The 226,499-nt window shown below is 71.1% G+C and carries 212 protein-coding genes and 4 tRNA genes (1 of these 216 running past the window's edge); 123 read left to right on the top strand and 93 right to left on the bottom strand.

Going from position 1 to position 226,499, the window contains the following annotated elements:
• Positions 1-1,209: the 3' portion of a M1 family metallopeptidase gene (locus B0B15_RS13280; RefSeq protein ID WP_076676842.1), read on the top strand. It extends 90 nt beyond the left edge of the window; 1,209 of the gene's 1,299 nt are visible here — the last part of the coding sequence; its start codon lies beyond the left edge, outside the window; the stop codon is at positions 1,207-1,209.
• Positions 1,210-1,281: 72 nt separating this feature from the next.
• On the opposite strand, the gene B0B15_RS13275 is transcribed toward B0B15_RS13280, so the two are convergent.
• Genes B0B15_RS13275 through B0B15_RS13260 form a run of 4 tightly spaced genes read right to left on the bottom strand, consistent with a single transcriptional unit; the run spans position 1,282 to position 5,652 of the window.
• Entirely contained in the window at positions 1,282-1,803 is a 522-nt protein-coding gene (locus B0B15_RS13275) for a 4'-phosphopantetheinyl transferase family protein (RefSeq protein WP_076676840.1), read from the bottom strand.
• Positions 1,800-2,738 (bottom strand): NUDIX hydrolase, encoded by a 939-nt coding sequence (locus tag B0B15_RS13270; protein WP_076676839.1) that lies wholly within the window; start codon positions 2,736-2,738, stop codon positions 1,800-1,802. The genes B0B15_RS13275 and B0B15_RS13270 overlap by 4 nt, the downstream gene beginning before the upstream one ends.
• Positions 2,735-4,903 (bottom strand): RNA degradosome polyphosphate kinase, encoded by a 2,169-nt coding sequence (locus tag B0B15_RS13265; RefSeq protein WP_076676837.1) that lies wholly within the window; start codon positions 4,901-4,903, stop codon positions 2,735-2,737. The genes B0B15_RS13270 and B0B15_RS13265 overlap by 4 nt, the downstream gene beginning before the upstream one ends.
• 56 nt (positions 4,904-4,959) lie before the next feature.
• Positions 4,960-5,652, bottom strand: coding sequence for a winged helix-turn-helix domain-containing protein (locus B0B15_RS13260; protein WP_076676835.1), 693 nt, complete (start codon positions 5,650-5,652; stop codon positions 4,960-4,962).
• A 116-nt stretch (positions 5,653-5,768) separates the two neighbouring features.
• Here B0B15_RS13260 and B0B15_RS13255 point away from each other — a divergent pair, with 116 nt between their 5' ends.
• The 4 genes from B0B15_RS13255 to B0B15_RS13240 all read left to right on the top strand — a co-directional run bounded on the left by B0B15_RS13255 (position 5,769) and on the right by B0B15_RS13240 (position 8,986).
• The gene (locus B0B15_RS13255) at positions 5,769-6,059 is read left to right on the top strand and encodes a hypothetical protein (protein WP_076676833.1); all 291 of its coding nucleotides are present in this window, start codon (positions 5,769-5,771) and stop codon (positions 6,057-6,059) included.
• Positions 6,060-6,190: 131 nt separating this feature from the next.
• Entirely contained in the window at positions 6,191-6,790 is a 600-nt protein-coding gene (locus B0B15_RS13250; RefSeq protein ID WP_076676831.1) for a heme-binding beta-barrel domain-containing protein, read from the top strand.
• Position 6,791: 1 nt separating this feature from the next.
• Positions 6,792-7,880: a CAF17-like 4Fe-4S cluster assembly/insertion protein YgfZ gene (locus B0B15_RS13245; RefSeq protein ID WP_076676829.1), complete on the top strand. Its 1,089-nt coding sequence runs from the start codon at positions 6,792-6,794 to the stop codon at positions 7,878-7,880.
• Between the two features lie 83 nt (positions 7,881-7,963).
• Positions 7,964-8,986, top strand: coding sequence for an FUSC family protein (locus B0B15_RS13240; RefSeq protein WP_083709091.1), 1,023 nt, complete (start codon positions 7,964-7,966; stop codon positions 8,984-8,986).
• A 119-nt stretch (positions 8,987-9,105) separates the two neighbouring features.
• Here the strand turns inward: B0B15_RS13240 and B0B15_RS13235 are convergent, their stop codons facing one another.
• Positions 9,106-9,894, bottom strand: a complete 789-nt coding sequence (locus B0B15_RS13235) for a class I SAM-dependent methyltransferase (protein ID WP_076676825.1) — start codon at positions 9,892-9,894, stop codon at positions 9,106-9,108.
• Positions 9,895-9,952: 58 nt separating this feature from the next.
• On the opposite strand from B0B15_RS13235, the gene B0B15_RS13230 reads away from it, so the two are divergent.
• Positions 9,953-10,699 carry a phosphoglyceromutase gene (locus B0B15_RS13230; RefSeq protein ID WP_076676823.1) on the top strand — a complete coding sequence of 249 codons (747 nt, stop codon included), beginning with the start codon at positions 9,953-9,955 and terminating at the stop codon, positions 10,697-10,699.
• Positions 10,700-10,754: 55 nt separating this feature from the next.
• Here B0B15_RS13230 and phoU read toward each other — a convergent pair whose 3' ends face one another.
• Entirely contained in the window at positions 10,755-11,432 is a 678-nt protein-coding gene (gene phoU, locus B0B15_RS13225) for a phosphate signaling complex protein PhoU (protein ID WP_076676821.1), read from the bottom strand.
• Between the two features lie 172 nt (positions 11,433-11,604).
• On the opposite strand from phoU, the gene B0B15_RS13220 reads away from it, so the two are divergent.
• Both B0B15_RS13220 and B0B15_RS13215 read left to right on the top strand, forming a co-directional pair.
• Positions 11,605-12,819 carry a sensor histidine kinase gene (locus tag B0B15_RS13220; protein ID WP_076676819.1) on the top strand — a complete coding sequence of 405 codons (1,215 nt, stop codon included), beginning with the start codon at positions 11,605-11,607 and terminating at the stop codon, positions 12,817-12,819.
• Positions 12,816-13,499 carry a response regulator transcription factor gene (locus B0B15_RS13215; RefSeq protein ID WP_076676817.1) on the top strand — a complete coding sequence of 228 codons (684 nt, stop codon included), beginning with the start codon at positions 12,816-12,818 and terminating at the stop codon, positions 13,497-13,499. Before B0B15_RS13220 ends, B0B15_RS13215 begins: the two co-directional genes overlap by 4 nt.
• A 65-nt stretch (positions 13,500-13,564) precedes the next feature.
• Here B0B15_RS13215 and B0B15_RS13210 read toward each other — a convergent pair whose 3' ends face one another.
• On the bottom strand, positions 13,565-14,128 hold the full coding sequence (locus B0B15_RS13210) for a DNA modification methylase (RefSeq protein ID WP_076676815.1): 564 nt from the start codon (positions 14,126-14,128) through the stop codon (positions 13,565-13,567).
• A 184-nt stretch (positions 14,129-14,312) separates the two neighbouring features.
• Between B0B15_RS13210 and B0B15_RS13205 the strand changes: the two genes are divergently transcribed.
• Together B0B15_RS13205 and B0B15_RS13200 are read left to right on the top strand one after the other, a co-directional pair.
• Positions 14,313-14,795: a CarD family transcriptional regulator gene (locus B0B15_RS13205; protein ID WP_056229249.1), complete on the top strand. Its 483-nt coding sequence runs from the start codon at positions 14,313-14,315 to the stop codon at positions 14,793-14,795.
• A gap of 88 nt (positions 14,796-14,883) precedes the next feature.
• Positions 14,884-16,086: a bifunctional 2-C-methyl-D-erythritol 4-phosphate cytidylyltransferase/2-C-methyl-D-erythritol 2,4-cyclodiphosphate synthase gene (locus tag B0B15_RS13200; protein WP_076676814.1), complete on the top strand. Its 1,203-nt coding sequence runs from the start codon at positions 14,884-14,886 to the stop codon at positions 16,084-16,086.
• A 9-nt stretch (positions 16,087-16,095) separates the two neighbouring features.
• On the opposite strand, the gene B0B15_RS13195 is transcribed toward B0B15_RS13200, so the two are convergent.
• Entirely contained in the window at positions 16,096-16,557 is a 462-nt protein-coding gene (locus B0B15_RS13195) for a GNAT family N-acetyltransferase (protein ID WP_076676812.1), read from the bottom strand.
• Positions 16,558-16,625: 68 nt separating this feature from the next.
• Here B0B15_RS13195 and cysS point away from each other — a divergent pair, with 68 nt between their 5' ends.
• The 3 genes from cysS to B0B15_RS13180 are packed head-to-tail and all read left to right on the top strand — an operon-like array spanning position 16,626 to position 19,678.
• Positions 16,626-18,020, top strand: a complete 1,395-nt coding sequence (gene cysS / locus B0B15_RS13190) for a cysteine--tRNA ligase (RefSeq protein WP_076676810.1) — start codon at positions 16,626-16,628, stop codon at positions 18,018-18,020.
• The gene (rlmB, locus tag B0B15_RS13185; RefSeq protein WP_076676808.1) at positions 18,013-19,011 is read left to right on the top strand and encodes a 23S rRNA (guanosine(2251)-2'-O)-methyltransferase RlmB; all 999 of its coding nucleotides are present in this window, start codon (positions 18,013-18,015) and stop codon (positions 19,009-19,011) included. Before cysS ends, rlmB begins: the two co-directional genes overlap by 8 nt.
• 25 nt (positions 19,012-19,036) lie before the next feature.
• Positions 19,037-19,678: an NAD(P)-dependent oxidoreductase gene (locus B0B15_RS13180; RefSeq protein ID WP_076676806.1), complete on the top strand. Its 642-nt coding sequence runs from the start codon at positions 19,037-19,039 to the stop codon at positions 19,676-19,678.
• A 195-nt stretch (positions 19,679-19,873) separates the two neighbouring features.
• On the opposite strand, the gene B0B15_RS13175 is transcribed toward B0B15_RS13180, so the two are convergent.
• Positions 19,874-21,196 carry a DUF4032 domain-containing protein gene (locus B0B15_RS13175; protein ID WP_076676804.1) on the bottom strand — a complete coding sequence of 441 codons (1,323 nt, stop codon included), beginning with the start codon at positions 21,194-21,196 and terminating at the stop codon, positions 19,874-19,876.
• Positions 21,197-21,277: 81 nt separating this feature from the next.
• Entirely contained in the window at positions 21,278-22,381 is a 1,104-nt protein-coding gene (locus B0B15_RS13170; protein ID WP_076676802.1) for an ABC transporter ATP-binding protein, read from the bottom strand.
• Between the two features lie 213 nt (positions 22,382-22,594).
• Here B0B15_RS13170 and B0B15_RS13165 point away from each other — a divergent pair, with 213 nt between their 5' ends.
• From B0B15_RS13165 to B0B15_RS13155, 3 genes are all read left to right on the top strand, one after another.
• Positions 22,595-23,548: a DsbA family protein gene (locus tag B0B15_RS13165; protein WP_076676800.1), complete on the top strand. Its 954-nt coding sequence runs from the start codon at positions 22,595-22,597 to the stop codon at positions 23,546-23,548.
• 41 nt (positions 23,549-23,589) lie between these two features.
• Entirely contained in the window at positions 23,590-23,967 is a 378-nt protein-coding gene (locus tag B0B15_RS13160) for a hypothetical protein (RefSeq protein WP_076676798.1), read from the top strand.
• Positions 23,968-24,015: 48 nt separating this feature from the next.
• Positions 24,016-24,088 (top strand) — tRNA-Thr (locus tag B0B15_RS13155).
• A 56-nt stretch (positions 24,089-24,144) separates the two neighbouring features.
• Here B0B15_RS13155 and B0B15_RS13150 read toward each other — a convergent pair.
• From B0B15_RS13150 to B0B15_RS13140, 3 genes are read right to left on the bottom strand one after another with little or no spacing between them, the layout of a single operon-like run.
• The gene (locus B0B15_RS13150; RefSeq protein WP_076676796.1) at positions 24,145-24,378 is read right to left on the bottom strand and encodes a tRNA-specific adenosine deaminase; all 234 of its coding nucleotides are present in this window, start codon (positions 24,376-24,378) and stop codon (positions 24,145-24,147) included.
• A 41-nt stretch (positions 24,379-24,419) separates the two neighbouring features.
• Positions 24,420-24,701 carry a hypothetical protein gene (locus B0B15_RS13145; protein ID WP_076676794.1) on the bottom strand — a complete coding sequence of 94 codons (282 nt, stop codon included), beginning with the start codon at positions 24,699-24,701 and terminating at the stop codon, positions 24,420-24,422.
• Positions 24,702-24,712: 11 nt separating this feature from the next.
• Positions 24,713-26,551 (bottom strand): alpha-amylase family protein, encoded by a 1,839-nt coding sequence (locus B0B15_RS13140; RefSeq protein WP_256334324.1) that lies wholly within the window; start codon positions 26,549-26,551, stop codon positions 24,713-24,715.
• 187 nt (positions 26,552-26,738) lie between these two features.
• Here B0B15_RS13140 and B0B15_RS13135 point away from each other — a divergent pair, with 187 nt between their 5' ends.
• On the top strand, positions 26,739-27,680 hold the full coding sequence (locus B0B15_RS13135) for a DMT family transporter (protein ID WP_176776657.1): 942 nt from the start codon (positions 26,739-26,741) through the stop codon (positions 27,678-27,680).
• A gap of 110 nt (positions 27,681-27,790) precedes the next feature.
• Here B0B15_RS13135 and B0B15_RS13130 read toward each other — a convergent pair whose 3' ends face one another.
• Both B0B15_RS13130 and msrB read right to left on the bottom strand, forming a co-directional pair.
• Positions 27,791-28,360: a nitroreductase family protein gene (locus tag B0B15_RS13130; RefSeq protein ID WP_076676792.1), complete on the bottom strand. Its 570-nt coding sequence runs from the start codon at positions 28,358-28,360 to the stop codon at positions 27,791-27,793.
• On the bottom strand, positions 28,357-28,776 hold the full coding sequence (gene msrB, locus B0B15_RS13125; protein WP_076676790.1) for a peptide-methionine (R)-S-oxide reductase MsrB: 420 nt from the start codon (positions 28,774-28,776) through the stop codon (positions 28,357-28,359). The genes B0B15_RS13130 and msrB overlap by 4 nt, the downstream gene beginning before the upstream one ends.
• A 73-nt stretch (positions 28,777-28,849) precedes the next feature.
• Here msrB and B0B15_RS13120 point away from each other — a divergent pair, with 73 nt between their 5' ends.
• The 5 genes from B0B15_RS13120 to groL all read left to right on the top strand — a co-directional run bounded on the left by B0B15_RS13120 (position 28,850) and on the right by groL (position 32,864).
• Positions 28,850-29,839 (top strand): DUF2332 domain-containing protein, encoded by a 990-nt coding sequence (locus tag B0B15_RS13120; RefSeq protein ID WP_076676788.1) that lies wholly within the window; start codon positions 28,850-28,852, stop codon positions 29,837-29,839.
• Positions 29,840-29,848: 9 nt separating this feature from the next.
• Positions 29,849-30,103 (top strand): DUF3263 domain-containing protein, encoded by a 255-nt coding sequence (locus B0B15_RS13115; RefSeq protein WP_076676786.1) that lies wholly within the window; start codon positions 29,849-29,851, stop codon positions 30,101-30,103.
• Between the two features lie 35 nt (positions 30,104-30,138).
• On the top strand, positions 30,139-30,741 hold the full coding sequence (locus B0B15_RS13110) for a LytR C-terminal domain-containing protein (RefSeq protein WP_076676784.1): 603 nt from the start codon (positions 30,139-30,141) through the stop codon (positions 30,739-30,741).
• A 131-nt stretch (positions 30,742-30,872) separates the two neighbouring features.
• Positions 30,873-31,073 (top strand): cold-shock protein, encoded by a 201-nt coding sequence (locus tag B0B15_RS13105; protein ID WP_076676782.1) that lies wholly within the window; start codon positions 30,873-30,875, stop codon positions 31,071-31,073.
• A gap of 171 nt (positions 31,074-31,244) precedes the next feature.
• Positions 31,245-32,864 (top strand): chaperonin GroEL, encoded by a 1,620-nt coding sequence (gene groL, locus B0B15_RS13100; protein ID WP_076676780.1) that lies wholly within the window; start codon positions 31,245-31,247, stop codon positions 32,862-32,864.
• 243 nt (positions 32,865-33,107) lie between these two features.
• On the opposite strand, the gene B0B15_RS13095 is transcribed toward groL, so the two are convergent.
• From B0B15_RS13095 to B0B15_RS13075, 5 genes are all read right to left on the bottom strand, one after another.
• Positions 33,108-34,787, bottom strand: a complete 1,680-nt coding sequence (locus B0B15_RS13095) for a sensor histidine kinase (RefSeq protein WP_176776665.1) — start codon at positions 34,785-34,787, stop codon at positions 33,108-33,110.
• A 136-nt stretch (positions 34,788-34,923) separates the two neighbouring features.
• Positions 34,924-35,616, bottom strand: a complete 693-nt coding sequence (locus tag B0B15_RS13090) for a response regulator transcription factor (RefSeq protein ID WP_076676776.1) — start codon at positions 35,614-35,616, stop codon at positions 34,924-34,926.
• A gap of 69 nt (positions 35,617-35,685) precedes the next feature.
• Positions 35,686-37,335: a DNA repair helicase XPB gene (locus B0B15_RS13085; protein WP_076676774.1), complete on the bottom strand. Its 1,650-nt coding sequence runs from the start codon at positions 37,333-37,335 to the stop codon at positions 35,686-35,688.
• Positions 37,336-37,382: 47 nt separating this feature from the next.
• Positions 37,383-39,110: a helicase-associated domain-containing protein gene (locus tag B0B15_RS13080; RefSeq protein ID WP_076676772.1), complete on the bottom strand. Its 1,728-nt coding sequence runs from the start codon at positions 39,108-39,110 to the stop codon at positions 37,383-37,385.
• A gap of 1 nt (position 39,111) precedes the next feature.
• On the bottom strand, positions 39,112-39,393 hold the full coding sequence (locus tag B0B15_RS13075) for a multidrug ABC transporter ATPase (RefSeq protein ID WP_076676770.1): 282 nt from the start codon (positions 39,391-39,393) through the stop codon (positions 39,112-39,114).
• Positions 39,394-39,499: 106 nt separating this feature from the next.
• On the opposite strand from B0B15_RS13075, the gene B0B15_RS13070 reads away from it, so the two are divergent.
• The gene (locus tag B0B15_RS13070) at positions 39,500-39,883 is read left to right on the top strand and encodes a cold-shock protein (protein ID WP_076676768.1); all 384 of its coding nucleotides are present in this window, start codon (positions 39,500-39,502) and stop codon (positions 39,881-39,883) included.
• Positions 39,867-40,529: a DUF3027 domain-containing protein gene (locus B0B15_RS13065; protein WP_076676766.1), complete on the top strand. Its 663-nt coding sequence runs from the start codon at positions 39,867-39,869 to the stop codon at positions 40,527-40,529. Before B0B15_RS13070 ends, B0B15_RS13065 begins: the two co-directional genes overlap by 17 nt.
• Positions 40,530-40,592: 63 nt before the next feature.
• Here B0B15_RS13065 and serC read toward each other — a convergent pair whose 3' ends face one another.
• Positions 40,593-41,714 (bottom strand): phosphoserine transaminase, encoded by a 1,122-nt coding sequence (gene serC / locus B0B15_RS13060; RefSeq protein ID WP_076676764.1) that lies wholly within the window; start codon positions 41,712-41,714, stop codon positions 40,593-40,595.
• Between the two features lie 99 nt (positions 41,715-41,813).
• On the opposite strand from serC, the gene B0B15_RS13055 reads away from it, so the two are divergent.
• The 5 genes from B0B15_RS13055 (at position 41,814) to B0B15_RS13035 (ending at position 46,190) form a co-directional block, all read left to right on the top strand.
• Positions 41,814-42,512 (top strand): iron-dependent transcriptional repressor DtxR, encoded by a 699-nt coding sequence (locus B0B15_RS13055; RefSeq protein ID WP_076676762.1) that lies wholly within the window; start codon positions 41,814-41,816, stop codon positions 42,510-42,512.
• A gap of 348 nt (positions 42,513-42,860) precedes the next feature.
• Complete coding sequence (locus B0B15_RS13050; RefSeq protein WP_256334311.1) at positions 42,861-43,670, top strand: M23 family metallopeptidase; 810 nt, start codon at positions 42,861-42,863, stop codon at positions 43,668-43,670.
• 341 nt (positions 43,671-44,011) lie between these two features.
• Complete coding sequence (locus tag B0B15_RS13045; RefSeq protein ID WP_076676758.1) at positions 44,012-44,509, top strand: HNH endonuclease; 498 nt, start codon at positions 44,012-44,014, stop codon at positions 44,507-44,509.
• Positions 44,510-44,665: 156 nt separating this feature from the next.
• Complete coding sequence (locus B0B15_RS16530) at positions 44,666-44,842, top strand: IclR family transcriptional regulator (RefSeq protein WP_176776658.1); 177 nt, start codon at positions 44,666-44,668, stop codon at positions 44,840-44,842.
• 196 nt (positions 44,843-45,038) lie between these two features.
• Entirely contained in the window at positions 45,039-46,190 is a 1,152-nt protein-coding gene (locus B0B15_RS13035) for a SpoIIE family protein phosphatase (protein ID WP_076676754.1), read from the top strand.
• Positions 46,191-46,259: 69 nt separating this feature from the next.
• Here the strand turns inward: B0B15_RS13035 and opgC are convergent, their stop codons facing one another.
• The 4 genes from opgC to B0B15_RS13015 are packed head-to-tail and all read right to left on the bottom strand — an operon-like array spanning position 46,260 to position 51,528.
• On the bottom strand, positions 46,260-48,860 hold the full coding sequence (gene opgC / locus B0B15_RS13030) for an OpgC domain-containing protein (RefSeq protein ID WP_256334312.1): 2,601 nt from the start codon (positions 48,858-48,860) through the stop codon (positions 46,260-46,262).
• A gap of 5 nt (positions 48,861-48,865) precedes the next feature.
• Positions 48,866-49,282: an ATP-binding protein gene (locus B0B15_RS13025; RefSeq protein WP_076676752.1), complete on the bottom strand. Its 417-nt coding sequence runs from the start codon at positions 49,280-49,282 to the stop codon at positions 48,866-48,868.
• Entirely contained in the window at positions 49,275-49,610 is a 336-nt protein-coding gene (locus tag B0B15_RS13020; protein WP_076676750.1) for an STAS domain-containing protein, read from the bottom strand. The genes B0B15_RS13025 and B0B15_RS13020 overlap by 8 nt, the downstream gene beginning before the upstream one ends.
• A 1-nt stretch (position 49,611) precedes the next feature.
• The gene (locus tag B0B15_RS13015; RefSeq protein WP_256334325.1) at positions 49,612-51,528 is read right to left on the bottom strand and encodes a glycosyltransferase family 2 protein; all 1,917 of its coding nucleotides are present in this window, start codon (positions 51,526-51,528) and stop codon (positions 49,612-49,614) included.
• Between the two features lie 364 nt (positions 51,529-51,892).
• On the opposite strand from B0B15_RS13015, the gene B0B15_RS13010 reads away from it, so the two are divergent.
• From B0B15_RS13010 to B0B15_RS12990, 5 genes are all read left to right on the top strand, one after another.
• The gene (locus tag B0B15_RS13010) at positions 51,893-52,609 is read left to right on the top strand and encodes a hypothetical protein (protein WP_076677622.1); all 717 of its coding nucleotides are present in this window, start codon (positions 51,893-51,895) and stop codon (positions 52,607-52,609) included.
• Positions 52,609-54,153 carry a DNA polymerase Y family protein gene (locus B0B15_RS13005; RefSeq protein WP_076676748.1) on the top strand — a complete coding sequence of 515 codons (1,545 nt, stop codon included), beginning with the start codon at positions 52,609-52,611 and terminating at the stop codon, positions 54,151-54,153. Before B0B15_RS13010 ends, B0B15_RS13005 begins: the two co-directional genes overlap by 1 nt.
• A gap of 57 nt (positions 54,154-54,210) precedes the next feature.
• Entirely contained in the window at positions 54,211-57,741 is a 3,531-nt protein-coding gene (locus tag B0B15_RS13000) for an error-prone DNA polymerase (RefSeq protein WP_076676746.1), read from the top strand.
• 66 nt (positions 57,742-57,807) lie between these two features.
• The gene (locus B0B15_RS12995) at positions 57,808-59,013 is read left to right on the top strand and encodes a DUF2510 domain-containing protein (protein WP_076676744.1); all 1,206 of its coding nucleotides are present in this window, start codon (positions 57,808-57,810) and stop codon (positions 59,011-59,013) included.
• Between the two features lie 192 nt (positions 59,014-59,205).
• The gene (locus B0B15_RS12990; RefSeq protein WP_076676742.1) at positions 59,206-59,871 is read left to right on the top strand and encodes a peroxiredoxin-like family protein; all 666 of its coding nucleotides are present in this window, start codon (positions 59,206-59,208) and stop codon (positions 59,869-59,871) included.
• 37 nt (positions 59,872-59,908) lie between these two features.
• Here the strand turns inward: B0B15_RS12990 and coaBC are convergent, their stop codons facing one another.
• Positions 59,909-61,120 carry a bifunctional phosphopantothenoylcysteine decarboxylase/phosphopantothenate--cysteine ligase CoaBC gene (gene coaBC / locus B0B15_RS12985; protein ID WP_076676740.1) on the bottom strand — a complete coding sequence of 404 codons (1,212 nt, stop codon included), beginning with the start codon at positions 61,118-61,120 and terminating at the stop codon, positions 59,909-59,911.
• Positions 61,121-61,298: 178 nt separating this feature from the next.
• Between coaBC and B0B15_RS12980 the strand changes: the two genes are divergently transcribed.
• The 8 genes from B0B15_RS12980 to B0B15_RS12945 all read left to right on the top strand — a co-directional run bounded on the left by B0B15_RS12980 (position 61,299) and on the right by B0B15_RS12945 (position 69,378).
• Positions 61,299-62,060: an NRDE family protein gene (locus B0B15_RS12980; RefSeq protein WP_083709031.1), complete on the top strand. Its 762-nt coding sequence runs from the start codon at positions 61,299-61,301 to the stop codon at positions 62,058-62,060.
• A gap of 178 nt (positions 62,061-62,238) precedes the next feature.
• Positions 62,239-62,311 (top strand) — tRNA-Arg (locus B0B15_RS12975).
• Between the two features lie 236 nt (positions 62,312-62,547).
• Positions 62,548-63,738: a thiolase family protein gene (locus B0B15_RS12970; RefSeq protein WP_076676738.1), complete on the top strand. Its 1,191-nt coding sequence runs from the start codon at positions 62,548-62,550 to the stop codon at positions 63,736-63,738.
• On the top strand, positions 63,731-64,609 hold the full coding sequence (locus tag B0B15_RS12965) for an enoyl-CoA hydratase/isomerase family protein (RefSeq protein WP_083709030.1): 879 nt from the start codon (positions 63,731-63,733) through the stop codon (positions 64,607-64,609). The genes B0B15_RS12970 and B0B15_RS12965 overlap by 8 nt, the downstream gene beginning before the upstream one ends.
• The gene (locus B0B15_RS12960) at positions 64,606-65,505 is read left to right on the top strand and encodes a 3-hydroxyacyl-CoA dehydrogenase family protein (RefSeq protein ID WP_083709029.1); all 900 of its coding nucleotides are present in this window, start codon (positions 64,606-64,608) and stop codon (positions 65,503-65,505) included. Before B0B15_RS12965 ends, B0B15_RS12960 begins: the two co-directional genes overlap by 4 nt.
• On the top strand, positions 65,502-67,556 hold the full coding sequence (gene paaZ, locus B0B15_RS12955; protein ID WP_076676734.1) for a phenylacetic acid degradation bifunctional protein PaaZ: 2,055 nt from the start codon (positions 65,502-65,504) through the stop codon (positions 67,554-67,556). The genes B0B15_RS12960 and paaZ overlap by 4 nt, the downstream gene beginning before the upstream one ends.
• Positions 67,557-67,567: 11 nt before the next feature.
• Positions 67,568-68,071, top strand: coding sequence for a hydroxyphenylacetyl-CoA thioesterase PaaI (paaI, locus tag B0B15_RS12950; protein WP_306169557.1), 504 nt, complete (start codon positions 67,568-67,570; stop codon positions 68,069-68,071).
• Positions 68,068-69,378: an AMP-binding protein gene (locus B0B15_RS12945; protein ID WP_076676732.1), complete on the top strand. Its 1,311-nt coding sequence runs from the start codon at positions 68,068-68,070 to the stop codon at positions 69,376-69,378. Before paaI ends, B0B15_RS12945 begins: the two co-directional genes overlap by 4 nt.
• A 12-nt stretch (positions 69,379-69,390) precedes the next feature.
• On the opposite strand, the gene B0B15_RS12940 is transcribed toward B0B15_RS12945, so the two are convergent.
• The 5 genes from B0B15_RS12940 to B0B15_RS12920 form a co-directional block, all read right to left on the bottom strand.
• The gene (locus B0B15_RS12940) at positions 69,391-69,783 is read right to left on the bottom strand and encodes a RidA family protein (protein ID WP_076676730.1); all 393 of its coding nucleotides are present in this window, start codon (positions 69,781-69,783) and stop codon (positions 69,391-69,393) included.
• Positions 69,780-70,904 carry an aminotransferase class V-fold PLP-dependent enzyme gene (locus B0B15_RS12935; RefSeq protein WP_076676728.1) on the bottom strand — a complete coding sequence of 375 codons (1,125 nt, stop codon included), beginning with the start codon at positions 70,902-70,904 and terminating at the stop codon, positions 69,780-69,782. Before B0B15_RS12935 ends, B0B15_RS12940 begins: the two co-directional genes overlap by 4 nt.
• The gene (locus B0B15_RS12930) at positions 70,901-71,683 is read right to left on the bottom strand and encodes an amino acid ABC transporter ATP-binding protein (RefSeq protein ID WP_076676726.1); all 783 of its coding nucleotides are present in this window, start codon (positions 71,681-71,683) and stop codon (positions 70,901-70,903) included. The genes B0B15_RS12935 and B0B15_RS12930 overlap by 4 nt, the downstream gene beginning before the upstream one ends.
• The gene (locus tag B0B15_RS12925; RefSeq protein WP_218123589.1) at positions 71,680-72,546 is read right to left on the bottom strand and encodes an amino acid ABC transporter permease; all 867 of its coding nucleotides are present in this window, start codon (positions 72,544-72,546) and stop codon (positions 71,680-71,682) included. The genes B0B15_RS12930 and B0B15_RS12925 overlap by 4 nt, the downstream gene beginning before the upstream one ends.
• Before the next feature lie 110 nt (positions 72,547-72,656).
• Complete coding sequence (locus tag B0B15_RS12920; RefSeq protein WP_076676723.1) at positions 72,657-73,619, bottom strand: ABC transporter substrate-binding protein; 963 nt, start codon at positions 73,617-73,619, stop codon at positions 72,657-72,659.
• A gap of 187 nt (positions 73,620-73,806) precedes the next feature.
• Between B0B15_RS12920 and B0B15_RS12915 the strand changes: the two genes are divergently transcribed.
• On the top strand, positions 73,807-74,484 hold the full coding sequence (locus B0B15_RS12915; protein ID WP_176776659.1) for a helix-turn-helix transcriptional regulator: 678 nt from the start codon (positions 73,807-73,809) through the stop codon (positions 74,482-74,484).
• Between the two features lie 43 nt (positions 74,485-74,527).
• Here B0B15_RS12915 and B0B15_RS12910 read toward each other — a convergent pair whose 3' ends face one another.
• Positions 74,528-75,190, bottom strand: coding sequence for an HAD family hydrolase (locus B0B15_RS12910; protein WP_076676721.1), 663 nt, complete (start codon positions 75,188-75,190; stop codon positions 74,528-74,530).
• Between the two features lie 134 nt (positions 75,191-75,324).
• Between B0B15_RS12910 and paaA the strand changes: the two genes are divergently transcribed.
• The 6 genes from paaA to B0B15_RS12880 all read left to right on the top strand — a co-directional run bounded on the left by paaA (position 75,325) and on the right by B0B15_RS12880 (position 80,039).
• Positions 75,325-76,299 (top strand): 1,2-phenylacetyl-CoA epoxidase subunit PaaA, encoded by a 975-nt coding sequence (paaA, locus tag B0B15_RS12905; RefSeq protein WP_076676719.1) that lies wholly within the window; start codon positions 75,325-75,327, stop codon positions 76,297-76,299.
• The gene (gene paaB, locus B0B15_RS12900) at positions 76,299-76,604 is read left to right on the top strand and encodes a 1,2-phenylacetyl-CoA epoxidase subunit PaaB (protein WP_055838158.1); all 306 of its coding nucleotides are present in this window, start codon (positions 76,299-76,301) and stop codon (positions 76,602-76,604) included. The genes paaA and paaB overlap by 1 nt, the downstream gene beginning before the upstream one ends.
• 56 nt (positions 76,605-76,660) lie before the next feature.
• Complete coding sequence (gene paaC, locus B0B15_RS12895) at positions 76,661-77,533, top strand: 1,2-phenylacetyl-CoA epoxidase subunit PaaC (RefSeq protein ID WP_076676717.1); 873 nt, start codon at positions 76,661-76,663, stop codon at positions 77,531-77,533.
• Positions 77,530-78,012: a 1,2-phenylacetyl-CoA epoxidase subunit PaaD gene (paaD, locus tag B0B15_RS12890; RefSeq protein ID WP_076677611.1), complete on the top strand. Its 483-nt coding sequence runs from the start codon at positions 77,530-77,532 to the stop codon at positions 78,010-78,012. Before paaC ends, paaD begins: the two co-directional genes overlap by 4 nt.
• Complete coding sequence (gene paaE, locus B0B15_RS12885) at positions 78,012-79,196, top strand: 1,2-phenylacetyl-CoA epoxidase subunit PaaE (RefSeq protein ID WP_256334313.1); 1,185 nt, start codon at positions 78,012-78,014, stop codon at positions 79,194-79,196. The genes paaD and paaE overlap by 1 nt, the downstream gene beginning before the upstream one ends.
• Before the next feature lie 72 nt (positions 79,197-79,268).
• Positions 79,269-80,039 carry an enoyl-CoA hydratase/isomerase family protein gene (locus B0B15_RS12880; protein WP_076676715.1) on the top strand — a complete coding sequence of 257 codons (771 nt, stop codon included), beginning with the start codon at positions 79,269-79,271 and terminating at the stop codon, positions 80,037-80,039.
• Positions 80,040-80,281: 242 nt separating this feature from the next.
• On the opposite strand, the gene B0B15_RS12875 is transcribed toward B0B15_RS12880, so the two are convergent.
• Positions 80,282-80,566, bottom strand: coding sequence for a Fe-S cluster assembly protein HesB (locus B0B15_RS12875; RefSeq protein ID WP_076676713.1), 285 nt, complete (start codon positions 80,564-80,566; stop codon positions 80,282-80,284).
• A gap of 113 nt (positions 80,567-80,679) precedes the next feature.
• Entirely contained in the window at positions 80,680-81,480 is an 801-nt protein-coding gene (locus tag B0B15_RS12870) for a helix-turn-helix transcriptional regulator (RefSeq protein WP_306169556.1), read from the bottom strand.
• Between the two features lie 191 nt (positions 81,481-81,671).
• Between B0B15_RS12870 and B0B15_RS12865 the strand changes: the two genes are divergently transcribed.
• Positions 81,672-82,025 carry a DUF485 domain-containing protein gene (locus B0B15_RS12865; RefSeq protein WP_076676709.1) on the top strand — a complete coding sequence of 118 codons (354 nt, stop codon included), beginning with the start codon at positions 81,672-81,674 and terminating at the stop codon, positions 82,023-82,025.
• Between the two features lie 5 nt (positions 82,026-82,030).
• The gene (locus tag B0B15_RS12860) at positions 82,031-83,638 is read left to right on the top strand and encodes a solute symporter family protein (protein WP_076677606.1); all 1,608 of its coding nucleotides are present in this window, start codon (positions 82,031-82,033) and stop codon (positions 83,636-83,638) included.
• Between the two features lie 124 nt (positions 83,639-83,762).
• Here B0B15_RS12860 and B0B15_RS12855 read toward each other — a convergent pair whose 3' ends face one another.
• Positions 83,763-84,296 (bottom strand): methylated-DNA--[protein]-cysteine S-methyltransferase, encoded by a 534-nt coding sequence (locus B0B15_RS12855; protein WP_076676707.1) that lies wholly within the window; start codon positions 84,294-84,296, stop codon positions 83,763-83,765.
• A gap of 199 nt (positions 84,297-84,495) precedes the next feature.
• On the opposite strand from B0B15_RS12855, the gene B0B15_RS12850 reads away from it, so the two are divergent.
• Positions 84,496-88,203 (top strand): AAA family ATPase, encoded by a 3,708-nt coding sequence (locus B0B15_RS12850; protein WP_083709026.1) that lies wholly within the window; start codon positions 84,496-84,498, stop codon positions 88,201-88,203.
• A gap of 432 nt (positions 88,204-88,635) precedes the next feature.
• On the opposite strand, the gene mscL is transcribed toward B0B15_RS12850, so the two are convergent.
• The 3 genes from mscL to B0B15_RS12830 are packed head-to-tail and all read right to left on the bottom strand — an operon-like array spanning position 88,636 to position 89,974.
• A complete protein-coding gene (mscL, locus tag B0B15_RS12840) occupies positions 88,636-89,055 on the bottom strand; it encodes a large conductance mechanosensitive channel protein MscL (RefSeq protein ID WP_076676705.1) in 420 nt (139 codons plus the stop codon).
• A 34-nt stretch (positions 89,056-89,089) separates the two neighbouring features.
• Positions 89,090-89,359, bottom strand: a complete 270-nt coding sequence (locus B0B15_RS12835) for an FmdB family zinc ribbon protein (protein WP_076676703.1) — start codon at positions 89,357-89,359, stop codon at positions 89,090-89,092.
• Positions 89,360-89,377: 18 nt separating this feature from the next.
• Positions 89,378-89,974 carry a 5-formyltetrahydrofolate cyclo-ligase gene (locus tag B0B15_RS12830; protein ID WP_076676701.1) on the bottom strand — a complete coding sequence of 199 codons (597 nt, stop codon included), beginning with the start codon at positions 89,972-89,974 and terminating at the stop codon, positions 89,378-89,380.
• Between the two features lie 63 nt (positions 89,975-90,037).
• On the opposite strand from B0B15_RS12830, the gene galU reads away from it, so the two are divergent.
• The 4 genes from galU to B0B15_RS12810 all read left to right on the top strand — a co-directional run bounded on the left by galU (position 90,038) and on the right by B0B15_RS12810 (position 93,025).
• Complete coding sequence (gene galU, locus B0B15_RS12825; RefSeq protein WP_076676699.1) at positions 90,038-90,928, top strand: UTP--glucose-1-phosphate uridylyltransferase GalU; 891 nt, start codon at positions 90,038-90,040, stop codon at positions 90,926-90,928.
• A 14-nt stretch (positions 90,929-90,942) separates the two neighbouring features.
• Entirely contained in the window at positions 90,943-91,566 is a 624-nt protein-coding gene (locus tag B0B15_RS12820) for a GNAT family N-acetyltransferase (RefSeq protein ID WP_076676697.1), read from the top strand.
• 162 nt (positions 91,567-91,728) lie between these two features.
• On the top strand, positions 91,729-92,802 hold the full coding sequence (locus tag B0B15_RS12815; RefSeq protein WP_256334314.1) for a large exoprotein: 1,074 nt from the start codon (positions 91,729-91,731) through the stop codon (positions 92,800-92,802).
• A 147-nt stretch (positions 92,803-92,949) separates the two neighbouring features.
• Positions 92,950-93,025, top strand: a tRNA-Ala gene (locus tag B0B15_RS12810).
• 154 nt (positions 93,026-93,179) lie between these two features.
• On the opposite strand, the gene B0B15_RS12805 is transcribed toward B0B15_RS12810, so the two are convergent.
• The 7 genes from B0B15_RS12805 to B0B15_RS12775 all read right to left on the bottom strand — a co-directional run bounded on the left by B0B15_RS12805 (position 93,180) and on the right by B0B15_RS12775 (position 101,103).
• Positions 93,180-93,617, bottom strand: coding sequence for a VOC family protein (locus tag B0B15_RS12805; protein WP_076676693.1), 438 nt, complete (start codon positions 93,615-93,617; stop codon positions 93,180-93,182).
• Positions 93,618-93,689: 72 nt separating this feature from the next.
• A complete protein-coding gene (locus tag B0B15_RS12800; RefSeq protein WP_076676691.1) occupies positions 93,690-95,276 on the bottom strand; it encodes a hypothetical protein in 1,587 nt (528 codons plus the stop codon).
• Positions 95,258-96,001, bottom strand: coding sequence for an ABC transporter ATP-binding protein (locus B0B15_RS12795; protein WP_076677598.1), 744 nt, complete (start codon positions 95,999-96,001; stop codon positions 95,258-95,260). The genes B0B15_RS12800 and B0B15_RS12795 overlap by 19 nt, the downstream gene beginning before the upstream one ends.
• Positions 96,002-96,188: 187 nt before the next feature.
• Positions 96,189-97,484 (bottom strand): ABC transporter permease, encoded by a 1,296-nt coding sequence (locus B0B15_RS12790; RefSeq protein WP_083709025.1) that lies wholly within the window; start codon positions 97,482-97,484, stop codon positions 96,189-96,191.
• Complete coding sequence (locus B0B15_RS12785; RefSeq protein ID WP_083709024.1) at positions 97,484-98,344, bottom strand: ABC transporter ATP-binding protein; 861 nt, start codon at positions 98,342-98,344, stop codon at positions 97,484-97,486. The genes B0B15_RS12790 and B0B15_RS12785 overlap by 1 nt, the downstream gene beginning before the upstream one ends.
• Complete coding sequence (locus B0B15_RS16265; protein ID WP_076676689.1) at positions 98,341-99,387, bottom strand: permuted SH3 domain-containing protein; 1,047 nt, start codon at positions 99,385-99,387, stop codon at positions 98,341-98,343. Before B0B15_RS16265 ends, B0B15_RS12785 begins: the two co-directional genes overlap by 4 nt.
• A gap of 216 nt (positions 99,388-99,603) precedes the next feature.
• A complete protein-coding gene (locus tag B0B15_RS12775; protein WP_076676687.1) occupies positions 99,604-101,103 on the bottom strand; it encodes an amino acid permease in 1,500 nt (499 codons plus the stop codon).
• A 189-nt stretch (positions 101,104-101,292) separates the two neighbouring features.
• Between B0B15_RS12775 and B0B15_RS12770 the strand changes: the two genes are divergently transcribed.
• From B0B15_RS12770 to B0B15_RS12760, 3 genes are all read left to right on the top strand, one after another.
• Positions 101,293-101,634, top strand: coding sequence for a histone-like nucleoid-structuring protein Lsr2 (locus tag B0B15_RS12770; protein ID WP_371113261.1), 342 nt, complete (start codon positions 101,293-101,295; stop codon positions 101,632-101,634).
• Between the two features lie 55 nt (positions 101,635-101,689).
• Positions 101,690-102,409, top strand: a complete 720-nt coding sequence (locus tag B0B15_RS12765) for an acetolactate decarboxylase (RefSeq protein ID WP_256334315.1) — start codon at positions 101,690-101,692, stop codon at positions 102,407-102,409.
• A gap of 68 nt (positions 102,410-102,477) precedes the next feature.
• Complete coding sequence (locus B0B15_RS12760; RefSeq protein WP_076676682.1) at positions 102,478-102,816, top strand: histone-like nucleoid-structuring protein Lsr2; 339 nt, start codon at positions 102,478-102,480, stop codon at positions 102,814-102,816.
• Between the two features lie 74 nt (positions 102,817-102,890).
• Here B0B15_RS12760 and B0B15_RS12755 read toward each other — a convergent pair whose 3' ends face one another.
• Positions 102,891-103,964: a Glu/Leu/Phe/Val dehydrogenase family protein gene (locus B0B15_RS12755; RefSeq protein WP_076676681.1), complete on the bottom strand. Its 1,074-nt coding sequence runs from the start codon at positions 103,962-103,964 to the stop codon at positions 102,891-102,893.
• Positions 103,965-104,254: 290 nt separating this feature from the next.
• Between B0B15_RS12755 and B0B15_RS12750 the strand changes: the two genes are divergently transcribed.
• Complete coding sequence (locus tag B0B15_RS12750; RefSeq protein ID WP_076676679.1) at positions 104,255-104,731, top strand: YbaK/EbsC family protein; 477 nt, start codon at positions 104,255-104,257, stop codon at positions 104,729-104,731.
• A gap of 278 nt (positions 104,732-105,009) precedes the next feature.
• Here the strand turns inward: B0B15_RS12750 and B0B15_RS12745 are convergent, their stop codons facing one another.
• From B0B15_RS12745 to B0B15_RS12730, 4 genes are all read right to left on the bottom strand, one after another.
• Complete coding sequence (locus B0B15_RS12745) at positions 105,010-106,962, bottom strand: glycogen debranching N-terminal domain-containing protein (RefSeq protein WP_083709021.1); 1,953 nt, start codon at positions 106,960-106,962, stop codon at positions 105,010-105,012.
• The gene (locus tag B0B15_RS12740; RefSeq protein ID WP_371113263.1) at positions 106,959-107,792 is read right to left on the bottom strand and encodes a carbohydrate ABC transporter permease; all 834 of its coding nucleotides are present in this window, start codon (positions 107,790-107,792) and stop codon (positions 106,959-106,961) included. The genes B0B15_RS12745 and B0B15_RS12740 overlap by 4 nt, the downstream gene beginning before the upstream one ends.
• A gap of 77 nt (positions 107,793-107,869) precedes the next feature.
• Entirely contained in the window at positions 107,870-108,979 is a 1,110-nt protein-coding gene (locus B0B15_RS12735) for a carbohydrate ABC transporter permease (protein WP_076676676.1), read from the bottom strand.
• A gap of 2 nt (positions 108,980-108,981) precedes the next feature.
• Complete coding sequence (locus B0B15_RS12730) at positions 108,982-110,220, bottom strand: sugar ABC transporter substrate-binding protein (protein WP_076676675.1); 1,239 nt, start codon at positions 110,218-110,220, stop codon at positions 108,982-108,984.
• Between the two features lie 250 nt (positions 110,221-110,470).
• On the opposite strand from B0B15_RS12730, the gene B0B15_RS12725 reads away from it, so the two are divergent.
• Positions 110,471-111,475, top strand: a complete 1,005-nt coding sequence (locus B0B15_RS12725) for a LacI family DNA-binding transcriptional regulator (protein WP_076676673.1) — start codon at positions 110,471-110,473, stop codon at positions 111,473-111,475.
• A gap of 328 nt (positions 111,476-111,803) precedes the next feature.
• Here the strand turns inward: B0B15_RS12725 and B0B15_RS12720 are convergent, their stop codons facing one another.
• Positions 111,804-112,577, bottom strand: coding sequence for an IclR family transcriptional regulator (locus tag B0B15_RS12720; RefSeq protein ID WP_076676671.1), 774 nt, complete (start codon positions 112,575-112,577; stop codon positions 111,804-111,806).
• Positions 112,578-112,638: 61 nt separating this feature from the next.
• Here B0B15_RS12720 and hutH point away from each other — a divergent pair, with 61 nt between their 5' ends.
• The 3 genes from hutH to hutI are packed head-to-tail and all read left to right on the top strand — an operon-like array spanning position 112,639 to position 117,097.
• A complete protein-coding gene (hutH, locus tag B0B15_RS12715) occupies positions 112,639-114,198 on the top strand; it encodes a histidine ammonia-lyase (RefSeq protein ID WP_076676670.1) in 1,560 nt (519 codons plus the stop codon).
• On the top strand, positions 114,195-115,901 hold the full coding sequence (gene hutU, locus B0B15_RS12710; RefSeq protein WP_083709020.1) for a urocanate hydratase: 1,707 nt from the start codon (positions 114,195-114,197) through the stop codon (positions 115,899-115,901). Before hutH ends, hutU begins: the two co-directional genes overlap by 4 nt.
• The gene (gene hutI, locus B0B15_RS12705) at positions 115,898-117,097 is read left to right on the top strand and encodes an imidazolonepropionase (RefSeq protein ID WP_091366527.1); all 1,200 of its coding nucleotides are present in this window, start codon (positions 115,898-115,900) and stop codon (positions 117,095-117,097) included. The genes hutU and hutI overlap by 4 nt, the downstream gene beginning before the upstream one ends.
• A gap of 71 nt (positions 117,098-117,168) precedes the next feature.
• On the opposite strand, the gene B0B15_RS12700 is transcribed toward hutI, so the two are convergent.
• The 5 genes from B0B15_RS12700 to B0B15_RS12675 form a co-directional block, all read right to left on the bottom strand.
• A complete protein-coding gene (locus B0B15_RS12700) occupies positions 117,169-117,633 on the bottom strand; it encodes a SixA phosphatase family protein (RefSeq protein WP_076676668.1) in 465 nt (154 codons plus the stop codon).
• A complete protein-coding gene (locus tag B0B15_RS16835; RefSeq protein WP_083709019.1) occupies positions 117,630-118,724 on the bottom strand; it encodes an arginase family protein in 1,095 nt (364 codons plus the stop codon). The genes B0B15_RS12700 and B0B15_RS16835 overlap by 4 nt, the downstream gene beginning before the upstream one ends.
• A complete protein-coding gene (locus tag B0B15_RS12685; protein ID WP_076677584.1) occupies positions 118,721-119,074 on the bottom strand; it encodes a gamma-glutamylcyclotransferase family protein in 354 nt (117 codons plus the stop codon). The genes B0B15_RS16835 and B0B15_RS12685 overlap by 4 nt, the downstream gene beginning before the upstream one ends.
• A 77-nt stretch (positions 119,075-119,151) precedes the next feature.
• A complete protein-coding gene (locus B0B15_RS12680) occupies positions 119,152-120,426 on the bottom strand; it encodes a DUF445 domain-containing protein (RefSeq protein WP_076676667.1) in 1,275 nt (424 codons plus the stop codon).
• Positions 120,426-121,586 (bottom strand): acyl-CoA dehydrogenase family protein, encoded by a 1,161-nt coding sequence (locus B0B15_RS12675; RefSeq protein WP_076676665.1) that lies wholly within the window; start codon positions 121,584-121,586, stop codon positions 120,426-120,428. The genes B0B15_RS12680 and B0B15_RS12675 overlap by 1 nt, the downstream gene beginning before the upstream one ends.
• 135 nt (positions 121,587-121,721) lie before the next feature.
• Between B0B15_RS12675 and B0B15_RS12670 the strand changes: the two genes are divergently transcribed.
• Positions 121,722-122,126 carry a pilus assembly protein CpaE gene (locus B0B15_RS12670; protein WP_076676664.1) on the top strand — a complete coding sequence of 135 codons (405 nt, stop codon included), beginning with the start codon at positions 121,722-121,724 and terminating at the stop codon, positions 122,124-122,126.
• A 334-nt stretch (positions 122,127-122,460) separates the two neighbouring features.
• Here the strand turns inward: B0B15_RS12670 and B0B15_RS12665 are convergent, their stop codons facing one another.
• Positions 122,461-123,666, bottom strand: coding sequence for an MFS transporter (locus B0B15_RS12665; protein ID WP_076676662.1), 1,206 nt, complete (start codon positions 123,664-123,666; stop codon positions 122,461-122,463).
• A gap of 387 nt (positions 123,667-124,053) precedes the next feature.
• Here B0B15_RS12665 and nrdH point away from each other — a divergent pair, with 387 nt between their 5' ends.
• From nrdH to B0B15_RS12635, 6 genes are all read left to right on the top strand, one after another.
• Complete coding sequence (gene nrdH / locus B0B15_RS12660) at positions 124,054-124,287, top strand: glutaredoxin-like protein NrdH (protein WP_055838040.1); 234 nt, start codon at positions 124,054-124,056, stop codon at positions 124,285-124,287.
• Between the two features lie 28 nt (positions 124,288-124,315).
• Complete coding sequence (nrdI, locus tag B0B15_RS12655; RefSeq protein ID WP_076676661.1) at positions 124,316-124,756, top strand: class Ib ribonucleoside-diphosphate reductase assembly flavoprotein NrdI; 441 nt, start codon at positions 124,316-124,318, stop codon at positions 124,754-124,756.
• The gene (nrdE, locus tag B0B15_RS12650; RefSeq protein WP_076676659.1) at positions 124,738-126,894 is read left to right on the top strand and encodes a class 1b ribonucleoside-diphosphate reductase subunit alpha; all 2,157 of its coding nucleotides are present in this window, start codon (positions 124,738-124,740) and stop codon (positions 126,892-126,894) included. Before nrdI ends, nrdE begins: the two co-directional genes overlap by 19 nt.
• Positions 126,895-126,927: 33 nt before the next feature.
• Positions 126,928-127,902: a class 1b ribonucleoside-diphosphate reductase subunit beta gene (gene nrdF / locus B0B15_RS12645; protein WP_076676657.1), complete on the top strand. Its 975-nt coding sequence runs from the start codon at positions 126,928-126,930 to the stop codon at positions 127,900-127,902.
• A gap of 113 nt (positions 127,903-128,015) precedes the next feature.
• The gene (locus B0B15_RS12640; protein ID WP_076676656.1) at positions 128,016-128,594 is read left to right on the top strand and encodes a TetR-like C-terminal domain-containing protein; all 579 of its coding nucleotides are present in this window, start codon (positions 128,016-128,018) and stop codon (positions 128,592-128,594) included.
• Positions 128,591-129,739, top strand: a complete 1,149-nt coding sequence (locus B0B15_RS12635) for a GDSL-type esterase/lipase family protein (protein WP_076676654.1) — start codon at positions 128,591-128,593, stop codon at positions 129,737-129,739. The genes B0B15_RS12640 and B0B15_RS12635 overlap by 4 nt, the downstream gene beginning before the upstream one ends.
• Before the next feature lie 61 nt (positions 129,740-129,800).
• Here B0B15_RS12635 and B0B15_RS12630 read toward each other — a convergent pair whose 3' ends face one another.
• From B0B15_RS12630 to B0B15_RS12620, 3 genes are read right to left on the bottom strand one after another with little or no spacing between them, the layout of a single operon-like run.
• Positions 129,801-130,727, bottom strand: coding sequence for a nucleoside hydrolase (locus tag B0B15_RS12630; protein WP_076676652.1), 927 nt, complete (start codon positions 130,725-130,727; stop codon positions 129,801-129,803).
• Positions 130,724-131,560 carry a PfkB family carbohydrate kinase gene (locus B0B15_RS12625; protein ID WP_076676651.1) on the bottom strand — a complete coding sequence of 279 codons (837 nt, stop codon included), beginning with the start codon at positions 131,558-131,560 and terminating at the stop codon, positions 130,724-130,726. Before B0B15_RS12625 ends, B0B15_RS12630 begins: the two co-directional genes overlap by 4 nt.
• Before the next feature lie 60 nt (positions 131,561-131,620).
• Positions 131,621-132,646, bottom strand: a complete 1,026-nt coding sequence (locus B0B15_RS12620) for an FUSC family protein (protein WP_076676649.1) — start codon at positions 132,644-132,646, stop codon at positions 131,621-131,623.
• 306 nt (positions 132,647-132,952) lie between these two features.
• Between B0B15_RS12620 and B0B15_RS12615 the strand changes: the two genes are divergently transcribed.
• The gene (locus tag B0B15_RS12615) at positions 132,953-133,417 is read left to right on the top strand and encodes a DUF3817 domain-containing protein (RefSeq protein WP_076676648.1); all 465 of its coding nucleotides are present in this window, start codon (positions 132,953-132,955) and stop codon (positions 133,415-133,417) included.
• A 666-nt stretch (positions 133,418-134,083) separates the two neighbouring features.
• On the opposite strand, the gene B0B15_RS12605 is transcribed toward B0B15_RS12615, so the two are convergent.
• From B0B15_RS12605 to B0B15_RS12600, 3 genes are read right to left on the bottom strand one after another with little or no spacing between them, the layout of a single operon-like run.
• Positions 134,084-135,187 (bottom strand): class I SAM-dependent methyltransferase, encoded by a 1,104-nt coding sequence (locus B0B15_RS12605; RefSeq protein WP_076676645.1) that lies wholly within the window; start codon positions 135,185-135,187, stop codon positions 134,084-134,086.
• A gap of 56 nt (positions 135,188-135,243) precedes the next feature.
• On the bottom strand, positions 135,244-135,393 hold the full coding sequence (locus B0B15_RS16525) for a hypothetical protein (protein ID WP_167494175.1): 150 nt from the start codon (positions 135,391-135,393) through the stop codon (positions 135,244-135,246).
• Between the two features lie 24 nt (positions 135,394-135,417).
• A complete protein-coding gene (locus B0B15_RS12600) occupies positions 135,418-136,236 on the bottom strand; it encodes an EI24 domain-containing protein (protein ID WP_076677581.1) in 819 nt (272 codons plus the stop codon).
• Between B0B15_RS12600 and B0B15_RS12595 the strand changes: the two genes are divergently transcribed.
• The 4 genes from B0B15_RS12595 (at position 136,235) to B0B15_RS12580 (ending at position 141,551) form a co-directional block, all read left to right on the top strand.
• Entirely contained in the window at positions 136,235-137,203 is a 969-nt protein-coding gene (locus tag B0B15_RS12595) for a hypothetical protein (protein WP_091366529.1), read from the top strand. The genes B0B15_RS12600 and B0B15_RS12595 overlap by 2 nt on opposite strands.
• 67 nt (positions 137,204-137,270) lie before the next feature.
• Positions 137,271-139,796 carry an ATP-dependent Clp protease ATP-binding subunit gene (locus tag B0B15_RS12590; RefSeq protein ID WP_076676642.1) on the top strand — a complete coding sequence of 842 codons (2,526 nt, stop codon included), beginning with the start codon at positions 137,271-137,273 and terminating at the stop codon, positions 139,794-139,796.
• A 100-nt stretch (positions 139,797-139,896) separates the two neighbouring features.
• Positions 139,897-140,778 carry an LLM class flavin-dependent oxidoreductase gene (locus B0B15_RS12585; RefSeq protein WP_076676640.1) on the top strand — a complete coding sequence of 294 codons (882 nt, stop codon included), beginning with the start codon at positions 139,897-139,899 and terminating at the stop codon, positions 140,776-140,778.
• Positions 140,775-141,551, top strand: coding sequence for an LLM class flavin-dependent oxidoreductase (locus B0B15_RS12580; RefSeq protein ID WP_076676639.1), 777 nt, complete (start codon positions 140,775-140,777; stop codon positions 141,549-141,551). Before B0B15_RS12585 ends, B0B15_RS12580 begins: the two co-directional genes overlap by 4 nt.
• 130 nt (positions 141,552-141,681) lie before the next feature.
• Here the strand turns inward: B0B15_RS12580 and B0B15_RS12575 are convergent, their stop codons facing one another.
• Entirely contained in the window at positions 141,682-142,176 is a 495-nt protein-coding gene (locus B0B15_RS12575; protein ID WP_076676637.1) for a GNAT family N-acetyltransferase, read from the bottom strand.
• 84 nt (positions 142,177-142,260) lie between these two features.
• On the opposite strand from B0B15_RS12575, the gene B0B15_RS12570 reads away from it, so the two are divergent.
• Positions 142,261-142,668 carry a DoxX family protein gene (locus B0B15_RS12570; protein WP_076676636.1) on the top strand — a complete coding sequence of 136 codons (408 nt, stop codon included), beginning with the start codon at positions 142,261-142,263 and terminating at the stop codon, positions 142,666-142,668.
• A 61-nt stretch (positions 142,669-142,729) separates the two neighbouring features.
• Here the strand turns inward: B0B15_RS12570 and B0B15_RS12565 are convergent, their stop codons facing one another.
• Positions 142,730-144,394, bottom strand: a complete 1,665-nt coding sequence (locus B0B15_RS12565) for a RecQ family ATP-dependent DNA helicase (protein ID WP_076676634.1) — start codon at positions 144,392-144,394, stop codon at positions 142,730-142,732.
• 194 nt (positions 144,395-144,588) lie between these two features.
• On the opposite strand from B0B15_RS12565, the gene B0B15_RS12560 reads away from it, so the two are divergent.
• Together B0B15_RS12560 and B0B15_RS12555 are read left to right on the top strand one after the other, a co-directional pair.
• Positions 144,589-146,133 (top strand): ATP-dependent DNA ligase, encoded by a 1,545-nt coding sequence (locus B0B15_RS12560; RefSeq protein ID WP_076676633.1) that lies wholly within the window; start codon positions 144,589-144,591, stop codon positions 146,131-146,133.
• Positions 146,134-146,137: 4 nt separating this feature from the next.
• Positions 146,138-146,764 carry a hypothetical protein gene (locus B0B15_RS12555; protein ID WP_076676631.1) on the top strand — a complete coding sequence of 209 codons (627 nt, stop codon included), beginning with the start codon at positions 146,138-146,140 and terminating at the stop codon, positions 146,762-146,764.
• A gap of 194 nt (positions 146,765-146,958) precedes the next feature.
• Here the strand turns inward: B0B15_RS12555 and B0B15_RS12550 are convergent, their stop codons facing one another.
• The gene (locus B0B15_RS12550) at positions 146,959-147,819 is read right to left on the bottom strand and encodes an NYN domain-containing protein (RefSeq protein WP_076676630.1); all 861 of its coding nucleotides are present in this window, start codon (positions 147,817-147,819) and stop codon (positions 146,959-146,961) included.
• A gap of 274 nt (positions 147,820-148,093) precedes the next feature.
• Positions 148,094-149,077, bottom strand: coding sequence for a Gfo/Idh/MocA family protein (locus B0B15_RS12545; RefSeq protein ID WP_076676628.1), 984 nt, complete (start codon positions 149,075-149,077; stop codon positions 148,094-148,096).
• Between the two features lie 120 nt (positions 149,078-149,197).
• Here B0B15_RS12545 and B0B15_RS12540 point away from each other — a divergent pair, with 120 nt between their 5' ends.
• The 9 genes from B0B15_RS12540 to B0B15_RS12500 all read left to right on the top strand — a co-directional run bounded on the left by B0B15_RS12540 (position 149,198) and on the right by B0B15_RS12500 (position 160,217).
• Positions 149,198-150,520: a M20/M25/M40 family metallo-hydrolase gene (locus tag B0B15_RS12540; protein ID WP_076676627.1), complete on the top strand. Its 1,323-nt coding sequence runs from the start codon at positions 149,198-149,200 to the stop codon at positions 150,518-150,520.
• A gap of 180 nt (positions 150,521-150,700) precedes the next feature.
• A complete protein-coding gene (locus B0B15_RS12535; RefSeq protein WP_076676625.1) occupies positions 150,701-151,726 on the top strand; it encodes a LacI family DNA-binding transcriptional regulator in 1,026 nt (341 codons plus the stop codon).
• Positions 151,727-152,042: 316 nt separating this feature from the next.
• Entirely contained in the window at positions 152,043-153,143 is a 1,101-nt protein-coding gene (chvE, locus tag B0B15_RS12530; protein ID WP_083709084.1) for a multiple monosaccharide ABC transporter substrate-binding protein, read from the top strand.
• Between the two features lie 157 nt (positions 153,144-153,300).
• Positions 153,301-154,827, top strand: coding sequence for a multiple monosaccharide ABC transporter ATP-binding protein (mmsA, locus tag B0B15_RS12525; protein ID WP_076677572.1), 1,527 nt, complete (start codon positions 153,301-153,303; stop codon positions 154,825-154,827).
• The gene (mmsB, locus tag B0B15_RS12520) at positions 154,814-156,079 is read left to right on the top strand and encodes a multiple monosaccharide ABC transporter permease (RefSeq protein ID WP_256334316.1); all 1,266 of its coding nucleotides are present in this window, start codon (positions 154,814-154,816) and stop codon (positions 156,077-156,079) included. The genes mmsA and mmsB overlap by 14 nt, the downstream gene beginning before the upstream one ends.
• 74 nt (positions 156,080-156,153) lie before the next feature.
• Complete coding sequence (locus B0B15_RS12515) at positions 156,154-157,335, top strand: substrate-binding domain-containing protein (protein WP_076676623.1); 1,182 nt, start codon at positions 156,154-156,156, stop codon at positions 157,333-157,335.
• Between the two features lie 79 nt (positions 157,336-157,414).
• Positions 157,415-158,737: a sensor histidine kinase gene (locus tag B0B15_RS12510; RefSeq protein ID WP_083709014.1), complete on the top strand. Its 1,323-nt coding sequence runs from the start codon at positions 157,415-157,417 to the stop codon at positions 158,735-158,737.
• A complete protein-coding gene (locus tag B0B15_RS12505) occupies positions 158,725-159,390 on the top strand; it encodes a response regulator (RefSeq protein ID WP_076676621.1) in 666 nt (221 codons plus the stop codon). The genes B0B15_RS12510 and B0B15_RS12505 overlap by 13 nt, the downstream gene beginning before the upstream one ends.
• A complete protein-coding gene (locus B0B15_RS12500) occupies positions 159,387-160,217 on the top strand; it encodes a GIN domain-containing protein (RefSeq protein ID WP_076676618.1) in 831 nt (276 codons plus the stop codon). Before B0B15_RS12505 ends, B0B15_RS12500 begins: the two co-directional genes overlap by 4 nt.
• A gap of 27 nt (positions 160,218-160,244) precedes the next feature.
• Here the strand turns inward: B0B15_RS12500 and B0B15_RS12495 are convergent, their stop codons facing one another.
• Positions 160,245-161,138, bottom strand: coding sequence for an EamA family transporter (locus B0B15_RS12495; protein ID WP_076676617.1), 894 nt, complete (start codon positions 161,136-161,138; stop codon positions 160,245-160,247).
• Between the two features lie 40 nt (positions 161,139-161,178).
• Here B0B15_RS12495 and B0B15_RS12490 point away from each other — a divergent pair, with 40 nt between their 5' ends.
• On the top strand, positions 161,179-161,673 hold the full coding sequence (locus tag B0B15_RS12490) for a MarR family winged helix-turn-helix transcriptional regulator (RefSeq protein ID WP_076676615.1): 495 nt from the start codon (positions 161,179-161,181) through the stop codon (positions 161,671-161,673).
• A 62-nt stretch (positions 161,674-161,735) separates the two neighbouring features.
• On the opposite strand, the gene B0B15_RS12485 is transcribed toward B0B15_RS12490, so the two are convergent.
• The 10 genes from B0B15_RS12485 to B0B15_RS12440 form a co-directional block, all read right to left on the bottom strand.
• Positions 161,736-165,947, bottom strand: coding sequence for a DUF3418 domain-containing protein (locus tag B0B15_RS12485; protein ID WP_076676613.1), 4,212 nt, complete (start codon positions 165,945-165,947; stop codon positions 161,736-161,738).
• 133 nt (positions 165,948-166,080) lie between these two features.
• Positions 166,081-167,241: a glycoside hydrolase family 3 N-terminal domain-containing protein gene (locus B0B15_RS12480; protein ID WP_256334317.1), complete on the bottom strand. Its 1,161-nt coding sequence runs from the start codon at positions 167,239-167,241 to the stop codon at positions 166,081-166,083.
• An 84-nt stretch (positions 167,242-167,325) separates the two neighbouring features.
• Positions 167,326-168,576 (bottom strand): LCP family protein, encoded by a 1,251-nt coding sequence (locus B0B15_RS12475; protein ID WP_076676612.1) that lies wholly within the window; start codon positions 168,574-168,576, stop codon positions 167,326-167,328.
• Between the two features lie 179 nt (positions 168,577-168,755).
• Positions 168,756-169,931: an ABC transporter substrate-binding protein gene (locus tag B0B15_RS12470; RefSeq protein ID WP_076676610.1), complete on the bottom strand. Its 1,176-nt coding sequence runs from the start codon at positions 169,929-169,931 to the stop codon at positions 168,756-168,758.
• Between the two features lie 74 nt (positions 169,932-170,005).
• A complete protein-coding gene (locus B0B15_RS12465; protein ID WP_076676608.1) occupies positions 170,006-170,788 on the bottom strand; it encodes an ABC transporter permease in 783 nt (260 codons plus the stop codon).
• On the bottom strand, positions 170,785-171,588 hold the full coding sequence (locus tag B0B15_RS12460; protein WP_076676607.1) for an ABC transporter ATP-binding protein: 804 nt from the start codon (positions 171,586-171,588) through the stop codon (positions 170,785-170,787). The genes B0B15_RS12465 and B0B15_RS12460 overlap by 4 nt, the downstream gene beginning before the upstream one ends.
• Entirely contained in the window at positions 171,585-172,556 is a 972-nt protein-coding gene (locus B0B15_RS12455; RefSeq protein WP_083709013.1) for an ABC transporter permease, read from the bottom strand. Before B0B15_RS12455 ends, B0B15_RS12460 begins: the two co-directional genes overlap by 4 nt.
• 7 nt (positions 172,557-172,563) lie before the next feature.
• Positions 172,564-173,610: a TIGR03842 family LLM class F420-dependent oxidoreductase gene (locus B0B15_RS12450; RefSeq protein ID WP_076676605.1), complete on the bottom strand. Its 1,047-nt coding sequence runs from the start codon at positions 173,608-173,610 to the stop codon at positions 172,564-172,566.
• An 11-nt stretch (positions 173,611-173,621) separates the two neighbouring features.
• Positions 173,622-175,058, bottom strand: coding sequence for a dihydropyrimidinase (hydA, locus tag B0B15_RS12445; protein WP_076676604.1), 1,437 nt, complete (start codon positions 175,056-175,058; stop codon positions 173,622-173,624).
• A gap of 2 nt (positions 175,059-175,060) precedes the next feature.
• Complete coding sequence (locus B0B15_RS12440) at positions 175,061-175,909, bottom strand: nitrilase-related carbon-nitrogen hydrolase (protein ID WP_076676602.1); 849 nt, start codon at positions 175,907-175,909, stop codon at positions 175,061-175,063.
• 115 nt (positions 175,910-176,024) lie between these two features.
• Between B0B15_RS12440 and B0B15_RS12435 the strand changes: the two genes are divergently transcribed.
• The 5 genes from B0B15_RS12435 to B0B15_RS12415 all read left to right on the top strand — a co-directional run bounded on the left by B0B15_RS12435 (position 176,025) and on the right by B0B15_RS12415 (position 182,359).
• Positions 176,025-177,416, top strand: a complete 1,392-nt coding sequence (locus B0B15_RS12435; RefSeq protein WP_076676601.1) for an aminotransferase class I/II-fold pyridoxal phosphate-dependent enzyme — start codon at positions 176,025-176,027, stop codon at positions 177,414-177,416.
• A gap of 51 nt (positions 177,417-177,467) precedes the next feature.
• Positions 177,468-178,304 (top strand): aldo/keto reductase, encoded by an 837-nt coding sequence (locus B0B15_RS12430; RefSeq protein ID WP_076676599.1) that lies wholly within the window; start codon positions 177,468-177,470, stop codon positions 178,302-178,304.
• 18 nt (positions 178,305-178,322) lie between these two features.
• Positions 178,323-180,140: a thioredoxin domain-containing protein gene (locus B0B15_RS12425; protein WP_076676598.1), complete on the top strand. Its 1,818-nt coding sequence runs from the start codon at positions 178,323-178,325 to the stop codon at positions 180,138-180,140.
• A 285-nt stretch (positions 180,141-180,425) separates the two neighbouring features.
• Entirely contained in the window at positions 180,426-181,442 is a 1,017-nt protein-coding gene (locus tag B0B15_RS12420) for a GDP-mannose 4,6-dehydratase (RefSeq protein WP_076677561.1), read from the top strand.
• Positions 181,439-182,359: an NAD-dependent epimerase/dehydratase family protein gene (locus B0B15_RS12415; RefSeq protein WP_076676596.1), complete on the top strand. Its 921-nt coding sequence runs from the start codon at positions 181,439-181,441 to the stop codon at positions 182,357-182,359. The genes B0B15_RS12420 and B0B15_RS12415 overlap by 4 nt, the downstream gene beginning before the upstream one ends.
• A 31-nt stretch (positions 182,360-182,390) precedes the next feature.
• Here the strand turns inward: B0B15_RS12415 and B0B15_RS12410 are convergent, their stop codons facing one another.
• Together B0B15_RS12410 and B0B15_RS12405 are read right to left on the bottom strand one after the other, a co-directional pair.
• Positions 182,391-183,191: an AAA family ATPase gene (locus B0B15_RS12410; RefSeq protein ID WP_256714476.1), complete on the bottom strand. Its 801-nt coding sequence runs from the start codon at positions 183,189-183,191 to the stop codon at positions 182,391-182,393.
• A 30-nt stretch (positions 183,192-183,221) separates the two neighbouring features.
• Complete coding sequence (locus B0B15_RS12405) at positions 183,222-184,790, bottom strand: dolichyl-phosphate-mannose--protein mannosyltransferase (protein WP_256334318.1); 1,569 nt, start codon at positions 184,788-184,790, stop codon at positions 183,222-183,224.
• Between the two features lie 23 nt (positions 184,791-184,813).
• Between B0B15_RS12405 and rsmI the strand changes: the two genes are divergently transcribed.
• The 3 genes from rsmI (at position 184,814) to B0B15_RS12390 (ending at position 188,404) form a co-directional block, all read left to right on the top strand.
• Positions 184,814-185,632, top strand: a complete 819-nt coding sequence (rsmI, locus tag B0B15_RS12400) for a 16S rRNA (cytidine(1402)-2'-O)-methyltransferase (protein ID WP_076676588.1) — start codon at positions 184,814-184,816, stop codon at positions 185,630-185,632.
• Between the two features lie 127 nt (positions 185,633-185,759).
• Complete coding sequence (gene metG / locus B0B15_RS12395) at positions 185,760-187,334, top strand: methionine--tRNA ligase (RefSeq protein WP_076676586.1); 1,575 nt, start codon at positions 185,760-185,762, stop codon at positions 187,332-187,334.
• 179 nt (positions 187,335-187,513) lie between these two features.
• Positions 187,514-188,404, top strand: a complete 891-nt coding sequence (locus B0B15_RS12390; RefSeq protein WP_076677555.1) for a TatD family hydrolase — start codon at positions 187,514-187,516, stop codon at positions 188,402-188,404.
• A 189-nt stretch (positions 188,405-188,593) separates the two neighbouring features.
• Here the strand turns inward: B0B15_RS12390 and B0B15_RS12385 are convergent, their stop codons facing one another.
• Positions 188,594-190,054, bottom strand: coding sequence for a sugar porter family MFS transporter (locus B0B15_RS12385; RefSeq protein ID WP_076676584.1), 1,461 nt, complete (start codon positions 190,052-190,054; stop codon positions 188,594-188,596).
• Positions 190,055-190,120: 66 nt separating this feature from the next.
• Between B0B15_RS12385 and rsmA the strand changes: the two genes are divergently transcribed.
• Positions 190,121-190,960 carry a 16S rRNA (adenine(1518)-N(6)/adenine(1519)-N(6))-dimethyltransferase RsmA gene (gene rsmA, locus B0B15_RS12380; protein ID WP_076676583.1) on the top strand — a complete coding sequence of 280 codons (840 nt, stop codon included), beginning with the start codon at positions 190,121-190,123 and terminating at the stop codon, positions 190,958-190,960.
• Positions 190,961-191,184: 224 nt separating this feature from the next.
• Positions 191,185-192,120 (top strand): phosphodiesterase, encoded by a 936-nt coding sequence (locus tag B0B15_RS12375; RefSeq protein ID WP_076676581.1) that lies wholly within the window; start codon positions 191,185-191,187, stop codon positions 192,118-192,120.
• On the opposite strand, the gene B0B15_RS12370 is transcribed toward B0B15_RS12375, so the two are convergent.
• The gene (locus B0B15_RS12370; protein ID WP_076676580.1) at positions 192,071-193,651 is read right to left on the bottom strand and encodes a stealth family protein; all 1,581 of its coding nucleotides are present in this window, start codon (positions 193,649-193,651) and stop codon (positions 192,071-192,073) included. The genes B0B15_RS12375 and B0B15_RS12370 overlap by 50 nt on opposite strands.
• A 240-nt stretch (positions 193,652-193,891) precedes the next feature.
• On the opposite strand from B0B15_RS12370, the gene B0B15_RS12365 reads away from it, so the two are divergent.
• The 11 genes from B0B15_RS12365 (at position 193,892) to B0B15_RS12315 (ending at position 202,784) form a co-directional block, all read left to right on the top strand.
• Positions 193,892-194,824, top strand: a complete 933-nt coding sequence (locus B0B15_RS12365; protein ID WP_076676578.1) for a 4-(cytidine 5'-diphospho)-2-C-methyl-D-erythritol kinase — start codon at positions 193,892-193,894, stop codon at positions 194,822-194,824.
• 143 nt (positions 194,825-194,967) lie between these two features.
• Entirely contained in the window at positions 194,968-195,270 is a 303-nt protein-coding gene (locus tag B0B15_RS12360; RefSeq protein WP_076676577.1) for a DUF427 domain-containing protein, read from the top strand.
• Between the two features lie 13 nt (positions 195,271-195,283).
• Positions 195,284-196,108: an ABC transporter ATP-binding protein gene (locus B0B15_RS12355; RefSeq protein ID WP_076676575.1), complete on the top strand. Its 825-nt coding sequence runs from the start codon at positions 195,284-195,286 to the stop codon at positions 196,106-196,108.
• The gene (locus tag B0B15_RS12350; protein ID WP_076676573.1) at positions 196,105-196,785 is read left to right on the top strand and encodes an ABC transporter permease; all 681 of its coding nucleotides are present in this window, start codon (positions 196,105-196,107) and stop codon (positions 196,783-196,785) included. The genes B0B15_RS12355 and B0B15_RS12350 overlap by 4 nt, the downstream gene beginning before the upstream one ends.
• Entirely contained in the window at positions 196,782-197,543 is a 762-nt protein-coding gene (locus B0B15_RS12345) for an ABC transporter permease (RefSeq protein ID WP_076677552.1), read from the top strand. Before B0B15_RS12350 ends, B0B15_RS12345 begins: the two co-directional genes overlap by 4 nt.
• A 38-nt stretch (positions 197,544-197,581) precedes the next feature.
• A complete protein-coding gene (locus tag B0B15_RS12340) occupies positions 197,582-198,499 on the top strand; it encodes an ABC transporter substrate-binding protein (protein WP_076676572.1) in 918 nt (305 codons plus the stop codon).
• Positions 198,500-198,657: 158 nt separating this feature from the next.
• Positions 198,658-200,451 (top strand): ABC-F family ATP-binding cassette domain-containing protein, encoded by a 1,794-nt coding sequence (locus tag B0B15_RS12335; protein ID WP_076676570.1) that lies wholly within the window; start codon positions 198,658-198,660, stop codon positions 200,449-200,451.
• Between the two features lie 110 nt (positions 200,452-200,561).
• A complete protein-coding gene (locus tag B0B15_RS12330) occupies positions 200,562-201,311 on the top strand; it encodes a hypothetical protein (protein ID WP_076676569.1) in 750 nt (249 codons plus the stop codon).
• Positions 201,312-201,313: 2 nt separating this feature from the next.
• Positions 201,314-201,628: a hypothetical protein gene (locus tag B0B15_RS12325; protein WP_076676567.1), complete on the top strand. Its 315-nt coding sequence runs from the start codon at positions 201,314-201,316 to the stop codon at positions 201,626-201,628.
• Positions 201,629-201,660: 32 nt separating this feature from the next.
• Positions 201,661-202,353 carry a hypothetical protein gene (locus B0B15_RS12320; protein WP_076676566.1) on the top strand — a complete coding sequence of 231 codons (693 nt, stop codon included), beginning with the start codon at positions 201,661-201,663 and terminating at the stop codon, positions 202,351-202,353.
• Positions 202,329-202,784 carry a hypothetical protein gene (locus B0B15_RS12315; protein WP_143016377.1) on the top strand — a complete coding sequence of 152 codons (456 nt, stop codon included), beginning with the start codon at positions 202,329-202,331 and terminating at the stop codon, positions 202,782-202,784. The genes B0B15_RS12320 and B0B15_RS12315 overlap by 25 nt, the downstream gene beginning before the upstream one ends.
• 140 nt (positions 202,785-202,924) lie before the next feature.
• Here B0B15_RS12315 and B0B15_RS12310 read toward each other — a convergent pair whose 3' ends face one another.
• Both B0B15_RS12310 and B0B15_RS12305 read right to left on the bottom strand, forming a co-directional pair.
• Positions 202,925-203,437 (bottom strand): hypothetical protein, encoded by a 513-nt coding sequence (locus B0B15_RS12310; RefSeq protein ID WP_076676562.1) that lies wholly within the window; start codon positions 203,435-203,437, stop codon positions 202,925-202,927.
• Entirely contained in the window at positions 203,434-203,886 is a 453-nt protein-coding gene (locus B0B15_RS12305) for a MarR family winged helix-turn-helix transcriptional regulator (protein WP_176776666.1), read from the bottom strand. The genes B0B15_RS12310 and B0B15_RS12305 overlap by 4 nt, the downstream gene beginning before the upstream one ends.
• Positions 203,887-204,014: 128 nt before the next feature.
• On the opposite strand from B0B15_RS12305, the gene B0B15_RS12300 reads away from it, so the two are divergent.
• The 7 genes from B0B15_RS12300 to B0B15_RS12270 all read left to right on the top strand — a co-directional run bounded on the left by B0B15_RS12300 (position 204,015) and on the right by B0B15_RS12270 (position 210,320).
• Positions 204,015-204,086: transfer RNA gene (locus B0B15_RS12300), tRNA-Gln, on the top strand.
• Position 204,087: 1 nt separating this feature from the next.
• On the top strand, positions 204,088-205,536 hold the full coding sequence (glmU, locus tag B0B15_RS12295) for a bifunctional UDP-N-acetylglucosamine diphosphorylase/glucosamine-1-phosphate N-acetyltransferase GlmU (protein WP_076676558.1): 1,449 nt from the start codon (positions 204,088-204,090) through the stop codon (positions 205,534-205,536).
• Entirely contained in the window at positions 205,526-206,560 is a 1,035-nt protein-coding gene (locus tag B0B15_RS12290) for a ribose-phosphate diphosphokinase (RefSeq protein WP_076676556.1), read from the top strand. The genes glmU and B0B15_RS12290 overlap by 11 nt, the downstream gene beginning before the upstream one ends.
• A gap of 278 nt (positions 206,561-206,838) precedes the next feature.
• Positions 206,839-207,333, top strand: coding sequence for an FMN-binding protein (locus tag B0B15_RS12285; RefSeq protein ID WP_076676554.1), 495 nt, complete (start codon positions 206,839-206,841; stop codon positions 207,331-207,333).
• Between the two features lie 5 nt (positions 207,334-207,338).
• Positions 207,339-208,217, top strand: coding sequence for an FAD:protein FMN transferase (locus tag B0B15_RS12280; RefSeq protein WP_076676552.1), 879 nt, complete (start codon positions 207,339-207,341; stop codon positions 208,215-208,217).
• 31 nt (positions 208,218-208,248) lie between these two features.
• Positions 208,249-209,802 (top strand): FAD-dependent oxidoreductase, encoded by a 1,554-nt coding sequence (locus B0B15_RS12275; protein ID WP_076676550.1) that lies wholly within the window; start codon positions 208,249-208,251, stop codon positions 209,800-209,802.
• 20 nt (positions 209,803-209,822) lie between these two features.
• Positions 209,823-210,320, top strand: a complete 498-nt coding sequence (locus B0B15_RS12270) for an NUDIX domain-containing protein (RefSeq protein ID WP_076676548.1) — start codon at positions 209,823-209,825, stop codon at positions 210,318-210,320.
• A 21-nt stretch (positions 210,321-210,341) separates the two neighbouring features.
• Here the strand turns inward: B0B15_RS12270 and B0B15_RS12265 are convergent, their stop codons facing one another.
• From B0B15_RS12265 to B0B15_RS12240, 6 genes are all read right to left on the bottom strand, one after another.
• Positions 210,342-211,787, bottom strand: coding sequence for a sensor histidine kinase (locus B0B15_RS12265; RefSeq protein WP_076676547.1), 1,446 nt, complete (start codon positions 211,785-211,787; stop codon positions 210,342-210,344).
• A 104-nt stretch (positions 211,788-211,891) separates the two neighbouring features.
• Positions 211,892-212,626, bottom strand: coding sequence for a response regulator transcription factor (locus B0B15_RS12260; RefSeq protein WP_076676545.1), 735 nt, complete (start codon positions 212,624-212,626; stop codon positions 211,892-211,894).
• A 5-nt stretch (positions 212,627-212,631) separates the two neighbouring features.
• On the bottom strand, positions 212,632-213,105 hold the full coding sequence (locus tag B0B15_RS12255) for a VanZ family protein (protein ID WP_076676544.1): 474 nt from the start codon (positions 213,103-213,105) through the stop codon (positions 212,632-212,634).
• A gap of 2 nt (positions 213,106-213,107) precedes the next feature.
• Positions 213,108-214,703 carry an NADP-dependent phosphogluconate dehydrogenase gene (gndA, locus tag B0B15_RS12250; protein ID WP_076676542.1) on the bottom strand — a complete coding sequence of 532 codons (1,596 nt, stop codon included), beginning with the start codon at positions 214,701-214,703 and terminating at the stop codon, positions 213,108-213,110.
• Positions 214,704-214,789: 86 nt separating this feature from the next.
• Complete coding sequence (locus B0B15_RS12245; RefSeq protein WP_076676541.1) at positions 214,790-215,302, bottom strand: gluconokinase; 513 nt, start codon at positions 215,300-215,302, stop codon at positions 214,790-214,792.
• A gap of 27 nt (positions 215,303-215,329) precedes the next feature.
• Complete coding sequence (locus B0B15_RS12240; RefSeq protein WP_076676539.1) at positions 215,330-216,025, bottom strand: FadR/GntR family transcriptional regulator; 696 nt, start codon at positions 216,023-216,025, stop codon at positions 215,330-215,332.
• A 144-nt stretch (positions 216,026-216,169) separates the two neighbouring features.
• Here B0B15_RS12240 and B0B15_RS12235 point away from each other — a divergent pair, with 144 nt between their 5' ends.
• From B0B15_RS12235 to B0B15_RS12225, 3 genes are read left to right on the top strand one after another with little or no spacing between them, the layout of a single operon-like run.
• On the top strand, positions 216,170-217,558 hold the full coding sequence (locus B0B15_RS12235) for a GntP family permease (protein WP_076676538.1): 1,389 nt from the start codon (positions 216,170-216,172) through the stop codon (positions 217,556-217,558).
• Positions 217,555-218,334, top strand: a complete 780-nt coding sequence (locus B0B15_RS12230; protein ID WP_076676536.1) for an SDR family oxidoreductase — start codon at positions 217,555-217,557, stop codon at positions 218,332-218,334. The genes B0B15_RS12235 and B0B15_RS12230 overlap by 4 nt, the downstream gene beginning before the upstream one ends.
• 18 nt (positions 218,335-218,352) lie before the next feature.
• Positions 218,353-219,354 carry a zinc-binding dehydrogenase gene (locus B0B15_RS12225; protein WP_076676535.1) on the top strand — a complete coding sequence of 334 codons (1,002 nt, stop codon included), beginning with the start codon at positions 218,353-218,355 and terminating at the stop codon, positions 219,352-219,354.
• Between the two features lie 246 nt (positions 219,355-219,600).
• On the opposite strand, the gene B0B15_RS16830 is transcribed toward B0B15_RS12225, so the two are convergent.
• A complete protein-coding gene (locus tag B0B15_RS16830; protein ID WP_256334319.1) occupies positions 219,601-219,726 on the bottom strand; it encodes a hypothetical protein in 126 nt (41 codons plus the stop codon).
• 296 nt (positions 219,727-220,022) lie between these two features.
• Between B0B15_RS16830 and B0B15_RS12220 the strand changes: the two genes are divergently transcribed.
• Together B0B15_RS12220 and pth are read left to right on the top strand one after the other, a co-directional pair.
• Complete coding sequence (locus B0B15_RS12220) at positions 220,023-220,661, top strand: 50S ribosomal protein L25/general stress protein Ctc (RefSeq protein WP_076676533.1); 639 nt, start codon at positions 220,023-220,025, stop codon at positions 220,659-220,661.
• A 125-nt stretch (positions 220,662-220,786) separates the two neighbouring features.
• Positions 220,787-221,371 carry an aminoacyl-tRNA hydrolase gene (pth, locus tag B0B15_RS12215; protein WP_076676532.1) on the top strand — a complete coding sequence of 195 codons (585 nt, stop codon included), beginning with the start codon at positions 220,787-220,789 and terminating at the stop codon, positions 221,369-221,371.
• Between the two features lie 79 nt (positions 221,372-221,450).
• Here pth and B0B15_RS12210 read toward each other — a convergent pair whose 3' ends face one another.
• Both B0B15_RS12210 and B0B15_RS12205 read right to left on the bottom strand, forming a co-directional pair.
• On the bottom strand, positions 221,451-221,912 hold the full coding sequence (locus B0B15_RS12210; RefSeq protein WP_091366532.1) for a hypothetical protein: 462 nt from the start codon (positions 221,910-221,912) through the stop codon (positions 221,451-221,453).
• A 119-nt stretch (positions 221,913-222,031) separates the two neighbouring features.
• Positions 222,032-222,520: a hypothetical protein gene (locus B0B15_RS12205; protein ID WP_083709012.1), complete on the bottom strand. Its 489-nt coding sequence runs from the start codon at positions 222,518-222,520 to the stop codon at positions 222,032-222,034.
• A gap of 178 nt (positions 222,521-222,698) precedes the next feature.
• Between B0B15_RS12205 and mfd the strand changes: the two genes are divergently transcribed.
• Complete coding sequence (gene mfd, locus B0B15_RS12200) at positions 222,699-226,286, top strand: transcription-repair coupling factor (protein ID WP_076676529.1); 3,588 nt, start codon at positions 222,699-222,701, stop codon at positions 226,284-226,286.
• The last annotated feature ends 213 nt before the right edge of the window (positions 226,287-226,499 follow it).

Raw genomic sequence — 226,499 nt, 5'->3', positions numbered from 1 at the left:
ACCAACCGCCTCGAGGGTGTCGCGACGATCGCGGGGGTGGCGCGTGACGCTCTCGCCTCGTTCGCGCTCGACCTCGTCGGCCTGCGTACGAGCCGCGTGCGGGTCGATGGTGCGCCCGTGCGGTTCGCCGCGGGCCCGCGCGTGCTGCGCGTCACCCCCGCGGGGACCATCACGGCGGGGGAGCGGTTCGAGGTCGAGGTGACCTACGCGGGCGCTCCGGCGCCGCGCCGTTCGCGCTGGGGGACCGTGGGGTGGGAGGAGCTGACCGACGGCGCCCTCGTCGCCGGGCAACCGATCGGCGCGCCGACCTGGTTCCCCTGTAACGACCGCCCCGACGCCCGCGCCCGCATGCGCATGGAGATCACCGTCGACGACGGCTACGCGGTCGCGGCCACCGGCGTGGCGGGTGCCACCACGCGCCGCGGCGGACGTGCGACGACGACCTTCACCTCCGACGTGCCCACGGCGACGTACCTCGCCGCGGTCCACGTGGGTCGATACCGGACGCGCCCGCTCGCCGGGAGCGGCCAGGGGGTCGTCCCTCCGGTCTCGGTGACCGTTCCGCCCGCGTTGACGGCGGCCGCCGACCGGGCGTTCTCGACGGTGCCCGACATGCTGCGACTGTTCGACCGCCTGTTCGGCCCCTATCCCCAGGAGGCGTGCACCCTGGTCGTGACGGCCGACGAGCTGGAGATCCCCCTCGAGGCGCAAGGGCTCGCCGTCTTCGGCATGAACCACCTCGTCCCCGCCGCGCAGCGACTCGTCGCGCACGAACTCGCCCATCAATGGTTCGGAAACAGCGTCGGCCTCGCACGATGGAGCGACATCTGGCTCAACGAGGGCTTCGCCTGCTACGCGGAGTGGTTGTGGTCGGAGCAGTCCGGTGGCGCCGACGTCGAGACGTGCGTCGCCGAGAGCCACGCACGCCTGGCCGCCCAGCCTCAGGACCTGCTCCTGGTCGACCCCGGCCCGGACGACATGTTCGACGACCGCGTCTACAAGCGCGGCGCGATTGCGCTGCACGCGGTGCGACGCAGGATCGGCGACGCCGCGTTCTTCGATCTGCTGCGCGGGTGGACGGCCGAGTTCCGTCACAGCCTCGTGACGACAGACGATTTCCGTCGCGCCGTCGAAAAGGCCGGTGGGGCGGATGCCGTGACCGTGCTGTCGCGCTGGATCGACCACGGGGCGCTTCCCCCGCGTCCCTGAGGGAGTCACGCGCAGGGACCCTCGAGACCGATGATGCGGCCATGGCCTGTCTCGGCCGGTCGCACGACCGGCTCAGCGCAGGGCGACCGCCGCGACGAGGCCGTCGGGCGCCTCGAGATCCCATCCGCGCCAGGGGAGGGGCGCGGGCCCGTCGTCACGGCCGCCGTCCCGGATCGCCGCCCGCCACCTCGGGCTCGCATTCACCTGCACGTCGACGCGCGCCGGATCGACCGCGAGCCCGCGACCATCCGCTTTCAGGACCGCCTCGACGCGGGTCCAGGCGGCCGCATCCGCCGTCCCGTCCGTCAGCACCCGCTCCAGGCCGTGGGCGCCGTGGGGAGCGGCGTCGACGCCGAGGCGCGCGCGTCCTCGTGTCATCGCGACCACGGACCATCCCGGCGCGTAGGACACCGACACCGTGGCATCCGTCCCCTCCACGTGCACGCGGCCATGGTCGCCGCCGCAGGCGGGGCAGCGGGAGAGGAATCGCGCCTCGGGGAGCACCTGCGCCAGGAGGCGACGCGACACCGCTCGGCGCGCGACGCCCGCGGGAACCTCGCCCCACGCGATGACGAGACCGGCGGGGAGGGTCACACCTGCGGCTCGTGGGTCTCGATCGCCACGATGCCCGCGCCGGGGTGCTCCACCGGTACATGCACGACGGAGAACGCCGCCGGCTGCAGAGCCGATGCGCTGCCGAGGTAGGACCCGCTCATGGTGCCCGTGGCGAGCGCGAGCTCGTGCAGGATGTCGGGGAGCACGGGGCCGTGACTGGCGAGGACGACGGGTTTGCGCGACCGCACCCGCTGGCCGATGATGGCCCGCGCGTCGGCGCGCCCTTCCTCCCAGGCATCCTGGCTGATCGACTCGGAGAACTGCACGCGCTGACCGATCGCCTGCGCGATGGGCGTCGCGGTGCGCACGCATCGCTCGGCCGGGCTGGAGATCACGCGCCGCACGCCGAACGCGAGCAGCGGGCCCACGATGGCCTGCGCCTGACGTCGTCCGCGGGTGCTGAGGGGCCGGGCGCTGTCGCTCCCGTCCCAGTCGTCCCGCGAGCGCGCCTTCGCGTGCCGCAGCACCACGATGGGGAAGGTGGGGAGGGCGCCCTCGTCGACGATCCGGGAGAACTCCTCGAGGATCTCGATGTCGACGGGGTAGCTCAGGTGCTTGCGAGCCTTCTTCAGGCTCATCCATTCGATCGCCGCGACCTCCTTGTTCGGCACGAACGACGAGGTGCGCACGGCGGCGTCGGTGGCTTCGGCCGCCCAATAGTGCACGATCTTCGTCCGGCCGTTCGGCATCCGGTAGCGGGACACCCCCACGGGGACGCCGAGGGCGACCCGGATTCCGGTCTCTTCCCGGATCTCGCGGACCGCGGTCTCGGCGAGGGTCTCGCCCGGGTCGACTTTCCCCTTGGGCAGCGTGAGGTCGCGGTACTTGGTGCGGTGGATGAGGAGCACGCGGAGCTTGCCCTCGACCACGCGCCACACGACACCGCCCGCGGCGTAGACGGCGGTCTCGGTCACCGCGCCGTCCGCGTGCGCCGCTTACGCTGCACGAGAGCCATCGTGTGCTCCTGCAGATCCACCAACGGCGCTCCGTCGGCGCCGACGCTGTGACGCGTCCATTCGCCTTCCGAGCCCAGGTGCCACGAGCTGGTGCCGTCGTCCATCGCGAGGTCGAACAGCGTCGTCAGCTCGCGGAGCTGGTTCTCGTCGACCACGCGTACGAGGGCCTCGACACGGCGGTCGAGGTTGCGGTGCATCATGTCGGCGCTGCCGATGAAGATCTGCGGGTCTCCGTCGTTCGCGAACGAGAAGATGCGCGAGTGCTCGAGGTAGCGTCCGAGGATCGAGCGCACCGTGATGTTCTCGCTCATCCCCGGCACTCCGGGCTTGATCGAGCAGATCCCGCGCACCCAGACCTCGACGGGGACCCCGGCCTGGCTCGCGCGGTACAGGGCGTCGATGATCTGCTCGTCGACCATCGAGTTGACCTTGATGCGCACGCCCGACGGCTTGCCGGCGAGGGCGTGCTGGCGCTCCTTCTCGATGTGACGCAGCAGCCCCTTGCGCAGGTGCAGGGGAGCGACGAGCAGCCGCTTGAACTTCTTCTCGATCGCGTAGCCGCTGAGCTCGTTGAACAGACGGGTCAGATCGCGCCCGACCTGGTCGTCGACGGTGAAGAGGCCGAAGTCCTCGTAGATGCGACTCGTCTTCGGGTTGTAGTTGCCCGTTCCGACGTGGCTGTAGTGGCGCAGGCGCCCCTCTTCCTCACGGATGACGAGGGCCAACTTGCAGTGGGTCTTCAGGCCCACGAGACCGTAGACCACATGCACGCCGGCCTTCTCGAGCTTGCGGGCCCAAACGATGTTGTTCGCCTCGTCGAAGCGCGCCTTCACCTCGACCAGCGCGAGCACCTGTTTGCCGGCTTCCGCGGCGTCGATGAGCGCCTGCACGATGGGGCTGTCGCCGGAGGTGCGGTACAGGGTCTGTTTGATGGCGAGCACGTGCGGGTCGCGGGCGGCCTGCTCGAGGAAGGCCTGCACGCTCGTCGCGAACGACTCGTAGGGGTGGTGCACGAGGACGTCGCCCTTGCGGATCGCTCCGAACAGGTCGGCGCGCCCGTTCTGCTCGGGCGGCTGGAACGCCAGGGCGGTCTTCGGTACGTGCGGCGGGTAGTGCAGGTCGGGACGGTCGATGCGCGAGAGGTCGAACAGGCCGCGAAGGTCGAGCGAGCCGGGCAGGCGGTAGACCTCCTGCTCCGTGATGTCGAGTTCGCCGAGCAGCAGCGCCCGCGTCACGTCATCCATGTCCTCGGTGATCTCGAGACGGATCGGCGGGCCGAAGCGCCGGCGCAGCAGCTCGGCCTCGAGGGCCTGGATGAGGTTCTCGGTCTCGTCCTCCTCGATCGTCATGTCCTCATTGCGGGTGAGGCGGAACGCGTGGTGATCGAGCACCTCCATCCCCGGGAAAAGGTCGCCGAGGTGGTTGGAGATGAGTTCCTCGAGGGGCAGGTAGCGCACGCCCGGGCCGTCGCCGGCGACCTCGACGAATCGCGGCAGCATGGGGGGCACCTTGAGGCGCGCGAACTCCTGACGCCCGGTGCGGGCGTTGCGGATGCGGATGGCGAGGTTGAGAGATAGCCCCGAGATGTAGGGGAACGGGTGCGCCGGGTCGACCGCGAGCGGCATGAGCACCGGGAAGACGTTGCGCTGGAAGTACTCGGTCAGACGCGCCGCGGTGGCTTCGTCGAGCGAGTCCCAGGTCACGACTTCGATGCCGGACTCGGCCAGGGCGCGGCGCACCTTCTCGGTCCACGCGGCGGCGTGACGCAGCTGCAGGCGGTGGGCCTCGGCGGAGATGTCGGCGAGGACGTCGAGCGGGGCGCGGCCGACGTTGGTGGGGACGGCGAGGCCGGTGACGATGCGGCGCTTGAGACCGGCGACGCGCACCATGAAGAACTCGTCGAGGTTGCTGGCGAAGATGGCCAGGAAGTTGGCGCGCTCCAGAACCGGGACGCGGGGGTCTTCGGCCAGCTCGAGCACGCGCTGGTTGAACGCGAGCCAGCTCAGCTCGCGGTCGAGGTAGCGGTGGTCGGGCAGCTGGTCGTCCGCGACTTCGACGGCCTCGTCGAAGTCGTCGTCGTCGGCGTCGCCGAGCCCGGCATCCAGCGCGTCGTGTTCCATCATCCCCACATCATTGCAGGGGTCGGTGACACGGGAGTGAACACGCGGTTCCGCGCGTCTCAGGCGGGGGCGGATGCCGCCGCGGGCGCGTCGTCCTCGTAGACGTTGAAGCGGTAGCCGACGTTGCGCACGGTGCCGATGAGCTGCTCGAGATCGCCGAGCTTGGCGCGCAGTCGCCGGACGTGCACATCGACCGTGCGGGTGCCACCGAAGTAGTCGTAGCCCCACACCTCGCTGAGCAGCTGCTCGCGCGTGAAGACGCGGGAGGGGTGCGTGGCGAAGAAGTGCAGGAGCTGGAACTCCTTGTAGGTGAGGTCGAGCGGCTTGCCGTGCACCTTGGCCGAATACGACGACTCGTCGATCGTGATGCCGGAGGTCTGGATGCGCGTGGAGACCTGGTCGACCGTGCGGCGGCCCATGGCCAGGCGGATGCGCGCATCGATCTCGGCCGGTCCCGCGCCCACCAGCACGACGTCGTCGATGCCCCAGTCGGTGGACACGGCCGTGAGCCCGCCCTCCGTCACGATGAGGACCAATGGCGCTTCTACCCCGGTGGTCGACATGATCTTGCACAGCGACTTCGCGCCGACGAGGTCGAAGCGCGCGTCGATGAAGATGACGTCCGCGCTGGGCGCGTTGATCAACTGCGCCGCCTCGGCGGGGATCTGGCGCACGCGGTGGCTCAGCAGTTCGAGCGCAGGCAACGCCGCACCGCCGCCGGGGGCGGAGCTGAGAACGAGAAGCTGAGCCAAGTGGACCTCCCCGCGCGGCCTGCCGCGCACCCGATCATCTTAGGGTGACGCGCCGCGACGCACTGTCACCGGCGCTTCGCGTGCACCGACGACGCGTCCTGAGGGAAGATGGGGGCATGTCCACTCCCGACCTCGCCCCGCGGCGCACCTTCGGTGGCATCGTCGCCGTGTGGGTGCTCGCCGCCCTGGCGGGCGTGGCGATCGGTCTGTTCGCCCCCTCGGAGTGGCGCGCCCAGTGGATCAGCGTCGCGCTCGGCGGCTGCATCATCGCCGCGTTCGCGGTGCAGCTCTGGTACGGCCGTTCGCAGGCATTCATCCAGCGCATGGCGCTGAGCAGCCTGGGCGCCCTCGTGGTGCTCGGCGTGATCACGGTCGGTTTCGCGCTGGCCGAGCTCGCCGCCCTCTAAGATCAAAGTATGGATCTTCTCGCGCTCGAACTGTTCTTCGTGGGACTTCTCGGTCTCGCCTCGCTGGCGATCGCCTTCGTGTCGGGAACGGTCATCTGGAACCTCTATCGCGGCCAGCGCTGAGCGCTCCCGTGATCGAGATCCCCACCGACCTCCCGGCCGACCTGGTCCCCCTCTCGTGGCTCGTCGGCGTCTGGGAGGGCACCGGCGTCATCGACTACGAGGCCGACGGCCGCACCTTCTCCGGTGAGTTCGCGCATCGCGTGAGCTTCAGCCACGACGGAGGCGCGTTCCTCAACTACTCGGCCGACGCCTGGCTGCTCGACGGCGAGCAGCGCCGTCCCCTGGTCTCCGAGATCGGGTACTGGCGACTGGCGCGTCCCGCCTCCGATGCCGACGCCGGCCCCGCGCTGCTGCCGGCGACCGCTGCGGCCGTCGACCGGACCGCCGACGACGTGGAGGCGCTGCGCAACGCCGACGGGGGCTTCGACATCGAAGTGAGCCTGGCCCACGCCGACGGCGTGCTCGAGCTGTACGTCGGGCAGGTCAAGGGCCCGCGCATCGACCTCGCGACCGACGCCGTCGTGCGCACAGCGGGAGCCAAGCCCTACTCGGCTGCCACGCGTCTGTACGGCCTCGTCGACAACCACCTGCTTTGGGCGTGGGACATCGCCGCCCTCGGGCGCGAGCTCGGCTCGCACGCCTCGGCCCGTCTCGCCCGGGCGGAGTGACATGAGCGCACTGACCGACGTCCCCGGTGCCGTCGTTGACGAGCGGGGCCTCCGTCACGTCGGTTCGCCCGTCGCGGAACAGCGGAAGCTGGCATCCGGGCGGGCCCTCGCGCCGCTGGGCGACCGACGCGTGATCTCGGTCGGCGGCGAGGACCGCCTGAGCTGGCTCGACTCGCTTTCGTCGCAGGCCCTCACCCACCTCGTCCCGGGAGTGTCGACCGAGCTGCTCATCCTCGATCCGCAGGGCCGCGTCGAGCACGCGGCCGCGGTGGTCGACGACGGCGAGACGGCCTGGCTCATCGTGGACGCGACCGACGCCGAAGCGCTCGCGACCTGGCTGACCCGCATGCGGTTCCGTCTGCGGGTGGAGGTGCGCGAGCGCTCCGACGACCTGTTCGTCGTCGGCGGCACCGGTGCCGCCGTCGCGGCGCTCACGACGGTCGCTCCGGCATGGATCGACCCGTGGCCCGAGGTCTCGCCCGGTGGATGGGCATACGCGCGGGTCGAACCGCATCCGGGTGCCGACCGCGACTGGGCGGAGGCGATCGTGGATGCCGCGGAGCACGCGCGCCTGATCGATGCCGCCGTCGGCGGTGAGGTCGCCCTGGCCGGCCTTGACGCCGTCGAGGCGCTCCGCGTGGCCGCCTGGCGTCCCCGCGTGGGCGTCGACGCCGACGAACGCCTGCTGCCGCACGAGATGGACTGGCTGCGCACCGCCGTGCACCTGTCGAAGGGCTGCTACCGCGGACAGGAGACGGTGGCGAAGGTGCACAACCTCGGTCACCCGCCGCGTCGCGTCGTCGCCCTGCAGCTCGACGGCAGCGACAACATCCTCCCGGCCCGGGGCGACGAGGTGCGCGCCGGCGACGCGGTGATCGGAACCATCACGTCGGTGGCCGTTCACCACGAGGAGGGGCCCATCGCCCTCGCCCTCGTCAAGCGCACCGCCCCCGAGGGGGTCCCGCTCGTCGTCATGACCGCCGACGGCCCGCTCGCCGCTGCCGCAGAGACGGTCGTCCCGGCCGACGCGGGAGCGACCGCCGCGGTTCCGCGTCTGCCGCGCCTGGGCCGCCGCCGCGCGGCGGAATGAGCACCGACGAGTCCTCGACGACCGTCGGGGTCGTCGTCCCTCGTTCGCGCTGGCGGTCGACGTTCGCCCGTCGCGTTCACCGCGTGCGCGAGTCTGTGCCGGCCATCGCGCAGATCGTCGTCGCCGCGACGGCGGCGTTCGCGTTCGCTCATTTCGTGCTCGGTCACCCGGTACCCCTGCTCGCCGCGACCGTCACGGTGTCGAGTCTCGGCCTGGTCCGCGACGCCAGACCGTGGCGGGTGGCGGAGACGGTGCTGGGCATGCTCGTCGGCATCCTCATCGCCGAGGTGGTGCTCCTCCTCGCCGGCGCCGGGTGGTGGCAGATCGCGGTGGCGATGGCCGTCACGCTCGTCGTGGCGCGCTTCCTCTCGCCGCAGCCGGGGTTCGCGCTGGCCGCCGTCGTGCAGTCGCTCATCGCGCTCGTCCTCGTTACGGGCGCACCGTTCCTGCGGCTCGTCGACGGGGCGATCGGCGGTGTCGCGGCCCTGATCGTCACGGCGCTCATCCCAAGGACGCTGCGCCGCACCGAGCTCCGCGACGCCGACGAGCTCTTCGATGCCCTCGATGCGGCGATGGCGACGATCGTGCGAGCCCTGCGCCGCGGCGACCGCGCCCGGGCCGAGCGCGGTCTCGAGCGCGCGCGCGCTCTGCAGACCTATGTCGACGCGTGGACCGGCTCCCTCGAGTCGGGGCGCGAGGTGGCACGCATCTCGCCGTTCCTCCGACGCCAACGCACCGAGCTGCAGCGCCACGAGCGCGTGCGAGAGGCCCTCGATCTCGCGACGCGCAACCTGCGGGTCGTCGCCCGCCGGGCCGCCTATCTGTGCGCCGACGGAGAGCCCCGCCCCGTCCCCGCCGACCTGCTGGCCGACCTCGCCCGCGCCGCGGGGCTCGTGCGCGAGGGACTCGACGACATCTCGCTCGAGCCTGCCGCCCGCGAGACCCTCGCCGCTCTCACCCGGCGCCTCGACCCCGCGCGTCTGCTGCCCGAGGGAGGGGCCGGAGAGCTCAACCTCATCGCCGCGATGCGTCCGCTCGCCGTCGACCTGCTCGTGGCGGCGGGGATGCCCACGGCCGAGGCGCGCGCGCTCCTGCCGCGGATCTGATCACGGCGGTCCTACGGATCGTCCGGTAGCGCGATTCGCTTCGATCCGCGGGAGACCCGAACGGCTCACCGCGGCGCGACCGCCTCCCACGCGGTCGATCCGCGGGAGACCCGGACGGCTCACCGTGGCGCGACCGCCTCCCACGCCACCTCGACCTCACCCAGACGCCATCTCTCGCGCCGGACAAGCGGCCAGCCGTCACCGACGAGGGCCGCCATCGCCGTGCGCCAGCGGTGGGCCGGGCCGAAGGGCGCCACGACCGCCGCGCGCGTCCATTCCCGATCCAGGGATGCCACGAACTCGTGCACGCGCTCGCCCGCGACATTGCGATGGATGAGCGCCTTCGGCAGCCGCTCGGCGGCGATCGCGGGGGAGTCCAGGTGGCGCAGACTCAGCGACACCGTGAGGCTGCGGGGCACGGCATCCGCCCCCACCTCCACCCAGGTGGCGGTGCGGCCGATCTCGTCGCATGTGCCCTCCACGAGGATGCCGCCGGGCTGCAAGCGGCCGCACATGCGCGCCCACGCGTCGGCGACGTCGGCCTCGTCGTACTGCCGCAGCACGTTCATCGCGCGGATCACCGCCGGGCGCCGCCCGCCCGCGACGGGCACTTCGAAGCCGCCGCGTGAGAACGAGACACCCGTGACGCCCACCGCCTGCTCCCGCGCGCGGGCCACCCGGTCGGGGTCGATCTCGAGACCGAGGACCGTGGCATCCGGACGCTGCGTCGTCACACGCGCGAGGAGCTCGAGAGGTGTGACCGCGCTGGCGCCGAAGCCGAGGTCGACGACCAGGGGATCATCGGTGCGCCGCAGCACGGGGTGACGCGCGATCCAGCGATCGACGCGGCGAAGACGGTTGGTGCCCGTGGTGCCGCGCGTGGGGCGTCCGACGGGCGAGGGTGTCACTCGGACATGATGCCAGCAACGCTCGGGAGCGCGGGCCCCGCGTCGATAGCATGGAGTCATGCCTCACACGCTGATCCTCCTCCGCCACGGGCAGAGCGAGTGGAACAAGACCAACCAGTTCACCGGCTGGGTCGACGTGCGACTCACCGACCAGGGCAAGGACGAGGCGAAGCGCGGCGGCGAGCTGCTGGCCGAGTCCGGCGTGCTTCCCGACGTGCTGCACACCTCGGTGCTGAGCCGCGCGATCCAGACGGCGAACATCGCGCTCGACGCGGCCGACCGCCTGTGGATCCCGGTGAAGCGCTCGTGGCGTCTGAACGAGCGTCACTACGGTGCGCTGCAGGGCAAGGACAAGGCGCAGACCCTCGAGGAGTTCGGCAACGAGCAGTTCATGCTGTGGCGCCGTTCGTTCGACGTGCCGCCGCCGCCGCTGCCCGCCGACGACCAGTACAGCCAGGTCGGCGACCCGCGCTACGTGGGCATCGACGGCGAGGTGCCCGACACCGAGTCGCTCGCCATCGTCATCGACCGCATGCTGCCCTACTGGCACTCCGACATCGTGCCCGATCTGCAGTCCGGCAAGACCGTGCTCGTGACCGCTCACGGCAACTCCCTGCGAGGCCTCGTGAAGCACCTCGAGGGGATCAGCGACGCCGACATCGCCGAGCTGAACATCCCCACCGGCATTCCGCTCGTCTACCGTCTCGACGACGACATGAAGCCGCTCGGTCCGGGCGAGTACCTCGACCCCGAGGCCGCCGCCGCCGGAGCCGCGGCGGTCGCCGCGCAGGGCAACAAGCACTGACACCGACGACGAAGGGGTGGATGCCATGGCATCCACCCCTTCGTCGTGTCTACGGTCAGATGGCCGGGCTGGGCTCGGCCTCTTCGTCGGCGCCGGCCCAGTCGCCCGTGGCGAGGTAGACGACCTTCTTGGCGACGGAGACCGCGTGGTCGGCGAAGCGCTCGTGGTAGCGGCTCGCGAGGGTCGCGTCGACCGTGGCGGTGGCCTCGCCCTTCCACGACTCGCCGAGGACCTTCTCGAACACGCTGATGTGCAGCTCGTCGATGTCGTCGTCGGTGTCGCGGATGGACTCCGCGATGCGCAGATCCTGCGTGCGGAGCAGTTCGGCGAGCTTGCGGGCCACCTCGACGTCGAGCTCGCCCATGCGGGTGAACGTCGTGCGCAGGCCCTTGGGGATGGCGCGCTCGGGGAAGCGCGAGCGCGCGAGCTGGGCGATGTGCTCGGCCATGTCGCCCATGCGCTCGAGCGATGCGCTCACGCGCAGAGCGGTGACGACGATGCGCAGATCGCGGGCGACGGGCTGCTGGCGGGCCAGGATCTCGATGGCCAGCTCGTCGAGCTCAACGGCCTTCTCGTCGATGACTGCGTCGGCTTCGATGACCTCTTCGGCGAGGGAGACGTCGCTCGTGCCGAAGGCGCGCGTGGCGCGGTCGATGGCGATCGTCACCAGGTCGGCGATCTCGACCAGGCGGCTCTGGACGTCCTCGAGGGACTGATGGAATACTTCGCGCATCGCGGGTACCTTCCTCGTCGGCGGCACGGCACAAGGGTGTTCCGCAACCCTCGGGGATTCTTCCCAGCGAAGGTTAACGAGTGGTGCTGTGACAGTGAATAGTAGCCGCTGCCGAGGCGGGGGCGGGGGTGAACGGCGGGTGACGCCGCATCCTCCCCTTTACGCTGTGGGTATGGAACAACCGCAGCTCTCGCTGCTCGCGCTCCTGGCGGGTCTCCTCATCGGAGCCGCGGTGGTCGGCCTCATCGCCGGAGCCATCCGCGCCCGGAACCGCACTCTGGCGCAGACCTCGACCGAGGTGCCGGAGGGCGTGGAGGCCATGCTGGATGCGATGGACGACCCCGCCTTCGTGTGCGACACTTCGTCGACGGTGCTGGCGCTGTCCCCGGCGGCGGAGGTGTTCGGCGTGCACGCCGGCGAGGTCATCGCGAGCGAGGAGCTCAAGCGCGTCGCCCGGGTCGCCCGCGACACGGGAGCGGGGATCGCCGAGAACCTGCGGCTGCGTCGAGGCGCGGCCCCGGCGGAGCCGCGTCTCGTCGCCGTGCGCGCCACCCCGATCTCGGGGCGCCTGACCCTTCTGGTGCTGCGCGACATCACCGAGCGGGAGCGCGTCGAGGAGATGCGGCGCGACTTCGTCGCCAACACCAGCCACGAGCTGAAGACGCCCGTCGGGGCCGTGAGCCTGCTGGCCGAGGCCATCGAGTCCGCCGCCGACGATCCCGCCCAGGTGCGCCACTTCTCGACGCGTCTGCTGGCCGAGGTGACCCGGTTGAGCGCCCTGGTCAATCGCATCCTGAGCCTGTCCCGTCTGCAGGCGGCCGACGAGCTGCGCGACGTGCGCGACGTGTCGATCGACGAGGTCGTCACCGCGGCGGTCGAGGCGTACACGGTGCAGGCCGACGCAGCCCAGGTCACTGTCGTCCGCGGGGGCACCAAGGGGCTGTGGGTGCGCGGCGAGCCGCAGATCCTCACCGAGGCGCTCGGCAACCTCGTCGCGAACGCGATCGCCTACTCCCCGGAGGGGTCGAAGGTCGGCGTCGGCGTGAAGCTCGACGACGGGGTGGTCGAGATCGCCGTCACCGACCGGGGCATCGGCATCCCCGAGAGCGACCAGCACCGGGTGTTCGAACGTTTCTACCGCGCTGATCAGGCCCGCTCGCGGCGAACCGGGGGAACGGGCCTCGGCCTCTCCATCGTCAAGCACGCGGTGCAGCGTCACGGCGGCGAAGTCCGCCTGTGGTCCAAACCCGCTCGCGGCTCGACCTTCACCATCCGCCTTCCGCTGTCCGAGGCTCCCGATCTCGACGGCGCCCGTTCCAAACCGCGTCGCAAGGGCCGCAAGGCCGCCTCAGCGACCGCCGCACCCGCGAAGGGAGACACCGCATGACCCGCGTTCTGATCGTCGAGGACGAGCCCGACCTCGCCGACCCGCTGGCCTACCTGCTGCGCCGGGAGGGGTACGAGGTCGAGATCGCCGAGGACGGCGCTCTCGCGCTGGCCGCCTTCCGCGAGCGGGGGGCCGACATCCTGCTGCTGGACCTCATGCTCCCCGGCATGCCGGGCACGGAGGTCTGTCGCCAGCTACGGCTGACCTCACAGGTGCCGATCATCATGCTCACCGCGAAGGACTCCGAGGTCGACATCGTGGTGGGCCTCGAGCTCGGCGCCGACGACTACGTCACGAAGCCCTACTCCACGCGGGAGCTGCTCGCGCGCATGCGCGCCGTGCTGCGCCGCCGCACCCCGGATGACGCCGACCTCGACGACCGCGTGCTCTCCGGCGGGCGGGTCGTGCTCGACATCGACCGCCACACGGTGGCCGTCGACGGGACCGAGATCAGCATCCCCCTGAAGGAGTTCGAACTCCTCGAGGTGCTCATGCGCAACGCCGGACGGGTGCTGACGCGCGGCCAGCTCATCGATCGGGTCTGGGGGACCGATTACTTCGGCGACACCAAGACGCTCGACGTGCACATCAAGCGCATCCGCTCGCGGATCGAGCAGAACCCCAGCGAGCCCAGCATGCTCGTCACGGTCCGCGGCCTCGGCTACCGCTTCGAGGCCTGACACGCGCCTCGCCCGAGAACGAGGAAGGCGCCGACGGAGAACCGTCGGCGCCTTCCTCGTCGAGATCAGGACGCGGGGGTCTCGGAGGGCGAGGGGGTCACGGTCGGCATGACCGGGACAGGGGTCGCCGAGAAGGACGGCAGCGGCGTCGGCGCCAGCGGGGAGAGGTACTCGAGGGCACCGTCGAGCACGGGCACCTGCATGAGCGAGCCTTCGCCGTCACCCGACTGGAAGTAGACCGGGATGGTGGACCCGGGCACGGCCTCGATGTCGTCGAGGCGGAGGGGCTCGGTCTCGCTGGTGAGGTCGCCGAGGCTCAGGGTGCGGTTGGCCGGAACGGTCACGTTCGTCTTCACGGCCGACGACCCCTCGCCGACCTCGATGCGCAGCGTGAGCGAGTCGGTCGTGTCGTTGACGATCGCGGCGACGAGGTTGCCCGTCGTGCCCTCTTCGTCGGCGACGATGAGCGCGTTGCGCACGTGGAGCGGACCGGCCGCGGCGGGTACGTTCACGCCGTCGGAGGCGGAATAGTCGATGGTGGTCGCCTGCGGTGCGATGAGGTTGCACCCCGTCGTGCCCAGCACGACAGCGGCACCCACGGCGATGGACGCGATCAGGCGCGTTTTCACGGATCCTCCAAGAACGGCAGACGACATCGGAATCATCCTACGCGGTCCGAGGCGACGACCCGGCCCCGCCGGCGTCCCACTCGCGCGAGGAGGAGCGGTGCGGGGGTGGGGTCGCCGGGGTGGGCGGAACTCTAGCGCATGCGGGCCTGTGGTATCCTGGATGTTGCCGAAAGGACATAACTCCATGCTTTTTGAGGTTGGCGAGACCGTCGTTTACCCGCACCATGGCGCGGCCACGATCATCGAGGTCAAGGAACGCGTTATCAAGGGTGAGACGAAGAAATACCTGAAGCTCAACGTCACCCAGGGAGACCTCGTGATCGAGGTCCCTGCCGACAACGTCGACCTCGTCGGCGTCCGTGACGTTATCGGCAAGGAGGGTCTCGACCGCGTCTTCGAGGTGCTCCGTGCGCCCTTCACGGAGGAGCCGACCAACTGGTCGCGCCGTTACAAGGCGAACCTCGAGAAGCTCGCTTCGGGCGATGTGATCAAGGTCAGCGAGGTCGTCCGCGACCTGTGGCGCCGCGATCAGGACCGCGGCCTCTCCGCCGGCGAGAAGCGCATGCTCGCCAAGGCGCGTCAGATCCTCGTGTCGGAGCTCGCTCTGGCCGAGAAGACCGACGAAGACCGTGCGAGCGTCGTGCTCGACGAGGTCCTCGCCTCCTGACGTCTTCGACATCGGCGCGCGTCCTCCGGGGCGCGCGCCGTTCGTCGTCGCGGCTACCGCCCGCGCGCTGTCGCGCTAGCTTGAACGGGTGACTCTCACTCCGGTTCCGCGCCTCGCGGTCGTCGTCGTCGCCGCCGGTTCCGGCACCCGTTTGCGAGGTGGCGCGCCCAAAGCCTTCGTCGGCTTGGACGAGCGCACCATCCTGCACCACGCCCTTCGCGGTGTCTTCGCGGCAGAGGCCGCGCAGGTGGTCATCGTCGTGCCGCACGGTTTCGAGGGCGACGCCCTCACCGACGCGCGCGACGCCGCAGGGGCGCGCGCGGATCTCGTCTCCGTCGTCACGGGCGGACAGACGCGTCAGGAATCCGTGTCCGCGGGTCTTGCGGCGCTGTGGGCGGATGTCGACATCGTCCTCGTCCACGACGCGGCACGCGCGCTCACGCCTCCCGCGGTGTTCGACCGCGTCGTCGCGGCGATCGACGCGGGCGCCGTCGCCGTCATCCCGGCCATGCCGGTGGTCGACACGATCAAACGCATCGACCCCGCCGACGGGCGCGTGATCGCGGCGGTCGACCGCTCGGAGTTGGCGGCGGCGCAGACCCCGCAGGGATTCCGCCGCGACGTTCTCGCCGCGGCGCTGCGTGATGCGGAGGCCGATCACACCGACGACGCCGCGGCCGTGGCATCCGTCGGTCACCCCGTGATGACCGTCGAGGGGGACGCGACGGCGTTCAAGATCACCACGGCACCCGACCTCGACCGCGCGCGAGCGCTTCTCGCCGGGCGACCGTCGCCCGAAGTTCCCCCCGCGCCGGCGCCGCGCGGACCGCAGGTGGGCATCGGAACCGACGTGCACGCGTTCGGCGGCGAGGGAGCGCTCTGGCTCGCGGGGCTCGAGTGGCCCGGGGAGATCGCCCTGTCCGGGCACTCCGACGGCGACGCCGTCGCCCACGCGATCGTCGATGCGCTGCTCGCCGCCGCCGGTCTGGGTGACATCGGCACGCACTTCGGCACGGATCGCCCCGAGTTCGCCGGCGCCCACGCCGATGCCTTTCTCTCACACACGGTCGGGCTGCTCGCGGCCGCGGGCTGGCGGGTGGGCAACGTCTCGGTCCAGGTGCAGGCCAACCGGCCGCGGTTCGCCGCGCGACGCGTCGAGGCGGAGCGAATTCTCTCGGCAGCCGTGGGCGCCCCCGTCTCGGTGAGCGCCACGACCACTGACGGCCTCGGCTTCACCGGGCGGACCGAGGGCGTCGCCGCTTTCGCGACCGCGCTCGTGGTGCCCGCCTGAGCGAAGGCGTCAGAGCCGCCGCGTCATGAACGTCGACAGCGGATCGGCCGCGTAGGGCGGGAACGGCGCACACTCCTCGAAACCCTCGCTGGCATACAGTCGGCGCGCGGGGAGGAAGTCGTCGGTGCTGCCCGTCTCCAGCCAGAGACTGCGGATGCCGCGCTCCTGCGCGTCCTCGACGATGTGACGGAGGATCGCGCGTCCGATGCCCTGCCCGAGGAACGCGTCGACGACGCGCATCGACTTGAGTTCCGCGCGCGCGTCGCCGAGGTCTTTGCAGGCGCCGATCCCGGCGAGTTCGTCGTCGACCCAGGCCGACCAGACCGTGATGCCGTCGGCGGTGAGCCCGTCGAGGTCGAGGGCGTGCACGCTCTCGGCGGGGGTGTTCTCGTGCATGCCCGCGAGGTGCGCGATGACGAGGGCGCGGGTGGCATCGGAGGACAGGTCGTCGGGGCGGATCAGGAGGGGCACCCCGGCACCCTAGCCGGGTCGTGTTTCACGCACGGGTCGCGCGGAGGGGCGGCCGGTAGGCTGGGAGAGTGACCGTTCGGCTGTATGACACGAAAGCGCAGGCTCTGCGCGAGTTCGTCCCTCTCGACCCCTCGAACGTCACCCTCTACGTCTGCGGACCGACCGTGCAGTCGGGGCCGCACATCGGCCACGTCCGGGCCGCTCTCGCCTTCGACCTGCTCCGCCGCTGGCTCGGGCACCGTTTCGGCCGCGTCACCTTCGTGCGCAACGTCACCGACATCGACGACAAGGTGCTCGCCAACGCCACGGCCGAGGAGCCGTGGTGGGCGCTCGCGTATCGGATGGAGCTCGAGTTCACGCGGGCCTACGCCGCCGTCGGCATCCTGCCCCCCACCTACGAACCGCGCGCGACCGCCTCGGTGACGCAGATGCAGGAGCTCATCGCCGAGCTCATCGAGCGCGGACACGCCTATGCCGCCGCGGGCGACGTCTACTTCGATGTGCGCTCGTGGCCCGCCTACGGCGAGCTCACGCGGCAGGGCCTGGATGCGATGGAGCCCGCCGCCGACGCCGACCCCCGCGGCAAGCGCGACCCGCACGACTTCGCGCTGTGGAAGGGCGCGAAGGACGGCGAGCCGGACTCCGCGACCTGGGCCTCCCCGTGGGGCGCGGGACGTCCTGGCTGGCACATCGAGTGCTCGGCCATGTCGCGGCGCTATCTGGGACCGGAGTTCGACATCCACGGCGGTGGTCTCGATTTGCGCTTCCCGCATCATGAGAACGAGATCGCGCAGTCGACCGCCGCGGGCGACGCGTTCGCGCGGTACTGGGTGCACAACGGGCTGGTTACCGTCGACGGGCAGAAGATGTCGAAGTCGCTCGGCAACTTCACCCTCGCGGCCGACGTCCTCGTCGCTCACGACCCCCGGGTCGTGCGGTACGCGCTCGCCGCGGCCCACTACCGCTCGAACCTCGACGTGTCGGAGAAGGCGTTCGCCGAGGCGGCCAGCGCCCTCGAGCGCATCTCGACCTTCCGCCAGCGCGTGCTGCGGGCCACCGCCGCAGACGCCCTCGCGATCGTTCCGGAGGATATCCCCGCGGAGTTCGCCGCGGCGATGGATGACGACCTGGGAGTGCCCCAGGCCCTCGCGACGCTGCACGAGACCGTGCGCGCCGGCAACGCCGCCATCGATGCGGGAGATAGCGACGTGGCGCTCGGCGCATACCGCTCGGTCGCCGCGATGCTCGGCATCCTGGGGCTGGACGACGCGGAGCCGGCCGTGGCGACGGATTCTGCCGACGCGGCGCTCGACGCCCTCGTGCAGGAGATGATCGCGCAGCGCGCCCGCGCTCGCGCCGACAAGGACTGGGCTGCCGCCGACCGCATCCGCGATGCCGTCGCCGCCGCCGGAATCACGCTGGAGGACACTCCGGCCGGAACCAATTGGAGTATCGATGCCTAAGCCAGGACGCCCGGGAGCACGCAACCCCGGCAAGAAGAAGGGCCCCCTCAAGGGCACCGGCGGGCACTCCCGCAAGGCGCTCGAGGGACGCGGCCCGACCCCCAAGGCCGAAGACCGCGCCTGGCACCCCGCCGGCAAGCGCAAGGCCGCCGAAGAGCGCTACGCCGCGGCGGGTGGAAAGGGGCGCCCCGGGGTGCGCGCGGTGGGCGGGAACCCCAACCGCAAGAGCCCCAAGGCCTCCGACGACACCGAGACCGTCACCGGCCGCAACTCGGTGCTCGAGGCGCTGCGGGCGAAGATCCCCGCCACCGCGATGTACATCGCGCAGCGCGTCGAGATGGACGACCGCGTCAAGGAGATGCTGTCGATCGCGACGAACCGCGGCATCCCCGTCCTCGAGGTCACCCGTCCCGAGCTCGACCGCATGGCCGGCTTCGACGGTGTGCACCAGGGCGTCGCCCTGAAAGTGCCGCCGTACTCGTACGCCCACCCGCAGGACCTGCTCGAGCAGATCATCGACCGCGGCGAGGTGCCGCTGCTGGTGGCCCTCGACGGCGTGACCGACCCCCGCAACCTCGGCGCGATCATCCGCTCGACGGGCGCGTTCGGCGGTCAGGGCCTCATCCTGCCCCAGCGCCGGTCGGCGAGCGTGAACTCGGCCGCGTGGAAGACAAGCGCGGGAGCAGCAGCCCGCATCCCCGTCGCGCTCGCCGCGAACCTGACTGCCACGCTGAAGGAGTTCAAGAAGCAGGGCGTGTTCGTTCTCGGCCTCGCCGGCGACGGCGATGTGGCGCTGCCATCGCTCGAACTCGCCGACCGCCCGGTCGTGATCGTCGTCGGCTCCGAGGGCAAGGGCCTGTCGCGCCTGGTCACGGAGACGTGCGACCAGGTCGTGTCCATCCCGATCTCCGCAGCGACGGAGTCGCTCAACGCCGGTATCGCGGCATCCGTCGCGCTGTACCAGGTGTCGACTCTGCGCGCGAGCCTCTGACCACCGCCCCCTTGGAAGGAACGCCATGCCCCGCATCGCCGTCATCGGAGGCACCGGCTACGCCGGCAGCCACATCGTGACCGAGGCCGTCCGTCGCGGCCACACCGTCGTCTCGATCGCCCGCACGGTCCCCACCGAGCGTGTCGAGGGGGCCACGTACCTGGAGGGGACGGTGCTCGACGTCCCGGGTCTCGTCGCTCAGCTCGAGGGCGTCGACGTCGTCGTGTCGGCCGTCGCACCGCGCGGCGACATGGAGGGCAAGCTCCGCCCGGCGATCGCGGAGCTCGTCACCGCCCTTCCCGAGAACGTGCGGGTGGGCGTCGTGGGCGGCGCCGGCGGCTCGCTCGTCGCCGAGGGCGGACCGCGCCTCATCGACACCGACGGCTTCGCCGAGGAGTACAAGCCCGAGGCGCGCGAGGCCATTGGCATCCTGGAAGACCTGCAGGCCGATGACACCGGCCGTGACTGGTTCTACGTGCACCCGGCCGGCGGCTTCGGTTCGTGGGCTCCGGGGGAGCGCACCGGCTCCTACCGCGACGGCGGTGACGTGCTCGTCGTCGACGACGGGGGAGACTCCTTCATCGGCGGCGCCGACTTCGCCGTGGCCGTGCTCGACGAGATCGAGAACCCGACGCACACGCGGGAGCGCTTCACCGTCGGGTACTGACCCGCGCGACGCCGAGGCCGCGGCATCCGAGACCTGATCCCGGATGCCGCGGCCTCCGTCATTCCGCGGGGGCGCCCTGTCCGCGAGCTCGCATCAGCATGACGAGGTGACACGCTCGGCGGCCTCCGGCAACTGTGATCTCGATGCCATCGCATGATCTCGGCGGCTAGGGGACGGGTGCGACACCCATGCGTCTCAGACCAGGTCGCGCCAATCGACGAGGTCGGTGTCGGTCGTGGGGACCTCGCCCGTGGCCGGTGCGTCGGCATCGGAGACGGTCGGGATCGACATCGTGTCGGTGGGCGGACCCATGACGGTCGCCTCGTCGCGGCGGTGGCGCAGGACGTCGTCGATGTACGAGCTGACGACCTCGGCGAGGGGGACCGACCGGCCGCGCGCCTGCGACATGTACCAGCGGTGCTCGAGCACTTGGTGGAACACCTCGGCGGGTTCGAGCTTGGCCCGCAGGTCCCACGGGATGGCCATGACAATCGGCTCGAACACGCGCGTGAGCCACTCGTGCGCGACCATCTCTTCGTCGGCGCCGAGGCGCGAGACGCGCGCGCGGAACTCGTCGAGGTCGTTGAGGAGGCGGCGGGCCTGGTTCTCCTCGACATCGAGACCCGTCAGCCGCAGCAGGCGGCGCTGGTGGTGGCCGGCATCCACGACCTTCGGCTGGATGGAGACCTGCGTGCCGTCGCCGGCGGTGCGGATCGACATCTCACCGATGTCGAAGCCGAGGGCGTTGAGACGGTGGACCCGCTCGGTGATGCGCCAGGACTCGTCGACGGCGAACGTCTCTTTGTCGGTGAGGGCAGCCCACAGCGAGTGGTACGACGCCACCAGGCCGTCCGCGACGGCGACGGCATCCACTCCACCCTCCAGGCGCCCGCCGGCCTCGAGGTCCATGATCTCGCCGGCGATGTTGGTGCGGGCGATGTCGAGGTCGTGGGCCCGCTGGCCGGGACTGAGGCGGTTGCCGTGCAGCTCGCCGGTCTCAGCGTCGACGAGGTAGGCGGCGAATTCACCGGCATCACGGCGGAACAGCGTGTTCGACAGCGACACGTCGCCCCAGTAGAAGCCCACGTTGTGCAAGCGCACGAGGAGCACCGCGAGGGCGTCGACGAGACGCGTCGCGGTGTGCGGGCGCAGTACCTGCGTGAAGAGGGCGCGGTAGGGGAGGGAGAACTTCAGGTGCGCGGTGACCAGGGCCGCGGGGAGGGGACGACCCGAGGCGTCGGTGCGCCCGGCGATCACCGCGACGCGGTCGACGCAGGGAGCGTCGAGACGGTCGAGGTTGCCGAGCATGTCGTATTCACGACGGGCCATCTCCTCGGTCGTCTCCTTGATGGCCACGACGCGACCGGAGAGGTTGGCGAAGCGCACGAGGTGGCGGGAGATGCCCTTGGGCAGGGCGACGATGTGGCTGCTCGGCCAATCGGCGAGGCCGGTCGACCACGGCAGCTGCAGAAGGCCCGGGTCGACGGTGCTGGCCGTGATGCTGAGCGATTCGGACACGGATACCTCCGGGAAAACGGTGCGGCGCGCCCCCGGCCCGACGAGGTCGGGATCGGGGACGCGCCGCGTCGATGCGATGGGTCAGGCCGAAGCGATGGCCCGGTCGGTCAGGCGCTCGCCCGACTCGAGGTCGAACACGTGGACGTGTCCGGGGACCGGTGCCAGCACGACCGTCTCGCCCGCGTTGGGGTGACGACGACCGTCGACGCGCGCGACCAGGTCGGTGCGCTTGCCGTTGATGTCGGTGTGGCCGTAGAGGTAGCCGTCGGCGCCGAGCTCCTCGACGAGGTCGACGACCACCGAGAGGCCGCGGCCGTCGGCCGGGGCGACCTGGATGTCTTCGGGACGGACGCCGATGGTGACCTCGGAGCCGTGGGCGCGGCTGATCGTGTCGGCCTCGACGGGGACGACGAGGTCGCCGAACCGCACGCCACCCTCGGCGATGTCGGCGGTGAAGAGGTTCATCGCGGGCGAGCCGATGAAGCCGGCCACGAAGACGTTTTTCGGGGTCTCGTACAGGTCGCGCGGGGTGCCGACCTGCTGGAGCAGGCCGTCCTTGAGGACCGCGATGCGGTCGCCCATGGTGAGGGCCTCGGTCTGGTCGTGCGTGACGTAGACCGTGGTGACCCCCAGGCGGCGCTGCAGCGACGCGATCTGGGTGCGCGTCTGGACGCGCAGCTTGGCGTCGAGGTTCGACAGCGGCTCGTCCATGAGGAAGACCTGGGGCTGACGAACGATCGCGCGGCCCATGGCGACACGCTGACGCTGACCACCCGAGAGGGCCTTGGGCTTGCGGGTCAGGTACTGCTCGAGGTCGAGGAGCTTGGCGGCTTCGAGGACGCGAGCGGCGCGCTCCTCCTTGCCGACGCCGGCGATCTTGAGCGCGAAGCCCATGTTCTCGGCGACGGTCATGTGGGGGTACAGCGCGTAGTTCTGGAAGACCATCGCGATGTCGCGGTCCTTCGGGGGCACGTCGGTGACGTCGCGGTCGCCGATGAGGATGCGACCCGAGTTGACCTCTTCGAGGCCGGCGAGCATGCGCAGCGAGGTGGACTTTCCGCAGCCCGAGGGGCCGACGAGGACGAGGAACTCTCCGTCTGCGACGTCGAGGTTCAGCTTGTCGACCGCGGGGCGGGTTCCGCCCGGGTACAGACGGGTTGCGTTGTCGAAGGTGACGGACGCCATGTTTTCTTCTCCTTCACCGGCAGGTACGTGCCGGACGATCCGTAGTGAATGGAATGAACGGGGGCGACCCCGTGCGTCCGACGTTGGACGCACGGTCAGTATCGCACGTGTCTGGTCATTTCTCAGCCAGCCTCGTTAGCATCGTTGATCGTTCGCTCTACCCGCGCGTTCCCCCCGATTTCATGCGGCAGACGTTTATGCCCGGAAGGTTCCATGTCCCACGACCAGACCCCGAACGTGCCCGCCGAACGCGACCGTCGCGAGGCGGTGCGCGAGAAGGCGCAGCAGGTCAAGGCGAAGCAGACGCGCTGGCGCATCGCGCGCCGCTCGCTGATCGGCGTCGGGGCCGTCGCGGTGATCGCGGTGGGCGCGGTGGGCGTGTCCGCCGCGCTGAACTCGCGTGAGGCGCGTTCGCAGGCCCTGCCCGCCGCGGCGACCGACGACGGCTTCGCCGTGACGACTGCCACGGGTGTCGCCGACCCCCTCGCCGACCAGACCGTCGACGGCAGTGCCGGGACGATGTCGACGGATGCCGCCCCCTCGGCCGCTCCGACGCCCGAGCCCACCGGAACGGCGGCTCCGGTCGACATCCGCGTGTACGTCGACTACATGTCGGCCGAGGCGCACGAGTTCGAAGCGGCGAACGCCACGCAGCTGTCGAAGTGGGTCGCCGACGGCGCCGCGACCCTGTCGTATTACCCGGTCGCCATGCTCACGTCGAAGTCCAACGGCACCAAGTACAGCCTGCGCGCCGCGGGCGCGGCCGCGTGCGTCGCGACCCACGCCTCGGACCGCTTCTTCGCTTACAACCACGAGCTCCTGACCAACCAGCCCGTGGTCGACTCCGACGGCTACAGCGACCAGCAGCTCGCCGACATGGCGCAGGGCGCCGGCGTGAGCGACGTGGCGACGGTGCGCGACTGCATCGAGGACGAGACCTACACCTCGTGGGCGAAGGCCGCGACCGACCGCGCGATCAAGGGTCTGCCCGGCACCGACGGTCAGGCGCTCACCGCCACGCCCACGGTTTTCGTGAACGGCACGGAGTACGTCGGCACCATGAACGACGCGAAGGAATTCGCCCAGTTCGTGCTCACCGTAGACAGCAACGCGTACTACTCCACCGCCACGCCCACTCCGACCCCGTCGGCCACTCCCGCAGGGTGATCGAGCCGCTGCGCCGCGGCGACATATGAGATTCTGGTGACATGAACGACGAGCTCGAGGACTCCCCGCCGCGGCGGTCCCGTGATCAGTTGAAGGTGTGGGTCGAGGAATTCCTCGCGCAGGGCCACGCCGTGACCGGCACCGTCAAGGTCGTCGATCAAGAGGACGCGGACGGTCAGGACACCGGTCTGGTGGTCATGAACCTGCGCAACACCACGGCCTCCATCTACATGCAGCCGCGCGGCTACGACGACCCCCTGTGGGAGGCGACGCTCACCGCGCGTCCCGACGACCTCACGCTCACCCCGCACGACATGGCGAGCCTCGCCGCCGAGCTCGTCATCGCGGGCAACCTCTGCTCGTTCCTGCAATTCAAGTCGCTCGAGTGGGACCGCGAGAGCGGACACCACGCGGAGTGACGTCGTCTCGGGTCGTAGACTCGATCGCCGGGGCGCTCGTCGCCTCACGCCGGCTTGGCGCAATTGGTAGCGCACCGTACTTGTAATACGGGGGTTGCAGGTTCAAGTCCTGTAGCCGGCACCTTCTCCTGCGGAAAAGCTCGGGCCACCCGGGCGCTCAGGACCCGTGACGCGCGGTCACGCCTGGAACGGCGCCGTCGCGGCATCCACCCGGATCTGCTCGGCGGACAGGGCGCGGTCCTCCGGCGCCTTCGCGTACTCGTCGTAGAACGTCGCCAGCGACATGAGACGGTTGCCGTCCTCGTAATGCTCGCCCTCCTCCTCCCGCGTGACCGCGAAGAAGAGGCGATCGGGCTGGGCGTCGTAGACGGCGCCGAGGCACATGGGCCACGGGTAGGCCGTGACGTACATGTCGTATCCGGACAGGTCGCTGATGCCCCTCTAGCGGCGCGTCACGACAGGGCGTTCGCCAACACCACGAGGAACACCCCCGCCGCGGCGATCGTCACCAACCCGGCGAGCAGGGCACCGGCGACCGCGACGGCCCGCAGGGGTCCCGGACGGGTGGCCGCCTCCCACGCGAACAGGAGCGCGGTGACCCCCACGACGAGCATGATGAGGTCGCCCGCGAGGCCGACCGGCGCCCACACGACGCTCGCCATCGCTGCCAGCCCCGCCACCAACGCCATGACGTGGCGCACGTGGTTGCCGGGCGGGGCGGCGTCGGAGCTCACCTCGCCACTCCTCAACGCGGTCGCACGCGCAGCCACCGCACGCCGTGGGCGCTGAGGGTGAGACCGGCGCCCAGCCAGACCGGCGCCGAGGTGACGATGTCGAGCGCTTCGGGCGCCAGGCCCGAGAGCGTCAGGGCGTCGATCTCGACGGCCGAGTCGGCGACGTTGGCCATGACCAGCACGGCGAAGCCGTTGTCGCCGGGGCGGAGGAACGCGACGACGGAGGGGACGCGCGCGTCGAAGGCGATGAGCTCGTTGCCGGCGAACTCCGCCGTGGCGCGGCGCACGTCGAGCAGGCGCGTGAGACGGGCGAAGACGCGCCCGGCGGGGGTGCCGGCATCCGTCCGGTCGGCGTAGTTCTGCGCCGGACGATACGGCCGGTGCACCCAGCGGCTGTCGCCCGCCTCTTCGGGCCGGTCGGTGTAGCCGTAGTCGTTCAGCTGGGCGACCTCGTCGCCGAGGTAGAGGAGGGGGATCCCGCCGGTCGACAAGGCCAGCGCGTGGGCGAGGATGACGCGGTCCTCCCCGCCGGCGTCGCCCGCTTCGATCCCCGCGAGGGATGCCGTGGTGCCGGCCACGCGCGCATCGCCGGTGCGCGGGTTCTCCTGGAAGGGCACGCCGCGCGCGAAAGTGCCCTCGGCGCGTCCGACGTAGAAGTCGTTCAGGAAGCGGCGGTGGGGGTACCCGTCGATGCCGAGCTCCGCGGCATCCTCATCGGCGAAGGTCCACCCGATGTCGTCATGACTGCGGACGTAATTGACCCAGGCCGTGCCCGCGGGGAGGGCGTGGCGGCGTTCGAGGGCCTGCTGCAGGAGGCGTCCGTCGCGGGTGGCCAAGGCCTCCCAGGTCAACGCCATCTGCAGCGGGTTGTACGAGATCTGGCACTCCTCGGGCGAGATGTACGACACGACCTCGTCGGGGTGCACGATCGCCTCCGACTTGAACAGCAGCCCGGGGGCTGCCATGCGCAGCACCGCGTTGAACGCCTGCAGCAGCAGGTGCGCCTCCGGGAGCGATTCGCACGTGGTGCCGAGGCGCTTCCAGATGAATGCCACGGCATCCATCCGCAGGATCTCGACGCCCTGGTTCGCAAGGAACAGCATCTCGCCCGCCATGGCCTCGAAGACGGCGGGGTTGGCGTAGTTGAGGTCCCACTGGAAGTGGTAGAAGGTGGCCCAGATCCACCGCCCGTCGTCGAGCTGCACGAACGAGCCCGGGTGGTCGTCGGGGAAGATCTCGCGCGTGGTGCGCTCGTAGGCGTCGGGCATCTCGCGGTCGGGGAAGATGAGGTAGAAGTCCTCGTATCCGCGCTCGCCCGCGATCGCCTTCTGTGCCCAGCGATGCTCGTTGCTGGTGTGGTTGAAGATGAAGTCCACGACGAGCGAGATGCCGGCCCGGCGCAGCTCTGCGGCGAGCTCGGCGAGTTCGGCCATCGTTCCGAGCGCGGGGTTCACCCGACGGTAGCTCGACACCGCGTACCCGCCGTCACTGTTGCCCTCAGGGCTCTCGAACAGCGGCATGAGGTGCAGGTAGGTCAGCCCGAGCTCGCGGAAGTACGGGATGGAGTCCCGGATGCCGCGGAGTCCGCCGGCGTAGCGGTCGACGTAGCAGACACCCCCGACCATGCGCTCGTTCTCGAACCACTCCGGGTCGCTCCCGCGCGCACGGTCGAGGGCCTTCAGATCGGCGGAACGGGACGCCCAGGAGCGCCGCGCCAGATCGACCACGGATGCCAGACGCTCGAAGCCGTCGGGGCGCTCGCCGTAGAGCCGGGAGAACAGATCGTGGAGGCGGGGGAGATGCACCTCGGCGTTCGCGAGGAACTCGCGATCGACGTTGTCGGCGGTCAGGTCGGCGAGGATCGCCGAGACGTCGTGGGAGGTGCGCTGGAGCTGTGTCACGCAGGAAAGCCTGACGCATGGCGAGCGATTCCGTCGACAGCGGCACGGAAGCGCCGCGGCGGGCCGGGATCCGGCGCCCGTCCGCGCCCCCGTACGATCGAGCGTGGCCCCCGAGCGGGGGAGCGAGAGGAGAGCGGTGTCGGAGCGCGGATCGATCGGCATCGCCGTCGCCGGAGCGGTGCTGATCGGCGCCCTCACGGCGCTGCAGGCGCGGATCAACGGCACGCTCGGCGCCGAGATCGTTGACGGGTTCGTCGCCGCCGCGATCTCGTTCGGCTCGGGCCTGGCCCTCCTCATCGTGCTGTCGGCACTGGTCCCGCAGGGCCGACGCGGGTTCGGACGCCTCGTGTCCGGCATCCGGTCGCGGACCATTCCCGCCTGGATGCTGCTGGGCGGCCTCGCGGGAGCGTTCACCGTCGCGAGCCAGGGGCTGACGGTCGCGACGATCGGGGTCGCCCTCTTCACCGTCGGGTTCGTCGCGGGCCAGACCACCGGCGGTCTCGTTCTCGACCGCGTCGGCTACGGGCCGGCGGGGGTCGTGCCCGTCACGGTGCGCCGGGTCGTGGGGGCGCTGCTGGCCATCGGCGGCGTCGTGGTCTGCCTGTCGGGGGATGCCATCGGCGGTGTGCCGCTGTGGATGCTCGTCGTTCCGGCCATCGCAGGCGCGGGCGTCGCCTGGCAGCAGGGGACCAACGGTCGACTGCGCGTGCGCGTGGAGAGCCCGCTGACCGCGACGCTGGTGAACTTCATCGGCGGCACCGTGGTGCTGCTGGTGGCGGCGTTCGTGCACGTCGCGGTGGTGGGCGCGCCACGGGTCGTGCCGACGGAACCGTGGCTCTACGTCGGCGGAGCCGTGGGCGTGATCTACATCTTCCTGTCAGCCGTGGTCGTGCGTCGCACGGGCGTGCTGCTGCTCGGGCTCGGCTCCGTGGTCGGGCTGCTCACCACCTCGGTGCTGCTGGACGCCCTGTGGCCCGCTCCCGCCGCACCCTCGACACCGGTGGCGCTGCTGGCGGCCGCCGTCGCCATCGCGGGTGTCGTGGTCGCCGCGGTGCCGTTGCGGCGTCGCCGCCCCTGATCCCCTCCACCGGGGCATCGCGGCCGCGGACAACGCTCAGCACGTCCGCCGCGGACGCGACGACGCCGCCGACCGGAGCCGGCGGCGTCGAGGCCGTTCCCGCGGGGAGGTCAGAGGCGCGTCTCGTCGACCTTGCGCTTCTTCCTGCCGCCGGGCATGCGGGAGATGTGCTTCGCGGCATCCACGGTCTTGCGGCGGACCGGACGCGACATCGTCGGCTTGCCGCCGACGTAGAGCCAGCCCAGCAGCACCTCGTGCTTCGACAGGCCGTGGGCCTTGGCCAGCACCTTGTGGCGGGTGTTGTCGTCGGTGCGCCAGAACACCCCGAAACCTGCTTCGTCGAGCACGAGGCTCAGCATGTGGGCGACACCGGATGCCACGGCCTCCTGCTCCCACGCGGGGATCTTCTTCGAGCCGAAATCGGCCACCACCGCGATGATTAGCGGTGCGCGACGGGGCTTGGAGGAGTACCCCTTCTTGCCGTCGGCCTTGTTGAGTGCACGCGCGAGAAGGTCGCGATCGGCGCCGCGGATCTCGATGAGACGCCACGGCTTGAGGCTCTTGTGATCGGCGACGCGACCGGCGGCGGCGACGAAGGCCTCGAGCTCGGGGCCGGTGGGAGCGAGGTCGGTGACCTTCGACCACGACCGGCGGTCGCGCATGGCCTCGAGGGCGCTCATGCCCCGTCGGCGGGAGAGTCGGCCGGGGTGAAGTTCAGCGACAGGGAGTTCATGCAGTACCGGTCGCCGGTGGGGGTGCCGAAGCCGTCGGGGAAGACGTGGCCCAGGTGCGAGCCGCAGTTCGCGCACCGCACCTCGGTGCGCTGCATGCCGTGGCTGTTGTCGTCGAGCAGCTCGACCGCCTCGGGGCGCACCGACTCGTAGAAGCTCGGCCACCCGCAGTGCGAGTCGAACTTGGTGCCGCTCTGGAACAGCTCGTTGCCGCACGCGGCGCAGGTGTACAGGCCGGCGCGGCTCTCGTCGAGCAGCTCACCGGTCCAGGCGCGTTCGGTGCCGGCCTGGCGCAGCACCGCGTACTGCTCCGGGCTGAGCTCGGCGCGCCACTGGTCGTCGGACTTGTCGACGGCGTAGGTCATGTGTTCTCTCCTTCGTCTGCGTCCCATTCTCTCGTGCCCGGCCCCGGTCGGGTCGTGCTGCGATGATTCGAGGGTGGATCAGGATGCCGTGGATGCCGTCGTCGAGCGCTACGGGCGGTTCGCCCGCGAGGAGGCGCCCGGCAGATCCGCGCTCTACGAGGCATGGGCGCACCGCGTGGTCGACGACGCTGACGTCGCGGCCGCGCTGTCGTCGATCCCCGACACGCGACGTCAACCCTCGCTGGTCTTCGCCGTCATGCGCGTGCTGGGGGCGCCGATGGACGACGTCGACGCGTGGGCACGGTGGGTCCCCGCCCACGCCGACGAGATCGCCGCGCAGTGCCGCGTGCGCAGCGTGCAGACGAACGAACCGCTCCGGTGCGCGGCACTGCTGCCGGTGCTCGCGCGGATCGACGGTCCGATCGCGCTGCTCGAGGTCGGCGCGAGCGCCGGTCTGTGCCTGTACCCCGACCGATACTCGTACCGCTACCACCGCGGCGACGAGCTCATCGCCCTCGACCCGGTCGACGGTCCGTCGGCGGTCGAGCTGCACAGCGACCTGACCGGCGACCCCGCGTTCCGGATGCCCGAGATCGTCTGGCGCGCCGGGATCGACCTCAACCCGCTCGACGCTCGCGACACGGACGACCGGGCCTGGCTCGCGGGTCTGGTGTGGCCGGGGGAGGAGGGGCGGCGAGAGCGCATCGTCGCCGCCCTCGACATCGCCGCCGACGACCCGCCGCTCCTGGTCTCCGGCGACGGCGCGGACGCGCTGCCGGCGCTCGCCGCCCAGGCGCCGGGCGACGCCACGCTCGTGGTCACCACGCCGGGCGTGCTCGCGCACGTACCGCGCGCGCGGCGCGGGGCGGTCATCGATGCGGCCCGCGCCGCGGGGCGATGGGTGACCCTCGACGCTCCCGGGCTCCACGACGGATGGACGGGAACGCCGACCGCGGAGCGGGGCGGTTTCGCCCTCGCCCTGGACGGCGAGGTGCTGGGCGAGGTGGATCCGCTCGGCGCGTGGGTGGCGTGGCATCCGGGGCGGGGAGCGTCGGCGCAGTAGCGTGGCGGCGTGCCTCTTTCGGACCGCGACCTCGCCTTCCTCGCCTTCGAGGGTGAATGGCGGCGCCACGCGGGTGCGAAGGAGGAGGCGATCCGGGCGGAATTCTCGATCACGCCCGCCCGGTACTACCAACTCCTCGGCCGATTGATCGACACCCCCGACGCCCTCGCGCACGACCCGATGCTGGTGCGCCGGCTCCGACGTCGCCGCGATGATGCGGCCGCGCAGCAGCGCGCACGGCTGGGGCGGACGGCGACGCGCTGACGGGGCGCCCCGGCGACGACCGATAGCATCGTCCAATGGCCAGATCGACCTTCCCTCGGGATCGCTTCGACGACCTGCCCGACTCGACCGGCCGGGTCGGAGCGCACCGGGCCGAGCGACCGCGCACCCGCGGGTGGATCGTGTTCCTCTGGGCGGCCATCGCCACGCTCGTGCTCATCATCGTGGGCATCTTCGGATCCCTCGTGGTGTCGGGCCGCATCAGCTTCGGTGAGGATGCCGCGCCCGCGCCGACCGTCTCGGCGGAGTCGAGCGCACCGGCGGTCGTCGACACCTCGTACTCGGTGGTCGTGCTCAACGGCACCGGTCAGGACGGTCTCGCCTCGTCCGTTCGGGACCAGATCGTGGCGGCCGGGTGGGCCGGTGACACCGTCGAGACGGGCGACTCCGACTCCACCGACTTCGCGCAGACCACCGTCTACTACCTCCGCGACGACGACGCGGCGGCGGCGCAGGGCCTCGCTCAGACGATCGGCGGCGCCGAGGTGGCCCAGAGCGACTTCCTGCAGCCCACCGACGACCCGAACACCCCCGATGACGAGAGCGCCGTCAAGCGCCTCGTCGTGGTGATCGGCCTCGACCGCGCCTCCGGTGCGACCCCCTCCGCCGCGGCGCAGTGACCCCGCGTAGGCCGCGTGTTTCCGCGGCGTAACAAGTTGGGTGCGCGCGCGTCAACAATCGTCGGACGGGCCGATTCGGCGGCATCCGGCGTGCTTACGATGACCGGGTCATCCAGCAACAGGAGATTCGCATGACGCAGGGCACCGTCAAATGGTTCAACGCCGAGAAGGGCTACGGGTTCATCACCGTGTCCGATGGGCAGGACGTGTTCGTCCACTACTCGAGCATCGAGATGTCGGGCTTCCGGGTCCTCGAGGAGGGCCAGGCGGTCGAGTTCACCGTCGGCACCGGTCAGAAGGGCCCTCAGGCGGAGTCCGTGCGACTGGCCTGATCCGCTGGCTCGAACGCCGTGGCATCCCCCTCCGGATGCCACGGCGTTCGTCGTCTCACCGACGGTGTCGCGGCTTGCACTCCCCAGGGGCGAGTGCCAGAATGAGTTAGCACTCGCTTTCGTCGAGTGCCAAAATCTGGAAGTCACCCGTCCGGGAGGGACGACACACTTATGGCAAAGATCATCGCTTTCGACGAAGAGGCCCGCCGCGGTCTCGAGCGCGGCCTCAACACGCTGGCCGACGCCGTCAAGGTGACCCTGGGCCCGCGCGGTCGCAACGTCGTGCTCGAGAAGAAGTGGGGAGCCCCCACGATCACGAACGACGGCGTCTCGATCGCCAAGGAGATCGAGCTCGACGACCCGTACGAGAAGATCGGCGCCGAGCTGGTCAAGGAGGTCGCCAAGAAGACCGACGACGTCGCGGGTGACGGCACCACCACGGCCACCGTCCTCGCCCAGGCACTCGTTCGCGAGGGCCTGCGCAACGTCGCCGCCGGCGCCGACCCCATCAGCCTGAAGAAGGGCATCGAGAAGGCCGTCAAGGCCGTCACCGACGAGCTCCTCTCCTCGGCCAAGGAGGTCGAGTCCAAGGAGCAGATCGCCGCCACCGCGTCGATCTCGGCCGCCGACCCCGCGATCGGCGAGCTCATCGCCGAGGCCATCGACAAGGTCGGCAAGGAAGGCGTCGTCACCGTCGAGGAGTCGAACACCTTCGGCACCGAGCTCGAGCTCACCGAGGGCATGCGCTTCGACAAGGGCTACATCAACCCCTACTTCGTCACCGACCCCGAGCGTCAGGAAGCGGTCTTCGAAGACCCCTACATCTTGATCGCGAACCAGAAGATCTCCAACATCAAGGACCTTCTGCCGATCGTCGACAAGGTGATCCAGGAGGGCAAGGAGCTCCTCATCATCGCCGAGGACGTCGAGGGCGAAGCGCTCGCGACCCTGGTGCTGAACAAGATCCGCGGCATCTTCAAGTCGGTCGCCGTCAAGGCCCCCGGCTTCGGCGACCGCCGCAAGGCGCAGCTGCAGGACATCGCGATCCTCACCGGCGGCCAGGTCATCACCGAAGAGGTGGGCCTCAAGCTCGAGAACGCGACCGTCGACCTGCTCGGCCGCGCGCGCAAGGTCATCATCACCAAGGACGAGACCACGATCGTCGAGGGTGCCGGCGAGTCGGAGCTGATCGAGGGTCGCGTGACCCAGATCCGCCGCGAGATCGAGAACACCGACAGCGACTACGACCGCGAGAAGCTCCAGGAGCGCCTCGCGAAGCTCGCCGGTGGCGTCGCCGTCATCAAGGCCGGAGCCGCGACCGAGGTCGAGCTCAAGGAGCGCAAGCACCGCATCGAAGACGCCGTGCGCAACGCCAAGGCGGCGGTGGAAGAGGGTGTCGTCGCCGGTGGTGGCGTCGCGCTCATCCAGGCCGGCAAGACCGCTCTCGCGAACCTCGAGCTCTCGGGCGACGAGGCGACCGGTGCGAACATCGTGAAGGTCGCCATCGAGGCGCCGCTCAAGCAGATCGCGCTGAACGCCGGTCTCGAGCCCGGTGTCGTCGCCAACAAGGTCTCGGAGCTCCCTGTGGGCCACGGCCTGAACGCCGCCACGGGCGAGTACGGTGACCTGTTCGCACAGGGCATCATCGACCCCGCCAAGGTGACTCGTTCGGCCCTGCAGAACGCGGCATCCATCGCCGGTCTGTTCCTCACGACCGAGGCCGTCGTCGCCGACAAGCCCGAGAAGGTCGCCGCTCCCGCGGGCGACCCGACGGGCGGCATGGACTTCTGATCCACGCCTGACGCCTGAGAACGCCCCCTCCTTCGGGAGGGGGCGTTCTCCGTTCCACCGGTGAGGCAGCGGGATGAGGGGTGTCTCCTCCGCAGGCGGTCCGGCGCAGACGCATCCGATTTCGTATGCGCGGCCGTTGATCGGGCGGAATCCGTCGCCGACTCGAGCTCGGCGACACGGGTATTGGCACCCCGGCGCGGCCTGCCCGGCCGGGCGTCGGGTCGACCGCGCGACGGACGCCGGTCAGGCGTCGGTCGCGGGGCGGTAGTCGTCGGGCAGTCGCTCGAGCGGCTGGGTCTCGATGAGCGCGTGCTCCTGCGCGTCGCGGCGGTCGGCCAGCGGCAGGGAGACCCGGAATGTCGCCCCGCCTCCGGGGGTGTCGTGCACCGCGACGGTCCCGTGCAGGAGATCGACGATGGATGCCACGATCGACAGACCCAGCCCGGAACCTCCCGTCTCGCGCGTGCGCGAGGTGTCGGCGCGCCAGAAGCGCTGGAAGATCTGATCGCGGATCTGCTCGGGAACGCCCTCACCGTGGTCGATGATCTCGATCCAGCCCATGTCGTTCTCGGCATCCACTCCGACGCGCAGACCGATGGGGGAGTCGTCGGCGGTGAAGCGGCGCGCGTTGCCCAGGAGGTTGGCCACGACCTGGCGCACCTTGTTCTCGTCTCCGAGCACGATCGGCGCGAGTCGCGGGGCCGAGCGGGTGACGCCGGCCGGCGGGGCGGCCGGGGCCGCCACGGGGGCTTCCCCGGTCGTCGCGGCCGGGTCGGCGGCATCCTTCGTCCGGCGACGCAGGCGCGATAGCGTCGCCCCCGCGATCGCCATGGCCGAGGTGGTCGGGGCTCCGCGGCGCCGGATCGCGGCCTCGGCGGGCTGGCCGCCGGCATCGAGCAAGGGATCGAGGGTGATGGTGGGGAGCACCAGCTCGTCGCGCGAAGTGGTGTCGTCGACCGTGACCTCGCGCTGCGGGGAGGTCACGCGCAGGTCGAGCGCAGCGTCCCGCGCGATCGGCCGCAGGTCGAGGGCGGTGATCGAGACGTCGCGGCGCTCGTCGAGGCGGGCGAGGGCGAGGAGGTCCTCGACCAGCGCGCCCATCCGGATCGCCTCCTTCTCGATGCGCTCCATCGACTGGGCCACGTCCTCGTCGGAGCGGATCGCCCCCATGCGGTACAGCTCGGCGTATCCGCGCATGGTCACCAGCGGCGTGCGCAGCTCATGGCTCGCGTCGCCGATGAACCGGCGCATCTGCCGCACCGTGGCATCCCTCTGCCCGAGGGCGCCGTCGATGCGCGCGAGCATCGCGTTGATCGCGGTCTTCAGCCGCCCCACCTCGGTGTCGGGGACGATGTCGGTGAGGCGCTGGCTGAAGTCGCCCGCCGCGATGTCCATCGCGGTCGTCTCGACCTGCCGGAGGTTGCGGAACGCCAGGGTGACCAGCCAGCGGGTGAGGAGGGCCGTGGCGATGAGGATGAGGAGCGCCACGAAGGCGTAGATGCCGATGTAGGCGGCGACGATGCGGTCGGTGGGCGCCAACGGCTGGATGATCATCTGCGTGTAGACGCCGGGATTGCCCTGCGGCTGCAGCACGCCGACGCGCGCGAGGAAGTGCTGACCCGAGTCGGGGTCTTCGAGCTCGATGCGGCGGTCGATCTGCAGATACGTCTGCTCGAGCGTGAAGTCCTGCGGGATCTCGGGCAGCGTCGTCGACGCGGTGCCGTTGTAGAACGCCTCGCGCCGACCGTCGGGGCCGTAGACGACGACCATCGATCCGATCTGCGGGGCGTTCTCGACCTGCGTGAACTCGATGCCGCCGTCAACAGGGGTGGTGGTGAAGATGCTGTTCGCGATGCTGCCCGCCGCCTGCTGCGCCAGCTGCTCGTCGAGGTTGTTCACCAGGGTGGTGCGCAGGAACACCATGGTGCCGATGCCCGCGGTGAACAGACCGATCGCGAGGAGCGCGACGGTCACGCCGGTGACCTTGGTCCGAAGGCTCAGGCCCCGCCACCAGCGCGTCAGGGCATCGTCGGAGGGCGACAGGACGGATGCCTTCCGCTCAGGCGCTCTTGCCCGACTTCAGCATGTAGCCGAAGCCGCGCTTGGTCTGGATGAGCGGCTCGGAGGAGTGCGGATCGATCTTGCGACGGAGGTAGGAGATGTAGCTCTCGACGATCCCCGCGTCGCCGTTGAAGTCGTACTCCCAGACGTGGTCGAGGATCTGCGCCTTCGACAGCACGCGGTTGGGGTTGAGCATGAGGTAGCGCAAGAGCTTGAACTCCGTCGGGCTGAGGTCGATCGACACGTCGCCGACGCTGACGTCGTGGGTGTCCTGATCCATCGTCAGCTCGCCGGTGCGGATGATCGACTCCTCGTCGGCCTGCATCGTGCGACGCAGGATCGCCTGGATGCGGGCGACGATCTCGTCGAGGCTGAACGGCTTGGTGACGTAGTCGTCGCCGCCGGCGTTCAAGCCCTCGATCTTGTCCTCGGTCTCGTCCTTCGCGGTGAGGAAGAGGATGGGCGCCGTGTAGCCGGCACCGCGCAGGCGCTTGGTGACGCTGAAGCCGTTCATGTCCGGCAGCATCACGTCGAGCACGATGAGGTCGGGTTCTTCTTCCAGCACGGCCGAGATCGTCTGCGCGCCGTTGGCCACGGCTCGCACCTGGAAACCGGCGAAGCGCAGGCTCGTGATGAGCAGGTCGCGGATGTTCGGTTCGTCGTCCACGACGAGGATGCGAGGAGCTGTCATCCCCTCATTATCGTGATGCGACCCAGCAATGTCCTGGATATGGAACGGAAAGCCGCGTGCTGGTATGCGTCAGGCGGCGGCGGCGTCGATCCCGTCGGCATCCAGGATCGTGTAGGCGTAGCCCTGTTCGGCGAGGAAGCGCTGGCGGTTCTGGGCGAAATCCTGGTCGACGGTGTCGCGCGCGATGAGCGTATAGAAGCTCGCCGTGTGGTTCGACTGCTTCGGCCGCAACAGGCGTCCGAGGCGCTGGGCCTCCTCCTGGCGCGAGCCGAACGAACCCGACACCTGGATGGCGACGGAGGCCTCGGGGAGGTCGACCGAGAAGTTCGCCACCTTCGACACGACCAGCAGAGGGATGCTGCCGTCGCGGAAGCCCTGGAACAGTTCCTCACGCTCGGGGACGGGGGTGGCCCCGGTGATCTGCGGGGCGTTCAGGGCCTCGGCGAGTTCGTCGATCTGGTCGAGGTACTGCCCGATCACCAGGACGCGCTCACCCGGATGCCGCTGAACGAGGCGGCGGGTGACGTCGATCTTCGCGGGGGCGGTGGCGGCGAGGCGGTAGCGGTCCTCGTCGGCCGCGGCCGCATACTCGAGACGCTCGTCGGCCGGGAGGTCGATGCGCACCTCGTAACAGGCCGCGGGGGAGATGAAGCCCTGGGCCTCGATCTCCTTCCACGGCGCGTCGAAGCGCTTGGGTCCGATGAGGCTGAAGACGTCGCCCTCGCGGCCGTCCTCGCGCACGAGCGTCGCGGTCAGCCCCAGGCGGCGCCGAGCCTGCAGATCGGCGGTGAGCTTGAAGACCGGGGCGGGGAGCAGATGCACCTCGTCGTAGAGCACGAGACCCCAGTCGAGCGCGTCGAGAAGGGCGAGGTGGGCGTACTGGCCTTTCCGCTTGGCGGTGAGGATCTGGTAGGTCGCGATCGTGACCGGCTTGATCTCCTTGACCTGGCCGGAGTACTCGCCGATCTCCTCGGGGGTCAGCGTGGTGCGTCGCAGCAGTTCGTCGCGCCACTGCCGCGCGCTGACGGTGTTGGTGACGAGGATGAGGGTCGTCGTGCGCGTGTCGGCCATGGCTCCCGCGCCCACGAGCGTCTTGCCCGCGCCGCAGGGGAGCACGACGACGCCCGACCCGCCCTCCGAGAACGAGTCCACCGCCTGACGCTGGTACGGACGCAGACTCCATCCGTCTTCGGCGAGGTCGATCGGGTGCGGAGTACCCGGGGTGTACCCCGCGAGGTCTTCGGCGGGCCAGCCGATCTTCAGCAGCTCCTGCTTGATGTGTCCGCGCGCCCAGGCGTCGACCAGGTAGCTGTCCGGGGTCGGATGCCCGATCAGCAGGGGAGAGATGCGCTTGTTGCGGGAGACCTCGCCGAGGACGGCGGCATCCGTCGACCGGAGCACGAGCGCGCCCTCGTCGTCGCGCTCGATGACCAGGCGCCCGTACCGGTTCACCGTCTCGCGGATGTCGGTGCTGACCGACGCGGGGACGGGGAAGCGCGACCATCTGTCGAGCGTCTCGAGCATCGCTTCGGCGTCGTGGCCGGCCGCGCGCGCGTTCCACAGTCCCAGGCGCGTGATGCGGTAGGTGTGGATGTGCTCGGGTGCGCGCTCGAGCTCGGCGAAGACCGCGAGCTCGTGCCGCGCCGTCTCCGCCTGGGGGTGGGCGACTTCGAGGAGGACGGTGCGGTCGCTCTGCACGATCAAGGGGCCGTCGGACATAACGTCCGATTCTACCGGGGTCGACGGACGGTGGACGTCGCCTGGCCTCAGTCGACGGGAGCGACCCCGTCGATGTGCGACAGCGGAAGCGTGCGCTCGACGTCGGCTGCGCGGTCTCGTCCGCGCAGCCGTCCGCCGCCGAGCCCGGTCGCCTCGAGGCGGAACACCCGCGCCGACCCGTCGGGCAGGCGGACGGTCACGTCGACGACCGCCCGGGCGCGCACCGCCTGGTCGAGCTCGCGCTCCAGCCACGCGGCATCCGAGTCCTCCGCGCCGCTGCGCAGGCGCTCGAGCAGTGGCGCGTAGACCTCTGCGGGGTCGGCCGCGGGCTGCTCCACGCCCGCGAGTCTGGCGCGCTCGAGGGCGCGCGGCCGGCCGCCGGCGTCGACGGCGACCGCGGGGTAGTGCGCGTCGGTGAGCGCCCAGAACACCACGTCGGCCGACACGTGCGACACGAGATCGTCGTCGTCGCGGGAGAGCGCGATCGAGCGCAGCGACTGGTCGACCTCCATCGCACGCCGCAGCGTCTCGTCGTCGGTTCTCACGCGTGTGAGGTGCGTGTCGGCGTCGACGCTCACGCGCACGCGGCCGTGCTCGGCGGAGGTGCGTTCGATGACATAGGCGAGGGGCTGCGGGAGACCCGTGAGCGAGATTCCGGTGAGGAAGTCGCGCAGCGAGTCCGCGGTCTCGCCGGCGGTGATGGCCGCACCGACGGTGGCGGCACTGAAGCGATAGCTCGATGCCTGGGCCCGGGATTCGCGCGCCGCCATCGTGCGCAGTCTCACGTCGAGGTGGGGCGCGAGCGGCCCCGGCGCGATGGCGGTCAGGTCGTTCTGCAGATACACGCGGTCGACCTCGGGCGGCAGCAGTTCCACGAGCGCGGAGGTGTCGAGCTCGCCGCCGGCGGCGAGGGGCACGGTCCAGGGCGCGAGGCGCCCGTCGGCGTCGAGAAGCCCCCACCGCACGAGTCGCCGGATCCACAGCGCTGCGCGTTCGGGGCCGTCGGGGTCGAAGGGGGTGGCGTCGGCCCAGCGGTCGCTGGGGATCCATCCGCCGTCGTCGGACCGGTACGCCCGGGGGAGTGCGTCGCGCAGGGCGACCGCCGTGCGGCTCCAGCGTTCGAGCGTCGGCAGGCGCAGCCACGAGCGACCGGACGACGACACCAGCCACGCGCGATCGTTCGCGCCGAGCAGGCCCACGTCGGCGGCGAGACCCACCAGGAGGTCGGCCTCCGCGGCCGACGTGACGGCTCCCGCGTCGACGAGTCGCCGCCGTTCGGTCGCGCCGAGGGAGCCCGACCCGATGCGACCGAGGGGGGACTCGAGCGTGAGCATGAGGACGTCGGCGACGGAGGCGGCGTTGGTGAACGCGGCTTCCGCGGCCGCCGACGCCGTCTCGGGGGACGCGATCGGCGTGGATGCCGGTCGGGCGGCGGGAAGGCCGTCGGGGAACGCCTCGTGCACCGCGGCCGCGACAGGGGGGAACGGGATGCCGTCTTCGCCGACCAGCGCGTGGGCCATCAGCGCGTCGCGCGCGGAGCCGCCGGCCGCAGTGCCGCCGACGGCATTGACGAGGGCGACCGCTTCGTCGCGCGTCAGGGTCGGGAGTTCGCGGGCGACCGAGGCCGGATCGAGAAGCGCCTCGGCGGCGTCGAACATGTCGCGCCACGTGCTCGACGGCGACACGTGGCGCCCGGCGAACAGTCGCGCCAGATCGGCGTCGTCGCGCGCGCCCAACGAGACCGCCAGTGCGCGTTGTGCGGAGGTCTCGGGCACGTCAGCGGGCCTTGTTGGCCCGCGCCCTTCGGACGAAGCTCATGATGAGGACGGCGAGTAAGCACGCGAAGGCGATCGGGGGAGCGATGTAGACGATGACCCCGATGGTCGGCCAGAGACCCGAGCCCATGTCGGCGCCCGAGCTGGAACCCACGATGATCGCGAAGAAGCACACGATCGACAGCACGAGGAGGCCCAGCGACATGAACGCCAGAATGCGGTCGATACGTCGGACGGGAACGTCGTCGCCCGGCGTGCTGCCGCCGGTGGTGCGGGTGCTCATCGCGCTCAGCCTACTGCCTGGCGCCGGTGTCGTAGGCTGGAAGACCGGGATCCGTTCGGCTCCCGCGTTCCGCCGCGCGTTCGCGCACATATCCAGCGAGGTGTCCATGCCCACCGGCAAGGTCAGGTTCTACGACGACGAGAAGGGCTTCGGCTTCATCAGCACCGATGACGGCCAGGACGTGTTCCTGCACGCCACGGCTCTGCCCGCCGGGACCCCCGCCCCGAAGGCCGGAACGCGCCTCGAGTTCGGCGTGGCCGACGGCAAGCGCGGACTCCAGGCGCTGTCGGTGCGCGTGCTGGACGCCCCGGTGAGCCTGTCGAAGCGGTCGCGCAAGCCGGCCGACGACATGGCGATCATCGTGGAGGACCTCGTGAAGCTCCTCGACGGCATCGGTGGCGACCTTCGTCGCGGCCGGTACCCCAACGGCCCGCACGCCCAGAAGATCGCCGCGGTCCTGCGCAAGGTCGCCGATGACTTCGAAGCCTGAGCAGGTGGATCCCTCGCAGGTCGCCGACGAGCGGCTGACCGGCGCGCACGACCTCGCGCTCGCTGCCCTGCACGAGATCACCGCCGCCGACACCGTCGGCCCTGCCGCGGGGTACACCCTCGAAGAGGACGGCGTCGTCTCCCTCCGTTTCCACACGCGCCTGTCGGGATACCCCGGATGGTTCTGGACGGTGAGCGTGGCGGTGGTCGAGGAATCCGACCCGACGGTGCTCGAGGTCGAACTGCTCCCCGGTGACGGCGCGCTGCTCGCCCCCGACTGGGTGCCGTGGGCCACGCGGCTCGCCGAGTACCAGGCTGCCCAGGCTGCGGCCGCGGCCGCGGGCGCCGCCGAGGATGCGGACGACGAGGACGCGGAAGACGAGGACGCGGAAGACGACACGGACGACGACGACGATGAGGACGAGCCCAAGGCCCGCTTCCACGCCGGCGACCTCGACGGCGTCGACATCGACGAGCTCGACGCGGACCGCTCGGCCGGCGACGAGTCGGACGACGATGACTCGGATGACGACGAGTCGGACGACGATGACTCGGACGACGATGACTCGGATGACGACGAGCCGGACGAAGACGATGCGGACGACGACTTCGACGAAGACGACGACGAGCGCGAACGCAGCTATTGAATTCCGCCTCTGACCGACGAAGGCCGCCCCGCGGGATGCGGGGCGGCCTTCGTCGTGGGTGGCTCAGGCGCCGGGCAGGCGCTCGATGGTGTAATCGATCGCGGCGATGAGGCGGCGGACGTCCTCGGGCTCGATCGAGACGAAGGTCGCCACCCGCAGCTGATTGCGACCGAGCTTGCGGTACGGATCGGTGTCGACGATGCCGTTCGCGCGCAGGCTCTTCGCGATGGCGGAGGCGTCGATGCTGTCGTCGAAGTCGATGGTGACGACGACGGGGGAGCGGTCGGCCGGGTCTGCGACGAACGGGGTCGCGAACTCGCTGGCATCCGCCCACTCGTAGAGGGCCGCAGACGATTCCGCCGTCCGGGCGCCCGCCCACGACAGACCCCCGTTGTCGAGGATCCAACCGAGTTGCTCGTCGAGCAGCAGCAGGGTCGCGAGCGCCGGGGTGTTCAAGGTCTGCTGAAGCCGTGAGTTGTCGAGCGCGTTCTTCAGGCTGAGGAATTCGGGGATGTAGCGATCGGATGCCGCGATGCCCTCGATGCGCTCGATGGCGGCGGGCGACACGGCGGCGTACCAGAGCCCGCCGTCGGATCCGAGGTTCTTCTGCGGGGCGAAGTAGTAGACGTCGGCCTGCGTCACGTCGAAGTCGATGCCGCCGGCGGCGCTCGTGGCGTCGACCACGGTGAGCGCTCCGGCGTCGCCCGCGACGCGGGCGACCGGGACGGCGACGCCCGTCGAGGTCTCGTTGTGCGGCCACGCGTAGACGTCGACACCCTCCACGACCTCGGCCACCGCGCGGGTGCCGGGCTCCGCCTTGCGGACGTCGGGGGCTTGCAGCCACGGCGCGGCGGCGGCGGAGGCGAACTTGCCGCCGAACTCGCCGAAGACGAGGTTCTGGCTGCGGTTCTCGATGAGGCCGAAGGCCGCGGCATCCCAGAAGGCCGTCGACCCGCCGTTGCCGAGGATGATCTCGTAGCCGTCGGGCAGACGGAACAGCTGCGACAGGCGCTCGCGCGTGCTGGCGACGAGGTTCTTCACGGGAGCCTGGCGGTGCGAGGTTCCGAGGATGGACGCCCCGCGGGTGACGAGGGCCTCGAGCTGCGCACCGCGCACCTTCGAGGGGCCGCACCCGAAGCGGCCGTCGGCGGGCAGGAGGTCGGTGGGGAGTTCCACGTGCGGCATGGGTCCGATTCTAGGGTCCCGCCCCTCCGGCGCCCGCGCTCGTGTCGGAGGGGGTCGGTAGGCTGGGAGGACTTGCCGCGCGACATCGAGGACTGCTGAATGACCGACCTGATCGACACCACCGAGATGTACCTGCGCACAATCCTCGAGCTCGAGGAGGAGAAGATCGTGCCTTTGCGTGCACGCATATCCGAGCGCCTCGGCCACTCCGGCCCGACCGTGTCGCAGACGGTGGGGCGCATGGAGCGCGACGGCCTCGTCGTGGTGTCGGAGGACCGTCGCCTCGAGCTCACCGACGACGGACGCCAGAAGGCGGTCGACGTCATGCGCAAGCACCGTCTCGCCGAGCGACTGCTCAGCGACGTGATCGGACTCGACTGGGCCTACGTGCACGACGAGGCCTGCCGGTGGGAGCACGTCATGAGCGAGCAGGTCGAGCGTCGTCTGGTCGAGCTGCTCGGTCACCCCACCGAGTCGCCCTACGGCAACCCGATCCCCGGCCTCGACCAGCTCGGCGACACCGCGAGCTCGACGTTCGACGACGGCGTCGTCGGGCTCGTCCGCAAGCTCACCGACGCGGGCGGCCCGATCTCGGGCACGGTGCGTCGTCTCGCCGAGCCGGCGCAGGTCGACCCCGAACTGCTGCAGCAGTTGAAGGCCGCCGGCGTCCTTCCCGGGGCGCGCGGCGACTACCGCTTCAACGAGGGGTACGTGCTGGTGCAGATGGAGGGCGTGGATGAGGGGCTGGAACTGCCGGTCGAGGTCGCGTCGCACATCTTCCTCGTCGCGGAGGCGTGAGCGACCCTCAGAAGGTCGAGGCTGAGCCTTCGCCGGGCATCGGGTGCTCACCGGGTGCGGAGCGTGACTTGTTCGTTATCTTCGGGTAGCCTCTGAGGGTCCACAGGCGAGAAGCCCGCCGTCGGACCCCTCGCGGTTTGCCTCAACGGCTCGTCGTCCGCGCAGGGTGAACCCCGCACACCGTGCCCCCATCATCGAGTGCTGACGAGCCAGCGTCGCAGACGCAGAGGCGCCGGAGGAACTTTGGCTGAACACAACGATCCCGCTGCGGACCTACCCGAGGTCCCTGCGGCGGGTCCCACTCGCAAGAGCACGCGCGCAGAGGTCGCTCGACCCACTCGCCGCCCGGTGCCGACCCGCACGGCCACGACCGTCGCCCGAACCGCCCCGGCGCGGAACGGGTCCAGTGCGCGCCGCGTCGGCAAACCGCTGCGCAGTGCCGTGATCCTCTCGATGGTCGCCGGCCTGGTGGCCACGGTCGCCATCCCCGCCTACGCGGCCACGATGCCCGCGGCCGAGACGGTGTCGCTGCAGCAGATGTCGGCCCCCGACAACCAGTCGCTCGTCGTCGCCTCCGACGCGACCGCCGAGGGCCTGGATCGCAGCAGCTACTCCGCCACGACGGCGGAGGAGATCCAGAAGAAGAAGGACGAGGAGGCGGCCGCCGCCGCCGCCGCGGCTGCCGCCGAGCGCGCACGGCAAGCGGCATCCACCGCCGGCTCGTCGGTGTCGAACGTCGACCTCACCATGACCGCTCCCGGCTCCGGCCAGGTCCGTTGGCCGTTGACCAGCTACATCCTCGGTCGCGGCCTGTGGGACTCCGGTTACCATCAGGGCGTCGACCTGCTGGCGCCCGGCGGGCAGCCGATCTTCGCCGCTGCCGCGGGCGTCGTGAGCGTGTCGTCCGAGAGCTACGGCGGTTACGGCGTCGGCATCGTGATCGAACACGTGATCAACGGCCAGAAGGTGTCGACCACCTACGGCCACATGACCTATGGCAGCCGCCAGGTGCAGGCCGGTCAGACGGTCGCCGCCGGTCAGCTGATCGGCCTCGTCGGCTCCACCGGCAGCTCGACGGCGAACCACCTGCACTTCGAGGTGCACATCAACGGTTCGGTCGTCGACCCCTACGCGTGGCTGCAGCAGAACGCGGGCTGACCCCTTCGCGGTGAAAGCGGCGTGCCGGAGGCGATCGTTCTCCGACACGCCGCTTTCCGTTTCCCCCTCCACCCGACCCCGGGCGTGTCGCAGTGGGTTAGCCTGTCAGCGACGTCGGAAGAACCGGAGGGAACGCCGATGAACACCAGTCCGCGCATCCGCACCATGGATGCGCTCGGGCTGCTCGTTCTTCGGCATCGTGTGTTCGGATGCCGCGACTTCGTCGCGACCACCCAGGCGCTGTCTGTCTAGACAGCGCCTTTTTTCATGCCCCTGCGCCTCTGCCGTCGTCGCGAGTCGAACATCCGAGAAGCCGTCTCGGCCATTCGAGAGGAAGCGAAATGCGCACACTGGTCCTGAACGCGGGCTACGAGCCCCTTGCCGTCGTGTCCTTCAAGCGAGCACTCGTGCTCGTGATGAATGAGAAGGCCACGGTCATCGAACGCATCGAGGAGGATCCGGTCTGGGCAGCGGCCGGAACCTACGACCGCCCGGCGGTGATCATCCTGACCCGCTACGTCCGGGTGCCGGGTGCCCGCCAGGTGCCGGTCACGCGCCGCGGGGTGCTGCGGCGCGACGCGCACCGGTGCGGCTACTGCGGCAAGGCGGCGTCGACGATCGACCACGTGCTGCCGCGCTCGCGGGGCGGGAAGGACACGTGGGAGAACCTCGTGGCCTGCTGCCTGGCCTGCAACAACATGAAGGGCGACCGCACGCCGCAGGAGATGCGGTGGGAATTGCGACTCGTCCCCGCTCCGCCGCGAGGGTCGTCGTGGACGGTGCGCGGCGTCGACAAGAGCGACCCGCGGTGGGAGCCCTACCTGGCGCTCGCCGCCTGACTCGACGTCACCGGGTGGCCCGGCCGAAGCCCTCTGCTCGGCCGGGACTGGGGTGTACGCGCCTGTCGTGCCCCGGCCGGCATCTCTCTCGGCCGGGTCCTCGGCGTGCGTGACTGTCTCGCCCCGGCCGACGTTTCCCTCGGCCGGGTCCTCGGCGTGCGTGTTCTGAGAGGCCTGGCGGTTCCCGTGCGCGGCCGCGACGGCTCCGTCGCCGCGGCGGTGAACGTCTCGATGAGCAGCGGGCGGCACTCCCGGGAGACGGTGGTCGAGAGGTTCGTGCCGTCGATGATGCGCGAGGCCGCCGCGATGCAGGCCGACCTTCGGTTGCTCTGACGCGCCTAGGTACTACGGAGATCCTCGGGCGATCCGCCCTCCGCTCCTCTCCGCTCGGTAGGGTCGACATGTCGGCGCGATCGATTCCGCGACGACGTGGGGGAGCCTTCCGAGTCGAAGCTGCCCCGCGTCCGCGAGAGAGCGTCGGTCGCCGCGGATCAGCGCGGTGCAACCCCCCGCGGAAGGACAGCCCCCGATGACCTCCGACATCTCCGCCCCCGGATCCCCCGTCGATCGCACGGGCCTGATGGACTCTCCGCCCGAGGAACGATTCGACCGCATCACGCGCCTCGCACGTGAGCTCTTCGACGTCGACTACGCCCTGGTCAACATCGTCGATGACGACGAGGTCTACACGAAGGCGCAGCCGGACGGACCGCGCTTCGGGCGCTCGCCGCGAGAGGCCGTCTTCTGCGGCGAGACGGTGAAGCAGCAGGGCATCCTCGAGGTCGACGACGCCACCGCCGACGACCGCTTCCGCGACATCGCCGCCGTCACCGAGTACGGAATGCGCTTCTACGCAGGCTTTCCGCTGCGCACCGACGACGGCGACGCCGTGGGCACCCTGTGCCTGCTCGACTCGGACTCGCGCTCCCTGACCGACGCGCAGCGCAGGAGCCTCGAGCAGTTCGGACGCTGGGCGCAGGCGGAGGTGCGGCAGAGCGAGGCGGACGCGCCCGCTTCCGCTCCCTCGGCCGGACGCGAGGAGCGAGGAAGCGCCGACGGGGTGCGCTTGGCATCCCTCGCCATCCCGCACGGCGTCGTGAGCGGTGATAGCAGCGGCTGGCAGCAGGTGGGCGGTCGGGTCGTGGTCACCCTCGCCGACGTGATGGGCAAGGGCGAGGCCGCCGGGGCCGTCGCCGACGCCCTGCTCGCCGCCCTGCAGGCCCGACGCGACATGGACCCCGTGCAGGCGATGCTCTCAGTCGAGGACGAGGCGCGTACCGACGGCCGCTACCGCGACGTGTTCGCGACCGTCTTCCACGCCGTGGTCGACGCCGCGTCCGGTACGGTCGACTTCGTCGATGCCGGTCACGGTCTGACCCTCGTGCTGCACGCCGACGGCACGAGCCAGCGCCTGGACTCGCGCAATCTCCCGCTGGGCCTGCGTCCCGCCGACGTCGAGTGGGAGCCGGGTCGTGTGCGCGTCGGTCGCGGCGACCTGATCGTCAGCGTGTCGGACGGTGCCCTCGACGCGTACGACTCCACCCTCGAGAGCCTCCGCATGATCGGCGACGACCTGCGCGCGGCCGCCGACACCGGCGGGTTCTTCGACGAGCTCGCGCTGAAGGTCTCCACGCACGAGGTCGACGACGACGTCACCGCCGTCGTTCTGTCGGTGCACTGACCGACCCCGGAACACGGATGCCGGGTCCTCGCGGTCGCGCGAGGCACCCGGCATCCGTCGTTCCGGCCGTCAGCGGGGGATGACGCCGAAGAGGAAGCGCTTGCGGACCATGAAGAAGATGATCCCGATCACCGCCGCGTGGATGAGCGTGCCCTGCCAGAAGCTGCCGCGGTCGAGCCCGGGGATGTTGGCGACGGCGAGCACGAAGAACACGTGCACGATGAAGACGTACAGGCTGGCCTGGCCGAGGGGGATCCAGAGCCAGCCCATGCTCTTCTCGATCGGCTTCCAGGCGACCGTCAGCACCGCGTAGGTGCACACCAGAACGAGCGGCAGGTCGAGCAGGCGGCCCCACTCGAGGAAGATCCGCTGATAGCCCGAGTCGTACAGGTTCGCGTACAGATCGGCGGGGAAGGGCACGGGGGTGAATCCGTACGCCTGGCCGGCCCAGAGGTAGACCAGGATGCCGGCGTAGCCGACCACGAAGACACCGACGCCGATCTTGCCGGGCAGGGTCGTGAGCGCGCGGATGATCCGACGACGGTAGTACCCGATCACGAGGCCGTGGGTGAACAGCACCTGCCACAGCGCGAGGGGGAACACCGCGTCGAATTGCGACGGCAGGCGCATCGCCTCGGGGGCGAACCCGTGCAGGACGTAGACGCCCCAGCTGAGCGCGAGCACGAGCCACCACAGGCGGCGCTTGATGAGCCACATCAGCGCGGGATACGCCAGGCTCAGCACGACGAACAGGCCCATGATGTTGAAGGGCCACGGGCCCATCTCGAGCAGCAGGAACTGCCGCACGGCGTACCACGGCGGCGGGTAGTCGAGCAGACGCTCGCCGTTGGGGTAGAGGTCGTACACGCGCCCGCTCTCGCCGGAGCCGCCCTCGCCCGTCCCGCGATCGGTGAAGGTGGTCACCGCGGAGGCGTCGACGAAGGGCAGGAAGCCGATCGCGAAGACGACCAGGATGACGGCCAGGGCGACGAGGTACTGCTTGCGCGCGCGTCCCCATGCCGCCACCGCCGCACCCCACTCGCCCGCCCGGGCGACCGCCGCGGGGAAGACCATGCCCAGCACGATCCCGCTCAGCAGCACGAACAGCTCGGCGCCGGTGATCGCGCCGATCGCCTTGAGCGAGGCGTACGCGAACGGGCTCGTGACCTCGATGTGCGTCACGACCACCACCACGATGATGAAGCCGCGCACCATGTCGATGCGAAGGTCGCGACTGGCCGAGCTGTCGTCATAACGCCACTTCGGCAGGGCGCGGCCGATGATCCCGGATGCCAGGAAAGCGACCGCGAGGACGGCGGCGCTGCCGGTGATCCAGTTCATCTCCTCGTTCGGCTCGGACCCGCCCTGGCGCACCTGCACGGTGGCCGCCACCCCCTGCTCGGGGGTGACCACATCGGAGACCGGTCCCCACCGGATCAGGCCGGTCGAGAGCAGGTCGTCGCGGAGGGCGGTGGCGAGCTCGCCGTTCGCGGTCGCGCGCCAGTCGACCTCGCGGCCGCCGGCCTCGGCCTCTTCGCGCACCACCTCGAGCCACGTGATCCCGGTGATGAGGGGGTGGTCGCCGAGCTCGGCGAGCACCTGCGTCCACCACCCGCGCTTCACGGCGAGTTCCGAGTCGCCCTCGCGACCGAAGTCGTACAGGGCGCCGGTGTCGAGCAGGAGCGGCTTGCCTTCGCCCACGGCGAAGCGGTCGTAGAACGACTCGCGCTGGCCGGTCGTGTAGCCCCAGCGCTCGTCGAGCCGGGCGGCGACCTCGCCGTCCTCCGGGGCGGTGTTCTGCTCGAGCGGCACGTCGCGGCCGGCGGCGGCCGCCGCCTCGCCCTTGCCGAAGTAGTACAGCGACAGTCCCACGCGGTCGACGGAGTCGGCATCCGGGAAGTACGGACCGTACGGGTCGTCGGCCTCGGTGAACAGGCCGTCGCGGTCGGTGTCGATCGCGGCGCGATCGCGGGCGGTGATGGCGTCGAGGCGGCCGTCGGCGCGCTCGAAGGGGTACCCGGCGCCGTACGAGGGGCTCCACACCATCTCGGCCTCGGACGAACCAGCGTGCACCGCCGCGGCAACGTCCTCGAACGCGGCGACGTAAGCCGTGGGCTGTTGTCCCCACGACACCCACGAGCCGTTCATCTCCGGGGCGAAGCGCACGAACTGCTCGGTGCCGTACTGCGAGTGGTAGCGCTCGAGACGCATCGTCAGCTCGGCCGCGTCGGCGTCGGTCAGGGCGTCGAGCCCGACCGAGGGTTCGAGCGTGAGAACCAGCGAGGCGCCCTGCCCCGCGACCTGCAGGGCGGCGTGCTGCCACTCCGAGATCGAGCGCGCATCGAGCGGGTAGGACAGGCGCACGCTGTACATCGCCGGGGTCTCGCCGAGGCGGTTGCGATAGCCGTCGGGGCCGTCGTTCCCCCAGTCGAGCTCGGGGCCGAAGCGCACGCCGTCGATCGCGGGGGCGGGCGGGGTCGTGCTCGGGGTGGCGGACGGCGTCGCAGATGCCGCGGGCGCGTCGGGGGTGGCGGTGGATGCCGGGGTCGCGGGCGCATCCGTGACCGCCGTGGCCCCCGGTGCGGCAGGCGCCGCCGCGAGGGCGGGAGCGGCACCGATCAGAAGGAGCGCGGCGGAGGCCCCCACGGCCGCCGCGACCCGTCGGATCACGCGCCTCACTCTCGTCTCGTCTCCAATGTCCAGACGTTCCGGTCGCCCTCCCGACGCAGCCCGACGTCGTCGACGCCCGCGTTGGCGAGGGCGAGACCGCGGCCGCTCTCCTCATCGGCATCCGCCATGCGCACCGTCGCCAGGTCGAGCAGGGGCGGGTCGCCGTCGTCGCGGAAGGTCGCGCTCAGGGTCTGCGCGTCGGCGAACAGGTCGAGCGTGAACCGGCGCGCGTCGGACTCGCCGCGCGAGTGCTCGACGATGTTGCCGGCGATCTCGATGACCGCGGTCTCGAAGCCGAACCTCGTCATCGGCGCCACCTCGCCGACCTCTTCCCACCACTCGGCGAGCAGATCGAAGATGGCGTCGAGGCTCGCCGGGACGACCGCCGCGTCGAGGGATCGGCGTGCTTCGGACTCAGTCACGGAAGGCCTCGTCGACGCTCGGACGCGGGCGCAGCACCCGGTCGAGGTTGGTGAGACCGAGAACCATCGTGACCTGCTCGCTGGGCGCCGCCAGGCGGAGGTCGCCGCCCGCTTGACGCGCGGTCTTCAGACAGGCCACGAGCGCGCCGAGGCCCGACGAGTCGACGAACTCGGTCTGCGAGAGGTCCACCACCACGATGTCGCCCTGGCCGCGGGTGATCTCGGCGGTGACCGTTTCGCGGAACGACTTCGCCGAGACCATCGTCAGACGGCCGCGCGGCGTCACGACCGTCCCGTCGGCACGGGGATCGATGTCGACCTGGAGCATGTCAGTAACCCTTCGGTTGGTGATCGGAGGCGGAGTACAGCACCGCGCGGACGATGATGCTGAAGACGGCGAGGTCGTAGAGGACCCACGCGATGTTGATCAGCGGAGCGATGCCCTCGGCCTGCCCCGCGGCGTACCGCACGGCCACGACGCCGAGCGAGGCGACGAGGGCGCCCATCACCCACAGCTGCGGCTTGACGAGGTCCCACCGGGGGCGGTTCTCGACCGAGCGGGTCTTCGGGGTGACCGAGAACCCGAGCGAACGACCCCGGTAGACGTTGTCGAACGCGCTGGTGACGGAGCGGATCCACACGGGGAACAGGGCGAGCGAGTACTGCGCGCCCCTCCAGGTCGGTCGGCCGTTGGCCACCACCAGGAACAGCACCTGGTTGATGACGAAGAAGGGGATGAAACGAGCGAAGAAATCCACGCTCCACGCCTGGACGGGCATGACCCCGAACGACAGGTACAGCACGGGCGCGGCGACGTACACGATCGCGGCGAACCCCGACAGATAGCTCCACATCGTGCCGAAGTACATCAGCCGCTGTCCCCAGTTCATGCCCTTCTGCACGAGCGGGTTCTCGCGGAACATGACCTGCATCGTGCCCTGCGCCCAGCGCAGACGCTGGGTGAGCATGGTGGGGAGGTCTTCCGGGGCCAGGCCCTTCGCGAGCACCTCGTCGTGGTAGACCGACTTCCACCCCAGGCCGTGCAGACGCATCGAGGTGGCCATGTCCTCGGTGACCGAGATCGTGGCCAGCGGCATGATGGCCTGCGCCTCTTCCTCGCGCCCGACGTCGAAGGACTCCACGAGCATGCTGACCGACTCCACCGCGGCCAGGGGCGACAAGCTGCGCTCGCCGAGGGCTTCGAGGGCGAGGTCGTCGATCGCCGCGAGGGCGGCGGGGTCGCCCGTGACCTCGGCCAGCTCGGCGAGTTCGGCGCGCACGTCGGCGATGTCCTGATCGGCCAGTTCTCGGCGCACCGCCACGATCTGCCGCTGGAACCCGTAGGTCAGGTCGGCCAGGGCGTCGCCGCGCGCGATTCCGGCCTTCAGGTCGTCGAGCGCGCGGGAGACGCGATCGAGGGATGCCACGATGCGGGCGTCGGACGCGTGCTCGCGTCGCGCGCGGGCCAGCACGCGGCGCGAGGAGCGGATGCCGCGGTTGACCGCGAGCGTGACCTCGCCGACGTAGCGCGAGACGCCGAGCTGCATGAGGGCCTCGCGGCGCAGGATGGCGTTGGAGCCGCAGAAGAAGGCGGCGTTCCACCCGTCCTTGGACTGCTGGATGGGTCCGTAGAACAGCGGCGCCTGGCTGCCGAGCGGATCGCTCGCGGGGACGTTGGTGAACCACTGCGGCGTCTGGACCAGGGCGACGCGGTCGTCTTCGAACCAGCCGAGCGTGCGGTCGAGGATGTCGGGGGACGGGATCTGGTCGGCATCCAGGATGAGGAAGAACTCGCCCTCGGTCACCATCAGGGCGTTGTTGAGGTTGCCGGCCTTGGCGTGACGCGGGCGGTCGCGCCACGCCTCCGAACGGGTGATGACGCCGATGCCCTCGGCCTCGGCGAGGGCGCGCAGCTCGGGGCGGTCGCCGTCGTCGAGGATCCAGGTCTCGTGCGGGTAACGGATCGCTTTGGCCGCTCGCGCCGTCTCCATGACGAGATCGAGGGGCTCGTTGTAGGTGGTCACGAGGACGTCGACCGTCACCTCGTGCTGCAGCGGGGGAGCGTCGTGCCGCTCGCGCAGTCGCCAGGCGCCGAGGCCGAAGAGGAGCGAGTCGATGAGGCTGTAGGTCTCGGCCAGCACCAGGGGGACCGCGATCCACCAGGACTCCCAGTTCACCGACGCCAACCAGCGCCACGTGATGTAGTTGAGGCCCGTCGCAGCAGACAGGATGACGATCACGCGCACCAGGGCGAGGCGTCGTGTGCGCGAGGCATCACGACGCCTGGCATCCCGCCGCAGATCATCGCGGCGGATCGTTGTTTCGACGACCAATTGGGGGGACCTTCCGTCGCTTTTCATCTTCTATGAAGACGGGGCCTCTCGTCGATCCTTGACGCGCGCGTCGTCGGGACGAGAAGGTACGCTCCCGCGGGCGCGCGGGTCCGCTGGGGCGGGTTGCGTCGTGAGGGGTCCGAGCGGCGGGTCCGACACGGCTGGTGCATCGCGACGGGCCCGGCGATCCGGCGATGTCGGAGGTCGTCCGTATCTTCGACCCACAGGGATTGAGACAGTAGAACACATGTTCTAACCTGTGGGAGTGAGGGCGATCGTGAGAGACCAGGTACAGGCCGTACCCGACATCACCGCGCTGCGCGACCGCCTCGAGCGCATGCAGGGGCGGCGCATGGACGCCCCCGTGCTCCCCACGCATCCGGCGTTCTCGTCGCTCCTGCCCGGCGGCGGGTTGCGCTCGGGGTCGGCCTACGCGCTCGCTCGTTCGGCATCCCTGCTGCTGGCTCTCATGGCGCGCCCCTCGCAAGACGGGGCGTGGTGCGGGGTCATCGGCATGCCCGAGCTCGGGGCCGAGGCGGCCGAGAAATACGGGCTCGATCTCGACCGGCTTGTCTTCATCCCCGATCCGGGACCGCGCTGGCTCGCGGTGACCGCGACGATCACCGAGGTGCTGCCGGTGGTGGCCGTGCGTCCCCCCATCGGTTCCCCGGCCGCGCGGGGAGGCGCCGAGACCACTCGACTGGCGGCGCGACTGCGCGACCGGGGGTCGGTGCTGCTCGTGCAGGGCGCCTGGCCGCAGGCCGAAGCCGTGATCGACGTGGCCGACCCGCACTGGGCGGGGCTCGGACAGGGGCACGGTTACCTGGCCGGTCGCGAGCTCACGGTGTCGGTCAGCAGTCGCCGCTCCCCGAACGCCCGTCGCGCCCGCATGCTGCTGCCCGCGGCCGACGGGTCGATCGAACTGCTGGGCGCCCCCGCCGAGCGTCTCGTGCCGCGTGAGCGCGAATCCGTGCCCGTGCGGGCGGTGGGCTGATGCAGGCGCCCACGCGCAGCCTCGTGCTGTGGTTCCCCGACTGGCCGATCACGGCCTTCGTACGCGAGGCCGTGTCGCCCCCGAAGCCGGATGCCGCGGTGGCGGTGTTCGCGAACAACCTCGTCGTCGCGTGCTCGTGGGCGGCTCGTGCGCAGGGCGTGCGCCGCGGGCAGAAGCGGCGCGATGCGCAGGCCCTGTGCCCTGCGCTGCAGGTGGTCCCCGCCGACCCCGTGCGCGATGCCCGCGCCTTCGCCCCCGTCGTCGCGCGCGTCGAGGAGCACGCCCCCGGCGTGCAGGTGGTGCGTCCGGGGCTGTGCGCCCTGCGGGCCCGTGGTCCGGCCCGCTACTACGGCGGCGAGCTCGAGGCCGCGCGCATGCTGATCCGCCTGCTCGACGACGACGGGTTCTCCGGCGTGCGGGCGAGCGTGGCCGACGGGGTCTTCACCGCCGAGCAGGCGGCCCGCACGGCCGGTGTCGACGAGCCCGTGCGGGTGGTCGCGCCGGGGGAGGCGGGAGCCTTCCTCGCGCCGCTGTCGATCGCGACGCTCGACGACGACGAGTTCGGCAGTCTCCTCTCGCGCCTCGGGGTGCACACCCTCGGCGACCTCGCCGGCCTGCCGGTCGAGAGGATGCGGGAGCGGTTCGGCGAGCGGGGGGTGCGCCTGCACGCTCTGGCGGGAGGCCTCGACTCCCAGCCTGTGCACCCGCGCACGCCCCCGCCCGAACTGCACCGCGATGTCGCCTTCGAGCCCCCGCTCGAGCTGGCCGACCAGATCGCCTTCGGCATGCGCGTGGCGGCCGAGGAGTTCATCGCCCGCCTCGGCGCGCACGATCTGGTGTGCACCGAGCTGCGCGTCGTGCTCACCGGCGAGCGGGGCGAGCGCAGCGAACGCGTGTGGCTGCACCCCGGCTCGTTCGACGCGGCGGGAGTGGTCGACCGCGTGCGGTGGCAGCTCGCCGAAGACGCGCAGGGCATCTTCGGCAGCGGGGTCGCGGGCGTGCACATCGAACCCGAAGCCGTCGACGCCGCCGCGCACCACGCCCGTGGACTGTTCGGCGCGGGCCCCGACGAACGTGTGCATCATGCCCTCTCGCGCGTGCAGGCGATGCTCGGCCATCGCGCGGTGGTCACACCGGTGATCGGCGGCGGACGGTGGCTCGCCGAACGGCAGGTGCTCGTGCCGTGGGGGGATCGCGCCGTGACCGCGAAGGATCGCACGCGTCCCTGGCCGGGGAGCCTCCCCGACCCCCTTCCGGCGACCGTCTACCCCGAACCCCGCCCGGTGGGAGTCACCGACATCGCGGGAGCGCCGGTCACGGTGGGCGAGCGCGACGTGCTGAGCGCCCCACCGGCGGTGCTCGAGACGGCGGGGCAGCGTCGACGCATCCGGGAGTGGGCGGGCCCCTGGCCGATCAGCGAGCGCGGGTGGGACCCCCTGCGTGCGCGGCGGGCGCACCGGTTCCAGGTCGTCGACGCCGACGGGGGTGCGTGGCTGCTCGTGGTCGAAGAGGGGGAATGGCGAGCGGAGGGTCGCTATGACTGATCCCCGACCGTGCTCCTCGCGCGCGCTACCCGCGCCTGTCGGAGCGGGGGCGTCCTGATGGGCTGGACCAACCCTCCGGTGAAGTGGTCGGAGCTCGAACGCCTGCTCAGCGACGCGCGGAGGCCCACCGGTGCTCCGCCGAACGGCGACGGCGGCGACAGCCCGGCGTGGTCGCACAAACGCGGCGCCTACGTGCCTCCGACGATCGAACGGCCCGCCGAGACGGTGCCGTACGCCGAGCTGCACGCGCATTCGTCGTACTCCTTCCTCGACGGGGCGTCCTCGCCCGAAGAACTCGTCGAGGAGGCCGAGCGCCTCGGCCTGCACGCCCTCGCCCTCACCGACCACGACGGCTTCTACGGGATCGTGCGCTTCGCCGAGGCAGCCGAGGCCCGCGCGGTGAAGACGGTGTTCGGGGCGGAGCTGTCGCTGGGCCTCCCCGGCTCGCAGAACGGCGAGGCCGACCCGACCGGTTCGCACCTGCTCGTGCTCGCGCGGCGCGAAGAGGGTTACCACCGGCTCGCCGCCGCGATCACCCACGCGCAGCTCGAGGGCGCCGAGAAGGGGCGTCCGGTCTACGACCTCGACGACCTCGCCGAACGCGCCGGGGGACCGCGCGACCCCCACTGGGCGGTGCTCACCGGATGCCGCAAGGGCGCGGTGCGTCAGGCCCTGGCGTTCGAGGGACCGGCGGGCGCGGCACGCGAACTCGACACCCTCGTCGACCTGTTCGGCGTCGAGGCCGTCTACGTCGAGCTGATGGATCAGGGCGACCCGCTCGACTCGCGGCGCAACGACGTGCTCGCCGGACTCGCGGCCGAACGGGGGCTCGCGACCCTCGCCACCAACAACGTGCACTACGCCGCCCCGCAGAAGCAGCTGCTCGCCGCCGCGGTCGCCGCGGTGCGGGCGAACCGCGGACTCGACGAGCTCGACGGATGGCTCCCCGCCCATGCGGGGGCGCATCTGCGCTCGGGGGCCGAGATGGCCGCCCGCTTCGCCCGCTACCCGGGGGCGGTGGCGCGAACGGTGTCGCTCGCCGACGAGATTGCGTTCCCGCTGCGTCGGGCCAAGCCCGCCCTCCCGCGGCAGAGCGTGCCCGAGGGCCACACGCCCATGTCGTGGTTGCGGCACCTGGTCTGGGAAGCCGTACCGGTGAAGTACCCGAACCTCTCCGACGACGACCGGCGCCGCATCGAGCGCGAGCTCGAGGTGATCGAGATGAAGGATTTCCCCGGATACTTCCTCATCGTCTACGGCATCGTCGCCGAGGCGCGCCGCCGCGGCATCCTGTGCCAGGGGCGCGGGTCGGCCGCGAACAGTGCCGTCTGCTACCTGCTGAACATCACGGCGGTCGACTCGATCTTCTACCGACTGCCGTTCGAGCGGTTCCTGTCGAGCCTTCGTGACGAGGAGCCCGACATCGACGTCGACTTCGATTCCGACCGGCGCGAGGAGATCATCCAGTGGGTGTACGAGACCTACGGGCGCGAGCGTGCGGCCCAGGTGGCCAACGTCATCCAGTACCGCCCGAAGAACGCCGTACGCGACATGGCCCGCGCGCTCGGGCACTCGCCGGGGCAGCAGGACGCCTGGTCGAAGCAGGTCGAGCGCTGGGGGGCGACGCTCGAGACCGGCTCGGACCACGACATCCCCGACCAGGTCATCGAGTTCGCGTCCGAGCTGCTGAAGGCACCTCGCCATCTCGGCATCCACTCGGGGGGAATGGTGCTCACCGACCGGCCGGTGGGCGAGGTGGTGCCCATCGAGCACGCGCGCATGGAGAACCGCACGGTCATCCAGTGGGACAAAGACGACGCGGCCTGGATGGGGCTGGTGAAGTTCGACCTCTTGGGGCTGGGCATGCTCGCGGCTCTGCAGTACTGCTTCGACCTCATCCGGGATGCCACGGGCGAGGAGTGGGAGCTGTCGACCCTGCCCAAAGAGGAGAAGGCCGTCTACGACATGCTGTGCCGGGCCGATTCGATCGGGGTGTTCCAGGTGGAGTCGCGCGCGCAGATGGGGCTGCTCCCGCGGCTGCAGCCGCGGAAGTTCTACGACCTCGTAGTGCAGATCGCGCTCATCCGTCCCGGCCCCATCCAGGGCGGTGCCGTGCATCCGTTCGTGCGTCGAAAGCTCGGCCAGGAGCCGATCACCTACGTGCATCCGAAGCTCGAGCCCGTGCTGGAGCGCACGATGGGCGTCCCGGTGTTCCAGGAGCAGCTCATGCAGATGGCGGTGGCCGTGGGCAATTGCTCGGCCGAAGACGCCGACCTGCTGCGACGCGCGATGGGCTCCAAGCGCGGCCTCGAGCGCATCGACTCCCTCCGCGAGACGCTGTACGCCGGCATGGCCGAGAACGGCCTGGTCGGGCAGATCGCCGACGAGCTCTACGCGAAGATCCAGGCGTTCGCGAACTTCGGCTTCGCCGAATCGCACTCGCTGTCGTTCGCGCTGCTGGTCTACGCGAGCTCCTGGATCAAGCTTCACTACCCGGCGGCCTTCCTCGCGGGTCTCCTGCGGGCGCAGCCGATGGGGTTCTATTCGCCCGCGACCCTCACCGCCGACGCCCGTCGGCACGGCGTGGTGGTGCGCCGGCCCGACCTGCTGCGGTCGGGGGTCGAGGCATCGCTCGAGGGGCTCGCCGACGACGCCGGTTCCCGGGGCGGAGGGGATGCCGATGGCCCAGCGGGGCCGTCGGTCGGCGGGGTCGGCGAGACGCAGCGCGGGCCGGGGGGTGCACCCGACGCGGACGACGCACCGCGCCGCGGCGCCGGGGCGCCGACCGGACGCCCCGCGTGCGCGCACGCGCACCAGCCGCCGACGGGGGAGTTCGACCCCTCCGAGCCCGACGAGACCCTGGCCCACCGGCGGGACGGCGGGTTCGCCGTGCGGCTCGGGCTCGCCGGGGTGACCGGGATCGGCACCAAGGTCGCCGAACGCATCGTCACCGAGCGCGAACGCGGGGGCGCCTACCGCGACCTGAACGACCTCGTGCGGCGCACGGGGCTGATCGCCGCGCAGATCGAGGCGCTCGCCACGGCGGGGGCGTTCGAATGCCTCGGGCACACCCGACGCGAGGCGATCTGGCTCGCCGGGTCGGCGGCGATGGACCGCCCGGAGTTCCTCCCCGACTCGTTGGTGTCGGTGCAGCCGCCGCTGTTCACCGACCCCTCCAGTTACGAGGTGCTCGCCGCCGACCTGTGGGCGACGGGTCTCTCGGCCGACGACCACCCGTTGACCCATTTCCGTTCGGCGCTCGACGCCCGCGGGGTGATCACCTCGCGCGAACTGCGCACGTTCGAGACCGGCCGACGCATCGAGGTCGCGGGCCTGGTGACGCACCGCCAGCGGCCGGCCACGGCATCCGGGATCACGTTCCTCAATCTCGAAGACGAGCACGGGTTGATGAACATCATCTGCTCGGTCGGGGTGTGGAACCGATACCGGCGCGTCGCGCGCGAATCGCCCGCGCTCATCGTGCGCGGCATGCTCGAACGCTCGGTGGAGGGGGTCACCAACGTCGTCGCCGACGGCTTCACGGATCTGCGCGTCGGGGTCGCTCATGCGTCGCGGGACTTCCGATGAGCGCGACCGGCCTCACTAGACTCGGGGCGATCTCGCCCGGTTCCGCACCAGACAGGGGAAACGACCATGACCGACACGCCCACACCGCCCGACGGCTGGTATCCCGACCCCGCGGGAGGCGGCGGAGTGCGCCGCTGGAACGGCGCGGGCTGGACCGACGAGGTGCGCGCGGTCGACGGATCGACGCCGGTTCCGCACGAGGACGCCCCGGTGGATGCGACCGCCACGTCGGCGGCTCGCGACGACGTGACGGCCTCTCAGACGGATGCATCGGATTCCGTGGATGCGCCGGCTTCCGTGGATGCGCCGGCTCACGTGGATGCGCCCGCTCACGTGGATGCGCCCGCTTCCGTGGATGCGCCCGCTCTCGCGGATGCGCCCGCTTCCGCGGATGCGTCGGTTCACGCGGATGCGCCCGCTCCCGCGGACTCGCCTTCCGCTCCGGAGGACGCGCCCGCTCCCGCGGACTCGCCTTCCGTTCCGGAGGACGCGCCGGCAGCGCCTGACACCCCCGCGCACACGAACGCCGCTCCTGCCGCGGCCGGCGCCGCCACCGCGGCCGGCGCCGTTCCCACCGCCTCGAACGTGCCGCCCGCCGATCCCGCCCCGCCCATCGCCCCCGCCCCGCCCGTCGTGCCCGCCCCGCCGGCAGGGGCTCCGGCGTACTCGTCCGCATCGAACCCCGGCGCTGCACCGGCCGCCCCGTACGGCGGCGGTCCGTCCGGCTACGGCGATGCTCCCGCCTATCCGGGATCCGCGGCTCCCGTGCCCGATGCGACCCCGCGCACCGACGTGGCGACCAACACCGTCTGGGTGTGGCTGTTGGCGTTCCTGCCGCTTGTCGGGGTGCTCGCGCTCTTCCTGTTCGACTGGTCGACATACATCCAGGAGTCCGTCTACGCGCAGGTCTACGGCGGCGGCTCCTCGGCGACCGAGACGATCGTGTCGGCGGTCGTCACCCTCGCGAGCGTCGTGCTCTACGCCGTCACCGTGCTCTTCGCCTACCTCGACTGGCGCCAGCTGCGTGCGCGCGGAATCGACCGCCCGTTCCACTGGGCGTGGAGCTTCTTCGTCCTCGTCATCGGCAGCGCGCTCGTCTACGTGATCGGCCGTGCCGTCGTGGTGCGCAAGCGTGCGCGCGGCGGCCTGGCACCGATGTGGACGGCCATCGCGGTCAACGTCGTGTCGTTCATCGCGATCATCGTCTGGGGCATCTACCTGGTCGTGCAGATCATTCCGCTGATCGAGGAGCTGCAGTACTACGGTTACTGACCCCGCGCGTGGGTGGGGGCGAGCGCGTTCTCACCCACGCGCCTCGGCACGCAGCTGGGCCGTACCCCTCCCGCGTGTATGACCCTGAATGACGTCGTGCTTCGCCGGATGACGAACCCGGATCCCGCCCCCTCCCACCGACATACGCTCCTCGGACCGGCGCCGGACGCCGATCAGCCGGGGAGGCCTCGCATGTCCACACCGTCCATCGCTCAGCAGGTCGACGACTTCAACGGCGAATTCGAGTCGCAGATCGGCGACCGCCTCGCATCCGTGTTCGCCGAGGAGCAGTCCGACCTCCGCGACGCGGGAGCGCCCACGGGCGCGCTCGGCGTCGGCGACCACGCGCCGGACGCCGAGCTCCTCACGGCCGAGGCCGCCCCGACCACCTTCATCGCCGCGCGCGGGGAAGCGGTTTCGGTCGTCGTCTTCTACCGCGGAGCCTGGTGCCCCTACTGCAACATCACCCTGCGGGCGTATCAGGAGAACCTCCTGCCCGCACTCCAGGACCGGGGTGCCCAGCTCATCGCCGTCTCACCGCAGACTCCCGAGGCGTCGACGCAGAGCGTGACGAACGGCTCGCTCGCCTTCACCGTGCTCTCCGACCCGGCGAACGCCCTCGCCGAGGGGTTCGGCATCGTCACCGAGCCGAGCACCGCGGCCCGGGCGGCCCACACCGAGCTCGGCTTCGACGTCGCCGACAGCAACGCCGACGAGACCGCCCGCATCCCGTTCCCGTCCGTGTACGTCATCGACGCCGACGGCACGATCCGCTTCGCCGACGTGCACGTCGACTACACGACGCGCACCGAGGTCGGCGAGATCATCGCCGCGCTCGACCGCCTCGACGAGCACTGACCGGGGCGGACCTCGCCCGGGCGCCGGGCGGGGTCCGTCAGCCCCGCGACGCTGCCCGTATCGCCGCGATCGCGTCGAGCAGGGCGTGGGCGGTGTCGTCCTTCGACCCGGATGCCGTCGCCACGACGCGTCCGTCGCGGTCGACGATCGTGAGGGCGTTATCGGCCGCCTCGAAGCCGCGCGTCCACCCCACGGCATTGGCGGCGAGAAGGTCCACGCCCTTGCGGGCGGCCTTCGCGCGGGCGCGTTGGAGGAGCTCCTCGTCGCTCTCCACCGTCTCGGCGGCGAACGCCACGATCGTCTGGCCGTCGCGGCGCGCCGCGACCAGTGCCGACACGATGTCGCGGTTCTCGGTCAGCTGCAGGGTCAGTCCGCCGGGGGAGTCCTGCTTGCGCAGCTTGTGTTCCGACACCGCCGCCACGGCGTAATCGGCGACCGCCGCGGCCATGACGATCACGTCGGCGTCGTCGGCTGTGGCATCCATCGCCGTGCCGAGTTCGTCGGCGGTGCCCACCGCGATCACCTCGACGCGCGGGTCGGGCCGGACGTCGGCGTCGAGGTGCGCGGCGACGAGGGTCACGCGAGCGCCACGATCGGCGGCCGCACGCGCGATCGCGACGCCCTGTCGGCCGCTCGAGCGATTGCCGAGGTAACGCACGGGGTCGATCGGCTCGCGCGTGCCGCCGGCGCTGACGACGATCGAGACGCCGTCGAGGTCGCGCGGACGTTCGACCAGGGCGAGGGCGGCCGCGGCGATCTCCTCGGGCTCCGACATGCGGCCGGGTCCCGAATCGCCCCCGGTGAGCACGCCGTCGGCTGGACCCACGACGTGCACGCCTCGCGCGCGGAGCACCTCCATGTTGTGCACGGTGGCCGGATGCCGCCACATCTCGGTGTGCATCGCGGGGGCGACCACCACCGGGGCCGTCGTGGCGAGAAGCGTCGTGCCGAGCAGGTCGGAGGCGAGACCGGCGGTCATCGCGGCGAGGGTATTCGCCGTGGCCGGGGCGACGATCACGAGATCGGCCGACTGCCCGAGCGCGACGTGGCGGACCTTGGCCACGTCGTCGTGCACCGACGTCGTCACCGGGTTGCGACTCAGAGCCTCCCACGTGGGCAGGCCCACGAAGCGCAGCGCGTCGTCGGTCGGCACCACGTGCACGTCGTGCCCGGCCTTCACCAGCAGGCGCACGAGACTCACGCTCTTGTAGGCGGCGATGCCCCCGGTCACTCCCACCACGACGAACATCGCCCCAGTCTTCCAGGTCGGATCGGTCGGCGGGGGAGAGCGCGTCACGGGCGGGGCCGTGGCATCCGGCCCGCGGCGGAGGAACGACACGCTCCGCGGACACGGGATCCGGTGAGGCCCGGATGCCGGGGCAGGCCGCGAGGAGCGAGGCACCCCGCGCGCAGGTAGCGTGGGAGGAATGTGCACGGTCGTGATCGACGTCCCCCGCAACCCCGGCGAGCCCGTGCGGCTGCTCGCCGTCCGGGACGAGGACCGCGACCGCCCGTGGCGGGGCCTCGGCCCCTGGTGGCCGGAGCGCGACGGGGTGGCCGGCGTCCGCGACGACCGTGCGGGCGGTGCGTGGCTCGCCGTCGATCCCGGGGCCGCGCGCCTTGCGGTGCTGCTCAATCGCGAAGACCTCTCCGACCGCGGCGACGACGAGGTGGTCAGTCGCGGCAGCATCCCCCTCGATGCGGTGGGGGACGGCATCCCGGACCATCCGGCGACGCGCGGCTTCAACCTCGTCGAGGTGGATGCCGACGGCGCCCACCTCGTGGAATGGGACGGCCTCGTCTCTCGCCGCACGCGCCTGACCCCCGGGACGCACATGGTCGCGCACCACGCGGCCGACGATCCCGGCACACCGCGGATCGCCCGGTGGCTCGAGTCGTTCCGGGCGGCGGGCATCGCGCCCGGATCCGAGTGGTGGATGCCGTGGCTCGACGTCGTCGAGCGGGCCACGGAGGATCCGTCCGCTTCGGTGCTGCGCCGCGACGAGCACGACGGCCACGTGCTGGAGTCGCTGCTCGTCTGCGCGGCGAGCATCGGCCCGGACGGCGTCGACGTGCGCGAGGCGACGCTGCGCGAACCCGGACGATGGGACGACGGGATCGTCGCGGGACTGCGGGTCGCGCACGCAGCCGCTGCCTCCGGTGCCGTGACGACGCAGCCGCCGGCGTGACGCCCGCCGCCGCGGCCGCCGCCGCCGTGATGTGCAGGGCCGTGCCCGCCGGCGCGAAGCACGCCGCCGCAGCTGCCGAGTCCGACGCCGCCGCGACCGGTGCGCAAACCCACCGCGCTGCCGGGACGCCGCGGGCCGCGACCCGCGCTGACACCGCACAGTAGGCTTGGACGATCCCGCCTCCGTAGCTCAGGGGATAGAGCGCCGCACTCCTAACGCGGGCGTCGCAGGTTCGAATCCTGTCGGGGGCACCTCACCGCGACCGTCTGTCGCTCGCTTCGACGTCCACCCCGTAGCGCGGGATCACTCGTTCCGCGCGAGACCGCGCGTCGCGAGCGGGACGAACGTGTCGTCTCGCCCGATCGTGTGACGTCTGCGCCGTTGCCCCCCGGGCGTCCCCGTGGCATGATTACTGAACGATCGGTCGGAAAACCTCGCAGCTGAGGTGGACGCGACCCCGCCAGAGTCGGCGGGGGAGAGGATGGCGATGTCGCAGGCGTTTCTTATCGGCGGTGCGCGCACCCCGGTCGGGCGGTACGGCGGCTCGCTGGCATCCGTTCGTCCCGACGATCTCGCGGCCCTCGTGGTCGGCGAGGCCGTGACCCGCGCGGGGCTACCCGCCGAGGCGATCGACGAGGTGATCCTCGGGGCTGCGAACCAGGCCGGCGAGGACAACCGCAACGTCGCCCGCATGGCCGTGCTGCTCGCGGGGCTCCCGGACGACATCCCCGGACTCACCGTCAACCGCCTGTGCGCCTCGGGCATGAGCGCGATCGCGCTCGCCGCGCAGGCCGTGCGCGCCGGCGACGCCGACGCCGTCGTGGCCGGGGGCGTGGAGTCGATGACGCGCGCGCCCTGGGTACAGGCCAAGCCCGAGCGCGCGTGGGCGAAGCCCGGCGCCGCGTTCGACACCTCGATCGGCTGGCGCTTCACCAACCCGCGTCTCGCCGCGCGCGACAAAGCCACGTTCTCCATGCCGGAGACGGCCGAGGAGGTCGCCCGCCTCGACGGGATCTCGCGGGCGGATGCCGACGCCTTCGCGCTGCGCAGCCACGAGCGGGCGGTCCGGGCACAGGATGCCGGACGCTTCCGCGACGAGATCGTCGCCGTCGAGACGGGCCGGGGCACGGTCGACGCCGACGAAGGGCCGCGCCGCGACACCTCCCTCGAAGCGCTCGCGGCCCTCCGCCCGGTTGTGAAGGGCGGGGAGGTCGTGACGGCCGGGAACGCCAGCTCGCTCAACGACGGGGCATCGGCCCTGCTCGTCGCGAGCGCCGACGCGGTCGAGCGGCACGGATTGCGCCCGCGTGCGCGGATCGTCGCCCACGCCTCGGCGGCCCTCGCGCCCGAGATCATGGGGCTCGGGCCCGTCCCGGCGACGGAGAAGGCGCTCGCCAAGGCCGGGCTGTCGGCATCCGATCTGGGCGCGGTCGAACTCAACGAGGCCTTCGCCTCGCAGTCGCTCGCGTGCGTGCGGCGCCTCGGACTCGACCCCGAGATCGTCAACGCCGACGGCGGCGCGATCGCGCTCGGGCACCCGCTGGGCTCGAGCGGCTCGCGGCTGATCGTGACGCTGCTCGGGCGGATGGAGCGCGAGGGCGCGCGGTATGGCCTGGCGACCATGTGCGTGGGCGTCGGCCAGGGCACCGCGATGATCGTGGAGCGGGTCGATGGTTGACGGCTCGCGCCGGCCGGTCGGCGCAAACTCCGCAATTCGCACAACCTCAGCCACGTCGGCCGTGGAGGCGGCTGAGAATACGCGGATCGCTGAGGATGTGCCCGACGCGACCGCGCATCCGGCGGCATCCGCCGAAACGCCTCGCCTCCGCATCGACGCGCGCGACGACCGCGTCGTCGCCACCCTCGACCGCCCCGACGTGCGCAACGCGATCGACCAGCGGATGGTCGACGAGCTGCACGCCCTGTGCGCCGCGCTCGAAGTGAATCCCCGCATGCTCATCCTCACCGGCGCGGGCGGGATCTTTGCCGCGGGGGCCGACATCGCCCAGCTGCGGGAACGCACGGGAGACGACGCCCGCCGCGGAATCAACGCCACCGTCTTCGATCGCCTTCGGCATCTGCCTCTGCCCGTGATCGCCGCTGTCGACGGTTTCGCGCTGGGCGGGGGCGCCGAGCTGGCGTACGCGGCCGACATCCGCATCGGCACCCCGCGCGTGCGCTTCGGCAACCCCGAGCCGGGGCTCGGCATCATCGCCGCGGCCGGAGCGTCGTGGCGGCTGCCCGAGATCGTCGGTCACGCCCGCGCGAGCGAGCTGCTCCTGACGGCGCGGGTGATCGACGCCGACGAGGCCCTCGCGTGGGGGCTGCTGTCGAGCATCCACGATCCCGACGCGCTGCTGGACGCGGCGCACGCGATCGCCGACCGGATCGCGGCGAACTCCGCACGCGCCACCATCCTGACCAAGCGTGCGCTGCTCGCCCCGCGCGCCGAGCACCCGGCGATCGACGGTGAACTGCAGGCCGAGCTCTTCGACAGCGCCGACAAGTGCGCCCGCATGACCGCGTTCCTGGAGAGGAAGAAGAAGTGACGATTCCCGACACGGCGGCCCCCACCTCGTCGACACGTGCGGATGCCAGGATCCCGAGCCCCCTCCCGGCGCGCGTCGGCGTCCTCGGGGGAGGCCGCATGGGAGCGGGCATCGCGCACGCCTTCCTGCTCGCCGGCGCGCATGTGCACGTGGTCGAGCGCGATGTCGAGGCGGCTGATGCCGCGCGCGAGCGGGTCGAGACGGCCCTCGAGCGGTCGGCCGCGAGGGGCCGCCACGTTCCGGATGCCGACACCTTCGCCATCGGCACCGACACCGCCGCGTTCGCCGACGCAGGCCTCGTGATCGAGGCCGTGCCCGAGGACCGCGCCCTCAAGCTCGACGCCCTCACCCGGATCGAGAGCGCCGTCGACGACACCGCGGTCGTGGCATCCAACACCTCCTCCATCTCCATTGACGCGCTCGCCGTGTCACTGTCGCGTCCCGAGCGGTTCCTGGGTCTGCACTTCTTCAACCCCGTGCCGGCCTCGGCGCTGGTCGAGGTGGTCACGGGCGCACGGACCGATCCGCGGGTGATCGAGCACGCGACGGCGTGGGTCGAGGCCATCGGCAAGACCGCCGTCGTCGTGCGCGATGCGCCCGGTTTCGCATCCAGCCGCCTCGGGGTCGCACTGGGGCTCGAAGCCATTCGCATGCTCGAGGACGGAGTGGCGAGTGCGCACGACATTGACACGGCGATGGAGCTGGGGTACCGGCATCCGATGGGCCCCCTCCGCACGACCGACATCGTCGGGCTCGACGTGCGCCTCGGGATCGCCGAAGAACTCGAGCGTGCGTTCGGCGCGCGCTTCACCCCGCCCGCGCTGCTGCGAGAGCTCGTCGCCCAGGGGCACCTGGGGCGCAAGACCGGCCGCGGATTCTACGAATGGAGCGAATGATGACGTTTCTCCCCAGCTACGTGAACGGCGCGTGGTGGACGCCCGCCGACGATTCCGACGCCGCGGTCGTACGCGACGCCTCGACGGGGGAGGAGATCGTGCGCATCAGCACGAAGGGCCTCGATCTCACGGGCGCCGTGGAATACGCACGGACGACCGGTCAGAGGAGCATCGGCGAACTCACCTTCCACCAGCGCGCGATGGTGCTGAAGAACCTCGCGATCGCCCTGAACGGGCGCCGCGAGGAGCTTTACGCCCTCTCGGAGCGCTCGGGCTCGACCCGGCGCGACTCGCTCAGTGACGTCGACGGCGGCATCGGCGTGCTCTTCACCTTCTCGTCGAAGGCGCGGCGCGAGCTCCCGGCGGGGAAGGTCGTGCTCGATGGACCGATCGAGCCGCTGTCGAAGGACGGCTCGTTCCTCGGTCGGCACGTCTACACGCGCCTGCCGGGTGTCGCGGTGCAGATCAACGCCTTCAACTTCCCGATGTGGGGCGCGCTCGAGAAGTTCGCGCCCGCCTTCCTCGCCGGGCTCCCCACGATCGTGAAGCCCGCGACCCCGACGGCCTACGTCGCCGAGGCGTGGGTGCGCATGGTCGTCGAGACCGGCCTGCTGCCCGAGGGGTCGCTGCAGCTGGTCAGCGGCAGCGTTCCAGGCCTGTTCGACCTGCTCGACCTGGGCGACACCGTCGGCTTCACCGGCAGCGCCTCGACCGCCGAGCGCCTGCGCGCCCAGGCGAAGCCCGGCGTGCGGTTCACGAGCGAGACCGACTCGATCAACGCCTCGATCCTGGGCCCGGACGCGGCGCCCGGCACCCCCGAGTTCGACGCGTACGTGAAGCAGCTCCTCGTCGAACTCACCACGAAGGCGGGGCAGAAGTGCACCGCCATCCGCCGCGCGATCGTGCCGGCGGGCATGACGGATGCCGTGGCCGAGGCGCTGCGCGCGAAGATCGCCGAGCGCGTCGTCATCGGTAACCCGCGCGCCGAGGGCGTGACGATGGGACCGGTCGTCTCGCTCGAACAGCGCGACGAGGTGCTGCGGCAGGTGCGCGCGCTCGAGGAAGCCGGGGGCCGCTTCGTCGTGGGCTCGGCCGACGCCCCGGAGGGGGCTCCCGCCGACGGCGCGTTCCTGCAGCCGATGCTGCTCGCCTTCGCGGATGCCACGACCCCGGCCGTCAACGACATCGAGGCCTTCGGACCCGTCGCGAGCATCGTCGAATACTCCGACGTGGCCGAGGCGGCGACCATCGTGGCGCGCGGCGGAGGCTCGCTCGTCACGAGCGTCGCCACCCACGACCCCGACGTCGCGACCGAGCTGCTCACCCGCATGGGCGCGATGAACGGCCGCGTGCTGTTCCTCGACCGCGACGACGCCCGCACCTCGACGGGCCACGGCGCTCCCGTCCCTCACCTCGTGCACGGCGGCCCCGGCCGCGCCGGCGGCGGCGAGGAGCTCGGCGGCATCCGCTCCGTGCTCCATTACATGCAGCGCACCGCGATCCAGGGCTCGCCGCGTATGCTCACCGCGCTCACCGGGGTGTGGCATCCGGGGGCCGAGACCGACACCGTCGGCATCCATCCCTTCCGCAAGCCCCTCGCCGACCTTCGGATCGGGGATGCCGTGGAGTCCGCCGAGCGCGAGGTCACCCTCGATGACATCGAGGTGTTCGCGAGGTTCACCGGCGACACGTTCTACGCGCACATGGACGAGGAGTCCGCCGCGGCGAACCCCTTCTTCCCGGGGCGCGTGGCGCACGGGTACCTGCTCGTGTCGTGGGCGGCGGGGTTGTTCGTGGATCCGGCGCCGGGGCCGGTGCTCGCGAACTCAGGGCTCGAGAACCTGCGCTTCGTCACCCCGGTCTCACCCGGTGACCGCATTCGCGTCGCTCTCACGGCGAAGCAGATCACCCCGCGCGAGACCGACGAATACGGGGAGGTGCGGTGGGACGCCGTCATCCGCAACCAGGATGACGAGGTCGTGGCGCAGTACGACGTGCTGACGCTCGTGGCGAAGACGTGGGCGCCCGCTCCCGTGGCGGTGCCGGCATGAGTCTGCGGCCGATGATGCGGAACGATCGGGCGTCGGCGATGCTCGGCATGGTCGTCGAGCACGACGCGCCGGGGGCGTCGCGCGTGTCGATGACCGTGCGCGACGACATGCTCAACGGCTTCGCCATCACCCACGGCGGGCTCGTCTTCACGCTCGCCGACACCGCCTTCGCGATCGCGTGCAACGAGGACGAGCGGGTGACGGTCGCCGGGGGCGCCGACATCACGTTCCTGAAGTCCACCACCGCCGGGCAGACGCTCACCGCGACCGCCGAGCGGCGCGCCCGCAGCGGCCGGACCGGCCTCTACGACATCCGCGTGACGGACGAGACGGGCGACCTGGTCGCCGAGGTGCGCGGCCGCAGCATCACGACCGATCGGCGGCCGCCGGCCCCGGTCCCTACGACGGGCTCGGAGACCTCCGCCTCGCCGGTGGCTGAGCCCGTCGAAGCCACCCCACCCGCGAACAACACCGAGCGCGACGACGCGCTCCGCACCACGGAGGTGTCCCGATGACCCTGACCACCGCATCGCGCCCCGACTCCCTGGCATCCGTCGATCCCACCGGCATCCCGCTCGAGGCCCTGCGCGCGCTGCAGCTCGAACGCCTCCGGTGGACGGTGCGCCACGCGTACGACAACGTCGCGCTGTACCGCCGGAAATTCGACGAGGCCGGCGTCAGCCCGGATGACATCCGCTCGCTCGACGACATCCGCCTGCTGCCCTTCACCACGAAGGCCGACCTGCGCGAGACCTACCCCTTCGGCATGTTCGCCGTGCCGATGTCCGACGTCCGCCGCGTCCACGCCTCGTCGGGAACCACCGGGCGCCCCACCGTCGTCGGCTACACCGCGGGCGACCTCGACCGCTGGGCCGACCTCGTCGCCCGATCGCTGAGCGCCGCCGGCATCCGGGCGGGCGATCGCGTGCACAACGCCTATGGCTACGGCCTGTTCACCGGCGGCCTCGGCGCGCACGCGGGTATCGAACGCCTCGGCGCGACCGTCATCCCGATGTCGGGTGGACAGACCGCGCGGCAGGCGCAGCTCATCCAGGACTTCGAACCGGATGCCATCCTCTGCACGCCCAGCTATCTCCTGACGATCGCCGATGCACTGGAGGCAGCGGGTGTCGACCCGCGGTCCACGTCGCTGCGGATCGCCGTGCTCGGGGCGGAGCCCTGGACGAACGAGATGCGCCGCGAGATCGAGCGCCGCCTCGACCTCGTCGCCGTCGACATCTACGGCCTGAGCGAGGTGATGGGCCCGGGCGTGGCATCCGAGAGCGCCCTCACGAAGGACGGCCCGCACGTGTGGGAGGACCACTTCCTGCCCGAGACGATCGACGGAGAGAGCGGCGAGCCCGTCGCCGACGGAGAGCTGGGCGAGCTGGTCTTCACCTCCCTCACCAAGGAGGCGTTCCCGGTCATCCGCTACCGCACCCGTGACCTCACCCGCCTGCGTCCCGGAACAGCGTTCCCGGCCATGCGGCGCATCGAGAAGATCACCGGCCGCAACGACGACATGATCATCCTGCGCGGGGTGAACCTCTTCCCGACCCAGATCGAGGAGATCGTGATGGGCATCGAAACCCTCACCCCGCACTTCGTGCTCGAGCTGCGGCGGGAGGGGCGGATGGATGCCATGACCGTCCGCATTGAACGGCACCCCACCCTCGAGCGCGAGGTGTGCGAGGCGGCCGGGGTCGTGCTGCAGCAGCGGATCAAGGTGCTCATCGGAACGACGGTCGACGTCCGCGTCGAGGAGCCCGGCGCCTTGCCGCGCAGCGAGGGCAAGTACAAGCGGGTCTACGACCTGCGCTGATCCGCGGGGCCCTCAGTCCCCGCAGACGGCGACGAATTCGATCTCGACGTTCGCGCCGCGAGGAAGGGCGGCGACCTGGTAGGCCGCACGAGCGGGCAGCACCGCGCCGGTGAAGCGCTCGCCGTAGACCTCATTCACCGCGGCGAAGTCGGCGATGTCGGTCAGCAGGATCGTGGTCTTGACCACGCGGTCCATGCTCGAGCCGGCGGCGGCGAGGATGGCGGCGCCGTTGCTCAGGGACTGCGCGGCCTGTGCGCGCACATCGGCGCCGACGAGTTCTCCCGTGGCGGGGTCGAGGGGGAGCTGTCCCGAGACGAAGACGAGCTCTCCCGTGCGGACCGCCTGAGAGTACGCGCCGATGGCGGCGGGGGCTTCGGAAGAGGTCACGGTGGAGATGATGGTCATGAGATTCCCTTCAGGGCGTCGACGGCGGCGTCGACCGCGGACGAGGAGGTGGTGGCGTGCACGCTGAAGCGCACACGGTCGGAACCGTGCGCGGTGGCCGTCACACCGCGCGCGGCGAGACGCGCGACGGTCGTCGTGGCCGGGTTGTCGGCGACGTGTGCCACGACGATGCCGGCACGCGCAGCGTCCTCCTGTGGCGAGAGCACGGGGAAACCGGCATCCGTCAGCGCGGTCATCAGTTGAGCGGTCCGGTCGGCGATGCGTCGGCCGACGGTCGCTACGCCGATGCTCTCCAGCAGCTCGAGAGCGGTCGCGAGGGCGCCTGAGCTGAACGGGGAGGCGTTGGTGATCGACAGGCGTTGCGCTCCGGGAAGGGCCGGGTGCGGACGCCCGTCGTACAGCCCCGCTTCCTCGACGCCGGTCCAGCCGCCGAGGAGGGGGCGGAGGCGCTCCAGCGCCCGCGGGGACAGCGCCAGGAAGCCGGTGCCCCATCCGGCGCGGAGCCACTTCTGTCCGCCGACGACCAGCGCATCCGCGAGGGTCCAATCGGCGTCGATGACGCCGAACCCCTGGATGCCGTCGACGATGAGCAGCCGGTCGCCAACGGCGTCGCGCAGGGCGGCGAGGTCCGCGCGCGCTCCGGTGCGGAAGTCGACGGCGCTGACGGCAACGGCCACGGTCTCGGCCGTGAGGGCCTCCGCGACGCGCGAAGCGGTGACCGGGGCGAGGGGTGCTCCGGCGACGGGAGTCAGGGTCCGCACCCGGGTGAGGCCCGCCCCCTCCGATCGCCACCACGCGTACAGGTTGGAGGGGAACTCCGCCGCGCTGACGAGAACCTCACCCGGCGGCAGTCCGAAGGCGATCTGGAACAGCCCCAGGGAGGTGCTGCTGGTCAGGGTCACGGCATCCGGGGCGAAGCCGCTCAATCGGGAGGCCGCGGCGAGGGCGCGCCGGTCCTCCGCATGCAGCAGCGCGGAGTCCTCGCCGTTCGCAGCCGCCTGGGCGAGCCCGCCGATCGTATCGACCACGGCCTGCGACGGCGGACCGTAGCTGGCGAAATTGAGATAACCGCTCGGTTCGCGGAACGCTGCGAGGTATCTCTCCAGCGCCGTCGAGCTCACGCCAGCACCCGCTGCAGGAACTGCCGCGTCCGTGCCTCGCGAGGGGCGCCGAGCACCTGCTCCACCGGCCCTTCCTCCACGATGCCGGCATCGGCCATGAACACCACGCGGTCCGCGACCTCGCGGGCGAACGCCATCTCATGCGTGACGACGAGCATCGTCATGCCCTCCCGAGCCAGGTCGCCCATCACCGTCAGGACCTCCCCGACGAGCTCCGGGTCCAGTGCCGAGGTCGGCTCGTCGAACAACAGGAACAGCGGTTTCATGGCCACCGCGCGGGCGATCGCGACGCGTTGCCGCTGGCCGCCCGACAGCTGGCTCGGATACGCGTCGATCCGCTCGCCCAGGCCGACCCGTTCGAGGATCGCCACGGCCTCCGCCCGCACCTCTTTGGCCGGTCGACGCTGCACACGCGTCGGACCCTCCATCACGTTGCCGAGCACCGTGAGATGCGGGAACAGATTGAAGTGCTGGAAGACCATCGCCGTCTTCGCGCGCTGCGCCGAGAGGCGGCGCTCCGTCAACTCGTGCAGCTTGCCGTCGCGGAGCTCGTAGCCCATGGGCTCGCCGCCCACCCAGACCTCCCCGCTGTCGGGCTCCTCGAGACGGTTCAGCGTGCGCAGGAACGTGGACTTCCCGGCGCCGGACGGGCCGATGATGCAGACGACCTCGCCACTGCGGACGGTGAGCGACACATCGCTCAGCACCACGTTGTGTCCGTAGGACTTCGTGATGCGCACCGCTTCGAGAACAGCTGCGGCGTCGGGGGTGACGGTCATTTCTCGCTCCTCATCAGCGGGGGACGGCCGAGATCGCCGACGATCTTCCGGCGGAGGGTGCGTGCGTTGCGCGGACCGCCGGGCCGGCGATCCTGGCGGTCGAAGGCGCGCTCGAGGTAGTACTGCCCGACGCTGGCGACACTGACGATCACCATGTACCAGATGGCCGCGGCGATGAGCGTCTCCATGACCTGCAGGTTGAACGACGAGATGTTGTTGGCCGCACGGATCAGCTCGACGTACCCGATCACGGATGCCATCGCCGTGCCCTTGAGCATGTTGATGAAGTCGTTGCCGGTCGGGGGGATGATGATGCGCATCGCCTGGGGGAGCACGATGCGCGCCATGCGCTGCATGGGGGTCTGTCCGATGGACTGCGCGGCTTCGATCTGGCCGCGGTCCACGCTCTTCAGGCCCGCGCGCACGATCTCCGCCATGTACGCGCTCTCGTTGAGGGCGAGGCCCAGGAACGCCGCGATGAAGGTGGTCATGACGGCATTCGTGCTGACGTCGACGAAGAGCACGTCGGTGAACGGGATGCCGATCTGCAGGCGGGGGAAGATCAGCGCGAGGTTGTACCAGAGGAGGATCTGAAGCAGTACCGGCAACCCGCGGAACAACCACGTGTACCCGGCGGCGAAAGCCTGGGCGACGGGGTTCTTCGAGATGCGCATGAGAGCGATGACGACACCGATGACGATCGCGCTCAGCTGTGCGACGACCGCGAGCACGATGGTGCCGACGAGACCCTGAAGGATGATCGGCGAGATCAGGTAGTAGGGGATGTCGCCGTAGGAGATGTCGCCCTGGGCGGCGGCGGCGATGAGGGCGACCAGCAGGAGCACGATGACGACTCCGCTCACCCACCGTCCCCAGTGCTTCAGTCGGACCTGGGGGAGGAGAGGCCGTTCCCCGGCCGCGGCGGGCGACGGACCGCGTCCGTCGCCCAACCGGGATGTGGAGATCGACACCGTCACTTGCCCCCGTTGACGACGGCCTCGGTCACGGCGCCGGAGGAGATTCCCCAGGAGTCGAGGATCTCGGCGTAGGTGCCGTCGTCGATGAGCGCGTCCAGCGCCTGGGCCATCGCATCGCGCAGACCGGCGTTGTCCTTCTTGACGCCGATGCCGTAGGGGGCCCCGTCGATGACGTCACCCGGCACCACCTCGAACGCGTTCCCGTTCTGGGTGGTCTGCGAGATGTAGACAGCGCTGGGGAGGTCGTTGACGATCGCGTCGATCCGTCCCGTGCGCAGCTGGGTCTGGTTCTGGCTGTCGCTGTCGGTGACGACGACCTCCACCGCCTCCTTGCCGTCGGCGGTGCACTCGGCGCTGGTGGACTCGGCGAACTCCTGCTGGCTCGTGCCTGTGACGACGGCCACGGAGTGACCGCAGAGCGTGTCGGGTCCGGTGATTCCGGCGGGGTTGTCCTTCTGCACCATGATCGTGATGCCGGACGTCAGGTAATCGACGAAGTCGATGGCCTGCTGCCGCTCGGCGGTGTCGTTCATCGCGGCGATGGTGACGTCGACGCGTCCCGATTGCAGGCTCGTGATGAGCGAACCGAAGTCCTGGTTCTCGTACTGCACGTCGAGGCCGAGCTTCTTGGCGATGGCGGTGATGAGGTCGTGGTCCGACCCGACGACAGTGGAACCGTCTGCTGCGTAGAAGTTGTTCGGGGGAGACTGCACGTTCGAGCCGACGACGAGCTTCCCGGCGCCGCCGATGGTGCTCGGGACCATCGCGACGAGCGCGTCATCGGCGCTGACGCCGTCGAGCAGCGCGGACGTGTCGGGGATCGACGATCCGGCGCCGTCGGTCTGCGCATCACCGGGCTGGGGTGCGCTCGGGCCGCCGCAGGCGGAGAGCGAGAGGGTCAGGACGGCGCTTGCGGCGAGAGCGCCGATGGCCGTGAGGGTGCGGGCGTGACGGGTCATGTGGGGGGCCTTTCCAAACGTCGTTGTCATCGGAAGCTATCGACTTCGGGTCAATGATAAGAGAATATTATCGAGATGAAGCAGAATTGTTACGTGCGGGCAATCTAAATTGACCATCACGTCGAGGCTGAAGGCGCGGCGTGGGAGGAGATCGATGATGAGTCGGACGGTCGTCGATGAGAGGCGAGTGCTGCGGCCGGAATTCGCGCCGTATCTGCCGATGATGGACTTCCTTGCGGAGCTGCTCGGGCCCCGTACCGAGGTGGTGCTGCACGACACGAGCGATGTGAGCCGCTCCATCGTGGCCCTTACCAACGGCCACGTGAGTGGCCGTTCCGTCGGCGGCCCGGCGACGGATCTCGTGCTCAAGGTGCTGCAGAACCATGAGCACGACGATCGTGACTTCCTTGCCAACTACCTGGCCGTCTCGCGGACGGGCGGCGCCTTCCGCTCCTCCACGTTCTTCATCCGCGACCGGGCGGGCGCCGTCGTCGGCATGCTCTGCGTCAATGTCGACGACGAGCCGCTACGCCGCGCGCGCGATCTTCTCGAGGCCATCACGGCGACGACCGGCGTGCCGAAAGCGGCGGTGGACCTGGGTGCCGGCGCCGCCGCCCCCGTCGCGGAACGACTGAGCGCGAGCGTCGACGAACTGGCTCTGGACGGCATTGACCGCATCGTCTCCGCTCGAGGTGTCGAGCCCCATCGCATGAGTGTGCAGGAGAAGACCGCGACGGTCGGCGACCTGGAGCGAGCGGGCGTCTTCTTGCTGAAGGGCGCTGTGGCACAGGTGGCGAGCGCCCTCCAGGTGTCGGAGCCGACGGTCTACCGGTATCTCTCCCAGGTGCGGCGAGCGCGGGTCTGAGGGCGTCTCGCGACGGGTCGGCCCCGGGCGGCGCGGTCGCGGTTCAGGCGCCGACCCGCGCCAGCGGCGTGCCGTCCAGACCGTCGATGAGATCGCGCAGGCTGTCGAACACGGCGATCGCGCCCGCGTCCCGCAGTTCGTCGACCGAGAAGCCGCCCGTGCGCACCGCGACCGTGGCGATGTCGGCCTCGCCTGCGGCGACGGCATCCCAGGGGGAGTCTCCGATCATGATCCCGGACGATCCGGGGGAGCGCTTCAAAGCCGTCTGGACGAGGTCGGGGGCGGGCTTGCTGTTCGTGACGTCGTCGGAGCTGGTCCAGGCGTCGGCGATGTCGCGCGCATCGACGAGGTCGAGGAAGCGCTCGACGTGGTCGCTCTTGCCGGAGCTCGCCAGGACGACCGAGAACCCGCGGTCCTTCACCGCGCGGAGCAGGTCGTGCGCGCCGTCGAAGGGGCGCACCTCGTCGATGAGGTGCTCGAACTCCTCGGTCCACGCCGCGCGCAGCGCCTCTCCGTGCGCTCGTTCGACCTCGTCTCCGGCGAGGGTGGGCACGAGCTGGTCACCGCCCATGCCGATCGCCCGGTGGATGCGCCAGATCGGCAGCACGATGTCGAAGCGCCGGAACGACCGGTACCAGGAGAGGGCGTGCTGGTAATTGGTGTCGACGAGCGTGCCGTCGACGTCGAAGATCGCGGTGTCTGCCATGGGGTCCGTCTTCCGGTCGAGGTCGGGTGTCGGTCGATCCCACCCGTCCGGCCGCGCGCCGTCAGTCCCATTGCGGTGCCGCAAAGCCTCAGCTACAGTTTTACTGAACGATCGGTCTGTAAAAGGAGTCGACGATGACGACAGCACGGACGGCGGATGCCGACACCCTCGACGGAGAGGCGATGTTCGACGCCCTCATCGAGGCCGACGGGCGCATCGAGCCGCGCGATTGGATGCCGGACGCCTACCGCCGTACGCTGATCCGCCAGATCTCGCAGCACGCGCACTCCGAGATCATCGGCATGCAGCCCGAGGGGGCGTGGATCACGCGCGCGCCGAGTTTGAAGCGCAAGTCGATCCTGCTCGCGAAGGTGCAGGACGAGGCGGGCCACGGGCTCTACCTCTACTCCGCCGCTCAGACGCTCGGCATCACCCGTGACGAGATGACGCAGCAGCTCGTCGACGGCAAAGCGCGGTACTCGTCGATCTTCAACTACCCGACCCCCACGTGGGCTGACATGGGCGCGATCGGCTGGCTCGTCGACGGGGCCGCCATCTGCAACCAGGTGCCGCTGTGCCGAGCGTCGTACGGACCCTATGGGCGCGCGATGGTGCGCATCTGCAAGGAGGAGTCGTTCCACCAGCGCCAGGGCTTCGAGATCCTCCTCACCCTCATGCAGGGAACCGAGGAGCAGCGCGAGATGGCTCAGGATGCCGTGAACCGCTGGTACTGGCCGAGCCTGATGATGTTCGGCCCCCCCGATGACGACTCGCCCAACTCGGCGCAGTCGATGGCGTGGAACATCAAGCGCTTCAGCAACGACGACCTGCGCCAGCGCTTCGTGTCGATGCTCGTGCCGCAGGCAGCCGTCCTCGGCGTGACGTTGCCCGACCCCGAGCTGCGCTTCAACGATGAGACCGGTCAGTACGACATGGGCGAGATCGACTGGACCGAGTTCCACGAGGTGCTCGCCGGACGCGGCCCCCTCAACACGATGCGCCGCCAGCATCGTCGCGACGCCCACGAGGAGGGCGCGTGGGTACGCGAGGCCGCCGCGGCGTACGCGGCGAAGAAGAGCGCCGCCCGCGTAGAGACGGCGGTCGCCTGATGGCCACGCCCGGCGGGAGCCCCGCCGAGACCTGGCCCCTGTGGGAGGTCTTCGTGCGCGCGAACCGCGGCTTGAGCCACGTGCACGTCGGCTCGCTCCACGCCCCCGACGCCGAACTCGCCGTGCGCAACGCGCGCGACCTCTACACCCGCCGCGGTGAAGGTGTGTCGGTGTGGGTCGTGCCCTCGGATGCCGTGACCACGAGCGACCCGGGCGCCAAGGGCGCGTTCTTCGAGTCGCCCGCGGGCAAGAACTACCGGCACGCGGTGTACTACACCGCGTCCGAGGGGGTGCCGCACCTGTGAACACGTCGGTCGATCACGGGGACCGGTCCCTTCGACAGGCTCAGGGACCTGCGGCGTTGGCTGAGCCCATCGAAGCCTCCGACACGGGCGGCCACCGCGACGACCCGCGCGGCGCCGACTCCCACGGGGACGTCTCGCTCGACGCGCGCGAGCTCGCGGCCGAACTCGCCGGGGGCGAGGACCGCGCGAGCGATCCCGACGTCGCCGCCTACGCGATGCGCCTCGGCGACGACGCGCTGATCCTCGCGCAGAACCTCTGCGGTTGGGTGGCCCGCGCCCCCGAGCTCGAAGAAGACGTCGCCCTGGGCAACATCGCCCTCGACCTGCTGGGTCACGCCCGCTCACTCCTGCGTTACGCCGGAAGCTACGACGGCCGCAGCGAAGACGATCTCGCCTACTGGCGCGACGAGCGCGACTTCCGTAGCGGGTGGCTGTTCGAACTGCCGAACGGCGACTTCGCGCACACGATCGCCCGTCAGCTGCTCGCGTCGTCGTACTTCCTCGAGCTCTACCGGGAGCTTTCGGCGTCCACCGATCCCGTGCTCTCGGCGGTGGCGGCGAAGGCCGAGAAAGAGGTCGACTACCACCGCGACCACGCCGTGCAGTGGACGCTCCGTCTCGCCGGTGGCACCGAGGAGTCGCGTCGCCGCTTCCTCGTCGCCCTCGACGACACGTGGCCGTACCTCGACGAACTGTTCCGCGACGATCCGCTCCACGACCGGCTCGAGGGCGTCGCGGTGCGTCCCTCCACGCTGCGCGGCCGCGTCGACGAGGTGCTGGCGGCCGTGCTCTCCGAGGAGGACGTCCCCGTTCCGACCGTCCCGGGCTCCTCCGCCGGAGGGCGTCAGGGCCGACATCACCCGGCTTTCGGCCCGCTGCTCGCCGAGATGCAGGTGCTCGCGCGCCGACACCCGGGGGCGACGTGGTGACCGCGGCGCTCGCGCGCGCGCGCGAGATCGTCTCGGCCGTCGTCGATCCCGAGGTGCCCGTGCTCACGATCGACGACCTCGGAGTGCTCCGCGACGTGCGACTCGACGGCGGCACTGTCACCGTCACCATCACTCCGACCTATTCGGGATGCCCCGCGGTCGACGCCATCCGCGACGACATCGTGCTCGCCCTCACCTCCGCCGGCTTCGACGACGCCGTGGTGAAGACGACACTGAGCCCCGCGTGGACCACCGACTGGATGAGCGACGCCGGCAAGCGCAAACTCACCGAGTACGGCATCGCGCCGCCGACCGGTCGGGCTCCCGCGGGTCCCATCCGCGTGAAGCTCAGCGTCGCGTGCCCCCGCTGCGGCTCCCTGAACACCCACGAGGTCTCGCGGTTCGGCTCGACTTCGTGCAAGTCGCACTGGGAGTGCCGCGCGTGCCTCGAACCCTTCGACCACTTCAAGGCCCTGTGATGACGACCACGGATACGGATGCCGTCGACCTCGGCCGCGCGCCCTCCGCCGCCGGCGCGGTGCGCGAGACCGGCGCGGTGCGCGAGACCGGCACTCGTGCGCGCGCCCGGTTCCACACTCTCCGGGTCGCCGACGTGCGGCCCCTCACCGCGACCGCGATCGAGGTGACCTTCGACGTCCCCGAGGAGCTCGCCGACGCCTTCGACTACGCCGCGGGCCAGTACGTCGCTCTGCGCGCGCGCGTCGACGGGGAGGACCTGCGCCGTTCGTACTCGCTGTGCCGACCGCCGTCGCGCGGGACGATCAGCGTCGGCATCAAACGCGACCCCGACGGGCGGTTCTCGAGCTGGGCCCACGAGGGCCTGCGCCCCGGCGACGAGATCGACGTCATGAGTCCCCAGGGCACCTTCGTCTCGAAGGCCTCGGCGGCGACCGGGCACGTGGTGGCGATCGCCGCCGGATCCGGCATCACCCCGATCATGGCGCTCGCGACCGAGGTGCTCGAGCGCTCGGCCGACAGCCGCATGACCATCGTCTACGCGAATCGGTCCTCGACCGACGTGATGTTCGTCGACGAACTCGCCGACCTGAAGGACCGCTACCCCTCCCGTCTCACGCTGCATCACGTGCTCTCGCGCGAGCAGCGCGCGGCCCCGGTGTTCTCGGGACGTCTCGACGACGAGCGTCTGCGCCTCATCCTGTCGCGGCTCATCGACCCGGCATCCGTCGACGAGTGGTTCCTGTGCGGCCCGTTCGCCCTCGTCGAGCTCTGTCGCGAGACGCTGGCGGAAATCGGCGTCCCCCGCGAGCGCGTGCGCTTCGAGCTGTTCACCGCGGGCGAGGGCGACGCCCCCGCGCAGACCGGGGGAGCGCGACCGGTGCGCGTCCGCGCCGACGAGCCGGTGCGGCGCATCGACTTCACGCTCGACGGCCAGTCGGCATCCGTCGACAGCCCGGTCGCCGCGAACGAGACGATCCTGGCCGCGGCCCTGCGCGTGCGACCCGACGTGCCGTTCGCGTGCGCCGGCGGCGTCTGCGGCACCTGTCGCGCCCGCGTGGTCGAGGGCGCGGTGTCGATGACCGAGAACTACGCCCTCGAGCCCGACGAGATCGAGCGCGGCTACGTCCTCACCTGCCAGTCGCACCCGACCTCCGACGCGGTCCGCGTCGACTACGACGGCTGAGGAGGATGCCGTGACCCCGCCCCGCATCCCCGACGGCGTCCGAACGTCGGGGCGCTCCCGAGGAGGCACCGAGTGATCGCCTACAGCCTTCACGATGGCGCCGCCGAGATCGTCCTCGACGCCCCCGCACGTCGCAACGCCCTCGGCCTCGACGACCTGCGCGCGCTCGCCGCGGCTTACGACCGCGCCGAGGCGGAAGGCGCGCGCGCCGTCCTGTTGCGCGGCGAGGGACCCGCGTTCTGCGCCGGGCGCGACATCTCCGGTGTCGATCCGGCGACCGACGACGTCGCCGGATACCTCGACGACACCCTGACACCACTGCTGCGACGCATGGCCGCATTCCCCGCACCCACGTTCGCCGTCGCCCACGGCGCCTGCCTGGGCGTCGGTCTCGGCCTGCTCATCGCCACCGACGTCGTCTACGTCGCCGACACCGCGAAGATCGGTTCGCCCTTCGCGGCTCTCGGTGCGACCCTCGATTCCGGTGGTCACGCGTTGTTCGCCGAGCGGCTCGGCATCCACGCGACCCTCGACCTGATCTACACCGGTCGCCTGTTGACGGGCGAGGAAGCGGTGCGGGCGGGCCTCTTCTCGCGCGTGCTCCCCGCCGCCGAGGTGCAAGATGCCACGACCCTCGCCGCCATCCGCGCGGCGGCCGGCCCCACCGCCGCCTTCCGCGCGAGCAAGCGCATCGTCACGGCCATCCGCGACGAGCGCCTCGGACTGTGGGATGCCATGGCCCTGGAGAACCGCGCCCAGGCAGCGCTCGCGGCCACGGACGACTACCGCGAGGGGTTCGCGGCGTTCCAGGCGAAGCGCGCCCCGACGTTCACGGGCCGCTGACGCCCCGGCTACTTTGCGCTGCTGCCGCACCCTGGCGTCCGGGCCGGGGAGCCGGCATCCGCCTGCCGAGACGGCCTCTCGCCGACGTGGTCGACGCACGCGGCGACGGAGGTGTCAGCGCACACGCCGTCTCGCCGCGCCGACGCGGATCAGGATGCCACACCCCCCCGCGTCCGGACGTGACGATGCCCCGGCACACCGGCCGGGGCATCGTCGAAACGCGTCAGCGTGTCACGCGCGCGTCACGCGGCGTTGGTCACCGCGAATTGCACCGATCCCTGCGGATCGATCTGCGCGTCGAGCACACGGTCATCGAGCACCGCGGCGGCGTCGGTGTCGAGAAACACCCGGGCCCCGGAGTTCTCGACGACGGTGTCGGCCGGCTCGGGCGCGTCGACGACCGAGAGCGCGAACTGCGACTCGGGCGAGCCTGCTCCGGCGATGCGCACGCCGCCCTGCGGGGCGTCCGGGAACTGCGCGGTGATGGTCTTGACGGCGGTCGTGGCCTCTTCGGTGAGCGTCAGCATGGGTGACTCTCCTTCTCTGATCGACGACAGGAGTCAGCCACGATGCCGAGAATCGCGCCGGCTCTCAACTCCTCGCAACCATTGCCAGGGGTTTCTCACCGGCCGTCCAGGCGTCAGGGGAGCAGGCCCGCGCGCCGCGCTCGGGTCACCGCCGCGTGCCGCGTCGAAGCGTCGAGCTTCGACATCGCCGACGCCAGGTACGACTTCACGGTGGTCGCGCGCAGACCCAGGGATGCCGCGATCTCGCCGTTCGTCGAGCCCACCGCGGCGCACGCGAGCACGTCGATCTCGCGCCGGGACAGGTGAACGTCGGTGTCGACGCCCGGGGCCGGGCTGTCGCCGGTGAGCGCGGCGAGGCGCGCCTCGATGTCCTCGAGCCGTCGGCGCACGGCGTCGTCGCCGACGGTGGCGGCGAGGCTGCGCAGCTGCGCGTAGCTCTCGCGGATCTCCTCGCGAGCGCCCGCGCTCAGACCGCCTTCCGGGCTCGGCGCCGCCGCCATCCGGCGCTCCACCTCCGCGCGCACGCGCAGCTCCGTGCCGAGCTCGCCGGCCACGTCGAACGCTGGTCGCGCCTCGACCTCGCCGACCTGGGCCTGCGCCCAGGACCCGCAGTACAGGATGCCGCGCGCCGCACCGCCGACCAGCACGGGCACGGCGAAGAGCGTGGCGATGCCCTCGCCCAGGATCGCGCGGTCGTAGTCGTGCGTGATCGATCGCGAGGTGCGGTAGTCCAGCGTCATGCGGGGGCGCCGCTCGACGAGGGCGCGGCCGCCGAGGCCGCGCGTCGCGTGGACGACAAGCCCCTCGATGCTGCGCGTCCGGGCGCCGACGATGGTCGACACGTGCACCGCGCCGTCGTGCTCGAGGCCGCCGAAGGCCACGGGGAAGTGCGTGCGCCGGGCGAGCTCGCTCACCGCATGCGACACCAGTCTCGTGTCGTCTCGAAGTGTGGACGGTGCAGCCACGCACTACCTACTTCCGGGGGTGACGGCTTCCTCGCCGCGTTTCGTAGCGTCGACCCTACCACCGGGGAAGCGCCAGCCGACCCGGACTTTTCCCCCGCACGGCGCAGTGTTGCGCCGTATTCATGAGGCAAGGAGGCCACATGACGGACCGTCGCATCGACGGCGCCCACACGGGCGGCGTCGACTACATCGCGGTCGAGGAGTCCGCCCCGTTCCGGGAGTTGAAGCGGCGGCAACGCAGCTTCGTCTTCCCGCTCGCGGTGGCGTTCCTCGTCTGGTACTTCGTCTACGTCCTGCTGTCGTCGTTCGCCCCGGGCTTCATGGCCCAGCCGGTGTCGGGCGCGATCACGGTGGGGCTCCTGTTCGGGCTCGGGCAGTTCGTGACCACGTTCGCCATCACGATGGGCTACGTCGCCTACGCCAACCGGCGACTCGACCCCGGGGCCGAGGCCCTTCGCAGTGAACTCGAGCGCGTCGAGGGAGGCCGCTCGTGAACGACATGCTCGCCGCCGTGGATGCCGCCGTGCAGACGGTCGAGAACAACCCGGTGCTCAACATCTCGATCTTCGGCGCGTTCGTCGCCGTGACGCTGTTCATCGTCATCCGGGCCAGCCGCAACAGCAAGACCGCGGCCGACTACTACGCAGCCGGTCGCTCGTTCACGGGACCCCAGAACGGGTTCGCCATCGCCGGCGACTACCTCTCGGCCGCGTCGTTCCTCGGGATCGTCGGCGCCATCGCGATCAACGGCTACGACGGCTTCCTCTACTCCATCGGGTTCCTGGTGGCCTGGCTCGTGGCCCTGCTCCTGGTCGCCGAGCTCATGCGCAACACCGGCAAGTTCACGATGGCCGACGTGCTGTCGTTCCGTCTCAAGGAACGGCCGGTGCGCATGGCCGCCGCGATCACGACGCTCGCGGTGTGCTTCTTCTACCTCCTCGCGCAGATGGCCGGCGCCGGCGGGCTCGTCTCGCTGCTGCTGGGGATCACCGAAAAGGTCGGACAGTCGGTCGTGGTGGCGGTGGTCGGCGTGCTGATGATCGTCTACGTGCTCATCGGCGGCATGAAGGGCACGACCTGGGTGCAGATCGTGAAGGCCTTCCTGCTCATCGGCGGCGCCGTCGTCATGACGGTGTGGGTGCTCGCGATCAACGGCTTCAGCCTGAACACGCTTCTCGAGAGCGCCGTGGCGGCCTCTCCCAAGGGCGACGCGGTGCTCGCACCGGGCCTGCAGTACGGCAAGAACCCCTGGGACTTCATCTCGCTCGCCCTGGCTCTCGTGCTGGGCACCGCGGGCCTGCCGCACGTGCTGATGCGCTTCTACACGGTGCCCACGGCCAAGGAGGCGCGCCGTTCGGTGGTCTGGGCCATCTGGCTGATCGGTCTCTTCTACATCCTCACCCTCGTGCTCGGTTACGGTGCGGGCGCCCTCGTCGGGGCGGACACGATCCTCGCGGCCCCCGGCGGGGTCAACGCCGCGGCGCCCCTGCTGGCGTTCGCCCTCGGTGGGCCGCTGCTGCTCGGCTTCATCTCGGCGGTGGCGTTCGCGACGATCCTCGCGGTCGTGGCCGGGCTGACGATCACCGCGGCCGCGTCGTTCGCGCACGACATCTACGCCAACGTGGTGAAGAAGGGTGACGTGCCGCCCGACGGCGAGGTCAAGGTCGCACGACGCACGGTGATCGTCATCGGCATCCTGGCCATCCTCGGTGGCATCGGCGTCCAGGGGCAGAACGTGGCCTTCCTTGTCGCGCTCGCCTTCGCGGTCGCGGCCTCGGCCAACCTGCCGACGATCCTGTTCTCGCTGTTCTGGCGCAAGTTCACCACGCGCGGCGCGGTGTGGAGCATGTACGGCGGGCTCGGCTCGGCGCTCGTGCTCATCATGCTCTCGCCGGTGTTCTGGGGAACGCCGACGAGCGTGTTCGTGAACACCGGAGTGGCGATCTGGCCGCTGAACAACCCCGGCATCGTGTCGATCCCGCTCGGCTTCTTCCTGGGCTGGCTGGGGTCGGTAACCTCGCGCACGGCTGAGGATCGGCGCAAGGCCGCCGAGATGGACGTGCGATCCCTCACCGGTTTCGGCGCCGAGAAGGCCTCGAACCACTGATCCGGCCACGCCCGGTCCCGCTCCGGTGGGGCCGGGCGTCGTCGTGAGCGCCGCGCACCCGACGCTCGGTTCGGGTCACCGTCTGGCGTCGCCCACCGCGCACCACCGCGGAGCAGCCACCGCCTCACCCCGCGGCGCGCAGCCGCTCCCCGAGAACGACCCTGCTCTCGAGATCGAGCAGGTGCTCCTTCACCTCGGGGTGTCCGCCGTACTCGCCGATCGAGCCGTCGGCGCGCACGACCCGATGGACGGGGACGACGATCGAGAAGGGGCTCGACGCGCACGCCGTCCCGACCGCGCGAGCGGCGCGCGGGGCGTCGGCCATGAGCGCCACCTCTCCGTACGACGCCACCTCGCCATAGGGGATCCCGCGCGTCGCCTCCAATGCAGCGCGCGTGAACCCGCGCACGAGGCGCCAGTCGAGGGCGACGTCGAAGGCGCGCCGTTCGCCCGCGAAGTACTCGTCGAGCTGCGTGGCAAGGCTCTCGCCGACCGACGGGTCGGGCTCGGGGACGACCCCGAGCCGCTGCGAGATCTCTGCGCGGGCGAGGTCGATCCCGTCGTGTGCGACGTCGAGGCGCACGAGGGCGTCGTCGATGAACGTCAGCAGGATCGGCCCGACGGGGCCGTCGTATTCGGTGCTCGTGACTGTGTTCATGCCCTCATCCTCTTCCCCGTCATCGAGCCCCGCGGAGCCGTCGCCGGGAAGTGGGGAGGATGCCGGTCATCGGGCGCCTGGGGAGGAAGAGCCGGTGGCGCGGCGTGTCGCCGATTGTCGCGAAACTCGCCGCCGCTGCGCGCGTTCCCCGGTCGCCCGGCTTAGTCTGACAGGTGTGTGGCGAGCTGAGGACGGTACCGTGATCGGTGCCGACGGAGACGATTCGACGTCGTCCGTCGATCCGGGCGAGCTGCGATTGTCGGAGCCCGGCATCGTGGTCCGCCACGTCGCCGACCCCGAGCGCGATCGCATCCGCGCCGAGGCGGCAGCTCTCGGCGGGCGATCGACGTTGCTGCGCTTCGACGACGCGCTCGATGCGGGCATCGACATCACCAAGGCGCACCCGGGGTCGCTCCCGCAGTTCATCACCGGGCGCGCGACGATGCTCTCCAACCTCTTCCGCGACGAGGTGGCGTTGCGCACGGCCCGCATGGCCGCCGATCGCATCACCGCGAAGAACGTCGAGTTGCGCACCGCGCGCGGCCTCGAGCCGGTGCACCTCGCCGTGGGTCTGTCGGCGTGGAAGATCGGGGGAGTGGAGTGGTCGGCCCCCGTACTGCTGCGTCCGCTCGCCATCCGCCGTCACCATGGCGACTTCGAGCTCAAGCTGCACGGCGCCTTCGTGATGAACCCCGAGCTCTCTCGCGCGTTCCGCACGCACCTCGGCATCCAGATCGACAGCGCCGCCCTCGCGGGTCTCGCGTACGACCAGGGCGTGTTCAAGCCGCAGCCCGTCATCGACCACATCCGTCGCCTGACCTCGCACGTGCCGACCTTCGTGGTGCACCCGCGCCTGGTCATCTCGTCGTTCGCCGACGTCAGCTCGGGCATGGCGCGCGACACCCACGACCTCGACGACCCGCTGCTGAACGCCCTCGCCGGCCACGCCGACGACCGCGCGCGCATCACCGTGCGGCGCGCCGACCCCGTCGTCGTCAGTCCCGACGAGCGCGCGCCCGCCGCCGACACCCTGCTGCTCGACGCCGACGCCGAGCAGGAGCGCGTGCTCGCCCGCATCGCCGCCGGTCACTCCCTCGCCGTGCACACGCTGCCCGGCACCGGAGGCACGCAGACCGTCATCAACGCGATCGGTCAGCTCGTCCACGAGAACAAGCGCGTGCTCGTCGTCAGCGCCCGCCGCTCCACCCTCGACGGCATCCGTCACCGCCTCGCCGGCGTCGGCCTCACCGGACTCGCCGTCTCGCCGCATCACGTGCGCCGCGACCTCATCCGCGCGATCGGCCGCAACGAGAAGGCCGAGCAGCCCAAGGTCGCCGAGATCGACGACGCCCTCGTGCGCCTTCGCACCGTGCTGCGCGACTACCGCTCGGCCGTGACCGAGCCGCATCTCGCGCTCGGCGTCTCCGCGCTCGACGTCCTGCGCGCGCTGACGTCGTTGGCATCCACCTCTCCCGCTCCCTCCACCGAGGCGCGGTTCGACCTCGCGACGCTCGAGCGTCTCGCCGGCCGTCGCGACGCCGCCGCCCGCGCCCTCGCGATGGCCGCACGGCTCGGCGAGTTCCGCTTCGGACCCGACGACTCGCCGTGGTACGGCGTCAGCTTCACCCGCACGGAAGACGCGCGCGCCGCGCACGACCTGGCCGGCAAGTTGCACGCCAACGATGTGCCCCGCCTGCTCGAGCGCGGCTACGAGCTGATCGCGCAGACGCGCATGCGGCCGTTCCAGACGGTATCCGAGCTCGGCGCGTACCTGAAGCTCCTGCAGGGGATCCGCGAGTCGCTCGACCGCTTCAGCCCCAGCGTCTTCGAGCGCCCGCTCGGCGAACTGATCGACGCGCACTCGCCGCGTCGCGACACGTCGGCGATGAGCGGTCCGAACCGTCGACGCCTCAAGCGCCTGTCGAAGGAGTACGTGCGTCCGGGCGTGCACGTACCCGACATGTACGAGGCGCTCGTGCGCATCCAGCAGCAGCGCACAGAGTGGCAGCGCGTCGTCGAGGCCGGCGTCACCCCCGAGGTGCCGCTGGGACTCGCTGACGTGCACGTCGCCTGGCAGCGCACCGACGCCCTGCTCGGCGAGCTCGACCAGATCCTCGGCCGTCAGGGATCCGACCGCCTGGCGACGCTGCCCGTGCAGCGCCTGGTCCGCACGCTCGCGGGCCTCGCCGCCGAGTCGACCTTCTTCGACAACCTCGTCGAGCGTGCGCAGCTGCGCTCCGAGCTCGCCCGCCTCGGCCTGGAGCAGCTCCTCGTCGAGCTGTCGGTGCGTCATGTTCCTGAGGAGCGCGTCGGCGACGAGCTCGAGTTCGCGTGGTGGCAATCGGCCCTCGAGCACCTCCTGCGCACCGACCGCGCGCTGCTCGGCGCCAACACGAGCGTCGTCGACCGCCTGGAGCGCGACTTCCGTCTCGTCGACGAGGCGCACGCGGCCGCCGCGGGACCCCTGCTCGCCGCCCAGCTGGCTACCCAATGGCGCATCGGCATCGTCGACCACGCCGACGAGGCCGCGGCCCTCAAGCGCGCTCTGAAGGACGGCCTGCACACCGCGCAGGAGATCTCGGATGCCGCCCCGACGCTGCTGCGCACCCTCGCGCCGGTGTGGCTGGCGTCGCCGTACGAGGTGCCCGACGTGCCGCACGACCTGGCGTTCGACGTCGTCATCATCGCGGATGCCGCGGCCCTGTGCCTCGCCGAGGCGACGCCGGCACTCCGCCGCGCCCGGCAGGTCGTGCTGTTCGGCGATCCGGTCGTGCAGAAGCCCACGCCCTTCCGGGTGAGCGCGGCGATCGCCGCCGCACCCGACGATGCCGACGAGGTCCCGTTCGACGAGACCTCGGTCTTCGAGCGCATTGCCGAGCTGCTGCCCGTCGAGACGCTCACCCGCAGCTACCGCGCGGGAGGAGAAGATCTCTCGCAGCTGGTCAACGACGCCTTCTACGGCGGCGAGATCGTGTCGCTTCCCTGGGCGGGGTCGTACCTGGGCCGCGGCAGTCTGAGCGTCGACTACGTGGAGGGCGGTGTCGGCGCGCCCGACCCCGTCAGCGGCGCCGTCGAGAGCCCCGACGCCGAGGTCGCCCGCGTGGTGACCCTGGTGGTCGAGCACGCCGTGAACCGCGCCTCGGAGTCGCTCATGGTCGTCACCGCGAGCCGCAAGCACGCCGAGCGCGTGCGCGCCTCGGTCGTGGCCGCGCTGGCCGGCCGTTCCGACGTCGCCGAGTTCGTCTCGCGGGATGCCGCCGAGCCCTTCGCCGTGCTCACCCTCGAGGAGTCCGTGGCCGAGAGCCGCGACCGCGTGGTGTTCTCGCTCGGCTTCGGCCTCACGCGTCACGGGCGCGTGCTCAGCGACTTCGGCGACCTGTCCACGCCCGACGGGGAGCGCCTGCTCACGGTCGGCATGACCCGCGCGCGTCGCTCGATGGTGATCGTGTCGTCGATCCGCCCCTCGGCGTTCGACGACGGCCGCCTCGAGCATGGTGCCGCCACCCTCATGGGCATCCTCGGCAACGTCGCGGCCCGCGGCCGCGAGAGCCGCCTCGAAGACCTCGCCGACCCCCTCACCCGAGCGCTCGCGCGGGAGTTGCGCCGCCTGGGCGTCGAGGTCGACGTCGACTACCGCGGACTGCTTCCCCTCGTCGCCCGCTACAAGGGCAAGGCCGTGGTGGCCGAGAGCGACCCCGAGACGATCGGCGAGTCGCTGCGCGAGACGCTGCGCCTGCGCCCGCAGATCCTGCGGCGCCTCGGCTGGCACTACGTGCGCGTGCACGCGTTCGACCTCTACAGCGACCCCGCCGGCGTCGCTGCGCGCATCGCGGAGCTGCTCGGCATCGCTCCCGACGACGCCGCCACGCCCGACTCGACGACCGAGCCCCTCGATCTGCCCGGCTGATCCCGCGATGACGGACAATCCGGATGCCACGGGCTCCGGTGCCGCGCCGGTGGGCCCGGTCCCTTCGACGGGCACAGGGACTTCGGGTGGCCCAGCGTCGGTGGCTGAGCCTGTCGAAGCCTCTGACCCTGCGCTCGATCCGGACCCGTCGAGGGGCTCAGGGATCTCCGACACTCCCGCCGAGCGTCAGCCCGTCGTCCGGGTGCGCGGCGCCCGCCGCGCGCGCCTCCTCGCGGCACCGGGGACCACAGCCGAACCGGCACCCGCCGACGACCCCGCACGCGGCACGGGTGCCCGCCCCACGGCATCCGGGCCCAACGACGAGCGCATGATGCGCGAGGTCCCCCCGCACTACTGACCTCCGACGGCGACGGCGCCCGTACCGGAACCCGTGGTCCCGGCGCGGACGCCGCGTCGTCGGCTCGAGGCCAATCAGATCTTGTTCTGACGCTCCAGCAGGTCGCGGATCTGCACGAGCAGCTCCTGCTCCGTCGGCAGCTTCGGCTCCTCGGATGCCGCCTCGTTCACACCGGCGCGGGCCGCGGCGCGGGCCTTCCAGCGGTTCATGGGGTACACGAACACGAAGTAGACGATCGCAGCGACCGCGAAGAAGTTGATGATCGCCACGAGGATGGCGCCGAACTCGAACGTCGACGTGCCGCCCAGGAGAGTCGGCACCGTGAGGTTGAGGTCGCTCAGGTCGCCGACCTGGAACAGGAACCCGATCAGCGGATTGATCAGGCCCTGCACGATGGCATTGACGATGGCGGTGAAGGCCGCTCCGATGACGACGGCGACCGCGAGGTCGATCACGTTGCCGCGGAGGATGAACTCCTTGAATCCCTTGATCATGCGCTGGCTCCCCTTCTGCCGCGCCGACCCGGGCTCAGGAGGCCGAAGAGGGAGCGGACGTCTTCGTTTCCGACTTCGATGATGTCGAAGAACCCGACGACGCGCCACCGGAGGACGACGTGCTCGACCCGCGGGAGTCGGTGCGGTAGAACCCCGACCCGTTGAAGGTGACGCCTATCGACCCGTACTGCTTGCGCACCTCGCCGCCGCACTCCGGGCACTCGGTGAGCGCCGCGTCGGAGAAGGACTGCACGGCGTCGAAGCGGTGTCCGCACTGCTTGCAGGCGTAGGAGTAGGTGGGCATGGGTCTTCTTTCGGGTGTTCAGGCGTGGTGGGAGGCGAGGGCGATGGTGCGCGTGGGCGTGACCACGCCCGTGACGGGCTGATCGTGCACGTCGCGCGGCACGTCGTCGACGAATTCGGAGTCGAAGATCACCGCGTACACGGGCGGGCACTTCTCCATCGAGCCGAGGGTCTTGTCGAAGTAGCCGCGGCCCCAGCCCAGGCGCATGCCGTGGCGGTCGACGGCGGCGGCGGGGATGACGAGCAGGTCGACGTCGTTGACGGCGATGGGGCCCAGCACATCGCCGACGGGCTCGGGCAGGCCGAACAGTCCCTCGGCGATCTCGGCGTCGGCCGTGGCCACGCTCCAGTCGAGCAGCCCGTCCTCGCGCGTGATGGGAAGGAGTACCCGGATGCCGCGCGCCACCGCCGCGGACACGAAGGAGTGCGTGCCCGGCTCGGTCGGCGTCGAGAGGAAGCAGGAGATGCTGCGGGCCCCGAGTCGATCGACGAGAGCGTCGAGCTGTTCCTTGACGCCGGCCTCCGCCGCTTCGCGGGAGTGGGACGACACGATCTGGCGACGTTCGCGCAGATCGGCGCGCAGTGCGCGCTTGGCCTGCTCGATGCGATCCGGCATGCGGGTAAGTCTACGTGCGCGCGTGTTGACGACGGCGTGGCTCGCTCCCGCTAGGGTATGCCCATGCCTCATAAGCCCTTCAAGGCCGTGATTCCGGCCGCAGGACTCGGTACTCGCTTCCTCCCCGCCACCAAGGCGATGCCCAAGGAGATGCTGCCGGTGGTCGACAAACCGGCCATCCAGTACGTCGTCGAAGAGGCGACCGGTGCCGGCATCCAGGACGTCCTGATCATCATCGGACGCAACAAGAACAACATCGCCAACCACTTCGACTCGATGCCGGAGCTCGAGACGAAGCTCCGCGAGAAGGGCGACCACGACAAGCTCGCCAAAGTCGAGCACTCGTCCGACCTCGCCGACGTGCACATGGTGCGTCAGGGTGAGCCCAAGGGCCTCGGTCACGCGGTGCTGCGCGCCCGCAGCCACGTCGGCGACCACCCCTTCGCAGTCCTCCTCGGCGACGACCTGATCGATGAGCGCGACCCGCTGCTCGAGAAGATGATGGCCGAGTACGACAAGCGCGGCGCGACGGTCATCGCCCTCATGGAGGTCGATCCCTCGCAGATCCACCTCTACGGCGTCGCCGCGGTCGAGCCGACCGACGACGACGGCGTGGTCAAGGTCACACAGCTCGTCGAGAAGCCGAAGGCCGAAGACGCGCCCTCGAACCTCGCCATCATCGGCCGCTACGTGCTCGGTCCCGACGTGTTCGACATCCTCGAGCGCACGGAGCCCGGCAAGGGCGGCGAGATCCAGCTGACCGACGCTCTCGAGGAGCTCGCGACCGGCGGCGGCGACGGGGGCGGCGTGTACGGCGTGGTGTTCCGCGGACGTCGTTACGACACCGGCGACCGCGTCGACTACATCAAGGCCATCGTGCAGCTCGCCGCCGACCGCGACGACCTGGGTCCGGCCCTGCGTCCGTGGTTCAAGGAGTTCGCGCAGGGTCTCTGACCCGGCGGAGCGTTATGGATCTATCGATCCCGAGGCGGCACGGCGAAGTGTCGATCCGTCTCATCCGCAACCGCGATGCGCGAGTGCTGCAGCAGCAGCTCATCGACAACCGGTCGTGGTTGCGCCCGTGGGAGGCGACGAGCCCCGACGGCCCCGTGTCGTTCGACATGCGGCTCGGCATCCGTCGCCTCCTCCAGCAGTACCGTGACGGCCTCGGCGTCCCCTTCGTGATGGCATGGGACGACGAGGTCGCCGGTCAGCTGAACGTGTGGGGCGTCTCGCGCGGCTCGCTCGCCTCGGCGACGATCGGCTACTGGGTGGCTGAGGAGTTCGCCGGGCGGAACATCACGACGGTGAGCGTCGCGATGGCCACCGACGTGTGCTTCACCGAACTCAACCTGCACCGCGTGGAGATCTGCATCCGTCCCGAGAACCACGCGAGCCTGCGCGTGGTCGAGAAGCTCGGCTTCCGGTACGAGGGGCTCCGTCGCCGCTACATCCACATCGACGGGGACTGGCGCGACCACTACGCCTTCGCCCTGGTGCGCGAAGAGGTGCCGCACGGCGTGCTCGACCGGTGGACGCGGGGGCAGGTGCCGCCCGACGCGGCGCGCATCCCTCCGGCGGACCGCCTCTGAGCCGTCGGCGCGCCGCGCCCTCCGGTCTCGAGACGGCATCTCGCTGACATTTCGGTTGCAGGATGCCGCCGACCTGTCAGCAAGAGGCTTTCTCGCGTCTGAGCAGATTCCCGAGATTCGGCCCGCCCGACACGCGGGAGGATGCCGAGGTGTGATCTCTCGGTGACCTACCTTTATCCCATGGGTGGCCAGGTGCTGAGCGGCGGGGTGATCGTCTTCGTGGCGGTCGCGCTGTGGTTGGTCTATCTCCTGCCGTCGTGGCAGAGCCGGCACCGGTTCACCTCCGCCGAACGAAACGCCGTGCGTCTCAACCAGGCCCTTCGCGTGCTCGCCGAGACCGCCGAGACGCCGCGCGAAGTGCACCTCGAGTTGACGACCCGCACCGCGCATCAGCAGCAGAAGCTCGCGCGTCAGATGCAGGCGCAGAAGGCGCAGACCGAACTCGCCGCCGCCAAGGCGCGCCTGGAGGTCGCGAAGCTCGAGAGTGCGCGCGACCGCGACGTGGTGAAGGAGCAGCGCGCGGCCGCGATCGAGCTGGCTCGCGCCGAGCGCGCCGCCGCCGTCGAGGTCGCCCGCGCGGAACGCGCTGCGGCGCTGGAGAAGACGCGCGCCGAACGCGCCGCCGCCGTGGAGCGCGCCCGCGCCGAGCAGGCCGCCGCGGTCGCCGTCCCCGCGGCTCGTCGCTCGCGCGCCCGTCGTCGCTTCCGCCTCACCGTCTCGGTCGCACTGCTGGCCGGGCTCATCGCCGCCGGCTTCGGTGCCGTGCAGATCGTCGGGGGAGCGTCCCCGGTGGTCCTCATCGCCGGTGCCGCCGTCGTGCTGGCATCCCTCGTCATCCTGCGCCGGATCTCGGTCGTCGCCGCGCGCATCGCCGCGCGTCCGGCAGAGGTGTCGGTGCGCCGCGCGGTGGGCGAGGTGCAGGACGTCGCCCTCGTGCCCGAGCCGCGCCCGACGTGGACGCCGCGCGAGCTGCCCCGCCCTCTCGTCGCCTCGGTCGGCTCTCGTGCCGCCGCCGCGGTCGACGAGCAGCTCGCCCGCGAGGCCCTGCGGGCCGCCGCCCGCGAAGAGGCCGCCCGGCACCTCGCCGCCGAGCAGGCCCCCACGCCGATCGAGACGGCGCGCCCGGCCGCTGCCGCTCCCGTCGCCTCGCCGTACGCGGCCATGGGCTACGTCGACGACAGCGAGATCGAGAGCCACGTCCAGCGCCTTCTCGCGCGTCGGGCATCGGGGGAGTAAACCCGCGCGCCGCGGCGCGGCTGCGGTTCCTTCGCGACATCATGCGCGTGGCGGCATATCGTTTCGTCGCGACGTCGGACGGCGCGCCCGGGCTGCGCCCCGCGTCGGGTGACGTCCACGTGACGTGATAGTGTTGACGAGGTTTCCGGGCCTGTGGCGCAGTTGGTAGCGCGCCTCGTTCGCATCGAGGAGGTCAGGGGTTCGAATCCCCTCAGGTCCACCACAGAGAGAACGGCGCTCCTCCTCGAGAGGGGCGCCGTTCTCTTTCTTCGTGCGATGCTCCTCGCTCCTGGACGACTCGCGCCAGGAGCCGGCCGGGAACGTTCGGCGGCAGCGACGATGCACGCCGAAGCGCCTTTCTCGCCCGCGCGTCGGGCTCAGTCCGCCGCGGCTCCCTCGGCCCACCCACCCGGGGCGGCCACGTTGAACATCCACGCCACGCCCCACGGGTCGACGACCTCGCCGTAAAAGTCCCCCCACACCTGCTTCTCGAGCGGCTGCACCACCTCGGCGCCGCGCTCGACGAAGCGGTCGTAGAAGCCGCGGACGCGGTCGAACTCGTCGCTCATGAACGCGGCGTGCGTGCGGCTGGCGCCCCACCCCTGGGCGGGCTCGTCGAAGCCGTCGGCGCCCATCACGGTGAAGCCCTCGGCGCGCAGCTCGGAGTGCATCACGCCGTCGACCGGCGCGTTGGGGATGCCGAAGTCGGCGAATGTGTTGATCGTCAGGTCGCCGCCGAAGACCGACTGGTAGAAGGTCATCGCCTCACGGGCGGCGCCGGCGAACGAGATGTAGACGACGAGAGAGGTCGACATGGTGGCATCCTTCATCCACGGGAACGGATCGGGCCTCACGTTAGTCCTGTGGTGGGGAAGAGGGAAGGTCCGTCACGCGCCCCGGAACGTGCGCAGCTGCGCGAGCAGGCGGGGTGCGCTCGCGTCGAAGGTCCGACCCCCGATGAGGATTCCGACCACGAAGACCGCGACACCCAGCACGGGGCCGATCCCGAGGGCGATCCACCCCGTGGTCGCGGATCCCGTGACGGTGGAGATGATCGCGGGGACCACCGCCGGCAGCGACACGACCGCGACCAGACCCCAGCAGAGCAAGAACGCCAGGAACATCGAGAACGTCGACCCCGGAACCCGCTTGAAGGGCGAGTCGCCCGGGGCGGGGGTGGGAACGACGAGGAGTGCGGAGCTGACGGCGCTGACGCCCAGGCCGACCAGGGTGAGCGCGAGCGAGGCACCGAGGACGGCCGGCAGGAGATCCCACCGCCCTGCGATGGCGACGGTGGCGATGTCGATGATCAGCACGAGCGGGACGCTGATGGTCGCCGCGCCCAGCATGCGTCCGAGGCGGTCGTCTCGCCCCGTGATCCCCGTCTGCAGCACCGTCGCGAAGGCCGTTCCGTCGTAGGAGACGTCGGTGTAGGCCAGGACGCCCGCGAAGAAGCCCACCAGCAGCCCAGACAGCGCGAACAGGGGCCCCGACGTCTGGCCACCGGAGTACACGAGCATCAGCACCGGCATGACCGGCAGGATGAGCAACTGCCGCAGGTAGCGCATGTCGCGCGTCCACGACGTCAGCGATCGCGCCCACGTCGCGCCGACGGGGGTGGAGGGCATGACGCCGAACCACCCGAGCGAGCCGGACCGCCCCCGTGCGGCCGAGCGGGTCGGCGCGGCGACGACCGATGCCGACAGGCTCCGCCACCACAGGAACCACAGCAGCGCGAGGGTTGCCGCCGCGATGAGCAGGCGGAGAACGCCGGTGAGCCAGGAACCGGTGGCCAGGTCGCCGGGCACGGCCCAGGCGGCGCCGATCGGCGTCCACGACAGAGCGTCGACGATGCTCTGCAGCTGCACCCCCTGATCGGTGGCGGCGCGCAGGGCGTTCATGACGCCGATCAGCAGCGGACTCGCGAAGATCAGCGCGAGGAAGCCGACGAGCCCCACGACCTCGCGCGTCCGGCGCCCGCCGCCCAGCCCTCCGGCCAGCGCAGCGACCGCCCGCGATGCCACCACGCAAATGAGGACGCCCAGCGGCACGCACACGACCGCGGCGATCGCGGCCACCGGCTCGCGCGCCCACACCAGGAACGTCGCGAGCGCGCCGAGCGAGGTGGCGATGCCGGGCACACCGGTGACGCCGCCGGCGGTGATGGCGGTCATCATCTGCCGCGTCGTCATCGGGAAGGGCGCGAGCTTGGCGGGGTCGAGAGTGGTGTCGATCCCCGCGGCGAACACCGGTCCGATGACCCAGCCGAGCGTGAGCAGCGCGCCCGCGGCCGTCACGGCGGCGCGCGCGATGTCGAAGTCGAGGGTGCCGACGAAGAACAGCCCCACTCCCACGAGGAGCAGCATCCACAGCGCGCCCAGCACACCGAGGATGAAGCCGACCAGCTGCATCGGGCTCCGCGTCAGGGTGTTGCCCAGCACGCGGAACCGGATCTTCAGGACTGTCGCAACCACTGCGGCCCCTCCGAGTGGTGACGGCCGCCCACGAGGTCAACGAACCGGTCTTGCAGGGTCTGGGTGCCGCGCACCTCGTCGACGGTCCCGGATGCCAGCAGCCGGCCCTGCGCGATGACGGCGACGTGGTCGCACATGCGCTGAACGAGGTCCATCGAGTGACTCGACACGATGACCGTGCCACCCGACGCGGTGTAACCGCGCAGGATGTCCTCGATGTTCGCCGCGGAGACCGGATCGACGGACTCGAACGGCTCGTCGAGGACGAGCAGGCGCGGCGCGTGCACCAGGGCGCACGCCAGCGCCACCTTCTTCGTCATGCCCGCGGAGTAGTCCACGACGGGCGTTCCCGCCGCCTCGCCGAGGTCCATGATGCGCAGGAGGTCGGCGGTGCGCGAGGCGACCTCGTCGCGGGGGAGGCCGAACATCATGCCGGTGTATGTCACCAGCTGCTCACCGGTGAGCCGGTCGAACAGGCGCACGCCGTCGGCGAGGTTGCCGATGAGCTTCTTGGCCTCGACGGGGTGCGCCCACACGTCGACGCCGTGGATGCGCGCGGTCCCGGCATCCGGGCGCAGCAGGCCCGTGGCCATCGACAGCGTCGTGGTCTTGCCGGCTCCGTTGGGTCCGACGAGACCGTAGAACGACCCGGTCGGCACGGTCAGGTCGAGCCCGGCGACGGCGACCTTCTCGCCGAAGCGCTTGGCGAGTCCGCTCAGCTGCATCGCCGGCTGCTGGTCGGTCGCGGCCGGAGGCACGACGGCATCCGGAAGGACGGCCGGAGGGGCGGGCTGCGAGGGCGCGGGCTGCGGGGGCACGGTCGGCGGGGTGTCGCGGGAGGCGTCGGTCACGATCTCGAACCTATCTGCGTCGGGCGAGCCCTTTCCAGGCCCGCGGGGGAAGTCTTCGTTCTCAGTACCGGATGGCGTCGATGACCTTCACGCGCACCGCGACGAGGGCGGGAAGCAGACCCGCGATCGCGCCGACGACGGTGGCGGCGACGAGGCCGATGATGGCGGCATCCACCGGGAACGGGGGGAAGTCCGTGACCATCCCCTGCCCGATGGCATCGCGCACGAGAGGGGATTGCACCACGAGGATCGACACGGTCACCCCCGCGGCGCCCGCGACGACGGTCGCCACGACGCTCTCGAGCATGACGGCGAAGAAGACCCGGCTTGCGGTCGCCCCGAAACTGCGACGGATGCCGATCTCGCGCACGCGCTGTGTGACGGTGACGAGCGCGATGTTGACCAGTCCCAGGGCGCCGAGAAGCAGCACGAGCACCGCGATGCCGATGACGACCAACTTCGTGACGAGGAAGGGGTCGTCGCCATAGGTCGCCCAGTCCCGCCGGTCGGCGGTCACCTCGACGCCGGTGCCGAGGGCCGCCCGCAGATCGCGCTTGACGACCTCGGTCAGCTGGTCGGCGATCTCGGGTGGCACCCACATCTCGTACGAGGGGATGACGGGCCCACCGCCGTACGGGTCGCTCTGCGCGGCGGCGGCGTCGCCGCGTTCGCCCGCGGCGGCGGCCTGCATGGCCTGCAGCTGGCCGCTCAGCATGTACATCGACGGCTCCAGCTCCCACGTGGCCGAGGGAGTCACGCCGACGACGACGGCACGCACGCCGCCGGAGGGGATGCCGGATGCCGCGTCAGGCAGGCCCTGGCCCCCGAGCGCGACCATCGGGTGGCTGTCGAGGGGCGGGCGGCCCATGCGGTCGTAGAAGATCTCGTTGACGATGAGGCGAGGCGCCAGCTGCTGGACGTCCTGCTCGGTGAACCATTCGCCCTCGGCCATGCGCACCCGGTGCATCTCGCCGAACGGCTGGTCGACGGCTTGCGTCGGAACCTGCACGATGCCGTCGCGGAACGGCACCGACTGCTGGGTCTGCACGACGCGGGTGGCATAGGAGATGTCGTAGCGCTCGACGACGTCGTCCCACGCGGCATCCATCGCGTCGGGGTCGAGGGTGCCGCCGTCGGTGCGGTAGGCCGAGACGGACAGGGCCGCGGGGCGGCCGGACTGCCGCTCGCTGAGTTCCTGGTTGGCCTGCTGCACGATCGCACCCAGGGCGACGACGGTGGTGAGCGAGCAGACGGCGACGGCCACGCCCACGAGCGAGAGCAGCACGCGGGTGCGGTGCACCCGCACCTCCTGCCAGGCCTCGAGCAGCGCGCCGACCGCGGCGCTGATCGCGCGCATCAGGCGTCGTCTCCGCGCGCGGTGCCGTCGTCCGGCGTGTCGTCCGTGCGCTCGCCGTCGAGGGTCGCCGTCCCGGTCAGCCCGAGGGCGGTGAGGGCGTCGGGCTCGCCGACGGTGGCGGCGGCGCCGGGGGCCATCTCGCGCCGGTCGCGGCGCGTGAGCGGCTCGAGCGACGGGTCGTCGACCGGGGTCAGCACGCCGCGGTCGAGGCGGAAGTGCCGCCGCGCCCGCCGCGCGATGGTCGGGTCGTGCGTGATGATCACCTGCGCGGCTCCCGTCCGCTCGGCGACCTCGTCGATGAGCTCCATCACGCTCTGACCGGTGTCGAGGTCGAGGGCGCCGGTGGGCTCGTCGGCGAGGATGAGGCGCGGTCCCCGCACGAGCGAGCGCGCGATGGCCACGCGCTGCTGCTCGCCGCCCGAGAGGCGGTCGGGCATGCTGTTCACTCGGTGCTCGAGCCCGACGAGGGCGAGCATGTCGGCGGCGATCCTCTTACGTCGCCAGAACGTCCGCCCCGAGGCGTACAGGAGGGGCATCGTCACGTTCTCGAGTGCGGTGCGCCCGGGCAGCAGGTTGAACTGCTGGAACACGAAACCGATCGCCGCCCCGCGGAGGCGGTCGCGCTGCGCCGACGAGTACGACCGCACGGGACGGTCGTCGAAGAGGATCTCGCCGCTGGTGGGCAGGTCGAGCAGGCCGAGCATGTTGAGCAGCGTCGACTTGCCGGAGCCCGAGCGGCCCACGATCGACACGTGATCGCCCGGCTCGATCTGCAGGTCGACGCCGTTCAGGATCGTCAAAGCGGGCTGATCCTGCGGGATCACCGTGCGGGTGACGTCGCGCAGCGCGAGCAGGCTCATCCGGCGACGGCCGATTCGCAGTACATCGACCCGTCGGGGTAGGTCGTGCACCCGTCGTTCGCCGGTGCCATCGCACCGGGGGCGAACTCGAGGATCTCGTCGCCCTCGGCCAGCCCCTGCGTGATCTGCACCTGCGTGCCGTCGGTGAGACCCAGCGCCACCGGACGCTCCTCGGTGGCGCCGTCGGCGCTCATGACCCACACCGTGCCGCTCTGCGCCGCCCCGCGCACCGCGGTGGTGGGGACCACGAGCACGTTCTCGGCTCGTCCACCGGCGATGGTCATCTCGGCGGCCAGTCCGGAGAACACCGTGACCTCGCCCGGCACGGTGCAGGTCGCCGTCGTCGACGAGCCGCTGCCGCCCGTGCTCGACCCGCCGGTCGCGCCGTCGTCGGTCGAGCCCCCGCCGGTGCTGCCGGCCAGGGGAGTGGTGATGCGCAGATTCCCGCACGCGAACGCGGCGGGGCCGCCGGTGATCGTCACGGTCGCCTCGGTCGGACGATCGAGCAGGCGGTACTGCTGCGCCGGTTCGAGGGTGCCGCTGACCGAGAAGGTCGGCGGAGCCACCGCGCCCGCGGTCGTCCCGATCGTGATGTCCTGCCCCGAGATCACCGAGAGCGAGCTCAGGATGCCGCCCGCCGGCGCCGCGACGTCCTCGTAGCGGAAGATCTCCGGCTTCGGCTTGCCCTCGGCATCCACGCTGTCGGCGGGGTCGCGCTCGATCGGGACCTTGACGTCGAAGACGACGTCGCCCTGATTCACGCTGGCGCCCTGGGCGATGAAGATCTTGTTCACCGTGCCCGCGGCCGTCGCCTTCATCGGCACGGCGGGGTCGGCCGCCACGGTGGCCGAGACGATCACGTCGTTGGTGATCGTCCCGAGGGCAGCGACCGTGGTCGGTTCCACGATGGTCCCGGTCGGGACGGCCGGTGAGGCATCGGCGGGGCGGTCGGGGAAGAACGCCAGCTTGATGAGAGCCGCCGCCACCAGGGCGACGAGAAGGATACGCAGAATCGGAAAGACCCACGTGCGTGCGATCCCCATGAAACCCCCCGGAACGGAAACCGTCGTCATCGAACATCACCACCCTAGGGGGACGCCTCCGTCTCCCCGGGGCCGCACGGCGCACCGGAGCCGGAAATCATCCGGAGGGATGACGAGCGCGAACCGGACATCGATCGCGCGGATGAGGGGAGGACGACGGATGCCGCGACCCCGACCGTTCGAGACGGTGCGGCCGCGGCATCCGGTGGGCCGGGGTCAGTCCTTCGGGGGCGCGACCACGTTGGGCTTCGTCGGGTCCAGCGGGGCGCCGGTGGCCAGGCGCGCATTCCGGCGGGAGTACGCGAAGTAGATCGCGAAGCCGAGGGCGAGCCAGATGAGGAAGCGCAGCCAGGTCTCGACCGAGAGGTTGAGCATCAGGTAGGTGCAGATGAGCGCCGACAGGATCGGCAGCACCGGGCTGAACGGCACGCGGAACCCGCGCTCGAGATCGGGACGCTTGCGTCGCAGCACGATCACCCCGATCGAGACGAGCACGAAGGCGGAGAGCGTGCCGATGTTGACCATCTCCTCGAGCACGCCGATCGGCGTGAGACCGGCGACGACGGCCACGATGATCGTGACGATGATCGAGATGACCCACGGCGTGCGGAAGCGCGGGTGCACCTTCGCGAGCGCGCCGGGGAGCAGGCGGTCGCGTGACATCGCGAAGATGATGCGCGTGGCGCCGATCAGCAGGGTCAGGACCACCGTGGTGAGACCCGCCACGGCGCCGGCCGCGATCACAGTGGCCATCCAGGTCTGCCCGTGGAAGGCGAACGCGTTGGCGAGAGCCGCCGAGGGGTTGAGGTCGGAGTAGGGGACCATGCCCGTCACGACGATGGCGACCGCGCAGTAGAGGATCGTGCAGATCACGAGCGACGCGATGATGCCGATCGGCAGGTCGCGCTGGGGGCGCTTGGTCTCTTCGGCGGTGGTGGCCACCACGTCGAACCCGATGTAGGCGAAGAACACCAGAGCGGCTCCCGCGAGGATGCCGCCGACGCCGAAGGTCGCGGGCTCGAGGCCGGAGAGGAACTGCAGCAGCGGCTGCGTCAGACCCGACGCCGACTCGGTGGGCGCCGACTCGGGCACGAACGGGCTGTAGTTGGCGGGGTTGATGAACAGGATGCCGGCGATGATGACGAACAGCACGATGAACAGCTTCACGGCCACGAGAACGAGGTTCACGCGCAGCGATTCCTTGATGCCGAGGGTCATCAGGCCGCCGAGCACCAGCACGAGAAGGATGGCGGGGAGGTCGACGACGCCGCCGTAGGAGATCTCCGCGGGCAGCACGATGCCGATCTGCTCGAGGAAGGTGCCGAGGTAGGCGCTCCACCCCTGCGCGACGACGCTCGCACCGAGGAACATCTCCAGGATCAGATCCCACCCGATGATCCACGCGAACAGCTCGCCGAGAGACGCGTACGAGAAGGTGTACGCCGACCCCGAGACGGGCACGGTCGAGGCGAATTCGGCGTAGCACATGGCCGCGAGGCCGCACGCGATCGCGGCGATGATGAAGCTGATCACCACGGCGGGTCCTGCCACGTCGTGTGCGGCGCGCCCGGTGAGGGTGAAGATGCCCGCGCCGATGACGACGCCCACGCCGAAGACGGTCAGGTCGACCGCGCTGAGGGATTTCTTGAGGCGGAACTCCGGCTCATCGGTGTCGGCGATGGATTGCTCCACCGACTTGGTACGGAAAAGGCTCACGCGACGCTTCCCTGTCTCGACGGATCTCTGTGTCAGGAGGTGTCCCCGGAGCGAACACCACCCCCGGAGAATAGTCCCTGGCGTCGCCCGTGACTATCGCCCCACCGCCGCACGACCTGAGGGCTATCACACCGTTCTGCGTCCGGGTAATTCATCGAATGTCGGTGTAAGGTTTTTCGTATTATGGCTATGAAGCACATCACGCATCTCGTCGACGATCTCGACGGCACCGTCCTCGAAGACGGACAGGGTAAGCAGATCACTTTCTCCGTCGAGGGTCGCGCTTATGAGATCGACCTTTCCGACCGGAATGCCGACAAGTTCTATTCGGCGATCGCGCCTTTCGTGGACGCGGCTCGGTCGGTCTCGCGAGGAGGCGCCACCACGCGTCGTTCGCGCGCGCCGCGTCGTTCCAGCGATGTCGATCTCGGTGCCGTCCGCGAATGGGCCCGTGCCAACGGACACACCGTGAGCGACCGGGGTCGCGTTCCCGCGTCCATCCTCGACGCGTACGCCGACGCCAATTCCTGAGATCCCCTCGGATTCTCCGATCGGTCGGTCGACGGCCGATATCGCGTCGGGCGCGGTGACGCAATTCGCTGTGCTCGACGCCCTTCTGGGCGGCGTGTATTCCTCCGGTATCGAGGTGTCCACGGTCGTTGAATTCGGCGATACCGGGATCGGCTGCTGCGAGGGACTGGGCGGTGAGGTCGTCGTCCTCGACGGCGTGCCCTTCGAATGCACGCCCGGGGCCGCGCCGCGACCTATGGACCCGGGCGAGACCCTGCCGTTCGTCGACGTGTGCACGCTGGGCGACGCGGTGGACGGTGCCGTCGGCGATCTCGACTTCGCCCGCCTCGAGAGTGATGTCGAAGCGCGCCTGGCCAGTCGCAACCTGTTCCACGCGGTGCGCCTGGACGGCGTGATGGCGCGCGTGCGCACGCGCGTGACGCGGAAGCAGGAGGCGCCCTTCCGCCCCTTGGCGGAGGTCGCCGCCGAGCAGATCGAGACGGTGTCGACGTCGTGCGCGGGTACTCTCGTGGGCTTCTGGATGCCCCGCATCTATCAGGGCATCACGGTGGCGGGCCTTCACCTGCATTTCCTCAGCGACGACCGCACGGTGGGCGGTCATGTCCTCGACGTGCGTGTGCGCGAAGGTCGACTGCGCATGGCGGCATATGCGCGCCTTCTCCTGCAACTGCCCGATGACGAGCAATTCCGTCGGACCGAACTCACGCACGACGACGACCATCGGATCGTCGCCGTCGAGAGTCGTCCGTCCTCTTCCGACGCCGGTGAAAGCTGACGATGAAGCGGGTGAATTCGCAATAGTCCGCCCCCCGGCAGGCGGAAATGCCCACTTACGATCGGCGCATGGCGAAAAAGCACATCACCCAGTTGATCGACGATCTCGACGGTTCCGTCATCGACGATGGAACAACCGTGCACTTCTCCCTCGAAGGGCGTTCCTACGAGATCGATCTTTCCGGCGAGAATGCGGAGAAGCTGCGCGAGGCGTTCTCCCCTTTCATCTCCGCGGGGCGCGCCGTCGGTCTTTCCGCACCGTCTGTGCGCAAAGAGTCGCGCCGACGCCCGGCATCCACGCGCGATCTCGTCGACGTGCGCAGGTGGGCCGAAAAGAATGGGCACCCCGTCAATGCGCGAGGGCGTATTTCGGCAGCCGTGCTCGCGGCTTACGACGCGGTGCACTGAGGTATACGTGAAGAGCCGGATGCCCCTCGACGATCTCGTCGAAAGGGCATCCGGCTCTCGTCATCCCGGGCGTGTCAGACGAGGGCGCCGTCGCCGGCTCCGACGGCGAGACGCTCGGCGGCGATGCCTTCGGCGGCGGCGAGCGGGGTGACCCCGCGCGTTTCGGCCTCGTCGAACACCCGGCGCACGGTGTCGCCGATGTCGGCGACGCGTCCCATGATCTCTTCGAGCGTGCCGCGCTGCTTGGCGACGAGGTCGAGGTAGATCACCCCGCCGGCGTTGACCACGAAGTCGGGGGCGTAGAGGATGCCGCGTCGGGCGAGGCGCTCGGCGCCCGTACGCTCAGCGAGCGGGTTGTTGGCCGGACCGCAGACCGCGCGCGCGTCCAGAGCGTCGATGACGGCGTCGGTCAGGACGCCGCCGATGCCGGCGGGGACGAACACGTCGGCCGGCACCAGGTGCGCCTCGCTCGGCTCGACCCACGCGGCGCCCAGCTCGGCGGCCAGCGCGCGCTTGGCGGGGTTGACGTCGGTGACCGTCAGCGTCGCACCCTCGGTCGCCAGGCGCTCGGCCAGTCGGCTGCCGACCTGCCCGAGGCCCGCGATCGTGATACGGCGACCGGTGACCTCGCCGGTGCCCACCGCACGCTCGAGCGTCGCGACAAGGGCGGCGTAGACGCCGAGGCTGGTGGGACCGGCCGGCTCTCCCGAACCGCCCACCGTGTCGGGCAGGCCCACGACGTGGGCCGTGCGCTCGCTCACCACGAGCATGTCGTCGGTGGTGGACCCCACGTCTTCGGCTGTGCGGTACAGGCCGCCGAGGCTCTCGACGGCATCGCCGAGGTCGAGGAAGGCCGCGCGCCGGCGGTCCGCGTCGAGGACGGTGCCCTCGGGCAGGCCGATGACGCTCTTGCCTCCGCCCGCGTCGAGGCCGGCGGCGGCGTTCTTCAGCGTCATGGCCGCGGACAGCCGCAGGGCGTCGCCGAGGGCGTCGGTCCACGAGGGATAGGTCCACAGCCGCGCTCCGCCGAGGGCGGAGCCGAGGACCGAGGAGTGCAGGGCGACGGCGATGAACAGGCCGCTGCGGCGTCCCGTCATCACCTCCACGCGCTCGTGGGTGAAATCGGGCAGGGGCAGGGCGTTGGTCATCGCGTTCCTTGTCGTCGGTCGCCTTGTGGGCGGCACGTTCCGGAGGCCGCGGCGTTGCGGCATCCGACACCATTCTGACGCGCGCGGCGGCGGAGCGCGATGGGGCCGCGCGGAGTCGGCGCGACGCTGCCGGTGGGGGCGCCTGCCGGGATCCGTCGAACGGAACGGACGAACGGTTCGGGGGGGGGCGTCGGCTCGCGCGGGACGCGGCTCCCGGGGCGGGTCGTGCACCGCCGGGGCGTCGACGCCGACCGGGCGACCCGACCGCAGACCGTCCTAGGCTGTCGGGCATGACCGACGCCCTGCCCACCCGGAGCCGTCTCGTCGCCGCGTCGTTGGCGGCCGCCGGCATCCCCGGGGAGATCGTGGTGCTCCCGGATGCGGCGTCCACGGCGGCCCTGGCCGCCGCGGCCCTGGGCATCGAGGTGGGGGCGATCGCCAACAGTCTGGTGTTCTGGAGCGATGACGAGCCGCTCCTCGTGATGACCAGCGGGGCGCACCGGGTCGACACGACGGCGCTGGCCCGACGGCTGGGGCGGGGGGCGATCCGACGGGCGACGCCCCAACAGGTGCTCGCCGCGACCGGTCAGCCGATCGGGGGAGTCGCACCGACCGGGCACCCGGCGCCGTTGACGACCGTCGTGGACGAGGACCTCGCGGCGTTCGCGGAGATCTGGGCCGCGGGCGGGACGCCGCATACGGTGTTCCCGCTGACGTTCGACGAGCTCGTGCGGGTGACCGGCGGGACGGTGGCGCGGGTCGCGTGAGCGCGGGCGCGGCGCGCGGGTCGGCGGGTTCGGGGCGCAGTCCGGCATCTGGGGCGAGAACCTCGCGCCCCGAACGGCAGAATCCGCCCCGAGACCGGTGAGGCGGCCGTCGCGCCGGCCCGTCAGAGTGGCACCCTCACCGCGGTGAGTCGTGGGTTCGGGGCGCGATTCGTCGTTCGGGGCATGAATTTCGCGCCCCGAACGGAAGAACGCGCCCCGAACCGTGGAAGAGGGTAGGACCGGGCGGCGCGGCGGGGGGTCCGCGCCGCCCGGCGGGCTCACGCCGGGGGGGAGGGCGTGAGGGCGGTGAGGCACACGACGGCGGCCGCGGCCGACCACGCCTGCGGGCGGCACGCGGCGGGATACGGCGTGGGCACCGAGGAGTGGGTGCGCTGGTCGCCGGAGTGCAACTCGGGTACGCGGTACGCGAAGCCCTCGGCGGCATCCAGCAGGCCGTCGACCACCGTCCGCGCCTCGGCGGTCAGGCCCGCGCGCAGCATGCCGTGGGCGGCGATCGCGGTGTCGTGCACCCAGACGCTGCCCCCGTGGTACGACACCGGCCAGTAGCCGGCGGCGCCGGTCGACATCGTGCGGATGCCGTACCCGCTCGACATGCTCTCGCCGAGCAGGAGCGACGCGACGTGCTGCTCCTCGTCGGGGGAGAGGATGCCGGTGCCGATCAGGTGCCCGATGTTGCTGGTGAGCGTGTCGACGGGGCGCTTGGCGTTGTCGAGGGCGACGGCGGGGTAGCGGCCCTCGGGCGTCTCGACCCAGTACGTCGCGGCGAAACGCGTCTTGAGGTCGACCGCCCAGGCGCGCCAGAACGCGACGTCGTCGGCATCCGTGTCCGCTCCGAGGGCCTCGAGAAGGTCGGCGCCGGCGAGGGCGGCCTCGTAGGCGTACGCCTGCACCTCGCACAGGGCGATCGGACCCTCGGCGAGACGCCCGTCGCGCCACTGGATCGAGTCGCCGGAGTCCTTCCAGCCCTGATTCGACAGACCGGTTCCGAGGCGGTCGATGTAGTCGAGGAAGCCGTCACCGTCGCTGTCGCCGCTGTCGCGGATCCAGCCGAGCGCCGCGCGCAGCGCCGGGAGCAGCTCGCGCACCTCGGCCTCGGGCATACCGGCACGCCAGGCGTCGGCGAGCAGGCAGATCCACAGGGGCGTCGAGTCGACGCTGCCGTAGTACTTCGGCGGCAGCACGATGCCCTCGCCCGGGATCTCGAGCGACGACGCCCGCAGCTCGTGCAGGATCTTGCCCGGCTCCTGCGCGGTCGGGGCGTCGTCGTCGGTTCCCTGCAGACGCGCGAGCACGCGGAGGGTGGATGCCGCGATCTCGCGGTCGAGCGGGAGGGCCAGGCGTGCGGCCCAGATCGAGTCGCGTCCGAAGAGCGTGAAGAACCAGGGCGCTCCGGCCGCGAAGAACTCGTCGTGGGGGTGTTCGGGGAGGACGAGGCGCAGCGCGTCGAGATCGTCGAGGGCCGTCCGCAGCCACCGCGCGAGGCGGGGGTCTGAGGCGCCGGATGCCACGGCCGCGGCATCCCAGCGGGCCGGAACCGACGGCGAGTCCACGACGAGGGCGTCGTCGCGCAGCGCGAGGGTGAAGCCCACCTCGACCTCGCCGAACGCGGGAACCGCGATGGTCCACGCGGCCTCGAGACCGTTCTCCGTGGATGACACGTCGGCGCCGGGGGCGACGAGGGTGAGCCCCTGCGCACCGGCGTCGACGCGCACGCCCTCCTGCTCGAGCACCGTCTTGGCGGCACGGGGGCGGGCGTGGCCGGACTTCACCTCGTGCAGCTGAGCGAACTCCGGGCTCAGGTGCAGCCGCACGGTGGTGCGGATCGGCCGGTCGATGCGCGAGCGGACCGTCCACGACTCGCTGACGACGCCGTTGCCGACCCGGCGGTCGCGCAGCAGCCGCACCTTCGGGTCGGGAGTGGTGTCGTCGATCCCGCGCAGCAGCCCCCCGAACACGACACGCGACGCGCCGTCGGGCGCGGTCGAGATCCACTCGATCGGCGAGTCGTCGCACGAAGCCACCAGCGAGCTGAGGTGCCGTACGTCGCCGTGGTAGATGCCGTGGACCGCCGCGGCGCCCATGTCGCCGGTCGCGTCGGACCATACCTGGGTGGGGGCCCGCAGCACGATGAGGGCGTCGTTCAAGAGGGGTTGCAGGGGCATGGTGGTCGTCGTCGTCCCGTTCGGCGAGGTGGTGGGGGCGGTGGTCATTCTTTGACGGCTCCTTCGCTGGCGTTCATGATGCGGCGCTGGAAGATGAAGAACACCACGGCGACCGGGATCGTCATGATGGCCGCGGCCGCGAGTTTGAGGGGGAATTGGCTGCCCTGGCTGAGCTGCCCGCTGGCGAGGGCGGCCACGCCCTTGGTGAGGGTGGTGAGCTCGGGCGACTGGGTGGAGATGACGAAGTGGCTGAGCTCGTTCCACGATCCCTGGAACGACAGGATGACGATGGTGATGAGCGCGGGGCGCGCCATCGGCAGCACGACCGACCAGAAGATGCGGAACGTGCTCGCTCCGTCGATGCGCGCCTGCTCCTCGACGGACGGTGGGATCGACTCGAAGAAGTTCTTCATGATGAACACGCCCGCGGCATCCACGAGGAGGGGCAGGATCATGCCGGCGTAGGAGTCGTAGATGCCGAGCTGGTTGATGACGAGGAACTTCGGGATCAGCAGGACGACGGCGGGAACGGCCATGACCGCGACCAGGCCCGCGAACACCAGCCCGCGCCCGCGGAACTGCAGGCGCGCAAGGGCGTACCCCGCGAGGGAGTTGAAGAACACCCGGCCTGCGGTGACGAACACCGTCACGACGACCGAGTTGCCGAACCACACGGGGAAGTCGGAGTTCAGGAACAGCCGCTCGTACGCGGCCCACGTGAAGGGCTGCGGCGTGAGCGAGATCGGGTCGGCCGCGGCGGCGGCATCCGTCTTGAACGAGGTCGCCACCTGAACCAGGAACGGGTAGATGTACACGATCGCGAGGGCGATCAGCAGCACGTACAGGCCGATCTGCCAGCGCAGGGTCTTCGCCGACATGCGGTGCTTCGCGGGGCGCGTGGGGCCGTCGACGCGCTGCTCCGCGAGCACCGTCGTCTGCGGGGATGCCGTGGCGGTCATCGCGTGACCCCCTTCTGCGCGCGCACCTCGTACTGGCGGATGCGACGTTTCGAGACCGGACGATCGCGCAGGACGAAGCGCTGGAGGATCGTCAGCGCGACGATGATGACGAAGAGCACGAACGCGATCGCCGCGCCCTGGCCCCACTGCTGCGACAGGAAGGCGGAGGAGTAGCTGAGGTAGGCGGGGGTCAGCGTCGTCTTGCCGGGGCCGCCCTGGGTGCCGGTGTAGATCTGGTCGAACACCTGCCAGGTGCCGATGAGGCCCAGGGTGAGCACGGTGAAGAGCACGGGCTTGAGCTGCGGCAGGGTCACGCGCCAGAAGCGCTGCCAGCCGTTGGCGCCGTCCATCATCGCGGCCTCCTGCACGTCGGCGCCGATGTTCTGCAGTCCCGCGATGAAGAGCAGCATGAACGTGCCCGAGGTCGTGAAGACGGCCATGAGGATGAACGCCGACATGGCGACCGAGGGGCCGGCGAGCCAGTCCCACCACGACACGCCCAGGAGCGTGTTGCCGGTGAGGAAGGCGGGGCCGTTCGTCAGGCCCACCGCGCCGAGCAGGTTGTGCACGACGCCGGAGGGGTCGCTGAACCAGTTGGGCCCGTTGATGCCGAGCCACGAGAGCACCTCGTTGACCGCGCCGGATGCCGAGAAGAGGAAGAGCCACAGCACGGTGATCGCCACGGAGCTGGTGACCGAGGGGAAGTAGAACGCGGTGCGGAACAGGCCGCGTCCGCGCAGGACCGCCCGGTTGACGAGGACGGCGAGGAAGAGCGAGAGAGCGGTCTGCAGCGGGACGACGAGCAGCACGTACCAGGCGTTGTTGCGCAGGGCGGTGCCGAAGTCGCGCTCGGCGAGACCGCCACCGGTGGTGACGGCGGCGTAGTTGTCGAGTCCCACGAAGCCGACGTTCGAGGAGAACGGGCTGCCGCGCCCGGTCCAGTCGGAGAAGCTCACCCACAGCGCCATGAGCACGGGGACGAGGAGGAACACGCCGAGGATGATCAGCACCGGGGCGGTGAACAGCCACCCGGCGGCGGCCTCGCCGCGCCGGATCCCCGAGGAGGGGGACCCGGCGCGGCGAGGCGCTGTGGTGAGAGCACTCATGATTACTCGACGATGGCCTCGAGGTTCGACTGCGCCGTCGACAGCAGCGCCTGCGGGTCGCCGGTCTTGAGCGACTCGAGCTGGGCGTTGAAGTCGGTGATGACGTCGGCCGCGCCGGCCATGTTCGGCGGGAACTGCGCGTACTCGGCGCCCGCGAGGAACGCGGTCTGCTCGGGGTTGGCGCTGGACCACGCGTCGGCGGCGGACTGGATCGAGGGCATCGGGCCGAAGGCCTTCGAGAACGCCAGCTGCTGGTCGGTGCCGGTCAAGTACTCCACCAGCGAGCGGGCCTGCTCCTGGTTGCCGCTGTCGGCGGCCATCCCCCAGCAGTTGGTGAACTGCAGGGTGCCTTTGCCACCGGGGCCCGCGGGGAGCTCGGCGACGGTGTAGTTCACGTCGGGGTAGTCGGCCGACATCGCGCCCGTGATCCAGTTGCCCTCGATGACCATCGCGGCCTTCTGCGTGCCGAACGCCTCGCCACCCCAACCGGCGCCCACGTCGGAGGCGAAGGCGAAGGTGCCGTCGTTCAGGTGCGTCTTGACGTAGGTCAGCGCCTCGACGTTCGCGGCGCTGTCGGCGGTGGCTTTCCCGTCGGTGACGAGGCCGCCGCCCGCCTGCGCCATGAAGGCGCCGACGCGCTGGTACTCGGCGCCGAATGCGAGACCCACCCGGCCGTCGGCCGTGAGCTTCTGGGAGACGGATGCCAGCTGGTCCCACGTCGTGGGGATGTCGGCATCCGTGAGTCCGGCCGCCGCCCACAGGTCGGCGTTGATGATGAGCGCGAGGGTGGAGAAGTCCTTCGGGGCGCAGTAGAAAGTGCCGTCGACGGTGAAGTTGTCGACGAGCGAGGGGTAGAAGTCGTCCTTGTTGGCGAGGTCGTCGCCGTACGCGGCGATCGAGCCGTTCGAGGCGTAGCCGGCCAGCGCCTCGGGGGCGAGGTAGAAGAGGTCCGGCGGGGAGCCGGCTGCGAAGCCCTGCGAGAGCTGCTGCGGCAGGTCGTTGGCGGTCTGCACCTCGGCCTCGACGCCGGACTGCTCGCTCCAGGCGGCGACGGCGTCGGTGACGGCCTGCGTCTCGGCGTCGCCCGACGAGCCGATGAGGATACTGAGCTTCCCACTGCCGGAGGCCTGCCCCTCGCCGGGCGCGTCGTTGAAGCCCGATCCGCAGGCGGTGAGCGTGAGGGCTCCGGTGGCGAGCAGCGCGCCCGCGGTGAGCCAGGGGCGGACAGGATGCCGTGTCATGTGTCTCTCTCCTTCGATGAGGCATGCGACCCCTCCGGGTGCTCGGAGGGCCGTCGGTTTGAACGATCAAATGACGGTGCGACTACGGTAAGGAACGGCGGGGGACGATGTCAAGCCGTCGGCCGTCGGCCTAGGCTGACGACCTGGCGTGCGCCCGTCGAGCGCGCGGGAATCGCCGGACGGCCGCCGCCGCGCAGCCGCGCCGCGGGCGCCGGCGGAAGGGAATCGCATGGCACAGGGCAGGACCGAGATGGTCAAAGCTCCGACGGTCGACGACGTCGCGCGCCTCGCGGGCGTCTCGCGCCAGACGGTGTCGAACGTCGTGAACACCCCCGACATCGTGCGCGAGTCCACTCGCCTCCGCGTCGAGGCGGCGATCGCCGAACTCGGTTATCGACCGCACGCGGCCGCGCGACGGCTGCGCACCCGCCGCAGCTCCACCATCGGCATCCATCTCGATCCGTATGCCGGCGGGATCGCCGGTGTCGTCCTCGACCGTTTCGTGCACGCGCTCACCGAACGCGCCGGAGAACGCGACATGCGGGTGCTGCTGTACGCCGCCCGCACGGCCGAGGAGGAGATCGACCGCCTCGGCGACCTCCTCGAGGGGGGCGAGGTGGATGCCGTCGTCATCACCGGCACCTTCCACGGCGACCCGCGCACCGGGTGGCTCACTCGGCGCGGGCTGCCGTTCGTGTCGTTCGGCCGGCCGTGGGGCGAGGACGACGTCGAGGCCCCCGCCCACCTCTGGGTCGACGTCGACGGCGCGGCGGGGACGCGAGCCGCGACCGCCCACGCGCTCGAGCGCGCCGACGGTCGCGTGGCCTTCCTCGGGTGGCCCGAGGGGTCGGGGACCGGCGACGAGCGCGAGCGCGGGTGGCGCGAGAGCGTCGGCGCGGCACGGGGACCACGATGGGTCGTCGAGGACAGCGTGGCCCTCGCCCGTGACGCGGTCGAGAGCGGCCTGCGCAGCGATCCCGACGTGACCTCGATCGTGTGCGCGAGCGACTCGCTCGCCATCGGCGCGCATCTCGCGACGGCCCTGGCCGGTCGCCCCGATATCCGCATCATCGGGTTCGACAACACGCCCGCGGCCGAGGCCCTCGGACTCTCCAGCGTCGAGCAGCTGCCCGAGCGGGTGGCATCCGGAGCCCTCGACTTGCTGATGGGGGAGAACGGCACGGTGGTCGCCCCGCGCCCCGCGACGGCCGGGGCCGCGCACGTGCTCGTGGAGCCGCGGCTGGTCGTGCGCTGACGTGCGGCGCGCGGCTGCCCGGTCCCCGGCTGTCCGTCGGCGCAGGCGTGTGGGGTGGTGAGCGGCGGTTTGGGGCGTGATCTGCATCTTGGGGCGGTAATCGTGCGCCCCGAATGACGGAATGCGCCCCAAATCCGGCGCGGCCGACGTCCTCAGGGCCGTGCCGCGCGGGCGGGGCGATGTGCGGACGAGCGTGGTCACCCTCGCGCGCGAACACCGCAATGGTTTGGGGCGTGATCTGCATCTCGGGGCGGCAATCGTGCGCCCCGAACGAGGGAATTCGCCCCGAAAAGGGCGTGGGCCGGGGGGAGTCGCACGCTGAGCCGCGTCAGGCGGGGCGGCCGATACGGCGGGCGAGCTCGGCGGCGGTGGCGGCCGCGGCCTCGGCCAGGGCGTCGGCGTCGCGCGCGGGGCCGTCGGACGGCCAGGTGACCGCGACGGCGGCGGCGGGCCAGCCGGCGTGGTCGAGCACCGGGGCGGCGACGGAGCGGAATCCCGGCGTGACCTCGCCGTTCTCGCTCGCGTGACCGGCGGTGCGCACCTGGCGCAGCAGCTCGCGCAGGCCGCGCGGGGTGGCGGGGCCCACGCCGTGGCGCTGCGTGAGGGCCGTGGCATCCGGGAACAGGGCTCTCACCTGCTCGCGGGGGAGGGCCGCGAGCATCGCCCGGCCCGTCGCCGTGAGGTGCGCGGGGAGGCGCACGCCCACGTCGGTCACGAGCGCCGGGCGGCGCGGGGCCCGCTCCTCGACGATGTACAGCACGTCGCGACCGGCGAGCACGGCGAGGTGCGCGCTCTCTCCCACGCGGTCGGACAGGGCGGCGAGCAGGGGACGACCGAGGCGCGCGAGCGGTTGCTGTCGCGCGTAACCTCCGCCCAGTTCGAACGCGGCGGTGCCGAGCCCCCAGCGGCGGTCGCCCGGCAGGTGCACGACGTAGCCGTGCGCCTCGAGGGTCGCGAGCAGGTGGTAGGTGCTCGATCGCGGGATGCCGAGGGCGGTCGCGATGGTCTGCGCGGCCACCGGGCCGGGTTGCCGCGCGAGCAGCGAGAGGATCCGCAGCGTCTGATCGGCGGCGGGCACCTGCGGGCGGGGAATGTCTGGCATGACAGACACAGGATGCCAGAACCTCGTCGTTCCGGGACGGCGGAAGCGGTGGAATCGCCTCATGCACACGAGCCTCACCGTCGAATCCGTCACCGTCGGATCGGCCACCCTCCGCCCCCGCGACGTCGTGGAAGTCGCGCGCCACGGCGCCCGGGTGGTCGTGGACGATGACGCCTTGCAGCGCGTCGCCGACACGCGCGCCCTCATCGAGGCGCTCGCCGACGACCCGCAGCCGCACTACGGCATCTCGACGGGGTTCGGAGCTCTCGCGACGACGTTCATCGCCGACGACCGTCGCGCGCAGCTGCAGGCGAGCCTCATCCGCTCGCACGCCGCCGGCACCGGCGCCGAGGTCGAGCGCGAGGTCGTCCGCGCCCTCATGCTGCTGCGCCTCCAGACGCTCGCGACCGGCCGCGCGGGGGTGCGCCCGATCGTGGTCGAGACCTACGCGGCCCTGCTGAACGCCGGCATCACCCCCGTCGTGCGCGAGTACGGCTCGCTCGGCTGCTCGGGCGACCTGGCTCCCCTGTCGCACGTCGCGCTCGCCGTGATGGGCGAGGGTGAGGTGCGGGATGCCGCGGGGCACGCCCTCGCGGCCGCCGACGCCCTCGCCGCGGCCGGGATCACGCCCGTCGCGCTCCGCGAGAAGGAGGGGCTGGCGCTCATCAACGGCACCGACGGCATGCTCGGCATGCTGCTGCTCGCCCTCCACGACCTCGAGACGCTGCTGACCACGGCCGACGTCGCCGCGGCGATCTCGATCGAGTCGCAGCTGGGGACGGATGCCGTCTTCGCGGCCGACCTCATGGCCCTGCGGCCGCAGCTCGGTCAGGCCGCCTCCGCCGCGAACCTCCGCGCGCTGCTGGCCGGCTCGCCGCTGGTCGCCAGCCACCGCGGGCCCGAGTGCACGCGCGTGCAGGACGCCTACTCGCTGCGCTGCGCCCCCCAGGTGCACGGCGCCGCCCGCGACACGATGGCCCATGCCGCGCAGATCGCCGGGCGGGAGCTGGCATCCGCCGTCGACAACCCCGTCGTCACTGTGGACGGTCGCGTCGAGTCCAACGGCAACTTCCACGGCGCCCCGGTGGCGTACGTGCTCGACTTCCTCGCGATCGCGGTGGCGGATGTGGCATCGATGTCGGAGAGGCGCACCGACCGGGCCCTCGACGTGGCGCGCAGCAACGGGTTGCCGCCGTTCCTGGCCGACGAGGTCGGCGTCGACTCGGGCCTGATGATCGCGCAGTACGCCGCGGCGGGCATCGTGTCGGAGCTCAAGCGGCTCGCGGCCCCCGCCTCGGTCGACTCGATCCCGTCGAGCGCCATGCAGGAGGACCACGTCTCGATGGGATGGGCCGGCGCCCGCAAACTCCGCCGCGCGGTCGACGGGCTCGCCCGCGTGCTCGCGATCGAGGTGCTCACCGGATGCCGCGCCCTCGACCTGCGCGCACCGCTCCAGCCCGCGTCGGCCACCGGAGCCGTGCGCGACCTCGTGCGCTCGCGCGTGCAGGGACCCGGACCCGACCGCTTCGTCTCGCCCGAGATCGAGGCCGTCACCGACCTCGTCGCCTCCGGAGCGGTCGCCCGGACCGCCCTCGCCCTGATCGAAGGAGATCGCGCATGACCGACACCACCACCCGCCCCGGCGCCGCCCCGGTGCCGCCGGAGTCGGATGCCAGCCGCGTGGCATCCGGGATCCGGGCCGCCCGCGGCGCCACACCGACGGCGAAGAGCTGGGGCGCCGAGGCGGCGAAACGCATGCTGATGAACAACCTCGATCCCGAGGTGGCCGAGCGTCCCGACGACCTCGTCGTGTACGGCGGGACGGGGCGGGCCGCGCGCTCGTGGGCCGCGTACGACGCGATCGTGCGCACCCTCGACGAGCTCGAGCCCGACGAGACGCTGCTCGTGCAGTCGGGCAAGCCCGTCGGCGTCTTCCGCACGCACGAGTGGGCGCCGCGCGTGCTCATCGCCAACTCCAACCTCGTGGGGGACTGGGCGACGTGGCCCGAGTTCCGCCGGCTCGAAGGCCTCGGACTCACGATGTACGGCCAGATGACCGCCGGGTCGTGGATCTACATCGGCACGCAGGGCATCCTCCAGGGCACGTACGAGACGTTCTCCGCGGTGGCGCGCTCGCTCGGCCGGGCGTCGCTCGCCGGCACCCTCACCCTCACGGCCGGTTGCGGCGGGATGGGAGGCGCGCAGCCCCTCGCGGTGACCATGAACGGCGGCGCGGTGCTCATCGTCGACGTCGACCGCGCGCGCCTCGACCGCCGCGTCGCCCACGGCTACCTCGACGAGGTCGCCGACGACCTCGACTCCGCGATCGCACGGGTGACCGCTGCGCGCGAAGCGGGAGAGGCGCTGTCCGTCGGCGTCGAGGGCAACGCGGCCGAGATCTTCCCGGAACTGCTTGCCCGCGGCATCCGGATCGACATCGTCACCGACCAGACGAGCGCGCACGACCCCCTGTCGTACCTGCCCGTCGGGACGTCGGTGAAGGACGGGGCGGCCGAGGCCGTGCGCGACCCCGAGGAGTTCACCCGCCGGGCGCGCGAGAGCATGGCCGCGCACGTGAAGGCGATGGTGGGATTCCAGGATGCCGGAGCCGCGGTGTTCGACTACGGCAACTCGATCCGCCGCGAGGCGGAGCTGGGCGGCTACGACCGCGCCTTCACGTTCCCGGGGTTCGTGCCGGCCTACATCCGCCCGCTCTTCGCCGAGGGGAAGGGCCCGTTCCGCTGGGTGGCGCTGTCGGGCGACCCCGAGGACATCGCCAAGACCGACCGTGCCGTCGCCGAGCTGTTCCCGCACGACACCGCCCTGCACCGCTGGCTCGAGAAGGCCGGGGAGAAGGTGCGCTTCGAGGGATTGCCGGCGCGCATCTGCTGGCTCGGCTACCAGGAGCGTCATCTCGCGGGGCTGCGGTTCAACGAGATGGTGGCGTCGGGCGAGTTGTCGGGGCCGATCGTCATCGGCCGCGACCACCTCGACGCCGGCTCCGTCGCCTCCCCGTACCGCGAGACCGAGGCGATGGCCGACGGGTCGGACGCGATCGCCGACTGGCCGCTGCTGAACGCGCTGCTGAACACCGCGAGCGGAGCGTCGTGGGTGTCGATCCACCACGGCGGGGGCGTCGGCATCGGCCGCAGCATCCACGCGGGGCAGGTGTGCGTCGCCGACGGCACCCCTCTGGCCGCCGAGAAGCTCGCGCGCGTGCTCGTCAACGACCCCGGCACCGGCGTCATGCGGCACGTGGATGCCGGCTACGACCGCGCTCGCGAGGTCGCCGCCGAGCGCGGCCTGACGGTGCCGATGTGGTGAGCGCGGCGGCGGACAGCTCCTTCTGGCTGACGGGCATCGGGGAGCTGACGACCAACGTCGCCGCCGATGGCGACCCGTGCGGCACGATCCGCGATGCGGCGCTGCTCGTGCGACGGGGGCGGGTGGAGTGGGCCGGTCCGAGGGATGCCGTGGGCACGACGAGGGACCAGGCCGGCGACGGGCTCCCGGTCGTCGACGTCGGGGGTCGCGCCGTGGTTCCGGGGTTCGTCGACAGCCACACGCATCTCATCTTCGCCGGCGACCGCGCGGACGAGTTCGCCGCGCGCATGGCGGGCGAGACGTATGCCGCGGGCGGCATCCGCACCACCGTCGCGGCGACCCGGTCCGCATCGGACGACGACCTCCGCGCGCGACTGCGGACGCTCGTCGCCGAATGCCGGACCCAGGGCACGACGACGCTCGAGATCAAGACCGGCTACGGCCTCGACGTCGAGAACGAGGCGCGGCTGGCCCGGCTCGCCGCAGAGGTCACGGATGAGGTGACCTTCCTCGGCGCCCACGTCGTGCCGACGGAGTTCGCCGGGCGGGCCGAGGCGTACGTCGATCTCGTCACGGGCCCGATGCTCGCGGCGGTTTCGCCGCACGCGCGCTGGATCGACGTGTTCTGCGACGACGGCGCGTTCACGGCCGACCAGGCCCGGCGGGTGCTCGACGCGGGGCGGGCGGTGGGTCTCGGCATCCGGGTGCACGGCAATCAGCTCGGCTTCGGCGACGGCGTGGCTCTCGCCGTCGACCGCGAGGCGGCCGCCGTGGACCATTGCACCTACCTCACCGACGCCGACGTGGATGCGCTCGCCGCGTCGGACACGGTCGCGACCCTGCTGCCGGGTGTGGAGTTCTCGACCCGGCAGCCGTACCCGGACGCCCGCCGACTGCTCGACGCCGGCGTCACCGTCGCACTGGCGAGCGATTGCAATCCGGGATCGAGCTTCACCAGCTCGATGCCCCTGATGGTCGCCCTCGCGGTGCGGGAGATGGAGATGACGCCCGCGGAGGCCGTGTGGGCGGCGACCGCCGGGGGAGCCCGGGCGCTGCGCCGTACGGATGTCGGCGTCATCGCCCCGGGGGCACGGGCGGACCTCGTGCTGCTCGACGCACCGACGCGCGTGCACCTCGCCTACCGGCCGGGGGTGCCGCTCGTGCGACGCGTGTGGAAGGACGGGATCGCGGTCTGAGTTGACGCGGGGCGGACGCCCGCCGCACGGATGCGGTCGGCGGGCGCCGTCGCGCGGCGGACGTCCGGCGGCTACGGCGTGAACAGCTCGAACTCGTCGGGGGCGACGGCATCCACGTCGTCCCAGGTGCCGTCGTGCCAGGTGAAGACGGCGACGGCGCAGGTGACCATGCGCACGTCGCGGTCGGCGAGACGCGAGACGAGGGCGCTCATGCCGGGGTCGTGCGCGACGACCATGACCTCGTCGCTGCCGGCGGCGCGGGCCGCCGTGAGCAGCTGGTCGGGCTCGGCGAGGTAGAGCTCGGCCTGCTCGGTCACCTCGGCGTCGAAGGTGCGCGCGAACACCGCGGCGGTCTCGCGCGCTCGTAGTGCCGTGCTCGACAGCAGCACCTCGGGTCGCACCCCCGCCCGCAGCACCGCGCGCGCGACCGCGGGAGCGTCGCGGCGCCCACGGTCGTTGAGGGGACGGTCGTGGTCGTCGAGGCCCTCATCGGCCCAGTCCGACTTCGCGTGACGCGCGAGCACGAGTTGGATCATCGTCTTTCCGCCATTCCTGCCAGGAGTTCCAGGACGCACAGTGCGGCCAGTCGGACCGTGCGGCCGTCGTCGGTGTCTGCCGTGGCGTCCACCTCGACGATGTCGGCGCTGGTCACGCCGGGGTCTCGGGCGAGGGCGCGCACGAGGCCGCGCAGCTCCCAGGCGGCGAGCCCGCCCGGGACGCTCGCCGGGCATCCGGGGGCCACCGCGCGGTCGCACACGTCGACGTCGATGTCGAGGTGGACGCCGCCGACGGCGGCCGGGGCAGTGGCGGCTTCGGGGGCGCGGGGGTGGGAGTCGGCATTGGTCCCGGCAGCGGCGTGGGGGGAGGACTCGGCCTGGGTCGGGGCGGCGGGGGAGGAGGCGTCGGCGGCGTGGGTTGGGGCATCGGCGACGTGGGCCCCGGTGCCGGTCGGGCGCGCCTTGCCGGCGACCGCCCCCGCTTCGTCAGAGGCAGGCGTGTCCGCCTTACCGGCGACGTGCAGGGCGTGCGCGACGACGTCGTCGATCCCGCGGCGGCGCACCTCGTCGAGGGTGATGACGGTGATGCCCGCGTCGGCGGCGCGACGCGCGTAGGCGGCGGAGTTGGCGAAGTCGGCGATGCCGATCTGCACGATGCGGCGCGGGTCGAGGCCGTCCGCGATGAGACGACGCACGGGCGAGCCGTTCGATTCGCCGTCGCGCAGGTCGAAGTGGGCATCGAGGGTGATCAGTCCGCGCGACCCGCGTCCTTGGGCCACGGCGTACGTCGCGGAATTATCGCCGCCCAGGGCGATGACCAGCCGCGAGCCCGCCAGGGCGCCGACCGCCGCGCGCACGCGCGCCTCGCCGTCGCGGCCGTCGGGGTCGGCGACGTCGCCCGCATCGGCGATGCGCAGCACGTCGGCGAGGTCGATCGGCGGCGGTCCCATCAGCGTCGGGGAGTAGCGGCGCAGGGCGGCGCGAACCGCCGCGGGGGTCGCACCGGCACCGGTCGGCGACAGCGAGGTGCGCCAGGTCGGCACGCCCAGGAGGACGGCATCCGTCCCCTCCGTCGGCAACGGCCAGTCACCGGCCCGCGGCCACAGCGAATCGACTGACAGCGCGCTCATGCGGCCACGTAGACCCAGGCGCGGCGGCCGCTCGCGAGAGTGACCGACGCGCGACGGTAGAGGGAGACCTCGTACTCGTCGGCTGCGTCGAGCTCATCGGGCGTGAGGAGCAGCACGCGTCCGAAGACCCGGTCGCGGGGATCGTCGGTGCGGCGCAGGATCGGGTGCTCGTCGAGTCCCGAGAGCTGGGCCACGCGCTCGTCGCCCACGTCGGTCCATTCGAGTCGGTAACCCGGGAGCGCGTCGTCCTCTCCCTCGAGCAGTCGGCCGAACGTGTCGAGCTGCACGGCGGGCAGCTGCAGCGTCCCGTAGGTGAAGAGGCACTCCTCCGGCCCCGAACCGTCGCTCACGAGGCTCAGGCTACCGAGCGGTGCGGGCCCACGCGCGGTGCGACGCGAGGTCGATGTGCACGCGCGGGCGCGGATGATCATGAGCCCCAGATGAAATGGGCGACGGTGAAGATGACCACGCCGGCCAGGGCCCCCACGATGGTGCCGTTCAGGCGGATGTACTGCAGGTCGCGGCCGACCATGAGCTCGATTTTCTCGGTGGTCTCCTCGGCATCCCACCGCTCGACGGTGTCGGTGATGATCGAGGCGATGTCGTGCCGGTAGCGCCCCACGACGAAGACCGCCGCGTCGATGACCCAGCCGTCGACGCGCCGCTGCAGGGTCTCGTCGTGCTGCAGGCGCTCGCCCACCTCGGCCAGCGCCGCGGCGGCCCGGCGGCGCAGCGCGCTGTCGGGGTCGGCGAGGGAGCGCAGCAGGCCGGCCTTGGCGGTGTTCCACGCGTCGGCGGCGAGTTGACGCACCCGCGGGCTGTCGAAGACGGCGGCCTTGGCCTCTTCGAGGCGCACCATGGTGGCGCGATCGTGCTGCAGGTTGTCGGCGAGACGCGCGAGGTAGCCGTCGACTGCGTCGCGGGCCTGATGGCGGGGGTCGGCCCGCACCGCATCGACGAACTGCACGGCCTCGCGGTAGACGGTGTCGTCGACGAGACGGGCGGCCATGCTCGGAACCCACGACGGCAGGCGGCGCGACACGAGCCCCTGGAAGGTGTCGCGATTGTTGCCGAGCCACACGGCGATGTTGTCGAGGGCCAGGTCGACGGCGCCGTGGTGCGCGCCGGCGCCGACCACGCGCTGCAGCCACCCGCCGATCGAGGGGCCCCAGTCGGGGGAGAGCAGGTGCTCGCGCGCGAGGTCTTCGATCAGGCCCTGCACGTCGTCGTCGTCGAGCGCGGTGAGCACGCTCGTGGCGAGGGTGGCCCCCTCCGCGGCGACGCGCTCGGCGTGCGCCGGCTCGGCCAGCCACGCCCCGGCCCGCGCCGAGAGCGGGGTCGACTCGAGCTTCGTGCGCACGACGTCGCCCTCGAGGAAGTTCGTCTCGACGAACTCTCCCAGCTGCCGCCCGATCTCGTCTTTGCGGCGGGGGATGATCGCGGTGTGGGGGATGGGAAGCCCCAGTGGATGCCGGAACAGGGCGGTCACGGCGAACCAGTCGGCGAGGGCGCCGACCATGCCGCCTTCGGCCGCGGCACGCACGTACTGCAGCCACTCGACCTCGCGCTGCAGCGAGAACGAGACCGCGAAGACGAGGGCCATGGCCAGCAGCGCCCCGAGGGCCACCCCCTTCATGACGTGCAGTGCGCGCCGGCGCTCCTGATCGGCCGGGCTGAGGGCGGCCGTGGGCGTGCGCGCCATCAGGCGGTCACCGGCCCGAGCCACGCGGCCGCGGCGGTCGAGTGCGCCGACTCCGGGTCGGAGGGGTGGAACATGCCGGCGAGTACGTCACGGTAAAGCCGGCTCAGTTCGTTGCGCGAGAAGTAGGCCGCGCCGCCGCCGACGAGGATGGCGTCGTCGACGACCGTCTTGGCCGTCGTGACCGCGCGGTGCTTGACGCCCGCGAGCAGCGAGAACCACCGCCCGCCGTGGTCGACGAGGGCGTCGACGTCGTGGGCGAGGGCAGCGAGCTGCGGGGGGAGGGCCTCGTAGGCGAGCGCCATGTCGGCCACCCGCCAGCGGATGTCGGGGTCGTTGGCATAGGTGGTGCCCGTCTTCTTCGACCGGCGCGAGGTCGCCGCCTCGACCGCGAGATCGAGGGCGCGACGTGCGATGCCCGTGTAGACCGAGGCGAGCAGGATCTCGAACACCGCGAAGATGCCGAACACGAGTGGATCGGGCTGCGGCCCCGGGTCGAGCCGACGCACCACGCGGTGGGCGGGAGCGTGCGCGCCCCGCAGCTCGGTAGTGCGGCTCTGCGTTCCGCGCATGCCCAGGGTGTCCCAGTCGTCACGGGTGACCACGGCGTCGTCGCGATCGAGGAACGCGAACACCATCTTCGGCCCGTCGGGCGAGGTGGTGTCGAGCCCGTGCACGCCCAGGTGATCCCACGCGGGGGAGAGGGAGGTGAAGATCTTCGTGCCGGTGAAGCGGTAGCCGCCCTCGCCGTCGGGTTCGGCGGTGGTGTCGCTGCCGAACAGGACGAGGTCGTTCCCCGCCTCGCTGATGCCGAACGCGAAGACCTCGCCGGCCGCCGCGCCCTCCTCGACGAAGGAGAGATCGTCGATGCCGCGATCGCGCAGCACCTTCGCCACCCCGGTCCACACCAGGTGCATGTTCACCGCCAGCGCCGTCGCCGGCGCGGCACCCGCCAATCGCTGCTGCAGCACCGACGCCTCCGCCAGCCCGAGCCCGGCGCCTCCCCGCTCCACCGGCACGAGGATGCCGAGATACCCCGCGGCGCGCAGGTCATCGAGGTCGTCGTGGGGGAACGTGTTCTCGCGATCGTGCACGACCGCCCGCTCGCGGATGCGCGCGAGCAGATCGTCGGGCAGGTACCGGGCCGGATCGAACGAGCTCATGGCATCCATTCTGCTCGCGCCCACCGACATCGCGGCCGGGGGTGACAGGCGGGTCGACGCGCCGTAGACCGTGAGGCGTCGCGCAGTGGCGCTCGTTCGGCCGCCCTCCGGCGATCTCCCCCCAGAATGGATGCCATGATCTCCACCGAGATGGCCCTGGCCCTGCGCGAGGCGGGGCTGGTGTGGCATCCGCGATCCGGTGATCGCTTCCAGCTCGACGAGCCCGAGTTCGAGGCCGACGTGTTCACCGTCAGCGACATGACGGTCGAGCCGCGCGAGTACCCCACGGGTCGCATCCTCGCCTTCAACGGCACGACCGAGTGGGCGCTGGATTCCGTGGCGACCGAGGAGGCCCTGTGGCTGCCGTCCGAGCTGCAGCTCCGCGAGATGCTGCGCTCGACCTTCCGGTCGCTGCGGCGGCTGTCGGACACCTACGAGGTCGAGATCTCGGTCGGCGGATCGACCCTCGTCTTCGACCACCCCGCCCCCGAGGACGCCTACGCGCTCGCCGTGCTGGAGCTGCTGCGCCGCACGCACTGAGCGGTGCGTTCTCCCTCGCTTGCGGTGGCCGCGCGGTGGGGCTGGTTCGGGGCGCGATTGTGCGTTTGGGGCGTGCGAGATGCGCCCCGACTGGCGGAATGCGCCCCGAACCGATCACTCGCCGCCGGGGCGCTCAGGGCGCCGATCACGGCGGCGCCGCGAGTGCGCGCCGGGTCTGGCGCGGTGGGGCGGGTTCGGGGCGCGATTGTGCGTTCGGGGCGCGCAACATGCGCCCCGAGTGGCGTAATGCGCCCCGATCCGGTTCTCGAGCGCGTACCTGAGGGGCCCCGCGCGTTCGCTAGGGATCGCGGATGCCGAGGTGCCCGGCATCCGGTCAGGTGATGGTCTCGACCGGCTCGGTGTCGGGGATCGGGCTCGCGTCGCGGTGACGCAGGTCGGGGAAGCCGCGCACGAACACGGCGGCGACGACGAAACCGGCGACCGCGAAGGCCGCCGCCGCGACGTAGGCACCGGTGGGACCGATGCCGTCGATGAGGAGCCCCGCGACGGCGGAGCCCGCGGCGGCGCCGATGAGCTGGCCCGTGCTGATCCAGCCGTAGGCCTCGGCGGTCTCGCTGAAGCGGACGCTCGCGGAGGTCATCGCGAACATCACCGCGAGGGCGGGCGCGATGCCGGCGCCGGCGACGAGGAGGGTCGCGCCGAGCCACCACGCATTGAGCGAGACGATCGTGAGCGAGAGGCCGAGGGCGACGATCGCGAGGCGGCGCGCCATGGCCCAGGGGCCGATCGGGATGTGCCCGAACGAGAGCCCGCCGGCGAGGCTGCCCACCGCGAAGACGGCGAGGATGAGCCCGGCCTCGAGGCCCCCGTGGTCGAAGGTGGCGACGACGCCCGCTTCGACGGCGGCGCATGCGCCGATGAGCAGGAACCCGGTCGCGGTGGCGAGGATGACGGGAGGCTTGGTCAGCACGCGCCCCAGTCCCCGGCGACTGCGCGGGATGCGCACGCGCCCCACCTCGGGGCTGAGGATGAACCACGCGCCTCCGCCGATCAGGATGACGACCACCAGCAGAAGCCCGGGGACCGTGCCGACCTGCGTGGCGACGAGGGTGATGAGCACGGGCGCGAGCACCCAGATGATCTCCTGCAGCGACGCGTCGAGGGAGTACAGCGGGGTGAGCTGCTTCGAGTTGACCATCTTGGGGTAGATCGTGCGCACCGCCGACTGGATCGGGGGTGTCGACAGGCCCGCGACGAGACCGAGCGTCATGTAGAGGGGCAGCGGCATCTCGATGAGCGCGAGGGTGGCGATGGCCGCGGCGCACACGAGGAGCGTCACGGTGAGGACGCGACGCATTCCCCAGCGCCCCATCCAGCGGCTCGTGACCGGGCCCGCCACGGCCTGCCCGATGCTCGTGGCGGCCAGGACGAGACCCGCCGCCCCGTACGAGGCCGTGACGTGCTCGATGTGCAGCAGGACGGCGAGGCTGGTCATCCCGTTGGGGAAGCGCGCGGTCAGCTGCGCGGCGATGATGCGCCCCACGCCAGGGGTTCGGAGGAGTTCGCGGTAGCCGGCCACCGCACAACGCTACAGCCCGCCTCCGACATCCGTGCGGGGCGTCGGTTCGGCCCGCCGCCGCGACACGCCGCGACACGCCGGGCGACGAATTCCACCGCCTGTGCGATGTCGGAACCCCCGTCTAGCGTCCGATCTGTGGAGAGACGGATGCAGGCGCCGCGAGAACCGCGGAATCGCGCCTGTTAACAACGCTTCTGAAGGGGGTCGATCTGTGGATGAAATCGTGGACAACCTGTGTTGTACATGGGGAGAGACGGTGGAAAATCACACGGATGTAACTACTACCCCTTGTGGTGCCTTCCGATGTCCGTCCCCATATGTAGTATTGAGGTCCCGGCGAGCCCTGCCCGCCCGGACGACGATTTTCCAGGGGAGAGAGAGAACGACATGGCGATCACGGTCTACACCAAGCCGTCCTGCGTCCAGTGCACCGCGACCTACCGCGCACTCGACTCGAAGGGCATCGAGTACAACGTGCTCGACCTGTCCGAAGACCCGTCGGCGCTCGAGCAGGTCAAGTCGCTCGGGTACCTGCAGGCACCCGTCGTCATCACCGACGAGGACCACTGGTCGGGCTTCCGCCCCGACAAGATCGACGAGCTCGCGTCGCGCCTCGCCTGATCCGGCGACAGGCTCTCAGACCCCCGTCATGAGCGCTGTCGTGTCGGCAACCGAGGCCCCTCTGCTGGTCTACTTCTCGAGCGTGTCCGGCAACACCGCACGTTTCATCGAGAAGCTCGGCAAGCGGGCCGTGCGCATTCCGCTCCGGCCGACCGATCCGCCCCTCCACGTCGACGAACCCTTCGTGCTGGTCACCCCCACCTACGGCGGGGGTGCCGGCCGGGGCGTCGAGAAGGGCGCGGTTCCGAGACAAGTCATCCGATTCCTCAACGAGGAACGGAACCGACGCAACATCCGCGGGGTCATCTCCGCGGGGAACACGAATTTCGGCGACGCTTTCTGCCTCGCCGGCGACATCGTCGCGCGCAAGTGCGCGGTGCCGCACCTGTACCGGCTGGAAGTTTTCGGCACCCCCGACGATGTCGAGCGGGTCACCGAGGGATTGGAACGATGGTGGAAGTTGAGCTGACCGACGTGGACTTCAAGACCGAAGCGCGCTTCGAGGGACTGGATTACCACGCCCTGAACGCGATGCTGAACCTGTACGACGCCGACGGCAAGATCCAGTTCGACGCCGACAAGCGGGCGGCGCGGGAGTACTTCCTGCAGCACGTCAACCAGAACACCGTCTTCTTCCACTCCCTGAAGGAGCGTCTCGACTACCTCGTCGAGAAGGAGTACTACGAGCCCACCGTGCTCGCGAAGTACTCGATGGAGTTCATCCAGGAGCTGAACGACCGCGCCTACGGTGCCAAGTTCCGCTTCGAGACCTTCCTCGGCGCGTTCAAGTACTACACGAGCTACACGCTCAAGACCTTCGACGGGAAGCGCTACCTCGAGCGCTTCGAGGACCGCGTCGTGATGACCGCCCTCGCTCTCGCCGACGGCGACCAGCGTCTCGCGGTGCAGCTCGTCGACGAGATCATCTCCGGTCGCTTCCAGCCCGCGACCCCCACCTTCCTCAATGCCGGCAAGGCGCAGCGCGGCGAGCTCGTGTCCTGCTTCCTGCTGCGCATCGAAGACAACATGGAGTCGATCGCCCGCGGCATCAACTCCGCGCTGCAGCTGTCGAAGCGCGGCGGCGGCGTCGCCCTGCTGCTGTCGAACATCCGCGAGTCGGGTGCGCCCATCAAGCAGATCGAGAACCAGTCGTCGGGCATCATCCCCGTTATGAAGCTGCTCGAAGACAGCTTCAGCTACGCCAACCAGCTCGGCGCGCGTCAGGGCGCGGGCGCGGTGTACCTGAACGCGCACCACCCCGACATCCTGCGCTTCCTCGACACCAAGCGTGAGAACGCCGATGAGAAGATCCGCATCAAGACGCTGTCGCTGGGTGTCGTCATCCCCGACATCACGTTCGAACTCGCCAAGAACGGCGAGGACATGTACCTCTTCTCGCCGTACGACGTTGAGCGCGTCTACAAGAAGCCGTTCGGCGACATCTCGGTGACCGAGAAGTACCGCGAGATGGTCGATGACCCGCGCATCAAGAAGACGAAGATCAACGCGCGCGAGTTCTTCCAGACCCTCGCCGAGATCCAGTTCGAGTCGGGCTACCCGTACATCATGTTCGAAGACACGGTGAACAAGGCGAACCCCATCGCCGGCCGTATCAACATGTCGAACCTGTGCTCGGAGATCCTGCAGGTCAACACGCCGACGACCTACAACGAGGACCTCTCGTACGACAACATCGGCAAGGACATCAGCTGCAACCTCGGCTCGATGAACATCGCCCTCGCGATGGACGGCCGCGACCTCGGCCTCACGGTCGAGACCGCGATCCGCGCCCTCACCGCGGTGAGCGACCAGAGCCACATCGCCTCGGTCCGCTCGATCGAAGACGGCAACGACCGCTCGCACGCCATCGGCCTCGGGCAGATGAACCTGCACGGTTACCTCGCTCGCGAGCACGTCTACTACGGCTCCGAAGAGGGCATCGACTTCACGAACATCTACTTCTACACGGTGCTGTTCCACGCGCTGCGGGCCTCTAACCGCCTCGCGATCGAGCGCGGCACCTCGTTCGACGGCTTCGAGAACTCCACCTATGCCTCGGGCGAGTTCTTCGACAAGTACACCGACCAGGTGTGGGCCCCCACGACCGAGAAGGCGAAGGAGTTGTTCGCCGGCATCCAGATCCCCACGCAGGACGACTGGCGCGAGCTCAAGGCCTCCGTGCAGGCCCACGGCATCTACAACCAGAACCTGCAGGCGGTGCCCCCGACCGGGTCGATCTCGTACATCAACAACTCGACGAGCTCGATCCACCCGATCGCTTCGAAGATCGAGATCCGCAAGGAAGGCAAGCTCGGTCGCGTCTACTACCCGGCGCCGTTCATGACGAACGAGAACCTGGAGTACTACCAGGACGCGTACGAGATCGGCTACGAGAAGGTCATCGACACGTACGCCGCCGCGACGCAGCACGTCGACCAGGGCCTGTCGCTCACGCTGTTCTTCAAGGACACCGTCACCACGCGCGACATCAACAAGGCGCAGATCTACGCATGGCGCAAGGGCATCAAGACCATCTACTACATCCGCCTCCGTCAGCTGGCGCTCGAGGGCACCGACATGACCGAGTGCGTCTCGTGCATGCTCTGATCCGCTGATCGACTCTTCCCACAAAGGACACTCATGGCTGAGAAGCTGCAGCTGCTGAACCACGTGCAGGCCATCAACTGGAATCGCATCCAGGACGACAAGGACCTCGAGGTCTGGAACCGTCTCGTGAACAACTTCTGGCTCCCCGAGAAGGTGCCGCTGTCGAACGACATCCAGTCGTGGAACACGCTCACCCCCGAGGAGCAGACGCTCACGATGCGCGTGTTCACGGGGCTCACGCTCCTCGACACGATCCAGGGCACGGTCGGTGCGGTCTCGCTCATCCCCGATGCGATCACCCCGCACGAGGAGGCCGTCTACACGAACATCGCGTTCATGGAGTCGGTGCACGCCAAGAGCTACTCGTCGATCTTCTCGACGCTGTGCTCCACGAAGGAGATCGACGAGGCGTTCCGCTGGTCGACCGAGAACGAGTTCCTTCAGAAGAAGGCGCGCATCGTCATGGATTACTACCGTGGCGATGACCCGCTCAAGCGGAAGGTCGCCTCGACCCTGCTCGAGTCGTTCCTGTTCTACTCGGGGTTCTACCTGCCGATGCACTGGTCGAGCCGCGCGAAGCTCACCAACACGGCAGACCTGATCCGCCTCATCATCCGCGACGAGGCCGTGCACGGGTACTACATCGGCTACAAGTTCCAGCGCGGGCTTGAGACCGTCGACGAGGCCCGTCGTCAGGACATCAAGGACTACACGTTCTCGCTGATGTACGAGCTCTACGACAACGAGGTGGGCTACACCCAGAGCCTCTACGACTCGGTCGGCCTGAGCGAGGACGTCAAGAAGTTCCTGCACTACAACGCCAACAAGGCGCTGATGAATCTCGGCTACGAGGCGATGTTCCCCGCCTCGGTGACGAACGTTAACCCGGCGATCCTGTCGGCCCTGTCGCCCAACGCCGACGAGAACCATGACTTCTTCAGCGGTTCGGGTTCGTCGTACGTCATCGGCAAGGCCGAGGCGACGGAAGACGACGACTGGGACTTCTGACGTCCCGACAGCAGTGAAGGCCCCGCACGGATCACCGCGCGGGGCCTTCGCCGTTCGTCATCCTATTGTCTATACAGCATAGGGTTATTCCTAATACCTATAGGGTGGTGGACATGGAACGTCCCCCGCTCACCCCTCGAGCCGTCGTGCTCGCCGCGGCCGACCTCGCCGACACCCACGGCCTCACCGACGTGACCCTCTCGGCCGTCGCGCGCTCTCTCGACGTGCGCACGCCCAGCCTTTATGGCCACGTGCGCGATCTCGCGGGGCTCCGCGACGGCATCACGACGCTCGCCCTCGGCGAGCTGGGCGATAGCGCGAGCGAGGCGGTGGCCGGTCGTGCCGGGCGAGATGCCCTGCGCGCGCTGTGCGACGCGCACCGCGACTACGCGCGCGCCCACCCGGGTCGCTGGGAGAGCCTGCAACGCCGGTCCGGCGAGGCCGTGGCGCGCAGCGAGGAGGCGGCCCGCTCGAGTCGCTCCCTGGCCGCGGTGCTTCGCGGTTACGGCATGCCCGAGGGTGATCGCGTCCACGCGACGCGGCTCATCGGCTCGTTCCTGAACGGCTTCCTACACCTCGAGCACATCGGCGCCTTCGCGCACAGCGCCCCGCCGGCCGATGCGTCGTGGGTGCTCCTCATCGACCGACTCGATGCTCTGCTGAGCCACTGGCGCCCGAAGGACGACGAATGATCGACACCCCATTCACCTCCAAGATCGTCTGCGGCGGTGCCGAGCTCGAAACGGTCGAGCGCGGCCTCCGCCTGCACAGACTGCCCCAGCCGTACCGCGGAAGAGAGGCCGACGGACAGCTCGCCATGGTGGAGCGGCAGCCGTCCGGCATCCATCTGCGCTTCCGGACGACCGCGACCGCGATCGCGCTGAGCCTGCACGCCACGCGGGTGTCGTACCGGGGTCTCGATCGCGCGCGCGGTCAGGTCGACGTGCTGGTCGATGACGTCCTCGTGCGGCGTCAGCCCCTCGAAGACGGCGACGCGCTCGAGCTCGATCTCGCCACCGGCGAGGCGACGCCTCGGTCCGGAAGCGCCGACATCGTGACGGTCTGCGACCTCTCTCCCGCCGAGAAGACCGTGGAGATCTGGCTGCCCCACAACGAGCAGATCGACCTCCTGACGCTGCGATCGAATGCTCCGATCGCTCCGATCGACGAGGCGCGGCCGGTGTGGGTGCACCACGGCAGCTCGATCAGCCACGGCTCGAATGCCGCCGCCCCGACGGAGATCTGGCCCGTCGTGGCGGCCCGTGCGGCGGGCCTGCAGCTGCACAACCTCGGTTTCGGGGGGAGCGCAATGGTCGACCCCTTCCTGGCCCGGGTCATCCGGGATCAGGATGCCGACCTCATCAGCGTCAAGCTCGGCATCAACGTCGTGAACGCCGACGCGATGCGCGCACGCGCCTTCGTTCCGGCGGTGCACGGGTTCCTCGACACGATCCGCGAGGGGCATCCGGACACCCCGTTGCTCGTGGTGTCGCCGATCTTCAGTGGCATCCACGAGAAGACCCCCGGTCCGGGGGCGTTCGACCCGGAGAGCCTGCGCGCGGGCGTCCCACGGTTCGTCGCGACCGGGTCTGTCGACGACGTCGCGCGGGGCGCGCTGACGCTGGAGGTCGTGCGGGACCTGCTCGCCGCCGTCGTGGCCTCCCGGTCCGACGACCCCGCGCTGCACTACCTCGATGGTCTGTCGCTCTACGGCGCCGACGATGCGCGCGCGCTGCCCCTGCCCGACGGCCTGCACCCCGACACGGCGACGCACCGCCTGATCGGGCAGCGATTCGCCGCGGCGGCGTTCGGCGCAGACGGCCCGCTGCGGAGCTGATCGCGGCGGGCGTTCACCGTCGACGGCGCAGGGCGGGCTGGTCCGCCCCGCGCCTCGTGGCTCACGCGAGCCAGTCGCGCGACTCCAGCCTGTCGAGCAGCACCTCGACCGCGGACCCCTCCATGCCACGCACCCAGCGCTGCGTGTGGGAGCCGCGTGACGAGACCGTGCGCCCGCGTTCGCCGCGCTCGAGGCGCACGTCGACCTGCCCCGAGGCGACGCTCACGCCCCGCAGCACTCCGGCGGCGACCATCGCGGCCAGGGGGTCGTGCAGCGCGCAGCGGCGGTCGGCGAAGACGCGCCCGGCGTAGAAGTCGAGGTAGAGCGGCAGCATCGCGGCCAACGCCTGCGGCAGGGCGCCCGGGATGGCTTCGAGGCGTACGAGGTCGGTCTCGTCGAGCGTCTGCGTCATGGTGACGTCGAGTGGCACGAGGGTCGTGTCCCAGTCCTGCGCGAACACGACGGCGGCCGACTCGGGGTCGTTGTGGATGTTCGCCTCGGCCCATGCCGTGACGTTTCCGGAGTGCGCGAACGCCCCGCCCATGACGACGAGATGGTCGAAGGCGGCGACGCCGGGCGCCTCGGCGTAGGCGGCGAGGTTGGTGAGCGGTCCGAGGGCGAGCACGGTGAGATCCGGATGCCGCGACGCCAGGTGGTCGATGAGCTCGACGGCGGGGCGCGCATCGTGAGCCCGCGCGGCGGCGGTCAGCGCGATGCCCCCGACGCCGTCGTCGCCGTGCACGTGGGGGGCACCACCCGCGTACGCGCGATCCCGGAAGTCGTGCGCGCCGATGGCGACCGGAATGTCGTGGACCCCGGCCAGCTCGAACAGCGAGAGGGTGTTCGCGGCCGCGCGGGCGGCATCCGTGTTTCCCGAGACCGTCGTCACCCCGACGATGTCGACGGCGGGTTCGGCGAGCAGGTAGGCCAGGGCGAGGGCGTCGTCGATGCCGGTGTCGCAGTCGACGAGGATCGGGCGGCGGCTCACGCGTCGACCCCGTACATGTCGAGCGGGGCGAGCCGCGGCTGCGACGCGGGGTCGGCCACGGCCGCGGCCCCGACGGCGCACGCGCGCACGAGAGCCGTGTCGTCCGTGTCGCCGCGCAGCAGGCCGCAGACCAGGGCGGCGCAGAACGCATCTCCTGCGCCGACGGTGTTGACGACGGTCGTCGCGACCCCGGGGGCGGATGCCGCGAGCTCGCCGTGGCGGTACAGTCGGGCCCCCGCGGCGCCCAGTGTCACGCACAGCAGAGCGGCGTCGTGCACCTCGGGCAGTTGCGCGTACTCGGTCTCGTTGACGATCACGAGGTCGCACTTCTCGAGCACGCCAGGGGGGAGCGGCCGCGCAGGGGCGGCGTTGACGGCGAGAAAGCTCGCGCTCTGCGCGGCGGCCGTCACCACGGCATCCGAGACCTCGAGCTGGAGCAGCACGGCGCTGTCGGGAAGGATGCCGAGCGTCGTGGCATCGATCTCGGCGTTCGCCCCCGGGCACACGACGATGGAGTTCTCACCCGTCGCGTCGACGACGATCAGCGCGGTCCCGGTGGCGGCTTTCGCCGTCTGCACCCCGGAGGCGTCGATGCCGTCGGCGGCGAGCTGCGAGCGGATGCCGCGACCGTCGAGGTCGTCGCCCACGGCACCGATGAGTCGCACGGCGGCACCGAGACGGGCAGCGGCGACCGCCTGATTGGCGCCCTTTCCGCCGGGGCCGCGCTGGAGGACGCCATCGGCGACGGTCTCTCCCGCCGCGGGCGCGCGGTGCACACGCGCGGTGAGGTCGACGTTGATCGCGCCGACGACGGTGAGGGAGGGGGCGGCCATGGGCGGGTCCTTTCGCCAGTCAGTGCAGCAGTGCGTGGGGCGGGGTGGCATCCATGCTCATCATCCGCGCGCCCCGCGGCGACGGAGACTCGCCGAGACGATCGCCACCACGGTGCCGACGGCGACGCCGATGACCGTCTCGATCACCCGGTCGCGCAGCAGCAGGTCGGGGGAGGCGGAGGAGGCGAGCGAGATCATGAGCAGCGCCAGCGGGGTGATGAAGAGCATCGCGATGCCGTAGTTGCGGCCCACGAAGAGTTCGGCGCCGGCCTGCAGGACGACCGCGACGACGATGACGAGCCACGGCGGCAGGTGCAAGGCGAGGAGCCCCGCGGCGATCAGGACGCCCAGGAGGGTGCCGACGAGGCGCTGGACGCCGCGGATGAGGCGCGCCGTGACGTGCGCACCGCCGACGGCGGCGACCGCGCCGACCATCGCCCAGTACCAATGCGTGCCCACCAGCAGCGCCCCGGCGATCCCGGCGAGCAGAGCGGCGGTGCCGACGGTCGCCGTCATCTCCCACGCCACCGCGCCGATCAGCGGTCGCGGCCTGGTCGGGCGCGCCCACGACCCCCGGCGCGCCAGCACGAAGACGGTCGTGACGAGCAGGCTCCACGCCACGCTCGCGCCACCCACCACGACGACGGTCGCGAACGTCGACGCCGTCGCCGGGAAACTCGCGGTGGCCCCAGCGGCGAACACGGCGAAGAGCGCGCCGGGCGGGTGCCACTGCGCCCGGTACGCGAAGAGCGTCACGATCGCGGCCAGCGCGGCGACGACGGCGACGCTGACCAGGGCGGGCGTCGAGAGGGCCGACAGGGCGGTGCCGACGAGCATCGACCCGACGAGGATCGCCCCCGCCGTCGCCTGCATGCGCACGCGGGCGCGCGGTGCGTCGGTGCGGCCGTAGAGCGCCGCGAACGCGCCGAAGCTGGCGTAGACGGCCAGATCGAGGCGGTTCAGCAGCAGGAGGACGACGAGCGGGACGCCGACGCTGAGCACCGCCCGTACGGCGACCCGGTGGTCACCACGGTGGGGTCCGACGCGGATGACCCCGGTCCACACGCGCCCCCGGGATTCCGCCACGCCTTCCAGCCTACGCGGCGGGTGGGTGGCATCCGTCCTCAGCCTCCCCACGTCAAGGCCATGGCATCCGTCGGTCGATCTGGTGAGGTGGGGACATGGATGCCGAGCGAGACACGCGCCCGATCGAACCCGGTCCCGAGCCCGATACGTCGACGGCCGCGGAGGGGGAGCGTTCCGATCCGAGCCTGGACGGCGACGACCAGCCGATGGAGTGAGGGGGGCGGGCTGTCTCGACGTCGAACGGTGACCGGGTCGGCTATCGGGCCCTTCCGTAGGGTGGGAAGCCCCGACCGATCGAGGAGAGACGTGTTCCGCACGCCCCTGACACTGTTCCGCACCCTCGCGATCGCCGAGGCGGTGTCGTGGACGCTGCTCATCGCCGGCCTGATCCTGCGGGCCACGGCCGATCTGCCGGTCGCGGTGTCGATCGGCGGTGGCATCCACGGTTTCGTCTTCCTGGCCTATGGTGCGACCGCCGTGCTGGTCGCGCTGAACCAGCGGTGGGGCGTCGGGCCGACCGCGATCGCGATCGTGAGCGCGGTGATCCCTTACGCCACGGTCCCGACGGAGATCTGGCTGCAGCGCACGGGACGCCTGCGGGGCGCGTGGCGGCTCGACGAGACGTCGGACCCGCGCGATCGTCGCCCGCTCGACCGCCTGCTGCGGTTCTTCCTGCGCCGACCCGCGATCCTGGCCCTGGTGCTCGTGGCGGTCGTGGCTCTCGTGTTCGTCGTGCTGCTCGTCGTCGGTCCGCCGGGCGGCAAGGGCTGACGACCCGCGTCGCGCGAGCGTCAGCGCACGTGATGCGCACGCTCGCGGGGGCGATGCGACACGTGGCGAGGAATGTCGTCACGGTGCCCGAGACGGTCGCCGCGGCTCGCCCGACACCCAGGAACGCCAGCGCGCTCTGGCGCACGCGCTGGGTCGCGGAGCGATCGACGAAGCGGTGCAGCGTGCCTCCGACACGACCCGAGGTCGACACGTCGAGCTCGACGCCCAGCACCGGACCGGTGGCGGACTCGACGCGCCATTCGACCGTGGCGACCCCGCCGCCGCGGCTGGTCATGACCAGCGTCGCCGACCCGCATTCCTCCCCGCCGACCTGCTCCACACGCAGGGGTTCGGATGCCGCGGTGGTGTCGGCACCACAGAGGGCGATGCCGTGCAGCCGGGCGTACTCACGTCCGGTGGGCGTGATACTCGAGCAGTCGGCGAGGATCGGCGTCGACACGGACTCGTCGAGAGGGTCGGCTCGCGGGTCGGCCCGGGCGGTCGTGGGGCTGACGAGCAGGGCGGCGACGACGAGCAGCGAGGTCGTGACGGCGCGCACGCGCATGGTCCTCTCCCTCCTCGTCGAGCCCCTCGAACCTATGCTGCCCGGCGCGCCGGCGCCACGGCTTGCGACGGCGTCCACAACCGCTCCGCTCTTGCGGCGCATCAGCGCTTGGCCGACACCGTCACCGTGAACTTGCGATCGCGGGCGACCTGCCGGGTGGGTCCCACGATGCGCTCGAGGGTGGGGCGGTACTGCAGGGCCGAGTTCCACACGGTCCACAGCTCGCCTCCCGGGCGAAGGACGCGCGCGGCGTCCGCGAACATGCGCGGGGCGAGACCGTCGGCCAAAGCGGCCCCCGCGTGAAACGGCGGATTCAGCGCGATGAACGAGGTGCTGGCATCCGGTTGCGCTCCCAAGACGTCGTCGCGTTCGACGCGGACGCGGTCGGCGACGCCGTTCGCCTCGGCCGTGGCGCGCGCCGAGGCGACGGCGACCGCCGACTGATCGCAGGCCAGCACGTGGAGCGACGGATGCCGCACGGCCAGGGCCGCCGCCACCACCCCCGTGCCGCACGCGAGGTCGATGGCCTCGTCCCCGCGCGGGGCGGGGAGATGGGCGAGCAGCAGGCGCGTGCCGATGTCGATCGACGCCCCCGCGAAGGCGCCGCCGACAGCGCGCACGTGGATGCCGTCGACCTCCGCCTCGTCGGGGATCGGAACGGCGCCGTCGTGCGGCCCGCGGGCGAGGAGCACGCGCGACTTCTGCCGGGCGTGCGAGACGTCGACGCGGTCGAAGCGCTCGCGGAGCACGTCGTTCATCGCGAGGGCCATGTGCTTGATCCGTCCGCCCGCGAACACCTCGACCCCGGGGTCGGCGTGCAGCGCGATCAGACCCGCCACATCGGCGAGGGCCCGCAACGATCGGGGCAGCCGCAACAGCACGACCCGGGCGCCCCGCAGCAGGTCGGCACCCAGGGAGAGGGAGGTGAAGGTGCCGTCGAGCCCGGCCTCCGCGGCGTTCGCGGCGAGGGCCCGTTCGCCGAGGAGTTCGTCCTGGTGCACGCGGATGCCGCGCGCTCCCGCGTCGGCGGCGGCCAGGGTCAGAGCGCCGTGGGTGTCGCCGATCACGACGAGGGTGCCGTCGGGGAGTGCCGCGCGCGACGCGGCCGATTCGTCGAGGATCAGGCGGTCGGCGGCGTCGACGGCCACCAGATCGGGACCCTCGAGGTCGGGGCGGCGACGGAGGGCGTCGAACGAGAAGGGCACCGTGCCACGGTACCCGCAGGCTCGGCGCTGCTCAGGCGAACGCCGAGGGGAAGGGCTTACCGCGTGCCGAAGTGGAAGGGCAGGGCCAGCGACGCCGACACCAGCAGGATGCCGAGGGCGAAGAACAGCGCGGGGGCCGCGAGCGAGAACGACAGTCCCGTCAGCAGCATGCCGCCGACGAACAGGATGAGCGAGACGATGAACATGTAGATCCCTTCGGTCGCTCCAGGCTATCGTGCCGCGTCGCTCGCGCGGTTCGCGGGCGGGGCGGGTTGCGCGCCGGGTCGGACGACGGCGGGTGGCGCGGGGGACGGCGTCGCGGAGCCGCGTCCCAGGGCGGCGTGCACCCAGAGAGTGCTGCCGGCCACGGCGGCGGGCATCACCGCCACCGCCCCGAACGGCACGAGAAAGCAGAGCTGGGTGGCAACGCCGAAGCCGAGGGCGCGTGCGCGGTGCGCGCGGATGATCGCGCGGCGGGCCCGGCGATCGAGGCCGCGTGCGGAGAGGGCGCGCGAGGTGAGCTCGTCGGCGAGGAGCCAGCCGGTGAGCAGGACGCCGGCCGCGAAGCCCACGACGCCGCCCACGAAGGGGATCAGGCCCAGTAGCCACGCGAGAGCGGCGGCCGGGATGCCGCGGAGGATGAGCAGGGCGCTGTCGCCGGCCGCCCGCCAGAAGCCGTACTCGGCGTCGGGCACCTCGCCCGTGGCGCTGCGCTCGGTCGCACGCCAGATGCGGTCGTAGAACGGCTCGCCGACGGCGAGGGTGACGGCCGTGAACGACACGACGGCCAGCAGCAGCGCCGCGCCGAACGACGCGACGCCGATCGCGGTGCGCAGCGCACCCGCCCAGAACGGCGCCCAGCCGTCGGCGAACGGCGTCCAGTCGTCGACGAGACCGGGCAGGACGAGACCCCACGCGACCAGGGCGCCACCGAAGAGGAGCCCCACGAGCGTCCCGGGGATGAGGCCGAGGGCCATGGCGCCGGGCGTCCGGCGCCACTGACGCAGTCCGCGGGCGAGCAGACCCGCCCCGGCGAGGAATTCGCGCATGCGGGAAGTCTTCCAGACGCCGCCGACATCGGCCGCGGCCAGCGTCGCCCGATCGCGCTTCGCGACCGCGATCCCCGAGTCGTCGGCGCGAGGCGATGTCGGTGGCCCCTGCCAGGATGCGGGTATGCGCATCCGCACGACCTCGACCCAGCGCACGTACCGATACGTGCGCCTCGCGATCGTGGGGGCGACGGTGTTCCTGGCGGTCGGCGTGGGGATCCAGCTGGCCGGGGGAGGCGGGCTGCCCTCGGTGAGCGCCGCGTACTACACGCCCGCCGGCCCCGTCTTCGTGGGCGCTCTGAGCGCGATCGCGCTCGCTCTCCTCGCCTTGTCGGGGCGCAGCGTCGAACAGGGGGTGCTCGATGTCGCCGCCGTGCTCGCGCTCGTCATCGCGTACGTGCCGACCTCGATCCTTTGCGCCGGGGGCGCGCGGTGCGTCCCGTCGTCGGTGCGCGCGACGGTCGCAAACAACGCGGCGGCGGTGGCATCCGTCGTGGTGCTGGGACTGGCGGTCGCGCTCGTGCTCGCACGAGTGCAGGGCACGCTCGGTCGCGGGGTCGCAATCACGGCCGCGGTCATCGTTGCCATCGTCGGGGGCGGGATCGTCTGGGCGTTCGCGGCACCGGACGCGTTCCTGGCTCTGGCCCACGAGCTGGCGGCGATCGCCTTCTTCGTGCTCATCGCGGTCGTGGCGGGGCTCGCGGCCTGGCGCCCCCACCCGGGTCGGATCGCGCGGAGCCGCCTGCGCGCGGCCTACGCCACCGTGGCGGCGGCGATCGCCGTGACCCTGGTGGCGCTGGTCGTCGGGGCGGTCGCGGGGGCGCAGGAGCGCGGCATCCCGGTGGTGCTGGTGGGGGAGGCGGTGGCGCTGGCCCTGTTCGCGGCGTTCTGGATCGTGCAGACGGTCGAGCTCTGGGATGAGGTCGATCCGGGCGGGTCGGGAATAGAGACACGGGTGACGCGTTGAACTTGATACGACGGTGCTCAAGTTGCAGACCTGAGTCAACCGCACTCACGTATCACAGGAGACGGAATTGCCCGAAGACTTCACCCCCGGCGCCGGGGAAGACGGCGCCCAGTCGTTCGACGAGTTCCTCGCGCGCTACCTCGCGGGCGAGCAGGCGCGCGCTGAGCGATCCATCGATCTCAGCCGATTCCTGAGCGCCCGTACGCAGGACGCGCTGCAGGAGGCCGGTCGCTTCGCCCTCGGCCGCGGCCAGCGCGAGCTCGACGCCCTGCACGTGCTCCACGTGCTCGTGGGGCGCTCCCCGGCGAAGGACGCCGTGGCCCGACTCGGCGCCGACCCGGCCGCGATCGCGCGTGCCGCCGAGAGCCGCCTTCCCGCCGCGGGTGCCCCGGCGCACGTCGACGGCGCCGTCGTCGCGGGCTCGGTGCAGCGCGCCCTCTTCCACGCCTTCCAGGTCGCCCGCGCCGCGGGTTCCACCTACGTCGACCCCGACCACCTCTTCTTCGCCCTCGTGCTCGCGCAGGACGCCCCGGCCGGCCAGATCCTCGCGCAGGCGGGCGTCACCGCCGAGGCGCTGACCCAGGGCGTGCGCGAGACCGTCATGGGCGGGGAGCAGACCGAGGCCCCGGCCGAGACGGCATCCACCACCCCGAACCTCGACCGCTTCGGCACCGACCTCACCGCGCGCGCCGCGGCGGGAGAGCTCGACCCGGTGATCGGGCGCACCGACGAAATCGAGCAGACCATCGAGATCCTCAGCCGCCGCACGAAGAACAACCCCGTGCTGATCGGCGAGGCGGGCGTCGGCAAGACCGCCGTCGTCGAGGGTCTCGCGCGCGCCATCGTCGCGGACGAGGTCCCCGAGCAGCTGCGCGACACCCGCGTCGTCTCGCTGGACCTCGCCGCGATGCTCGCCGGCGCCCGGTACCGCGGCGACTTCGAGGAACGCCTCACCCAGACGATGGACGAGATCTCGGCGTCCGAGAAGCTCGTCGTCTTCATCGACGAGGTGCACACGCTCGTCGGCGCCGGCGGCAGCGGCGACGGGTCGATGGACGCCGGGAACATCCTCAAGCCCCGCCTCGCCCGCGGTGACGTGCACCTGATCGGCGCGACCACGCTGCGCGAATACCGCACCATCGAGAAGGACCCCGCGCTCGAGCGGCGCCTGCAGCCCGTGCGCGTGGGGGAACCCTCGATCACGGATGCCGTGGAGATCCTCCGCGGTCTGCGCACGGCGTACGAGCAGCACCACGCCGTCACCTACACCGACGACGCCCTGCGCGCCGCGGTGGAGTTGAGTGACCGCTACGTGCCCGACCGCGTGCTGCCCGACAAGGCGATCGACCTCATCGACCAGGCCGGTGCGCGCCTGCGCCTGCGCCTGGGCGTCTCGGTCGACACCTCGGCGCTCCTCGAACGGCTTGCCACCCTCGAGGCCGACAAGAACGCCGCGGTTTCGGCCGAGCACTACGAGGAGGCCTCGCGCCTGCGCGACGAGATCGCCGCGGTGCAGAGTCGGCTCGACGACGCCACGAGCGCCCCGCACGGTGCCGCGGTGGTCGGTGAACCCGAGATCGCCGCCGTGATCAGCCGGGCCACCGGCATCCCGGTCGCCCGTCTCACCGCCACCGAGCGCGGACGCCTCGCCGACCTCGAGACCGAGCTGCACGCCCGTGTCATCGGGCAGGACGACGCCGTGGCTGCCGTCGCCAAGGCGGTGCGCCGCAACCGCACCGGCATGGGGGATGAGAACCGTCCCGTCGGGTCGTTCCTGTTCCTCGGCCCCACCGGCGTCGGCAAGACCGAGCTTGCGAAGGCCCTCGCCGGATCGCTGTTCGACGACGACGGCTCCGTGATCCGCTTCGACATGAGCGAGTTCGGCGAGCGGCACACCGTGTCGCGCCTGATCGGTGCCCCTCCCGGATACGTCGGCTATGACGAGGCCGGCCAGCTCACCGAGCGCGTGCGCCGCAACCCGTACGCGGTGGTGCTGTTCGACGAAATCGAGAAGGCCCACCCCGACGTGTTCACCCTCCTGCTGCAGGTGCTCGACGACGGTCGCCTGACCGACGGCCAAGGGCGCACGGTCGACTTCCGCAACACGGTCATCGTGATGACCTCCAACCTGGGCGCCGAGGTGCTGGCATCCCGGTCGGGAGCCATCGGCTTCACCACCACGGGGCGCGAGTTCGCCGACGACGACCTGCGCGACCGCGTGATGGGCAAGCTGCGCGAGGCGATGCGACCGGAGTTCCTCAACCGCATCGACGACATCGTGCTGTTCCGCAAGCTCGAGAAGGCGCAGTTGCGCGAGATCGTGCGTCTGCTGCTGGGCGCCACGTCGCGTCGGCTCGCCTCGCGCGAGGTGACCCTCGAGGTCACGGAGGCCGCGATCGACCGCCTGGCGGAGGTCGGGTACGAGCCCGAGTACGGAGCGCGGCCGCTTCGCCGCGTCATCCAGCGCGAGGTGGACGACCGCATCGCCGACCTGTTCGTCTCGGGCGCGCTGAGCGACGGCGGAACGGTGACGGTGGATGCCACGGTCTCCGGCTTCGTGGTGATGCCGGTCGTGACGGCGCTCGCCGCCTGATCCGCGCGGATTCGACGCCCCCGGTGCTGCGGCAGCGGGGGCGTCGTCGTGCGGGCGCCACCCCTGTCCGGATGTCGGAGGTTCGAGGCAGAGTAGGGGCATGAGTCGTATCGGCACGATCTTCAGCCCGTACCCCCACCCGCCCGAGGAGCTGCGCGACGCCGCGCGCGCGGCGGAGGACGCCGGCGTCGAAGAACTGTGGCTCTGGGAGGACTGCTTCCGTTCGTCCGCGTGGGCGGCCGCGGCCGCGGCGCTCGCCGTCACCGACCACCTGCGCATCGGGGTGGGCATCGCGCCGCTCCCGCTGCGCAACGTCGCTGCGTCGGCGATGGAAGTGGCCACGATCGAGCGGATGTTCCCCGAGAGGCTGTTGCCGGGCTTCGGGCACGGGGTGCAGGACTGGATGCGACAGGTCGGCGCGAAGGCCGCCTCGCCGTTGACCCTCATGCAGGAGCAGCTCCCGGCGCTGCGTGCGCTGCTGGCCGGTGAGACCGTGACCACCGAGGGGCGGTACGTGAAGCTGCGCGATGTCGCCCTCGACTGGCCGCCGGTGACCGCCCCTCTCGTCTACGCCGCTGCGGAGGGGCCGAAGACGCTCGCCCTCGCGGGCGCGGTGGCCGACGGTGTGGTGCTCGACAGCAGGCACACCGTCGCCGAGATCGCCGCCGCGGTCGAGACCGTGCAGGCCGCGCGATCCGAGGCCGGCCGCGCGGGTCGAGCCGACGTCATCGCCTACGTGCTCACGGCGTTCGGACCCGACGCGCGCGAGCGCGCCACGGCCGTGCTCTCCGACCGGCCCGACGCCGCCGACCGGGTACTAGCGGGCTCCGTTTCCGAGGTCGCCGAGGGCGTCGCGCGGTTCCACGCGGCCGGCGTCGACGACGTGGTGCTGCTCCCCACCGACGATGTCGACCTGCGAGCGTTCTTCTCGGCGGTGGGTCAGGTCGCCGTCGCGGTCCCCGACGCCGGAGGAGTGTCATGAGCCGCGGCGTCGTCTCGCTCGGTGTCGCCGGATCGCTCGGCCCCGACGCGATCGCCGAGATCGCCCCGGCAGTGGAGAGGGCCGGGTTCCACACGCTGTGGGTCAACGACACCCCCGACGGTGACGCCCTCGCGGCGCTCGCCGCAGCCGCCCGCGTGACCGAACGTCTGCGTCTCGCGACCGGCGTCGTGCCGGTCGATCGCCGCCCCGCCTCCGCGATCGCCGCCGATGCGGCATCCCTCTCGCTTCCGCTGGATCGCCTGACGATCGGCATCGGATCGGGCATGGCCCGCGAGGGCGCCCTCGCCCGCGTGCGCGACGCCGCCGAGCACCTCCACGCCGCCGGTCTCCCGCGTGTGCTGGTGGGGGCGCTCGGCCCGAAGATGCGCCGGCTCGCGGCCGAGCGGGCCGAGGGCGTGCTGCTCAACTGGGTCCCGCCCACCGAGGCGGCCGAGCAGTCCGCCGCGCTGCACGCGATCGCCCCGACGACGCACGTCGCGGTCTACGTGCGCACGGCGATCGTCTCCGCGGCGCGCGAGCGCCTCGAGGCCGAGACGGCGCGATACGCCGCGTTCCCCAACTACGCCGCGAACTTCGCCCGGATGGGGGTGGATGCCATCGACACGACGATTCGCGACGTCACCGAGCTGGGCGACGCCCTCGAGGCGTACACCGCGGCTGCCGACGAGGTCGTCCTGCGCGCGATCGTGCCGGAGGACACCGTGGAAGCGTACGTGGAGTTCGCGCGGCGGACGGCACCGAACCCGGGGTGATCGGGGTGCGGAGCGCGCATTGGGCGGCGATCGGGATGGGGACCGCGCGACGGGGTGAGCGGAGACTCCGCCGGGTGAGGGCGGCGGCCCCGGCGCGTCGGCGATGCGCCGGCAACGCGGGCTCTCCCGCTCATCGCACGAGTCGGACGGTGTCCTTCATCGGCCCGAACGACGAGCGTGCTCCGTCAGCCCGGAAGCCGTTGCGCCGATAGAACGCGTGGGCGCGGGGGTTGTCGGCAGCGACCCAGAGCGAGGCGGGACGATCCGCGAGGACCGCGTTGAGCAGACCTTGTCCCGCGCCGCTGCCGTGCGCGTCGGCGAGGACGTACAGCATCGTCAGCTCCTCCGGTCGCACGGCATCGGCATCCGCCGTGTCCTGCACGGCCGCGAACCCGACGATGCGCTCCCCGGCGACGGCGACCATGGTCGAGAGGACGTCTTCGGCGAGGTTCGAGCGCCACATGCCGATCCGCGGCTCGACGGCGAACCACCGGCTCGCGTCCGGATCCTCGACGAAGCGGGCGTACGTCTCGCGCCACGACGTGGCGTGCACGAAGGCGATCCCCTCGGCATCCTCGGCTCTCGCGGGCCGGATGGTGATGCTTTCGTCAGCGGGCGTCGTCATGCACGGAGCCTAGAAGGCGCGGATGCCGCGGCACCGAGGGCGCGCGGAAGCCCCGCCCCGGGGCGGCGGTGGCAGACTGACCGGATGCCACGACGTCGACGTCTCACCCTCCGTTCGGTTTCCCGAGGGGTGCTGGCCCTGCTGCTGGTGGCGGCGGGCGTCGGTCACCTCACATGGGGGCGACGCGGATACCGCATCGTCGTGCCCGAGTGGGCGACGCGACTGCTGCACACGGACAAGGACGCCATCGTCGTGGCATCCGGGGCCGTCGAGGTGGTGCTCGGGGTCGCGCTCATCGGCCTTCCCGCCGAGCGTCGGCGCGTCGGGGCCGCCATCGCCGCGTTCTTCGTGGCGGTCTTCCCGGGCAATGTGCACCAGTGGCGCACCGGCCGCCCGGCACCGGGCCTCAACACCGACCGGTCGCGATTCATCCGGCTCTTCCTGCAGCCTCCGCTCGTGGCGTGGGCGTGGTGGGCGACGCGCGAGCGCTGAGACGGCGACGGCGATGGCGCGGCGATGAGTGCACGCCCGCCGACGAACCGTCGCCTCCGCCTCAGGCCGCCTCGCCCAGCTCCAGCACGCCGGTCTCGAACGCGGCCCGCGCGAGGACCTTGTAGCCGTGCTCGGGGAAGAACACCGTGAGACGGTCCTCCTCCACTCCCATCACCGTCCCGGTGCCGAACTCCCCGTGCTGCACGACGGAATCGATGCGGATGCCGTTGGCGTCGGCCGCAGCGGGATCCGGGGCTTCGGTCTCGACCGGGGCGGGGGCGGTCGCCCCCGAGTCGCACCGGTCGCACGATCCGCACTGAGCGGGGGTCTCGACGCCGAAGTACTCCAGCAGGGCACGGCGGCGGCAGTGCGAGGTCTCGGCGTAGCCGCGCATGATCTCGATGCGCGAGGCGCGGATGCGCTCCTCGGCCTCGTCGCGGTCGCGGACGGCGGCCACCGCGTCGCCCGCCGACGCCTTCGTGCGCGCCGACACTCCGTCGGGGCCTGACTCGGCGAGCTCGCACGCGACGAGCTGGTTGAGCACACGCCCGATCGCGCGGGTCGAGCGGCCGGACGACTCGGCCACGTCTTTCGCGCGCAGCGGCTTCTTCGCCCGTCGCAGCGCGTCCCATACGCCGGCCACGTCGGCGCGCTTGCTGTGGCCGCCGGCGAAGAACGACCGGAGCGAGAAGTCCTCCGCGCGGTAGTGCAGGATCGCGCGGGCGGGGAGGCCGTCGCGCGCCGCCCGGCCGATCTCCTGCGCGTACGCGTCGAGGGACTCGGTCACGTCGGCGTGTGCGACCAGGCGCACGTCGGACTTGTCGACCCCCATGCCGAACGCCGAGGTCGCGACCACGACGTCGAGCTCGCCCGCGCTCCACGCCGTGTGCACCTCGTCGCGGCGCTTCTGCGCCATGGCGCCGTGATACGGCGCGGCGCGCAGGCCCAGGGCGGTGAGCTCGTCCGCGTAGGCGTCGGTCTCTTTGCGGGTCGCCACGTACAGCAGCGCCGGGCCCCCGGCATCCTGTACATCGGCGATGACCGCGCGACGCTTGTCGTCGTCGGACTCGTGGCGGCGCACGGCCATGTGGATCTCGGGACGGTCCATGCCGCGCACCTCGAGGTGCGGGTCGCGCATACCGAGGCTCGAGACGATGTCGTCGCGCACGGGCGCGGAGGCGGTGGCGGTGAGGGCGAGCACGGGCGGGTGCCCGAGGGCCTCGATCGCGTCGCCGATGCGCGCGTAGTCGGGACGGAAGTCATGGCCCCACGCGGAGACGCAGTGCGCCTCGTCGATCACGACGAGCCGCACGTCGGCGGCGGCGAGACGGTCGAACACCTCGCTGTTGGCGAGCTGCTCCGGGGCGAGGAAAGCGTAGACCGCCTCGTCGCCCTCGATCGCAGCCCACGCGGCGCGCTTCGCGGCGGCGCTCGTGCGCGAATTCAGCGCGACGGCGGCCGGGGCGTCGGGAGCACGGTCGATCGAGTCGATCTGGTCGCGCTGCAGGGCGAGCAGGGGCGAGATCACCACGGTGACTCCGCCGAGCTCGCAGCCAGCGATCTGGTACACCGCCGACTTCCCGGCGCCGGTGGGGAAGACGACCAGGGTGTCGCGACCGCTCACGACCGCGTCGATGGCCTCGGCCTGACCCGGGAGCAGATCGTCCCATCCGAAGACCTCGCGGGCCGTGCGGGCGGACTGTTCGAGCGTGGCGGGAGCGTTCACGAAGGCCTCATTCCTGGGGGAGGTTTCCCAGCACACCCCAGACCTCCGACATCGATTCGGGGGTTGCGGGCGGGGCCGACGTGTGGTCCGCATCGCGCGACGCGGACCCCCCGTGCGATCTTCGGCGGATGGCACGCGCCGCGCGCTCGCGCAAGCGCCGGAGCGATGTCGGAGGGGGATGCCAGGATGCCGACATGCTCTTCGGCGACATCGAAACGGCTCTCGCGGCGGTCACCGGCACCCGCTCGCGACTCGCGAAGGTCGACGCCCTCGCGGACGTGCTGCGCGGGCTCGCCCCCGACGAGATCGTGGCCGCGGTGGGCATCCTCACCGCGTCTCCCCGCCAGGGGCGACTCGGCGTCGGATGGAAGACGCTGTCGACCCGCGGGGGAGCGCACGCCGACGCCCCGACCCTCACCGTTGCCGACGTCGACGCCGCGTTCACGCGTCTCACCACACTGGGCGGCAACGGATCGGCCGCGCAGCGCACCGCCCTGCTCGACGAGTTGGCCGGTCGCGCGACGGCTGCAGAATGGCACCTGCTCGTGCGGGTGATGACGGGCGAACTGCGCACGGGCGCTCTCGAGGGCGTCCTCGTGGATGCCATCGCCCGGGCCTCCGATCGCGACGGCGCCGCGGTGCGGCGTGCCGCGATGCTGTCGGGCGACCTGGGCAAGACCGCCCTCGTCGCCCTCACCGGCTCGAACGCCGACCTCGACGCGGTGGGACTCGTCGTGGGTCGCGGGGTGCAGCCCATGCTCGCCTCCACCGCGACCTCCGTCGCCGACGCCCTCGCCGTCGCCGGGAGCGCCTCGGTGGAGTTCAAGCTCGACGGCGCGCGTGTGCAGGTTCACCGCCAGGGCGACGACGTGCACGTCTACACCCGCACCCTCGCCGACGTCACGCATCGCGTCCCCGAGATCGTCGAGGTCGTCCGATCCCTGCCCGTGGAGGCGGTGATCCTCGACGGCGAGACGCTCTCGCTCGACGAGGACGGCGCGCCTCGGCCTTTCCAGGACACCATGGCGCGATTCGGCGCCGAGGCGGCGCGTGAGATCGCCCTGCGGCCGTGGTTCTTCGACATCCTGCATCTGGACGGCCGCGACCTCGTCGACGAGCCGCTCGCGGCGCGCCTCGACGCACTCGAGCGCGTCGCGGCCGAATGGCGCATCCCCGCGGTGATGACCGACGACCCCGGGACGGCCGACGCGTTCGCCCGTGACGCCCTGGCAGCGGGGCACGAGGGCGTCATGGTGAAAGGGCTCGACGCGGCCTACACCGCGGGGCGCCGCGGCAAGAGCTGGCTCAAAGTCAAGCCGGTGCACACGTTCGACCTCGTGGTGCTCGGCGTCGAGCGGGGCTCCGGACGCCGGTCGGGCTGGTACTCGAACCTCCATCTGGGAGCGCGCGATCCCGAGGGTCGCTACGGCGAGCCGGGTGGCTTCGTCATGGTGGGCAAGACCTTCAAGGGGCTCACCGACGAGCTGTTGACCTGGCAGACGGCGCACTTCGCCGAACGCGAGACGGGGGAGCTCCCCGGTGGCATCCGCGTCGTCGCCGACACCGTCGTCGAGATCGCGATCGACGGCGTGCAGCGGTCGGTGCGCTACCCCGGCGGTGTGGCTCTGCGCTTCGCCCGGGTGAAGGGCTACCGTTCCGACAAGCCCCCGGCCCAGGCCGACACGATCGACACCCTGCGCGCGCTGCTCCCCGGCGGCGGCGCGGCGACGGAAGGATGACGAGATGAGTCTGGCCCCCTGGCTCGACGGCGAGCTCGGCTACCGCAGCTTCGGCACCCCCGGTGCTCCGCGCGCGGTGTTCGTGCTGCGCACGGGCGACGTCGCGACCACCGACCCCGACGCCCGCGTGACCTCCGGTTTCGACGTGCGCATCGTGGCGGTGGGACTCGACGCTCCCGAGCTGGAGGACCCCCCGGTGTTCGGCGGCCAGACGCCCGCCGGCCTCACCGTCGAGGCACTCCGGGCGCTGCTCGAGCGAGAGGCTCCCGGCGCGACGGTGGGACTGGTCGGGGAACGCTCGGCAGGACCGATCGCGATCTACCTGGCCGCGGCGATGGGCCCCGTCGTCGACCGCCTCGCGATCGTCGGCGTCGAGAGCCCCGTCGACCCGCTCAGCCGCGACCTGCGCACCCCCCTCCTCGACCACCTCGATGCCGAGGCCCTCGTCGTCGTGGGGGGACAGGGGCCCGCGGGTGCCGCCGACGCGCAGTGGTACGTCGACCGGATGCGTTCCGCCGAGGTGCAGGTCGTCCCCGACGATGACATCGGCTCAGTGAACGGGCACGTGACCCTCACCTCGGTGTGGGAACGCGTCCTCGCGCACGTGGCGCCGGGCGCCGAGCGCCGCTGACCCGCCGCGGGGTCGCACCGCCGCGTCGTCGGGCCGAGCCGCCGCGGCGCCGTGCCGTCTACGGTGCCGCGCCGCCGCTCCACGCCACCGCAGCATGGACGACTGTCCACAACACCCGGACGTTTTCTTCGCGCGTCCGGGTGTCGTGGACACTCGCTCGCCGCAGCGCGCCCGGACAACCCGGCGCGGCCGCGTCAGCCCCGACCGACGGCGCGCACCTGCACGACGTTCGACTCCTCGTCGACCTCGACGTGATCGGTCTGCGCCTTCAAGAAGTCCGAGAAACTGCGGAACCCGAGCGCCTTCTCACTGAAGGAGGGGTCCAGCCGCTTCATGAGATCTTTCACGGCCGACGCGTGCAGCCACTCGCCGTCGGCGCGCTCGGCCTCCAGCTGCATGGCGCGGTCCAGCAGATCGACCGCGGGGTCCTTCGAACGCTTGCGGGCGCGGGGCCGCGAGGGCGCGGCATCCTTCTTCGTCTCGGCGAGATTCGGGATGCCGGGGAGCGAGTCGTACGCATCGAACCGGTCGCACGCCGCGGCGAGCGACTTCGCCGTCGAGCCCGCCACACCCACGCCCACGACGTAGCGACCCAGGCGCTTGACGCGCTGGGCGAGCGGCACGTAGTCGCTGTCGCCGGCGACGATGACGACGTGGGTCAGGTCTGGGAGGCGGAACATGTCCTCCACGGCATCCACCGCGAGTCGGATGTCGGCACCGTTCTTCGCGTACGCGGCCGCGGGGAAGAGCTGCACGAGGTCGACGGCGCGGGCCACGAGCTGCGACCGGTACTCGGCGTTCACCGGGGCCGACCAGTCGGCGTAGGCGCGGGTGAGCACGAGCGTGCCGAAGGACGCCGCGTAGTCGATGACGGCGCCCACGTCGATGGTCGCCTTCGTCAGGCGCTCTGCGATCTCCGGGTCCATCGGGTTCTCGGCGATCTTCTGCCGGTCGCGCGAGTACGCGTTGCGCCCGTGCACGCGGTCGTACCACGACATCACGATGTTGTCGAAGTCGAGGTAGACGGCGACGCGGGCGCTCTGGGTATCGGGCATGGGTCCAGTCTGACCCGTTGCGGCCCGTCCCGGTAGCCGAGGCGCGCGTCGGTCACCGCCATCCCGCTCGGAACGGGCGGCGCGTCGGTACGGGTGGGTCTTCGACGGCTCAGGATGCCACGGCCTGACCGCAGCGTCCATCCCGCCCGTTGCGCCCGCCGTGGGCCGTCGCCGTCCGCAAGAACGCCGCCGCCCGGCACCCGCGCCGAACGGGACCGCCCCGCCCGACGGATCGTCGGACGGGGCGGGGAGGTCGGCGCCGGGTCGTTCGCGCTCAGCGCTCGCCGGGGTAGACGACGCCGATCTGGCGGCGTACCTCGTCGAGGACCCCCATGATGGCCACGGTCTCATCGATCGGCAGCAGATCGCTCGAGAGGGCGCCGTCGGCGACGAGCCGCTCCGCGGCGAGGGCCTGGAACTGCATGCCTCGACCCTCGATGTCGGTCGTGAACTCCTCGGCGACCTTGTTGTCGGGCGTGACGACGCGGAACGAGGTCGGCGTGTACCAGACGCGGTCGATCTCGATGCGGGCCTCCGTGCCCACGATCTGCGCGGTGTTCGCCCCGGCCCCGCGCGACGACGACACCGTGGTCGACACGGCTCCGTCGGCGTGCACGAACATCGTCGCCACCTCGGCGTCGCTGCCGGCATCCGAGATCCGCGCGACGGCCGAGATCTGCTCGGGCAGCCCCAGCACGTCGACGGCGAACGAGATCGGGTAGATGCCGAGGTCGAGCAGGGCGCCGCCGCCGAGGGCGAGGTCGTTGAGGCGGTGCGCGGGGTCGGTCGAGATCTTCTGCGTGTGGTCGGCCGCGACGACGCGGATCTCACCGAGGGTGCCCGCGGCGAGGATCTCGCGGATGCGGACCATGTGCGGCAGGTACCGCGTCCACATGGCCTCCATCGCGAGCAGGCCCTTCTCGGCCGCCTTCTCGCGGATCGCCGCCGCCTCGCCCGCGTTGAGGGTGAACGGCTTCTCGACCAGCACGTGCTTGCCGTGGTCGAGGGCGAGAAGCGCGTTCTCCACGTGCGAGGGGTGCGGGGTGGCGATGTAGACGATGTCGACGTCGGGGTCGGCCACGAGCTCGTCGTACGAGCCGTGCGCGTGCGGGATGTCGTACTGCGCGGCGAAGTCCCGCGCGCTGTCGAGGCTCCGCGAGCCGACGGCGGTGACGTCGAGGCCCGCGGTGCGCAGGTCGGAGGTGAAGGCGTGCGCGATGCCGCCCGTTGCGAGGATGCCCCAGTGCAGTCCGGTCATGCGCTCCACCGTATCCGTGACCGGAGCCCGCGGGGGCGAGAGGGACGGGCGTCATGCGAAACGGCGCCGGCCGAGAAGGGCTCCCGCACGCGCCGCGGGGGAGCGCCCTAGGCTCGTCGCATGACGCCCGTCGAGCGCTTCCGTGAACTGCTGTCCATCCCGACGGTGTCGCGGCCCGATCCGGCCGACGTCGACGGCGACGCCTTCGCGCGCTTCCGCGCGGCCCTCGAGCGTCTCTATCCGTTGACGCACACCCACCTCGAGCGCGAGGTCGTCGCGGGGCACTCGCTGCTGTACCGCTGGCGCGGCGCCTCGACCGCGGCTCCGTTGCTGCTCCTGGCCCACCAGGACGTCGTGCCCGTCGTGGGCCAGCCGTGGCGGCACGATCCCTTCGCCGCCGTCGTGGAGGGAGACGGCCCGGATGCCACGATCCATGCCCGCGGCGCGATCGACGACAAGGGGGCGCTCGTCGCCGTCTTCGAGGCGGTGGAGGAGGCGCTCGCCGAGGGCGTCGTCCCGCGCACCGACGTCTGGCTCGCCTTCGGCCACGACGAGGAGACACGGGGCACCGGCGCCCGTGAGATGGCGCGGATCCTCGCGGAGCGGGGCGTGCGCCCGGCCCTCGTGCTGGATGAGGGCGGCGCCGTCGTCGACGGTGCGGTCCCCGGGGTGGCGGCGCCGACCGCGATGATCGGAGTCGCCGAGCGCGGGGTGGCGACGTTCGACCTCGTCACGCGCGAAGCGGGTGGGCACGCCTCGACGCCTCCGCCGCTGCCGGCGACGGCGCGACTCGCGCGGGCCATCGACCGCCTCCGGCGCCGCCCGTTCCCCCGCCGTCTCGCCCCTCCCGTGCGCGCCATGCTCGCCACGGCCGCCGGCCACGTCGCCGAGCCGCTCGCCACGGCGTTCCGGCGCCCGCGGCTGACGGCGCCCGTGCTCAGCGCGGTGCTGTCCGCCCTGGGCCCCGAGACGAATGCGCTCGTGCGCACCACCGCGGTCGTCACGCGCCTGGAGGGCTCGCCGGGCGAGAACGTGCTGGCCACCACCGCGCGGGCGAGCGTGAACGTGCGACTGCTCACCGGCGACACCCTGGCCGATGCCGCGATCCACCTGCGCCGCGCGGTGCGCGACCCTCTTGTCGACATCGAGCTGCGCCACGGCGACGATCCGTCGCCGGTGTCGCCCTGGCGGGGCGAGGCCTGGCGGCGGCTGTCGCGCGCCGTGAGCGACACCCTCGGCGGCGATGTCGTGCCGCTGCCCTACCTGCAGCTGGGGGCGAGCGACAGCCGCTTCTACACCGGACTGACGGATGCCGTGTACCGCTTCGCCCCGTTCCATCTCACGCGCGCCGAGCGCGACGCCCTGCACGCCCCCGACGAGCGCATCCGCGTCGACGTCTGGCTGCGCGGCATCCGGTTCTACGGCGCTCTGCTGCGCTCCTGAGGCGCGGCGCCGCCGGTGCGACGCACGCGCTCTCGATGGGGCGCCGACGAGGATCGTCCGGTGCCCGCTCGGACCAGCGCCGCACCGGGGCGTCGCGGCTCGACGCAGCGAAACGTGCCGCGTCGGTTATCCTCGTGTGACCGGTCACGCAACCGCGCGCGACCCGCAATGAGGCGGCTGATGAGCGACACCGACATCCCGGAGGCGACGGGGCGCGCCCCGAGCATCCGCGACGTCGCGCGGCTCGCGGGGGTGTCGTACCAGACCGTCTCGCGCGTCATCAACAACAGCCCGGCCCTCCGGCCCGAGACGGCCGCCAAGGTGCGCTCGGCCATCGCGGAGCTGAAGTTCGTGCCGAATCAGGCGGCCCGCGCACTCGCGACCAGTCGGTCCAAGCTGATCGGCGTGCTCGGCCCCCGCACCACCACGCACGGGGTCTCGACGATGGTGCAGGCGATCGAATCCGCCGCGCGCGCCGCCGGTTACCGCCTCACGGTCACCAACCTGGCCACGAGCGCGCCCGACGACGTGCGTTCCTCGATCGACCACCTCATGCAGCAGTCGGTGGAAGGGCTGATCGCCGTGGCGCCGCAGACGCGGGTGGTGCCGATCCTCGACGAGTTGAAACTCCCCGTCCCGGTGCAGATCGTCGCCTCGACCGGCACCTCGACCTCGCACAACGATCAGACCGCGGGAGCGCGAGCGGCCGTGCGCCACCTCATCGAGCTCGGTCACACCCGCATCCTGCACATCGCGGGCCCCCGCGACTGGGTCGAAGCCGATCACCGCATGCGCGGCTACCTCGCCGAGATGGATGCCAACGACCTCTCGCCCCGTCCGCCCGTGCTCGGCGACTGGACGGCGCAGTTCGGATTCGAGGCGGGCCTCGAACTGTTGCGCACGGAGGACGCCACGGCGGTGTTCGCCGGCAACGACCATATGGCGCTCGGGTTCATGCATGCCGTCCGCGCCATAGGTCGCTCCGTCCCGGAGGACATCTCGGTCGTGGGCTTCGACGACGTGCCCGAGTCGGCGCACCTCTGGCCGCCGCTGACGACCGTGCGGCAGGACTTCCTCGGCATCGGTACCCGCGCGGTGACCGATCTGCTCGCCGCGCTGGGGGAGGCGTCGGGCGAGGGCGCGGCGTCGGAGCCGGATCACCTGCGCCTCATCGTGCGCTCGTCAACAGCGCCGCCGTCTCGGTGAATTCGTCACGTTTCGGCAACGGCTGTTCTGCGAACGCATCGGGACTTGACAGATTCTCCCGGCGGCGGGGTAGCATCACACACACAATGTGAACGGTCACATGACCGGTCGCACAGGCCGACGGGACTCGCTGCGGAGCGGATCCGTCGAGACGAAGAGGTTTCGAACGACGCGGGTGATCCGCCTCGCCGAACGGCTTCGTTTCGCCCCGCGGTCTCTGCGCCCGGCCGGTGCGTCGCTCGCTGAAGCGGTGGGCTCCATGGGGAGAGACCGCGCCACATACCCAACGGAGGGAACCAGAGTGAAGAAGCACAGCATGCTCAAGGCGGTCGCGGGAGCGGGCGTCCTCGCGCTCGGCATCGGCCTCGCCGGTTGCGCGGGAGACCGCACCGGCGGCGGCGCCGGCGATTCGGAAGAGGGCGGCATCATCGGTGTCGCCATGCCGACCCAGCAGTCGGAGCGCTGGATCGCCGACGGCAACAACGTCAAGTCGCAGCTCGAGGAGCTCGGCTACCAGGTCGACCTGCAGTACGCCAACGACGACATCCCCACCCAGGTCTCGCAGATCGAGAACATGATCACCTCGGGCGCCAAGGCCCTGATCGTCGCCTCGATCGACGGCACCACGCTCACCGACGTGCTGCAGCAGGCCGCCGACGCCGACATCCCCGTCATCGCGTACGACCGCCTCATCAACGGCACGCCGAACGTGAACTACTACACGACGTTCGACAACTTCCAGGTCGGCGTGCAGCAGGCCACGTCGCTCCTCACGGGCCTCGGCGTCCTCGACGCCTCGGGTGCGGAGACCGGCGCGACCGGCCCGTTCAACGTCGAGCTGTTCGCGGGAAGCCCCGACGACAACAACGCCACCTTCTTCTGGGAAGGTGCGATGGAGACCCTCAAGCCCTACATGGACTCGGGCGTGCTCGTCGTCCCCTCGGGCCAGACCGAGTTCGGTCAGGCCGCGATCCTGCGCTGGCTGCCGGAGACGGCCCAGGAGCGCATGGAGAACATCCTCACCGTCATCGGCTCCACCAAGCTCGACGGCGTGCTCTCGCCCTACGACGGTCTGTCGATCGGCATCATCTCGGCCCTCACCTCGGGCGGCTACTCGGCCAGCGACCTGCCGGTCATCACCGGTCAGGACGCCGAGGTCGGCTCGATCAAGTCGATCATCGCCGGTGAGCAGTACTCGACGATCTTCAAGGACACGCGCGAGCTCGCCAAGCAGGCCGTGACCATGGTCGACGACATCCGCAAGGGCGAGGAGCCCGAGGTCAACGACACCGAGACCTACGACAACGGCGAGAAGGTCGTGCCGTCGTACCTGCTCGAGTCGACGATCGTCACGGAGGACAACTACAAGGAAGTCCTCATCGACAGCGGTTACTACACCGAGGCCGACCTGGGTTGATCCCCGGGGAGGACCCCGGTCCTCCCTCCCGCCTCCGCCGCGGCCCCATCGGGTCGCGGCGGAGGCTCCCGCGGGTCCGCCCCCGGTACCCGCCCCACCATCCCGACCGGCCACGAGCCGGTTCTGCAAGGAGGACCTCGTGAGCACCATCCTCGAGATGCGCTCGATCACCAAGGAGTTCCCCGGCGTCATCGCGCTTGCCGACGTGTCGTTGACCGTCGAGCGCGGGACGGTTCACGCCATCTGCGGCGAGAACGGCGCCGGAAAATCGACCCTCATGAAGGTGCTCAGCGGTGTGTATCCCGCGGGCGACTACCGCGGCGAGATCGTCTTCGACGGAGAGACCGTCGAGTTCAAGGACATCCGCGACAGCGAAGCGGCCGGCATCGTCATCATCCACCAGGAGCTCGCCCTGAGCCCCTATCTCTCGATCGCCGAGAACATCTTCCTCGGCAACGAGATCACCCACCGAGGTCTCATCGACTGGGATGCCACGAACCGCGAGGCGGCCAAGCTGCTCGCGCGCGTCGGCCTCGGCGACAGCCCCGACGTGCCCGTCAACGAGATCGGCGTCGGAAAGCAGCAGCTCGTCGAGATCGCCAAGGCACTGTCGAAGGACGTCAAGCTCCTCATCCTCGACGAGCCCACCGCGGCCCTGAACGACGACGACTCCGAGCACCTGCTCGATCTGATCCGCCACCTCAAGGGGCAGGGGATCACCTCGATCATCATCAGTCACAAGTTGAACGAGATCCGAGCGATCGCGGACGAGGTCACGATCATCCGTGACGGTCGCACCATCGAGACGCTCGACGTCGCCACCGGCGGCACGAGCGAGGACCGCATCATCCGCGGCATGGTCGGCCGTGAGCTGGAGAACCGCTACCCCGACCGCGACGTGGAGATCGGCGACGAGGTCCTGCGCATCGAGGACTGGAACGTCAGCCACCCCACGGATGCCAACCGCACCGTCATCCACCAGGCCAACCTGACCGTGCGCGCCGGTGAGGTCGTCGGCATCGCCGGCCTCATGGGCGCCGGTCGCACCGAACTGGCGATGAGCGTGTTCGGCAAGAGCTTCGGATCGCGCATCTCGGGGTCGGTCTACATCAACGGCAAGAAGGCCGACACCTCCACGGTCCCGGCCGCCATCCGCAGCGGACTTGCGTACGTCACGGAAGACCGCAAGGGCGCCGGGCTCAACCTCATCGACACGATCAAGCGCAACATCTCCCTCGCCGGGATGCGCAAGCTCGTCAAGGGCGGGTTCGTCGACGGCGACGAGGAATACCTGGTCGCCAATCGCTATCGCAAGTCGATGAACATCAAGGCGCCCACCGTCGACGTGGTCGTGGGCAAGCTCTCCGGCGGCAACCAGCAGAAGGTCGTGCTGTCGCAGTGGCTCTTCTCCGACCCCGAGGTGCTGATCCTCGACGAGCCGACCCGCGGCATCGACGTCGGCGCGAAGTACGAGATCTACACGATCATCAACTCCCTCGCGGCCCAGGGGAAGGGGGTGCTCGTCATCTCCTCGGAGCTGCCCGAGCTCCTCGGCATCTGCGACCGCATCTACACCCTCAGCGAAGGCCACATCACCGGCCAGCTGCCCATCGAAGAGGCCACCCCGGAGGCCCTCATGGTGCTCATGACGAAGGAAAAGGAAGCCGACCATGTCAGCGCTTGACAACACCGTGACCCCGCAGGGGCCCGCAACGCCGAAGGGCCCCGTCGGCGGTGGCGCCGGCGGCGGAGCCGGCAACATCCTGCAGTTCTTCACGTCGCGCCTGCGCGAGATCGGCATCTTCATCGCGCTGATCGTCATCGTGCTGCTGTTCCAGGCCCTCACCGGCGGGCGCCTGCTCACCGCGGGCAATGTGTCGAACATCATCGTTCAGAACAGCTACATCCTGATCCTCGCGATCGGCATGGTGATGATCATCATCGCCGGCCACATCGACCTGTCGGTCGGCTCGGTCGCGGCCTTCGTCGGCGCCGTCTCCGGCGTGCTGATCGTGCAGTGGGGCCTGCCCTGGTGGCTCGGCATCCTGCTGTCACTCGTGCTCGGCGCGGTGGTCGGCATGTGGCAGGGCTTCTGGGTGGCCTACATCGGCATCCCGGCGTTCATCGTGACCCTGGCAGGCATGCTCCTCTTCCGCGGCCTGACGCAGATGACCCTGGGCAACACCCAGATCACGCCGTTCCCGACCGAGTACCGTCAGCTCGGCGGTGGCTACCTGTTCCCCGACCTGTTCCCGGCGTCGTCGTCGCCCGCCGAGTGGATCACGGTCGCCCTGGGCGTGCTGACCCTCGTGCTGTTCGTCGTCTCGCAGGTGCGTCAGCGCGCCAAGCGCGCGGCGCTCGAGCTGCAGAACGAGCCGCAGGTCGCGTTCCTGGTCAAGGTCATCGGTGGCGGTGCCCTGATCGCGTACCTCACCTACCTGCTGGGTGTCGCGCCCGGTTCGCGCGGCACGCCCATCGTGCTCGTGGTCCTGGCCCTGTTGGTCATCGGCTACTCCACGGTCATGAGCCGCAGCGTCTTCGGCCGCCACATCTACGCCATCGGCGGCAACCGCACCGCGGCCAAGCTGTCTGGCATCAACACCCGTCGCGTCGACTTCCTGCTCTTCGTGAACATGGGCGTCCTCGCCGCTCTCGCGGGCATCGTCTTCACGGGTCGACTCAACTCCGCGGGCCCCGGCGCCGGAAACCTGTTCGAGCTGGATGCCATCGCCGCCTCCTTCATCGGTGGAGCCGCCGTGCAGGGTGGTGTCGGCCGCGTGGTCGGCGCGATCGCCGGTGGTCTGGTCATGGGTGTGCTCAACAACGGCATGTCGCTCATGGGCATCTCGACCGACGTGCAGCAGTTCATCAAGGGTCTCGTGCTGCTGCTGGCCGTCGCCTTCGACGTGTGGAACAAGAACCGCACCCGCGGTTGAGTTCCGCTCTCCTCGGACGCCCCGTCGCCTCGCGCGGCGGGGCGTTCGGGCGTTCGTGGGGGAGGATGGAGCGGATGACACGCTCCCGCGCCTCCCGCGCTGCCGCAGCCCTCGTGGCGATGACCCTCGGACTCGCCGCGTGCGCACCCGCGAGGGCGACCGACCCCGGGTCCGATGACGGTGCCGGCGTGATCGGGGTGTCGCTGCCGACGACGGCCGACGCCATCTGGAGCCGAGGTGGCGATGCCCTCACCCGCGAACTCACCGCGCGCGGGTACCGCGTCGACCTGCAGTTCGCCGCCTCCGACGCCCGCACGCAGGCGGCTCAGGTGCAGAACATGCTCACGAAGAGCGTGGATGCCGTGATCGTGGCGCCGGTGGCATCCGCCGATCTGTCGTCGGCCCTCGCCGCGGCTGGAGAGGAGGGCGTGCCCGTCGTGACGTTCGGGCAATCGATCGTCGGTCTCGACGTGGGCGGGACCGTCGCGTTCGACGCGGCCACCATCGGGCGTGCGCAGGCGGAGGCTCTGCTCGCCGACCTGGATGACGCGCCCACCCCTGCGGAGGTCTTGTCGAGTCCGAGTCCGTCCGTGACGCCCGCGGAACCCGGAGCATCGGACGACCCGCCCACGGCGCGGTTGGCCGTGCTGAGCTCCGCGCACTCCGACAACGGGGAGGATGAGCGCTACGACGCCGCCCTCTCCGCCCTGCAGCCGGCTGTCGCGGACGGTCGGATCGAGATCGTGTCGGGGGCGACCCGTGAGGCCGCCACCGTGGACGGCGACACGGCGCAGGCGCAGGCCGACGCGGCGGAGAAACGCGTCCGTGGGCTTCGAGCGGGGGACCCCGACGACGCGCCGACGACCGTGCTCGCGCTCGGCGACGCGGTGACCCGCGGCGTCGTCACCGCCCTCACGACCGAGGCGCCCAAGGCCGACGGCGAGACCCCCTCGCCGACACCGTCGACGGATGCGACCGGCGCTGCCGACGACGACGAGCTCGCCCCCGCACCGCTGGTGGTGGGATCGGGGGCCGACCCGCTGACTGTGCGCGCGTTGCGCGACGGCGACATCGATGCCACGGTGTTCGCCGACCCCCGGGCGCTCGTGTCGGCGACCGCCGACGCTGTCGAGGCCCTGCTCGACGACGGCGGTCTTCCCGATGAGACCGGGGACGAGGTGTCGCCGAGCATTCTGCGCGCCGACGACGTCGAGGAGCTCATCGACTCGGGCTGGATCTCGGCCGACGAGCTGTGACCGCGTTTCGGGTTATCCCGAACAGGCGCGGGGGCTGACCGGGCGGTGCCGGCGACGACCGCGCCCTAGCGTGGAACGCATGACCACGGCATCCGTTCTCCCGCCTCCTCCACCGGTTCCCGGCGCGCCCGCCGAGACCGCCTCGCCGACGGCGAGCGTGCCGGACACGGTGCGCGTCGCCTCGCCACGCCGCGTGGCCGGCGCGATCGCCCATCTCGCCGCGCTGGGCGTGGTGGGTCCCGCGGTCTTCACGGCGCTGTTCAGCATGCTCGGCTCCGGTCTCGGGCTGCTGGCGGCGCTGCTCGTGGGCGTGGTGGTGCTCGTCGCGTTCGTGTACGCGCTCTTCGCCGTGGCATGGTTCGAGCGGGCGCGCGTCGACGGCCTGTACGGCCTGGGGCTGAGCCCGCTGCGGCCGCGCCGCAGCGCGAAGCCCGGTTTCGTCGGCGTGCTGCACACGATCTGGCTGCAGGCGATCGACCCGCTGCAGTGGCGCGCGGTGGCATCGTTCTCGATCGCGACCGTGATGGGTCTGCTGACCCTCGCCGCCCTGGCGGGCGTCGCGTGGGGCCTGGCGCTGACCGTCAGCCCGATCTTCGGGTGGCCCGACACGCGGTTCCTGGGGCTGTTCCCGCTGCAGGGCGCCGCGGTGCCGCTGGTGGGTGTGATCGCCGTCGTCGTCGCGATCGCCGCTGTCATCGGCCTCGCGATCCTCGACGGCGTGATCGTGCGCGCGATCTTCGTGCCCTCGCGCGAGGCGCAGCTGGTCGAGCAGGCACGCACCTCGGACACGCGGCGAGCGGGCGCCGTCCGCGCGGCCGAGGTCGAGCGCACGCGTATCGAGCGCGACCTGCATGACGGCGTTCAGCCGCGCCTCGTCTCGATCGGCATGACCCTCGGTCTCGCGCAGACCAAGATCGACGACGACCCCGAGGCCGCCAAAGCGCTCGTGGCCGAGGCGCACGCCTCGACGAAGTCGGCCATCACGGAGCTCCGGCAGCTCGCCCGCGGCATCCACGCCTCGGTGCTCGAGGACCGGGGGCTGGATGCCGCCCTCTCGGCGCTCGCGTCGCGTTCGCACATCCCCGTGACCCTCGACGTGCGCCTTCCGCGCCGCTGCGGGCGGGCCGCCGAGGAGGCCGTGTACTTCGCGATCGCGGAGACCCTGACCAACGCCGCCAAGCACTCCCGCGCCGCCGCCTGCCGCGTCGACGTGCGGGTGCGCGATGACGGGTCGCTGTGGGCCCGCGTCGAGGACGACGGACTCGGCGGGGCGAGCATCGTGCCGGGCGGCGGCCTCGACGGCATCGTCAACCGCGTCACGGCGGCGGGCGGCACCGCGCGCATCGACAGTCCGCAGGGCGGTCCGACGTCGGTGGAGGTGACCGTCCCGTGCGCATCCTGATCTGCGAGGACTCCGTCCTCCTGCGCGAGGGGCTCGTGCGCCTGCTCGCCGACGACGGCCACGAGGTGGTCGCCGCCCTTCCCGACGCGGACGGGCTGGAAGACGCGGTCGCCGCGACGACGCCGGATCTGTGCATCCTCGATGTGCGGCTCCCGCCGACTTGGACCGATGAGGGCATCCGCGCCGCCATCGCGCTGAGGTCGCGGCATCCGGGGCTCGCCGTCCTCGTGCTGTCGCAGTACGTCGAGGAGCGGTACGCCAGCGACCTCATCGCCGACGGGCAGGGAGCGCTCGGCTACCTGCTCAAGGACCGGGTGGCCGACGTCGCCGACTTCCTGGCCGCCGTGGCATCCATCGCCGGCGGCGCCACCGTGCTCGACCCCGAGGTGGTGGCGCAGCTGCTCACGCGGCGCCGGCGCGACGAGCGACTGCAGAGTCTCACCGACCGCGAGCGGGCCGTGTTGGCCCTGATCGCCGAGGGCCGCTCGAACCAGGCGATCGCCGGGGCGCTGTTCGTCAGCGAGGCGAGCGTCGAGAAGTACATCACCGCCATTTTCACCAAGCTCGGCCTGGAGCAGGACGAGACCGGCAACCGCCGCGTCATCGCCGCCCTCGTGCACCTGGGCCACGACCACACCGGAGCGACCTCATGACCACGCAGGCCCCCCTCCCCGCCCCCGCCGCCCCCGAGCCTCCCCGCCGCCGCGGTGCCGCTTTCGCGGTGTCGATCGTCACCATCGCCGTCGGCGCGTGCGTCGCGCTCGGCACCCTCGCGGGCACGGCGGCCTCGGCCGTGGTCTCGCTGCGCGACACCGATCGCGAGTCCGTCAGCGTGAGCGACGCCACGCGGGCGGTGGACTCGCTCGACATCGACGTCACCGGGGGAGCCCTGACGATCGCCTACGGCGACGTCGACAGCGCACGGCTCGACGCCACCAGCGGTCGCGCGGGGTGGACCTTCGAGCGCCGCGGAGACGCGCTGCGCGTCGCCTCGCCGAACGGGACGTTCGTCGGCTGGAACACCGGATCGTCCGCCACGATCACCCTTCCGCGGGACTGGGCGGGCACGGGCCTCGGTGTCGACGCGCAGGTCAGCGGCGGTTCCCTCGATCTCGAGGGCGACTACGGCAGCCTGTCGATCCGCCTGGCCGGAGGAACGACGACGCTGAACGGCGCGGCGGGGGAGCTCGAGCTGGACGTGTCGGGGGGATCGGCGTCGGTGCAGCTGCGCGACGTCGGCACCGCCGTGTTCGAGGTGGCGGGGGGAGAGGTGACGGCGCAGCTGCGCGGATCCACCCCCCTCCGTACGGATGTGGAGCTCACCGCCGGTTCCGTCGACCTGCGTCTGCCCGACGACGAGTACCGCGTGAGCCTCGACGACGGTCTGGGTCAGGTCGACAACGCCCTGCGTCAGAGCCCCACGGCCACCGCCGAGGTCGACGTCACGGCCACGATGGGCGAGGTGCGCCTGCGCTCGTGAGCGTCGGCTGCACGCACGGACCCGCGCTCACCCTCTCGGGGAGGGCACGGGCCCGCGCGTCGGACGCGGGGCGTCCCGGCGCCGCGCGTGAGTCACGGCGATGGCCGCGAGCACCAGCGCGATGCCGATCAGCTGCGGCACGGTGAGGGTCTCGCCGCCCACGAGCACGCCCAGCAGCACCCCCGTCACGGGGTTGAGCAGTCCGATGAGGCCCACGGTTCCGGCCGGAAGGTGTCGCAGGCCCGTGAACCAGCAGATGAACGCCAGGGCGGTCGCCACGACCGCGATTCCGGCGTAGGCGGCGACACCCACAGCATCCACCCGGGGTGGAGGGCCCTCGATGACACCCGCGGCGGCGACGAGCACGATGCCTCCAGCCGTGAGCTGCCAGGCGGTGGTGGCGAGCAGCGGGGTCTCGTCGCGCCAGCGGGTGGTGAGGATCGCCCCCAAGGACGACGCGAGCAGCGCCAGCACCGAGCTGACGACGCCCGCGGGCGGGATCGCGCCGGCGCTCCAGCCGACCACGAGCAGCACCCCCGCGATCCCGACCGTCGACGCGAGCGCCCAACGCGCGGTCGGTCGCTGCGAGAGCAGGGGCCACGCGATGCCCGCGAGTGCGAGGGGCGCGAGAGCCATGACCGACGCCGCGATCGAGGACGGAAGCAGGTGGGCGGCCACGTACACGAGTACGAAGAACGCCGCGAAGTTCAGCAGTCCGAGCACGAGTGCCTTCGCCCACCACGAGCCGTGCGGTCGCCGTCTCGCCAGTGCCCAGAGCAGCAGTCCCGCCGGGAGCGCGCGGAGCGCCGCACCCCACAACGGCGCGTCGGCGGGGAGAAGGTGCCGCGTCACGACGTAGGTGGCGCCCCACGCGACGGGGGCGACGGCTGTCACAGCGATGATCCGCCAGGTAGCTTCCATGGAAGACACATTAGCTTCCGCGGAAGATAGAGTGGATGCCATGACCGCCCCGGACCGTGTGGACGCCATCGCCGAGCAGTGGCGGGCCGAGCGTGCCGACCTCGACGTCGCCCCGATGCAGGTGATCGGACGCCTGCACCGTCTGGCCGACCACCTGCGCGAGGAAGTGATCGCCGAGTACCGCCGCCACGGCCTGGGCGAGGGGGAATTCGACATCCTCGCCGCACTCCGCCGGGCGGGGGAGCCCTTCGCGGCCGCCCCCGGCGAACTCGCGCGGCACACGATGGTCACCACGGGTGCCGTGACCAAGCGCGTCGACCGGCTCGTGGCATCCGGTCTCGTCGTGCGCGACGCCGACGCCGACGACGGACGCGGGCGCGTCATCCGTCTCACCCCGGCCGGACGGCGCGTGATCGATGAGGCCTTCGCCGCGCACCTCGCGAACGAGGAGCGTCTGCTGGCGGGTCTCGCTCCGGCGCAACGCCATCGCCTCGAGACGCTCCTGCGCGCGTGGGGAGACGCTCTGGGCGTCTGAGAGCGCGCGAATCGCCGGGAATCGTCGCTACAAGGGCGTCGGAGGCGACATATCTCGGCGACTCACGCGCCTTTCAGCGCCTTCGCGATGCGCTGGGGAGAGACCGGCTCCGCGGTGCCGAGGCGCTGGGCGAAGAGGCTGACGCGCAGCTCCTCCAGCAGCCACCGTGTCTGCACGAGGTTCGCGGGGGCGTCGGCGGGGAGTGGGATCGCGCCCCCGGCCTCGGCGAACGCGGTCGCGGAGCGCTCGTACTCGGTCTGTCGCTGGCGGTCGCGGCCGGGATTGTCCGACAGCGTCCTCACGCGCTCCAGCGCCCCCGCCAGGTACCGGGGGTAGTGCTGCAGGCGCTGCAGACCCGTGCGCGAGAGGAAGCCGGGGAAGATCAGCCCCGTCACCTGGCCGCGCACGTCGTTGAGCGCGCCGAGCAGCGTCATCGAGGCGGCATCCTTCAAGGCCCTCTCGACCTCGCGCTGCGCGAGCAGGATCTTCGCCGCGAGCGAGACGGTCCGGAAGGTCCGATCGACGGATGCCGCGGAGTACGCGTCGCGTACCCGCTCGAAGTCGGCCTTCGTGCGCACCACCGCGTCCGGCGCCTCGCGCCGCAGCACGTCGTCGGCGAGGGCCACGCGGGCGTCCTCGATCAGCGCCTTCGCGTTCTGGTACGGGGATGCCGCGAGGGCGAGCTTCTCGTTCGCGGTGAGGTGGTCGAGGACGTACGTGGCGGGGGAGGGCACGGCCAGCAGCATGAGGCGACGGATGCCGGCGCGCGTGTGCCGCGCGGCATCCTCGGGTGTGGCTTCCACGCGCAGGGCGACGCTGTCGCCCTCGTCGACGAGGGCCGGGTACCCGCGGACGACGCCGCCGGCGACGGGCGTGTCGACGACCTCGGTGAGCTCGTCGAGGTCCCACGTGGTGAGCCTCGCACGCGCGGCGAAGGCGGGGGAGGCCTCGGCGACCTTCGCGGCCGAGCGTGGGGCGGGGCGCTCGCGGCTGACGGCCGACTCGACGCTGGAGCGCGCGCGGTCGGCCAGACGCCGCTGCAGCGCCCCGAGGTCGCGGTCGCTCCCGATCGCGCGCCCGCGCGCATCGACGGCGCGGAAGGAGGGGAGGAGGTGTCCGGGAACGCGTTCGAGCTCGAAGTCCGCGGCGCCCACGCGCTGGTTGGCGACGCGCTGCACGAGAGCGGCCAGCGCGTCGACGAGGGTCGTCTTCGGCAGGCCGTCGGCGTGTTCGGGGCCCTTCTCGGCCAGTTCGGCAGAGAACTTCTCGGCCCAGTCGGCCGCCGGGACGACGTTGCGGCGGATCGTCTTCGGCAGTGCCCGCAGCAGGGCCGTCACCAGCTCGTCCCGCATGCCCGGCACCTGCCAGTCGAACCCGTCGGGGCGCAGCTGGGCCAGGAGCGGCAGGGGCACGACGACGGTGACCCCGTCGTCGGGGGCGCCGGGCTCGAAGCGGTAGGCGAGGTTGAGCGTCTGGTCTCCCTGGCGCCAGCGCGCGGGGAAGGCGCGGTCGTCGCCCTGCGCCCGGTCGCCGGTGAGGTCGGACTCGCGCAGGTCGAGCAGGTGGGGCGTGCGGTGGACGGCATCCTTCCACCACGCCTCGAACGAGCGCACGTCGGTGACATCCGCGGGGATGCGGGCGTTGTAGAACGTGAACACCGCTTCGTCGCCGACGAGGATGTCGCGGCGGCGCTCGCGCTCCTCGATCTTCTCGAGCAGTCGGCGCTGCTCCTGGTTGCGGCGCAGGAACGCGGTGAGGCGCTTGTCGAGCACCGAGGGGTCCCACTCGCCCTCCACCAGCGCGTGGCGCACGAACATCTCGCGGGCCAGGGGTCGGTCGAAGCGCGCGAGCTGCACCCGGCGGCGGCCGACGAGCTCGACACCGAACAGGGTGACCTTCTCGTAGGCGGCGGCGGCGCCGGCATCCTTCGACCAGTGCGGCTCGCTCAGCGAACGCTTCACCAGGTCGGGGGCGAGGTCTTCCGCCCACGCCGGGTCGACGGCGGCGACCGTGCGCGCGAACAGGCGCGAGGTCTCGACGAGCTCGGCCGCCATGACCGCCGAGGGGCGCTTCTTCTTCAGCCCTGAGCCGGGGAAGATCGCGAACCGCGCTCCGCGCGCGCCGATGTATTCGCCCTTGACCGGGCGGGCCTCGCCGGGAGCCTTGCGGTCCTTGGTCTGCGCCATCGTGCGGGGATCCAGGATGCCGAGGTGCGACAGCAGTCCGGAGAGGATCGCGCGATGGATCGCGTCGCCGGCGGCGTGGCCCTCGGGGGCGGCGCCAGCAGCCCCTCGTGCCGCTTCTGCCGGTGCATGTCCCGAATGTTGCTGCTTCGCGCGCCCCGCACCGGCCGGATGTGAGATGTGGTTCGTCGCGTCGCGCCCGCCGTCGCCGCGCCCGCCGAGCGAGCGCAGCTGCCGGTGCACGTCCATCCACTCGCGTACGCGAACGTAGTTGAGGTGCTCGCTGCGGCAGAGGCGCCGGAACGCGCTCGAGCCGAGCTCGGCCTGCTTCTCCTGCAGGTGCTCCCACAGGTTGAGCAGGGAGAGGAAATCGCTGGTGGGGTCGGTGAAACGCGCGTGGAACCGGTCGGCCTCCTCGCGGCGGTCCTCGGGGCGCTCCCGCACGTCCTGGATCGACATGCCCGACACGATCGCGAGCACCTCGGCCTGCACGTCGTTGCGGCGGGCCTCGATGAGCATGCGCGCGAAGCGCGGGTCGATCGGCAGTCGTGCGATCTCGCGGCCGATCTCGGTGAGACGGGGGCCGGTGTCGTCACGTCGCCCGTGGCGCTGTCGCGACGGGTCGCCGTCGCCGCGCATGTCGCGTTCGCGCGAGGTGTCGGCGCGTGACCCCGGCGCCGGCAGCGTCACCGCGCCCAGTTCGACGAGCAGGTCGAGCGCCGCCTTGACCCCGCGCGAATCGGGCGGGGTCAGGAACGGGAACGCCTGGATGTCGCCGAAACCGAGCGACAGCATCTGCAGGATGACGGATGCCAGCGACGTGCGCAGGATCTCGGGCTCGGTGTACTCCGGGCGGCGCAGGAAGTCGTCCTCGGAGTACAGGCGGATCGCCACACCCGGCGACGTACGACCCGCGCGCCCGGAGCGCTGCTGCGCCGACGCCTGCGACACCGCCTCGATCGGCAGACGTTGGATTTTCGAGCGGTTGCTGTAGCGCGAGATGCGCGCGGTGCCGGTGTCGACGACGTACCGGATGCCGGGGACGGTGAGACTCGTCTCGGCGACGTTCGTGGCGAGGATGACGCGGCGGCGGACGCCCGCGATCGTCGACCGCTCGAAGACGCGGTGCTGCTCCGCCGCGGAGAGGCGCCCGTACAGCGGCAGCACCTCGGTCGGCGCGGCATCCTTCCGATAGGCCCCGCGGATGGCGTCCGCCGCGTCGCGGATCTCGGCTTCGCCGGGGAAGAACACCAGGACGTCGCCCGCGGGCTCGCGGTCGAGCTCGCGCAGCGCCGCAACGACGGCCCCGACCTCGTCGACATCGTCGTCGTCGCGCCCGGCCTTGCCGGCCGGCCGTGCAGGACTCTTGACCTTCTGCGAGGCGGGTGCCGATCGCCCGCGAGATGACGGCGCGTCGGGGCCGTCGGCATCCGGAATCTCCGGGGTGTCGCTCGCGGCGTCGTCACCGCCGAGCGGCCGGTACCGGATCTCGACCGGATACGTGCGGCCCGACACCTCGATCACCGGCGCCGGCACCGGCTCGCCGCCGGGCTCGGCGGCGGGCGCGGCGAAGTGACGCGCGAAGCTCTCGGGATCGATGGTCGCCGAGGTGACGATGACCTTCAGGTCGGGACGCTTCGGCAGGATGCGGCGGAGGTAGCCGAGGAGGAAGTCGATGTTGAGCGAGCGCTCGTGCGCCTCGTCGACGATGATCGTGTCGTAGCGGCGGAGCAGACGGTCGCGGTGGATCTCGTTGAGCAGGATGCCGTCGGTGACCAGCGCCACGCGCGTGTCGGCCGAGACTTTGTCGGTGAAGCGCACCTTGTAGCCGACGGTCGAGCCGAGGGGCACCTGCATCTCTTCGGCGATGCGCTCGGCGATCGTGCGCGCGGCGATGCGGCGCGGCTGCGTGTGCGCGATCGAGGTGCGTCCGAGCTCGAGGCAGATCTTGGGCAGCTGCGTGGTCTTGCCCGAGCCCGTCGCGCCCGCGACGATCACGACCTGGTGGTCGCGGATGGCACGCGCGATCTCGTCCCGCGCGGCGCTGACGGGCAGCTCGGGCGGGTAGACGATGACGGGTTCGACAGACACAGCCTTCCAGCGTACCGCTCGCAGCCCCCTGCCCGCCCGTGGTCGGCCCGCTCGCGCGTGAGGAGTCAGCTTCTGTCGCCTGGAGGCGCCCGGGGCGACGAAAAACGACCCCTCACGCGGGAGGGACGCGGGGTCAGGGCATCTCGGCCTTAGCGGCGAGGATGCGGGTGACGGCCGCGTCCACTTTCGCGGCGAACGCGGGGTCGGTCTGGGCGCGTGAGAGAACGGCCTGGTGCATCTCGGGGTACACCGACGGGTCGGCCGAGACGAGCAGCAGGTCGACGCCGGCGTCGACGGCGAGGGTCGCGCGATCGGCCGGAGACCACGGCTGCACCTGGCGCGCCGCGGAGAGGTCGTCGACGGTGACCACGCCGTCGAAGCCGACGGTGTCGCGCAGCACGTTCACGACCGCGGGCGAGAATGCGGCGGGCGCCGAGGGATCGATCCGCGCGTAGATCGCCGTCGAGAGCATGACGACGGCGGGGCCCTGCGGCAGCACCGTGGAGTACACGCCCACGTCCGGCCCGTCGGCCGTGACGGTGTCGTCGGTCACGCCGGTGGAATAGTCGGTGTTGTCGTCGACGTGACCCAGGCCCGGGAAGTGCTTGAACGTCGGCAGCACCCCTCCGTCGCGCATGCCCGCGGCGAAGGCGCCGGACTTGGCGGCGACCGTCGCGGCGTCGTAGCCGTACTCGCGCGCCAGTTCGCCGATCGGGGGATTGGATGCCGCGAACTCCGGGCTCGTGACGATGTCGGCGATGGGCGCGAGGTTCATGGTGACCCCGGCGGCCGCGAGTTGCGCACCCCACGCCCGGGCGCTCGCGCGCAGGGCGGCGTCGTCGGACCGCGCCTGATCGAGCGCCGAGGGGATGTCGTCGAATCCCGGACCCGACAGCACCTGCACCGTGCCGCCCTCCTGGTCGGTGGCGACCCACAGCGGAGGGGTGCCCGCGGGCACCGTCGCGGTGAACCCGCTCACGAGCCCCGCGATGGTCTCGGTGCCGGCATCCGACCGGCCGTGCAGGAAGATCCCGCCGATGTGGTCGTCGCGGACCGCGGCGAGCGTCGTGGGGTCAGCGCCGTCGACGGAGGTGCCGACCATGAACAGCTGGCCGACCTTGTCGTCGAGGCTCATCCCCGCCAGGGGGTCGGGAGTGGGAGTGGGAGTGGGCGTCGGTGTCGGCGTGGGGGTGGTGGATGCCGGTGGAGTCGACGGAGCGGCCGTGGGTGCGCAGCCGGCGAGGGCGAGCGCCGCGGTCATCACGAGCAGTGAGAAGCGGGCGGGTGTCTTCACCCTTCGATGCTGGCCCATCGACCTGAACGTCTCGTCCCGGCGCGGGGGGCTTGCGCCCGGGACGGCGGATCGTTCGTCCCGCGGTCAGCCGTTGCCGGCGGAGCAGGTCGCCTGGTCCGCCTTCGTGCCGTTGATGTTCTCGGGCAGGTCGACGACGCCCGGGGCTGCGCTCGCGTCCGGGGAGGCAGTGGCATCCGGAGCAGGGGTCTCCTCGGCCGGCGCGGTGGGCTCCTCCGTGGGAGCGGACGGGTCGGCGACCACGCCGCGGCCCGCTTCGCCGGTGATCGCCAGGGGAGCGTTGGCGGCCAGCGCCTCGAACAGCACCTGGGCCGAGGCCTCGTCGGGGGCGACGCGGTTGCTGTCGTAGGGGTCGTCGACCACCGGGTACTGCACGAAGGTGATGTCGGAGAACGGCACGTCCTTGAGCGTGTACGCCAGCTGCGCGATGCGGATGGGGTCGGCGAGGCTCTCGCTCGGCTGGATGTTGTTGACGGCCGTGTTCGCCAGGCCGATGAGGGTGCCGGGGTTGGAGAGCACCTCGTCGCTGCGCAGCTTGTTGACCAGGCGCGACATGTACTGCTGCTGGTTGCCGATGCGGGCGAGGTCGCTGCCGTCGCCGATCCCCTTGCGCGTGCGCAGGAAGGCGAGGGCGTCGAATCCCTTCACCACACGGGGGCCGGCCTCCCATTGGATGCCGGCATCGGGGTCGTCGATACCGTCGCCGCCGATGCACACCTCGATGCCGCCGATCGCGTCGGTGATGTTGACGACGTTGCCGAAACTGACCTTGGCGGCGAAGGGGATGCTCTGCCCGGTGAGGTTCGAGACGGTGTCGGCGACGCACGAGAGCCCCCCGTCTTCGAACGCGGTGTTGATCGAGGCGCGGTCCGTGCCGCCGAACACGGAGCCGTCGTCGTTCGTGCACTCCGGGATCGCGACCTGCAGGTCGCGCGGGAACGAGACCACGGTCGCGCGCCGCGGGTTCGCCGAGACGTACAGCAGCATGTTGACGTCGTTGCGTGCGCCGTCGTTCTCGGGATCGGTGCAGCGTGGTCCGAATGCCGCCGCCACGACGTCGTCGCACTCGTCAGTGCCGACGACGAGCACAGAGAAGGGCTCGTTGTATTCGCTGAGGGCCGGTGGCTCGACCGGGGCGTCTTTCAGCGGAACCGAAGCCTCCTGCAGCCGGCTCGTCAGCGACCAGGCCCAGAAGCCTCCCACGGCCACCCCGGCGACCAGGATCACGGCGGCGGCGATCGCGAGCAGGGCGAGCCCACGGCGGACCCCGGACTCGGGACGGCGCTTCGCGTGCTTCGGGGCGGGGCTGGCGGGCATGGGGGTAGTCAACCACGCGGGGGCCGGCTCCTCCTGGTGCCGGGCGGCGGAGTCGGGACCCGCCGGGTCCGCGCGGCGGGACCGAGCGCACCCCTCGTGAGCGCACCGGGGGTCGCGCGCACGACAACAGGGCGGCCGGTGGACCGACCGCCCCGCCGTACGCTGCGCGTTTCGCGCGGTTACTGCCCGCCCTCGGTGAGCGTCACCTCGATCGGCGTGTAGTCGCCGTCGACCGTGACACCTTCGTCCTTCAGGGCGCTGAGGGCCGCCTCGATGTACTCGTTCGAGTACGCGGAGTCGGCCGGCGCCTGGGTGATGAGGTTGAGCCCGTCCTGGTTGACGGCCGCGAGCGCGCCGTCGACGGTCTGCTGCCAGGCGTCGGCATCGATCATGCCGAAGTCACCGCCGGTCCAGATGAGCTTGTTGACCTCGTTCATCTGCCAGAGCTGGTGGGTCGGGCCGACGGGAAAAGCGTCGACGCCCGGGGCGGTCGCGGCCGTGTAGGTGATGTCCGCAGCCTCGGTGGGGTTGTCGCGCGCGAAGACCCAGCCCTTGATGACGGCCTTGAGGAAGCGCGTGGCCGCGTCAGCGTACGCCGGGTCGTCGGCGAGGCGCGCCGTGTCGGCCCAGATGGCGTCCTGCAGCATGGCCCCGGCGGTGTCCTCGTAGGAGATCACGTCGATGTCGTCCATCGTGTAGAGCGTCCCGGTGGCGGGGTTCACCGTCTCCAGCAGCTGCGCGAGCTCGTTGTAGGTCATCGCCTGCGCGGCATCCACGTCTTTGTCGAGGAGGGCGTTCATCGAGAAGTCCTGCGTCGTGATCTGCACGGTCGAGGCGTCGAGGCCCTTGTCGGCCATGGCCGCGAAGATCTCCCACTCGTTGCCGAAGCCCCACGAGCCGATCCGCTTGCCCTCGAAGTCGTCGACGCTCGTGATGCCCGAGCCCTTCCACGACACCTGGGTCGTGCCGGATCTCTGGAACACCTGCGCGATGTCGGTCAGCTCGACGCCCTGGTTCTCGAGCGTGCCGAGCACCTTGGGCACCCAGGCGACGGCGAAGTCGACGTCGCCGGCGACGAGCGCGTCCTGCGGGACGATGTCGCCGCCGGAGGGGAGCACCTCGACGTCGTCGAAGCCCTCCTCCTCGAAGTAGCCCTTGTCGAGGGCGACGTAGTAGCCGGCGAACTGCGCCTGCGGGAGCCACTGCAGCTGCAGCGTGATCGACGTGAGCGGGGTGAATTCGCCGTCGGCGGCGGCCGGCTCGGTGCTGCCGCCGCCGGAACAGGCGGACAGGGCCAGGGCTGCGACGCTGACGCCGGCGATCGCGCCGAGGGCGCGTCGGGTGCTGTGACTCATGGTGGGTCCTTTTCGAATCGGTGGAGCGCGTGTGTCGGGTGGTGCGGGCTCTTTCGGTTGCGGAGGGATGCCGCTCAGCTCCGCGCGCGACCGGCGCCGAGGCGGAGGGCGACGAGGCGTTCGAGCAGCGAGGTGACGAGGAAGAAGACGAGACCGATCGCGATGCCGCCGGCCACGAACGCCCAGGCGAGGGCGGCGCGCCCCGATTTGGCGTACGTGGCGATGGCGGTGCCGATCCCGTCGGCGGGACCGCCGAAGTATTCGGCGACGAGGGCGGAGATGACGGCGAGGGATGCCGCGACCCGCACGCCCGTGACGAGGTACGGCAGGGCGGTGGGCAGGGTCAGGCGCAGGAAGGTCTGGGTTCCGCTCGCGGCGGTGGCGCGGAAGAAGTCGCGCTGCACGGGACGGGTCTGACGCAGTCCCCGCAGGGTGTTGACGAAGACGGGCACGAACGCGGCGATCGCGGCGACGGCCTGCCGCCCGAACTGGCTCGACGCGCCGAACATCGTGTTGAGGATCGGGGTGAGGGCGACGATCGGTACGACGGCGAGGGCGGCGACCAGGGGAGCGGTCATCCCATCGACGGGGCGCCAGGTGGCGGCGAGGGCGGCCAGCAGCACCGCGATCACGGTTCCGGCGAGAAGGCCTACGAGGGCATTGGTTCCGGTGATTCCCGCGGCTTCCGCGACGAGTCCGAACCGCGCGACGAACTCGGCGCCGACCGCGAACGGGTCGGGGAGCATGCGCGGTGCGCTGCCCGACGCGACGAAGGCGTACCAGGCCAGGAGCCCGGCGAGACCGACCACCACGGGGGCGGCCAGGCGCGCCCACCCGGGCAGGCGTGCGGCGGTCATCGTTCGTTCGCCCGGTGCACAGGCGAGCCGTGGAGCGCTTCGCGCACGGCGGTGACGCGGGAGAAGTACTCCGGCGACTCCCGCAGCAGGTCGTCCCGGGCGCGTTCAGGGCGGGTGTCGATGACGTCGGTGATGCGTCCGGGTCTCGGGCTCATCACCACCACGCGGTCCGAGAGGAACACCGCCTCCGGGATCGAATGGGTGACGAAGACGACGGTCGCGCCCGTCTCGGCGGCGATGCGCGCGAGCTCGGACTGCAGGCGTTCGCGGGTCATCTCGTCGAGGGCGCCGAACGGCTCGTCCATGAGCAGCAGCTTCGGGGAGGCTGCGAGCGCGCGGGCGATCGCGACGCGCTGCTGCATGCCGCCGGAAAGCTGGTCGGGGTAGCGTCCGACGAAGTCGGTGAGGCCGACGAGCTCGGCGAGCTCCGCGACGCGGGCCTCGCGGCGGGCACGGGTCCAGCGGTGCAGTTCGAGGGGCAGGGCGATGTTCGCTGCGACCGTGCGCCAGGGCAGGAGCCCGGCCTGCTGGAAGGCGATGCCGTAGTCCTGGTCGAGCCGGGCCTGCCGGGCGGTCTTCCCGGCGAGGGTGAGCTCGCCGCAGCTGGCGGTGTCGAGATCGGCGATCAGGCGCAGCAGCGTCGATTTGCCGCAGCCGGAGGGGCCGATGAGCGACACGAACTCGCCCGGCGCGATGTCGAGGTCGACGTCGCTGAGGGCGACGACCTCGCCGCCCGCGCTCGAGAAGACCTTGCCCAGCCCGTGCGCGCGCACGGCGCTGGTGATGGTGTCGGTGGTCATGCGGTGTCCTCCCCGCGACGGAAACGATGAAGGGCGACGCCCACGAGGGCGACGCCGAAGGCTGCGACCAGACCCATCGCGACGGTGCCGAAGGTGGGCGCCCAGGGAGCGGCGGGATCGGAGGAGGCTTGACCGGCGAGCTGGATGAGCATGCGACCGATTCCGCCGCGCAGGCCGATCGACACCTCGGCGACGACCGCGCCGACCACGGCGGACGCCGCAGCCAACCGGAGCGCCGGGAGCAGGTGCGGCACGGCGGCCGGCAGGCGCAGGTGCACGAGCGTCTGCCACCATCCGGCGGAGCCCGCGCGCATGAGGTCGAGATGAAGGGCGTCGGGCGCGTCGAGGCCGCGCAGCATGCCGACGGCGACCGGGAAGAAGGCGAGGTACGAAGCGATCAACGCCACCGAGAACGACTGCGGCCACGGGAATCCGGAGCGGTCGATCTGCGTGCCGAGGGCGTTGACGACGGGTGCGAAGGCGATGAGCGGCACGATCTGGCTGACCACGATCCAGGGCAGCAGGCCCGCCTCGACCAGTCGCCACCGCTGCATGGCGACGCCCAGCAGCGACCCCACGAGCACCCCGATGAGCCACCCGAGCGCGGCGAGACCGAGGGTGGTGGCGGCCGCCTGCGCCACCGAGACGATCAGCGGAGGGGTGTCGCCCCCGCTGGTGGGGGCGAACATCCGCGCGATCATCTCGCCGACGTGCGGCATGGCGCGGTCGTGGGTGCGCGGGAGCAGGATGACGCCCGACCCGGCCGATCCGTCACCGCCCACCGTGACGCCGTCGGCGGGGCCGAGCAGCTTGTACAGCTCCCAGAGCGCGATCACCGCGGCCACTCCGGCGACGCCCCACCCCACGCGTGCGGCGAAGGCACGTCCGCGGGCGGAGCGGCGGGTCGCCGGCATCCGTTCCTCTCCGACCACCTCGGTGACACCGGGGGTCAGCAGCTGATCGGTCACGACCGGGTCACCGCTTCGCCGTGACCGCGGGAGTGAGGGCCGGGATCACGGTCTCGCCGTACACCCGCATCGTCTCCTCCTTGTTGTCGTGCTGGAGGTAGCCGGCGAACTGGGTGACGCCCAGCGCCTGCAGCTTCTCGAGCTTGGCGATGTGCTCCTCGGCGGTGCCGAGCAGGCAGAACCGCTCGACGATCTCGTCGGGCACGAAGTCGACGTGGTCGTTGTCGCTCTTGCCGTGCGAGTTGTAGTCGTACCCGGTGCGCCCGGCGATGTAGTCGGTCAGCGCCGCCGGCACGTTCCCCGCGTTCCCTGAGTCTGTCGAAGGGCCGTACTTCGACACGATGTCGGCGACGTGATTGCCGACCATCCCGCCGAACCACCGGCACTGCTCGATCATGTGCGCGCGGGCGTCGGGGGTGTCCTCGCCGATGTACATGGGGGCGGCGACGCAGAAGGCGATCTCGTCGGGGTCGCGCCCGACGTTCTCGGCCGCCTGGCGAACCGTCGTGATCATCCACTCCGCGATGTCGAGGTCGGCCAGCTGGAGGATGAACCCGTCGCCCACCTCGCCTGTGAGCTTCAGCGCGAGCGGACCGTAGGCGGCCACCCACACGTCGAGCTCCGACCCTCGGCTCCAGGGGAACTGCAGCGTCGCGCCGTTGTGCTCCACGGCGCGCGAGTTGCCGAGTTCCCGGATGACGTGGATCGACTCGCGCAGCGCTTTCAGCGTCGTGGGGCGCCCGTTGGTGACGCGCACCGCGGAGTCGCCGCGGCCGATGCCGCAGATCGTGCGGTTGCCGTACATCTCGTTGAGGGTGGCGAAGGTGGATGCCGTGACCGTCCAGTCGCGGGTCGCCGGGTTGGTCACGAACGGGCCCACGACGATCCGGCGCGTGGCCGCGAGGATCGCCGAGTGCACGACGTAGGGCTCCTGCCAGAGCAGGTGCGAGTCGAAGGTCCACACGTGGCTGAACCCGTGCGCCTCGGCGAGCTGCGAGAGCTGGACCGTGCGGGCCGCGGGCGGATTGGTCTGCAGGACGACGCCGAAATCCATGGGTTCTCCTCTCAGACCAGGTACTGGCTCAGGCCCCGCTTGACGAAGCGCCCGTCGCCCTTGGCGCCGAGGTAGGCGCCGTCGTCGACGACGACCTTGCCGCGCGAGATGACCGTGTCGACGTGTCCGTCGATCTCGAAGCCCTCCCACGCGGAGTGGTCCATGTTCATGTGGTGGGTCTTGCCCACGCCGATGGACGTGTGCCCGGCGGGGTCGTAGACGACGATGTCGGCATCCGCTCCCGGGGCGATGACGCCCTTCTTGCCGTACATGCCGAACATGCGCGCCGGAGTCGTGCTGGTCAGCTCCACCCAGCGTTCGAGGGTGATCTGGCCCGTGACGACGCCCTGGTACATGAGGTCCATCCGGTGCTCGACCGAGCCGATGCCGTTCGGGATGGCCCGGAAGTCGCCCCGTCCGAGCGTCTTCTGGTCCTTCATGCAGAAGGGGCAGTGGTCGGTGGACACCATCTGGATGTCGTTGGTGCGCAGCGCCTGCCACATGTGGTGCTGGTGGCCCTCGTGCTTCGAGCGCAGGGGCGTGGAGCACACCCATTTCGCACCCTCGAAGTCGCCCCACTCCTCGCTCGACGCCCCCAATTGATCCTCGAGCGAGAGGTAGAGGTACTGCGGACACGTCTCCCCGAACACGTTCTGGCCGTTGTCACGCGCCCAGGCGAGCTGCTCGACCGCCTGCTTCGCGCTGACGTGCACGACGTAGAGCGGCGCACCGGTGAGGTGCGACAGCATGATCGCGCGGTGGGTGGCCTCCTCCTCCATCTGCCACGCGCGGGCGACGCCGTGGAAGTACGGGGAGGTCTTGTTCTTCTCGATCAGCTGCTCGGCCAGCACGTCGATGACGGGCCCGTTCTCCGCGTGCATCATGGTCAGCAGCCCGGTGTCGGCGGCGACCTGCATCGCCCGGAGGATCTGCGCGTCGTCGGCGTAGAAGACGCCCGGATACGCCATGAACATCTTGAAGCTCGAGATGCCCTCGTCGATCAGCCCCGGCAGAGCGGCGAGGGAGTCGGCATCCACCCCTCCGACGATCTGGTGGAAGCCGTAATCGATCGCGCAGTTGCCCGCGGCGAGTTCGTGCCAGTGCGCGAGGCCGTCCTGCACGCGCTCGCCGGCGCGCTGCACGGCGAAGTCGACGATCGTCGTGGTTCCGCCCCAGGCCGCCGCGCGCGTTCCCGTCTCGAACGTGTCGGACGCGCTCGTGCCGCCGAAGGGCAGCTGCATGTGGGTGTGGGCGTCGATGCCGCCCGGGATGACGTACTTGCCCGTCGCGTCGATGACCTGATCGACGGATGCCGCGAGGTCGTGGCCGAGCAGGGTCGACCCGGGCGCGAGGACGGCGGCGATCGTCTCGCCGTCCAGCAGCACGTCGGCGGCGGTGCGGCCGGTCGCCGAGACGACGGTGCCGCCGGTGAGGAGGGTGGTGCCCATGCTCACGCCTCCACGATCTCGCCGTAGGTGTCGGGCCGGCGGTCGCGGTAGAACTGCCAGTCGTCGCGCATCTGCTGCACGAGGTCCATGTCGAGGTCGCGGATGAGGATCTCCTCGTGCTCCGACGAGCCCACGGCGCCGACGTGGTTGCCGCGCGGGTCGATGACCTGGCTCGTGCCGTAGAAGGTCACGGCATCCTCGCCGTACTCGTTGTCCTCGCGGCCGACGCGGTTGGGCTGCAGCACGAAGTAGCCGTTGGCGACGGCGGCGCACGGACCCTCGACCTCCCACAGGCGGTTGGAGAGTCCGGGCTTGGTCGCGTTGGGGTTGAACACCATGTGCGCGCCGTTCAGCCCCAGCTCGCGCCAGCCCTCGGGGAAGTGCCGGTCGTAGCAGATGTACATGCCCACCTTGCCGACGGCGGTGTCGAACACGGGGTAGCCGAGGTTGCCCGGGCGGAAGTAGAACTTCTCCCAGAACTTGTCGAGGTGGGGGATGTGGTTCTTGCGGTAGCTGCCGAGCACGCTGCCGTCGGCGTCGACGAGCACCGAGGTGTTGTAGTAGACGCCCGTCTGCGCCTCCTCGTAGATCGGCAGCACGGTGACGAGCCCCAGCTCCTTCGCCAGCGCCGCGAAGCGCTGCACGATGGGTCCGTCCACGGGCTCGGCGTAGCGGTAGTACTTCTGGTCCTGCGTGATGCCGAAGTACGGGCCGTAGAACAACTCCTGGAAGCACACGACCTCGGCGCCGCGCGCTGCCGCGTCGCGGGCGAACTGCTCGTGCTTGTCGAGCATCGATTCCTTGTCACCGGTCCACGTGGTCTGCGTGATGGCCGCTCGCACCGTCGTCATGGGGTCTCCTCGTCCGTCGCCGGCCCGCACTCGGCGGGGGCTGTGTTCTGTTACTGTCGCGCCTGAACATTTCCCGACGATTTCTTCGGGTGACTTCGCCGTTAATTGGAGGACGATGCTCTCGACGACCGCCCTCTCCTCGCGTTCCGCCGCGGGACTCGCGGCCGAGATCGCGCGCCTGGTCACCGACGGCACCCTCGAACCGGGCGAGCGCCTGCCCACCGTGCGGCAGGTCGCCTCCGACCTCGGCCTGTCGACGGGAACGATCGCCGCGGCCTGGCGCGCGCTCGCCGAGGCGGGCGTCGTCACCTCGCGCGGGCGGGCCGGCACCTTCGTGCGCGCCCCGCGTCGGGAGTGGTTGAGCCCCCGGGTGCGGGGACTCGCCGCCGTGGACGCACCGCCCGCCCCTCCCGCGCCCCGGGGGCTCGGTGGACGGGTGGGAGCCGGCATCCGTCTCGACCTCTCCCTCGGCACGCCCGACCCGGCGATGCTGCCCTCGATCGAGCGAGCTCTCTCCCTCGCGCGCCCGCGCGCCGACACCGGCCGCTACCACGACCTGCCGGTGCTCCCGGAGCTGCACGACGTGCTCGTCGCCGACTGGCCCGTGCCGACGGTCGAGGCGCTCACCGTCGTCGACGGCGCGTTCGACGGCATCTCCCGCGCGGTCGATCAGGTCGTGCGCTTCGGCGACCGTGTGGCGGTCGAGTCGCCCGGGTTCCCGTACATCTTCGACCTCGTGGATGCCACGGGCGCAGTGGTGCTGCCCCTCGAGAGCGACGCCGACGGCATCCTGCCCGCCGCTCTCGCCCGGGCTCTCGCGCAGCGCCCGTCGACCCTGATGCTGCAGACCCGGGCGCAGAACCCGACCGGGGTGTCGATGTCGGTCGAGCGGGCGCGACGACTCGCCGACGTGCTGCTGACGGTCCCCGGGGGCCGCGCGGTCACCGTGATCGAAGACGACCACTCGGCGTTGATCGCCACCGCCCCGGCCGTGACCCTCGCGCGGTGGATCCCCGCTCAGGTCGTGCACGTGCGGGGGTTCTCGAAGTCTCACGGTCCGGATCTGCGCATCGCCGCGCTCGGTGGTCCGGCCGACATCGTCGAGCGGATCGTGCGCCGCCGCATGCTCGGCCCCGGCTGGACCTCCCGCCTGCTGCAGTCGGTGCTCCTCGAGCTCCTCACCGATCCGCGCTCGATCGCGCCCGTCCGCACCGCCCGGCTGATCTACCGCGACCGACTCGATCGGCTCGCCGCCTCGCTGGGTCGCCTGGGCATCGACGTGGGCGCCCCCGACGGCATCAACCTCTGGATGCCGGTGCGCGACGAGCGGGCTGCCCTCGTCTATCTCGCCGCCGAGGGGATCGCGGTGGCCGGCGGGCGCCCGTTCCTCGCCGACCCCGCGCCCGCGGGTCAGTTCGTCCGGGTGACGGCGGGTGCGATCACGGAGAACGTGCGCCTCGTGGCCGAGGCGCTCGCCCGCGCTGCCGCCGCCTCACCGCTGTCGTAGGCGGTCGTCAACCCCGAGACCTCTTCGAATCGATTCGCCTAGGCTCGGCGCATGACCGTTCCTTCTGTTCAGCTCAACGACGGAAACTCCATCCCCCAGCTCGGCTACGGCGTGTTCCTCGTGCCCGCCGACGACGCCGAGCGCGCCGTGTCCGAGGCCCTCGAGGTCGGCTACCGCCACATCGACACCGCCGCCATCTACAAGAACGAAGAGGGCGTCGGCCGCGCGATCGCCGCCAGCGGCATCCCCCGCGACGAGCTCTTCGTCACCACCAAGCTCTGGAACGACCGTCACGACGGCGACGAGCCGCTCGCCGCGATCGACGAGAGCCTTCAGAAGCTCCAGCTCGACGCCGTCGACCTGTACCTCATCCACTGGCCCACGCCGAAGAACGACAACTACGTCCACGCGTGGCAGAAGATGATCGAGATCCGCGAGTCCGGCAAGACCCGCTCGATCGGTGTCTCGAACTTCCTGGTGCCGCACCTCGAGCGCATCGTCGCCGAGACCGGCGTCACCCCCGCGGTGAACCAGATCGAACTGCACCCCGCCCTCAGCCAGCGTGAGATCGCAGCCTGGGGCCAGGAGCACGACATGCACATCGAGTCGTGGGGCCCGCTCGGCCAGGGCAAGTACGACCTGTTCGAGCTGCCCGCGGTGAAGGGTGCCGCCGAAGCCCACGGCAAGAGCCCCGCCCAGGCCGTGCTGCGCTGGCACATCCAGCACGGCTTCATCGTGTTCCCGAAGTCGGTGCGCCGCGAGCGTCTGGAAGAGAACTTCGACTTGTTCGACTTCGAGCTCTCCGCCGACGAGATGGCCGCGATCGACGCCGTCGACCCCGGCGACGGTTCGGGCCGCGTGGGCACCCACCCCGACGACCTCAACTGAGGCCGCGCAGCCGCGCAGATGAACCGCCTCGCGAACGCCTCGAGCCCCTACCTGCGGGCCCACGCCGACAATCCCGTCGCGTGGTTCCCCTGGGGGGCCGAGGCGTTCGCGCTCGCGGCCGAGCGAGACGTCCCGGTGATGGTCTCGATCGGCTACAGCACCTGCCACTGGTGCCACGTCATGGCGCGTGAGTCGTTCCAGGATGTCGAGACCGCCGGCATCCTGAACGACGGCTTCGTGTCGATCAAGGTCGACCGCGAAGAGCATCCCGACGTCGACGCCGCCTACCTCGACGCCGCCAGCGCGTTCACCCCGCACCTCGGCTGGCCGCTGACCGTCTTCGCGAGTCCCGAGGGGCGCGTGTTCTACGCCGGGACGTATTTCCCTCCGACGCCGCGTCCGCCGCAGCCGTCGTTCCGTCAGGTGCTGGCCGCCGTTCGCGAGGCCTGGACCGAGAGAAGGAGCGAGGTGGATGCAACCGGCGCCTCCCTCCGCGATGCCCTCGCCGCCGCGGCCACCGACCCCTCCGACGCGGCACCGACCCTCGATCAGCTCGCCGCCGCCGCCCGCACGGTCGCCGCGCGCGAGGATCGCGAGTACGCCGGATTCGCCGCGGGCCCCGCGTTCGAGACGCCGAAGTTCCCCAACACCCCCGTGCTGCGGTTCCTGCAGCAGCCCGCGCTCGCCGCCGGCGCGCCGGATGCCGCAGACGTGGCGTCCCGCGCCCTCGCCACCATGGTCGCGTCCGATCTGCACGACACGGTCGAGGGCGGATTCTTCCGCTACGCCACGCGTCGCGACTGGAGCGTGCCGCACTACGAGCGCATGCTCACCGACAACGCCGGACTCGTCGAGGTCGCCCTCGCCGCGGGCGACGAGGCCGCCGCCGTCGACGCCGCTCGTTTCCTCGTCGACGTGCTGCAGCTGCCCTCGGGAGGCATCGCCGCGGCGCAGGATTCCGAGTCGATCATCGACGGCGCCCGCAACGAGGGCGGGTACTACCGCGTCGCCGATCGGTCGCGGCTGCAGCCGCCCGCCCTCGACGGCAAGGTCGTGACCGGCTGGAACGGCCACGCGATCGCCGCGCTCGCCGTCGCGGGAACCCGCACCGACCCGCGCTTCCTCGAGGCCGCCCGGTGGGCCGCCGACGCCGTGCTCGAGAGCAACGTCGCCGAGGACGGTACGCTCCGCCGCGCGTCCCTCGACGAGGTGCGTTCCGCTGCCCCCGCGACGCTCGAAGACTACGGCGGCCTCGCCCGTGGTCTCCTCGCGCTCGCCCGCGCCACCGGCGAGGTGGCCTACGCCGAGCGCGCGCGGTCCCTCGTCGACCAGTGCCTCGGCGGCGACGGCATCCATCCGCCCGGCGGGGGCGACGCGGTGCTCGTCGCGCAGGGCATGCAGCCGCACGGCGTGCCCACCGATGGCGCCTCGCCGTCGGGTCCGTCGGTGTTCGCGGCCGCGGCCCTCGACCTCTGGCGCCTCGGCGCGGGGGAGCGCTACCGCGACGCCGCCGACGCCCTCGTGCGGGCGGCGGCGGAGGTCGCCCTCGCGTCGCCGCTGGCGCACGGCGCGATCCTCGAGGTCGCGGTCGGGCTCGCCGCGCCGCCGCGGCAGGTGGTGGTGGTGGGCGAAGCGGATGCCGAGATCGCCGACGCCGCGCGCCGCGTCGCCGCGGACGTGGTCGCCGTCGTGTCGCCCGCGCAGGCGCGCGCCTTCGCCGCGGCCGGCTTCGAGCTCTTCGAAGGCAAGATCGCCCAGGGCGGCGAGGCCACGGCGTACGACTGCCGAGCGTTCACGTGCGCGCTGCCGACGACGGATCCGTCCCGGTTGGTCTGACGGCGCAGCGGGTCGCCCCTGCCGGTACGGCACCTCCGTCGATCCCGACGCCCTCTCACCGGTCGGGCTGCTGCACGCCCGCCCGCGGGTGAGCGCTCGGATGAGAGCCGCTCGCGCGCCCCCGGGCTTCCGACGCGGAAGCGCCGCGCAACGCGCGGCCACGCGCCCACCTCACCCGCGAACGCTCGATCGCCCGCGCTCCCACCGGCCGCCGCAACCGGCGGATGGTCGGGGCGGCGCGCCATGTCGGTGCGCCCCCGCGTTCCGGCGAAAGAGGACCCGCACATGACCCCGAGCACCACCACCCCCCGACGCGCGCTCATCACCGGAGCCACCGGGCAGGACGGGGGACACCTCACCGACCTGCTCCTGGCGAAGGGGTACGAGGTCTACGGCGTCGTGCGCGGGCAGCGCAATCCGCGACGCGAGGCCTACGCGCGGGAGTTCCCGGCCGCGACCATCATCGAGGCCGACCTCACCGATCTCCCCTCGCTCGTGCGCGCCGTCGAGCGCGCGCAGCCGCACGAGATCTACAACCTGGGCGCGGTCAGTCATGTGGGGTACTCGTTCCACAATCCCGCCATCACCGCCGACGTCACGGGCAAGGGCGTGCTCAACCTGCTTGAGGCCGTCCGCCTCGCCGGTCTCGCACGGTCCGCTCGCTTCTACCAGGCGTCGACGTCCGAGATGTTCGGGGGATTGGCCTACAACCGCCCGGAGACCGGTTACACGGAGGAGTCCATCTTCCACCCCCGCAGCCCCTACGGCGTCGCGAAGCTCTACGGACACTGGGCGGCGAAGAACTACCGCGAGAGCTACGACATGTTCGTCTCGTGCGGCATCCTGTTCAATCACGAGGGCGAGCGCCGCGGCGTCGAGTTCGTCACCCGCAAGATCACCGACGCGGTGGCGCGCATCGTCACCGGACAGCAGGCGCACGTCGAGCTGGGCGAGCTGACCCCGCGCCGTGACTGGGGCTACGCGGGCGACTTCGTCGAGGGCATGTGGCGCATGCTGCAGCGAGACGAACCCGACGACTTCGTGCTGGCCACGGGGCGGACCCACTCGATCGAGGACTTCCTGCGCCTCGCTTTCGCCGCGGCCGGGATCGACGACTGGCGTCCCTACGTGGTGCAGAACCCGGCGTTCTTCCGTCCTGCCGAGGTCGACGTGCTGCTGGGCGACCCATCGAAGGCAGAGGACGTCCTGGGGTGGCGTCGTCACGTCGACCTGACCGAGATGGCGCGTCGCATGGTCGCGCACGACCTCGCCCTGAACGCCTCGCCGGTCGCCGCGGCATGAGACCACTCGTCATCACGGGCGTCGGCGGTTTCGTCGGTCTTCACCTCGCGCGCGAGGCGGCGTCCGCGGGGCGGTCGGTGTTCGGCATCGGCCGTCCCGGCGAGGTGCCGCCGCACCTCGCCGGCGTCGTAGACGGCTACGCCGGGGTCGACCTGCGCTGCGAGTGGCCCTCCACGGCGCCGCGCGACGCCGACGTGGTGCACCTCGCCGGCCTCGCCGCGGTCGGGGCCTCGTTCGCCCGCCCGCAGGACTACATCGCCGACAACAGCGCGATGACGACGGTCGTGGGCGAGGCCGCGCTGGCGAGCAGCTCCGGCGGGCGCATCGTCGCCGTCAGCTCCGGAGGGGTGTACGCGGCGCCACCGCATGACGCCCCGCTCGACGAGGGGGCGTCGGTCGGGTTCTCCTCCCCGTACGTGGTGAGCAAGATCCTGGTCGAGAACCAGATCGCGTTCTATCGCTCACGAGGCCTCGACGCCGTCGTCGCCCGTCCTTTCAACCACTTCGGCCCCGGACAGGGCCCCGGCTTCCTCGTTCCGGACCTGCTGCAGAACCTCCGGCAGCTGCCCGAGGGGAGCCCGCTCGTGGTGGGCACCCTCGACACCCGGCGCGACTACTCCGACGTGCGCGATGTCGCGCGGGCCTACCTCGCCCTGCTCGACGCGCCGGCGCTCACACACGACCTCTACAACGTGGCATCCGGGACCGCCCGGTCGGGGCGCGAGGTGCTCGCCGCGGTGTGCGCGGCACTCGGCCGCGACTCGCCGGAGCTGCTCGTCGATCCCGCGCGGGTGCGCCCCGCCGATCCGCCGTCGATCCGCGGCGACGCCTCGCGGCTGCGCGGCGAGACGGGGTGGCGCCCTCGCATCCCCTTCGAGCAGAGCGTGGCGGATGCCGTGGCGGTGTCGACCGCCTAGGACCCACGCGTGTCGCGTCGGCGGCATCCCCTCACTCGAGCAGGTGTCGCAGGAAACGTCCCGGCGCGTCGAGGAAACCCCTGTGCAGCCGCACCAGCTCGAGGTCGTCCCAGGTGCTCTCGCGGATGCCCCACTCGCCGAGCTCGAGGATCGTCGCACCGGGCAGCGCCGCGAGCACCGGGGAATGCGTCGCGCAGATGACCTGGGTGCCGCGCGAGCGCATGCGATCCAGCGACGCCAGCCAGCGCAGCGTCGACGAGAACGACAGCGCCGCCTCGGGCTCGTCGAGGCACGCGAGCCCCGCGACGTACCGCTCGTGGTCGAGCACCTCGTCGAGCAGGGCGTTGAACGACTCGCCGTGGCTCATCTCGTGCAGGCTGGGCGTCGGGCCACCGAGGTCGTCGCGCCACGAGTAGTAGCCGTGCATGGTCTCGGCGCGGAGGAAGAACCCCCACCGCGGCGCGCGCGGGCTGCGCTCGATGCGCAACCACTCGCCGAGGGGGCTCTCGGTGCGCCGGGTCTCGCCGCCGCCGTTGGTGGAGCCACCCTCAGCCGGAAGGCCGGCCGCTTCGGCGATCGCCTCGATGAGGGTCGACTTGCCGGAGCCGTTCTCGCCGACCAGGAAGGTCACGCCGGGGGCGAACTCCCACCCGTCCGCGCCGGCGACGTCGAGGAACTGCGCCACGGCGGGGATCGTCGCGGGCCACGCACCGGGGTCGACGGGAGCGTCGCGGAAGAGCTTCACCCGCTGCACCGGCCGCGGGTCGTGCAGCCCGTCGTCCCCTCGCGTCACGCCCGCCCCCTCGGCATCCGTGTATCCGCTGCGCTGCACGGTCCCGCGTACCGCTGCCGCATCCTCACGTCAGATCCAGGTGGGCAGCCAGTTGTGCAGGCGCCAGAATTCGTACGGCACCGGCAGACCGGCCCACACCGGGTACCAGAAGGCCGAGACGACGACGCACAGCGCGAGGAACGCCAGGACGACGAGCTGCCCGCTCGCGCGGGAGGCGCCGCGTACGCCCCGCGTGATCTCACGCAGCGTGAAGGCGAGCGCGAGCACGAGGAAGGGCAGCATCGCGACCGTGTAGAACTGGAAGATCGTGCGCTCGGGGTAGAGCAGCCACGGCACGTACGTCGCCGCCAGACCCGTCAGCACGAGTGCGTAGCGCCCGTCGCGCACCATGACGAAGCGCACCAGCAGGAAGAGGGATGCCGCGACCCCGGCCCACCAGATGATCGGGTTGGCGATGCTCGAGATCGCCTCGGTGCATCCCGTGGGCAGGGCGCAGCCGTTCACACCCGCGTCGTCCTGGCGCCAGTACATCGAGGTGGGGCGGATGAGCAGCGGCCACTGCCACGCGGGGCTCGCGTAGCTGTGCGGGGTGACGAGGCCGACGTGGAAGGCGTACATCTCCTGGTGGTACGCCCACAACCGCTGCAGCGGCTCGGGAACCCACGCCCAGAAGCCCGTCGCATCCACGGGGGTCCCGCGCTTGTACCCGCCGGTGGTGAACAGCCACCCCGACCAGCTCGCGAGGTACACGACGGCTGCCACCGGCACGAGCAGCACGAACGAGGCGAGACCCTGACGCACGGCATCCACCGGCCACTGCACGACCCCGGCGCGGCGGCGCGCGAGCGCGTCGGTGATCACGGCGTAGACACCGACCGCGGCGAGCACGTACAGGCCCGACCACTTCACGGCGGTGGCGGCGCCCGCGGCGGCACCTGCGGCGATCAGCCACGGGCGGTTCCAGAGGATCGGCCCCCACATCGGGTTCTCGATCCTTCGTGCGGCGGCGACCGCGGCGAGCCTCTCGCCGGAACGTCGATGGTCGAGGGCGACGAACCAGAACGTCAGCACGACGAAGAACGTCAGGAAGATGTCGAGAAGTGCGATGCGGCTCAGAACGATGCCGAGGCCGTCGATCGCGAAGAGACCGGATGCCACGGTGGCCAGCGGGATCGATCGGGTGAGCGTCCGCGCGAAGAGGTAGATCGCCAGCACCGTCGCCGTGCCGATGACGGCGGCCGAGATACGCCAGCCGGTGGCTGAGTCGGGGCCGAGCAGCGCCATGCCCGCACCGATCAGGATGCGACCGAGCGGGGGGTGCACGACATAGCTGCCGATGCCGGTGAACACGTCGGTGTCGCCGGCGGCGAAGCTCGCGTCGGCGTCGTCGGGCCACGTCGAGGGGAAGCCGAGCACCCACTGGCTCCAGGCGTCTTTCACGTAGTACGTCTCGTCGAACACCAACTGATGCGGGTTGCCGATGTCGACGAGGCGCAGCACGGCGGCGACGAGGGTCACGAGGGCCGGAGCGAGCCACCGCCAGAGCCGCATGCCGCGGGGGGTGGCCAGCAGAGCGTCGCGCCAGCGATCGAGTCGCGTCTGCTCGTCCGGGAGCAGGGGGGAGACGGCTGTGCTCACGGCCCCCAGCCTAAGGTGGAACGGTGATCATCCTCGCGGCGACCCCCATCGGCAACCTGGGTGATGCCTCGCGGCGCCTGGTCGAAGCGCTCGAGAACGCGACCGTCGTCGCCGCGGAGGACACCCGCACGACGCAGCGCCTGCTCGCCGGCCTCGGCGTGGCCAATCGCCCGCGCCTGATCGCCTTGCACGACCACAACGAGAAGGAGCGCGCCGCCGAGCTCGTCGAACTCGCGCGCGACGACGATCTCCTCGTGCTGAGCGACGCGGGTATGCCGACCGTGAGCGACCCCGGGTTCGGTCTCGTCGCCGCCGCCGCGGCCGCGGGCGTCACCGTGACGGCTCTTCCCGGGCCCAGCGCCGTCGTCACCGCCCTCGCCGTGGCGGGCCTGCCCACCGACCGCTTCGCCTTCGAGGGCTTCCCCCGCCGCAAGCCCGGCGAGCGCCGCAAGGCCTTCGCGCAGCTCGCGTCGGAGGAGCGGACCCTCGTCTTCTTCGAGTCGCCGTCGCGGTTGGCATCCACTCTCGACGACCTCGCACGTGCGTTCGGCGCCGACCGTCCCGCCGCCGTCTGTCGCGAGCTGACCAAGCTCTACGAAGAGGTCAAGCGCGGAACGCTCGCCGAGCTCGCCGCGTGGGCGGCCGAGGGCGTCCGCGGCGAGATCGCGATCGTCGTGGGCGGCGCCTCCGCCCGGGAGGTGGCGTTCCCGGATGCCGTGACCCAGACGCTCGAGCTCGTGCGCGGCGGCGCGCGGCTCAAGGAGGCCGCGGCCGAGGTGTCGTCGCAGACCGGGCACTCCTCGCGCGAGCTGTACCAAGCCGCTCTCGCCGTGCGCCGCTAGCGCGTGAGAGGTCAGGAATTGTCGCCTGGCGCGCTTCCAGGCGACACTTTCCGACCCCTCACGCGCCCCGGCGGCTCGAAGGCGACATACGGTCGGCCGTGTCGGAGCCTCCCCGTAGAATCTCCAGGTGACTTCCGGCCGATCCTTCTACATCACGACGCCGATCTACTACCCCAGCGATCTGCCCCACATCGGGCACGGGTACACGACGGTGGCCGTCGACACGCTCGCGCGCTGGCACCGTCAGGCGGGCGACGACACCTGGATGCTGACCGGCACCGACGAGCACGGACAGAAGATGCTCCGCGCGGCCGCCGCGAACGGCGTCACCCCCCAGGAGTGGGTCGACAAGCTCGTGACCGAGTCGTGGTTCCCGCTGCTCGAGACGCTCGACGTCGCCAACGACGACTTCATCCGCACGACGCAGCAACGCCACGAGGAGCGCGTGCAGGAGTTCGTGAAGGCGCTCTACGACCGCGGGTACATCTACGCGGGCGAGTACGAGGCGCTGTATTGCGTGGGCTGCGAGGAGTTCAAGCCCGAGGCCGAGATCGTCGACGGCACCGGTCCCTTCGAGGGCCTCAAGGTGTGCGCCATCCACTCCAAGCCCCTCGAGCTGCTGCAGGAGAAGAACTACTTTTTCAAGCTCAGCGAGTTCCAGGACCGCCTGCTCGAGCTCTACAAGACCGAACCCGACTTCGTGCGACCGGAGTCGGCGCGCAACGAGGTCGTCTCGTTCGTGCGGAGCGGCCTCAAAGACCTCTCGATCTCGCGCTCGGCGTTCGACTGGGGCATCACCGTCCCGTGGGATCCTTCGCACGTCATCTACGTGTGGGTCGACGCCCTGCTGAACTACGCCACCGCCGTGGGCTACGGCACCGATCCCGCGGAGTTCGAGCGCCGGTGGCCGGCGTTCCACGTCGTCGGGAAAGACATCCTCCGCTTCCACGCGGTCATCTGGCCGGCCATGCTCATGGCCGCCGGGCTCGACGTGCCCCGCGGGGTCTTCGCCCACGGCTGGCTGCTCGTCGGTGGCGAGAAGATGTCGAAGTCGAAGCTCACCGGGATCGCCCCCACCGAGATCACCGACGTGTTCGGCTCCGACGCCTACCGCTTCTACTTCCTCTCGGCCATCGCGTTCGGGCAGGACGGCTCCTTCTCGTGGGAGGACCTGTCGGCCCGCTACCAGGCGGAGCTCGCGAACGGGTTCGGCAACCTGGCCTCGCGCACGGTTGCGATGATCTCGAAGTACTTCGAGGGCGTTGTCCCGACTGCCGGCGCGTCGACCGAGCTCGACCTCGCGATCCAGAAGGTGGTGGCGGATGCCGCGACCACCGCCGACGCCGCCATCGAGCGGTTCCGCATCGACGAGGCGATCGCGGCGATCTGGACCATCGTCGACGCGCTGAACGGGTACATCACCGAGAACGAGCCGTGGGCGTTGGCGAAGGATGAGGCTCAGCGCGAGCGTCTCGGCACGGTGCTCTACACCGCGGCCGAGGGCCTGCGCGCCCTCGCGGTGCTGCTGTCGCCGGTCATGCCCGAGTCGACGGCGAAGCTGTGGGTCGCGCTCGGCGCGGAGGAGTCGCTCGGCGCCCTCGCCGACCAGCCGATCCGCGAGGCCGGCGCGTGGGGCGTGCTGCGCCCCGGGTCGTCGGTGGCGGCGTTGTCGCCGCTGTTCCCCCGCGTCGAGCAGGCGTGACGCCGGTGTCCGCCGCGGGGCCGGGGCCCGTCGACGGCACCGCGGCCGCCGCCGCAGCGACGCCGGCGCACGCGGCCGGCGCGCCGACCCCTGCGCACGTGGCGGACGCCGAGCCCGTCCCGGGGTCCGATGCCCGGCCCGCCGCCGGTTCGGCCCCGGTCGAGCGCCCCCGCGGCACGATCGACGGCGGCGACCCCAGCCAGTACGTCCGCGAGCGTTCCACCGACGGGCGGCGCGACGTCAGCTACCCCCCGGCACCCGAGCCGCTCGGCATCCCGGTGTACGACAACCACACGCACCTCGAGATCGAGGACGGCGAGACCGGGTTGTCGCTCGACGAGCAGCTCGAGCGCGCCCTGGCGGTCGGCGTCCACGGCGTCGTGCAAGCCGGCGGTGACGTCGACTCCTCGCGCTGGTCGGCGTGGGCCGCGCGCTCGCACCCGCGCGTGCTGGCCGCCGTGGCGATCCATCCCAACGAGGCTCCCGTGTACGAGCGGGCCGGAGAACTGGATGCCGCGATCGCGGTCATCGACGAGCTCGCGGCCGAGCCGCGGGTTCGCGCCATCGGCGAGACGGGCCTCGACTTCTTCCGCACCGAGGCCGACGGCATCCCTGCCCAGATCCGCTCGTTCGAGGCGCACATCGCGCTGGCGAAGAAACACGGGATCGCGATGCAGATCCACGACCGCGACGCCCACGAGGCGGTGCTCGAGACGCTCGAGCGCGTCGGCGCCCCCGACAAGACGGTGTTCCACTGCTTCTCCGGCGACGCCGACATGGCCCGTATCGCCGCTGACCGCGGGTACTACCTGTCGTTCGCAGGCAACGTCACGTTCAAGAACGCGCAGAACCTGCGCGATGCCCTCGCCGTCACCCCACGCGACCGGATCCTCGTCGAGACCGACGCCCCGTTCCTCACCCCGGTGCCCTACCGCGGTCGCCCGAACGCCCCGTATCTCATCCCGGTGACGCTGCGTTTCCTCGCAGCGGAGCTGAACGCGGACGCCGACGAGCTCGCGGCCCAGGTCGCCGCGAACACGTTGCGCGTCTACGGCGCGTTCGAGGACTGACCCCGCCGGCGCACGCGCGCTTCTCGCGCATCCTCGGTGATTCGCGCATCCTCCGCCGGGAGGGCGCGGATGCCGCTGAGGTTGTGCGGATCGCGCAGGTTCTGAGCGCCACGGCCGGCGCAGACGCACGAGAGGCCGGCACCCCCGCGGGGCGCCGGCCTCTCGGCATCCGGTCTCAGACCGAGGGGCTCAGGCCTTCGCCTTCGCCTTCGCCTTCTTCACGAACAGCGTCTCGGTCTGCTCGAGTTCCATCCCCTTGGTCTCGGGGATGCGCAGCAGCACGTAGACGAACGACAGGGCCGCGAAGAGGGCGTACATGCCGTAGGTGAGGGGCAGCGACCAGCTCGACATCGCCGGGAACGACACCGTGATGGCGAAGTTGGCGATCCACTGGGCACCGGCCGCGACGCCGAGGGCCTTGCCGCGGATGCGGCTCGGGAAGATCTCGCCGAGCAGCACCCACACGAGCGGTCCCCACGAGGCGCCGAATCCGACCACGAACACGTTCGCGGCCACCAGGGCGACCGAGCCCCACGGGGCGGGGAGCGAGACGTCCTGGCCCGAACCGGTGGCGAAGGCGAACGACAGGGCCATCGCGCCCAGCGACAGGGTCATCAGCAGCGAGCCGGTGATGAGGATCGGCTTGCGGCCCACCCGGTCGACGAGGAAGATCGCGACGAAGGTCACGACGACGTTGGTGACCGAGGTGATGACCGAGATGAGCAGCGAGTTGCTCTCGTCGAAGCCGACGGCCTTCCACAGGGTCGTGGAGTAGTAGAAGATCACGTTGATGCCGACGAACTGCTGGAACACCGACAGCAGGATGCCCGTCCACACGATGCCCTGAAGGCCGAGCACGGGGCCGCGCAGCGAAACGTTCTTGTTCTTGCGGTCGGCCTCGATCGTGTTCGACAGCTCGTTCATCGTCTTGTCGAGGTCGGCGGGCGGAACCAGCCGCGCGAAGATGGCCTTCGCCTCGTCGCGCTTGCCCTTCGCCAGCAGGTACCGCGGCGACTCCGGAACGGTGAACGACAGGATGCCGTAGACCGCGGCGGGGATGACTCCGACCAGGAACATCCAGCGCCAGGCCTCCAGGCCCAGCCAGAGCTGGTTGGCGGCACCGCCGGCCGAGTTGGCGAGCAGGGCGTCGGAGAGCAGGGCGCCGAAGATGCCGAGCGTGATCGCGAGCTGCTGCAGCGACGCGAGTGAGCCGCGGATCTGGCGCGGGGCGACTTCCGCGATGTACGCGGGGGCGACCACCGAGGCGATGCCGATGCCGAGGCCGCTCATGACGCGCCAGAGGATCAGGTCGGGGACGCTGAAGGTGAGAGCGGCGCCGATCGACGAGACGAAGAACAGCACCGCGCCCAGCAGCATGACCTTGAGGCGGCCCCAGCGGTCCGACAGGGCGCCCGCCACGACCGCGCCGACGGCGCAGCCCAGCAGCGCCACGGCCACGACGAAGCCGGTCAGCACCTGGGTCAGCTCGAAGTTGCCCTCGACCGCGTCGACAGCACCGTTGATGACGGAGGAGTCGAATCCGAAGAGGAAGCCGCCAACCGCCGCCGCGACCGAGAGGCCGACGGCTCGTCGCCCGTAGGGGCTTCGCAGGGTGAAGGCGTTTGCGGGGATGGACTGCGTTTGACTCACCCGATCACGCTACTCCCGGCTCGCTCGCAGCAAGGGTTCTGGCGGAGCCCTGACTACAGTGGAACAATGCCCGTTTCCCTCCTCGGTGCCGCCGAGATCCGTCGGCTCGCCGCCGACCTCGACGTGACCCCCACCAAGAAGCTCGGGCAGAACTTCGTCGTCGATGCCAACACGGTGCGCAAGATCGTCCAGGCGGCCCGGGTCACGGCATCCGATCGGGTGGTCGAGATCGGGCCAGGCCTCGGATCCCTCACCCTGGCGATCCTCGAGACCGGCGCCTCGGTCGTCGCCGTCGAGATCGATCACCGCCTCGCCGAGCGCCTGCCCGCCACGGCGGCCACGCACGACGTGCCCGATGGGCGCCTCCAGGTCATCGACGCCGACGCGCTGCGCGTCGACGCGCTGCCGGGCGAGCCGAGCGTGCTGGTCGCCAACCTGCCGTACAACGTGTCGGTGCCGGTGCTGCTGCACTTCCTCGAGACCTTCCCGTACCTCCGCCGCGGCGTCGTCATGGTGCAGGCGGAGGTGGGGGAGCGCCTCGCTGCCCCTCCCGGGTCGAAGGTGTACGGCGCGCCGAGCGTGAAGGCCGCCTGGTACGGCTCGTGGCGCCTGGCCGGGACCGTGTCGCGTCAGGTGTTCTGGCCCGTGCCGAATGTCGACAGCGTGCTGGTCGCCTTCGACCGGGATGCCGAGCCCCGCGGCACCGAGGAGCACCGGCTCCGTACCTTCCAGATCGTGGATGCCGCCTTTCAGCAGCGCCGCAAGATGCTGCGGCAGGCGCTCGCGGGCGTGCTGGGTGGCACGGCGGCCCAGGCGTCGGAGCGTCTGGAGGCCGCGGGGGTGGACCCGACACGGCGCGGCGAGCAGCTCACCGTCGACGACTACGCCCGCATCGCGGCATCCTGACCGCCGCCGCAACCCCCGCGCGAGTCGCCGAGAATCGTCGCTTCGGGCTGCGTCCAGGCGACGATGCCTGGCGACTCGGGCGGCTCGTCGCGTCGAGAGACGAGCGTCGAGCGAATTCTCGCCGTGTTCATCGCGTGTTCCCGAAACATGCCGGTAACATTTCGAGCCGACCGGGAGCATCACGCCGGTGACGAGGTCGTATCCGACGGCCCGAGAGGAACGAGATGCGCTACGCCGAGTACCCCCGCGCCGAACGGGTGCTGCTGCACCTGAGCGACACCCACCTCCGTGCCGGCGGTGCGCCGCTGTACGACGACGTCGACTCCGAGGCGTACCTGGCTCGCGCGGTCGCGTCGATCGATGCCTCCGGCATCCGTCCCGATGCCCTCGTGTTCACGGGCGATCTGGCCGACTTCGGCGAGACCGACGCGTACGACCGGGTGCGTGCCCTCGTCGAGCCGCTCGCCGCGCGCCTGAAGACGCGCGTGGTCTGGGTGATGGGCAACCACGACGACCGCGCGGCCTTCCGCTCCCGTCTGCTGCCCGGCGACGCCGCCGAGCCGACCGCCCCGGTCGACCGTGTCGACGAGTTCGACGGCCTGCGCATCGTGACGCTCGACACCTCGGTCCCGGGCGCCCACCACGGCGAGGTCTCTTCCGAGCAGTTGCGCTGGCTCGCCGAGGTGCTCGCCACCCCCGCACCCCTGGGCACGATCCTCGCGATGCACCACCCGCCCGTGCCGAGCGTCCTCGACCTCGCCGCATCGGTGGAGCTGCGCGATCAGCGGAGCCTCGCGGAGGTGCTGCGCGGATCCGACGTGCGTGCGATTCTCGCGGGGCACCTGCATTACTCGACGTTCGCGACCTTCGCGGGCATCCCCGTGTCGGTGGCCTCGGCGACCTGCTACACGCAGGACCTCATGGTGCCCGTCGGGGGAACCCGCCCGCAGGATGCCGCACAGGGGTTCAACCTCGTGCACGTCTACGACGAGACCATCGTCCACTCGGTCGTGCCGCTGGCCGCCAGCGACGCCCTTCAGTACGTGGATGCCGCGGAGTCGCAGCGGCGGCTGCACGACGCCGGCGTCGTGGTGCCGGCGTCGCGGGCGTTCAGCGGACCGGTGTCGCCGCCGACGACGCCGCTGCCGATCCTTCGCTGACCGCGGTCTTCTCCCACGGTGCGGCGACGGGGAAGTACCGTTCGAGGCACGCGCGCAGGGCGGGCACCCGCACCTCTTCCGGGATCTCGGGCACGCTGCCGTCGTTCAGGCAGAACATGTCGGTGTCACGGCGGGAGACGAGGCGCTCCATCGTGCGCAACGAGTCCAGCTGCGTCGTCTGCACGTAGCGCGTGCGCGGCTCGGTGGTGACGATGGCCCGCCCGGTCGCGAGGGCGTAGTAGTGGTACAGGCTGTTGGTCACCGAGATGTCGGTCGCGGAGCGGAAGCGGCTGGCCGCGGTGCGGGCGTAGTCGTCGGCGAACTCGCGCTCGAGCTCGAAGGCGACCGAGCGGCGCAGCGGCGTGGCGCAGTGCTCGAGGTCCAGCGTGATGACGCGACCGAACCGCTCTTTGAGCAGCGCGCGGTTTACGCGCAGACCATTGTCGTGGCCGGAGCGTTCGATGTGCGCCGGGCCGCTGCCGATGCGCACGCCGCTCTCGACGAAGCGGCTGACCCCGCCGCCGCTGAAGAACAGCTCGGGGGTGACGGGACGACCGAAGAACATGTCGTCGTTGCTGTAGAGGAAGTGCTCGGCCAGACCGGGGATGCGGTGCAGCTGCGCCTCGACGGCGTGCGAGTTGTGCGTGGGCAGCACCGAGGGGTCGGCGAAGAACTCCTCGCTGCGTACGATCGTGACCTTCGGGTGATCGGCGAGCCACTCAGGCGTGGGGGAGTCGGTCGCGATGAAGATCCGGCGCACCCACGGCGCGTACATGTGGACGCTGCGCAGGGCGTAACGCAATTCGTCGACCTGGCGGTAGCGGGCCGCGTTGTCGTCGCCGTCGCCCACGACGTAGCCCTTCATGCGCGCGGCGCGCTGGCGCTGGAACTCGCTGGACGAGCCGTCGACCCACGAGAAGACCATGTCGACGTCGGCGGTGAGCTCGTTCGGGTGCGGGTCGAACATGCCCGTCACGGTCGTCCACCGGCGCCCGTAGCGCTCCACCTCGGTCAGGTCGAGGTCGGCCGCGGCGAACCGGCGACGCGTGAGGGCGCTGGGGCGCGGCGCCTCGATCGTCTTCTCGCCGAAGCGCCAGAGCTCCAGGCGCGGAGCCAGTGAGGCGCCGTAGCGGTACGAGCCCTCGGTCGAGGTGCGCGGGCGAAAGACGGCGTAAGCCTGCACCGAACCGGCGGTGGGGTGGACGCTGTGCGCGGGCACGGGGTCTTCGCCGCGGGCCTTGAGGTAGAACGGCCCCAGCTCGGGGTCGTGGAGCGCCGTCAGCGCCGCCTCGGCGTCGGCGGTGTCGACGACCAGCTTCGGACGACGGTTCGCGTCGCGCACCAGCAGCACGCGCACGCCGCTCGCCTCGATCGCGGACGCCGCGGTCAGCAGGTCGTCGCGCTCGGCGAGGGAGGGGGTCGACGTGTCGTCGACGACGTGCAGGATGCCGTCGTGCATCCGGATATCGGAGCGGGAGAGCAGCGCGCGCCAGGGGTCGGTGTCGATCGACAGGGGGACCATCGGGCGCATACTGCCTCCTCGGGGGTAGGTGACGGGTTCCGGACACCGTAGGGTTCCGGGGTTACGAAGACGTTTCGGCGGCGGCGCCGAACGGCGGGGAGCGGAGCGCTACTGTCGAAGAGTGACTCTCATCGCTCGCTCCGGCCCGGTCTGTCCCGAACCGCCCTGCGAGCGACGGCGGGAAGCGGGCCGACGTTCCAGTTTCGCACACGGCGGCGCGTTGCCGCGCACCAGTGAGCGGGGACGTTCGTGAGTCTCGTCGGCCCCGCGTCCGTGCGGGTGCGCGCGCCCGGGAAGATCAACGTCTTCCTCGAAGTGGGCGATGTGCAGGACGACGGCTATCACGAGCTCGCAACGGCGTTCCAGGCCGTCTCGCTCTACGAAGAGATGGTGGCCACCCCGGCCGACGACCTCACGATGTCGGTCACCGCGAAGGGCCCGGTCGACATCGACGGCGTGCCCACCGACGAGCGCAATCTCGCGATCCGGGCGGCGCGACTCCTCGCACGCACGGCGGGTGTCGATCACGGCGCGCATCTCGCGATCCGCAAGGCCGTTCCCGTCGCCGGCGGAATGGGCGGCGGATCCGCCGATGCCGCGGCCGCCCTCGTCGCGTGCGACGCCTTGTGGGGCCTCGGGATGCCGACGAGCGAGCTCGCCGGCCTTGCCGCGCAGCTCGGCGCCGACGTGCCGTTCGCCCTCCTCGGCGGCACCGCGGTGGGCACCGGTCGCGGCGATGAGCTCAGCCCGGCCCTGGCCCGCGGACGCTTCGACTGGGTGCTGGTGCCGAACGAGGTCGGGATGTCGACACCGGTGGTCTACGGCGAGCTCGACGCTCATCGAGCGCGCCACGCGGTCGACATCGGACCCGCTCCGCGCGTCCCCGCGGTCGACCCCGACGTACTGCACGCGATCCGGCAGGGGGATGCCACGATGCTCGCGGCGACGCTGCGCAACGACCTGCAGGCGCCCGCGCTGCACCTGCGGCCCGACCTGGCCCGCGTGCTCGAGCGCGGCGAGAGCTCCGGCGCCCTGGCGGGACTGGTGTCAGGCTCGGGGCCGACCCTCGCATTCCTCGCCGCCGACGAGTCATCCGCGATCGATCTGCAGGTGACACTGAGCGCCGCGGGGCTCGTCGCCCTCCACGTGCACGGGCCTGTGCCCGGGGCGCGCGTGCTCTGAGGCTACGCGTGTCGCGGCACCATAGCCCAGGTCGACACACGGAGCAATCTTCCGATTGCGCGATCCGTACCTCGCTAGCCTCGACCGAGGTGGACCGTCACCCGTGGGCGCTGTGCCCGCGGGGCGCCACGGAGGGGGTACCCATGAAGGCAACGCTGGACGGCGTCGTGATCGCCGAAGCCGACCGCGACGACCTGGCTTCGATCGAAGGCAACTGGTACTTCCCGCCGCGGGCGGTGCGCGAGGGTGCCCTGCAGAAGAGCCCCACCGCCTACACCTGCCCGTGGAAGGGTGCCGCGCAGTACTGGAACGTCTCGCTCGACGGTGCGGAACTGAAGGACGGCGCCTGGTCGTACCCCGACCTGCGCGACGGCGCGGTCGAACGCGTCGGGAAGGACTTCGCCGGCTACGTGGCCTTCGACCGCAAGGTCGTGGTCTCCGACTGAGGCGGCGATTCGCATGATCGAGTTCTCCGCAGTCTCGAAGATTTTCCCCGACGGCACCCGCGCCGTCGACGACTTCCACCTCGTCATCCCCTCGCGCAAGACGACCGTGTTCGTGGGTTCGTCCGGCTGTGGCAAGACGACGCTGCTGCGCATGATCAACCGCATGGTCGAGCCGTCGTCGGGAGAGATCACCATCGACGGTGACGACATCGGCGGCAAGCCGGCTGTGCAGTTGCGCCGGAGCATCGGCTACGTGATGCAGAACTCCGGGCTCCTGCCGCACTTCACGGTCGCAGACAACATCGCGACCGTCCCCGTCCTGCAGGGGCAGAACCGCAAGACGGCACGCACGCGCGCCCTCGAGCTCATGAGGACCGTCGGTCTCGACACCGCCATGGCCGACCGCTACCCGAGCCAGTTGTCGGGCGGGCAGCAGCAGCGCGTGGGTGTCGCGCGCGGACTCGCGGCCGACCCCAACATCCTTCTCATGGACGAGCCGTTCGGTGCCGTCGACCCCATCGTGCGCGACGAGCTCCAGCAGGAGCTGCTGCGCCTGCAGAGCGAGATCGGCAAGACGATCGTCTTCGTCACCCACGACATCGATGAAGCGTTCCTGCTCGGCGACCAGGTCGTCATCCTCGAGAAGGGCGCCAAGATCGCCCAGGTCGGCACGCCGAGCGAGATCGTCGAGAACCCGGCGAGCGACTTCGTGGCGAGCTTCATCGGCGCCGTGAAGGGCAAGCGCGCCCTGCACCTGAAGCAGACCGCGAACGGAACGGTCGTCGTGGATGCCGAGGGCCGCACCCAGGGTGCCCTCGTGGAGGAGCCCCGCCCGTGAACTGGGTCGGCAACAATCTCGATCTCATCGGGCAGCTGACGCTCGTGCACCTGCGCCAGAGTCTGATCGCGCTGGTCGTCGGCTTCGTCATCAGCATCCCGCTCGGCTGGGTCGCCTGGCGCTATCGCCTGGTGCGCAGCGGCGTCATCACCATCACCGGGCTGCTGTACACGATCCCCTCGCTCGCGCTGCTCATCCTCGTTCCGGTCGTGACCGGCTGGTACAGCATCGTCAGCGAAACGAACCTCATCGTGGCGCTCGCGATCTACGCGGTCGCCATCCTCGTCCGCGCCGTCGCCGACGGGCTCGATTCGGTGGATGCCGGCGTCCGCCAGGCGTCCACGGCCATCGGCTACGGATCGTTCCGTCGTTTCGTGGCCGTCGAGTTCCCGCTCGCGGGACCCGTCGTGCTCGCCGGTCTCCGCGTCGCCTCGGCGAGCACGATCGCGCTGGCCACCGTCGGCATCCTCGTCGGCATCCAGAACATCGGCTACCTCTTCACCAACGGGCTCCAGCGGCGGATCATCCCGGAGGTCTTCGCGGGGGTCGTCGCCGTCGTCGTGCTGGCACTCGTGATCGACCTCGTCCTCGTGATCGTGGGCCGCCTGCTGATGCCGTGGACGCGCCGGGCCGCGGTGCCGTCGGCGCGGCGCGCACGGACGGCGGTGGCCGCATGAACCTGCTCGGAGACGCCATCGGCTGGATCTTCTCCGGCGACCCCGGCCGGGGGTTCGACCCCATCCCGCTCGCGATCGGCGTGCAGCTGCTGTACACCCTCATCGCCGTGGTCATCGCGGGCGTCATCGCGATCCCGCTCGGGTGGTTCATCGGCCACACGGGCAAGGGGCGAGAGGTCGCCGTCGCGATCTCGGGAGCCGCGCGCGCGATCCCGTCGTTCGGGCTCCTCATCCTGCTGACCCTCCTGCTCGGCGTGCTGCACAAGCCCGAGGCCGCGGTGATCTCGTTCGTCGTGCTCGCGATCCCGTCGCTCCTGGCCGGCGCCTACACCGGCTTCGAGGCGATCGACCGCCGCATCATCGACGCCGGCCGATCGATGGGCATGACCGAATCGCAGATCCTCTGGCGCATCGAGGTTCCGCTCGGCCTGCCGCTGCTGGTCGGCGGCGTACGAGCGGCGACGCTGCAGGTGCTCGCCACCGTGACGATCGCGGCCTACATCGGCCTCGGCGGTCTGGGGCAGTACATCATCGCCGCGATCCCGCTCCGCCGCTTCGACATCCTCATCGGCGGCGCGATCCTCGTCGCCGTTCTCGCCCTCGTCATCGACGGACTGTTCGCCCTTGTGCAGCATCTCGTCGTGCCGCGTGGCATCCGCGCCGCCGGATCCGCGCAGCCGCAGCGGCGCTCCGCGCGCCAGCGTCGTGCCGAGGCCATCGCCGTCGGCGCGCCCGCCGCGCCGCCCGCGACCCCCTGACCCACCCGAATCCCGCATCACCAGAAAAGAGAGCACCCATGTTCACAGCACGAACCCGGAAGGGCCTCGGCGTCTTCGCCGGCCTCGCTGTCGCCTCCGTCGCACTCGCCGGCTGCAGCGGCGGCTCCAGCGACCCGCTGAGCAACGGCGGCGGCGACGCGTCGGCGTCGTCCGACACCATCGTCGTCGGCTCGCAGGCGTACTACTCGAACGAGATCATCGCCGAGATCTACGCCCAAGCGCTCGAGGGCGCCGGTAAGACGGTCACCCGTCAGTTCCAGATCGGCCAGCGCGACGCGTACATCCCGCTGCTCGAGGACGGCACCGTCTCGGTCTTCCCCGAGTACAGCGGCAACCTCCTGCAGTTCTTCGACGCCGAGACCACCGCCCGCACCGCGGACGACGTCTACGCGGCCCTGCCGGCGGCGCTTCCGGAGGGCCTCGAGGTTCTCGACCAGTCCGAGGCGACCGACCAGGACTCGTACACCGTGACCTCCGCCTTCGCCCAGGCGAACGGGCTCACGAGCATCGCCGACCTGGCCAAGGTCACCTCGGGACTGACCCTCGGCGGCAACGCCGAGCTCGCCGAGCGCCCCTACGGCCCGACCGGCCTGCAGTCGACCTACGGCGTGAATGTGCAGTTCTCGCCCACCGGTGAGACCACGGTCGACGACCTCGTCGCGGGCACCATCCAGGTCGCGAACGTCTACACGGCCGACCCCCGCATCCAGACCGACGACCTCGTCACGCTGACCGACCCCGAGGGCCTCTTCCTCGCGTCGAACGTCGTGCCGGTCGTCAACTCGAACGTCGCCTCCGAGGTGGCCGACGTGCTGAACAAGGTCAGCGCGGCGCTCACCCCCGAGGGCCTCGTCGAGCTGAACGTGAAGTCGACCGTCGACCAGGAGTCGACCGCCGACATCGCCAAGGAGTGGCTCGCCGCCAACGGCTTCTGAGTCCCCTCCGCCCGCCACGGGGTCGTCCGGTTCGCCGGCGGCCCCGTCGTGGTTCCGGGGGAGCGTCGTCCCGGTTCGTCGGGCGGCCCCGTCGTTGTTCCGGATGCCACGACCCGTCGCGCTCGTCGAGCCCGAGCACCGCGTAGCCTGGGACGGATATGGCACATCTGCTCGGGGGCGAAGCCCTGCACCTGGAATACCCGACCAAGGTCGTCTTCGACTCCGTCTCGCTCGGCGTGAACGAGGGCGACCGCATCGGCATCGTCGGCCGCAACGGCGACGGCAAGTCGAGTCTGCTGGGCATGCTCGCCGGCATCCGCGAACCCGACGGCGGTCGCGTCACCGTGCGCGGCGGGGTGACCGTGGGGGTGCTGGATCAGCAGGACACGCTCGACGACGACGACACGATCGGTCACGCGGTCGTCGCCGACCGCCCCGAGCACGAGTGGGCGGGCGATGCCCGCACGCGCGACGTCATCGCGGGTCTGCTCGGCGACCTGCCCTGGGACGCGCGGCTCGGCGACCTGTCGGGTGGGCAGCGCCGTCGCGTGGCGCTGGCGAAGCTGCTCTCGGGCGACTGGGACGTGCTGTTCCTCGACGAGCCGACCAACCACCTCGACGTCGAGGCGATCACGTGGCTCGCGGGCCACCTGAAGAAGAGGTGGGCGCCGTCGGCCGGCGGACTGCTGGTCGTGACGCACGACCGGTGGTTCCTCGACGAGATCTGCAACACCACGTGGGAGGTGCACGACCGCATCGTCGAGCCCTTCGAGGGCGGCTACGCGGCCTACATCCTGCAGCGTGTCGAGCGCGACCGCCAGGCGGCATCCATCGAACAGCGCCGCCAGAACCTCGCTCGCAAGGAGCTGGCGTGGCTGCGCCGCGGGGCGCCGGCGCGCACGTCGAAGCCGAAGTTCCGCATCGACGCGGCCAACGAACTCATCGCCGACGTGCCCGAGATCCGCGACAAGGTGGCCCTGCAGTCCCTCGCCGTCGCGCGCCTCGGCAAAGACGTGGTCGATCTGCTCGACGCGGGCGTGACATTCGGCGACAAGACGGTGCTGGAAGACGTCGAGTGGCGGATCGCGCCGGGGGAGCGCACCGGCATCCTCGGCGTGAACGGCGCGGGCAAGTCGACACTGCTCAGCCTGGTCACCGGCTCGCTCGAGCCGACGAGCGGACGCGTCAAGCGCGGGAAGACCGTGAAGGTCGCCACCCTCACTCAGCGCCTCGACGAGCTCGACCAGCACCTGAACGACCCGGTGCGCGTGGTCATCTCGAACCTCCGCACGACCTACGCCTTCGGTACCGGATCCAAGGCGCAGGAGCTCACCCCCGGTCAGCTGCTGGAGCGCCTCGGGTTCTCGAGCGCCCAGCTCTCGACACCGGTGAAGGATCTCTCCGGTGGTCAGAAGCGCCGCCTGCAGCTGCTGCTGGTGATCCTCGACCAGCCCAACGTGCTGATCCTCGACGAGCCGACCAACGACCTCGACACCGACATGCTCGCGGCGATGGAAGACCTGCTCGACTCGTGGTCGGGCACGCTCATCGTCGTCTCCCACGACCGGTACTTCCTCGAGCGCGTCACCGACCAGCAGTACGCGATCCTGGATGCCAAGCTCCGTCACTTGCCCGGGGGAGTGGACGAGTACCTGCGGCTGCGCGCGCGACAGGATGCCGAGCCCTCGCGTCCCGCGGCATCCGGCGGCTCGACGGCCCCTGCCGGGCTGCAAGGAGCCGACCTGCGCGCGGCGCAGAAGGAGGCCTCGGCTGCGGAGCGGAAGATCGAGAAGCTGCAGCAGCAGATCGACCGGGCCAAGGCCGCCCTCGCCGACCACGATCAGGCGGACTACGTCGGGCTTGGCGAGGAGATGGAGCGCATCGGCAAGATGGAGGCCGAGCGCGACGAGCTCGAGGGGCGCTGGTTCGAGCTCACGGAGGCGATCGGCTGACGCGGCGCATCATGCCGGACGACGCCGCGCCGTGTCGAGCGGTGGCGGTTGGCCCGGGACGTGGATAGCGTGGACGGGTGCTCCGGGGGCGAGCGCGGAGGGGGAGCCGAATGTCCGACGATGCCGAGCGCTTCTACGAGCTGCACGACGACATCATGCGCGAGGCGCGTGCCTACGAGGATGCGGCGGCCCAGCCGCTCCCGGCGTCGGCGAACGACGATTCCGGCACGATTTTCCTGGATCTCAGTCCGGAGGGACTCCTCACCGTAGACATCGGTGACGACTGGCGCGACGTCTACGCTCCCACCGAGCTCGCCGACGGCGTGCTCTCCGTGTTCGGCGCCCTGAGCCAGGCGCGTCTGTCGGAGTGGGCCGTGCAGCTCGACCAGGCGATGGACCGTCCGCGCGCCTCGACACCGGTCCCGCCGACCTCGCAGACCGCGGCGGGGCGGATGAAGGCCGCGCTCGAGGCGGAACCGGAGGCCACCGCTGCGGCGAACAAGGTGCTCGAGAACGTCCTGGATGTGCTGGACGACATCGTCGCCAACTTCGATAGCACGTATGACGAGGCCGTCCGCCGCGGTCGCGCCGGTACCTCGGTCGAGACCGCCGACGCGCGGGTCCGGGTGCGGGTGTCGCCCGCAGGAGACCTCCTCGCCCTCGAGATGTCGCCCGAGTGGCTCTCTCGCGCGACGGGCGGCGACATCTCGCGCGAGCTGAACGAAGCGATCTCCCGCGCCCGCGCCGATACAGCCCTCCAGGCCACGGGGGGACTGCTCGATGGCACGCCCCTCGCGAAGTACCAGCGATTCGTGGACGATCCGGAGGCGTTCGAGAACTTCCTCCGGGGAAAGGACTGACGATGAGTGACATCTCCCTGGCCTACGAGGCCCTGTCGAAGGACGCGTCGCTGTGGGACGCCGCCGGTGACTCCATCGAGGCCGGACGCACGGAGCTGTCGGGCATCGACGTCTACCGGGGGGCGTTCTCGTTCGCCGCGCTGGACGTCGCCGACAGCTACGAGCAGATCCGCGCGCAGGTCATGACCCTTCTCGAACAGGGCGCCGCAGCGACCCGCGCCGGTGCCGATGCGCTGCGCGCCGTGCGCGCGGATTTCGAGCGCTACGAGGACGAGACCCAGTCGGGTCTTTACGACATCTGGCAGCCCGTCTCCTGACACGCCCCCCGGATAGGAACACGAGGTAGAGCATGAACCCCGCCGAGCGCTTCATCGAGCTTCTTCAGAAGATCCGCGAGAAGATCGAGGAGATCTCCCGTCTGATCAACGCGGCATTGTCCGCCCTGCCGGCTGTCCTCGGCTTCATCGCCGATCGGGTGCAGGACGCGTGGAACACCATGCTCGGGAAACTGCAGGAGTTCTGGAGCTGGTGCGCCGACATCTTGACGTACGTCGGCAATCCGTTCATGCTCAACGGCGCGGCCGACGGGTGGAAGCAGATGGGAGTGAAGGTGTCGCGCATCAACGACACCATCACCGATTTCAACCTGTCGGTCGACGATCGGTGGACGGGCACCGCGGCCGAACAGTACCGCCAATCGGTGGAGCCGCAGCGCCGCGCGAACTCGTCGATCCTGTCGGACTACGCCGAGAACGTCTCGAGCGCGATGACGGGCCTCGCCGGCGCGATCATCGCGTTCTGGGCCGGCCTCGTCGTCGCCGTCATCACCTTGCTCGGCGCTCTGGCCGGTGCCGCCGTCGCGACGGGGACCATCGTCGGTCTGCCGGCGGCGCCCGTGCTGATCGGGCTCGGGATCGCGGCCTTCCTCGCCGCCGGAGGGGCGGGCGTGGCGATCCTGTACGTGGCCGCGGGCAGCGCTCGTGCGACCATCGCGTCGGCGCAGGCGGGGATCACGCAGTGGCCGCAGATCGCGACGAGTTGATGAGCGCGTCGAACACCCCTCCCGAGGACGTGATCCGTACGACGCGTCCCCGAGTGACGGGGATCCTGGCGATCGTCCTCGCGGTGATCCTCGTGCTGGTCGCGGTCGCGTGGTTCCTGGTGGGGGCGCCGGCTGTCGGTCCGGCCGTGGCTTGTCTTCTCCTCGCCGTCGTCAGCGTCGTCATCGGGGGCCTGTCCCTTCGGGTGGCCGCGGGCCGTCGGGACACCCTGCCCTCGACGGGTCCGCTCACCCTGCTGACGATCCTCGCCTTCGCGATCGGATTCGTCGGCGCGGGCCTGGGCATCGTGCTCGGCGCCATCGGCTCCTCGCCGGGCGCGATCGGCGCGGGGGTGACGACGTTCATCCTCGGCATCCTTGTCGCGGTTCAGGGAGTCCTCGTGTACGGTGCCGCGAAGAAGCGCGCCGCCTGACGACGGTGCCGCCGTCATCGCACACGGTCGTCGCACGCGGCCGTCGACGATGGACGGGGCCCGGATGATCTCTCGGGCCGCGCCCGGCCCTGCGTCGCGGCCCGTCACGATCGACCGGTGTGCGGACCGGTCTTCTGCAGTCAGTGGATGGCGTACTCGAGGATCGCGATGAACACACCGAGGCAGGCCGTCGCGAACCCGCCGACGAGCCGTCCGAACACCCGGGCACCACGGCGGCGGTAGGCGCTGTAGCCGAGCAAGAAGAGCACCAGGAACGTCGACCACATCGACAGGTCGGCCGCGTCATCGATCGAGACTCCGGTGAGCCCGGCCCACACGAGAACCAGGACCGACGGCACCGACGCGTAGAGCATGCCGGCTCCGTGACGCATGCCCTCGCGGTTGGCGTGTCGGAGGCCGTGGTCGGCGTGCTCGGTGAGCGTGTGCGCGAAGACGTGGGCGATGAAGAAGACGATGAGCGACGTCGAGGCGCTCAGCAGCACGTCCCACACCGAATCGGCGTGGTCGTCGGCTATGGTGACGAAGGCCGCGAAGACGATGAGACCGTAGATCGCCGCGGGCGAGCGGAATCGCACGTCGAACCACGCGCGCACGCGCGCCCATCGCGTCAGGGGAGCGGCGGGGGCGCTCACGCGTCGAATCCCAGGCTGAGCTTGCGCAGCAATGTCGCCAGGCGTTCGCGGTCGTTCTTCGCCAGACCCTCCAGCAGCAGGGCCTCGGCGTCGACAAGGCGCGTGATCGCGGCATCCACCCGGACGCGTCCGTCGTCGGTCAGGGTCACCAGGATGCTGCGTCCGTCGCCCGGGTCGGCTTCGCGGCGCACGAAGCGGCGTGCCACCAGCCGGTCGATGCGGTTGGTCATCGTGCCGCTGGAGACGAGCGTCTGCTGCAGCAGCTGCTTGGGGCTCAGCTGGTAGGGCTCGCCCGCGCGACGCAGGGCGGACAGCACATCCCACTCCCACGACTCGATGTCGCTGCGCCGGAAGGCCTCTTTGCGCGCGATGTCGAGGTGGCGGGAGAGCCGCGCGACGCGCGAGAGCACCTCGAGCGGGGAGAAGTCCAGGTCTGGGCGCTGTCGCATCCACGCATCGACGATGCGGTCGACCTCGTCGCTGTCCCGGCTCACGGTCTCATTATGGCCTTCGCGGTCGGGCGGACCGTCGCGAGGGGGCGCGGTCTGGCAGACTTGACCGGTGCCTTCGGGCACGGTCCGCCGTGGTGTAACGGCAGCACGACAGCCTTTGGAGCTGTTAGGTCCAGGTTCGAATCCTGGCGGCGGAGCATGACATCACCGACCGAGTTGGCCGTCGTCGTCCTCGCCGCGGGTCAGGGCACCCGCATGCGATCGCGTCTCCCGAAGGTGCTGCATCCGGTGGGTGGTCGTCCGCTCGTCGGGCACGTGCTCGACACCGCGGCATCCCTCGATCCGGCCCGCATCGTGGTGGTCGTGCGGCACGAGCGCGAGCTCGTCGCCGAGACGGTGTCGGAGCTGGCCCCCGGCGTCGTCGTGGTGGACCAGGACGAGGTCCCGGGCACCGGGCGCGCCGTCGAGGCGGCGCTCGACGCGCTCGACGGCTTCGAGGGCGACGTGCTCGTGCTCAGCGCCGACGTGCCGCTGCTCGAGACCGGCACCCTCACGGAGCTGCTCGCCACCCACCGCACCGGTGGCACGGCGGTGACCCTGCTCAGCGCCCGCGTCGACGAGCCGTTCGGCTACGGCCGCATCCTCCGCGACGAGACGGACGGCGTCCGCCGGATCGTGGAACAGAAGGATGCCACGGCCGACGAGGCCGCGGTCACCGAGATCAACGTGGGGGTCTACGTCTTCCAGGCGGCGCCCCTGCGCTCCCAGTTGGCGCTCGTGGGCACCGCGAACGCGCAGGGCGAGAAGTACCTCACCGATGTGATCGGCCTGCTCCGCGACGCGCAGCTCGGGGTCGCGGCATCCGTCACCTCCGACGCTGCGGCGGCCCTGGGCGTCAACGACCGGATTCAACTGTCGGAGGCGGGCCGCACGCTCAACGCCCGCACGGTGCGCCGCTGGCAGCTCGAAGGCGTCACTGTCGTCGACCCCGCCACGACGTGGATCGACGTGACGGCGACGCTCGCCCCCGACGTGACGATCCTGCCCAACACGCACGTGCGCGGGGCGACCGTCATCGCCGGCGGTGCCACGATCGGGCCCGACACCACGCTGGTCGACTGCGAGGTGGGCGAGGATGCCACGATCACGCGCACCGACGGCACTCTCGCGGTCGTCGAGGCCGGCGCGACCGTCGGACCGTTCGCCTACCTGCGGGCCAATGCCCGCGTCGGCGTCAAGGGCAAGGTCGGCACCTTCGTCGAGGTGAAGAACTCCTCGATCGGCGAGGGCAGCAAGGTCCCGCACCTGTCCTACATCGGCGACACCGAGATCGGCCGCGGCGTCAACCTCGGCGCCGGCGCGATCACCGCCAACTACGACGATCTCGCCAAGCACCGCACCGTCATCGGCGACGAGGTGCACAGCGGCTCGCACAACGTCTTCGTCGCGCCGGTTACCATTGGAGCGGGCGCCAAGACGGGTGCCGGCGCGGTGATCCGCAAGGACGTTCCGGCCGGTGCGCTGGCGCTGAGCGTGTCCCCCCAGCGCAACATCGAGGGGTGGGTCGAGAAGAACCGACCGGGCACCGCGGCGGCCGATGTGGCCGCGCGGGCTCGGGCTGAACAGGAAGCGGCCGATGGCTCGTAAGAAGAATCGTGTAGACCTCGACCGCGACAACGGCATCGCCCCCGGGCTCGTCGCCAAGACCAAGAAGCGGCTCGTCGTCGCCTCGGGTCGTTCGCACCCCGAGCTGGCCGCGCAGGTCGCGCAGCACCTGGGTACCGAGCTGGCGCCCACCGAGCACCGCACCTTCGCCTCGGGCGAGATCTACACCCGCTTCGAGGTGTCGATCCGCGGCTGCGACGTGTTCGTCGTGCAGTCGTTCGGGCCGCCGGTCAACGAGTGGCTCATGGAGCTGCTCATCATGCTCGACGCCCTCAAGCGCGCGTCGGCCAAGCGCATCACGGTCGTCGCGCCGTACTTCCCGTACTCGCGTCAGGACAAGAAGGGCCGCGGTCGCGAGCCCATCAGCGCGCGCCTCGTCGCCGACCTGCTCAAGACCGCCGGCGCCGACCGCATCATGAGCGTCGACCTGCACGCGGCGCAGATCCAGGGCTTCTTCGACGGCCCCGTCGACCACCTCTTCGCCAAGCCCGTGCTGCTCGAGCACTTCGAGCAGGGCCTCACCGGCGAGGACCGCGAGACCCTCACGGTCGTCTCCCCCGACATGGGTCGCGTGCGGGTCGCCGACACCTGGTCCGACAGCCTCGGTGCGCCGCTCGCGATCATCCACAAGCGTCGTGACCCGAAGGTCGCCAACCAGGTCTCGGTGCACGAGATCGTCGGTGACGTGAAGGGGCGCACCTGCCTGCTCGTCGACGACATGATCGACACCGGCGGCACGATCCAGAAGGCCGCCCAGGCGCTCAAGGCCTCCGGTGCCCGCAAGGTCATCGTCGCCGCGACCCACGCGATCTTCAGCGACCCCGCCACCGAACGGCTCCAGGATGCCGCGATCGACGAGGTCGTGGTCACCGACACCGTTCCGCTTCCCGCAGAGCGTCGCTTCGACCGCCTCACGGTGCTGCCGATCGCGCCGCTACTGGCGCGGGCCATCCATGAGGTGTTCGAGGACGGCTCGGTCACGAGCATGTTCGGTGGCGACGCCTGAGCGCGTTCCGTTCCCCCGCGATGCAGCCGTCTCCCCGCCGGGAGGCGGCTGCCGCCGTTTCCACCCTGCGAGGTGGCTGAGGATGTCGAAACCACCGGTCGGGCCGCGGGTGAGGTGACTGAGCCGGTCGCAGCCACCGGTCCCTTCGACGGGCTCAAGGACCTCCGTCGCAGTTCGCGCTCATAGCCTGCACAAAGGTGTGAACCGGGGAGCCGTGAAGGTCGTGTCCCTACCGTGAGCGTGCACGCGCCGCGAGGCACGACAGAAGGAGGACCCTCATGATCCGCACCACAGCCGTACCCCGTCCCGTCCGCGTCGGCACCGCCCTGCTGGGCGTCGCCGGCATCGTCACCCTCGCCGGGTGCGCGGGCGGCACGACCGACGCCGCCGCTCCTGCCGAGACCACCGCCGCCCCGGCCGCGTCGTCCGCCCCCAGCGCGAGCGCGAGCGCGGCCACGGGTTCCACGACTTCCGGTACCTACACCGACGGCACGTACGAGGCGACGGGGCAGTACGCGACTCCCGAGAGCGTCGAGACGATCGACGTGACCCTCAGCATCGCCGGTGACACCGTCACGGCCGTCGAGGTGACCGGCGACCCGCAGGCAGCGGAGTCGAAGCGGTACCAGAGCGAGTTCATCGGCGGCATCCAGGACGAGGTCGTCGGCAAGAAGCTCGACGAGATCTCCGTGAGCAAGGTCGCGGGATCCTCGCTCACCAGCGGCGGGTTCAACGAGGCCGTCAAGACCATCCAGTCCGAGGCGAAGGCCTGACCGACATGAGCACTCCGACCGCGACGGACTCGACCTGGGCCTTCGACGCGATCGGCACGTCGTGGGCGATCGATGCGGCCGCACCCGTGTCGCCGATCGCCCGCGACGCGGTGTCCGCCGTCATCGAGCGGTTCGACCGCGATTGGTCGCGTTTCCGCGACGACTCCCTGGTGTCCGCACTCGCGGACGGGCGCACGGCATCCGTCGCCCTTCCCGAGGACGCGGATGCCATGCTCTCGCTCTACGACGAGCTCGACCGGGCGACCGCGGGGGCCGTCAACCCGCTCGTCGGTGACGCCTTGGCCCGGCTCGGCTACGACGCGCGCCTCACCCTCGCGCCGCAGGGCGGGCCGGTGGCCGCCCCGGACTGGCGCCGCGACCTGTCGTGGTCCGACGGGATGCTGCGGCTCGCTCGCCCCGCCACGATCGACGTCGGGGCACTCGGGAAGGGCCGTCTCGTCGACCTCGTCATCGACGCGCTCGCCTCGCACGTCGGCGGCGACCTGATCGTCGACGCGTCCGGCGATCTCGCCGCGCGCGGTGCCCCCGTGCAGGTCGGGCTCGAGCACCCCTACGACGCTTCAAGAGTGATCGGCGTGGTCACGGTGCAGGACGAGGCGCTGTGCGCATCGGCGATCAACCGCCGCGCCTGGGGCGACGGCCTGCATCACGTGCTCGACGCGCGCACCGGCGTACCCGTGCGTGCGTACGCGGCGACCTGGGCGCTCGCCGACACCGCGATGCGCGCCGACGCCCTGGCCACGGCGCTGTTCTTCGACGGCGGGCCCGAGCTCGCGGCATCCTGGGATGCGCAGTGGGTGCGCATGCGCACCGACGGCCGGGTCGAGTGGTCGCCCGGCTTCTCGGGCGAGATCTTCGCCTGAGCCTCTTCACCCCTCGGAAGGGACCCCTGTCATGAGCACCACGCTCACCGCCGGCTCCACCCGCGTGCTCGGTCTCATCGGACGCGTCTCGATGTACCGCCTGGTCCTGTCGTCGCTGGGACTGCTCGCGGTCCTCTCGCTCGTGCTGTCGTTCGCCGGCCTGGTCGTGCCCGAGCCCCTCGAGCTCGTCGTCGGCGCCGTGGTGCTGGTCGCCGCGTGCGGGCTGACCGACCTCGTCGCCCAGAGCGTGCTCCGGATGCCGCGCCGCCTGGAGTCCACGCTTATCACCGCCGCGATCCTGCTGTTCGTGCTGCGTCCGAGCGTCGAGCCGCTGGGCGTCGCCGGTCTCGTGCTGGCCGGGGTGGTGGCATCCGCGTCGAAGTACCTGCTCGCGTGGCGGGGGCGCCACATCTTCAACCCGGCGGCGACCGGAGCGACCGTTCTCACCATCGTGAGCATCTGGGCGCCCGATCTGGGCTCGTCGGCGTGGTGGGTGGGCTCGCCATGGCTGGCGGGCCCCGTTCTCGTGCTCGGAGTGCTTCTGCTTCTGCGTACCGACAAGCTGCCGATCGTCGCCACGTTCTGGGTCGTGGCGATGGCGGTGGCGTTCGTGCGGACGACGGTCCAGTTCACCTCGGCCGGGTTCCCCGTCGACGTGCCGACGGTACTGCTGCAGGTCGCGTTCTCCTCGCCCTTCCTCTTCCTCGGCGCGTTCATGCTCTCGGAACCGCTCACGCTGCCCCCGCGTCGTGCCCAGCAGCTCCTCGTGGCCGTGGTGGTCGGAGTGCTGGCCGGTTGGCCGATCGCGGTCGGAGAGATCACCCTCGGCCAGGAGCGGGCACTGCTCGTCGGCAATCTGCTCGCGTTCCTGTTCTGTCTGCGTGCGGCCGTGCGTCTGCGTGTGGAGAGGCGGCGCGATCTCACCCCCACCGTGCGCGAGCTCACGTTCCACGCGGCCCGCCCGTTCTCGTTCCGGCCGGGGCAGTACCTCGAGCTCGACGTGCCGCACCGTCGGCCCGACCGCCGGGGTACGCGGCGGGAGTTCTCCATCGCCTCGGCGCCGGAAGACCTGCCCGAGGTGCGCATCGCCTACAAGGACGGATCGCAGTCGTCGTACAAGCGCGCGCTCGCCGTGGTCGAGCACGGCTCGACGCTCGCGGTCACGGGCGTGTGGGGCGACTTCGTCCTGCCCGCGCGTCCGACCGCCCCCGTGCTGATGGTCGCCGCCGGGATCGGGGTCACCCCCTTCGTGGCGCAGCTGCGGCATCTCGTCGCCACCGGCCAGGAGCGCGACGCGGTGCTGGTGTACGTGGTGTCGGAGGCCGCGGAACTGGCGTTCCGCGACGACATCGCGGCCAGCGGCATCCCCGTCGTCGTCTTCTCGCGCGACGAACCGCGCGACCTCCCGACGGGTTGGGTGTGGGCGGGTCCCGATCGCGTGGATGCCGATGCGCTGCTGCGCGTGGTCCCCGACGTCGGTCGTCGCGCGGCCTACGTCTCGGGACCGCCCCGGCTCATCTCGACGCTCGCCCCCGCGCTGGCGAAGGCGAAGTCGCTCACGATGGACGCGTTCGCCGGGTACTGACCGGCGGTTAGGGTGGGCCGGTGCCCACTCCGGATTTCGTCCTCGAACTGCGCCGCTACGTCGGTACGCTCCCGCTGCCTCTCGTCGGCGTGACGGCCGTCATTCGCCGTGGCGACGAGGTGCTGCTGGGGCGACGGAGCGACAACGGCCGCCTGACCCCGATCACGGGCATCGTCGATCCGGGGGAGGAGCCCGCCGACGCTGCGGTGCGCGAGGCGGCCGAGGAGGCCGGCGTCGAGATCGTCGTCGACCGACTCGCGTGGGTGCACCAGATCCCGCGCGTCACCTACGACAACGGCGACCGGGCCGACTACCTCGACCTCGTGTTCGAATGCCGCTGGATCGCGGGGGAGCCGACCCCCATTGACGGCGAGATGACCGACCTCGGGTGGTACGCCGCTTTGCACGTCGACGAGGTGCTCGACGCCGGGATGGCGGCGCGCGTGCGCGCGGGTCTCACGCCGGGTGCGGCGCGGTTCGAGGGCGGTGACGCTCCCTCGCCGGTCGCAGCGCGCTGACCACGGCGCACCCCGCTCCGCTCACACCGGGTCGGCGGGCTTCGCCGGCAGGCGCACCTCGAACGTCGTGTCGCCCGGGGTGCTGTGCACGGCGATGGTGCCGTGGTGAGCGTCGACGATCGCGCGCGCGATGGAGAGACCGAGCCCCGTGCCGCCGGTCTTGCGGTCGCGGGAGCGGTCGGCGCGAGCGAAGCGCTCGAACAGCTGCGAGGCGACGGAGGGATCGATGCCGGGGCCGTCGTCGTGCACGCGCAGCACGGCTTCGGCGCCCTCGTGCGCGACCGACACGGTCACGGTGCTGCCGGGGGGCGTGTGCGTACGGGCGTTCGCGAGGAGGTTGGCGATCACCTGGTGCAGGCGCGAGGCGTCGCCGGCGAGCTCGACGGGCTCGTCGGGCACCTCGATGCTCCACGAATGGTCGGGGCCGGCGGGGCGGGCGTCGCCGACGGCCTCCACCGCGATCTGCGTGAGATCGACCGACCCGTAGACGAGCTCCTGCCCCTCGTCGAGCCGTGCCAGCAGCAGCAGGTCTTCGACCAGCGTCGTCATGCGCAGCGACTGCGCCTGGATGCGCTCGAGCGACTGCTCGGTGGTCTCCACGGCGAGGGCGGTGCGTTGGCGGCTTTCGTCGTCCTGGGCCTGACGCATGGCGCGCAGGGAGAGTTCCGAGAACCCGCGGATGGATGCCAGGGGCGTGCGCAGCTCGTGACTGGCATCCGCCACGAAACGGCGCATGAGCTCCTCGTTGCGCTGACGGGCCGACAGAGAGGCGTCGACACGGTCGAGCAGGGTGTTCAGCGCCAGGCCGACCTGTCCTATCTCGGTGTGGTCGTCGACCTGGTCGGCGGGGACGCGCTCGGTGATCGAGACGTCGCCCTGGTCCATGCGCAGCGAGGCGACCCGGGTGGCGGTCTCGGCGACCGAGCGGAGGGGCCGGAGTCCGAGGCGGATGACGATGGCGATGATGGCGCCCAGCAGCAGCAGACCACCGGTGGTGACGAGCGCGACGGTGGTGAGGATGGCGCCGATCGTGCTCGTGACACTCGAGAGGGGCAGCCCGACGAGGAAGAGGCTGTCGCCGCCGGGCGCGGGGAAGGTACGGACGAGGTACTCGCCGAGGTTCGGCAGCTCGACGGTCTGAGCGTTCGAGTCCGCAGCCGCTTGGAGGCTGTCGGCGATGCGACTGAGGTCGTCCGTCGACAGCGCGCGGGCACCCTCGTCGCCGACCACGGCGCCGGTGATGCCGCTGCCGCGGGAGGTCATCACGAGCAGCGTGCCCGGATCGAAGAACCCGGATGCCAGGACCTGCTCCGCGGAGTTCTGGAACACCGTCCGTTGCTGAATCGAGGCGGCGGCCTCGTCCACCTGCGCTCCGAGATTGACGTAGAGGACGCCGCTCAGGATCGCACTCGTGGAGATGCCGATCATCACGAGGATGAAGGCCACCATGCCGATGACCGCGGTCATCAGCCGCGCCTGCAGTGTCCAGGGTCGCCGCCGCAGCCGCTGGAACCGGGTCTCGGTCGCGAGCGCGTGCGGGGGGACCGGGGGAGCCGGCCGCGGAGGCAGCGTCACTGGGGCGCTTTGATCATGTAGCCGACGCCGCGGACGGTGTGGATGAGCGGCTCGTTACCGGCGTCGATCTTCTTGCGCAGATACGAGATATAGAGCTCGACGACGCTGGAGCGACCGCCGAAGTCGTAGTTCCAGACGCGGTCGAGGATCTGCGCCTTCGACACCACGCGCCGCTGGTTGCGCATGAGGAAGCGCAGCAGCTCGAACTCGGTCGCCGTCAGCTCGATCTCCTTGCCTCCGCGCACGACCTCGTGGCTGTCCTCGTTCAACGACAGGTCGCCGACGCGCAGGATGGGCTCCGAATCGCGGGTCAGCGCGGTCCCGGCGCGGCGCATGAGGCCGCGGAGGCGCGCGACGACCTCCTCGAGGCTGAAAGGCTTGGTGACGTAGTCGTCGCCGCCGGCGGTCAGCCCCGCGACGCGGTCGGCCACGGCATCCTTCGCGGTGAGGAACAGCACCGGCACGTCGTTGCCCGAGTGACGCAGGCGCTGCAACACGGCCATGCCGTCGAGGTCGGGCATCATGATGTCGAGCACCATGGCATCCGGTTCGAAGTCCCGGGCGGTGGAAAGGGCGTCGAAGCCCGAGCCGGCGGTCTTGACCTCCCAGCCCTCCATGCGCAGGGCCATCGACAGCAGGTCGGTGAGCATCTGCTCGTCGTCGACGACGAGCACGCGCAGCGGGCTCCCGTCGGGGCGGGTGAAGGCGGGGGCGGCGGCGGTCGCGGTCATGGAACTCATTGTGCGCTCGTATCTATGAGCTTTCTATGGCGCCGGTTATGGGATTCCTGAGAGCGGTCGATCCATCGGCTGACGCGGAGAGCCGCGGCCACCCCGATCGCGGCGCCGAGGGTGTTGGCCACCACGTCGCGCACGTCGGCGACCCGCGTGGGAAGGAACAGCAGCTGCACGGTCTCGATCGACGCGCTGACCACCACGCCGGCCGCGATCCCCTGCCACCACGGCCGGCGCCAGGCGACGAAGAGCACGCCCAGGGGCAGGAACATGATCACGTTCGCGGCGAACTCCAGCACGTCGAAGCTGACCCACGCGGTGCCGGGCCACCCGGCGAGCGCGTGGAGGACGCGGCGCAGGATGCCCCCTGTCCGCTCGTCGTAGATCGACGGACGCAGCGTCATCCACCACACCGCCGCCGCGTAGACGCACGAGGCGGCGACGAGCAGAGCCCGTCGCCGCCTCGGTCCGACCATCGTCAGTGGGTGTCTTCCGCCTCGATCTCGGTGCGGTCTCCCGACCAGAGGGTGTGGAACGTTCCCTCCTTGTCGACGCGGCGGTAGGTGTGGGCGCCGAAGAAGTCGCGCTGGCCCTGGATCAGGGCGGCGGGCAGACGCTCGGCGCGCAGGCCGTCGTAGTAGGCCAGCGACGAGCTGAACGCGGGGGCGGGGATGCCGCTCGCCGCCGACAGCGAGACGATGTGGCGCCACGCGTCCTGGGCGCGACCGAGGGCTTCGACGAAGTACGGCGCGGTCAGCAGCACGGGCAGGGTCGCCTCGGCGTCGTAGGCCTCGGCGATGCGGTTGAGGAACTGCGCGCGGATGATGCAGCCGCCGCGCCAGATCTTCGACACCGCGCCGAGGTCGATGTTCCAGTCGTATTGCGCCGCTCCCGCGCGGATTTCGTCGAAGCCCTGGCTGTAGGCGACGATCTTCGAGGCGTACAGCGCGAGGCGCACCTGCTCGATGAACGCATCGGCATCCTCGCCCGACAGCACGTCGGTGCCGGAGGGGCCGGGGAGCTCGCGCGACACCTCGCGCTGCTCGGGGTGGCTCGACAGTGACCGGGCGAAGGTCGCCTCGGCGATACCGGAGACCGGCACGCCCAGGTCGAGGGCGGTCTGCACCGTCCACGCACCCGTGCCCTTGGCGCCCGCCTGGTCGAGGATGACGTCGACGAGGGGCTTGCCCGTGTCGGCGTCGGTCTGGCGCAGCACCTCGGCGGTGATCTCGATGAGGTACGACTCCAGCTCGCCGCGGTTCCATTCGGCGAACACGTCGGCGATCTCGGCCGGGGACTTGCCCGTGGCGCGGCGGATGAGGTCGTACGCCTCGGCGATGAGCTGCATGTCGGCGTACTCGATGCCGTTGTGCACCATCTTGACGAAGTGGCCGGCACCGTCGTGGCCGACGTGCGTGACGCAGGGCTCGCCCTCGGCGACAGCGGCGATCGACTTCAGAATCGGACCGAGCGTGGCCCAGGCCTCGTCGGAGCCGCCGGGCATGATCGAGGGGCCGCGGAGGGCTCCCTCCTCGCCACCCGAGACGCCCATCCCGACGAAGTTGATGCCGGTGTCGCGCACGGCCTTCTCGCGGCGGATGGTGTCGGTGAACAGCGCGTTGCCGCCGTCGACGATGATGTCGCCGGGCTCGAACACCTTCACCAGCTCGTCGATGACGAAGTCGGTGGGACGGCCGGCCTTGACCATGATGATCGCGGTGCGGGGCTTCGACAGCGACGCCGCGAAGTCCTCGTACGAGAACGAGGCGACGAAGTTGGCCTCGGGGTGCTGCTCGAGCACGTGCTCGGTCTTGTCCTGGCTGCGGTTGAAGATCGCGACGGTGTTGCCCTCGCGGCTGGCGAGGTTGCGGGCGAGGTTCGAGCCCATCACGGCCAAGCCCACGACGCCGATGTTGGCGCGGCCGTCGCCCTCGCCCTCGGGACGCGAGTCGGGCTCGGCGGTGGGGCGGTCCACTTCTTCGATGCCGGGCGCACCCTCGTGCGCCTGAGCGGCCTGGTGAGGGGCCTGATCCTGGTCGGTCGAAGGTCCGGTCGGGGGAGTGGTCGACGTCATGCGTTGCTCCGTATTCAGGTGCGAAGGGGGTGGGCGGGCTCACGCGGGCCGCCTCCGCCACTTTATCGGCTCGGCCCGCGCGTGTTTCAGGAGGGGGTCGGGGCGAGCTCGAGACGGTCGACGACCTCCTGGACCTGCTGACTCGGCGTCAGGTCGAGGTCGACGCGGATCGCCCGCTCGTCGGCATCCGGCATCTCCAGCGTCTCGAACTGCGAGGTCAGCAACGAGGGGGGCATGTAGTGCCCCTGGCGGCGCAGCAGGCGCTCCAGCACGAGCTTCGGGTCGCCCATGAGCAACACGAAGGTGACGTCGTCGCGGCGCAGCACGTCGCGGTAGGCGCGTTTGAGCGCGGAGCAGGTGATGACACCGGGGCGTCCGGCGGCGACCTGCCTGTCGATCCACGCGGCGACCTTGTCGAGCCAGGGCCACCGGTCGTCGTCGTTGAGCGCGTGACCGGATGCCATCTTCGACACGTTCTCGGCGGGATGGAGGTCGTCGCCCTCCTGGAAGTCCCACCCCAGGCGACCGGCGAGCATGCCGGCGACGGTGGACTTGCCGGTACCGGCGGGACCCATGAAAACGAGGACGGGGACGGTCATGGCTTCTCTCTTCGTCGGGGGAAGGGGTCAGATGGTGCGGCGGACTTCGGTGAGCACGGCCGCGACGTACCGCCGGGTGTGCTCCTCTGCGGCGTCGGCATCGGCCCGCGCGATCGCGGCGGCGGTGGCGACGTGGTTGTCGAGGGCGTCGGGGTTCGGGACGCCGGGGGTGAGGCCGTGCATCGAGCGCCCCTCGATCGCGGCGGCGATGGGGGCACGGGCGGCGGCGAGCATGAGATTGCCGCTGGAGGTGAGGATGAGGTCGTGGAAGGCGATGTCGGCCGCGAGGTATTCGGTCGAGTTGCCGAGACCGGCGGCGCCGAGCCGCTCGAGCTCCTCTGCGAGACGGAGGATCTCGCCCCGCTGCAGGTCGGTCGCCCGACGGGCGCTGAGGCGAGCGGCGACCGGCTCGATCGCGGCGCGCAGCTCCGTGGTATTGACGATGAGCTGGTCGCGGCGCTTCCCGGCCAGCTGCCAGCCGATGAGCCGGGTGTCCAGGGCGCTCCAGTCCGCGGCCGGGCGGACGGTGATGCCCACCCGACGGCGCTGCTCGAGCATGCCCATGGCCTCCAGCACGCGCACGGCCTCGCGCACCACCGTGCGGGAGACGCCGTACTCGGCTTCGAGGGCGGCGAGGGTGAGGACGTGGCCCGCGGCGAGTTCGCCGTCGACGATGCGCATGCCGACGGCATCCAGCAGCGAGCCGTGCGACGCTCGGGCCATGACCCCTCCTCAGGTCGTTTGGTACGACCTTATCTTGTCAAAAATATGATCATTGTGTGAAGATGCCGTGACCGCCCCGGCGGGCGCACGGCGTTCACAGCATGCCCGACCCCGCGTCCGACCGGCTGAATCAACGGAGATCTCTTGGACGACTGGACCCAGACACTCGGCACGGCGCCCCTGCTCGCCATTGCCGCGGGCGCGATCGCGCTCATCCTCGTGCTCATCATCTGGCTGAAGGTGCACGCCTTCCTGGCCCTCATCATCGTGTCGCTCGTGACGGCGTTCGTCGCCGGCATCCCGGTGTCGACGATCGTGACGACCCTGACCGGAGGGTTCGGAGGAACCCTCGGCACGGTCGCCCTGCTGGTCGCGCTCGGCGCGATGCTCGGCCGGCTCATCGAGCATTCCGGCGGCGCGCAATCGCTCGCCGAGACCTTCGTGCGCATCTTCGGCGAGAAGCGGGCGCCCTTCGCCCTCGGCATCGTGTCTCTGATCCTCGGCTTCCCGATGTTCTTCGACGCCGGCCTCGTCATGATGCTGCCGATCATCTTCGCGATCGCCCGTCGGGTCTCGGGCAACAACGTGCTGCTGTTCGGCCTGCCGGCCGCTGCCGCCTTCTCGGTGATGCACGTCTTCCTGCCGCCGCACCCGGGCCCGGTCACCGCGAGCGGCCTGTACGGCGCCAACCTCGGGCTCGTGCTCATCGTCGGTCTGATCATCGCCTTCCCGATCTGGTACCTCTCGGGCTACCTGTGGGGCAAGTTCATCGCCCGCCGCATCGTGCTCCCGGTGCCCGCGCTCTTCGGCGACGTCGACGCCGACCAGCCCGCGAACCCGCCCAAACCGCTCACGGTCATCGCCGTGCTGCTGCTGCCGATGCTGCTCATCTTCCTCAACACGGGCCTCACGACCCTCGGCGCCGCCGGCGTCGTGCCGACCGACAACACGCTCGTGCAGGTGCTCATCCTGCTCGGCAACTCGCCCGTCGCCCTGCTCATCACCGTGCTCGTCGCGACCATCGTCTTCGGCTTCCGCCGCGGCGAGAACGGCACCGCGCTCGAGAAGGTCGTCGACTCCGCGCTCGGCCCGGTGTGCTCGGTCATCCTCATCACCGGCGCGGGTGGCATGTTCGGCGCCGTGCTGCGCGCATCGGGCATCGGCGACGCCCTGGCCGACAGCCTCGGCGACCTCGGTCTGCCGGTCATCGTCGCGGCCTACGTCATCGCCGTCATCCTGCGTCTCGCGCAGGGCTCGGCCACGGTCGCCCTCGTCACCGCCGCGGGCCTGGCGGCCCCGGCGGTCATGGCGGGCGACTTCTCGCCGCTGCAGGTCGTGGCGATTACCCTCGCGACCGCCGCGGGCTCGGTGTTCGCCGGTCACGTCAACGACTCCGGCTTCTGGCTCGTCGGGCGCCTCATGGGCATGGACGTCAAGACCACCCTGAAGACGTGGACCGTGCAGCAGGCCATCGAATCGGTGCTCGGCTTCCTCGCCGCGCTCCTCGTCTTCGGCGTCGGGGCCCTCCTGTGACCGGCTCGAACGCCGACCTGTTCGATGTCTCCGACCGCCTCGCCCTCGTCACGGGGTCCTCGCGCGGCCTGGGCCGTGCGCTGGCGTTGACGCTGGCGCGCGGCGGGACACGGGTCGTCGTACACGGTCGTGACGCCGACGCGGTCGAGCAGACCCGTGCCGAGGCCGAGGAGCTGTCCGGTCGCCCCGCGCACGCGGTGGTGTTCGACGTCACCGACGCCGCCGCGGTGGAGAGCGCCGTGGCCGACCTCATCGAGAACGTCGGGGTCCCCGACATCCTCGTCAACAACGCCGGTGTGCAGCGCCGGGCGCCGATTCACGAATTCCCCGTCTCCGACTGGGACGACATCGTGGCGGCGAACCTCTCCGGCGTCTTCTACGTCTCGCGGTTCGTCACCCCCGCGATGGTCGCGCGCGGGTCGGGCAAGGTCGTCAACGTCGCCTCGGTGCAGTCGCGCCTGGCGCGCCAGACCATCGCGCCCTACTCGGCCACGAAGGGCGGCGTCGCGCAGCTGACCGCCGGGATGGCCGCCGACCTCGCACGGTTCGGCATCCAGGTCAACGCCCTCAGCCCGGGATACTTCGCGACGGAGATGAACCGCGCCCTGGTCGACGACCCCGAGTTCACGCAGTGGCTGACCCAGCGCACGCCCGCCGCCCGGTGGGGCGATTTCGACGAGCTGCGCGGGGCGCTGCTTTTCCTCGCGTCCGACGCGTCGAGCTTCGTCTCGGGGCAGAACATCTTCGTCGACGGCGGGATGACGGCGGTCGTCTGACCGCGAGGAGGAATCACGATGAAGTCTCTGCTGATCGAGAAGGCGCTCACCGCTGCCGTCCGCGACGTCGACCTGCCGGAGCCCGGCGAGGGGCAGGTGCGCCTGCGCGTGGAGTACGTCGGCATCTGCGGATCCGACCTGCACTACTACTACGAGGGAGCCAACGGGGCCTTCGTGGTGCGCGAGGCGCTCGTGCCCGGCCACGAGCTCTCGGGGCGTGTCGACCTCGACCCCTCCGGCGTTCTGGCCGAGGGGACGCCGGTCACCGTGCACCCCGCGCGCTTCGGCACGCCGCGCGAGGGCATCGAGGACGCGCCGCACCTGTGGCCGGGCGGTTCGTACCTCGGCAGCGCGTCGACCTGGCCGCACACCCAGGGCGCCGCGTCGCAATATCTCGTCGTCGACGCCGACATGGTGCGCGTGCTGCCGGAGGGGCTGCCGGTGCGCCGCGCGGTGCTGGCCGAGCCCCTCGCCGTCGCCCTGCACGCCCTCGGCAAGGCGGGGGCGGTCTCGGGCCTCGACGTGCTCGTCACGGGGTCCGGGCCGATCGGCCTCATGGCCGTGGCGGCCGCCGTCGCTGCGGGGGCGCGCGTCACCGCGACCGATGTGCTGGCGGGTCCCCTCGAACGTGCCACGGCGCTGGGCGCGGCCGCGACCATCGACGTGTCGTCCGAGGCGGTCGAACCGAACGCCTACGCCGTGGTGCTGGAGTGCTCGGGCGTCCCCGTGTCGATCTCGACGGCGCTGAAGGCGGTACGCCCCGGCGGCACCGTCGTGCAGGTCGGCATGCTGCCCGACGACCCGCGCCCGGTGAACCTCGCCCCCTTCATCTCCAAGGAGGTCCGCTACCTCGGTGCGTTCCGCTTCCTCGACGAGATCGACCGGGCGGTGGAGCTGCTCGCGGCGACCCCCGTCATCGAGAGCGCACTCACGCACGAGTTCCCGGTGACGGATGCCGACGAGGCCTTCGCCACGGCGCGTGACTCGCAGCGCTCGGGCAAGGTCGTCTTCGCCCTCTGACCGACGAGAACGCCCCGGCCGCCGCCCGAGAGGACGGTGACCGGGGCGTTCTTACGTCCGGCGAAGGAGGCGCGGACCAACGGGCGAGCGTCCCGATCAGGCTCATCACGCACCATCGCGCGAAACCTGCACCACCGGTTTACCGTCAGCAACGGGTGCGCGGAGGCGGGGAGACGTCACCGGTATCGCCGCCGGCGCAGCCGTGACGGTCCCGACGGGCTACCCGGCGGAGCCGCCCGCTTCGGCTCAGTGCTTCTTGTACGAGGCGTTGCGCCCCAGCGAGAACAGCGCACCGACCGCGGCGATGCCGCCGATCGTGGCCAGGCCGCCGACGACCCAGATCACGACGTGAGAGAAGAAGCCGCTGTCCATGATGATCCTCCGGGTCGGTGTGGCCCCTCGATCCTACCTTCGCCGTCGGGTGCTCCCGTCCGCCCCGGGAGGGGGCGGGTCGAGACCGCGGGCGGTCGCTGGTAGACTTCCGGGGTACTTCGGCGAGGGATGCCATCGCCGTGCGCCCGCAGGGAGCACCCGGCATCCGTGATCGACGCGGTGAAGCAGGCTCCCGGCTTTCCTCACGCGCTCGCGTTCGAGTCGAATCCAGACCACACAGGTGCGGACCCCGTCCGCTCACAAGCTGCGGGACACGAGCCCGCGAGGAGAACAACATGTCGGAAGACAACAAGGTCGTCGCGGAGCTCCGCGAGAACTTCGGCAAGGGCTTCGCCCGTCGCCTGCGCGCCGCGGGCAAGATCCCGGCCGTCATCTACGGTCACGGCACCGACCCCCAGCACGTCGCGCTGCCCGGCCACCAGGTCGCGCTGCTGATCCGTCGCGCCAACGCGCTGCTCGACCTCGACATCGCGGGCACGGCCCAGCTCGTCCTGGTCAAGGACGTGCAGAAGGACCCCGTGCGTCAGATCATCGAGCACATCGACCTCATCGTCGTGAAGAAGGGCGAGAAGGTCCAGGTCGACGTTCCCGTCGTCGTCACCGGTGAGCCCTTCCCCGGCACCATCGCGATGCTCGACACCACGTCGGTCTCGCTCGAGGTCGAGGCGACCCACATCCCGCAGAACGTCGAGGTCGACGTCGAGGGCGCCGAGGATGGCACGCAGATCACCGCTGCCGACCTGACGCTGCCCGCCGGCGCTGCGCTGGTCACCGAGCCCGAGACCCTCATCGTGGGCGTGTCGGTTCCGCTCGACACGATCGCCGCCGACGAGGAGATCGCCGAGGCCGACGCCGAGGTCGCCGAAGAGCAGTCCGAAGAGGCCGAGACGGCCGAAGAGGGCGACGACAAGTAATCCCGATCGGGCCGCCGCGGCGGTCCGTCGACGACGAGGGGACGCGGATTCGCGTCCCCTCGTTGCCGTTCACGCAGGTCCGTTCACGCAGGTCCGTTCGCGGATCCGGAAGGATGAGGAGAACCATGGTGGACACCTGGCTCATCATCGGCCTCGGCAACCCCGGGCCGCGCTACGAGGCGACTCGGCACAACATCGGGCAGATGGTGGTCGACGAGCTCGCCGCCCGCCGCGGTGAGGCGTTCCGCGCGCACAAGGCGAACGCGCGCGTCGCGGAGACGTGGGTGCGCCCGGGGGCGGCCAAGCTGGTCCTGGCCAAGCCGAACAGCTTCATGAACGTCTCGGGGGGCCCCGCTGCCGGGCTCACGCGCTTCTACGGCATCGACCCCGATCACGTCGTCGTGGTGCACGACGAACTCGACATCCCCTTCGACACCCTCAAGCTGAAGACCGGGGGCGGGCACGGCGGTCACAACGGCGTCCGCGACGTCGCCAAGGCGCTCGGCACGCCGGAGTTCCCCCGCGTCCGGGTCGGCATCGGCCGCCCGGCGGGGCGACAAGATCCCGCGGACTGGGTGCTCGACCCGTTCGGCGCCACCGAGCGCACGACGCTGCCGATCCTGATCTCGGATGCCGCGGATGCCGTGGAACTCCTGGTCGACGAGGGGCTGCTCGCCGCGCAGCAGCGCTTCCACGCCCCCCGCGCCTGAATCGCTGTCCGCGACGGCGGGGGGCAGCATGCACGACGGCCCCGGTCCACGTGGATCGGGGCCGTCGTGACGCAGGGGATCACACGCCGGAGCCGACGCCGATCCCGATGCCGCCCACGAAGGCGACGATGACGACGATCCCGCCGAGCACGGCGATGGCGACGGCGGCGAAGCCCCATCCTCGACCGCGGTTCCTCACCGCGGCGACGATCCCCTGGATGAAGCCCCAGAGCGCGAAGACGCCGTAGACGGCGAACGCCGCGATGCCGAGCACGCTGGCGGCGATCGCCTTCTGCGAGGCGTCGGGCGGGAACGTCGTCGGGTCGGCCTGGCCGTCGAATCCCGCGTATTGCTGCAGGCCGCCCGCCTGGACGCCGGCGATCACCGCGAGGATGCTCCCCACCACCACGCCCGCGAGCGCGGCCAGGAACGCGATCAGCCCCACCGTGCGGGATTGCGGGGCGGGCACCGGTCGCCTCGCCTCCGGATAGGCGGTCGCGCGCTCGTAGGGCTCGGGCGGCGGGAGTGGGGTGCTGCTCACGGGATCCTCCTCGGATGGCTCGACGGGCCGGGGCCCGCCTCTCACCCTAGGAAGGGCGGCTCGGGGGATCACGGGGTGGACGCCGCGTGCGACGACCGGCTAGCGGCGCGGCGGCTCCGTCAGACGGACACGCCTGTGCCTCCCGGTGAGGTCGCGACGCCTCCGACCAGCGCGAGGGCGACGAAGAGCGCGAAGATCACGGGGCCGATCACGCCGATGACGATCGCGGCGATGCCCGTCCCGCGCCCGGAGCCGCGCGTGACGGCGACGATCCCCGTGACGACGGCGGCGATGCCGATGACGGTGGCCGTCCAGAAGGTGATCTCGCCCACGAGCACGAGGTCGCGTACCGGGGAGAGCACTCGCAGGTCGATCGTCGAGGGGCTCGCGCCCTGCAGTCCCGGCCCGGCACCCCGCGCGATGCGGAACGCCACGAACCCGGCGACGGCGGATGCCAGCACTCCCGCGATCAGCGCGAGCAGCAGCGCCCAGGTCCCCAGCGGCCGTGCACGACGGGTCGCCGGCGGCGGGGCGAGCAGCGTCCCGGCCGGGGGAGCGACGTGAGGAGCGGCGAAGACCGGTCCGTTCGGGGCGCTGGGGGAGGACATGCGGCCACTCTACGCACGCGCCTTCCACGCGAGCCGACCCGGTCCCGGTCACTGACGTGCTCGTCTCCCACGCGCGGCGGCTGAGCCTGTCGAAGCCCCCGATCGCCCACGCAGAAGTCACCGCGGGGCCTGGGTCCACCCCCGCCCGATGTCGTTGGCCCCGCGTAGACTTTCCCGAGTGACAGTTCCCGGGATCGTTCGCGCCCTCGAGCAGGCTGAGTCGTACCGAGAGGCCGCTTCCGCGGCATCCGCCGACCTGTCTCTCTCCCTCGTCGATGGCCTCGACGCGCCCGTCATCGCGGGCCTGATCGAGCGTCGCCGCGCGGCGGGCGATCCCGGTGCCGTCCTCGTGATCGCGCCGACGGGTCGTCGCGCCGAGTCACTGGGCCCCGCTCTGGATGCCGTCCTCCCCGGGGCTCACGTCCTGCACTTCCCGGCGTGGGAGACGCTGCCGCACGAGCGGCTGAGCCCCAGCCCCGAGACGGTGGGCCGCCGCCTCGACGTGCTCCGACGGATCGCCGCGTGGGACGGCGCGGCGCCCCTGGTCGTCACCGCATCGGTGCGCAGCGCCCTGCAGCCCCTCGCACCCGGGCTCGGCGCCGTCGCGCCCGTCGAGCTGGTCGTCGGCGGCCGTGGTCATGAGCTCGAGAGCGTCACGACCCGCCTCGTCGAACTGGCGTACCATCGCGTCGACATGGTGTCCCGGCGCGGCGAGTTCGCCGTCCGCGGTGGCATCCTCGACGTCTTCCCGCCGGTTGCCGATCACCCGTACCGCGTGGAGTTCTTCGGCGACGAGGTCGACCAGATCCGCGCCTTCTCCGTCGCCGATCAGCGGTCGCTGCCGGGTGAGGTGTCCGAGGTCACCCTCGTCCCGAGCCGCGAGCTGCTCTTGACCCCGGCGGTGCGTGCGCGTGCGGCGGCGCTTCGCGACGGCTACCCGGGCCTTCGCCAGTTGCTCGAGAAGATGGCCGAGGGGATTCCCGCCGAGGGGATGGAGTCCCTCATCCCCGTGCTCGTCGACGACCTCGTCACCCTCGTCGACTACCTCCCCGGCGGCAGCGCCGTCGCCCTCGTCGACCCCGAGCGTTCGCTCGCCCGCGCGACGACCCTCGGCGACACGAACCGCGAGTTCCTCGAGGCCGCGTGGTCGGCCGCGACCGCCGGCGCCGACACCCCGGTCGACCTCGATTCCGGCGACTTCGTGACCCTCGACGACCTGCACGAGCGCGCCGGCGGACGCGGGGGCGTGTGGTGGCAGCTCAGCGCCTTCGATTCGGGAGCGGCGGATGCCGAGGACGAGGGCCTCGTCACCGGCGACGACTCCGCGCACCGCATCAAAGCCGACGCGGTGCCCTCGTTCCAGGGCAACGTCGAGGGCGCCACCGCGCACGTCGGCCAGTTGCTGGCCGACGGTTGGTCGGTCGTGGTCACGGCATCCGGACCGGGGATGGTCGACCGCGCCCGCGACGTGCTCGCGGAGCGGGGCATCGCGGCGCGTCGTGTCGACGACCTGCGCCTACCGCCCGAGCCCGGGGTCGCGCACGTGGTCTGCGCGCCGATGGAGCGCGGCTTCCAGCTCGTCGAGGCGCGGTTCGCCGTGATCAGCGAGACCGAGTTCTACGGACGGTCGGTCGGCTCCGACAACCGCGGGGCGAAGAAGCTCGCGTCGCGCCGTCGCAATGTCGTCGACCCCCTGCAGCTCAAGCCCGGCGACGTGGTCGTCCACGCGACGCACGGTATCGGCAAGTTCCTCGAGCTCACGCAGCGCGAGGTCTCGAGCGGCGGCCGGAACGCCGTGAAGACGACCAAGGAATACCTGGTTCTCGAGTACGCGCCGGCCAAGCGGGGCTATCCCGGCGACAAGCTGTTCGTGCCCACCGACCAACTCGACCTGCTGTCGAAGTACGTCGGCGGCGAAGCGCCGACCCTGTCGAAGATGGGAGGTAGCGACTGGGCGGCGGCCAAGGGTCGTGCCCGCAAGGCGGTGCGCGACATCGCCGTCGAGCTGGTGAAGCTGTACTCCGCGCGCATGGCGTCGAAGGGCTACGCCTTCGGCCCCGACACTCCCTGGCAGCGCGAGCTCGAGGAGGCGTTCCCGTTCGCCGAGACCCAGGACCAGCTGCAGACGATCGACGAGATCAAGGCCGACATGGAGAAGCCGATCCCGATGGATCGTCTGCTGTCGGGCGACGTGGGCTTCGGTAAGACCGAGGTCGCGGTGCGCGCGGCGTTCAAGGCCATTCAAGACGGCAAGCAGGTCGCCATGCTCGTGCCGACCACGCTGCTGGTGAAGCAGCATCTCGAGACCTTCGCCGAGCGCTTCGCCGGATTCCCCGTCACCGTCCGTCCGCTGTCGCGCTTCCAGAGCGACAAGGAGGCCGAGGCGACGCTGGCCGGCCTGACCGATGGCACCGTCGACATGGTCATCGGGACGCACCGCATCCTCACCGAGAAGGTGATCTTCAAGGACCTCGGCCTGATGATCATCGACGAGGAGCAGCGGTTCGGCGTCGAGCACAAGGATGCCCTGAAGAAGCTCAAGACCAACGTCGACATCCTGGCGATGAGCGCCACGCCCATCCCGCGCACGCTCGAGATGGCGGTCACCGGCATCCGCGAGATGTCGACGCTCGCGACCCCGCCCGAGGACCGGCATCCGATCCTGTCGTATGTGGGCCCGCGCAACGACAAGCAGATCGCGGCGGCGATCCGTCGCGAGCTGCTCCGGGAGGGGCAGGTGTTCTACGTGCACAATCGCGTCTCGTCCATCCAGCGGGTCGCGGCCCACCTCGCCGAGCTCGTGCCCGAGGCGCGCATCGTCGTCGCGCACGGGCAGATGGGGGAGCACGCCCTCGAACAAGTCGTCGACGACTTCTGGGAGCGGCGCGCCGACGTGCTCGTGTCGACGACCATCATCGAGACCGGTCTCGACATCTCGAACGCGAACACGATCATCATCGACCGCGCCGATAAGTACGGGCTGTCGCAGCTGCACCAGCTGCGCGGCCGCGTGGGGCGTGGCCGCGACCGTGCGTACGCCTACTTCCTCTACGACGAGATGAAGCCGCTGTCGGAGACCGCGGCCGACCGCCTCGAGACCATCGCCGTCAACAACGACCTGGGAAGTGGAATGCAGGTGGCGCTGAAAGACCTCGAGCTGCGCGGTGCGGGCAACCTGCTCGGCGCGGAGCAGGCGGGCCACATCGCCGGCGTCGGGTTCGACCTGTACCTGCGCATGATCGGCGAGGCGGTGTCGACCTTCCGCGGCGAAGACGTCGACGGGCCCACCGAACTGCGCCTCGAGCTGCCCGTCGACGCGCGTCTTCCGGAGTTCTACATCGACAGCGAGCGGCTGCGCCTCGAGGCATACCAGAAGCTCTCGGCCGCGGCGTCCGCCACAGCGAAGGACGACGCGATCGACCTCGTGGTCGAGGAGCTCCGCGATCGCTACGGCGAGCCTCCCGCGGAGGTGGAGGGTCTCGTGGCCGTGGCGCGTCTCCGTCGTCGTGCGGCGCAAGCCGGACTCGCCGACGTCGTGGCGATGGGCTCCAACCTCCGCATCGCCCCCGCCGACCTCCCCGAGTCGATGCGTGTGCGCCTCCAGCGCCTCTACCCCAAGGCGAAGCTGGTGGCGGGAGGGGATGCCATGGTGGTCCCGCTCCCTCAGGATGCCGATGACGCGAACCTCATCGCCTGGGTGCGGCAGTTGCTCGATGCGCTCTGGCCTGTGCCGGCGGAGAAGAGCGCCGAGGCGGCCCACGCCTGAGTGCTCCGAACGCTTCTCGGATTCCTGGATGGCCCGGTCGACATCTTGTCGAGCGGGCCATCCCGCATTTCCGGCTCGTTTCAGCGGAATGACCGCCGCGACACGCCCGGGCGGTGGTGTCGATTCGACGGTGGCGTGGTTCGGGCGTAACTTATTACTTGTTCGCCCCACAGGGGAGAGCGGAGCGGCCGGAAGGCCCCGCAGCCCCTCAAG

The organism is Microbacterium sp. RU1D (genome assembly GCF_900156435.1).
Lineage (GTDB): Bacteria > Actinomycetota > Actinomycetes > Actinomycetales > Microbacteriaceae > Microbacterium.
The sequence above is the reverse complement of the archived record's forward strand: the minus strand, read 5'-3'. Positions and strand labels throughout refer to the sequence as shown.

Excerpts from the sequence above, each read along its gene's own strand:
- B0B15_RS13205 (WP_056229249.1), top strand. The coding sequence starts at position 14,313 with ATGCTTTTTGAGGTTGGCGAGACCGTCGTTTACCCGCACCATGGCGCG.
- B0B15_RS12245 (WP_076676541.1), bottom strand. The coding sequence starts at position 215,302 with ATGACCGTCCCCGTCCTCGTTTTCATGGGTCCCGCCGGTACCGGCAAG.
- B0B15_RS12500 (WP_076676618.1), top strand. The coding sequence starts at position 159,387 with ATGACCACGCAGGCCCCCCTCCCCGCCCCCGCCGCCCCCGAGCCTCCC.
- B0B15_RS12285 (WP_076676554.1), top strand. The coding sequence starts at position 206,839 with ATGATCCGCACCACAGCCGTACCCCGTCCCGTCCGCGTCGGCACCGCC.
- B0B15_RS12995 (WP_076676744.1), top strand. The coding sequence starts at position 57,808 with ATGACCGACACGCCCACACCGCCCGACGGCTGGTATCCCGACCCCGCG.
- B0B15_RS12550 (WP_076676630.1), bottom strand. The coding sequence starts at position 147,819 with ATGCCCGATACCCAGAGCGCCCGCGTCGCCGTCTACCTCGACTTCGAC.
- B0B15_RS12760 (WP_076676682.1), top strand. The coding sequence starts at position 102,478 with ATGGCGAAAAAGCACATCACCCAGTTGATCGACGATCTCGACGGTTCC.
- B0B15_RS12755 (WP_076676681.1), bottom strand. The coding sequence starts at position 103,964 with ATGACCAACGCCCTGCCCCTGCCCGATTTCACCCACGAGCGCGTGGAG.
- B0B15_RS12595 (WP_091366529.1), top strand. The coding sequence starts at position 136,235 with ATGCGGGAAGTCTTCCAGACGCCGCCGACATCGGCCGCGGCCAGCGTC.
- B0B15_RS13065 (WP_076676766.1), top strand. The coding sequence starts at position 39,867 with ATGACTTCGAAGCCTGAGCAGGTGGATCCCTCGCAGGTCGCCGACGAG.
- B0B15_RS13075 (WP_076676770.1), bottom strand. The coding sequence starts at position 39,393 with ATGAGCACCCGCACCACCGGCGGCAGCACGCCGGGCGACGACGTTCCC.
- galU (WP_076676699.1), top strand. The coding sequence starts at position 90,038 with ATGCCTCATAAGCCCTTCAAGGCCGTGATTCCGGCCGCAGGACTCGGT.
- B0B15_RS12320 (WP_076676566.1), top strand. The coding sequence starts at position 201,661 with ATGAACCCCGCCGAGCGCTTCATCGAGCTTCTTCAGAAGATCCGCGAG.
- B0B15_RS12495 (WP_076676617.1), bottom strand. The coding sequence starts at position 161,138 with ATGGAAGCTACCTGGCGGATCATCGCTGTGACAGCCGTCGCCCCCGTC.
- nrdH (WP_055838040.1), top strand. The coding sequence starts at position 124,054 with ATGGCGATCACGGTCTACACCAAGCCGTCCTGCGTCCAGTGCACCGCG.
- glmU (WP_076676558.1), top strand. The coding sequence starts at position 204,088 with ATGACATCACCGACCGAGTTGGCCGTCGTCGTCCTCGCCGCGGGTCAG.
- B0B15_RS16830 (WP_256334319.1), bottom strand. The coding sequence starts at position 219,726 with ATGGACAGCGGCTTCTTCTCTCACGTCGTGATCTGGGTCGTCGGCGGC.
- B0B15_RS12265 (WP_076676547.1), bottom strand. The coding sequence starts at position 211,787 with ATGACCGCGGTCATCGGCATGGTGGCCTTCATCCTCGTGATGATCGGC.
- serC (WP_076676764.1), bottom strand. The coding sequence starts at position 41,714 with ATGCCGCACGTGGAACTCCCCACCGACCTCCTGCCCGCCGACGGCCGC.
- B0B15_RS13095 (WP_176776665.1), bottom strand. The coding sequence starts at position 34,787 with ATGGTGTTCCTGCGCACCACCCTGGTGAACAACCTCGACGAGCAGCTG.
- B0B15_RS12875 (WP_076676713.1), bottom strand. The coding sequence starts at position 80,566 with ATGCTGACGCTCACCGAAGAGGCCACGACCGCCGTCAAGACCATCACC.
- B0B15_RS12540 (WP_076676627.1), top strand. The coding sequence starts at position 149,198 with ATGACGCCCGTCGAGCGCTTCCGTGAACTGCTGTCCATCCCGACGGTG.
- B0B15_RS12860 (WP_076677606.1), top strand. The coding sequence starts at position 82,031 with ATGCTCGCCGCCGTGGATGCCGCCGTGCAGACGGTCGAGAACAACCCG.
- B0B15_RS12275 (WP_076676550.1), top strand. The coding sequence starts at position 208,249 with ATGAGCACCACGCTCACCGCCGGCTCCACCCGCGTGCTCGGTCTCATC.
- B0B15_RS12205 (WP_083709012.1), bottom strand. The coding sequence starts at position 222,520 with ATGTCCTCCCCCAGCGCCCCGAACGGACCGGTCTTCGCCGCTCCTCAC.
- B0B15_RS12370 (WP_076676580.1), bottom strand. The coding sequence starts at position 193,651 with ATGCGCCCGATGGTCCCCCTGTCGATCGACACCGACCCCTGGCGCGCG.
- B0B15_RS13230 (WP_076676823.1), top strand. The coding sequence starts at position 9,953 with ATGCCTCACACGCTGATCCTCCTCCGCCACGGGCAGAGCGAGTGGAAC.
- B0B15_RS12260 (WP_076676545.1), bottom strand. The coding sequence starts at position 212,626 with ATGACCGCGACCGCCGCCGCCCCCGCCTTCACCCGCCCCGACGGGAGC.
- paaA (WP_076676719.1), top strand. The coding sequence starts at position 75,325 with ATGACGACAGCACGGACGGCGGATGCCGACACCCTCGACGGAGAGGCG.
- B0B15_RS12570 (WP_076676636.1), top strand. The coding sequence starts at position 142,261 with ATGCCACGACGTCGACGTCTCACCCTCCGTTCGGTTTCCCGAGGGGTG.
- B0B15_RS12830 (WP_076676701.1), bottom strand. The coding sequence starts at position 89,974 with ATGCCGGATCGCATCGAGCAGGCCAAGCGCGCACTGCGCGCCGATCTG.
- B0B15_RS16835 (WP_083709019.1), bottom strand. The coding sequence starts at position 118,724 with ATGAGCGCGCTGTCAGTCGATTCGCTGTGGCCGCGGGCCGGTGACTGG.
- B0B15_RS13220 (WP_076676819.1), top strand. The coding sequence starts at position 11,605 with ATGGAACAACCGCAGCTCTCGCTGCTCGCGCTCCTGGCGGGTCTCCTC.
- B0B15_RS12625 (WP_076676651.1), bottom strand. The coding sequence starts at position 131,560 with ATGGCCGCCCCCTCCCTCACCGTCGTCGGCGCGATCAACGTCGACCTC.
- B0B15_RS12720 (WP_076676671.1), bottom strand. The coding sequence starts at position 112,577 with ATGCCAGACATTCCCCGCCCGCAGGTGCCCGCCGCCGATCAGACGCTG.
- B0B15_RS12490 (WP_076676615.1), top strand. The coding sequence starts at position 161,179 with ATGACCGCCCCGGACCGTGTGGACGCCATCGCCGAGCAGTGGCGGGCC.
- gndA (WP_076676542.1), bottom strand. The coding sequence starts at position 214,703 with ATGACGTCGACCACTCCCCCGACCGGACCTTCGACCGACCAGGATCAG.
- B0B15_RS12725 (WP_076676673.1), top strand. The coding sequence starts at position 110,471 with ATGGTCAAAGCTCCGACGGTCGACGACGTCGCGCGCCTCGCGGGCGTC.
- paaE (WP_256334313.1), top strand. The coding sequence starts at position 78,012 with ATGACGACCACGGATACGGATGCCGTCGACCTCGGCCGCGCGCCCTCC.
- hutH (WP_076676670.1), top strand. The coding sequence starts at position 112,639 with ATGCACACGAGCCTCACCGTCGAATCCGTCACCGTCGGATCGGCCACC.
- B0B15_RS12585 (WP_076676640.1), top strand. The coding sequence starts at position 139,897 with ATGAGTCGTATCGGCACGATCTTCAGCCCGTACCCCCACCCGCCCGAG.
- hutU (WP_083709020.1), top strand. The coding sequence starts at position 114,195 with ATGACCGACACCACCACCCGCCCCGGCGCCGCCCCGGTGCCGCCGGAG.
- B0B15_RS12805 (WP_076676693.1), bottom strand. The coding sequence starts at position 93,617 with ATGTCGACCTCTCTCGTCGTCTACATCTCGTTCGCCGGCGCCGCCCGT.
- hydA (WP_076676604.1), bottom strand. The coding sequence starts at position 175,058 with ATGGGCACCACCCTCCTCACCGGCGGCACCGTCGTCTCGGCGACCGGC.
- B0B15_RS13245 (WP_076676829.1), top strand. The coding sequence starts at position 6,792 with ATGAGCGCACTGACCGACGTCCCCGGTGCCGTCGTTGACGAGCGGGGC.
- B0B15_RS13020 (WP_076676750.1), bottom strand. The coding sequence starts at position 49,610 with ATGCTCCAGGTCGACATCGATCCCCGTGCCGACGGGACGGTCGTGACG.
- mscL (WP_076676705.1), bottom strand. The coding sequence starts at position 89,055 with ATGATCAAGGGATTCAAGGAGTTCATCCTCCGCGGCAACGTGATCGAC.
- B0B15_RS12415 (WP_076676596.1), top strand. The coding sequence starts at position 181,439 with ATGAGACCACTCGTCATCACGGGCGTCGGCGGTTTCGTCGGTCTTCAC.
- B0B15_RS12460 (WP_076676607.1), bottom strand. The coding sequence starts at position 171,588 with ATGACCACCGACACCATCACCAGCGCCGTGCGCGCGCACGGGCTGGGC.
- mmsA (WP_076677572.1), top strand. The coding sequence starts at position 153,301 with ATGCGCTCGATCACCAAGGAGTTCCCCGGCGTCATCGCGCTTGCCGAC.
- B0B15_RS12240 (WP_076676539.1), bottom strand. The coding sequence starts at position 216,025 with ATGGCCCGAGCGTCGCACGGCTCGCTGCTGGATGCCGTCGGCATGCGC.
- B0B15_RS12730 (WP_076676675.1), bottom strand. The coding sequence starts at position 110,220 with ATGACACGGCATCCTGTCCGCCCCTGGCTCACCGCGGGCGCGCTGCTC.
- B0B15_RS13165 (WP_076676800.1), top strand. The coding sequence starts at position 22,595 with ATGTCCCACGACCAGACCCCGAACGTGCCCGCCGAACGCGACCGTCGC.
- B0B15_RS12745 (WP_083709021.1), bottom strand. The coding sequence starts at position 106,962 with ATGACCACCGCCCCCACCACCTCGCCGAACGGGACGACGACGACCACC.
- rsmA (WP_076676583.1), top strand. The coding sequence starts at position 190,121 with ATGCCCGTTTCCCTCCTCGGTGCCGCCGAGATCCGTCGGCTCGCCGCC.
- B0B15_RS12360 (WP_076676577.1), top strand. The coding sequence starts at position 194,968 with ATGAAGGCAACGCTGGACGGCGTCGTGATCGCCGAAGCCGACCGCGAC.
- nrdF (WP_076676657.1), top strand. The coding sequence starts at position 126,928 with ATGGCTGAGAAGCTGCAGCTGCTGAACCACGTGCAGGCCATCAACTGG.
- B0B15_RS12475 (WP_076676612.1), bottom strand. The coding sequence starts at position 168,576 with ATGCCCGCCAGCCCCGCCCCGAAGCACGCGAAGCGCCGTCCCGAGTCC.
- B0B15_RS16525 (WP_167494175.1), bottom strand. The coding sequence starts at position 135,393 with ATGTTCATCGTCTCGCTCATCCTGTTCGTCGGCGGCATGCTGCTGACG.
- B0B15_RS12465 (WP_076676608.1), bottom strand. The coding sequence starts at position 170,788 with ATGACCGCCGCACGCCTGCCCGGGTGGGCGCGCCTGGCCGCCCCCGTG.
- B0B15_RS13085 (WP_076676774.1), bottom strand. The coding sequence starts at position 37,335 with ATGTCCGACGGCCCCTTGATCGTGCAGAGCGACCGCACCGTCCTCCTC.
- B0B15_RS12835 (WP_076676703.1), bottom strand. The coding sequence starts at position 89,359 with ATGCCCACCTACTCCTACGCCTGCAAGCAGTGCGGACACCGCTTCGAC.
- B0B15_RS12980 (WP_083709031.1), top strand. The coding sequence starts at position 61,299 with ATGTGCACGGTCGTGATCGACGTCCCCCGCAACCCCGGCGAGCCCGTG.
- chvE (WP_083709084.1), top strand. The coding sequence starts at position 152,043 with ATGCTCAAGGCGGTCGCGGGAGCGGGCGTCCTCGCGCTCGGCATCGGC.
- B0B15_RS13070 (WP_076676768.1), top strand. The coding sequence starts at position 39,500 with ATGCCCACCGGCAAGGTCAGGTTCTACGACGACGAGAAGGGCTTCGGC.
- B0B15_RS12600 (WP_076677581.1), bottom strand. The coding sequence starts at position 136,236 with ATGCGCGAATTCCTCGCCGGGGCGGGTCTGCTCGCCCGCGGACTGCGT.
- B0B15_RS12280 (WP_076676552.1), top strand. The coding sequence starts at position 207,339 with ATGAGCACTCCGACCGCGACGGACTCGACCTGGGCCTTCGACGCGATC.
- B0B15_RS12970 (WP_076676738.1), top strand. The coding sequence starts at position 62,548 with ATGTCGCAGGCGTTTCTTATCGGCGGTGCGCGCACCCCGGTCGGGCGG.
- B0B15_RS12575 (WP_076676637.1), bottom strand. The coding sequence starts at position 142,176 with ATGACGACGCCCGCTGACGAAAGCATCACCATCCGGCCCGCGAGAGCC.
- B0B15_RS13090 (WP_076676776.1), bottom strand. The coding sequence starts at position 35,616 with ATGACAGCTCCTCGCATCCTCGTCGTGGACGACGAACCGAACATCCGC.
- B0B15_RS12355 (WP_076676575.1), top strand. The coding sequence starts at position 195,284 with ATGATCGAGTTCTCCGCAGTCTCGAAGATTTTCCCCGACGGCACCCGC.
- B0B15_RS12670 (WP_076676664.1), top strand. The coding sequence starts at position 121,722 with ATGATCTCCACCGAGATGGCCCTGGCCCTGCGCGAGGCGGGGCTGGTG.
- B0B15_RS12740 (WP_371113263.1), bottom strand. The coding sequence starts at position 107,792 with ATGTCGGCGAAGACCCTGCGCTGGCAGATCGGCCTGTACGTGCTGCTG.
- B0B15_RS12515 (WP_076676623.1), top strand. The coding sequence starts at position 156,154 with ATGACACGCTCCCGCGCCTCCCGCGCTGCCGCAGCCCTCGTGGCGATG.
- B0B15_RS12340 (WP_076676572.1), top strand. The coding sequence starts at position 197,582 with ATGTTCACAGCACGAACCCGGAAGGGCCTCGGCGTCTTCGCCGGCCTC.
- B0B15_RS12930 (WP_076676726.1), bottom strand. The coding sequence starts at position 71,683 with ATGACCGTCACCCCCGACGCCGCAGCTGTTCTCGAAGCGGTGCGCATC.
- B0B15_RS12635 (WP_076676654.1), top strand. The coding sequence starts at position 128,591 with ATGATCGACACCCCATTCACCTCCAAGATCGTCTGCGGCGGTGCCGAG.
- B0B15_RS12555 (WP_076676631.1), top strand. The coding sequence starts at position 146,138 with ATGAGTCTGGCCCCCTGGCTCGACGGCGAGCTCGGCTACCGCAGCTTC.
- B0B15_RS13150 (WP_076676796.1), bottom strand. The coding sequence starts at position 24,378 with ATGTACGTCACGGCCTACCCGTGGCCCATGTGCCTCGGCGCCGTCTAC.
- B0B15_RS12940 (WP_076676730.1), bottom strand. The coding sequence starts at position 69,783 with ATGACCATCATCTCCACCGTGACCTCTTCCGAAGCCCCCGCCGCCATC.
- B0B15_RS12545 (WP_076676628.1), bottom strand. The coding sequence starts at position 149,077 with ATGACCGGACTGCACTGGGGCATCCTCGCAACGGGCGGCATCGCGCAC.
- B0B15_RS12420 (WP_076677561.1), top strand. The coding sequence starts at position 180,426 with ATGACCCCGAGCACCACCACCCCCCGACGCGCGCTCATCACCGGAGCC.
- B0B15_RS12640 (WP_076676656.1), top strand. The coding sequence starts at position 128,016 with ATGGAACGTCCCCCGCTCACCCCTCGAGCCGTCGTGCTCGCCGCGGCC.
- phoU (WP_076676821.1), bottom strand. The coding sequence starts at position 11,432 with ATGCGCGAAGTATTCCATCAGTCCCTCGAGGACGTCCAGAGCCGCCTG.
- B0B15_RS12770 (WP_371113261.1), top strand. The coding sequence starts at position 101,293 with ATGAAGCACATCACGCATCTCGTCGACGATCTCGACGGCACCGTCCTC.
- B0B15_RS12785 (WP_083709024.1), bottom strand. The coding sequence starts at position 98,344 with ATGAGCCTGCTCGCGCTGCGCGACGTCACCCGCACGGTGATCCCGCAG.
- B0B15_RS12865 (WP_076676709.1), top strand. The coding sequence starts at position 81,672 with ATGACGGACCGTCGCATCGACGGCGCCCACACGGGCGGCGTCGACTAC.
- B0B15_RS12990 (WP_076676742.1), top strand. The coding sequence starts at position 59,206 with ATGTCCACACCGTCCATCGCTCAGCAGGTCGACGACTTCAACGGCGAA.
- B0B15_RS13055 (WP_076676762.1), top strand. The coding sequence starts at position 41,814 with ATGACCGACCTGATCGACACCACCGAGATGTACCTGCGCACAATCCTC.
- B0B15_RS12535 (WP_076676625.1), top strand. The coding sequence starts at position 150,701 with ATGAGCGACACCGACATCCCGGAGGCGACGGGGCGCGCCCCGAGCATC.
- B0B15_RS12795 (WP_076677598.1), bottom strand. The coding sequence starts at position 96,001 with ATGCAGCTGAGCGGACTCGCCAAGCGCTTCGGCGAGAAGGTCGCCGTC.
- B0B15_RS12255 (WP_076676544.1), bottom strand. The coding sequence starts at position 213,105 with ATGGTCGGACCGAGGCGGCGACGGGCTCTGCTCGTCGCCGCCTCGTGC.
- B0B15_RS13110 (WP_076676784.1), top strand. The coding sequence starts at position 30,139 with ATGGCCAGATCGACCTTCCCTCGGGATCGCTTCGACGACCTGCCCGAC.
- B0B15_RS12945 (WP_076676732.1), top strand. The coding sequence starts at position 68,068 with ATGACCCTGACCACCGCATCGCGCCCCGACTCCCTGGCATCCGTCGAT.
- B0B15_RS13170 (WP_076676802.1), bottom strand. The coding sequence starts at position 22,381 with ATGGCGTCCGTCACCTTCGACAACGCAACCCGTCTGTACCCGGGCGGA.
- B0B15_RS12335 (WP_076676570.1), top strand. The coding sequence starts at position 198,658 with ATGGCACATCTGCTCGGGGGCGAAGCCCTGCACCTGGAATACCCGACC.
- B0B15_RS12430 (WP_076676599.1), top strand. The coding sequence starts at position 177,468 with ATGACCGTTCCTTCTGTTCAGCTCAACGACGGAAACTCCATCCCCCAG.
- B0B15_RS12435 (WP_076676601.1), top strand. The coding sequence starts at position 176,025 with ATGCTCTCGACGACCGCCCTCTCCTCGCGTTCCGCCGCGGGACTCGCG.
- groL (WP_076676780.1), top strand. The coding sequence starts at position 31,245 with ATGGCAAAGATCATCGCTTTCGACGAAGAGGCCCGCCGCGGTCTCGAG.
- B0B15_RS13105 (WP_076676782.1), top strand. The coding sequence starts at position 30,873 with ATGACGCAGGGCACCGTCAAATGGTTCAACGCCGAGAAGGGCTACGGG.
- B0B15_RS12425 (WP_076676598.1), top strand. The coding sequence starts at position 178,323 with ATGAACCGCCTCGCGAACGCCTCGAGCCCCTACCTGCGGGCCCACGCC.
- B0B15_RS13045 (WP_076676758.1), top strand. The coding sequence starts at position 44,012 with ATGCGCACACTGGTCCTGAACGCGGGCTACGAGCCCCTTGCCGTCGTG.
- msrB (WP_076676790.1), bottom strand. The coding sequence starts at position 28,776 with ATGACCTACGCCGTCGACAAGTCCGACGACCAGTGGCGCGCCGAGCTC.
- B0B15_RS12450 (WP_076676605.1), bottom strand. The coding sequence starts at position 173,610 with ATGGATTTCGGCGTCGTCCTGCAGACCAATCCGCCCGCGGCCCGCACG.
- B0B15_RS12510 (WP_083709014.1), top strand. The coding sequence starts at position 157,415 with ATGACCACGGCATCCGTTCTCCCGCCTCCTCCACCGGTTCCCGGCGCG.
- B0B15_RS13160 (WP_076676798.1), top strand. The coding sequence starts at position 23,590 with ATGAACGACGAGCTCGAGGACTCCCCGCCGCGGCGGTCCCGTGATCAG.
- B0B15_RS12325 (WP_076676567.1), top strand. The coding sequence starts at position 201,314 with ATGAGTGACATCTCCCTGGCCTACGAGGCCCTGTCGAAGGACGCGTCG.
- B0B15_RS12375 (WP_076676581.1), top strand. The coding sequence starts at position 191,185 with ATGCGCTACGCCGAGTACCCCCGCGCCGAACGGGTGCTGCTGCACCTG.
- paaI (WP_306169557.1), top strand. The coding sequence starts at position 67,568 with ATGATGCGGAACGATCGGGCGTCGGCGATGCTCGGCATGGTCGTCGAG.
- B0B15_RS12305 (WP_176776666.1), bottom strand. The coding sequence starts at position 203,886 with ATGCGACAGCGCCCAGACCTGGACTTCTCCCCGCTCGAGGTGCTCTCG.
- B0B15_RS12290 (WP_076676556.1), top strand. The coding sequence starts at position 205,526 with ATGGCTCGTAAGAAGAATCGTGTAGACCTCGACCGCGACAACGGCATC.
- B0B15_RS12470 (WP_076676610.1), bottom strand. The coding sequence starts at position 169,931 with ATGAGTCACAGCACCCGACGCGCCCTCGGCGCGATCGCCGGCGTCAGC.
- pth (WP_076676532.1), top strand. The coding sequence starts at position 220,787 with ATGGTGGACACCTGGCTCATCATCGGCCTCGGCAACCCCGGGCCGCGC.
- B0B15_RS13255 (WP_076676833.1), top strand. The coding sequence starts at position 5,769 with ATGTCCACTCCCGACCTCGCCCCGCGGCGCACCTTCGGTGGCATCGTC.
- B0B15_RS12920 (WP_076676723.1), bottom strand. The coding sequence starts at position 73,619 with ATGACCCGTCACGCCCGCACCCTCACGGCCATCGGCGCTCTCGCCGCA.
- B0B15_RS12330 (WP_076676569.1), top strand. The coding sequence starts at position 200,562 with ATGTCCGACGATGCCGAGCGCTTCTACGAGCTGCACGACGACATCATG.
- B0B15_RS12910 (WP_076676721.1), bottom strand. The coding sequence starts at position 75,190 with ATGGCAGACACCGCGATCTTCGACGTCGACGGCACGCTCGTCGACACC.
- B0B15_RS12965 (WP_083709030.1), top strand. The coding sequence starts at position 63,731 with ATGGTTGACGGCTCGCGCCGGCCGGTCGGCGCAAACTCCGCAATTCGC.
- B0B15_RS12735 (WP_076676676.1), bottom strand. The coding sequence starts at position 108,979 with ATGAGTGCTCTCACCACAGCGCCTCGCCGCGCCGGGTCCCCCTCCTCG.
- B0B15_RS13265 (WP_076676837.1), bottom strand. The coding sequence starts at position 4,903 with ATGATGGAACACGACGCGCTGGATGCCGGGCTCGGCGACGCCGACGAC.
- B0B15_RS13005 (WP_076676748.1), top strand. The coding sequence starts at position 52,609 with ATGCAGGCGCCCACGCGCAGCCTCGTGCTGTGGTTCCCCGACTGGCCG.
- B0B15_RS12225 (WP_076676535.1), top strand. The coding sequence starts at position 218,353 with ATGAAGTCTCTGCTGATCGAGAAGGCGCTCACCGCTGCCGTCCGCGAC.
- B0B15_RS13130 (WP_076676792.1), bottom strand. The coding sequence starts at position 28,360 with ATGAGCGCCCTCGAGGCCATGCGCGACCGCCGGTCGTGGTCGAAGGTC.
- B0B15_RS13035 (WP_076676754.1), top strand. The coding sequence starts at position 45,039 with ATGACCTCCGACATCTCCGCCCCCGGATCCCCCGTCGATCGCACGGGC.
- B0B15_RS13215 (WP_076676817.1), top strand. The coding sequence starts at position 12,816 with ATGACCCGCGTTCTGATCGTCGAGGACGAGCCCGACCTCGCCGACCCG.
- B0B15_RS12855 (WP_076676707.1), bottom strand. The coding sequence starts at position 84,296 with ATGAACACAGTCACGAGCACCGAATACGACGGCCCCGTCGGGCCGATC.
- nrdI (WP_076676661.1), top strand. The coding sequence starts at position 124,316 with ATGAGCGCTGTCGTGTCGGCAACCGAGGCCCCTCTGCTGGTCTACTTC.
- B0B15_RS12820 (WP_076676697.1), top strand. The coding sequence starts at position 90,943 with ATGGATCTATCGATCCCGAGGCGGCACGGCGAAGTGTCGATCCGTCTC.
- paaZ (WP_076676734.1), top strand. The coding sequence starts at position 65,502 with ATGATGACGTTTCTCCCCAGCTACGTGAACGGCGCGTGGTGGACGCCC.
- B0B15_RS12675 (WP_076676665.1), bottom strand. The coding sequence starts at position 121,586 with ATGAGCTCGTTCGATCCGGCCCGGTACCTGCCCGACGATCTGCTCGCG.
- B0B15_RS12750 (WP_076676679.1), top strand. The coding sequence starts at position 104,255 with ATGACCGACGCCCTGCCCACCCGGAGCCGTCTCGTCGCCGCGTCGTTG.
- B0B15_RS12700 (WP_076676668.1), bottom strand. The coding sequence starts at position 117,633 with ATGATCCAACTCGTGCTCGCGCGTCACGCGAAGTCGGACTGGGCCGAT.
- B0B15_RS12345 (WP_076677552.1), top strand. The coding sequence starts at position 196,782 with ATGAACCTGCTCGGAGACGCCATCGGCTGGATCTTCTCCGGCGACCCC.
- paaB (WP_055838158.1), top strand. The coding sequence starts at position 76,299 with ATGGCCACGCCCGGCGGGAGCCCCGCCGAGACCTGGCCCCTGTGGGAG.
- mmsB (WP_256334316.1), top strand. The coding sequence starts at position 154,814 with ATGTCAGCGCTTGACAACACCGTGACCCCGCAGGGGCCCGCAACGCCG.
- B0B15_RS13000 (WP_076676746.1), top strand. The coding sequence starts at position 54,211 with ATGGGCTGGACCAACCCTCCGGTGAAGTGGTCGGAGCTCGAACGCCTG.
- nrdE (WP_076676659.1), top strand. The coding sequence starts at position 124,738 with ATGGTGGAAGTTGAGCTGACCGACGTGGACTTCAAGACCGAAGCGCGC.
- B0B15_RS12440 (WP_076676602.1), bottom strand. The coding sequence starts at position 175,909 with ATGACGACGGTGCGAGCGGCCATCACGCAGACCACGTGGACCGGTGAC.
- B0B15_RS16265 (WP_076676689.1), bottom strand. The coding sequence starts at position 99,387 with ATGGGGATCGCACGCACGTGGGTCTTTCCGATTCTGCGTATCCTTCTC.
- rlmB (WP_076676808.1), top strand. The coding sequence starts at position 18,013 with ATGCCTAAGCCAGGACGCCCGGGAGCACGCAACCCCGGCAAGAAGAAG.
- B0B15_RS12220 (WP_076676533.1), top strand. The coding sequence starts at position 220,023 with ATGTCGGAAGACAACAAGGTCGTCGCGGAGCTCCGCGAGAACTTCGGC.
- B0B15_RS12580 (WP_076676639.1), top strand. The coding sequence starts at position 140,775 with ATGAGCCGCGGCGTCGTCTCGCTCGGTGTCGCCGGATCGCTCGGCCCC.
- coaBC (WP_076676740.1), bottom strand. The coding sequence starts at position 61,120 with ATGTTCGTCGTGGTGGGAGTGACCGGGGGCATCGCCGCCTACAAGAGC.
- B0B15_RS12560 (WP_076676633.1), top strand. The coding sequence starts at position 144,589 with ATGCTCTTCGGCGACATCGAAACGGCTCTCGCGGCGGTCACCGGCACC.
- B0B15_RS12790 (WP_083709025.1), bottom strand. The coding sequence starts at position 97,484 with ATGCGCGCGATCAGCGCCGCGGTCGGCGCGCTGCTCGAGGCCTGGCAG.
- B0B15_RS13180 (WP_076676806.1), top strand. The coding sequence starts at position 19,037 with ATGCCCCGCATCGCCGTCATCGGAGGCACCGGCTACGCCGGCAGCCAC.
- B0B15_RS12680 (WP_076676667.1), bottom strand. The coding sequence starts at position 120,426 with ATGGCGCGCACGCCCACGGCCGCCCTCAGCCCGGCCGATCAGGAGCGC.